The organism is Alteromonas sp. 5NW40-0090 (assembly GCF_057552975.1).
On sequence record NZ_BAAJLT010000013.1, the window covers coordinates 1 to 192,988 of the forward strand.

Annotated in this window: 178 protein-coding genes and 3 tRNA genes; 98 read left to right on the forward strand and 83 right to left on the reverse strand. The window is 44.9% G+C overall.

Translation table 11 applies throughout. The annotated features are described in order from the left end of the window. The first annotated feature begins 202 nt into the window (after positions 1-202). Positions 203-1,204, forward strand: a complete 1,002-nt coding sequence (locus AC27KT_RS15840; RefSeq protein WP_487131563.1) for a branched-chain amino acid aminotransferase — start codon at positions 203-205, stop codon at positions 1,202-1,204. A 66-nt stretch (positions 1,205-1,270) separates the two neighbouring features. Here AC27KT_RS15840 and gpmA read toward each other — a convergent pair whose 3' ends face one another. Both gpmA and AC27KT_RS15850 read right to left on the reverse strand, forming a co-directional pair. After that, on the reverse strand, positions 1,271-2,017 hold the full coding sequence (gene gpmA, locus AC27KT_RS15845) for a 2,3-diphosphoglycerate-dependent phosphoglycerate mutase (RefSeq protein WP_487131565.1): 747 nt from the start codon (positions 2,015-2,017) through the stop codon (positions 1,271-1,273). Positions 2,018-2,194: 177 nt separating this feature from the next. Then, positions 2,195-2,686 (reverse strand): cupin domain-containing protein, encoded by a 492-nt coding sequence (locus tag AC27KT_RS15850; RefSeq protein ID WP_487131567.1) that lies wholly within the window; start codon positions 2,684-2,686, stop codon positions 2,195-2,197. A gap of 449 nt (positions 2,687-3,135) precedes the next feature. Between AC27KT_RS15850 and acnA the strand changes: the two genes are divergently transcribed. Beyond that, on the forward strand, positions 3,136-5,853 hold the full coding sequence (gene acnA / locus AC27KT_RS15855) for an aconitate hydratase AcnA (RefSeq protein ID WP_487131569.1): 2,718 nt from the start codon (positions 3,136-3,138) through the stop codon (positions 5,851-5,853). 79 nt (positions 5,854-5,932) lie between these two features. Here the strand turns inward: acnA and AC27KT_RS15860 are convergent, their stop codons facing one another. Further along, the gene (locus tag AC27KT_RS15860; RefSeq protein ID WP_487131571.1) at positions 5,933-6,427 is read right to left on the reverse strand and encodes an SEL1-like repeat protein; all 495 of its coding nucleotides are present in this window, start codon (positions 6,425-6,427) and stop codon (positions 5,933-5,935) included. A gap of 110 nt (positions 6,428-6,537) precedes the next feature. Further along, positions 6,538-8,754, reverse strand: a complete 2,217-nt coding sequence (locus tag AC27KT_RS15865; RefSeq protein WP_487131573.1) for a GspE/PulE family protein — start codon at positions 8,752-8,754, stop codon at positions 6,538-6,540. A gap of 431 nt (positions 8,755-9,185) precedes the next feature. On the opposite strand from AC27KT_RS15865, the gene rpsJ reads away from it, so the two are divergent. Genes rpsJ through rpsQ form a run of 11 tightly spaced genes read left to right on the forward strand, consistent with a single transcriptional unit; the run spans position 9,186 to position 14,123 of the window. Then, positions 9,186-9,497, forward strand: coding sequence for a 30S ribosomal protein S10 (rpsJ, locus tag AC27KT_RS15870; protein WP_010179497.1), 312 nt, complete (start codon positions 9,186-9,188; stop codon positions 9,495-9,497). Positions 9,498-9,515: 18 nt separating this feature from the next. Then, the gene (rplC, locus tag AC27KT_RS15875; protein WP_014947975.1) at positions 9,516-10,154 is read left to right on the forward strand and encodes a 50S ribosomal protein L3; all 639 of its coding nucleotides are present in this window, start codon (positions 9,516-9,518) and stop codon (positions 10,152-10,154) included. Between the two features lie 18 nt (positions 10,155-10,172). Beyond that, positions 10,173-10,778, forward strand: a complete 606-nt coding sequence (rplD, locus tag AC27KT_RS15880) for a 50S ribosomal protein L4 (protein WP_118490523.1) — start codon at positions 10,173-10,175, stop codon at positions 10,776-10,778. Further along, positions 10,775-11,074: a 50S ribosomal protein L23 gene (gene rplW / locus AC27KT_RS15885; protein ID WP_012516959.1), complete on the forward strand. Its 300-nt coding sequence runs from the start codon at positions 10,775-10,777 to the stop codon at positions 11,072-11,074. Before rplD ends, rplW begins: the two co-directional genes overlap by 4 nt. Positions 11,075-11,088: 14 nt before the next feature. Continuing rightward, a complete protein-coding gene (gene rplB / locus AC27KT_RS15890) occupies positions 11,089-11,913 on the forward strand; it encodes a 50S ribosomal protein L2 (RefSeq protein WP_487131576.1) in 825 nt (274 codons plus the stop codon). Between the two features lie 15 nt (positions 11,914-11,928). After that, positions 11,929-12,204: a 30S ribosomal protein S19 gene (gene rpsS, locus AC27KT_RS15895; protein WP_012516961.1), complete on the forward strand. Its 276-nt coding sequence runs from the start codon at positions 11,929-11,931 to the stop codon at positions 12,202-12,204. Positions 12,205-12,215: 11 nt separating this feature from the next. Further along, on the forward strand, positions 12,216-12,548 hold the full coding sequence (gene rplV / locus AC27KT_RS15900) for a 50S ribosomal protein L22 (RefSeq protein ID WP_014947977.1): 333 nt from the start codon (positions 12,216-12,218) through the stop codon (positions 12,546-12,548). Between the two features lie 9 nt (positions 12,549-12,557). Continuing rightward, positions 12,558-13,262: a 30S ribosomal protein S3 gene (gene rpsC, locus AC27KT_RS15905; protein ID WP_014947978.1), complete on the forward strand. Its 705-nt coding sequence runs from the start codon at positions 12,558-12,560 to the stop codon at positions 13,260-13,262. Between the two features lie 2 nt (positions 13,263-13,264). After that, positions 13,265-13,675, forward strand: a complete 411-nt coding sequence (gene rplP, locus AC27KT_RS15910) for a 50S ribosomal protein L16 (RefSeq protein WP_012516964.1) — start codon at positions 13,265-13,267, stop codon at positions 13,673-13,675. Beyond that, positions 13,675-13,866 (forward strand): 50S ribosomal protein L29, encoded by a 192-nt coding sequence (rpmC, locus tag AC27KT_RS15915; RefSeq protein ID WP_012516965.1) that lies wholly within the window; start codon positions 13,675-13,677, stop codon positions 13,864-13,866. Before rplP ends, rpmC begins: the two co-directional genes overlap by 1 nt. Further along, positions 13,866-14,123 (forward strand): 30S ribosomal protein S17, encoded by a 258-nt coding sequence (gene rpsQ / locus AC27KT_RS15920; protein ID WP_014975444.1) that lies wholly within the window; start codon positions 13,866-13,868, stop codon positions 14,121-14,123. The genes rpmC and rpsQ overlap by 1 nt, the downstream gene beginning before the upstream one ends. A gap of 117 nt (positions 14,124-14,240) precedes the next feature. Here rpsQ and AC27KT_RS15925 read toward each other — a convergent pair whose 3' ends face one another. Together AC27KT_RS15925 and AC27KT_RS15930 are read right to left on the reverse strand one after the other, a co-directional pair. After that, complete coding sequence (locus tag AC27KT_RS15925; RefSeq protein WP_487131580.1) at positions 14,241-15,362, reverse strand: glycosyltransferase family 4 protein; 1,122 nt, start codon at positions 15,360-15,362, stop codon at positions 14,241-14,243. Between the two features lies 1 nt (position 15,363). After that, positions 15,364-16,437 carry a glycosyltransferase family 9 protein gene (locus AC27KT_RS15930; RefSeq protein ID WP_487131582.1) on the reverse strand — a complete coding sequence of 358 codons (1,074 nt, stop codon included), beginning with the start codon at positions 16,435-16,437 and terminating at the stop codon, positions 15,364-15,366. A gap of 129 nt (positions 16,438-16,566) precedes the next feature. Here AC27KT_RS15930 and AC27KT_RS15935 point away from each other — a divergent pair, with 129 nt between their 5' ends. After that, on the forward strand, positions 16,567-17,877 hold the full coding sequence (locus AC27KT_RS15935) for a 3-deoxy-D-manno-octulosonic acid transferase (RefSeq protein WP_487131584.1): 1,311 nt from the start codon (positions 16,567-16,569) through the stop codon (positions 17,875-17,877). Positions 17,878-18,144: 267 nt separating this feature from the next. On the opposite strand, the gene AC27KT_RS15940 is transcribed toward AC27KT_RS15935, so the two are convergent. After that, the gene (locus AC27KT_RS15940; protein ID WP_487131586.1) at positions 18,145-19,959 is read right to left on the reverse strand and encodes a cation:proton antiporter; all 1,815 of its coding nucleotides are present in this window, start codon (positions 19,957-19,959) and stop codon (positions 18,145-18,147) included. 208 nt (positions 19,960-20,167) lie between these two features. Here AC27KT_RS15940 and AC27KT_RS15945 point away from each other — a divergent pair, with 208 nt between their 5' ends. Next, the gene (locus AC27KT_RS15945) at positions 20,168-21,022 is read left to right on the forward strand and encodes a hypothetical protein (RefSeq protein WP_487131588.1); all 855 of its coding nucleotides are present in this window, start codon (positions 20,168-20,170) and stop codon (positions 21,020-21,022) included. Positions 21,023-21,222: 200 nt separating this feature from the next. Then, the gene (locus AC27KT_RS15950) at positions 21,223-21,810 is read left to right on the forward strand and encodes a hypothetical protein (RefSeq protein ID WP_487131590.1); all 588 of its coding nucleotides are present in this window, start codon (positions 21,223-21,225) and stop codon (positions 21,808-21,810) included. Positions 21,811-21,870: 60 nt separating this feature from the next. Here AC27KT_RS15950 and AC27KT_RS15955 read toward each other — a convergent pair whose 3' ends face one another. The 3 genes from AC27KT_RS15955 to AC27KT_RS15965 form a co-directional block, all read right to left on the reverse strand. Further along, positions 21,871-23,781, reverse strand: a complete 1,911-nt coding sequence (locus tag AC27KT_RS15955; protein WP_487131592.1) for a methyl-accepting chemotaxis protein — start codon at positions 23,779-23,781, stop codon at positions 21,871-21,873. Positions 23,782-24,192: 411 nt separating this feature from the next. Then, on the reverse strand, positions 24,193-26,382 hold the full coding sequence (locus AC27KT_RS15960; protein ID WP_487131594.1) for a M3 family metallopeptidase: 2,190 nt from the start codon (positions 26,380-26,382) through the stop codon (positions 24,193-24,195). Between the two features lie 69 nt (positions 26,383-26,451). Further along, the gene (locus AC27KT_RS15965) at positions 26,452-26,637 is read right to left on the reverse strand and encodes a hypothetical protein (RefSeq protein WP_487131596.1); all 186 of its coding nucleotides are present in this window, start codon (positions 26,635-26,637) and stop codon (positions 26,452-26,454) included. Between AC27KT_RS15965 and AC27KT_RS15970 the strand changes: the two genes are divergently transcribed. Next, positions 26,636-27,154, forward strand: a complete 519-nt coding sequence (locus tag AC27KT_RS15970) for a YgjV family protein (protein ID WP_014947990.1) — start codon at positions 26,636-26,638, stop codon at positions 27,152-27,154. The genes AC27KT_RS15965 and AC27KT_RS15970 overlap by 2 nt on opposite strands. Before the next feature lie 148 nt (positions 27,155-27,302). Continuing rightward, positions 27,303-27,743, forward strand: coding sequence for a hypothetical protein (locus tag AC27KT_RS15975; RefSeq protein WP_487131599.1), 441 nt, complete (start codon positions 27,303-27,305; stop codon positions 27,741-27,743). A gap of 77 nt (positions 27,744-27,820) precedes the next feature. On the opposite strand, the gene purU is transcribed toward AC27KT_RS15975, so the two are convergent. Together purU and thpR are read right to left on the reverse strand one after the other, a co-directional pair. After that, positions 27,821-28,675: a formyltetrahydrofolate deformylase gene (purU, locus tag AC27KT_RS15980; protein ID WP_487131601.1), complete on the reverse strand. Its 855-nt coding sequence runs from the start codon at positions 28,673-28,675 to the stop codon at positions 27,821-27,823. Between the two features lie 185 nt (positions 28,676-28,860). Beyond that, positions 28,861-29,514: an RNA 2',3'-cyclic phosphodiesterase gene (thpR, locus tag AC27KT_RS15985; RefSeq protein WP_487131603.1), complete on the reverse strand. Its 654-nt coding sequence runs from the start codon at positions 29,512-29,514 to the stop codon at positions 28,861-28,863. Positions 29,515-29,670: 156 nt separating this feature from the next. Here thpR and hrpB point away from each other — a divergent pair, with 156 nt between their 5' ends. Both hrpB and AC27KT_RS15995 read left to right on the forward strand, forming a co-directional pair. After that, positions 29,671-32,367, forward strand: coding sequence for an ATP-dependent helicase HrpB (gene hrpB / locus AC27KT_RS15990; RefSeq protein ID WP_487131605.1), 2,697 nt, complete (start codon positions 29,671-29,673; stop codon positions 32,365-32,367). A 195-nt stretch (positions 32,368-32,562) separates the two neighbouring features. Further along, complete coding sequence (locus tag AC27KT_RS15995; protein WP_487131607.1) at positions 32,563-33,375, forward strand: DUF4198 domain-containing protein; 813 nt, start codon at positions 32,563-32,565, stop codon at positions 33,373-33,375. 88 nt (positions 33,376-33,463) lie between these two features. Here the strand turns inward: AC27KT_RS15995 and AC27KT_RS16000 are convergent, their stop codons facing one another. Then, entirely contained in the window at positions 33,464-34,750 is a 1,287-nt protein-coding gene (locus tag AC27KT_RS16000) for a lytic murein transglycosylase (RefSeq protein WP_487131609.1), read from the reverse strand. A 267-nt stretch (positions 34,751-35,017) separates the two neighbouring features. On the opposite strand from AC27KT_RS16000, the gene mrcB reads away from it, so the two are divergent. Next, complete coding sequence (mrcB, locus tag AC27KT_RS16005) at positions 35,018-37,369, forward strand: penicillin-binding protein 1B (protein ID WP_487131611.1); 2,352 nt, start codon at positions 35,018-35,020, stop codon at positions 37,367-37,369. A 267-nt stretch (positions 37,370-37,636) separates the two neighbouring features. Here mrcB and AC27KT_RS16010 read toward each other — a convergent pair whose 3' ends face one another. Beyond that, on the reverse strand, positions 37,637-37,921 hold the full coding sequence (locus AC27KT_RS16010) for a hypothetical protein (RefSeq protein WP_487131613.1): 285 nt from the start codon (positions 37,919-37,921) through the stop codon (positions 37,637-37,639). A gap of 372 nt (positions 37,922-38,293) precedes the next feature. Beyond that, positions 38,294-39,217, reverse strand: a complete 924-nt coding sequence (locus tag AC27KT_RS16015; RefSeq protein ID WP_487131615.1) for a DUF808 domain-containing protein — start codon at positions 39,215-39,217, stop codon at positions 38,294-38,296. Between the two features lie 388 nt (positions 39,218-39,605). Between AC27KT_RS16015 and AC27KT_RS16020 the strand changes: the two genes are divergently transcribed. Continuing rightward, on the forward strand, positions 39,606-40,325 hold the full coding sequence (locus AC27KT_RS16020; RefSeq protein WP_014978100.1) for an AraC family transcriptional regulator: 720 nt from the start codon (positions 39,606-39,608) through the stop codon (positions 40,323-40,325). 49 nt (positions 40,326-40,374) lie between these two features. On the opposite strand, the gene AC27KT_RS16025 is transcribed toward AC27KT_RS16020, so the two are convergent. After that, positions 40,375-41,229: a hypothetical protein gene (locus tag AC27KT_RS16025; protein WP_487131618.1), complete on the reverse strand. Its 855-nt coding sequence runs from the start codon at positions 41,227-41,229 to the stop codon at positions 40,375-40,377. Between the two features lie 242 nt (positions 41,230-41,471). Between AC27KT_RS16025 and glnK the strand changes: the two genes are divergently transcribed. From glnK to AC27KT_RS16045, 4 genes are all read left to right on the forward strand, one after another. After that, positions 41,472-41,810: a P-II family nitrogen regulator gene (gene glnK, locus AC27KT_RS16030; RefSeq protein ID WP_012516988.1), complete on the forward strand. Its 339-nt coding sequence runs from the start codon at positions 41,472-41,474 to the stop codon at positions 41,808-41,810. A 32-nt stretch (positions 41,811-41,842) separates the two neighbouring features. After that, a complete protein-coding gene (locus tag AC27KT_RS16035; RefSeq protein ID WP_014948004.1) occupies positions 41,843-43,090 on the forward strand; it encodes an ammonium transporter in 1,248 nt (415 codons plus the stop codon). Positions 43,091-43,311: 221 nt separating this feature from the next. Further along, entirely contained in the window at positions 43,312-45,003 is a 1,692-nt protein-coding gene (gene ggt, locus AC27KT_RS16040) for a gamma-glutamyltransferase (protein ID WP_487131620.1), read from the forward strand. Positions 45,004-45,187: 184 nt separating this feature from the next. Next, complete coding sequence (locus AC27KT_RS16045) at positions 45,188-46,114, forward strand: Dyp-type peroxidase (protein WP_487131622.1); 927 nt, start codon at positions 45,188-45,190, stop codon at positions 46,112-46,114. Positions 46,115-46,201: 87 nt separating this feature from the next. Here the strand turns inward: AC27KT_RS16045 and AC27KT_RS16050 are convergent, their stop codons facing one another. From AC27KT_RS16050 to AC27KT_RS16065, 4 genes are all read right to left on the reverse strand, one after another. Then, positions 46,202-47,278 (reverse strand): adenylate/guanylate cyclase domain-containing protein, encoded by a 1,077-nt coding sequence (locus AC27KT_RS16050; RefSeq protein WP_487131624.1) that lies wholly within the window; start codon positions 47,276-47,278, stop codon positions 46,202-46,204. Positions 47,279-47,445: 167 nt separating this feature from the next. After that, positions 47,446-48,726, reverse strand: coding sequence for a glutamate-1-semialdehyde 2,1-aminomutase (gene hemL, locus AC27KT_RS16055; RefSeq protein ID WP_423078762.1), 1,281 nt, complete (start codon positions 48,724-48,726; stop codon positions 47,446-47,448). Positions 48,727-48,730: 4 nt separating this feature from the next. Continuing rightward, complete coding sequence (locus AC27KT_RS16060; RefSeq protein ID WP_487131627.1) at positions 48,731-49,744, reverse strand: aspartate carbamoyltransferase; 1,014 nt, start codon at positions 49,742-49,744, stop codon at positions 48,731-48,733. A 138-nt stretch (positions 49,745-49,882) separates the two neighbouring features. Further along, entirely contained in the window at positions 49,883-50,536 is a 654-nt protein-coding gene (locus tag AC27KT_RS16065) for a TetR/AcrR family transcriptional regulator (RefSeq protein ID WP_487131629.1), read from the reverse strand. 129 nt (positions 50,537-50,665) lie between these two features. On the opposite strand from AC27KT_RS16065, the gene AC27KT_RS16070 reads away from it, so the two are divergent. The 3 genes from AC27KT_RS16070 to AC27KT_RS16080 all read left to right on the forward strand — a co-directional run bounded on the left by AC27KT_RS16070 (position 50,666) and on the right by AC27KT_RS16080 (position 55,811). Then, entirely contained in the window at positions 50,666-51,805 is a 1,140-nt protein-coding gene (locus AC27KT_RS16070; protein ID WP_487131631.1) for an efflux RND transporter periplasmic adaptor subunit, read from the forward strand. Next, complete coding sequence (locus tag AC27KT_RS16075; protein WP_487131633.1) at positions 51,805-54,951, forward strand: efflux RND transporter permease subunit; 3,147 nt, start codon at positions 51,805-51,807, stop codon at positions 54,949-54,951. The genes AC27KT_RS16070 and AC27KT_RS16075 overlap by 1 nt, the downstream gene beginning before the upstream one ends. A 164-nt stretch (positions 54,952-55,115) precedes the next feature. Further along, positions 55,116-55,811 (forward strand): DUF2982 domain-containing protein, encoded by a 696-nt coding sequence (locus AC27KT_RS16080; RefSeq protein ID WP_487131635.1) that lies wholly within the window; start codon positions 55,116-55,118, stop codon positions 55,809-55,811. A 41-nt stretch (positions 55,812-55,852) separates the two neighbouring features. Here AC27KT_RS16080 and AC27KT_RS16085 read toward each other — a convergent pair whose 3' ends face one another. After that, positions 55,853-58,972, reverse strand: a complete 3,120-nt coding sequence (locus AC27KT_RS16085) for a hybrid sensor histidine kinase/response regulator (protein WP_487131637.1) — start codon at positions 58,970-58,972, stop codon at positions 55,853-55,855. A gap of 354 nt (positions 58,973-59,326) precedes the next feature. Here AC27KT_RS16085 and parC point away from each other — a divergent pair, with 354 nt between their 5' ends. The 3 genes from parC to AC27KT_RS16100 all read left to right on the forward strand — a co-directional run bounded on the left by parC (position 59,327) and on the right by AC27KT_RS16100 (position 64,393). After that, positions 59,327-61,612, forward strand: a complete 2,286-nt coding sequence (gene parC, locus AC27KT_RS16090) for a DNA topoisomerase IV subunit A (protein ID WP_487131639.1) — start codon at positions 59,327-59,329, stop codon at positions 61,610-61,612. A gap of 63 nt (positions 61,613-61,675) precedes the next feature. After that, entirely contained in the window at positions 61,676-62,212 is a 537-nt protein-coding gene (locus tag AC27KT_RS16095) for a heme NO-binding domain-containing protein (RefSeq protein ID WP_487131641.1), read from the forward strand. 12 nt (positions 62,213-62,224) lie between these two features. Next, positions 62,225-64,393 carry a putative bifunctional diguanylate cyclase/phosphodiesterase gene (locus AC27KT_RS16100; protein ID WP_487131643.1) on the forward strand — a complete coding sequence of 723 codons (2,169 nt, stop codon included), beginning with the start codon at positions 62,225-62,227 and terminating at the stop codon, positions 64,391-64,393. A gap of 106 nt (positions 64,394-64,499) precedes the next feature. Here the strand turns inward: AC27KT_RS16100 and AC27KT_RS16105 are convergent, their stop codons facing one another. The 8 genes from AC27KT_RS16105 to rpe form a co-directional block, all read right to left on the reverse strand. Continuing rightward, positions 64,500-65,306, reverse strand: coding sequence for a 2-oxoadipate dioxygenase/decarboxylase family protein (locus AC27KT_RS16105; protein WP_487131645.1), 807 nt, complete (start codon positions 65,304-65,306; stop codon positions 64,500-64,502). A 117-nt stretch (positions 65,307-65,423) separates the two neighbouring features. After that, the gene (astD, locus tag AC27KT_RS16110) at positions 65,424-66,893 is read right to left on the reverse strand and encodes a succinylglutamate-semialdehyde dehydrogenase (RefSeq protein WP_487131647.1); all 1,470 of its coding nucleotides are present in this window, start codon (positions 66,891-66,893) and stop codon (positions 65,424-65,426) included. A 13-nt stretch (positions 66,894-66,906) separates the two neighbouring features. Then, on the reverse strand, positions 66,907-67,944 hold the full coding sequence (gene astA, locus AC27KT_RS16115) for an arginine N-succinyltransferase (protein ID WP_014948020.1): 1,038 nt from the start codon (positions 67,942-67,944) through the stop codon (positions 66,907-66,909). A gap of 20 nt (positions 67,945-67,964) precedes the next feature. Then, on the reverse strand, positions 67,965-69,173 hold the full coding sequence (locus AC27KT_RS16120) for an aspartate aminotransferase family protein (protein WP_474874278.1): 1,209 nt from the start codon (positions 69,171-69,173) through the stop codon (positions 67,965-67,967). 529 nt (positions 69,174-69,702) lie between these two features. Continuing rightward, positions 69,703-70,869 carry an HDOD domain-containing protein gene (locus AC27KT_RS16125; RefSeq protein WP_487131650.1) on the reverse strand — a complete coding sequence of 389 codons (1,167 nt, stop codon included), beginning with the start codon at positions 70,867-70,869 and terminating at the stop codon, positions 69,703-69,705. A 292-nt stretch (positions 70,870-71,161) separates the two neighbouring features. Further along, entirely contained in the window at positions 71,162-71,746 is a 585-nt protein-coding gene (locus AC27KT_RS16130) for an anthranilate synthase component II (protein ID WP_487131652.1), read from the reverse strand. A 102-nt stretch (positions 71,747-71,848) separates the two neighbouring features. Continuing rightward, on the reverse strand, positions 71,849-72,856 hold the full coding sequence (trpS, locus tag AC27KT_RS16135) for a tryptophan--tRNA ligase (protein ID WP_487131654.1): 1,008 nt from the start codon (positions 72,854-72,856) through the stop codon (positions 71,849-71,851). A 37-nt stretch (positions 72,857-72,893) separates the two neighbouring features. Then, the gene (rpe, locus tag AC27KT_RS16140) at positions 72,894-73,571 is read right to left on the reverse strand and encodes a ribulose-phosphate 3-epimerase (protein WP_487131656.1); all 678 of its coding nucleotides are present in this window, start codon (positions 73,569-73,571) and stop codon (positions 72,894-72,896) included. A gap of 398 nt (positions 73,572-73,969) precedes the next feature. On the opposite strand from rpe, the gene AC27KT_RS16145 reads away from it, so the two are divergent. The 3 genes from AC27KT_RS16145 to AC27KT_RS16155 all read left to right on the forward strand — a co-directional run bounded on the left by AC27KT_RS16145 (position 73,970) and on the right by AC27KT_RS16155 (position 75,385). After that, positions 73,970-74,704, forward strand: a complete 735-nt coding sequence (locus tag AC27KT_RS16145; RefSeq protein WP_487131658.1) for a TorF family putative porin — start codon at positions 73,970-73,972, stop codon at positions 74,702-74,704. 169 nt (positions 74,705-74,873) lie between these two features. Next, a complete protein-coding gene (locus tag AC27KT_RS16150) occupies positions 74,874-75,182 on the forward strand; it encodes a hypothetical protein (RefSeq protein ID WP_039217648.1) in 309 nt (102 codons plus the stop codon). A gap of 8 nt (positions 75,183-75,190) precedes the next feature. Beyond that, positions 75,191-75,385 (forward strand): DUF2970 domain-containing protein, encoded by a 195-nt coding sequence (locus tag AC27KT_RS16155; protein ID WP_487131661.1) that lies wholly within the window; start codon positions 75,191-75,193, stop codon positions 75,383-75,385. 116 nt (positions 75,386-75,501) lie between these two features. Here the strand turns inward: AC27KT_RS16155 and AC27KT_RS16160 are convergent, their stop codons facing one another. The 9 genes from AC27KT_RS16160 to pilM form a co-directional block, all read right to left on the reverse strand. Next, on the reverse strand, positions 75,502-76,362 hold the full coding sequence (locus tag AC27KT_RS16160) for a Dam family site-specific DNA-(adenine-N6)-methyltransferase (RefSeq protein WP_487131663.1): 861 nt from the start codon (positions 76,360-76,362) through the stop codon (positions 75,502-75,504). 226 nt (positions 76,363-76,588) lie between these two features. Then, complete coding sequence (locus tag AC27KT_RS16165; protein ID WP_487131665.1) at positions 76,589-78,064, reverse strand: SPOR domain-containing protein; 1,476 nt, start codon at positions 78,062-78,064, stop codon at positions 76,589-76,591. A 123-nt stretch (positions 78,065-78,187) separates the two neighbouring features. Beyond that, on the reverse strand, positions 78,188-79,255 hold the full coding sequence (aroB, locus tag AC27KT_RS16170) for a 3-dehydroquinate synthase (RefSeq protein WP_487131667.1): 1,068 nt from the start codon (positions 79,253-79,255) through the stop codon (positions 78,188-78,190). A 30-nt stretch (positions 79,256-79,285) separates the two neighbouring features. Continuing rightward, positions 79,286-79,801, reverse strand: coding sequence for a shikimate kinase AroK (gene aroK, locus AC27KT_RS16175; protein WP_025256800.1), 516 nt, complete (start codon positions 79,799-79,801; stop codon positions 79,286-79,288). A 268-nt stretch (positions 79,802-80,069) separates the two neighbouring features. Then, positions 80,070-81,845 carry a type IV pilus secretin PilQ gene (locus AC27KT_RS16180; RefSeq protein WP_487131668.1) on the reverse strand — a complete coding sequence of 592 codons (1,776 nt, stop codon included), beginning with the start codon at positions 81,843-81,845 and terminating at the stop codon, positions 80,070-80,072. A gap of 2 nt (positions 81,846-81,847) precedes the next feature. Further along, positions 81,848-82,375 (reverse strand): pilus assembly protein PilP, encoded by a 528-nt coding sequence (locus tag AC27KT_RS16185; protein WP_487131670.1) that lies wholly within the window; start codon positions 82,373-82,375, stop codon positions 81,848-81,850. Beyond that, positions 82,372-82,983 carry a type IV pilus inner membrane component PilO gene (locus tag AC27KT_RS16190; RefSeq protein WP_487131672.1) on the reverse strand — a complete coding sequence of 204 codons (612 nt, stop codon included), beginning with the start codon at positions 82,981-82,983 and terminating at the stop codon, positions 82,372-82,374. The genes AC27KT_RS16185 and AC27KT_RS16190 overlap by 4 nt, the downstream gene beginning before the upstream one ends. Positions 82,984-82,985: 2 nt before the next feature. Further along, on the reverse strand, positions 82,986-83,564 hold the full coding sequence (locus AC27KT_RS16195) for a PilN domain-containing protein (protein ID WP_487131674.1): 579 nt from the start codon (positions 83,562-83,564) through the stop codon (positions 82,986-82,988). Continuing rightward, on the reverse strand, positions 83,552-84,619 hold the full coding sequence (gene pilM / locus AC27KT_RS16200) for a type IV pilus assembly protein PilM (protein ID WP_487131676.1): 1,068 nt from the start codon (positions 84,617-84,619) through the stop codon (positions 83,552-83,554). Before pilM ends, AC27KT_RS16195 begins: the two co-directional genes overlap by 13 nt. Positions 84,620-84,755: 136 nt before the next feature. On the opposite strand from pilM, the gene AC27KT_RS16205 reads away from it, so the two are divergent. The 4 genes from AC27KT_RS16205 (at position 84,756) to yghU (ending at position 90,898) form a co-directional block, all read left to right on the forward strand. Then, positions 84,756-87,422: a penicillin-binding protein 1A gene (locus AC27KT_RS16205; RefSeq protein WP_487131678.1), complete on the forward strand. Its 2,667-nt coding sequence runs from the start codon at positions 84,756-84,758 to the stop codon at positions 87,420-87,422. Between the two features lie 78 nt (positions 87,423-87,500). Then, positions 87,501-89,192, forward strand: a complete 1,692-nt coding sequence (locus AC27KT_RS16210; RefSeq protein ID WP_487131680.1) for an NAD-dependent malic enzyme — start codon at positions 87,501-87,503, stop codon at positions 89,190-89,192. 309 nt (positions 89,193-89,501) lie between these two features. Then, positions 89,502-89,759 carry a hypothetical protein gene (locus tag AC27KT_RS16215; RefSeq protein ID WP_269918180.1) on the forward strand — a complete coding sequence of 86 codons (258 nt, stop codon included), beginning with the start codon at positions 89,502-89,504 and terminating at the stop codon, positions 89,757-89,759. Positions 89,760-90,040: 281 nt separating this feature from the next. Continuing rightward, positions 90,041-90,898, forward strand: a complete 858-nt coding sequence (yghU, locus tag AC27KT_RS16220; protein WP_487131683.1) for a glutathione-dependent disulfide-bond oxidoreductase — start codon at positions 90,041-90,043, stop codon at positions 90,896-90,898. Positions 90,899-91,006: 108 nt separating this feature from the next. Here the strand turns inward: yghU and AC27KT_RS16225 are convergent, their stop codons facing one another. Further along, positions 91,007-91,534 carry a hypothetical protein gene (locus AC27KT_RS16225; protein ID WP_487131685.1) on the reverse strand — a complete coding sequence of 176 codons (528 nt, stop codon included), beginning with the start codon at positions 91,532-91,534 and terminating at the stop codon, positions 91,007-91,009. A 394-nt stretch (positions 91,535-91,928) separates the two neighbouring features. On the opposite strand from AC27KT_RS16225, the gene AC27KT_RS16230 reads away from it, so the two are divergent. The 3 genes from AC27KT_RS16230 (at position 91,929) to AC27KT_RS16240 (ending at position 94,212) form a co-directional block, all read left to right on the forward strand. After that, positions 91,929-93,404, forward strand: a complete 1,476-nt coding sequence (locus tag AC27KT_RS16230) for a catalase (RefSeq protein WP_487131687.1) — start codon at positions 91,929-91,931, stop codon at positions 93,402-93,404. 266 nt (positions 93,405-93,670) lie between these two features. Further along, positions 93,671-93,838 (forward strand): DUF1328 domain-containing protein, encoded by a 168-nt coding sequence (locus tag AC27KT_RS16235; protein ID WP_487131689.1) that lies wholly within the window; start codon positions 93,671-93,673, stop codon positions 93,836-93,838. A gap of 128 nt (positions 93,839-93,966) precedes the next feature. Next, positions 93,967-94,212 (forward strand): DUF4235 domain-containing protein, encoded by a 246-nt coding sequence (locus AC27KT_RS16240; RefSeq protein ID WP_487131691.1) that lies wholly within the window; start codon positions 93,967-93,969, stop codon positions 94,210-94,212. A gap of 132 nt (positions 94,213-94,344) precedes the next feature. On the opposite strand, the gene AC27KT_RS16245 is transcribed toward AC27KT_RS16240, so the two are convergent. Then, entirely contained in the window at positions 94,345-94,923 is a 579-nt protein-coding gene (locus AC27KT_RS16245; protein ID WP_039219244.1) for a TetR/AcrR family transcriptional regulator, read from the reverse strand. A gap of 124 nt (positions 94,924-95,047) precedes the next feature. Between AC27KT_RS16245 and AC27KT_RS16250 the strand changes: the two genes are divergently transcribed. Both AC27KT_RS16250 and AC27KT_RS16255 read left to right on the forward strand, forming a co-directional pair. After that, complete coding sequence (locus AC27KT_RS16250) at positions 95,048-96,463, forward strand: NAD(P)-binding protein (RefSeq protein ID WP_487131693.1); 1,416 nt, start codon at positions 95,048-95,050, stop codon at positions 96,461-96,463. A gap of 16 nt (positions 96,464-96,479) precedes the next feature. Further along, complete coding sequence (locus AC27KT_RS16255) at positions 96,480-97,592, forward strand: DUF2855 family protein (RefSeq protein WP_487131695.1); 1,113 nt, start codon at positions 96,480-96,482, stop codon at positions 97,590-97,592. 65 nt (positions 97,593-97,657) lie between these two features. On the opposite strand, the gene AC27KT_RS16260 is transcribed toward AC27KT_RS16255, so the two are convergent. From AC27KT_RS16260 to argC, 7 genes are all read right to left on the reverse strand, one after another. Then, positions 97,658-98,554, reverse strand: coding sequence for an alpha/beta hydrolase family protein (locus tag AC27KT_RS16260; RefSeq protein ID WP_487131697.1), 897 nt, complete (start codon positions 98,552-98,554; stop codon positions 97,658-97,660). A gap of 173 nt (positions 98,555-98,727) precedes the next feature. Beyond that, complete coding sequence (gene argA, locus AC27KT_RS16265; RefSeq protein ID WP_487131699.1) at positions 98,728-100,038, reverse strand: amino-acid N-acetyltransferase; 1,311 nt, start codon at positions 100,036-100,038, stop codon at positions 98,728-98,730. A gap of 18 nt (positions 100,039-100,056) precedes the next feature. Then, positions 100,057-101,439 carry an argininosuccinate lyase gene (gene argH, locus AC27KT_RS16270; protein ID WP_487131701.1) on the reverse strand — a complete coding sequence of 461 codons (1,383 nt, stop codon included), beginning with the start codon at positions 101,437-101,439 and terminating at the stop codon, positions 100,057-100,059. Between the two features lie 53 nt (positions 101,440-101,492). After that, positions 101,493-102,704, reverse strand: a complete 1,212-nt coding sequence (locus tag AC27KT_RS16275; RefSeq protein ID WP_487131703.1) for an argininosuccinate synthase — start codon at positions 102,702-102,704, stop codon at positions 101,493-101,495. Between the two features lie 37 nt (positions 102,705-102,741). After that, complete coding sequence (locus AC27KT_RS16280) at positions 102,742-103,653, reverse strand: ornithine carbamoyltransferase (protein WP_487131705.1); 912 nt, start codon at positions 103,651-103,653, stop codon at positions 102,742-102,744. Then, positions 103,650-104,495 carry an acetylglutamate kinase gene (gene argB, locus AC27KT_RS16285; protein WP_487131707.1) on the reverse strand — a complete coding sequence of 282 codons (846 nt, stop codon included), beginning with the start codon at positions 104,493-104,495 and terminating at the stop codon, positions 103,650-103,652. Before argB ends, AC27KT_RS16280 begins: the two co-directional genes overlap by 4 nt. Next, entirely contained in the window at positions 104,492-105,505 is a 1,014-nt protein-coding gene (argC, locus tag AC27KT_RS16290) for an N-acetyl-gamma-glutamyl-phosphate reductase (RefSeq protein WP_487131709.1), read from the reverse strand. Before argC ends, argB begins: the two co-directional genes overlap by 4 nt. Positions 105,506-106,158: 653 nt before the next feature. On the opposite strand from argC, the gene AC27KT_RS16295 reads away from it, so the two are divergent. Next, a complete protein-coding gene (locus AC27KT_RS16295) occupies positions 106,159-106,569 on the forward strand; it encodes a methylglyoxal synthase (RefSeq protein WP_198817002.1) in 411 nt (136 codons plus the stop codon). An 87-nt stretch (positions 106,570-106,656) separates the two neighbouring features. On the opposite strand, the gene AC27KT_RS16300 is transcribed toward AC27KT_RS16295, so the two are convergent. Further along, positions 106,657-107,487 carry a Spy/CpxP family protein refolding chaperone gene (locus tag AC27KT_RS16300; protein WP_487131712.1) on the reverse strand — a complete coding sequence of 277 codons (831 nt, stop codon included), beginning with the start codon at positions 107,485-107,487 and terminating at the stop codon, positions 106,657-106,659. A gap of 211 nt (positions 107,488-107,698) precedes the next feature. Here AC27KT_RS16300 and AC27KT_RS16305 point away from each other — a divergent pair, with 211 nt between their 5' ends. From AC27KT_RS16305 to AC27KT_RS16325, 5 genes are all read left to right on the forward strand, one after another. Next, the gene (locus tag AC27KT_RS16305) at positions 107,699-108,442 is read left to right on the forward strand and encodes a response regulator (protein WP_487131714.1); all 744 of its coding nucleotides are present in this window, start codon (positions 107,699-107,701) and stop codon (positions 108,440-108,442) included. Continuing rightward, on the forward strand, positions 108,442-109,800 hold the full coding sequence (locus AC27KT_RS16310; protein WP_487131716.1) for an ATP-binding protein: 1,359 nt from the start codon (positions 108,442-108,444) through the stop codon (positions 109,798-109,800). Before AC27KT_RS16305 ends, AC27KT_RS16310 begins: the two co-directional genes overlap by 1 nt. A gap of 60 nt (positions 109,801-109,860) precedes the next feature. After that, a complete protein-coding gene (locus AC27KT_RS16315) occupies positions 109,861-110,841 on the forward strand; it encodes an alpha/beta fold hydrolase (RefSeq protein WP_487131718.1) in 981 nt (326 codons plus the stop codon). Between the two features lie 81 nt (positions 110,842-110,922). After that, positions 110,923-111,387 (forward strand): tRNA (uridine(34)/cytosine(34)/5-carboxymethylaminomethyluridine(34)-2'-O)-methyltransferase TrmL, encoded by a 465-nt coding sequence (gene trmL / locus AC27KT_RS16320; protein WP_039219267.1) that lies wholly within the window; start codon positions 110,923-110,925, stop codon positions 111,385-111,387. Between the two features lie 168 nt (positions 111,388-111,555). Next, entirely contained in the window at positions 111,556-111,948 is a 393-nt protein-coding gene (locus AC27KT_RS16325) for an NAD(FAD)-dependent dehydrogenase (RefSeq protein ID WP_487131721.1), read from the forward strand. Positions 111,949-112,038: 90 nt separating this feature from the next. Here the strand turns inward: AC27KT_RS16325 and gpsA are convergent, their stop codons facing one another. The 4 genes from gpsA to AC27KT_RS16345 form a co-directional block, all read right to left on the reverse strand. After that, positions 112,039-113,070: an NAD(P)H-dependent glycerol-3-phosphate dehydrogenase gene (gpsA, locus tag AC27KT_RS16330; protein WP_487131723.1), complete on the reverse strand. Its 1,032-nt coding sequence runs from the start codon at positions 113,068-113,070 to the stop codon at positions 112,039-112,041. A gap of 10 nt (positions 113,071-113,080) precedes the next feature. Next, a complete protein-coding gene (gene secB / locus AC27KT_RS16335) occupies positions 113,081-113,590 on the reverse strand; it encodes a protein-export chaperone SecB (RefSeq protein ID WP_014948068.1) in 510 nt (169 codons plus the stop codon). Positions 113,591-113,652: 62 nt separating this feature from the next. Beyond that, positions 113,653-113,913 carry a glutaredoxin 3 gene (gene grxC, locus AC27KT_RS16340; protein ID WP_014948069.1) on the reverse strand — a complete coding sequence of 87 codons (261 nt, stop codon included), beginning with the start codon at positions 113,911-113,913 and terminating at the stop codon, positions 113,653-113,655. Positions 113,914-113,925: 12 nt separating this feature from the next. Then, positions 113,926-114,351: a rhodanese-like domain-containing protein gene (locus tag AC27KT_RS16345; RefSeq protein WP_014948070.1), complete on the reverse strand. Its 426-nt coding sequence runs from the start codon at positions 114,349-114,351 to the stop codon at positions 113,926-113,928. Positions 114,352-114,604: 253 nt separating this feature from the next. On the opposite strand from AC27KT_RS16345, the gene AC27KT_RS16350 reads away from it, so the two are divergent. The 3 genes from AC27KT_RS16350 (at position 114,605) to AC27KT_RS16360 (ending at position 117,385) form a co-directional block, all read left to right on the forward strand. Then, positions 114,605-115,768 (forward strand): murein hydrolase activator EnvC family protein, encoded by a 1,164-nt coding sequence (locus AC27KT_RS16350; RefSeq protein ID WP_487131726.1) that lies wholly within the window; start codon positions 114,605-114,607, stop codon positions 115,766-115,768. A 123-nt stretch (positions 115,769-115,891) separates the two neighbouring features. Further along, entirely contained in the window at positions 115,892-116,800 is a 909-nt protein-coding gene (locus AC27KT_RS16355) for a divergent polysaccharide deacetylase family protein (protein WP_487131728.1), read from the forward strand. Between the two features lie 156 nt (positions 116,801-116,956). Further along, positions 116,957-117,385, forward strand: coding sequence for a MerC domain-containing protein (locus AC27KT_RS16360; RefSeq protein WP_487131730.1), 429 nt, complete (start codon positions 116,957-116,959; stop codon positions 117,383-117,385). Between the two features lie 119 nt (positions 117,386-117,504). On the opposite strand, the gene AC27KT_RS16365 is transcribed toward AC27KT_RS16360, so the two are convergent. From AC27KT_RS16365 to rsgA, 4 genes are all read right to left on the reverse strand, one after another. Next, positions 117,505-118,197 (reverse strand): glycerophosphodiester phosphodiesterase, encoded by a 693-nt coding sequence (locus tag AC27KT_RS16365; protein ID WP_487131849.1) that lies wholly within the window; start codon positions 118,195-118,197, stop codon positions 117,505-117,507. 32 nt (positions 118,198-118,229) lie between these two features. Beyond that, positions 118,230-119,105, reverse strand: a complete 876-nt coding sequence (locus tag AC27KT_RS16370; RefSeq protein WP_487131732.1) for a DMT family transporter — start codon at positions 119,103-119,105, stop codon at positions 118,230-118,232. A gap of 3 nt (positions 119,106-119,108) precedes the next feature. Beyond that, positions 119,109-120,056: an archaetidylserine decarboxylase gene (asd, locus tag AC27KT_RS16375; protein ID WP_487131734.1), complete on the reverse strand. Its 948-nt coding sequence runs from the start codon at positions 120,054-120,056 to the stop codon at positions 119,109-119,111. Positions 120,057-120,304: 248 nt separating this feature from the next. Next, positions 120,305-121,348, reverse strand: coding sequence for a small ribosomal subunit biogenesis GTPase RsgA (gene rsgA, locus AC27KT_RS16380; protein WP_014975509.1), 1,044 nt, complete (start codon positions 121,346-121,348; stop codon positions 120,305-120,307). 86 nt (positions 121,349-121,434) lie between these two features. Between rsgA and orn the strand changes: the two genes are divergently transcribed. The 9 genes from orn to ilvN all read left to right on the forward strand — a co-directional run bounded on the left by orn (position 121,435) and on the right by ilvN (position 131,134). Further along, entirely contained in the window at positions 121,435-121,980 is a 546-nt protein-coding gene (orn, locus tag AC27KT_RS16385) for an oligoribonuclease (RefSeq protein WP_014948078.1), read from the forward strand. A gap of 101 nt (positions 121,981-122,081) precedes the next feature. Beyond that, positions 122,082-122,157: transfer RNA gene (locus AC27KT_RS16390), tRNA-Gly, on the forward strand. Positions 122,158-122,430: 273 nt separating this feature from the next. Then, a tRNA-Gly gene (locus tag AC27KT_RS16395) sits at positions 122,431-122,506 on the forward strand. Positions 122,507-122,748: 242 nt separating this feature from the next. Next, positions 122,749-123,543, forward strand: coding sequence for a hypothetical protein (locus AC27KT_RS16400; RefSeq protein ID WP_487131737.1), 795 nt, complete (start codon positions 122,749-122,751; stop codon positions 123,541-123,543). A 441-nt stretch (positions 123,544-123,984) separates the two neighbouring features. Then, a complete protein-coding gene (locus AC27KT_RS16405; protein ID WP_487131739.1) occupies positions 123,985-127,353 on the forward strand; it encodes a TonB-dependent receptor domain-containing protein in 3,369 nt (1,122 codons plus the stop codon). Positions 127,354-127,573: 220 nt separating this feature from the next. Further along, positions 127,574-128,035, forward strand: a complete 462-nt coding sequence (locus AC27KT_RS16410) for a hotdog fold domain-containing protein (RefSeq protein ID WP_012517059.1) — start codon at positions 127,574-127,576, stop codon at positions 128,033-128,035. Between the two features lie 217 nt (positions 128,036-128,252). Beyond that, positions 128,253-128,645 carry a MaoP family protein gene (locus AC27KT_RS16415; RefSeq protein WP_487131741.1) on the forward strand — a complete coding sequence of 131 codons (393 nt, stop codon included), beginning with the start codon at positions 128,253-128,255 and terminating at the stop codon, positions 128,643-128,645. A 273-nt stretch (positions 128,646-128,918) separates the two neighbouring features. Next, positions 128,919-130,637, forward strand: coding sequence for an acetolactate synthase 3 large subunit (locus tag AC27KT_RS16420; protein ID WP_487131743.1), 1,719 nt, complete (start codon positions 128,919-128,921; stop codon positions 130,635-130,637). Further along, a complete protein-coding gene (ilvN, locus tag AC27KT_RS16425; protein WP_014975513.1) occupies positions 130,637-131,134 on the forward strand; it encodes an acetolactate synthase small subunit in 498 nt (165 codons plus the stop codon). The genes AC27KT_RS16420 and ilvN overlap by 1 nt, the downstream gene beginning before the upstream one ends. Positions 131,135-131,216: 82 nt before the next feature. Here ilvN and AC27KT_RS16430 read toward each other — a convergent pair whose 3' ends face one another. Further along, complete coding sequence (locus AC27KT_RS16430; protein ID WP_487131746.1) at positions 131,217-132,269, reverse strand: hypothetical protein; 1,053 nt, start codon at positions 132,267-132,269, stop codon at positions 131,217-131,219. A gap of 177 nt (positions 132,270-132,446) precedes the next feature. Here AC27KT_RS16430 and tatA point away from each other — a divergent pair, with 177 nt between their 5' ends. From tatA to hemB, 7 genes are read left to right on the forward strand one after another with little or no spacing between them, the layout of a single operon-like run. Next, entirely contained in the window at positions 132,447-132,692 is a 246-nt protein-coding gene (gene tatA, locus AC27KT_RS16435; RefSeq protein ID WP_230633705.1) for a Sec-independent protein translocase subunit TatA, read from the forward strand. Then, on the forward strand, positions 132,692-132,991 hold the full coding sequence (gene tatB, locus AC27KT_RS16440; RefSeq protein WP_487131748.1) for a Sec-independent protein translocase protein TatB: 300 nt from the start codon (positions 132,692-132,694) through the stop codon (positions 132,989-132,991). Before tatA ends, tatB begins: the two co-directional genes overlap by 1 nt. Then, complete coding sequence (gene tatC, locus AC27KT_RS16445) at positions 132,992-133,747, forward strand: twin-arginine translocase subunit TatC (protein WP_487131750.1); 756 nt, start codon at positions 132,992-132,994, stop codon at positions 133,745-133,747. 25 nt (positions 133,748-133,772) lie between these two features. Next, positions 133,773-134,312, forward strand: a complete 540-nt coding sequence (locus tag AC27KT_RS16450; protein WP_487131752.1) for a hypothetical protein — start codon at positions 133,773-133,775, stop codon at positions 134,310-134,312. Further along, on the forward strand, positions 134,313-135,089 hold the full coding sequence (locus AC27KT_RS16455) for a TatD family hydrolase (RefSeq protein WP_487131754.1): 777 nt from the start codon (positions 134,313-134,315) through the stop codon (positions 135,087-135,089). Between the two features lie 12 nt (positions 135,090-135,101). Next, positions 135,102-137,000, forward strand: coding sequence for a sensor domain-containing diguanylate cyclase (locus tag AC27KT_RS16460; RefSeq protein ID WP_487131756.1), 1,899 nt, complete (start codon positions 135,102-135,104; stop codon positions 136,998-137,000). Next, positions 136,997-138,007, forward strand: a complete 1,011-nt coding sequence (hemB, locus tag AC27KT_RS16465) for a porphobilinogen synthase (protein WP_487131758.1) — start codon at positions 136,997-136,999, stop codon at positions 138,005-138,007. The genes AC27KT_RS16460 and hemB overlap by 4 nt, the downstream gene beginning before the upstream one ends. Positions 138,008-138,095: 88 nt before the next feature. Here the strand turns inward: hemB and AC27KT_RS16470 are convergent, their stop codons facing one another. Both AC27KT_RS16470 and rhlB read right to left on the reverse strand, forming a co-directional pair. Then, positions 138,096-139,607: a Ppx/GppA phosphatase family protein gene (locus AC27KT_RS16470; protein WP_487131760.1), complete on the reverse strand. Its 1,512-nt coding sequence runs from the start codon at positions 139,605-139,607 to the stop codon at positions 138,096-138,098. Between the two features lie 44 nt (positions 139,608-139,651). Next, the gene (gene rhlB, locus AC27KT_RS16475; protein ID WP_487131762.1) at positions 139,652-140,932 is read right to left on the reverse strand and encodes an ATP-dependent RNA helicase RhlB; all 1,281 of its coding nucleotides are present in this window, start codon (positions 140,930-140,932) and stop codon (positions 139,652-139,654) included. A 100-nt stretch (positions 140,933-141,032) separates the two neighbouring features. On the opposite strand from rhlB, the gene trxA (AC27KT_RS16480) reads away from it, so the two are divergent. The 4 genes from trxA (AC27KT_RS16480) (at position 141,033) to AC27KT_RS16495 (ending at position 147,278) form a co-directional block, all read left to right on the forward strand. Next, on the forward strand, positions 141,033-141,359 hold the full coding sequence (gene trxA, locus AC27KT_RS16480) for a thioredoxin TrxA (protein ID WP_012517074.1): 327 nt from the start codon (positions 141,033-141,035) through the stop codon (positions 141,357-141,359). Positions 141,360-141,630: 271 nt separating this feature from the next. Continuing rightward, entirely contained in the window at positions 141,631-142,896 is a 1,266-nt protein-coding gene (gene rho / locus AC27KT_RS16485) for a transcription termination factor Rho (RefSeq protein WP_014948094.1), read from the forward strand. 229 nt (positions 142,897-143,125) lie between these two features. Further along, the gene (locus AC27KT_RS16490; protein WP_487131765.1) at positions 143,126-144,424 is read left to right on the forward strand and encodes an amidohydrolase; all 1,299 of its coding nucleotides are present in this window, start codon (positions 143,126-143,128) and stop codon (positions 144,422-144,424) included. Positions 144,425-144,446: 22 nt separating this feature from the next. Then, positions 144,447-147,278 carry an ATP-binding protein gene (locus AC27KT_RS16495; protein ID WP_487131767.1) on the forward strand — a complete coding sequence of 944 codons (2,832 nt, stop codon included), beginning with the start codon at positions 144,447-144,449 and terminating at the stop codon, positions 147,276-147,278. Here AC27KT_RS16495 and nhaA read toward each other — a convergent pair. Then, positions 147,240-148,514 (reverse strand): Na+/H+ antiporter NhaA, encoded by a 1,275-nt coding sequence (nhaA, locus tag AC27KT_RS16500; RefSeq protein WP_487131769.1) that lies wholly within the window; start codon positions 148,512-148,514, stop codon positions 147,240-147,242. The two genes, AC27KT_RS16495 and nhaA, sit on opposite strands and share 39 nt — an antisense overlap. 278 nt (positions 148,515-148,792) lie before the next feature. On the opposite strand from nhaA, the gene purE reads away from it, so the two are divergent. The 6 genes from purE to AC27KT_RS16530 all read left to right on the forward strand — a co-directional run bounded on the left by purE (position 148,793) and on the right by AC27KT_RS16530 (position 153,204). Continuing rightward, positions 148,793-149,287 (forward strand): 5-(carboxyamino)imidazole ribonucleotide mutase, encoded by a 495-nt coding sequence (gene purE, locus AC27KT_RS16505; protein ID WP_014948098.1) that lies wholly within the window; start codon positions 148,793-148,795, stop codon positions 149,285-149,287. Then, positions 149,284-150,420, forward strand: a complete 1,137-nt coding sequence (locus AC27KT_RS16510; RefSeq protein ID WP_487131771.1) for a 5-(carboxyamino)imidazole ribonucleotide synthase — start codon at positions 149,284-149,286, stop codon at positions 150,418-150,420. The genes purE and AC27KT_RS16510 overlap by 4 nt, the downstream gene beginning before the upstream one ends. Before the next feature lie 60 nt (positions 150,421-150,480). Continuing rightward, positions 150,481-150,556, forward strand: a tRNA-Thr gene (locus tag AC27KT_RS16515). A gap of 66 nt (positions 150,557-150,622) precedes the next feature. Beyond that, positions 150,623-151,168 (forward strand): copper chaperone PCu(A)C, encoded by a 546-nt coding sequence (locus tag AC27KT_RS16520; protein ID WP_487131773.1) that lies wholly within the window; start codon positions 150,623-150,625, stop codon positions 151,166-151,168. Positions 151,169-151,354: 186 nt separating this feature from the next. Next, positions 151,355-151,828 carry a Dps family protein gene (locus AC27KT_RS16525; protein WP_487131775.1) on the forward strand — a complete coding sequence of 158 codons (474 nt, stop codon included), beginning with the start codon at positions 151,355-151,357 and terminating at the stop codon, positions 151,826-151,828. A gap of 194 nt (positions 151,829-152,022) precedes the next feature. Beyond that, positions 152,023-153,204, forward strand: coding sequence for a PQQ-dependent sugar dehydrogenase (locus AC27KT_RS16530; RefSeq protein WP_487131777.1), 1,182 nt, complete (start codon positions 152,023-152,025; stop codon positions 153,202-153,204). Positions 153,205-153,286: 82 nt separating this feature from the next. Here AC27KT_RS16530 and AC27KT_RS16535 read toward each other — a convergent pair whose 3' ends face one another. After that, the gene (locus AC27KT_RS16535; RefSeq protein WP_487131779.1) at positions 153,287-155,395 is read right to left on the reverse strand and encodes a S9 family peptidase; all 2,109 of its coding nucleotides are present in this window, start codon (positions 155,393-155,395) and stop codon (positions 153,287-153,289) included. A 283-nt stretch (positions 155,396-155,678) separates the two neighbouring features. Further along, positions 155,679-156,011 (reverse strand): Mpo1-like protein, encoded by a 333-nt coding sequence (locus tag AC27KT_RS16540; protein ID WP_487131781.1) that lies wholly within the window; start codon positions 156,009-156,011, stop codon positions 155,679-155,681. Between the two features lie 288 nt (positions 156,012-156,299). On the opposite strand from AC27KT_RS16540, the gene trxA (AC27KT_RS16545) reads away from it, so the two are divergent. Continuing rightward, positions 156,300-157,169: a thioredoxin gene (trxA, locus tag AC27KT_RS16545; RefSeq protein WP_487131783.1), complete on the forward strand. Its 870-nt coding sequence runs from the start codon at positions 156,300-156,302 to the stop codon at positions 157,167-157,169. 145 nt (positions 157,170-157,314) lie between these two features. Here the strand turns inward: trxA (AC27KT_RS16545) and AC27KT_RS16550 are convergent, their stop codons facing one another. Beyond that, positions 157,315-157,740 carry a hypothetical protein gene (locus AC27KT_RS16550; protein WP_487131785.1) on the reverse strand — a complete coding sequence of 142 codons (426 nt, stop codon included), beginning with the start codon at positions 157,738-157,740 and terminating at the stop codon, positions 157,315-157,317. A gap of 263 nt (positions 157,741-158,003) precedes the next feature. Here AC27KT_RS16550 and AC27KT_RS16555 point away from each other — a divergent pair, with 263 nt between their 5' ends. The 5 genes from AC27KT_RS16555 to AC27KT_RS16575 all read left to right on the forward strand — a co-directional run bounded on the left by AC27KT_RS16555 (position 158,004) and on the right by AC27KT_RS16575 (position 163,373). After that, positions 158,004-159,182, forward strand: coding sequence for an aminotransferase class V-fold PLP-dependent enzyme (locus tag AC27KT_RS16555; RefSeq protein ID WP_487131787.1), 1,179 nt, complete (start codon positions 158,004-158,006; stop codon positions 159,180-159,182). A 56-nt stretch (positions 159,183-159,238) separates the two neighbouring features. Further along, complete coding sequence (locus AC27KT_RS16560) at positions 159,239-159,421, forward strand: DUF2065 domain-containing protein (RefSeq protein WP_487131789.1); 183 nt, start codon at positions 159,239-159,241, stop codon at positions 159,419-159,421. A gap of 503 nt (positions 159,422-159,924) precedes the next feature. Continuing rightward, on the forward strand, positions 159,925-161,223 hold the full coding sequence (locus tag AC27KT_RS16565) for an adenylosuccinate synthase (protein WP_014948109.1): 1,299 nt from the start codon (positions 159,925-159,927) through the stop codon (positions 161,221-161,223). A 315-nt stretch (positions 161,224-161,538) separates the two neighbouring features. Further along, positions 161,539-162,945 (forward strand): aldehyde dehydrogenase family protein, encoded by a 1,407-nt coding sequence (locus AC27KT_RS16570; protein WP_487131792.1) that lies wholly within the window; start codon positions 161,539-161,541, stop codon positions 162,943-162,945. 11 nt (positions 162,946-162,956) lie between these two features. Beyond that, positions 162,957-163,373 carry a VOC family protein gene (locus tag AC27KT_RS16575; protein WP_342325114.1) on the forward strand — a complete coding sequence of 139 codons (417 nt, stop codon included), beginning with the start codon at positions 162,957-162,959 and terminating at the stop codon, positions 163,371-163,373. Positions 163,374-163,426: 53 nt separating this feature from the next. On the opposite strand, the gene AC27KT_RS16580 is transcribed toward AC27KT_RS16575, so the two are convergent. Then, entirely contained in the window at positions 163,427-164,047 is a 621-nt protein-coding gene (locus tag AC27KT_RS16580; protein ID WP_487131794.1) for a PepSY domain-containing protein, read from the reverse strand. Between the two features lie 164 nt (positions 164,048-164,211). Between AC27KT_RS16580 and AC27KT_RS16585 the strand changes: the two genes are divergently transcribed. Next, a complete protein-coding gene (locus AC27KT_RS16585; protein WP_487131796.1) occupies positions 164,212-164,682 on the forward strand; it encodes a LabA-like NYN domain-containing protein in 471 nt (156 codons plus the stop codon). A 128-nt stretch (positions 164,683-164,810) separates the two neighbouring features. Here AC27KT_RS16585 and ggt (AC27KT_RS16590) read toward each other — a convergent pair whose 3' ends face one another. Together ggt (AC27KT_RS16590) and AC27KT_RS16595 are read right to left on the reverse strand one after the other, a co-directional pair. Beyond that, positions 164,811-166,529 carry a gamma-glutamyltransferase gene (ggt, locus tag AC27KT_RS16590; RefSeq protein ID WP_487131798.1) on the reverse strand — a complete coding sequence of 573 codons (1,719 nt, stop codon included), beginning with the start codon at positions 166,527-166,529 and terminating at the stop codon, positions 164,811-164,813. Positions 166,530-166,605: 76 nt separating this feature from the next. Then, positions 166,606-167,982 carry a Na+/H+ antiporter NhaC family protein gene (locus AC27KT_RS16595; RefSeq protein ID WP_487131800.1) on the reverse strand — a complete coding sequence of 459 codons (1,377 nt, stop codon included), beginning with the start codon at positions 167,980-167,982 and terminating at the stop codon, positions 166,606-166,608. A gap of 197 nt (positions 167,983-168,179) precedes the next feature. Between AC27KT_RS16595 and AC27KT_RS16600 the strand changes: the two genes are divergently transcribed. After that, positions 168,180-170,153, forward strand: coding sequence for a glycoside hydrolase family 3 N-terminal domain-containing protein (locus AC27KT_RS16600; protein ID WP_487131802.1), 1,974 nt, complete (start codon positions 168,180-168,182; stop codon positions 170,151-170,153). A 106-nt stretch (positions 170,154-170,259) separates the two neighbouring features. Beyond that, positions 170,260-171,330, forward strand: coding sequence for a mechanosensitive ion channel family protein (locus AC27KT_RS16605; protein WP_487131804.1), 1,071 nt, complete (start codon positions 170,260-170,262; stop codon positions 171,328-171,330). A 150-nt stretch (positions 171,331-171,480) separates the two neighbouring features. On the opposite strand, the gene AC27KT_RS16610 is transcribed toward AC27KT_RS16605, so the two are convergent. Next, positions 171,481-173,004, reverse strand: coding sequence for an exo-beta-N-acetylmuramidase NamZ family protein (locus AC27KT_RS16610; protein WP_487131806.1), 1,524 nt, complete (start codon positions 173,002-173,004; stop codon positions 171,481-171,483). A gap of 18 nt (positions 173,005-173,022) precedes the next feature. Next, the gene (murQ, locus tag AC27KT_RS16615; protein WP_487131808.1) at positions 173,023-174,036 is read right to left on the reverse strand and encodes an N-acetylmuramic acid 6-phosphate etherase; all 1,014 of its coding nucleotides are present in this window, start codon (positions 174,034-174,036) and stop codon (positions 173,023-173,025) included. A 190-nt stretch (positions 174,037-174,226) separates the two neighbouring features. Between murQ and alr the strand changes: the two genes are divergently transcribed. Continuing rightward, positions 174,227-175,303 carry an alanine racemase gene (gene alr / locus AC27KT_RS16620; protein ID WP_487131810.1) on the forward strand — a complete coding sequence of 359 codons (1,077 nt, stop codon included), beginning with the start codon at positions 174,227-174,229 and terminating at the stop codon, positions 175,301-175,303. Between the two features lie 425 nt (positions 175,304-175,728). On the opposite strand, the gene AC27KT_RS16625 is transcribed toward alr, so the two are convergent. From AC27KT_RS16625 to AC27KT_RS16640, 4 genes are all read right to left on the reverse strand, one after another. Beyond that, a complete protein-coding gene (locus AC27KT_RS16625; protein ID WP_487131812.1) occupies positions 175,729-176,475 on the reverse strand; it encodes a YitT family protein in 747 nt (248 codons plus the stop codon). 222 nt (positions 176,476-176,697) lie between these two features. Further along, positions 176,698-177,009, reverse strand: a complete 312-nt coding sequence (locus AC27KT_RS16630; protein WP_014948122.1) for a hypothetical protein — start codon at positions 177,007-177,009, stop codon at positions 176,698-176,700. A 92-nt stretch (positions 177,010-177,101) separates the two neighbouring features. Then, positions 177,102-177,488 (reverse strand): VOC family protein, encoded by a 387-nt coding sequence (locus AC27KT_RS16635; RefSeq protein WP_487131815.1) that lies wholly within the window; start codon positions 177,486-177,488, stop codon positions 177,102-177,104. Positions 177,489-177,536: 48 nt separating this feature from the next. Then, on the reverse strand, positions 177,537-177,878 hold the full coding sequence (locus AC27KT_RS16640) for a Rho-binding antiterminator (protein ID WP_487131817.1): 342 nt from the start codon (positions 177,876-177,878) through the stop codon (positions 177,537-177,539). A 183-nt stretch (positions 177,879-178,061) separates the two neighbouring features. Between AC27KT_RS16640 and AC27KT_RS16645 the strand changes: the two genes are divergently transcribed. The 4 genes from AC27KT_RS16645 to AC27KT_RS16660 all read left to right on the forward strand — a co-directional run bounded on the left by AC27KT_RS16645 (position 178,062) and on the right by AC27KT_RS16660 (position 182,245). Continuing rightward, positions 178,062-179,180 (forward strand): porin family protein, encoded by a 1,119-nt coding sequence (locus AC27KT_RS16645; protein ID WP_487131819.1) that lies wholly within the window; start codon positions 178,062-178,064, stop codon positions 179,178-179,180. 19 nt (positions 179,181-179,199) lie between these two features. Then, the gene (locus tag AC27KT_RS16650) at positions 179,200-179,997 is read left to right on the forward strand and encodes a substrate-binding periplasmic protein (RefSeq protein WP_487131821.1); all 798 of its coding nucleotides are present in this window, start codon (positions 179,200-179,202) and stop codon (positions 179,995-179,997) included. 182 nt (positions 179,998-180,179) lie between these two features. Beyond that, positions 180,180-181,451, forward strand: a complete 1,272-nt coding sequence (locus AC27KT_RS16655) for an NRAMP family divalent metal transporter (protein ID WP_487131823.1) — start codon at positions 180,180-180,182, stop codon at positions 181,449-181,451. Positions 181,452-181,777: 326 nt separating this feature from the next. After that, a complete protein-coding gene (locus AC27KT_RS16660) occupies positions 181,778-182,245 on the forward strand; it encodes a hypothetical protein (protein ID WP_487131825.1) in 468 nt (155 codons plus the stop codon). A 9-nt stretch (positions 182,246-182,254) separates the two neighbouring features. Here AC27KT_RS16660 and glyA read toward each other — a convergent pair whose 3' ends face one another. Next, on the reverse strand, positions 182,255-183,511 hold the full coding sequence (glyA, locus tag AC27KT_RS16665) for a serine hydroxymethyltransferase (RefSeq protein WP_487131827.1): 1,257 nt from the start codon (positions 183,509-183,511) through the stop codon (positions 182,255-182,257). Positions 183,512-183,682: 171 nt separating this feature from the next. Between glyA and AC27KT_RS16670 the strand changes: the two genes are divergently transcribed. Next, complete coding sequence (locus tag AC27KT_RS16670) at positions 183,683-184,540, forward strand: LysR family transcriptional regulator (protein ID WP_014978205.1); 858 nt, start codon at positions 183,683-183,685, stop codon at positions 184,538-184,540. A 90-nt stretch (positions 184,541-184,630) separates the two neighbouring features. Here AC27KT_RS16670 and AC27KT_RS16675 read toward each other — a convergent pair whose 3' ends face one another. The 7 genes from AC27KT_RS16675 to AC27KT_RS16705 all read right to left on the reverse strand — a co-directional run bounded on the left by AC27KT_RS16675 (position 184,631) and on the right by AC27KT_RS16705 (position 189,201). Then, positions 184,631-184,960 carry a zinc ribbon domain-containing protein YjdM gene (locus AC27KT_RS16675; protein WP_136783469.1) on the reverse strand — a complete coding sequence of 110 codons (330 nt, stop codon included), beginning with the start codon at positions 184,958-184,960 and terminating at the stop codon, positions 184,631-184,633. Between the two features lie 24 nt (positions 184,961-184,984). After that, positions 184,985-185,440: a GNAT family N-acetyltransferase gene (locus tag AC27KT_RS16680; RefSeq protein ID WP_487131830.1), complete on the reverse strand. Its 456-nt coding sequence runs from the start codon at positions 185,438-185,440 to the stop codon at positions 184,985-184,987. A gap of 52 nt (positions 185,441-185,492) precedes the next feature. After that, positions 185,493-185,921: a GNAT family N-acetyltransferase gene (locus tag AC27KT_RS16685; protein WP_487131832.1), complete on the reverse strand. Its 429-nt coding sequence runs from the start codon at positions 185,919-185,921 to the stop codon at positions 185,493-185,495. A gap of 35 nt (positions 185,922-185,956) precedes the next feature. Beyond that, the gene (locus AC27KT_RS16690) at positions 185,957-186,085 is read right to left on the reverse strand and encodes a hypothetical protein (protein ID WP_487131852.1); all 129 of its coding nucleotides are present in this window, start codon (positions 186,083-186,085) and stop codon (positions 185,957-185,959) included. A 93-nt stretch (positions 186,086-186,178) separates the two neighbouring features. Continuing rightward, a complete protein-coding gene (locus tag AC27KT_RS16695) occupies positions 186,179-186,430 on the reverse strand; it encodes a hypothetical protein (protein ID WP_487131834.1) in 252 nt (83 codons plus the stop codon). Positions 186,431-186,826: 396 nt separating this feature from the next. Continuing rightward, entirely contained in the window at positions 186,827-187,531 is a 705-nt protein-coding gene (locus AC27KT_RS16700; RefSeq protein ID WP_487131836.1) for a hypothetical protein, read from the reverse strand. Positions 187,532-188,451: 920 nt separating this feature from the next. Continuing rightward, positions 188,452-189,201, reverse strand: a complete 750-nt coding sequence (locus AC27KT_RS16705) for a PEP-CTERM sorting domain-containing protein (protein WP_487131838.1) — start codon at positions 189,199-189,201, stop codon at positions 188,452-188,454. A gap of 664 nt (positions 189,202-189,865) precedes the next feature. Between AC27KT_RS16705 and AC27KT_RS16710 the strand changes: the two genes are divergently transcribed. Beyond that, complete coding sequence (locus AC27KT_RS16710) at positions 189,866-190,087, forward strand: TA system antitoxin ParD family protein (protein ID WP_012518669.1); 222 nt, start codon at positions 189,866-189,868, stop codon at positions 190,085-190,087. Then, positions 190,080-190,370, forward strand: coding sequence for a type II toxin-antitoxin system RelE/ParE family toxin (locus tag AC27KT_RS16715; RefSeq protein ID WP_487131840.1), 291 nt, complete (start codon positions 190,080-190,082; stop codon positions 190,368-190,370). The genes AC27KT_RS16710 and AC27KT_RS16715 overlap by 8 nt, the downstream gene beginning before the upstream one ends. Positions 190,371-191,013: 643 nt before the next feature. Here the strand turns inward: AC27KT_RS16715 and AC27KT_RS16720 are convergent. Beyond that, positions 191,014-191,595, reverse strand: coding sequence for a M23 family metallopeptidase (locus AC27KT_RS16720; protein WP_487131842.1), 582 nt, complete (start codon positions 191,593-191,595; stop codon positions 191,014-191,016). Between the two features lie 194 nt (positions 191,596-191,789). Here AC27KT_RS16720 and AC27KT_RS16725 point away from each other — a divergent pair, with 194 nt between their 5' ends. Both AC27KT_RS16725 and AC27KT_RS16730 read left to right on the forward strand, forming a co-directional pair. Then, positions 191,790-192,032: a type II toxin-antitoxin system ParD family antitoxin gene (locus tag AC27KT_RS16725; protein ID WP_014978218.1), complete on the forward strand. Its 243-nt coding sequence runs from the start codon at positions 191,790-191,792 to the stop codon at positions 192,030-192,032. Next, positions 192,029-192,331 carry a type II toxin-antitoxin system RelE/ParE family toxin gene (locus AC27KT_RS16730; RefSeq protein WP_487131845.1) on the forward strand — a complete coding sequence of 101 codons (303 nt, stop codon included), beginning with the start codon at positions 192,029-192,031 and terminating at the stop codon, positions 192,329-192,331. Before AC27KT_RS16725 ends, AC27KT_RS16730 begins: the two co-directional genes overlap by 4 nt. 96 nt (positions 192,332-192,427) lie before the next feature. Here the strand turns inward: AC27KT_RS16730 and AC27KT_RS16735 are convergent, their stop codons facing one another. Beyond that, a complete protein-coding gene (locus tag AC27KT_RS16735) occupies positions 192,428-192,691 on the reverse strand; it encodes a type II toxin-antitoxin system RelE family toxin (RefSeq protein ID WP_487131847.1) in 264 nt (87 codons plus the stop codon). Continuing rightward, entirely contained in the window at positions 192,678-192,911 is a 234-nt protein-coding gene (locus tag AC27KT_RS16740) for a ribbon-helix-helix domain-containing protein (RefSeq protein WP_012517122.1), read from the reverse strand. The genes AC27KT_RS16735 and AC27KT_RS16740 overlap by 14 nt, the downstream gene beginning before the upstream one ends. Between the last annotated feature and the right edge of the window lie 77 nt (positions 192,912-192,988).

A 192,988-nucleotide genomic window follows, 5' to 3' on the forward strand; every position in this document is an offset into this window, starting at 1 on the left:
CACGGCGGGTTTTTTGCGTTTGGAAGAAACAAAAATGGGGTCAGAGTCACGACTCTGACCCCATAATTTTTGTGTTGTCAGTATTTCTAGACATTCTTATTCGATAAAAGCCTTAATAGAATCGACTTACTTTTAGCAATGTGCAGGTTTTTTGGTAAACTCTTGCGAATAATATTTTAGTCGAAGTAAATAGGACGAACTAATGGCCGTATTCGGTACAGTATTCATGCCACAAATGGCACTTGCTACCTTTGTCAACGATAAGTGGACTGACACCGAATTTGTCAGTGCAGATAGTATTCAGCTGCACCCTGGTGCACACGTGCTTCATTATTCAAGTACATGCTTTGAAGGCTTGAAAGCATTTAAGCACGAAGATGGCAGCATCAACATTTTCAGAATGGATAAGAATATTGACCGTTTCGCTCAAAGTAGTCGTCTGCTTAACTTACCTGAAATAGATAAAGCGCAAGTAGAAAAGATGATCATCGATATTGTCGCAAAATACGCGTCTGAGGTTCCAGAGCCACCGGGTTCTATGTATATCCGCCCTACGCATATCGGAACGGAAGCGTCTATTGGTAAAGCGGCAGCACCATCAGCAAGTTCAATGCTGTACGTTCTATTATCTCCAGTTGGCGATTACTTTGCAGGCGGCCTAAAGCCACTTCGTTTGTTGCTAGACGAAACAGGCATGCGCTGCGCACCGCACATGGGAATGGTAAAAAGCGGTGGTAATTATGCCAGTGCGTTGCCTCCTATTCTTAAAGCCCGTGCAGAAGTTCAGGCTGATCAAATATTGTTTTGCCCTAATGGCGATGTACAAGAAACGGGGGCTGCTAACTTCCTGCTAATTGATGGTGATGAAATCATTACTAAAGGCTTAGATTCTAGCTTCCTACACGGTGTAACCCGTGCAACTATTCTTCAAATCGCTGAAGACCACGGCATGAAGGTAAGCGAACGCGATATTACTGTAGACGAACTACTAGAGCGTTCAGCTAAACCGAATACTGAAGCAGCACTGTCTGGTACAGCGGCTGTACTTACGCCAGTAGGTACTTTTATTCACAATGATAAAGAGTATCAGGTAGGTAACGGAGAAGCTGGTCCTGTAACGATGAAGCTAAGACAAGCGTTAAATGATATCCAATGGGGTAAAGCTGAAGACACTCACAATTGGTTGGTGAAAGTGCCAAACTAGTTTAATCAGACACCCATTAAAAAAGCCTGCTAACGCAGGCTTTTTTGTATCTAAAACGGCACTCGATTACTTCGCTTTGCCCTGTTTTGCGACTGCATCCATCATTGCTTTGATAGCGTCAGCATCGCCAAGATATTCTTTAGAGATTGGCTTAAGGTTTTCATCTAGTTCGTATACTAGTGGTACACCTGTAGGAATGTTTAGACCCAACACTTCTTCGTCTGACATACCATCAAGGTACTTAACAAGAGCACGAAGGCTGTTGCCGTGTGCAGCAATAATTACGCGTTTGCCTGCTTGGATGTCTGGACGAATAACGTCGTGCCAGTATGGCAGTACACGTTCGATAGTTAGCTTAAGACTTTCACCACGTGGCAAGATATCAGCATCTACATTGTTGTAACGTGGATCGTGACCCGGGAAGTGCTCGCTTTCATCTTCAACTGCCGGAGGTGGAATGTCGAAGCTACGGCGCCAGATTTTAACCTGTTCTTCACCATGCTTAGCAGCAGTCTCTGCTTTGTCTAGACCTGTCAGCGCACCGTAGTGACGCTCGTTCAGACGCCAATGACGCTCAACTGGAAGGTAATGCTGACCCATCTCTTCAAGCGCAATATTAAGCGTTTTGATTGCGCGAAGAAGTACAGACGTATAAGCCTGATCAAATGTAAATCCAGCATCTTTAAGAAGCTGACCTGCGGTCTTTGCTTGTGCTACACCAGTGTCGGTCAAGTCAACGTCGTGCCAGCCTGTGAAACGATTTTCCAAGTTCCACTGACTTTCTCCATGACGAATAAGTACCAATTTATACATAGTTGGGTTACCTGCGGCGTTAGAGTGAAATCGTCTGAGATATTTCCAGAAATTGGACGTTCAGACGTATATTTAAAAATCTGCCATTATCATCCTTGATTGGCGCTTAAAAATCCAGTTTATGCTGGTACAAAATCGCAGGTAAGACGTGTGTTTATCGCTATAGTTTGGGAATTATCATATAAAACGAACAAGGTCTGGATGAGCGACTTTTATCCACTCTTGCATTGATGGCTCTTCGATAAAGCTAAAGTCTTCGAAGTCAAACCCAGGTGCTACTGTGCAACCCACTAAAGAGTAGTCGCCCATAGTTGCAGCGGCTTGATAGTTTCCCGCCTTGACTACTTCAACATAGTCAGTGCTTTGCCCACCAATACGACGTTCCCACAGCTGTTGTTTTTCAAGTTGAAACAACTGTAGTGGAGCTCCTTCATAGTGATTCCACACTTCATCGTGTAACACGCGATGAAAACGACTAACTTGTCCCTTTAGTAGAAGAAAATAAATATGAGTAAGTGCGGGTCGATTAGCATTGTGCACAAAGGATTTAATTTCGTTTTCAGAACGGAAAACCTGACGATAGAAACCTCCCTCGGGGTGAGGCGCAAGGTTGTACTTCTTAACTAGCGGGTGTGTCATGATAACTTCGTTATTATTGTTATTGCTCATTGCAAAGGCTTGTATATCTCACAGCCTTCCTAAGCATGTATTAAGACATTTAATGTTTAACCTTACTGTTAGCATACCGTTTGGTGAATTATAAGAAAACAGAAATGTTGCATATATGTAAATTGACCTGTTCAACCAGTTCTTTGTTAACACACGAAATTTTAAAAAGAAATATCGTCACAATACAGTGCGCTAAGCTTAATTACCTATAAGTAGTGCGGCGCACTTTCGTCTATTTGGCTTGTGTTAGTAACCGAACTTCTGATTCCCTTTAAAAAATCACCCAAAAAACAGATGCCACTACAAATACTAGGTGAACTTTTTTTCATGTTAAGGCCGTACAAATTGACAAATAAGGCGACGGGACAATACCCGTTGCTCGTTTCTTGCGTTGGTAAACTTGAAACGTACACGATATTCACGAACAGGCAAAAAAGGATGGTGAGCGTATGACATATAAGTCTTTTTCGCAGCTTGAAGTAAACGGCAAGAACTTCAAAGCGGTTAATTTTGACAGTATAGGCAGTAAATATGCGCTCGACAGGCTTCCGTTTTGTATCAAAATTCTATTGGAAAACCTGATTCGCCATGAAGACCAAGAGTTTGTTAACAGCAACGATATTGAGCAAGTAGCAAAGTGGGACACAGATAATCACGTTGATCACGAAGTGTCTTTTGTGCCCGCACGCGTCATCCTCCAAGATTTTACGGGTGTGCCTGCTATTGTTGATTTAGCAGCCATGCGCGATGCGGTTAATCGTTTAGGTGGCGACGCTCAGGCGATTAATCCATTAAATCCAGTAGAGCTGGTTATTGACCATTCAGTAATGGTGGATCACTTTGCTGAAGACGATGCGCTTGAAAAGAATACCGACATTGAAATCCAGCGAAATAGAGAGCGTTATCAATTTCTAAAATGGGGCCAGTCTAGCTTTGACAATTTCAAAGTGGTTCCCCCAGGTCGCGGTATCGTGCATCAGGTTAACCTAGAGTATCTTGCTCGTTGCGCATTCACTAAGGAGCAAGATGGGGAAACCCTGGTTTACCCAGATACACTAGTAGGAACAGATTCGCATACCACGATGATTAATGGCCTTGGCGTACTTGGCTGGGGTGTGGGAGGCATTGAAGCAGAAGCGGCGATGCTGGGTCAACCAGTAACAATGTTATTACCGAAAGTGGTTGGCTTTAGGCTTTCAGGTAAATTACCTGCTGGCGTAACTGCCACCGACATGGTGCTAACTATCGCACAACAACTACGTGAACATGGCGTTGTTGGAAAGTTTGTAGAATTCTACGGCCCGGGTCTTAAACATCTGACAACAGCCGATCGTGCTACCATCGCAAACATGGCGCCAGAATATGGCGCTACTTGCGGAATCTTCCCTATTGATGATGTAGCGCTAGATTACCTGCGACTCACCGGCCGAGACGAAGATCAAATTGCCCTTGTGGAGGAATATGCGAAATTCAGCCACCTATGGCACGACGACCATTCAAAAGATGCCCAGTACCATGAGACCCTGGAACTTAACTTAGATGAAGTGGTTCCTTCACTAGCTGGACCTAAGCGTCCTCAAGATAGAATTGCCCTTGATAATGCGTCAGAAGCATTTAAAGAATGGCATCGTTCGCAAATTGACGTGAAAGTGCTTGATGAAGAAACCGATCTCATCGAAGAAGCGGGTTTGGGCACAACAGATGAGGTCGACGAAGAACACGACTCATTCGTGGAGTTCAGAGGAAGCAAGTTCAACCTTGAAGATGGCGCTATTGTAATCGCTGCTATCACCAGTTGTACTAACACGTCAAATCCATCAGTGCTTGTTGGCGCAGGCTTGCTTGCGAAGAAAGCAGCGGAAAAAGGGCTAACTCGTAAGCCGTGGGTCAAGACTTCATTAGCACCCGGCTCTCAGGTTGTTACTCAGTATCTAGAAGATGCAGGTCTTATGGACCCGCTTGAAGCGCTAGGTTTTAACTTGGTTGGCTACGGCTGTACTACGTGTATTGGTAACTCTGGGCCGCTACCTGACGCCATTACCGACGCCATTAGAAAAGCGAAACTTACGGTTACCTCAGTTTTATCTGGTAACCGCAACTTTGAAGGGCGTATCCATCCTGATGTGGCGGCAAACTACCTTGCATCACCACCACTGGTTGTTGCATACGCGTTGGCTGGAAACATGAATGTAGATATCACTAAAGAGCCGTTAGGTAAGGCGAGTGATGGTTCTCCGGTATATCTAAAAGACATTTGGCCTACCGAAGACGAAATTCAGCAATATATAGCGGAAAACGTCACCGGTGATTTGTTTAAAGAAAAGTATGCAGATGTATTTAAAGGAAGCGGTGAATGGAATGAACTGCAGGTAAGTAAAACATCAGTCTACGACTGGCCAGAATCAACCTACATTAAGCATCCACCTTTCTTTGAAGTAATGGGTAAAGAGCCAGAGGCTCTAACTGCAATTGAAAACGCACGATGCTTGGTTAAGGTGGGCGATTCGATTACTACCGACCATATTTCTCCAGCCGGCGCCATCGCAGAAGATAGCCCTGCCGGAGAGTACCTGCAGGCCCAAGGGGTTGAGCCTAAAGACTTTAACTCTTATGGATCGCGTCGTGGTAACCACGAGGTTATGATGAGAGGGACGTTTGCTAACGTGCGTCTTCAAAACCAGTTAGCACCCGGCACAAGAGGCAGCGCAACCACACACTTCCCAAGTGGCGATAGTATGTCTATTTTCCATGCTGCTATGCGCTATAAAGATGACGGCGTACCAGCCATTGTCATTGGTGGAAAAGAGTACGGTACTGGCTCAAGTCGAGATTGGGCAGCTAAAGGCCCTTCTTTGATGGGGGTGAAAGCAGTATTAGCCGAGAGTTACGAGCGCATTCACCGCTCTAACCTGATTGGAATGGGGATTTTGCCACTTCAATTTAAGTCAGGTGACAGTGCGAGTTCTCTGGAGCTCAAAGGTAATGAGTCTTTTTCTATCAACGCTGTTGAACGTGGGCAGACCGAAGTTGAAGTCAAAGCTACTTCCGATGATGGGGAAACCACTTCATTTATGATGGATATCAGAATTGATACATCGAATGAGTTTACTTATTTCGAAAACGGCGGGATCCTTCACTACGTTATTCGAGAGTACCTTAAGAAATAAGCATTTACTTTAAAAACGCGGTAAAGGCTGTGTTTTCACCACAGCCTTTACCCCAGTTTGATTTGAATTTAGTTGACTATTAGTAGTAACGTTTTTCGCAAATAATTTCTTTTATATGCGAACCGATAGCCGAACGCTTTTCACATCTTAAATCTTGTGCTTCTGCACCATATAAAGCGATATACTCTTCAACATAAGGTTCTAGTGCTTTAATGTAATTTTCAGGTAGGGCGTCTTTAATTTGACGATAAGAACGGTTCCATTCGGCCGTTTTTTGTTCCATTGCAACGCTCAACCATAGCCAGCCCTCTTCGTAATTTACTGGTGTGCCCCAGCCCTGGAAGTACATCTGCGCGAGATAGTATTGGCCTTCCTTGTTTCCCATCTTTGCTGATTCAGTGAGCTTCTTTAGCGCTTTATCATATTTTTCTGCTTTGAGCGCATGTAACCCCAAATCCAGTGTAGAAAGATACTCTGACTTCCAAATATGATTTTTAGTCTTTACCTGCGCCATAGCAGGTAAAGAGAGAGTAAAACAAGATATAGTCGTAACAATTGCGATAAATTTCTTCATTGGTGTCCCTTCCTTTTTTGTTTATTTATACAATATTCTTCGTTTTTAAAAAACCGTATTTAAGTACAGGTTATTAGGTAATAACGCAGCATGAGAATCTAAACTAGTGTTTACTCACCACCTATAATCTGAACCTGCGCTAAATCCGTATCGCCTTTAATGACCTTATATATTGCGTCCTGTACCAAGGTGCGCATGCCATCTTTAGCAGCTTGTGATTTCATTTCTGAAACACTTGCTTCCTTATAAACCATTGAGCGTAACTCTGGTGTCATTCCCAGCAATTCGTGCACACCTGTTCTACCTTTGTAACCTGTATTTCCACACTCTTCGCAGCCTTTGGCTCTGTAAAGCTCTAGAGGGGTTTGGAGATTAAGTTCCGAAAGGTGTTCTTGACCGTACTGGCGCTCAATAAACGCCATATCTTTTTCACCCGCTACATATTTTTCTTTACAGTTTCCACATAAGGTTCTGATAAGTCGCTGGGCTAATATACCTACGCAGGCATCTGAGAAATTTACCGGGTCTAGACCCAAATCAAGTAAACGGGTGATGGTTTCTGGCGCTGAGTTAGTATGCAGCGTTGAAAGTACTAGGTGACCAGTTAACGAGGCCTCAATGCCTGCATGAGCAGTTTCTTTATCACGCATCTCTCCAATAAGAATAATGTCAGGGTCGGCACGTAAGAATGCGCGCAAGGCTGCAGCAAAGTTGAAGCCAATTTTAGGGCTCACTTGAACCTGTTGAAGGCCAGGTTGGGTAATTTCCACCGGGTCCTCAGCTGTCCAAATTTTCTTTTCAGGCGTATTCAAATATCCCAATATAGCGTGAAGTGTTGTGGTTTTACCGGAACCCGTCGGGCCTACAACAAGTAATATGCCGTGGGGCTTTTTAATCATTTCTTCCAACCTTGTACGGTTGGTGGGGGCCAAATTCATCTTGTCGATTGGCATCGCACCGCCTGATGCCAAAATACGCATTACTACACCTTCGCCGGCTACAGTAGGAATGGTCGCCACACGTACTTCTACGAGCTTACCGTTCATTCTGAATGCGAGTTTACCGTCTTGAGGGACGCGCTTTTCTGCGATATTAAGATTCGACATGATCTTTATACGCGCAATCACTGCATTATGGTGTGAGTTTGGCACTTGGTTCATATCGCGACACACCCCATCCACGCGCATGCGCACACGAGTAGGGGCATTCTTCTCTGGGTCTATATGAATGTCTGATGCATTTAAACGTTTAGCGTCGTGAAGTATACGACTTACCAAGCGGACAACCGCTGGCGCATCGTCTGACAGTTCATCAACCTGATCTTCATTGTCGTCGGTGGATGAGCCTATTTCATCAAGGATATCGCTCATTTCACCAGGGCCACCACCACCGCTATTCTCCCCCAAGTATTGAAGAATAAGGTTAGGTAAGCTTACCGCGATTTCGTAGCTATCTATGCCCATTGCGCTTTCAATTTCCATTAAGAGCGCAGCATTGTTTGGCTCGGCCATTAGCACAATGGGTTTATCATGTGCATCGGCGATAACTGCAACATAGTTTCGTTTAAGGTAAGAAACGTTCAGGCGACTTTCATTTTCAAACCTATGATACTTTTCGGGTAGATAAGGAATGAATGGAACTTGATAGTGAATAGACAGGGAGTTGCCGATTTCATCCTCTGATATTCGGTGTTCAGAAACTAGGCGCTGTACTAAAGCGCGTATGTCTGGCGTAGAAGATTGGATATCGGCGAGTGTTGCTTCTTCCAGCAAACTCTTATGTACAAGAAGATCAAATGGGTTATTAGTGCCGCCTAACTCGAATCTAAACTTGTCGCCAAGAATAAGCGCTAATGCGTTGCCAAGCTTAAGGTCGTCTTCTGTAAAGCTGCCGCTTGCTTTGTTGATGATTTGAATTACACCCATCAATACACCAGCGTTCATTATTGGTACGCAGAGAATGTTTTGTGTTCTGAAATCGTTATCTTTGTCGAACTTGTCGGCAAAACGAAGGCGTGGGTGAATACTTTGAAGTAGCGTAGGATTATAAGGGTCGTCGATAACTACGGGCTTTTGAGAAAGCGCAACGTATCCCGCAATAGACATGGGGCTAATTGGCACTTTTATCTCTAGGGTCTCCTTGCCTGTTTTAAATCGGGCAACCAAGTCCTGATGCTGACGACGACGCTGAAAAATACTCATGCGAGTAGCGTCAAACAAGCCGAGTATCATGGGTTCTAATAGGCTGTAGGCATCTAGTAACGTAGAGTGGTTATTTAAGATGCGTTTTATTTGTGCAAAAGTTTGCTGGTTATTTACTACTTCCATATTCTCACTACTAAAAATATTGGCGCCTATTCCTTTACGCTTCTGGGCGCTACAAGCATGTTTTACGCTAGGGTATCAAGATATACTGTTACCTCAACTGCAACAATACTACTTATAGACAGTTACATATACTGTTATAGCGTAAAAATGTGTGTATAAAAAGCAAACTGCCTCTTGCATTGCCCTCTGCTTTCTGTATAATTCGCGCCCACTGCCCAATTAGGGCATGTAATTTTTAGCCGCAACCTCACTGCTTTTAGGGTGGTTGCCGAAGTAACGGATTCATCATCACTGATTAGCCTGTTGCTGGCGTGCTAGAAAAAAGAACAGGGTTCCGATTGGGAACCATCGGTTTACGCACATCCTTTCTTTCCGGACAAAATGGAAGAGAAAGGGTGAATTTTTTTGTTCTTTCGATTGGAGCTTAATCGATGCCAAATCAAAGAATTCGCATTCGTTTGAAAGCGTTTGATCACAAGTTGATCGATCAGTCTACGGCTGAAATCGTTGAAACTGCGAAACGCACTGGTGCTCAGGTAAGTGGTCCTATTCCTCTACCTACTCGCAAAGAACGCTATACAGTTCTGATTTCTCCGCACGTTAACAAAGACGCGCGTGATCAATATGAAATCCGTACTCACAAGCGTTTGGTAGACATCATCGAGCCAACTGATAAAACAGTTGACGCGTTGATGCGTTTGGACTTGGCTGCTGGCGTTGATGTTCAAATCAGCCTGGGCTAATAAGAGAGGGTTATAACAATGGCGATTGGTCTAGTCGGTCGTAAAGTGGGTATGACTCGCATCTTCACTGAAGATGGTACGTCTATCCCTGTGACTGTTATTGAAGCGACCCCAAACCGCGTTACTCAGCTTCGTACTGAGGAAACTGACGGTTATCGCGCTCTTCAGGTTACTGCTGGAACTAAGAAAGCTAACCGCATCAACAAAGCTGAAGCAGGTCACTTTGCTAAAGCTGGTGTTGAAGCTGGACGCACTCTAGTAGAATTCCGCCTAGAAGAAAACGAAGGTGCCGATATTGAAGTAGGCAGTGAAATCACTGTTGAAATCTTTAACGACACTAAAAAGATTGATGTAACTGGTACATCAAAAGGTAAAGGTTTCCAAGGTGCTATCAAACGCTGGAACTTTAGTTCACAGCGTATGACACACGGTAACTCTTTGTCACACCGCGCACCTGGTTCAATTGGTCAAAACCAATCACCAGGTAAAGTATTCAAAGGCAAGAAAATGGCTGGTCAGCTTGGTAACAAGCAAGTGACTACTCAGTCTTTGGAAGTTGTACGTGTTGACGTAGAGAACGGCCTTATCCTAGTTAAAGGTGCCGTACCTGGCGCAACTGGCAACGATGTAATCGTAAAGCCGGCTGTTAAAGCGTAACGTCTGGGGAGTGAACTGATGGAATTAACATTGAAAGACGCGCAAAGCGCTCTTGAAGTATCCGAAGCGACCTTTGGACGTGAATTCAACGAAGCCCTGGTACACCAGGTAGTTGTAGCTTACGGTGCAGGCGCTCGTCAGGGTACAAAAGCGCAGAAAACTCGCGCTGAAGTTCGTGGTGGCGGTAAGAAGCCATGGCGTCAAAAAGGTACTGGCCGTGCACGTGCTGGTACAATCCGTAGCCCAATTTGGGTTGGCGGTGGCCGTGCTTTCGCAGCTAAGCCTCGTGACTTTGACCAAAAAGTTAACAAGAAAATGTATCGCGGTGCACTTAAGAGCATCCTGTCTGAACTAATTCGTCAAGACCGTTTGGTTGTTGTAGAGAAGTTCGGTGTTGACGCACCTAAGACTAAAGCTCTTATTTCTGCACTTAACGAATATGAACTAAATGATGTTCTAATCGTTACTCCAGAAGTTGATGAGAACTTGTTCCTAGCGGCACGCAACTTGTACAAAGTTGACGTACGTGACGTAGCAGGCATCGACCCAGTGAGCTTGATTGCATTTGAAAAAGTGCTAATTACTGCTGATGCGGTTAAACAACTTGAGGAGGCGTTAGCATGAAAGAAGAACGTCTACTGAAGGTGCTAGTAGCACCTCACGTTTCAGAAAAGTCTACAATGGCAGCTGAAGCGAACAACACAGTTGTATTTAAAGTAGCTAAAGACGCGAACAAAGCTGAAATCAAAGCTGCAGTTGAAAAACTGTTTGAAGTTGAAGTTGAAGGTGTTCGTACTGTGAACGTTAAGGGTAAAACCAAGCGTCACGGCATGTCTTTCGGTAAGCGCAGCGACTGGAAAAAGGCCTACGTGGTTCTTAAAGAAGGTCAGGACATCGACTTTGTCGGTGGTGCTGAGTAAGAAGGGGATTAGAAATGCCATTATTGAAAGCTAAGCCAACTTCTGCCGGTCGTCGTCACGTTGTTCAGGTCGTAAATCCTGACCTGCACAAAGGTGCACCGTACGCACCTTTGCTTGAAAAGAACAGCAAATCTGGCGGTCGTAACAACAATGGTCGTATTACCACTCGTCACATTGGTGGTGGTCATAAGCAACACTACCGTGTAATCGACTTTAAACGCAACAAAGACGGCATTCCAGCCAAAGTTGAGCGTTTAGAATACGATCCAAACCGTTCTGCAAACATTGCACTAGTATTGTACGCAGACGGTGAACGTCGTTACATTCTGGCTCCTAAGGGTATGCAAGCAGGTGATGCAATCCAGTCTGGTTCGGGCGCTCCGATCAAGTCTGGTAACACGCTACCTATGCGCAACATCCCTGTAGGTACTGTTGTACACGCAATTGAAATGAAGCCTGGTAAGGGTGCGCAAATCGCACGTTCTGCTGGTGCTTACGCTCAGATCCTAGCACGTGACGGAAACTACGTTACCCTACGTCTACGCTCTGGCGAAATGCGTAAAGTTCTATCTGATTGCCGCGCCACTATCGGTGAAGTTGGCAATGCAGAGCACATGCTTCGTTCACTAGGTAAAGCTGGTGCTACACGCTGGCGTGGTGTTCGTCCTACCGTTCGTGGTGTTGCCATGAACCCGGTTGATCACCCACACGGTGGTGGTGAAGGTCGTACATCAGGCGGTCGTCACCCAGTAACTCCTTGGGGTGTTCCTACTAAAGGTAAGAAAACCCGAAGCAACAAGCGTACTGATAAGCTTATCGTACGTCGTCGAAACAAGTAATAGCGAGGATTCACCATGCCACGTTCTCTCAAGAAAGGTCCTTTTATTGACCTTCACTTGCTGAAGAAGGTAGAGGCTGCAGTGGAAAAGAACGAACGTAAACCAATCAAAACTTGGTCTCGTCGTTCTATGATCATCCCAGATATGATTGGGTTGACCATTGCGGTCCATAACGGTCGCCAACATGTACCTGTCATTATTAGTGACGAAATGGTCGGCCACAAGTTGGGCGAATTTGCGCCAACGCGTACTTACCGCGGCCATGTCGCGGATAAGAAAGCTAAACGTTAAGGGGTAGGAAGATGGAAGCATTAGCTAAACACCGTTTTGCCCGCACGTCGGCTCAAAAGGCACGCTTGGTTGCGGATCAAATTCGCGGAATGCACGTTGAGAAAGCTCTTGAGCTTCTTGCGTACAGCCCGAAGAAAAGCGCAGCGCTAGTAAAGAAAGTATTGGAATCTGCGATTGCTAACGCAGAGCACAACGAAGGCGCAGACATCGACGAATTACGCGTGTCTAAAGTTTTCGTTGACGAAGGTCCAACTATGAAACGTATCAAGCCACGTGCTAAAGGCCGTGCTGATCGTATCTTCAAGCGCAGCAGTCACATCACTGTGGTTGTAGCGGATAACTAGGAGTAGATAATGGGACAGAAGGTACATCCTACAGGTATACGCCTGGGTATCAGCAAACCATGGACTTCTACCTGGTACGCTAATACTGCAGACTATGCAGACAACCTGTATAACGATCATCAGGTACGTCAGTATCTGACTAAGCAACTAAAGAACGCTTCACTTTCTAAAATCGTGATCGAGCGTCCTGCTAAGAGCATCCGTGTGACAATTCACACTGCTCGTCCAGGCGTAGTAATCGGTAAGAAAGGTGAAGACGTAGAGAAGTTGCGTAACTACGTATCTAAGCTAGCCGGTGTGCCAGCTCAGATCAACATCGCTGAAGTACGTAAGCCAGAGCTAGATGGCCAGCTAGTAGCTGACAGCATCTCTAGCCAGCTAGAGCGTCGTGTTATGTTCCGTCGTGCTATGAAGCGCGCAGTTCAAAACGCAATGCGTCTAGGCGCGAAAGGTATTAAAGTTGAAGTTAGCGGCCGTTTGGGCGGTGCAGAGATTGCACGTTCTGAATGGTACCGTGAAGGTCGCGTTCCTCTGCACACTTTCCGTGCGGACATCGATTACGCAACCTCTGAAGCGTCAACTACTTACGGTATCATCGGCGTTAAAGTATGGATCTTCAAAGGTGAAGTTCTAGGTGGTCTACCTACAACTCAAGAGCAAGCACCAGCTGCTCAACCTAAGAAGAAAGGCCGCAACGCTAAGCGAGAGGGCTAATCATGTTACAACCAAAACGCATGAAGTTCCGTAAGATGCACAAAGGCCGCAACCGCGGCTTCGCAGCGGGTAGCACTGTTGCCTTTGGTACTTACGGCCTTAAAGCAGTTGGCCGTGGTCGAATGACTGCGCGCCAAATCGAAGCAGCGCGTCGTGCTATGACTCGTCACGTTAAGCGTCAAGGTAAAATTTGGATTCGAGTTTTCCCTGACAAGCCAATTACTGAGAAGCCTCTTGAAGTGCGTCAAGGTAAAGGTAAAGGTAACGTTGAGTACTGGGTATGCCAAATTCAGCCTGGTCGTGTTCTTTACGAGATGGAAGGTGTTCCTGAAAATCTTGCACGCGAAGCGTTTGAATTGGCAGCGGCTAAACTGCCATTTAAAACAACCTTTGTAACTCGGACGGTGATGTAATGAAAGCGACTGAACTGAAAGACAAAAGCGTAGAAGAGCTGAACGCAGAGTTGATTAACCTGCTACGCGAACAGTTCAACCTACGCATGCAGCACACAACAGGTCAGCTTGAAAAAACTGATCAGTTGAGAAAAGTACGTCGTAACATCGCGCGTGTTAAAACCATTCTGACTCAAAAGGCTGATGCGTAATGACTGAGCAAAAAATTCGTACAGTACAAGGTCGTGTGGTTAGCAACAAGATGGATAAATCTATCACTGTTGTAGTTGAACGTTTTGTTAAGCACCCAATCTACGGGAAGTTCATCAAGCGCTCTACTAAGCTTCACGCCCACGACGAAAACAACGTATGCAACAAAGGTGACGTAGTAACAGTACGTGAATGTCGCCCACTATCTAAGAGCAAATCTTGGATGCTAGTTGACGTTGTTGAGAAAGCTGGCGTTTAATCGCTAACTTTTTTCAAAGTCTTAAAAAAGCCGCTTTCGAGCGGCTTTTTTGTTCTTCTCAACTAGTAAAATAAGCATAGAATAAGTCGTGGTTTTTATCATAGTGACTCAGCCATATTAAAAAACGCTTATGCTTGCTTTCACTACTTGGTGGTAAAGTGCAGTATACTCACTTGCCATATTCTCTATGCTGAAGTGTGTCTTTACATGCTGGTGAAGTGCTTTACCTAATGCTATTTTTTCCTCGGGTTCCGCTATCAATAAGCGTATTGCTTGCACAAGCCCACTAATATCTCCAGGGCTCACCATTAAACCCGTTTGCTTATGTTTTATAATTTCCGGTATTCCGCCAACGGGGGTTGATATAACAGCACATTTGCTTATCCCTGCTTGAAGAAGTATAACTCCAAGGCCTTCAGCGTAGGCGGGGTGAACAAGAGCGTCTACATTAGGCAAAATGTTAGCGACTTCGTGAGTAAACCCACAAAGCTTTACACTACTTTGTAGGTCATGCTTTTCTATCAACTGCCTGTAATTTTCTTCTTCAGAGCCCTTACCAAAAAGAAGGCAAGTTAAGTTGTCAAATTGCGCTGTTAGCTCTTGCATAGCGAGTATTAAATCGGCTTGCCCTTTGCGGGGGATATATTGTGCAAAATTAGCGATAACGAAGTGGTGCTGTGGAATATTAAACTTACTTTTCAGCCACTGCTGGTTAGCAGGCTGTCCGTATTCTTCCTCATCAACGGCAGAGTGAATAACTCCTTGGTATTTCACTTTATCGCAATGCTTTGAGACTACATTATGGACACCGTCCGAAATGCTTATTACAGCGTCGTACTCACGATATTTAAAGCGGGCCAATTTACCTTCAGTATTATCTACTCGGCGGGTACATACTGCCGATATTCCGGTCAATTTTGCTGCTAGTGCGCCCCAAACATCGGCGCCGCGTCTACTGTGTACGTGAATCACATCGGGCATAATGCGCTTTACAACGTCAAGTAAACGCTTAAAGCCCATCAGGTCGGTATCGCCTTTGTAGTCAATAGAGAATGTTTTACATCGGTTGAAATTGTAATGACTGATCTCGCTATTCGCGGCACAAATAAGATGTTGATTAAACCTACAGTCTTTATCTAGGGCATCTATAAGATAAGTTACTTGCTTCGCACCACCGTATAAATGCCTTCCCAATTCGATATGCAAAACGTTAACGTCGAAAGAGTGCTTGTTGCTCATACTAGTGGCTTATGTATGCTTTAAGCTGATTAAAGACTTGTTCAGGTGTAACTAGCGTCATGCAGTCAAAGCGTCCATTGCACGTGGGTTTTCGTTTACATGGGGCGCACGGCATGTCTTTAAACAGTACATGGGTATATGCATTGTCGGTTAGGGTGTAAGGTCTTGTTGAACCAAAAATGGCAACAGTAGGTTTTTTATAGCTTGTAGCTAAATGGGTAAGACCCGTATCTACACCAACAAACGCATGGCAAAGTGATAGCACGCTCACAGACTCCTCTAAGCTAATTTTTCCTGCCAGCGAAATTACGCCGTTACATTCAAAGGTAAAGGCTTCGGCTTTTGCAGCATCCCCAGGGCCTCCTAAAATGGCTATAGGTAAATTAGAGTGTTTACGTACCTTATGAATTAGATTTTGCCAGTGTTCAGAAGGCCAATGCTTTTGAGGGCGAGTGGTAAAAGGCGCGATAGCTATAAAGGGTTCTGTTAACCCTAAGTGACTAGTTTTCGTTATCGCTGACTGCATGGCAGCGCTACTTGATTTGATGCACATTTCATAGTCTGAGCTATCATTGTTTTCAGCGCTGCAAAGTGAATGTAGTATTTTAGCAAGATATCGATATTCGCTGCTAATCTGTTGTGATGTCGGCTTATCAACCGCGAGCGTAAGTAATCTTTGGCTATTTTCCTTACTTTTAAAACCTATGCGCTCTGAAGCTCCACTGATGTAAGAGAAAAAGGCGCTTTTCAACAGACCTTGTGCTTCAATTGCCACATTGAAGTTTTTTTCTCTGAGCTGCTTTCTAAATGCTTTTATAGTTTTAAAAAGCGCCCAGTATTTTTTAGCCTTTAATAGAGCGCGCCATTCTTTTTTTGGCCACGCAATAACGTGGTCTACATAGGGGTGACTGCTAACTAATTCGGCATAGGGGGCTTCTACTAACCAGGTTAATTCAACAGGTTTACCGTATTGGGAATAACTTTGCTTAATGCTAGACGGTAGGCCAGAAGCCATTACAATATCGCCAATTGCGCTAAGCCTGATGAAAAGAATTTGTTGTACGTCTTTAGGCATTAGAATAGGCTTTCGAATTTCACGTGAAGCTAACTAGCGAACAATAACATCACAGTTTGACGACATTTTAATGACGCACATTGTATTAACAGTGATGTATGCGTTTATGTTTACCATTAAGGACAATTTATGTTTGCTGCCGAGCGTAACGGCTACAAACCCACACTAATTGAAGATATATGCCGATGGGGATATTCACTGGTATTGGTGTTCATTATTCCCTTCGCCTTTTTGCAGTTGATGTTAAGAGGTACTACCAGAGGCAAAGACTATAACCGGAGAAGGTTTGAACGCTTTGGGTTCGTCGCACATGCACCTAAAAAAGACGGTTACTTATTTCACTGCGTTTCTGTGGGGGAGGTAGTTGCAGCTTCTTGTTTGATTAAGCGTATCATGCAAGAAGAACCCGACTGCCAGATTACGGTGACCACCACTACGCCTACAGGCTCTGCGCGTGTAAGGGCGATCTTCGGTAACAATGTGCATCACTTTTATTTACCTTACGATCTGCATATGGCTATGGCAGGAATGCTAAAAAGAATTCAGCCCAAAGCTGTGCTAATTACCGAGGTAGAGTTATGGCCCAATCTCATCCATGCATGCTGGAAACGAGATATACCTGTAATGGTCGTTAACGCCCGCATGACCGATAGGTCTGCCAGACGTTATAAAAAGATTGGTAAGTTGTTTAACCCTATGCTTGCTAAGCTTTACCATATTTGCGCCCAGGGGCAGCGCGACTTCACAAATTACGCATGGCTTGGGGTGCCCGATAAAAAGCTTACGCTTACTAACAACATCAAGTTCGACCAGGTAGCTTCTGCTACAGCGCCGGACCATCCTTTTTTAGGTTTGAATCAAGCGGGTTACCCCATACTTGTAGCGGGGAGTACCCACGACCTTGAAGAAGAAGCGGTACTTCAAGCGGCCAAAGAGTTGTGGCAAAAAAGCCCTTCCTTAAAAGTAATTATTGTTCCGCGTCACCCCGAGCGTTTCGATGCAGTAGCTAAGCTTATTGAAGCTAAGTCGCTACCCTATGTTCGAAGTTCTCAGGTGCAATCCGTACCAGAAGATACCAATGTGGTGTTACTCGATGAGATGGGGAAGTTAAATGATGCTTATGCAGTGGCTTCTTTCGCCTTCGTTGGTGGCTCCATAGCTGATAGAGGGGGGCACAATGCCCTAGAGCCTGCAAGCTTTTCCATTCCGATAATAATGGGCCCTCACACTTATAATAATCCGGTTATCTGCAGTTACTTAGAAGAGTGTGGCGCGCTGATAAAAGTAGAGAGTGGAGAAGCAATGTCGGCAATTGTGAATAGATGGCTCCTAAACCCTAGTGAGCGAGAAAAGGCAGGCCAATCAGGCCGTAAAGTACTAGAAGAAAATAGTGGTGCTCTTGAGGCTACTGTTCAGTGCATACGGAAATACGTTAACTAATTGTTTTATGGTTAAAAAGTGGGCCCCCAAATAGTGCGTACTGTGCACTTTAATGGGGTTTTCTATAAGGTGCCTGTAAAGCTAGAATGTGTAAATTAATGTAAGTGATTGTAAAAATTGGCTTTTATTGTTTTGGTCTACTCTTTGCTATAAAGCCTACGACAGTGTAGCGGCAGTAAAATCCAAATAAATATGCACCTTTAAAAAAGGGCACTGTGTTACGTGTTTTCCAGGGAGAGACCTCCTGCCGAGAGGCAGGAGGTTTTCTTACTTTGACCCTTCTACATTTTGTTCAGGCTTTGGCTCAATCAAGCTGATAACACGCCAGCCAGCTTTCGGCTGAATGCTGTTTCCGTTAATAAAGGTGTAGCTTTTACCTTCGGCGTTAATGGCAATAAGTGGCGTAGCGCGCTCGCCATACTGTTTAGTATATTGCTCAAAGGTGAACTCTTCCGAAAGCCGAGTTGTTTTAACCGCAGATTCACGGGCAATGGCTGACGCTAAATAGCCATAGGTAACACCCTCATCGAATAACGTAAGCTTTTTAGCATACTGCTCGCTAACTTGGTGACTAGGTCGCGTAGACTGTTCATTATTGGTAAGCGCCCACACTTTGTCTTTACCCATAGTGTATTCAAAGTGATAGGCAATAAGCGGGTTCAATTGTTTGTAAGGCGACATTATCAATACAGTGCCAAAGGTGTTTAAATCGAGATGTCGAGCAGCATGATCGGACATAGGATTTCCAAAATACACCGGAATATCCATCATGCGCGCTTCTCTAATGGCATCCCAGTTGGTATCTGCAATCGTCACGTCTAATTTTTGATTTAGCATTTCACACGCCAAGGCGCGGTTAAATTTGCTGCCACCAAAAATCAGGTAGCCAGTTGGGGCAGGGGCACGTACTTTAAGTAACGACGCAACGGTGCGTGATGTAAGGCTCTGTACCACAACTGTCGCGATAATCACCATGAATACAATAGGTACTATAATGCCCGCTCCTTCGTAGCCGATTTCTTCAAGCTTAAGAGAGAACAGAGCTGAGACTGCTGCAGCAACAATACCACGTGGTGCAATCCAACTTAGCAACGCTAATTCATTAAGTTTAAGCCCAGTACCAATGGATGAAGCTAATACCGACAGGGGGCGGGCTACAAACATAATAGCGGCTAGCACCACAATCGAGCCCCATCCTACATCGATGACAGACTGTAAGTTCAGTCTGGTGGCAAGCAGTATGAACAAGCCTGAAATAAGTAACACGCTTAAGGTTTCTTTAAATTCGAGGATGTCTTCTACATCAACATCTTTCATATTGGCTAACACCATGCCAGAGATGGTCACAGCCAGAAGCCCTGATTCATGCGCTACGTAGTTTGAGGCTGCAAATACACCTAAAATGACGGTTAACACAGCGGTGTTCAGCAAATAATGAGGTATCCAGTCTTTACGTATAGATAAACCCAGTAAATAGCCTGAGGCAAGCCCCAATACCGACCCTATACCAACGGTTTTTCCAAAGGCAATGAGCGTATGTGTAATAGCAGTTTCTTGTGACGCTACGATGAATTCGAATACCAGTACCGCTAACAAGGCGCCAATAGGATCGATAACAATACCTTCCCAACGTAAGATATTGGCAAGGTTAGTTTTAGGTCGAACAGTCCTTAGCATGGGAACAATAACAGTAGGGCCAGTTACAGTAACGATGGCACCGAACAAAAAGGACAACTGCCATGAAATGTCTAGGCTGTAATGTGCGGCTGTCGCCGCAACCACCCAGGTGACTAATACACCGATAGAGCATAGATTTCTCACCATATTGCCATGGCCGGCAATATCGCTAAACTTCAGTGTCAGTGACCCTTCAAAAAGAATAATAGCAACGGAAAGAGAAACAACTGGAAACAGCAGGTCGCCAAATAGGTCGTCTGCATTAAGCACACCGAACACTGGTCCAACTACGATACCAACAATTAACAATGGCAGAATAGCGGGCAACCTAACTTTGTAAGCTAAGTATTGGCAGGTGATGGACAATAGTCCTACTGCAACGAGCGAGAGAAGCGGGTCTGACAAAGTGAATCCTTAAGAAGTTGTTATTGTTCCATCGTATATTAGCTTAATCATTTATCATACTGAGACTTTAGAACAAGTTAAGCTTACAGCGATATACGCTTCGGTAAGAAGTTTAGACCAATAGACTGTCTTTAGCGTTGTAATATGCATGTTTGATACTTCAAGCTTTGTTATTATTCGTACTTATCGTTTATTCGGGAGTTATTTTTTGAGCCGCTTTTTTAAACTTGCGTTTTTACCGCTAGCGCTTTTGCTAATCTCGGCATGCGCGACTCAATATCCCACTCCAACTGCTTCATTGACCGTGAACAGTACTGTTAAATTACCTGAAGAACTGTCAGAAACCTCTGGTTTATTTTGCGACGTTGATAGCATGTTTTCGCTCAACGATTCCGGAAATGCGCCCGTCATTTATCGCATTAACTATCAAGGTGAAATAATTGAGCGCACGCGCTTACCGCTTACTAATAGAGACTGGGAAGCTATAACGGCTGACGACATGTCGTTTTATATAGCCGATGTCGGAAACAACAAAGGCAACAGAGAAAAGGTAGAGATTCACAAAGTAAGTCGCCGTAATGCAAATGAGATAACCACCTTTACGCTAAAATATGCGGGTAATAACGCTAACATTAATATTCCATACGCTCATGATTTTGATTCTGAGGCAATGGTAAAGCATGGTGATGAACTTCTTCTATTCTCGAAAAGCTGGAGAACGGGCATAACTCATGTTTACAAAGTGAACGAAGGGGAGAGCGAACAAACTATTAGCCCGTTTACATCGATTGATGGCCTGCCTGGTGTGGTTACGGGCGTTGACTTCGACCGCCACCAAAATCGGTTTGTAATCACAGGCTATAAATCAGATCCCTTTGGCAATTTTGCTACCTTTATCGCACAAATCTCGCAAGACTATGCGCTTCTAAATATTTGGCCAATAAAACAATATAAGCAAGTTGAAGGTGTGTGTGTGGATACTAACGGCACCTATTGGTTTAGCGAGGAAGCGACGGAAGAGCGCGAAGCATCTCTATCTAGCTCAAAGGTTGTATCAAGGTAAGCGCCCTCTGACGTGTCAGTGCGGCTAGCTTTTCGTGTGCATAAGCCGTCACTGTTTGTGTGACTCATCACCATTCCTTTAAAGTTATCTTTTAGTCCATGTTAGTAAAATGGCTAATACCCAACTGCCTACTTTCCTGTCTATACTGAAATTGTGATCGAATAAGTTGTAGCCAACCACAATTTAAGAGGCAGCGAAAAATGAGACGTTTACACCAGTCCTTTTTAGCAATGTGTGTTTGCCCATGTCTATTAATGGCAGGAGCAGCTAATGCCTCTGTGGTTGAAAAGACTCAGCAATGGCTCAACAAATATTCGGACAGCGATGATACCTTCTCTCTGACCCTCACCAAAAATAAGATTAAATTCAAAGGCTGTAAGCAGAAGCAGTATCAATTAGCGTTCAGCCAAAAACTGACACCTATGTTCAACGTCGAAGCCATTGTCCATTACAACAAAGGCCTGCTTGACTACGGAGTTTTGTCACAGCGTGTCAGAAGTCATGAATTTGAAGTAGTTAGCTGGTGGGATAGAGGTGATTATCGGTTGGGGTTGAGTCATAAAATACGTCCCCGTCATGAGATGAGTATTCCGGTTGCCGACACAATTCGTCTGCCTACTAGCACATCAGCTGGCCTTTACGTAGAAATTCCATTCAATGAAGACAAGCACCTTCTTACTGTTGGTGCTATGAGAGAGTCGTGGGAAAGTGAAGGAGCATCAATGCAATTGCCATGGCGCTCCAGCCGTGACAATCAAGTAAAAGTAGAATACGCCATCACTTTCTAAATAATGGCGCATAAGGTTGCGTTATCTCAACGATTTGTACGTAATAGGGTTAAAGTAAACTTAAAGCTTAAATCTGCTCACTTCAGACGAGAGCTCTTGTGCCAGTTCGTCAAGCTTGTCACTCACGCTAACCAATATCTTAGTTGCATTCAGGGTTTCTTCACTTGATGCACTAATGTCATTAATGTTTCGACTGATATCTTCAACCACCGTAGCTTGCTCTTCCGTAGCCGTCGCTACTTGCGTATTCACATCATTAATGTGAGCAATCTCTTCGGCGATATCTTGAAGCAACTTGTCTATTTCATTGGTTGCGGTTACTACATCAGTTGTGCGCGCGCGGCTTGACTCCATTTGTGAAACGGCAGATTTAGAGTCTTGCTGGAACTTATCGATCTTCACCTGTATTTCATCAGTCGCTTGAGCGGCACGTTGTGCAAGTGTTCGTACCTCATCAGCAACGACTGAGAAGCCTCGGCCGTGATCGCCAGCCCGCGCTGCTTCTATAGCAGCATTTAGCGCAAGTAAATTGGTTTGCTCTGAAATACCTCGAATGGTATCGAGGATACCGCCAATAGCTGCGGTATGTTCATCTAGCGATTGAATAACCCGAGACACATCTTGAATTTGATCCGAAAGACCGTTGATTGCGTGCACTGCACGCTGGGTAATTTCGCGACCGTGAGCGGAGTTTGTGGTTGCCAAATTCGCATTCTGTGCAGCATGGGTAGCTGACTGGGCTACTTCATTTACCGTACTGCCCATCTCTGTTAACGCGGCTGCCGCCTGTAAGGTTTGATCGCGCTGGCTCTTGGTGGAGTTTTCTGTTTGATGAGACTGCTTCGCAACATCTTGTGCTGACGCCTTTAGTGCGTGACTTGTTTTCGCCACTTGCGAAATGGTGCCGTGAAGGTGATCAATAAAGTTATTGAACCCTTCTACTAAGCGGGCAATTTCCTTTTGCTCTGGCATAGGAATACGAGAGCGTAAGTCGCCTTGTCCTCTGCCGAGCTGCTGGAAAACATCGGCCAGTGATTCAAGTGGTTTGGTAAGCGTGCCTGCTAGCCAAATACCAATGAGTGCGAAAGCACCTGCTATTACCAAAGCCCAAATAATAATCTGGCGACTGCCTGCATTTAGTGATGCGTAAAGCTCATGCTCGGGTACTTGTGCAACCACGTACCAACCGGCTTTTTCCACATAGGTACTGGCAAACAGTTGCGTGTCGCCTGCCGCATCGCTGGTGGCCATAGCAAAGCCCTGACGATTGAGTAGTTGCCCTGCTGTGCTTGAATCGCTTATTGACGCTAACTTAGCCTTCCCCAGTAATTCGGTATTGGGATGCGCGATTATGGTGCCGTTACCGTCAACTAGAAAGACAAAGCCGGTTTGCGCAATTTTCACTGCATTGATGATATCCAGCAGCTCATCGACCGACTTAGCAACACCTGACATACCTCTGCCGTTTACTTGCTGATAATTCGCAAATAGGCGGTAACCCTGTCCAGGTTCGTTGTATAAACTCAGCGAGATGGGTTCGCCACTATTTTTATAAGCGAAAAACCATCCATCAAATTCATCGTTTTGTAGCACCCGCAAGAAACCATCTTGGTTCCAATACTTGTAGGTGGTTCTGTCTACAAACGAGGCTACCGTTAAATCGTTAAATTCAACAATATTATTTAGATAGCCCAGTAGACGACGTTCGCCTGCCGAATCGGCGCCGGCTGATGACCAAGCGAGAATATCCGGGTTAGAGGCAATGCTGTGTGCTACGGTAAGCATTACGCTAGCCTCTCTGTCTACGCGGTTGCCAACCTGTTTCAGTAAAGAAGGAAGCTGTAGTTCTTCCATGTTCTCTTTAACGAGATCACGGGCAATCCATTGGCTAATTGAACCTACAAGAATAGCTGCGGCAAGTACTGCCACAATAAGAGAAATAATGAGTTTTTGTTTAATACTGAAAGTCATGACTTTCGACCACGTAAGTTAATGCTGAAAATTAATAGATTAAAGGTGACGTGGCATTGCAGGCACAGCAACGTCTGATACTGAGTCCTAGGCGGGTCAGTACTACTCTCTGATTCTTACGCTAGTGCTATTGTTATTTTTAAAGCGCAGACAAGTTATCGACCTTTTCCCTGCAAAGTTTATACTTTTTCGCTAGGGCAAAGAGATTGTGAAGCATAATTGACCAATAGGTCAATAAAAAGATGAGGCTTTACAAAAACGTCAATTATAAAAAAGCCCTCTGCTTTACGAAGAAAACAAGAGGGCCAATGGCATACTGAAGCTAAATATTTAATTAGCCACAGCTAGGGCCTGTTGCTCTTTGATGTATAGCAAACAACAACAGGGCCTAGGAAGGGTAAGGACGTTAACTTACTCTTTGCTTTCCTTAGGAATAGGGAAACCACGGTCACGCATCAATGCGTCTACCTTGGCGTCACGACCACGGAACTTGCGATATGCTTCAGCTGGATCCATTGCGTTACGTACGGCGAATAGATACTTCACTAAGCGATCGCCTACTTCTTTATCGTAGAAACCACCCGGTGCTTCCATAAAGGCTTCTGCTGCGTCAGCAGTAAGAACCTCTGCCCACATGTAGCCGTAATAGGCCGCAGCATAACCTTCACCCGAGAACACGTGACCGAAGTGAGGTGAACGGTGACGCATAACGATTTCTTCTGGCATACCAAGCTTCTTAAGCTCTTCACGCTCAAAAGTATCAGGGTCAATCTTGCTAGGATCGGTAGTATGATACTTCAGATCCATAATGGCAGAAGCCATGTACTCAGTTGTTTTGAAGCCTTCATTGAAGGTTGAGGCCTTCTTAATCTTCTCAACTAGTTCTGCTGGAATTGGCTCGCCTGTTTCATGGTGAACCAGATAGTTGTTGATTACTTCATCGGTGGTCAACCAGCGCTCTAATAACTGAGACTGGAACTCAGTGTAATCGCGTACGCCAGAATGCGAAGACGGGTATTCTACGTCAGACGCTAAGAAGTGAAGAGCATGACCAAATTCATGGAAGTAGGTTTCAGCATCATCCCACGAAATAAGTGTAGCTTCGCCATCAGCACCTTTCACGAAGTTCGAGTTGTTAGAAGACAATACGGTCTTCTTACCATCGAACGTGGTGTAAGAGCGATACGTGGTTGCCCAAGCACCAGAGCGTTTACCTTGGCGTGAGAATGGGTCAAGGTACCAAAGACCGATATGCTCACCGCTGTCTTTGTCAGTTACTTCCCATACTTTCACGTCTTCGTGGAAAACGGGTACTTTGCCTTCTTCAACAGGTGTGAAGTTGAAGTTGAACAAGCGACCTGCAACGTAAAACATCGCTTCGCGAAGCTTATCAAGCTGTAAGTACTGCTTTACTTCGTTTGAATCTAGGTCGTATTTCGCCTGGCGCACTTTTTCTGCATAGAAGCGGTAGTCCCATGGCGCAATAGTAATGTCTGCACCTTCTTCATCGGCAATGGCCTGCATGTCGGCCACTTCTTCTTCAACGCGAGCAATAGCAGCAGGCCATACTTTCATCATCAGATCCATGGCGTTTTCTGGGTTCTTCGCCATACGATCTTCTAAACGCCACTGTGCGTAATTTTCGTAGCCTAACAGCTCAACGCGCTCATCTCGAAGGGTTAGGATGCGCTTGATAATGTCATTGTTATCAAACTCGTCGGCATTGTCACCGCGGTTGTAGTAAGTACGCCATACTTTTTCGCGAAGCTCACGATTGGTTGAGTAGGTCAAGAACGGGTCCATAGACGAACGCGTATTGGTGATCGCATATTTACTTTCTTCGCCGCGAGACTCTGCTGCCGCTTTAGCTGCCTTTACAAACGAAGCAGGTAGGCCGTCAAGCTGGTCTTCAGTAATATAAGTAACGTAGTTTTCTTCGTCTGCTAGCACGTTGTTAGAAAACTTTGTGTGCAGTGTAGCAAGTTCTTGGTTAATTTCAGCGTAGCGCTTTTTCGCTTCGCCATCTAACGTCGCACCGTTGCGCGCGAAGCTGTTGTAAGTCATCCACGTAATACGCTGTTCTTCTGGCGTGAGCGATTCTAGTTCATCTGACTCGTACACCGTTTTAACTTTTTCAAAGAGTTTTTCATTTTGCGTAATTTGAGTGAAGAAAGCTGACAGTTTTGGTGACATCTCGGCCTGAATTTCGCGGAATTCAGGGCTAGACTTGTTTGAGCTCCAAATGCCGTAATACGTGAATACGCGTCCAAGTTCTGCCCCTGCGCGCTCCATTTCAACAATGACGTTTTCAAACGTTGGTGGCGCTTCGTTATTTGCGATGGCTTCGATCTCTTTAAGATTCAGTTCCATGGCTTTTTCTAGCGCAGGCTTCAAATCTTCCAAATTCATTTTATCGAAAGCAGGCACACCGCCGTACGGGCCTTTAAACTCTTGAAGCAGCACGTTATCAAACTGTGCTTGTTGAGATGTCGCTGTATTTTGTACATCTGTGCTGGTGGTCTCAGGTGCTTTTTGTTCTGAACATGCACCGAGTGCAACCACAACGGCCATAGCGGTGAGTGATGATTTAAATTTACCCATGAGTTTTCCTGTCTGTTTTTATCTATACGTTTTATGACAAAAACCATCTTAAGATAATGTAAAAATAAGTTAAATGCTCTTTAACGTAATTCCTTGCAGCGCAGCGGTTTGAAGAGAAATCGCGCTGATATGCAATTCGTCGAAATTGGTCAAATTTTGATTGGCTTTATGCTGGTTGGAAATTACACTGCGCGCGTTCTGAATAGCTGTCTTCCGCAGCTCGTAAACCAATGACTTTTTTACTGTGATCATCATGTTTGAATTACTTCTTCACGCGTTTCCCGTTGCATTCGCTTTGGCCTCCTTTTGGTCGAACACTGAACGTAAATTACTGCTACTGAATTTAGGGTTATGTATTGCTATTGGCTCACTTTTGGTTTTCGAGCAAGCGTGGGGAGGAGCCGTAGTAATTACGGTGGCGGGGCTGAGTACCAGTTATCGTTTAATAAAACAAAAACTTCTGTCTCCTGTGGCAACCTACATTACATTAATCTCTATGATGGTTATTGTGCTGACGGTGAATAACCTAACCGGTAAAACATCGTTAGTTGAAGCTATGCCGGTGTTAACTTTTATGGCATACCGGTTTGGCGAACTTCACTGCAAGGAAGCGGGTTTAAGGGTATGCATGATTATTGGCTCTATCAACTTCACTGCGTACGGAATAATTACGCAAACGTGGGGATTAGCCATTACTGAAGCCCTGTTTGCAGCCTCGAACCTGTGGTATTACATGAAGCTAAGACGTGCCATGCGTACCAGCCCTGTTTGAAGCATAAAGTAGTTCATGTCAGACCGATAACTGCACTAACCTAATGACAAGAAAGTGGACGTATTGAAACCGTTGCTTGTATTGAAACCATAGCCGCTTTGTGATTTATTGCGTCTTTAAAGGGAATCAAAATTTCACAGGGAAAACGATGCAACGCAAACCCATCGACAAGGCACTATTTCTTGGTGTTCCAGCATTTCTACTGGCTCTTTTTATTTTAAATATCACTGCAGAAGGTGAAGTTAAACTAGCGGCTACCCTAGGTAGTGTAGGGCTATGTATTGGCTTTTTCTCTTATTTAAGAAACAGGCGCTTCGGCAATAGATATCCCATTGAAAAATTGATAGAAAAAGATGGTGATTTTGTGGTGTTTCACTTTTTTCAGGGACTTGGTCGCCAGCCCCTCAGGGTGAACGCCAATACTATCTATGCGCTTAATTTTTCTCACCATTACCTTGGAGTCATTTTGGAAAGCGGCAACGGTAAAGGGTTTGACTTTCACTATCCTCATAAGGAAGCCGTAATAAAAGCGAGACTTCAAGAACTGCTTGGTGATGATGGATTTAACAACGTAAAAAAGAATGTCTAGATAAAGCGAGACTCGACCAAATCAAAGCCCGAGAGTAATTTTACTGTCGGGCTTTTTTATTAGGTAATTGTAAAAGCTTACGCAAATACCACGGTTTTGTTTCTGTGGATAATTACGCGGTCTTCTAAATGGTAGCGCACGCCATGAGCTAATGCCGTTACTTCACAGTCTTTACCTTTGCGCACCATGTCAGCTGCGCTGTCGCTATGACTGATACGTTTTACGCTTTGCTCAATAATAGGGCCTTCATCTAAATCTTTTGTAACGTAGTGACAGGTTGCGCCGATTAACTTTACGCCGCGATCATAGGCTTGCTGGTATGGCTTAGCACCTGCAAAGCTCGGCAAGAAGCTGTGGTGAATGTTAATGGCTTTACCTTGCAACTCTTGGCAAAGCCTATCAGGTAAAATCTGCATAAAGCGGGCAAGCACGGTCAAATCAATTTTGTATTCTTGAAGTAAGGTCGTGATTTGCGCAAAAGCGGCCTCTTTTCCTAACGCTTTAAAGTCTACCCAATGGAAAGGAACTTTGTACCAATCTGCAAACTGTTTCATTTGCGGGTGGTTACCAATAATAACTGGAATATCACAGTGTAGTTCGCCTGTGTGCCAGCGGTGAAGCAGGTCAACTAAACAGTGAGACTCAAGGCTGGCAAGCAGAGCGACGCGCTGTTTTTTGCTGGAGTCGCTCAGCTTCCAGTTCATCTGATATTCGTTAGCAAGCGGTGTGAATTCTTTAACAAAGCTTTGATGATCTAACTTTAGCGAGTCGGTGCTAATTTCATGGCGCATGAAAAAGCGGCCGGTTTGTAAGTCAGTGTGATGGCTTGCTTCAACGATGGTAGCGTTATGGTCGGCCAAAAATTGCGACACGCTGGCAACGAGCCCAATTTGGTCTGGGCAGTCTATTACTAATCTAAATGTTTGTTGCATTTGGGCAGTTTGAATAAAAAAACAGGCTTTCTTTTTACCTGTGCCGCCATGCGTTGTAAAGGCGACGCGGTACTTTAAACCAGCTTAAATTGCTATAACTCATAATCACACGAGGTCTTAAGCTGAAAAGGCGCAAGTCAAATGAACATCGGTTTCCCCGAGTTAGCACGGTATTGCGTTTGCCTTTACTCGTCGGTTATCCCTCGGCGCAGCTTTTCTCTTACCGACATATTGTGTTTTAACGGCCAAGACTGACGGATAGGGTAGACCACCCCTTGCGGTGTAGAGACAGACTCAAAAAGGTGAAATGCCGAAACGTGAACGTCTACATTGGGGCTGTAGAGGGGAAGAGGCAAGCTCGGCGTAGCCTTTCTAACAAGCGTAACGTGAGGCTTATACTCTCTGCTTTCTACCTCTATTGCCGCCTTGCGGGCTGCTTTTCGCGACAATTTGGCAAGTTCACCTAGCGCCTTTGGCGCATCTGTCGGCGAAGCGAAGAGTATTTTAGGGCCGTTCCATAATCCCGTTGCATCGAGGGTTAGCGAAAAGGGTTCGCTCACAAGCTGATCGAGTTCATACACCAGTGCGTCGTGCTGCCGGTGATTTATCTCACCTAAAAAACTAAGCGTAATGTGGAAGTTCGCTGCCGGCACTGCGTACGGTTGCGCGGGCCCTTGGTTACTGGTGTGCTCGTAGCGCTTACGGGACGACTTTCGAGAACGATTAGGCTCGCTTTTTACCCATTGACGGGGCATAACTTCAGGCAATGCCTGTTGGCGCCAGCTATCTAGAGCAAGTTTTTCTGTGGCGCTAAGATCTAAACCAATAAAGCTTCGCATAGCTTTCCTCCTTCAAATTTGCCCTTTCGCTTGTACATCCCGTTAATGTCTATACAAACCTAAGTTTATCATGACGCTACCTGCGATTTCCAAAACAACACGCAAGTGTTGAGCTATTTGCCAAATTTAAAAAAATAGCAGTGATGTTCGGGTGCATTGATCAAATCAGGTACACTATACCCATCAACTTATAACACCTTTATGCCCTTTATGTTACAGCCGTTTTCTCACTTACCCGCTTATGAACTCGTTACGTCGCTTGAAGAAGCTGTAGCCGCTAGCAACGTCATCATAGGGGCGCCTCCGGGTGCGGGAAAGTCCACCGTACTTCCTTTGTCACTGCTGAAATCATCGCTTAAAGGAAAAATATTACTTATGCAGCCACGGCGCGTGGTGGTGAGAAACCTTGCGGACTATTTAGCGAGGCAATTAAATGAAAATGTGGGCGAAACGGTTGGCTATCGTATTAAGGGGGAGTCGAAAACATCGCCTGCCACTCGGCTTGAGATCATAACCGAAGGGGTGCTGACTCGCATGATTCAGCAAGACCCTGAGCTTGATGGGGTAGCCGCTATTGTCTTCGATGAATTTCATGAACGCAGTATTCACAGTGACTTTGGTTTGGCACTAGCGCTTGAAGTACAGTCGGGGCTTCGCGATGACTTACGATTAGTCGTAATGTCGGCTACCTTGGATGTAGCACCCCTTCAAACGTTGCTCAATACGCATAGCGTACTGCCAGTAGTGAACTTGAATACGCAAGGGCGCATGTTTCCCGTTGACATCCGCTACACACAAGATGTGCAGGCGCATGAGTTAGTACCCAGAACCTGCAATATTATAAAGCAGGCAGTAGGCGAACACGACGGTGATATTTTGGTTTTCCTTCCGGGGCGAGGAAGCATTAATGCTATAGCCAAAGAAATAAAAGGGTTAGCTGAGAGTGCGGACATGGCCGTTCACATGCTCTATGGGGCGCTTAGCAAATCAGTGCAACAAGCCGCTATTACGCCAGACCCGCAAGGCAGACGAAAAATCATATTATCTACCAATATTGCAGAGACAAGTTTAACCATCGAAGGCGTAACGGTGGTTATCGATAGCCTGTGGGAAAACAGTGCTCAGTATCATCCGTCCAGTGACATAACTGCGCTTACCCAGCAGCGTATTTCGCAAGCATCCGCCATTCAAAGAGCAGGGCGCGCGGGGCGTGTAATGGCCGGAACCTGCTATCGTTTGTGTAGCAAAAGCAGCTTCGAGCGTTTGGCCAAACACAATGCGGCGCAAATTGAAAAAGAAGACTTAAGTAGCTTTTTGCTTGATACCTTAGCCTGGGGCAGTAGCCCAGATACCTTGGCATTGTTGACGAAGCCTACACAAGCGCAGCAGCAGGTCGCACAACAAAAGCTTCAGCGGGTTAAGGCTATCTCAGAATTCAGCATTACTCCCTATGGAAGAGCGCTGGCCCAGTTACCCTGTCAGCCCCATTTAGCCCATTTATTGCTGACCGTTAAACAAGGCATTGAGGGGCTTAGCGCACCTGACAACGATGCGCTTCGCTACGCCGCACCTTTTGTTGTGGCCCTTAGCGAAAGTAATATCAGTGTGGGTGGTGCAACAAATGTCATGGATGCGCTGCTAAACGCCAATAGCAACACGCGCAGTCAGCTTACACAGCAAGCTACCCGTTATGCGCGCTACGTGCAAAATAATGATGGAAAAGCACAATGCTTTAAGCCTGATATTAACGAACTAGATGAGCAAGCGCTTGGGCTTTGTATCGCTATCGCATTTCCTTTGCAGGTGGGCTATAGGCGCAATGCGTCAGATAAATCAGCAGAGAGCTCGAATACAACAAAGGGTAAGCCTAAGACCAGTATAGTCGAATACAAACTGGCAAGTGGCAAAGGTGCAGAGCTCACTGCTGCTGGCAGTGCGTCCGTTTTAAATGAGAGCGAAAATGGCGATGGACCATGGCTAGCAGTGCTTGACGGGCAGCTGATAAAAAGTACGGTGGCAATACGTTTGGCACAGCCTGTACCTGAAAGCTGGTTGCGTTTAGCGTTCCCTGACGCGTTCAAAGAAAAGCGTAGCGTTATTCTAAACAGCGATACTGGGGTAATGGAAGCCAGACTAAGTACGGGCTTTTATGAGATAACGTTAAACAGCACACCGGTTTCTGGACAGGAAAAAAGTCGTGAAAAAGCATTCTGGGATGATGCGTTATGCAACGCATGGTTCGCCTATCTTGATGCAATTCCTCTATCAAGCTGGCCACTTTCTGATGCAGACTGGCAATGGTGGCGAAGAGTGTCCATGGCAGGAATGCTCAATTTACCACAAGAAAAAGCCTTCGATGAGCCCGACCCCTGGCCGTTGTCATTAAGCGCCCTGGTGCACCAGGCCAAAGACAGTTTAGCGCCTGTCTTAAAAAACTGTAAAAGCATAAAAAATCTCAAGCAGTTACCGTGGAAAACAGCCTTGAATAATGGTTTGTCTTGGCCCCAGCAAGATGCGTTAGCCACGCTCTTGCCAACTCACGTGACTATCCCAACGGGCAGAGAGGCTAGCCTGGATTACCGCGATAATGGGGATGTGGTGCTGTCTGTCAAAATGCCAGAATTGTATTCTCAAAGCACGCCATTAACGGTAGCGGGTGGGCGAGTTACGGTTGTGTGCGAACTGTTGTCGCCAGCAGGAAGGCCATTACAAACCACCAGTGATTTAGCGGCATTTTGGCAAGGCAGTTATAAGGAAATACAAAAAGAAATGAAGGGGCGCTATCCAAAGCACTTTTGGCCAGATGACCCCGCAAATGCATTGCCGACCAGCAAGACAAAAAAGCATATGTAGAGAACCGATACGGCTATACGTCCCACCGTTTCCAAGTGATTTTTGTTTAATTTAAAACAAGAGTAGTATCTATACGCCTTTTTCTTATATGCCAGTTTCGTACACAGTATGTTTTTTACGACAGTGGTCGTACGCGGAAACTTGCGCTAAGTTGGAGTATGTAATCTTACTCTTATTTACGGGTTAAACGACGCGATGAAACTACCTTGTATTGCTACCGCTGCTTTTTTGTTTGTTACTTCAATTAACGTACAAGCTCATGATTTTTGGCTAGAACCCACAGCCTATCGCTCTAAAGAGCCGAGTTCGCTGGCATTGCAGTTTAAAGTGGGTCATAAGGAAGATACGTCTCATTGGAACCTTGCATGGGATAGAATAGTCGCGTTGCGCACCTACTCTTTTGACGGTGTGACTGATATGGCTGCCAGTGTTATACCTAAAACCTCAATGCTTCCCGGCATGGCAAAAACAACAAAGCTCTCACCCGGTACCCACGTTATAGGGTTTGAAAGCTATCACGCCACAAGCACATTAAAAGCGAAGAAGTTTAATCAGTATGCAAAAGAAGAGGGCTTAACTGAGGTGTTGGCGCACCGCGAGGCGAGGGGACAAAACGATATCGCCGGTAAAGAGCTGTACTCTAGAAAGGCGAAAACCATTGTACAAGTTGGTGATGCGGTAACGAACAACGTGTTAACACCCATTGGCCACACATTGGAAATAGTGCCCCTTGAACATCCTTACAAGCTTGCAGGAAACACGCTATCTGTTCAGGTATTATTTAAAGGTAAGCCTCTGAGTAACGCGCTTATTGATTTGTATTCCTTGGTTGATCACAGCGCTAAAGAGCAAGCGGTTAAAACTGATAGTGAGGGCAAGGCAACATTCAAATTCGACGTCGAAGGACCTGTAATTCTGAATACAGTTTGGGGAGTCCCACTTACAAATAGTTCGGCAGCAGATTTCGAAACCTACTTTTCAAGCCTAACGTTTGAATACGTTCAGTAACCAATAAGCTGAACGGTTTTTACCTTACCGATTACTGAAAATACCAAATGATTAATGCGCCCCTGAAAGGGCGCTGTTTTAATCAAGATCAAGAGTTAGCTTTGCTTGCCAGGTCTATATTAAGTGCAGCCATCACTTCCAGACCCGGAAACCCATCTGCAATCATATTATTGCTAATTTGGTAGTTGCGAATGCCTTCTCGCGTGGCGGGGCCAATAATGCCGTCTGGCTTACCCACATCAAAGCCTAAATCATTTAGCTTGCTTTGAAGGGCAATAATATCTTTGCGATTGTACGCAGGCAGGTCAGGCAAAGTGGCTTTAATACCGGATGCGCCAGCAATGCGGTCGGCCAATACGCCAACGGCAATGGCATAAAACTCTGAGTTGTTCCAGCGCATAATAACGCGGAAGTTTTTGTAGGCGATAAAGGCGGGGCCGTTGTGACCAGCAGGCACAATAACATAGGCGGTAGTATCGCCTTCGCCCAATTCAGAACCGTCAGCTTTTTTCACGCCTTGGGCGTGCCATTCACTGAGAGATTTTCTATTTTTATAGCCTGACTCTTGATAGTCAAAGTTCTCAGGCAGTTGCACTTCACGACCCCAGCGGAAGCTGCGCTCCCAACCCAAGTTGGCAAGGAAGTTTGCCGCAGAAGACAACGCATCTTCTTCACTTGCCCACAAGTTTATTTGTCCGTCGCCATCGCCATCAATAGCGTAGTGGGTATAGGCCGAAGGCATAAATTGGGTGTGCCCCATTGCACCGGCCCACGAGCCAATCATGTCTTCTTTTTGCAGCTTCTCTCGCTCCATCAATTTCACAGCAACAAGAAATTCTTGGGTGAAGTAGGTACTTCTTCGTTTATCACAAGCCAAAGTGGCAAGTGAATCGAGTACCGGCATTTTGCCTTTGTAAGAGCCAAAGTTTGTTTCTAGCCCCCAAAAAGCAAGCAGATAATGAGGAGGCACGCCGTATTTTTCACTTAGCTTGTGCAAAAGCTTGTCGTGCTTTGCATACATCTCTTTACCTTTTTCGGTACGCCAGTCGGTAACGCGCTTGCTGAAGTACCCTGGAAAGGTTTGTACAAATTCTGGTTGGCTTCGGTCTAGCTCAATCACACGATCTTGGTGAACAAGACGAGGAAACACATCATCGATAGTCTGCTGGCTAACCCCTTCCTGCTTGGCTTTATCAGCAAGCGCTGCGGTGCAGCTAGCGAATTGTTCATTGGCTAGCGCTGAACTCATTGTCGCACCCGCGAGAAGCAGCGCAATAGAGGCGCGAAGTGACGGTCGAAGAAATGAGGCGTAAGTCTTGGCCCCTTTAGGCGAACGAGTAGAGAAAAAAGAAGACTTAAATGAAGCTAAGCGCATAGTACGGTTCCTGTGTTACTTGCCAGCATGCTATCGCATTGTGACCGTGAAACGCGAGTAAAATTCATTTTAGTCCTTCAACATATTATCGCGATGGGACGTTTTAGAAGTATACAAATTCGGAGTGTGCATATTTGGAAACAGTTGTTGAGAGGCGGCCCGAATGATAATGTTAATACTAATGTAACTAACGTTTTAAAGGCGTTCGTTAAATCCATATCGCAATATGTGCGATGTAATCCTCAATGATCTTCATGGCGTTTTCACGTGGCAAAAAGACAGACAAAAGACAATCCATCTTCAAAAAGTAAAGCATCAAGCAATGGCAAAGGCTCGGCCAAGCGCTCGTGGTTTTTCAAACTGTTTTGGCGAGTCACTCTTATTGGCTTGGTTGTGCTTGGGGCGTATGCCTTCTACCTTGACGCCCAAATTAAGCATGCGTTCTCTGGAAATAAATGGGAAGTGCCTGCACAGATCTTCGCTCGTCCGTTGGAAGTCAGCAAGGGTGAAGAGATAACGCCCCAAGAAGTCATTGATGAGCTCAATTTGCTGGGTTACCGCAAGGTGACTTTTGCTGACAGTAGCGGCGAGTACAGTTATCAAAATAAAGTGCTGACAGTTCAGCGCCGGGCGTTTCAGTTTCCTGAAGGTGCAGAGCCATTGCGCCACTTGGTAATAACGTGGGAAGGTGCGCGCATTGGTGAGATTTATGATAAGTCTCAAAGTCGACCTTTCGGTTCGGTTAAGCTTGAACCTTGGTTAGTAACGCGCATGACAAGCGGTTCGCAAGAAGACCGCATGCTGGTAACGTTAGACACCATTCCTGAAATGTTGCCGAAAGCGCTAACCCTGGTGGAAGACCGCAATTTTTATAATCACCACGGTGTTGCGCCGCTTTCAATATTACGGGCTCTAATGGCCAACATTGCAGCCGGGCGAACGGTTCAAGGCGGCAGTACGCTAACGCAGCAGCTGGTTAAAAACATGTTTTTAACCCGAGAGCGTTCCATTGTGCGTAAGGCTAAAGAAGCCATTATGGCGGTGATCATTGATGCCCGTTATAGCAAATCAGAAATTATTGAAGCGTACTTAAACGAAGTGTTCTTAGGGCAAAATGGTGATATGGCCGTACATGGTTTTGGCCTTGCCAGCTACTTCTATTTTGACCGACCAGCTAACGAGTTAAGTACACCAGAGATAGCCACGTTGGTTGCCATAATCAAGGGGCCATCCTATTACAACCCCCGCAAATATGCCGAGCGCACGAAAGAACGTCGTGATTTAGTGTTGCGCATGCTGTTTGATGAAAATGAAATTAGTCGTCAAGACTACGAACGCTTTGTGAATATGCCGTTAGGGCTTGCCAGTGGTGCAAGCTTAGCAAGCGGTAAACATCCGGCTTTCATGGAGCAGGTTCGTCGGGAACTCAATGAAATTCTGGCTGAGCCTAGCTTAAGAGACTCGGGCGTAAAAGTGTTCACAACACTTGATATCGTAGCCCAGCGCCGCGCTGAAAATGCATTGTCAGGCACATTAGACGGTTTGCAAAAAGACAGGAAAGTGCCATTGCAGGGTGCAATGGTAGTCACCGACAGCGCAAGTGGTGAAGTACGTGCTATTGTAGGCGGAAAGAACTTTGCGTTTAAAGGCTTCAATCGAGCGCTAGACGCAAAACGTCCAATAGGCTCGTTGATTAAACCTGCGGTTTACTTAACCGCGCTAGAAGATCCAACACAATTTAACTTGGCAACACCGCTTAAAGACGAACCCATTACCCTTGAAAGTCGAAATGGAAACACGTGGTCGCCGCAAAACTACGATAAAGAATTCAGAGGCCAAGTGCCCTTACTTCAAGGGCTAGTTGAATCTTTGAACGTGCCAACAGTCAATTTGGGCATGCAGATAGGGCTTGATGCGTTGGCCGATACCATTGAGCGTTTGGGGGTTACCACTCCGGTCGACAAAGTACCGTCGTTGACCCTTGGCGCCTTCGAACTAACACCGTTTAGCACCAATCAAATGTATCAAACCTTATCGAACGATGGGCGTTATATCCCTCTTCATACGGTGACTTCTGTAGTAACAGCAGATAACGCGCTGCTTTGGAAAAAGGCGGAGTTTTTTGCACAGCGCACCGATGAAGCGGCGACCTATTTACTCAACTATGCCTTGTATAAAGTAACCACCGAAGGTACTGCGAAGCGTATCGGCTGGAATTTTGGCAATGTGAATATGGCTGGCAAAACGGGCACCACAGACGATTATCGTGATAGCTGGTTTAGCGGCTTTGATAGAAACAATGTGGTCACGGTTTGGGTCGGCAATGACGATAACCAACCGGTTAATTTAACCGGTGCAGGTGGCGCTTTGCCCGTCTTTGTAAACTATATGAAGTCTCAGTCGCCCAAGTCATTATCAAGGCGTTTCCCCAAAGGCTTAGGTATCGCACACTTTGACGCCAAGACAGGTGCGGTTGTGGTCGCAGGGTGTGCAGGCAGTTTAAGCGTACCTGCTATTTTGGATGTGCTTCCTCCACCCCAGCAAGACTGCTCAGGCCGTCCTGTAGATGAAAATAGCGATAAAGATGAAAAAAGCTGGTGGGAACGCATATTCGGATAAAAAAACTCCAGTAAGAAGATAGAAAACACAATCACTTGGCTGGGATACTGTCAGTGCTTTCTATCTCCCTCTGGAGTAAAAGGCCCAGGGAAGGCAAATTTTTTAGCGGTAGTCGGTTAGGTTCCTATTTGTTTTTATTGCGTTTTCAGTGACCTTTCTGAAGGAATAGGCGCGCTGTTGAAAACACCAGCGCACTGACTACAAACGCAATAACCGGACCGAGTACCACCATAAATAGGGTTGCGGCGGTTAACATGTGCATTCTCCTTATGCGTCGTTATCGTCTGAGCTGACAGGCTCAATCGGCGTAATAGTGATGTCAGCAACCAATGCATTTGCTTCTTCTACTTCTGGCTCAAACGTATGACTTGCAGTTAACACGTCATAAGTCACGCCTAGGTCCAAGTTCTGCTTTACGTCGTGCATGGCGCTTTCAACGATAAAATCTGTATGCGAAACAATATTGTTTTGAGTGTCGTCAGCGAACGCTGATGCGCACAATACGCTAGTTGCTAAAGTTAGTGCAGTGAAAGTTTTGCGACCGATAAACATAGTAATCTCCAAAAATTAAGTTAGACACTGCACTTGAACATACTGCGTGGCAGCTATCATGTTGCTAAAGGTTTCGATAATAAGTCGTTATCAATTAACAATTAGTTTATAGCGAGGGATGTGCCAACTCGTTAAAATAAGGTAAGTGTATGAATTTAATGTATTTTAACTTTTATTAAAAAATAAAGGTGGAATTGAAGAATTAAAGAAATACTAAAATTTAGCGAATTTAATGTAGAGGTGGTCAAAATGACTAACGCAACGTTTTTGACATTCGCGCGGCGACACTGGTTACCATGAGAAAGGTCGAAAATAGGGGCGCTAGTCTATAAAAAAGAGCAGCGCCGCCAATGTAAACAAGAGAGATTAGGTCTAGGACGCTTTACTTCTAAATTGTGAAACCATTGTCACTACTAGCGCTATTATCACACCAGCAGCAATACCAACAACACCATCAGCAAGTATAGACATAACCAGCGATGCGTTAGGGATAAGTGCGGTAAACCAGTCGGTAACAACGTGCAAAAAGCCAATGCTGTGTGTGAGGATGCCACCACCGACTAAAAACATAGCAACAGTGCCTACAACCGCAAGGGTTTTCATTAGTGCGGGGGCGGCGACCAATAGCGCTCTGCCAATAAATCTTTGAAGGGTGTTCATTGAACCTGTTAACGACTTGCGAAGCATGTAAAGCCCAACATCGTCCATTTTAACTAGCGCCGCTACCAGCCCGTAAACGCCAAGGGTAATCGCTAAGCTTAGTGCTACTAGTACACCAATTTGCGTAGTAAGTGTTGCATCGGTCACTGTGCCTAATGCAATTACAATAATTTCAGCAGACAGTATAAAGTCCGTGCGTATAGCGCCTTTAATTTTATCTTTCTCAAACGCCACCATATCCACATCTTCGTGGGTAAGCGCTTCTATTCTGGCTTCTCGTGTTTTTTCTTCATCTTCGTGGGGAAGGTATTTGTGCAGCAGTTTTTCCGCACCTTCAAAACATAAATATAACCCGCCTAGTACCAAAAGGACGGTTATAAGTGAGGGAACAAAAGCACTTATGGCTAATGCCGCAGGAACCAATATTGCTTTATTAATAAGTGAGCCCTTTGCTACTGCCCATACAACAGGTAGCTCTCGGTCTGCTTTAACGCCTTGAACCTGGTCGGCGTTTACCGCTAAATCGTCGCCCAAAACGCCCGCTGTTTTTTGCGCAGCGACTTTCGACATGGTTGCGATGTCGTCCATTAACGTTGCTATATCATCAAGTAGGGCAAGTAAGTTAGCTGCGGCCACGTCGAATATCCTTTGTTATGTATTACAGTTAGAGTAATCCCCAGTAAATAGCAGCTTAGCGTACTTAAAACATGGGTGATATACAATCAGGAATAAAGCCGATAAATCACAGTTTTTAATGGCGCCGTCGGTGGAAAAAATGTGGTGACTGTTGGCATTCATTTATTTTCAGTAATTGTTTTATTTCAACCCTTTACTTATCCTTAAAAGTAGTGTTCGACGCCTTTCTAGGCGTATCAAATATTGCATGTATTTGTGACAAAATGAATAAAAGTGCTTAATCTAACGGCAGAGAGTACTGAGTTAACGGCAAGGAAATAGATGCAAATAAACGGTGAGTTAAGCAAAAGATCAGTACTACCTTATATGGACTGTTGGGAGCAATAAAATGACTGACAGCCCAATTCCATCGCTATCCGTACGCTCATATACGAAGCAAACGTGCCGCCATAAACACAACTACTTTCAGTTAGTGCTGCCCATCAACGGACATATCTTGATAGAGATCGATAATTTTAGCGGGCGAGTAGGCGTAGGGGAGGGCGTATGCATAGCGCCGAATGAGGTCCATTATTTTAGCGCTAACGAACTGTCAAAATTTATTGTGGCGGACTTGGAGTATGTGCCAGTTAATTTAAATGACAGGTTGCACCCGATATTTCAGGTAACGTCAGCATTACAGGCGTTTTTATCGTTTGTAGAGATTCAAATTAGCCAGTTTGCTGACCAAGGCCATGAAGAAATATTGGCGCTATTTTTAACCTTGCTAGAAACATCCTTGAAAGGATGTGGTATGGATAAGCGAATGACTCCTGTATTAAGCCATATTCATCGCGACCTTGCCCGAGGCTTTACGCAGGTGGAGTTAGCACGGATAGCCTGCATGGGAACAACGCAATTCAAAACACGCTTTAAAGAAGCCACCGGGCATAGTTTACGAGATTACCTTGTAAAAGTGAGGATGGAAAAGGCCAAAGCACTACTTAGAAATACGGATACACCAATGTTGGGTATAGCTCAGCTAACAGGGTATGAAGATGTTGCAGCATTCAGTCGCCGGTTCAAAGCGTATTTCGGGCGCCCCCCTAAGTTTTTCAAAAGAAAGTGACTGTGATAAGGGCTTACCTCACATGACGGTAAATCGTTGATAGAGACAACTAGTTAATATCTTCGTCTTTAGGAGGTTTATTGACTCTAGCGTCTATAAAACGTTTGTGGTCGTCCATTTTGGTGCATTCTAAGGTTCCACCTGTAAAACCACTTAATATCGCCAAGGTTTTATTGGTGGTGCTGCTGCAATTTACCCGTTTAGAAGGGCGTCGATTTTCTTTGGCTTGTATTTGCTGTGTGCTTGGCCCGCTGAGCACCGGGCTATTTTTACGCTCTTGAAATGCTTTTGCTGCTTGTTCAGCGTCTTCAGCAACTTTGTCACTGTGATACTTTTCAAAGTAAAGAGCCGCGCCATCTTTTGCTGACAGATTCAATGAGCCAGCGCGCCTATTGGCATCTTTTGAAAGGGTAGGCGTTGGTGGCGTATTTGATGGCTTATTTTCATCGAGTACCTGCTGTGTATCTGACTCCGTGTCTTTCTGCTGCTTGGGCGCAGTGCTTTCCACAATTTTATTCTTACTATCAGGTGCTTCAGTGGATTTGGTTGCGTCAGGCTTAAACTCTACTTCTTGCCTTTCAGAGGAACTTTCAAGGGGTTTAGTTTCCTGTGGTTTAGCTTGAATGGGAAGGCGTGGAGTAGGGGGGAAATACAGCCTCGCACTTATCTCTGGCGTTCGCTCCAAAACATTTACTCGTGCTTTATGGTTGTTGATGCCCATTTGAGAAAGTATGACCACTACGATGACCCCAAACACATGTGCACAGCCCGAGATTAATACTGGGCGCCACGCCGTTTTCTTTGCAACGGAATGGTGTTCAATGCTGCGCTCAGGCGCAAAGAAAGATGGGGTGATAGTCGTCATAGTAAACAACAGACCATGGGCCCAATCGAATAGTTCCATCCTAATTTCATCGCACTTTTTAGTCCTCTCACCTTACCGCAACCTCATACCGCTTCAAAATTGGGCAAATTTTTAACAGTGCACCATTAGTGTGCATTATTTTTGTGCGTTCATGAGGCATCTGCTTGTATGTATTTGATTTGTTTAGCTAATAATTTGTGGCATGGCTCTTGGTTTATCTTCCCGTAGTTGGAAACACGACCATAAATCACAGAATAACCAAAATAAACTGGGAGCAACTCATGAAACTAGTTACAGCGATCATCAAGCCGTTCAAGCTAGATGACGTTCGCGAAGCCATTTCAGAAATCGGTATTGACGGATTGACCGTTACCGAAGTGAAAGGTTTTGGACGTCAAAAAGGACACACTGAACTTTACCGCGGAGCGGAATATCAGGTGGATTTTCTACCTAAAGTCAAACTGGAAATTGCTGTTCAGGATGATCAAGTAGAACGCCTGGTAGAAGCCATCGTTGGCGCTGCCAAAACAGGCAAAATTGGAGACGGCAAAGTGTTTGTTTACGACCTCGAACACGCCGTTCGTATTCGAACTGGTGAGTCGGATAGCGACGCGCTGTAAGCCATAACGATATATTTGCGGAGAAAACCATAATGGAAATCACTTTTGAACTTGGGTATGCGCTAGATACCTTTTATTTTCTAATCTGCGGTGCACTAGTTATGTGGATGGCTGCAGGTTTTGCGATGCTTGAAGCTGGTCTTGTTCGAGCGAAAAACACCACAGAAATCCTAACTAAAAACGTGGCACTATTCGCTATTGCTTGCACTATGTACATGATTTGCGGTTACGGCATTATGTACGGTGGCGGCGACTGGGGTCCATTCCTAAGCGGTATCATGGCTGATGGCGCAACAGGAGTCGCTGAAGAGCCAGCAACCTATGCACCTTCTGCTGACTTCTTCTTCCAAGTAGTATTTGTTGCAACAGCAATGTCTATCGTATCTGGTGCGGTAGCTGAGCGTATGAAGCTTTGGGCATTCCTAGCGTTCGCAGTTGTTATGACGGGCTTCATCTACCCAATGGAAGGTGCTTGGACATGGGGCGGCGAAGCAGTATTCGGTATGTATACGCTTGGCGACCTTGGCTTCTCTGACTTTGCAGGTTCAGGTATTGTTCACATGGCTGGTGCAGCTGCTGCTCTTGCTGGTGTTCTTGTGCTTGGTGCTCGTAAGGGTAAATACACAGCTGACGGTAAAGTAAACGCGATTCCAGGTGCAAACTTACCGCTTGCAACGTTAGGTACATTCATCCTTTGGATGGGTTGGTTTGGCTTCAACGGCGGTTCAGTACTGGCTACAGCAACTGTTGAAAGTGCGAACTCAGTAGCTATTGTATTTATGAACACAAATGCTGCAGCTGCTGGTGGTGCAATTGCTGCACTTATCGTAGCACGCATTCTATTCGGTAAAGCTGACCTAACTATGGTTCTTAACGGTGCGCTGGCAGGTCTTGTAGCTATTACAGCAGAGCCTTCAACACCTACACCACTACAAGCTACTCTGTTCGGCGGCCTTGGTGGTATTTTAGTCGTGCTTAGCATTGTTGCTCTAGACAAGCTTAAGATTGACGATCCAGTGGGCGCAATTTCAGTTCACGGTGTGGTAGGTCTTCTAGGTCTTATCCTTGTACCTTTCACTAACGATGGTTCAAGCATCTCTGGTCAGCTAATTGGTGCAGCGACTATCTTTGTATGGGTATTCGTAGTGAGCCTAGTGGTATGGCTAGTGATTAAAGCGGTTATGGGTGTACGTGTGAGCGAAGAAGAAGAATTCGACGGCGTAGACATGAGCGAATGTGGTTTGGAAGCATACCCAGACTTCACAAGCAGCCGTTCGTAAGAGAGTCTCGATTAGGCAACGAAACAACAATAACAATAATGCCTTATTACTTCGTTTAAGCCCCGCTAATGCGGGGCTTTTTTCGTTTCATGCAATGTGTTTTAAGACCATTACTACACTTAGAAAAAGAGCCTAGGCGTAATGTGACAATAACGCTACACTATGTTTTAAAAGGCTTCGGCTAGATTTATCGACGGCAACATTTTTGTAAAAGGATAGTTATGACTGTAAGTGTGCGACTCCTACCTTTGATATTGGCTTTTTTCAGTATTAATTGTTTGGGATATGACAGAATAACGGGGCATCCCTTTGCAAGTCGCTCAGAAGTTATTGCAAAGAACGGCATGGCAGCAACGAGCCAACCATTAGCTACGCAAGTGGCGTTGGATATTTTAAAACAAGGCGGCAGTGCAGTTGATGCAGCTATTGCAGCCAATGCCATGTTAGGTTTAGTTGAGCCTACAGGCAGCGGTATTGGCGGCGACCTATTTGCCATTGTGTGGGATGCAAAAGAAGAGAAGCTAGTCGGCTTAAACGCTTCTGGCCGTTCACCCAGACAGTTAACCAAAGCGGTGTTTGCCGAGCGTGGTTTGCATCAAATTCCAAAATTTGGTCCGCTACCCGTTTCTGTACCTGGCGCTGTAGATGGCTGGTTTGCACTACACGAAAAATTTGGCAAGCTGCCCATGTCTGCGCTGCTTACGCCATCTATCAAATATGCCCGTGAGGGGTTTCCTGTTTCAGAAGTCATTGCCTATTACTGGCAGATGAATCAAGAGCGAATTGGTCACTATGACGGCTTCGCAGAGACTTTTCTTATCGACGGTAAAGTACCGCAAAAAGGCGATGTTTTTAAAAACCCTGGGTTAGCCGTGACCTATGAAAAGATTGCAACAGGCGGGCGAGATGCTTTTTATAAGGGCGATATCGCACGCACTATTGATGCCTACATGAAGTCCCAGGGCGGCTTTTTGTCATACCAGGATTTGTCATCACATACCTCTGAGTGGGTACAGCCCGTTTCCGCTAACTATCGTGGGTATGATGTGTGGGAACTTCCGCCTAACGGACAAGGCATAGCCGCACTACAGATTCTCAATGTGCTTGAGCACTATGATATCGAAGGAATGGGGTTTAACTCAGCAGACTACATCCATACCTTTGTTGAAGCCAAGAAGCTCGCCTTTGAAGATCGCGCTAAGTTCTATGCGGATCCAGACTTCAACGATATTCCAGTCGACTGGTTAACTTCGAAAGAGTACGCCGCTAAGCGTCAGAAACTCATAGATAATGAACGCGCAGCGAATCGCGTTGATGCGGGTATTTATGAAGGAGATACCATTTATCTGACCGTTGCTGACAAAGAGGGCAATATGGTGTCTTTAATTCAAAGTAACTATCGCGGAATGGGCTCAGGCATGACACCTCCAGGGCTAGGTTTTATTCTTCAAAATAGAGGCGAGATGTTTACCCTTGAAGAAGGGCACTTTAATGAATATCGCCCGGGAAAGCGTCCATTTCACACCATTATCCCGGCTTTTGTAACCAGAAACGGTAAGCCAGTGATGAGCTTTGGCGTGATGGGCGGTGGAACTCAGCCTCAAATGCATGCACAAATTATTGTAAACATTCTCGACTTTGGAATGAATTTGCAGGAAGCGGGGGATGCTCCACGTATACTGCACAGTGGGTCGAGTAGCCCAACGGGCGCGTTAATGACTGATGGCGGCTATGTGAGCTTAGAGTCAGGGTTCAGCGAAACCGTTCAGCGAGAGCTCATGGAGCGGGGACATAAGCTTCAACGTGTGGTAGGCGCGTTCGGTGGCTATCAGGCCATTGCTTGGGACGAGCAGAAAGGTGTCTATTTTGGCGCTTCAGAAACGCGAAAAGATGGACAAGCCGCGGGCTATTAAGCACACTAGTGTAAATAATAGGCGGCGGAGCTAATTTGTTCCCCCGTTTGCTGCTTCGCTTTAAAGGGTTTCAAAGTTTGAAGCAGCCGCTACACTTTACGATAAGGTTCGCACAACAAAGCGCGGCGAATGATCGCCAGCAGCGAAACGTCAGAACAGGGCGTTAATAACAACAAGAGCGGCAATGACACAACCACAAAAAGGCCTCTGCGCTGAGCCAAATTTACATGCACAGTATTTATTACTGAACGTCATTGATGACGATAGCCAAGCCGTACGCGCCAAACTATCTCGCGTGCTGGATATATTCGAGCATTTTGAGAATGAGCACTACGAAGCCATGGTAACCGGCGTTGTCGCTATTGGCACCGGTTACTGGGCAGAGGTATACCCCGGTTTGATACCTGTTGAGCTTGCCCCTTTTCCTGATATGCAGTGTGATGATAGAAGTGCCCCCACCATGCCTTGCGATCTCTTCATTCAAATTCGCGCTGATAGGCTGGATATTTGCCATGCGGTTGGCATTGAAGTGATGGATTTGTTGCGTATTCATGTAGAACTGGTGGAGCAGATAAGAGGGTTTAGGTACTTAGATGGCCGAGACCTCAATGGTTTTCTTTATGGCGCAGATAATCCACGTGGCATGAAGCGTAGACAAGTCGGGATTATTGGCGAAGATGACCCTGATTTTAGCGGTGGCAGCTATGTTCACATACAACGCTATCGCCATGATTTAAGGCGCTGGAATAGTCTTTCAAGCCGTCAGCAAGAACAAGTGATGGGCACAACTCAAGAGCATAATTTGGTAAGTAGCGAACAGTCTGAATCTTCGCATTGTGTTAGGGCAAGCACTGTTGCGCCCGATGGCGACGAACCAAGGCTAATTAAGCAAGGCATGCCATACGGTGATATGGCCTCTCAAGGCTTATTCTTTGTAAGCTGTAGTGCCAGTGCGCGGCCATTTAAACAGATGCTCCACAGCCAAATATACGGCAACGGTGAAGGCGATTATGACAGATGGCTGGACTTTACCAGTGCTGAAACAGGTGCTGCGTTTTTTGCTCCTTCGATCAGCTTTATTCGTCGCCAGGCAAAGCTCTCAGAAAACTAAGAGTATTGAATAAGAGCAGACCTTCATCGGAAGAAGAAAATGCTTCAACACCCAGTTGACCGACGAAAAAAGTCGGTTTTATAAACGCTAGAGAACCAAAGCGCCGTCCCAATCAGGCGCAAGGTCTAAATTTCTATAAATTCGGCACACATCAATATGGTGATGTACAAGAGAGTCATTAGGGCTAATCGCTAGCGCTGTTTCAAAGTACGCGATAGACTCTTCCCACTGCTGATTAATTCTACACGCCAGGCCCGCTGCGATCTTCGTTTGCACGGCAAGTTTTTTATCTTGTTCATGCTCGGGGAGATGGCTAAGAATTTCATAAATCTCTATAGGCGCTTTTCGCCCTTTTACCCTCACCCAGTCAAGTAGTCGGGTTTTGATAGGAAAGCCAGGCCCTATTATTTGAAGTACTTGAGCGCTTACGATTATATCGGCCTGATACTTAGGCGTTAGGGCTTCTAACCGAGATGCGATGTTGACACTATCACCTATCACCGTGGTATCCATCCTATCTTCTGAGCCAACGGTTCCCATAATGACTTGGCCGAAGTGAATACCTATACCCATATTTATAGGTTCATAGTCACAATTTTTTCTGTGCCCGTTATAGATGGTTAACGCTTTGCGTAAATCTAATGCCGCTTGAACTGCATCCAATGCTTTTTGCTTAGGGGTTCCGCCCTGGTGGTCGAACAGGGCCATTATGCCGTCGCCCATAAACTTATCAATAAAGCCTCGGTTTTGGTGGATAGGGTCATTCATTCGCGTGAAATATGAATTCAGAAAATTCATCAGTTCTTGCGGGGTAATACTCTCGGAAAAACCAGCAAAGCCACGAATATCACAAAACATGATGGCGACATCGTTTTCGGCTGCGTAGCCAAGCTCTAGTGAATCTACATCAGTCGTAGCCATGTGCTCAACGAATTGGCGGGGTACAAACTTTTGAAAAGTTTGAGTGAGCTTCAAGGCTTCGTCGGCGGCAGCCTGAAACCGAGCCTCATCTGCAGCCTGAAGCGTGGCTTCATACTTACTGGTGTTGCGTGAAAGGGCTTTTCTTAGTCGATATTTGAAGCGCCTGCTGCGCCGGACATAAAGAACGCTGACAACAGCGCTATAAACAGTAAGTGCGCCAAGCGCGCTTGTTTGCCAATCCATTGTTAATCAAACCTTTCAATTTCCCACATAAAAAACAGCACAAAGTTAGTCGAAACTCATGCTACCGAGAAAGTATAAAAGAAGATTCGGCGTTAACACATTACTTTTGATTACATTTACAAAGCGTGTTAGCGCCGAGCTTGGATTAACGGTAAAGGGCAATTAATTTATAGGGTTGAGAACACTTTATCTGCTGCAGCAAGAGTTTTTTCAATGACCTCTGCATTGTGCGCTTTAGAGACAAAGCCCGCTTCATAAGATGCAGGTGCTAAATAAACGCCTTGCTCTAGCATACCGTGATAGAACTTGTTGAATTGCTCTGTATTACAGTTAATCGCCTGCTTATAGTTAGTGACCTTCTCTACGTCTGTAAAGAATATCCCAAACATACTGCCGGCAATATTAGTAGTTAGGCTAATATTGTGTTTGTCAGCAAGCGCTTGGAACCCATCAACGAGCTTTTGTGTATTCTCAAAGATAGAGTCGTAAAGGCCAGGCTGTTTAATTTGGGTTAATGCAGCAAGACCTGCGGCCATGGCAACCGGGTTGCCTGAAAGCGTACCCGCTTGGTAGATAGGTCCTGTTGGCGCGATGTGAGTAATGATGTCGCGGCGACCACCGAAACAGCCCACTGGCATCCCACCGCCAATCACCTTACCTAGACAGGTTAAGTCGGGTTTAACCTTGTAGCGCTCTTGTGCGCCGCCACGGGAGACACGAAACCCTGTCATAACTTCATCAAAAATAAGTACGCTGCCGTACTCGTCGCAGATAGCGCGAAGCCCTTCAAGGAACCCCTCTACAGGAGGAATGCAGTTCATGTTGCCAGCTACTGGTTCAACGATAATGCAGGCGATATCATCGCCGTGGGCTTCAAAGATCTCTCGAACGCTATCTAGATTATTGTATTCAACCGTTAGCGTATGCTCGGCCACATTAGCAGGGACACCTGGTGAGCTTGGTACACCTAGCGTTAACGCTCCAGAGCCCGCTTTTACCAGCAGCGAGTCTGCATGGCCGTGATAGCAACCTTCAAATTTTACAATTTTGTTTCTGCTTGTGTAGCCACGAGCCAAACGAATGGCTGACATGGTGGCTTCTGTGCCGGAGTTGACCATGCGAACCATTTCCATTGAGGGAACTAATTCGCTGACAAGTTCGGCCATAATCACTTCAGCTTCTGTAGGCGCGCCAAACGAGAGGCCGCTATATGATGCCTCAATCACTGCTTCACGAATTTTCGCGTTGTTGTGTCCTAATACCATCGGACCCCAAGACTGGATGTAGTCGATGTATTGTTTGCCATCCGCATCCCACATATAAGCACCGTCAGCTTTGGTAATGAAGCGGGGTGTACCGCCTACTGCTTTAAATGCGCGAACAGGTGAGTTTACGCCACCAGGAATGGTTTTTTGGGCGCGGGTAAATAGGGCTTCAGATTTCTGCATGTAATTACTTACTCTTATTGCTGTACCAAACTACGTCACGCTCATACTTAGTGAGAAGGTTTTCTACACCCAGAGTAAGCGCAAACAAAGCCATTCTAACAAGCACACCATTGTCGGTTTGCCTAAAAATGGCGAGGTTTGGATTAAGGTTTAGATCGTTATCTAATTCGTTGGCTTCCATACGTGAATCACGGGGAAGTGGATGCATGATAACGGTCTTCGACTGAAAATGTTTCGTGTAGATTGACTGGTTTAAACGGAACTTACCTCGGTATTTGTTCGCTTCTTCTTGAGAGGGGAAGCGCTCTTCTTGGATACGTGTTTGATAGCATATATCCGCATCCATATTTCCTTCGAGCGTGTCCGTGATAGTAAGTTGATGTCCTGCGTTTTCTATTGCGTCAATAATTGGTTGAGGCATGGCCAGCTCTTTCGGCGAAATGAGCGTGAAGCGAATGTTTTTAAACAAACATAACAAGCGAGATAATGAGTGTACTGTTCGGCCATATCGCAAATCACCAATCATGGCGATGTGCAACCCGTCGATGCCGTGGCCATTGTATTCGAGTTCACGTTTAATCGTGAACAAGTCCAACAATGCTTGGGTTGGGTGTTCGTTTGCACCATCACCACCGTTGATAACAGGTACACGACTACCTTCGGCAAACTCTGCCACTGAACCCGCCGCAGGGTGTCGCATTGCAATAATGTCGGAATAGCCGCTCAGCACGCGTGCTGTGTCGTACAATGACTCACCTTTAGCCAGCGCAGAGCTAGACATGCCGGTGGTTTCTCTTACTTCGCCACCTAAAAGATTGAATGCGGTACCAAAACTAACCCGAGTACGCGTGCTAGGCTCAAAGAAAAGATTACCGAGAATAGCGCCGTCTAATACAGTCGTGCGCTTTTGTCGCTTGGCATAAGGTTGCATGGAATTGGCGACTGAGAAGACTTTCTCAATGGCGTCGCGATCGAATTGATTAACCGAAAGAATGTGGTTACCGGTAAAGTCAGACATGCGCTTCTCAATCATCAACGAAAACGGCGCTAGTTTATAATACCGCTGATATTAAGTCATTAGGACAAGGTTAATCTTGTATCACGTTTTGCAAAGAATGGGCGACTGAAAAACGTCAGTTATGATTTGCAAGAAGCATCAGTGTTTGCCGCTTTGCTCGGTATAGTGAGTGAAAAGCAAAAGAATCTTTTCAGCTGCGCTATTTACGTGCGCTGTGATCTCTTCGTCTTTCAGTGGAGACTGTATGCCGCATAGCATCATGGTGTGATACTCACCCTTTAATAGTGCACAAAAGTCCACAGCAAGTTGCTGTGCAACCTTAGCATTCAGGCTGCCTTGTCCAAACTTCTCAATGACTGAACTCAGTGTAGCGAGCGATGCTTCAGGGCCGGCTTGATAAAAAAGCGTAGCTACGTGCGGGCTGTTTACTGCTTCGGCGATAATCACGCGGAATATGGCGATGGCTTCAGGGTCTTGTAGTAAACGAACAAACTGGCACCCCACTTTTTGTAAGCACTCAAACAGTGAAAGTGAGCCGGAAGTGGCATCAATGAGTTGTTGAGTATCGAGTTGATAAGATCTGCATTTAGAGGATATGGCAGCTTTAAAAAGTGTATCTTTGCTCTCAAAATGAGAGTAAACGGTCTGTTTTGACACGCCCGACGCTTTAGCCACAGTGTCCATTGACGTATTTGCAAACCCTTCTTTTAAAAACAGGCAAGACGCTGCGTGCAATACAAGGTGGTATTTCTCTTCACTTTTAGGACGGCCTTGCTTTTTGTTGGTTGCCACGTGTGTTCTCGCTTTATTGCAGAATATTTAAATATCAAACTGGACGGTCTAGTATTTATATACTAGCATAGCACAATAAGTATGCAAATATAGCCTAAAGCATTCGCTAAACTGGTTAAAGGAACTGTTATGACTGCTGCAAATTCACTGTCTAAAAGTGGCAAATTTACGTTACTTATTTCGATTGCCGTTTTTACAGCAGCATTGGTGGTATTACTGATGACGGCCGGTTTGGGCAACGCAACGCAAACGCCAGAGGCAAGGCTGCCCGTGGCGGTGTCTACTGGCCAAGTAAAGATTCAGACAGGCTTCGAAACACCTATCAATGTGTTTGGCTTAGTTGAATCACCTAAGGCAACGTCGTTATCGTTTGACGTTGCTGGCCAGGTAACTCGAATGCTTGTTGAAGAAGGCGATGTGATAAAGAAAGGCGACATGCTTGCGCAACAAGACATTGCGCGTCTTACTGCGAGAAAAAGAGAACTCCAAGCTGCAATTGAACGCGCAAATGCTGACCTTGCTCTTGCGAAAGTAAACAGCGATAGAACCAAGTCATTGGTAGAAAGAAAGCTAGAATCCGCACAACGATTAGATGAAGCAAAAGCGAATTTAAATGTTGCGAAAGCCCAATTAAGTGAGGTGCAAGCCGCCCTCGAATCTCTTAATGTGGAGATAAGAAAAACCACACTTTTTTCACCGTTCGATGGTGTCGTCAATCGCCGCTTTTTCGATGAAGGTAGTGTGGTGAGCGCAGGCAGTCCTGTGTTTGGTATAACAAGCAGTGAAAATTATCAGGCGCGCTTTGCGGTGCCCGCTGACGTTGTAGAGCAATTTGACGTAAATGAACCCGTGCTTGTGCGCGTTGGAGATATAGATGTAGCAGGGACGGTATCCCAGCGCCTCCCTACGCGCAACGTGCAAACTCGAACCGTTGATATCCTTGTTACCCTTAATAGCAATGCACGTGTACGCCCCGGCGATATGGCCATTTTGTCTGCGTTCCGCTCTCATTCTGAAACTGGCGCATGGCTTCCAGTTAACGCACTAAGCAATGGGCTTAGGGGTCTATGGCGTGTCTTTGTGTTACCAAAAGAAGGAAACGCCACCTTGCAAGCACGTGTGGTAGAAGTGGTATACACCGATGGCAACAAGGCGTTTGTTCGCGGCGCACTTGAAGACGGTGATATATATGTTGATGAAGGGACGCATAAATTAGCGCCAGGGCAGATGGTAGCTATTCCCAGTCATCAGCAAGCTGGGGCGCGTTAATGAAGTCATTCAATGTCGACACCGATAAACCCTATCCTTGGTACACGCTGTTTTATCGACGCGGCCATTTGCTGATTTTAAGCTTGTTAATTTTGATCACCGCAGGCTTATCAGCATTGGGCTCATTGCCACGTATTGAAGACCCTCGAATAGATACAAGAAATGCGTTGATTATCACTCAATACCCAGGTGCATCAGCCGAGCGGGTTGAAGCCTTAGTCAGCGATGTGTTGGAAGACAGGTTAAGAGAAATATTTGAGATTAAGGAAGTAAAATCTACGTCTCGTGCAGGTATTTCTATTATCTTAATTGAGACTCAGGACTGGATTAATAACACCAGCAACGAGCAGCTATTCAGTGAAATTCGCGATGCAATAGGTGCAGCCGCTGAGTCTTTTCCACAAGGCGCAATGGCGCCAATATTTGACGAAAAACGCGGGGCAACCGCCTTCACCTTGTTGCTTTCTGTACGTGCCGACCATTTTGAAAATACCCCTATTACGCTAACTGCTCGATTGGCCCAAGAACTGACAGACCGCCTTCGCAACGTTAATGGAACTGAACTCGTACGTGTATACGGCGCACCGCAGGAAGAAATCAGTGTCAATATAGACCCTATTAAGCTTGCCGCCACAGGACTTACACTGCAGCAGGTTAGCAACACAATTAGTCGTGCCGATCCCAAGTTGCCAGCTGGCATGCTGAACACCGAGCAAAGCAACGTACGCTTCACAGTGGGGGAAGGGTTAAATGGCGTCAATATGATAGCGTCAATTCCTTTGGTGAACGCGCAAGGCCGCTACTTAAGGGTAGAAGATGTGGCGTCGGTAGAGCGCAGTTACGCCACGCCGAGAGGCGAGGTAGCCTTTTTAAACGGTGAAGAGTCAATTTTTGTAGCAGCCCGAATGCAGCCTTCGCTACGGTCTGATGTATGGACTAAAAATGCGTTAGCGGTAGTCGAGCAATTTAATAAAGATTTCAGCGGAACTCTGACTGCGACAATAGCATTTGAGCAAAACGAATATACGGCGAACCGCTTGGCTGACTTATCGATGAACCTGCTTATGGGGTGTGCTGTTGTCATGATGGTCATTCTATTGTTTATGGGATTTCGAGCAGCGTGGATTGTGGGTTTAGCACTACCATTGTGTGCGGCCTTTGCGCTGTTTTCGTTAAGCTTTTATAACGAGCAGATACATCAAATGTCAATTTTTGGGATGATTATTGCCATCGGCTTGCTTATTGATAACGCCATTGTGATCACCGATGAAATACGCATTAATTTACAAGATCCCAACTTAACTCGGGTGGGCGCAATGGCTAAAAGTGTTTCTCACCTATTCGCGCCGTTACTGGCGTCAACACTCACTACTATTCTCGGTTTTATGCCTATTTTTCTGCTTGATGGAAATATAGGGGACTTCGTAGGGCCCATTGCGATAAGTGTGGTTATGGCGCTTATTGGTTCACTATTTATTTCATTGACGATAATCGCTGCGTTAGCCGCTCGATTTTTACCAAAGCACCACGATGGCTCGCCCACCGAAACCGTATCAAAGTCTTGGTGGAAAGTTGGATTGCAAGCCCCCCAGCTTAGTCTGGCTTTCAAAAAACAGCTAGGTCGCTGGATAAAACAGCCTGTTCTAGTGCTGCCGGTTATAGCCTTACTTTGCTTGTCAGGTTATGTACTATCTTCAACGCTAGCTAACGTGTTTTTTCCAAGCGCAGATAGGGATCAGTTTGAAGTGTATCTGTGGACGAAAGAGGGAAGCAGTATCGATAATACTACTCAATACGTTAAAAAGGTTGATACCGCTATTCGTGACGAGCGAGGGGTGAAGCAAGTCAGTTGGTTGGTGGGCGGATCGGCACCGTCTGTGTATTACAATCAAATGATGACCCGTGACAACATGCCGTACTTTGCTAACGCGGTTGTGTCAACACACACGGTAGAGGATGCCGTAGCGCTGGTAGGTAAGTTGCAACACTCCCTCGATAGTGCTTACCCAGAAGTACAAATTGTAGTACGGGCGTTTGGTCAGGGCCCGCCTATTGCCGCGCCTGTTGAAGTTGAAATCTTCGGTCCCGATCTTAATATACTGAACGACCTGGGCGATAAGGTGCGTATGCTGATGTCACAAGTTGACGGCATATCTCAGTCGATCACCAGTATTTCAATGGGTGAGCCTGAGCTTAAAATAAATGCTGATAGCGATAACCTGTCTTACCTCGGATTAACGCTTTCTGAGCTTGCCAATCAGATGCAAATTAACTTCTCGGGGATTACAGGCGGCTCTGTGCTGGAAAGTACAGAGGAAATTCCCGTTAGAGTACGACTTGATGAGGTGTACAGGCAAAACGTAACGGGTGTGGATGCTATGCCCATACCTGTAGCCGGCGATCATGCTATTTCTTGGTCTCCTTTGGCCGCAGTGAGTAATTTAACGCTACAGCCTGCAACCAGCAGCATTACCCGTGTAGATGGAGAAAGGCTTAATCGCATCCAAGCGTTTTTGCTTCCCGGTGTACCAGCAATTGATGCCAGTAATCAATTAAGAGATTTGCTTGAAAGTCGATTGATATTGCCAGAGGGCTATAGGATCCATTTGGCGGGGGATGCGGATGAACAACAGCAAGCGTTAGGTAAGCTTGCTACCTATGCACCGGTTTTGTTAGTGCTAATGGTTACTACGCTTATTTTGACATTCACTAGCCTGCGTATGGCTGGCGTTATTGCACTTGTTGCTATTCTCTCGGTAGGGCTGGGAATGTTCAGCTTATGGATCTCTGGTTTGCCCGTAGGATTTAATCCTTTACTTGGCTGCGCGGGGCTTATCGGCGTCGCAATCAACGGCTCGATAGTCGTTATCGCAGCTATTAATGCTAATCCTGAAGCAAAGCGAGGGGATACAAAAGCTATCGTTGAAGAAACCATGAGTTGTAGCCGACATATTTTATCGACCACCTTTACCACGGTGGGGGGCTTAATACCGCTGCTGTTGTTCAGTGAAGGGAGCTTTTGGCCGCCGCTGGCTGTTGTTCTTGCAGGTGGTGTAGGTTTCTCTGTTATCCTATCGCTAGTTTTTACTCCGACTATAGTGGCGGCATTTCAGCGGTACCGCTATAGAAATAGAACATTAGCTTAATTTTAGGGTTAAACTATCCCTTTTTAACAGGCGTATAAGAGAGTGTTGTTAGCGTATGCGAAAATCAAACCCAATATTGCGCTGGTGGCATACTGACTGCGTGAAATGCAAGCGCGTTAGACTCTATATTGTTTGGGCTGTGATCATGTTGATGGTGTATTTATATGTCTGGCACTAGTATTGAACCTATCTATATTCGCGCGACATCGAAAAGTAACGGCATTACCAGCATCTTATTGGGCTGCGTAGGTCTTTGTATTGCGGCGTTATGGCTGGCATTTTTACCTGATTGGTTGTTCCTGGCGGGTATATTTTTGACGAGCGCTGCACTGGTGTGTTTACTGGTCGGCTATTTCAAGGTTCGCGAGCCAGACTACAGCTTAGAGATAGCGAAAGACTATATCACCTATCGCCATCGCCTTGGCACTTGGCGTATCCATTGGGATAACTTACAGCGTGCAGATTGCCCCCGTGTGCGGCATGGGCTTGACCATGTTCCTCTAGAAACAATCGGTTTTAAACTGAAAAGCTATACAGATTTCCTCAATACCATTTCACCAAGGCTTGCTACCCATTTACTCATGGAGCAACGACCTTTGTTAATGCAAAATACCGATGAGGGGTGTGCATCGGGGAGCTGCTATGAGCAATCAATGTTTGATGACAAACAGTATGTCATGGAGGACGGCACCGTTATTAAGGGAATAAAAGCCATGCTAGCACACCGTATGGTAGAGCTAAGAAAAAGGCTGGGTTTTGACATTTTTATCGCAAGCTCAGAGTTAGACAGAGACGCCAGCGAATTTGCTAGGCTGATTACCCAATGTCAGCAAACACGCCAGTCTTCTCTAGACAGTTAATCAGAAACACATGCTTTACTGGAAGCTCAAAAAACGCACCGTTAAAGGCTAGATTTATTCTCTCGTAATATTTTTTCGGCTTCCGCGATAAGTGCAGGTAAATGCTCATCCAAAAGGCTATGTTGGCCTAGTTTAAGCGCACTTTCGGTTTCATGTGCAAGGTGCTGCATAAGTGGAAGACCAGTATAGCAACACGCACCGTGTAGCTTGTGCACTTCGGTTTTAAGTTCGTTGTAATCTTGTCTTTGCCAAAGAGTTGAAAGCGTATAGATACATTCTGGTAGCAGCGCTACGAAGCCATCTAACATCTCCCTTGCTGTAGCTTGATTTTGATTAGCACGCTTTAATGCGAGCTGCCAATCGACAGAGGGCAATTCAATTTTTCCTGGTTCAATATTGTGACACCATGACTTAATAAGATTAATTAGCAATTCTATTTCAATGGGTTTGGGGAGGTAGTCGTCCATACCTGAAGCAAGTAAGCGCTCCTGTTCCTCTTTGAAAGCATGTGCAGTAACGGCAATGATGGGCGTGCCCATATTTATAGGAGACTTACGGATCTCTCTGGTAGCTTGAATGCCGTCCATCCCCGGCATCTGAACGTCCATCAAAATCAGGTCGAATTCTTGCGTTTGACACTGGTTAACGGCGTCTTGTCCGCTAATTGTCGTGATAAGCTCTACAGGTGAATGATCAAGCCATGTATGCAGGAGCTTTAAATTCATTTCCATGTCATCAACGGCTAATATTTTTACACTGGGGAGGCTGCCAATCTTCTCCTGCATCGCATTTTTTGCCGGTGTCGCGTGCTGATTCACCAAACTATCCAATTTAGTCAAGGTAATGGGCATGCGCACTTGGGAATGGAAATGTTGCGAAAGGCTGGGATATTGAGCAAACGGTTCGGGTCCAGAGTACCAGAGAATTCGTTTTTGAGCCGGGAATTGTACAAACCGGCTAAGAAAAGTATCACGTAGCGACATTTTACTTACCGGTACTGTTGCCATGAAAAAGTCATATTGACCATCTAGTGTAGCTAGGTAGTCCAATGACTCCACTGAAATGATATTCGCGCCCAAAATAGATAACATGTTAGCGCTTGAGCGACGGGTTGCAGGAATGGGATCGAATATCACAACGCTTTTCCCTTTCCAATCGTTGCTACTTGTCAGCGAATACTTTTGGCTTAACTGATTCATGCGAAGGGATACGCTAAATGTTGAGCCCTGGCCAAGAACGCTTTTAAGGGTAAGGTCGCCATTCATTAGGCGAACTAACTCTCTGCTTATAACAAGGCCTAAACCTGTACCTTGATAATTGCGATTAAGGGCATCGTCTACTTGTGAAAAAGCGTTAAACAGCTTTTTCCTGTCCTGTCGGCTAATTCCAATACCCGTATCTTCAACGGTAATATTCAACTCGTGGATGCCGTGCGGTAACGAGCGCCCACTTGCTGAGAATGTAATAGCTCCGCTGGACGTAAATTTTAATGCATTACTGAGCAGGTTATTTAGCACCTGTTTAATGCGAAACACATCGCCAATAAGCTTTTCAGGTAGTGGGTTTAAGTCAAAAACGAATTCAATACGCTTACTGTGCGAAGATTTAGCCATGATGGTGACCATTTCTTCGAGCAATTTATTGGGTGAAAACGGTTGATTGTTTATTTGCAATTTACCGGCTTCAATTTTTGAAAAGTCGAGAACATCGTTAACAATAGTGAGCAAGTTTTCAGCTGCGGTATTGACGATTCGCACTTGCTCCTGTTGATCTGTTGGCAAGGGCGCGTTGTTGAGTTCTTTGCTGAAACCTAGTATCGCATTCAGCGGAGTTCGAATTTCGTGGCTCATGTTCGCTAGGAACTGAGACTTCACGTTGCTGGCTTTGATCGCATCTTTTCGCGCAATGTCTAAGCGCGCGTTCTGCTCTTCAATAAGCTCAACATTGTTGCGCAAATCGTTAGTGGCTTGCTCCACCTCACTTTCAAGCTGGCTTCTGCTTTTCTCCATAAGCGCGAAAGAAAAAAGCCCTGCCTCTAGGAAAACGCCAACCTGAAAACAGTAGGTAGTAAAATCATTAGAGGGCAACACGCCGATAAGGCTTAACATGCCAATAATAGCGCCGGTGGCAAGCATGCTCCATGCAAAAATAAAATAGCGTGCAGGTTTGAAATTGTTAAAGAAGGCCTCAAACCCCGCGTAGATATAGCTCAAAATCGCTACTAGGCCTACGCCATATACAAGGTTGTTCTTCCATATAGAGGGGAGAAGATCGATAAAGCACACTAGCCCTGTTAATACCTGGCATACCAATAACAGGTTGATAATGGGGTGGGCAGTGGGGCAATGTTTTTCGGTTTCTAAAAACGTCATGGTAAATAAGCCTGAGCTTATACCAATAATGACGAATATTAGCTCTGAATGACCAACCAGCCATGATGGAATGCCTTGGGTGAACAATAGGTGTGTATGCCCGCCCCACACAAACTGCCACAAAATTACCGCCAGTATATAGCCGACATACGCAAGTAGACTCTTTTCTCTTACGCCGAAAAACAGTGCTAAATTGTAAATCGCAAGAATGAGTAAGCCACCGTAGAAAAAGCCCCACAGCAAACTGTCCATCTGAAAGTAACTGCTATGCAGAGGTTCAGCTTGGATGCGAAGCGGGGCAATCAGACTGGATGAATGGCTTTCAATGCGAATGTAAAGGTCGACGGGGTCGCTGTTGGGAAGTTCAACACGAAAAGTCGGCACGCGAAATCGTTGTTCCTTTTGTGCTTTTCCCTGATGACTTTGACTAATGACCTTTCCATCTTTTACTAAGTAAAAATCAACGCTATCCAGTTGGCTAAAGTTGATTGAAAAGACCCAGTGTTTGTCGTTCGAAACATTGGTCACTGACGTAAGCAGCCACATGCCGTTATTACGAAAGCCAAAATTGGGGTTACCGTGTGGATGCATTAAAAAGTCGCTTCGCCTTCTTGATACATCACCAATGGTTAGTTGGTAATCGGTTTCGAATAGAAAATACAGTGAATCTGACAAATCAAGGGTACTTTGTTCATCAAAAAGCTGCTCGATATGCTGGGCATGTAAGTAGGAGGGCAAGAAGCTACCGAACAAAACAAGCAGAAAAGAGAATAAGCGAAATATTGCCATATTAATCTGTACTTTAATTACCGTTTGAATAAGGGTTTTATTATTTTTTAGGGTGAATATTGAACGGCAAAATTCATCCTTCCCTATTTAACCACTCTATGTACGTAATGACAAAATATTGCGCCAACGCCCTTAATCGCTAGGTTAAGTTTATTGCGCAACAAAGGTCAAACAGCCTTTTTAAGCGCTCAAATGTTATGACAAATGTTTTCAAGGATTGCACACAATTGCGGTTTACCCCACAATAGCTTTATTGCTCGCGTGAATTCACTATGTGGTGCGCTAAACCGCCCATAAACGACCGCCTCACTAGCACGAGCCTATTGGTATTAATAACAAAACGAAAAAACTATCATGAGTGACGAGATCATCATTAATCGCGATGGGGTAGAGCAACTTCCTCTTCGACGCTTCACCGAAGACGCATATCTAAACTATTCTATGTACGTCATCATGGACCGTGCCCTTCCGCATATTTCAGATGGTTTGAAGCCGGTACAGCGACGCATTATTTATGCAATGTCAGACTTAGGCTTAAGCGCGAACGCAAAGTACAAAAAGTCGGCAAGGACCGTTGGTGATGTATTGGGTAAGTTTCACCCTCATGGAGATTCTGCATGTTATGAAGCGATGGTGCTTATGGCGCAGCCTTTCTCTTACCGTTATCCATTGGTCGATGGGCAGGGAAACTGGGGGGCACCAGATGATCCTAAATCGTTTGCAGCAATGCGTTATACGGAAGCGAAGCTTTCTCGATTCTCGGAAGTGCTGCTTAACGAGCTCGGCCAGGGTACTGTAGACTGGGTACCAAACTTCGACGGTACGTTAGAAGAGCCTAGCGTCTTACCTGCACGCTTACCTCATATTCTCTTAAATGGTGTGACAGGTATCGCAGTGGGCATGGCAACCGATATTCCACCTCATAACGTAAGAGAGTTGGCTAACGCGTGCGCTATGCTGCTGGATAACAGCAAAGCAGAACTTAGCGACGTTTTAGAGCATGTGAACGGGCCAGACTATCCCACCGAAGCAGAAATTATTACGCCTAAGGCTGATATTCAAAAACTTTACGAAACGGGCCGTGGCTCGATAAAAATGCGTGCAGTATATGGCGAGGAAAACGGTGACGTTGTTATAACTGCCTTGCCACACCAGGCCTCCGGCGCAAAAATTTTAGAGCAAATTGCTGCCCAAATGCAGGCGAAGAAGCTGCCAATGGTAAGCGACCTCCGCGATGAGTCTGACCATGAAAACCCCACTCGCTTAGTGATAACGCCTCGCTCAAACCGCATTGATGTCACCCAATTGATGCAGCATCTATTCGCAACGACCGACCTTGAGAAAAACTATCGAGTTAACCTGAATATGATTGGTCTAGACGGCCGTCCGCAGGTTAAAGACTTGCGTACCATATTGTCTGAGTGGTTGCAGTATCGCAAAGATACGGTAACGCGTCGTTTGCAGTACCGCTTAGACAAAGTGTTAGCTCGCCTTCATATTTTAGAAGGTTTGTTGATTGCGTTTCTAAATATCGATGAAGTCATCGAAATTATTCGCACCTACGATAAACCAAAACCTGAATTAATGTCCCGTTTCGGATTAAGTGATAAGCAAGCTGAAGCTATTCTCGAACTTAAGCTTCGTCACTTAGCCAAACTGGAAGAAATGAAAATTAAAGGCGAGCAGGACGAGCTTGCCGCAGAGCGTGACAAACTACAGCAGTTGCTTGGTTCAGATCGCCGTCTTAAAACGCTTATCAAAAAAGAAATTCTTGCAGACGCTGAAAAATATGGTGACGACAGACGCTCGCCAATTGTTGAGCGTGGTGAAGCTAAAGCCTTGTCTGAAAAAGAGTTAGTGCCTGCCGAATCAGTAACGGTAGTACTTTCAGAAAAAGGCTGGGCACGTTGTGCGAAAGGTCACGATATCGATGCGGAAGGTTTAAGTTACAAAGCGGGTGATGCCTACTTATCCAGCGCTGAAGGAAAAAGTAACCAGCCAGCCGTGTTCATGGACAGTTCTGGTCGCACTTTCTCTTGTGACGCTCACGGGTTGCCGTCTGCACGAAGTCAGGGAGAACCGCTAACAGGGCGCTTCAGCATTGTGGGGGGCGAGTCCTTCCAGCACGTCATTATGGCGCAAGATGAAAGCAAATTCTTAGTGGGTTCTGATGCCGGTTACGGTTTTGTCGGCACATTTAAAGACATGGTAAGCAAGAACAAGGCAGGTAAGGCCTACTTATCGTTGCCTACTGCTGCGAAAGTAATGAAACCCATGCCAGTGACCAACCCAGACTCCGATTGGTGCCTAAGTATTTCTAATGAAGGTCGCATGCTTATGTTCCCACTGCGCGATTTACCGAGTTTAGGTAAAGGGAAGGGGAACAAGCTTATCAATATTCCGTCTGCAAAATCACAGTCTCGTGAAGAATATGTGAAGGTGCTTGCTGTTGTGCCTGATGGCGCGGCTATAAAAGTGGGTGCAGGTAAACGCAATATGACACTTACTGCTGACGACCTTACTCATTATCAGGGAGAGAGAGGCAGAAGAGGAAACAAATTACCGCGAGGATTACAGCGGGTTGATACGGTTGAAGTTGTCTTACCAAGCAAAGTGGAAACATCTGAAGATTTCTCATAAAGTTTAAGTTGTTCTTATGCTTAGGTGAACTACACTCATAAAAGGGTCAAATGAGGAATTTACATGTTAGGCATAGTTTTCACATCGTTAATTGATATGCTCGAAGAAAAAGTCTCCCCCGAGTTTGCTGACGATGTCATCATGGAAGCTGAGTTAGAAAACGACGGCGCTTATACCGCGGTGGGATATTACCCGTTTGAGCAAATGCAACGCCTGGTAGGCGTGCTGGTGGAGAAAACGGGTAAATCTGCCAACGAGTTATTATACGATTTTGGTTTCTACCTGTTTGGAAAGCTGGCTGCGGTGCATGGCGATGTAATGGCAAACACAGACGATATACTCGATATGCTGGAGCACTTAGACGGCGACATTCACGTCCAAGTGAAAAAGCTCTATCCTGATGCAGACCTTCCTCGCTTTAAAGTGATATCTCGTAGCGATACAACCATGCGCCTACAATACTACTCAGAACGGGAGTTATATCCGCTAGCAGAAGGTTTGATGGATGCCGCCGCGGCTTTTTATAATTGCAAACTTGAAAGGGAAACTCACCAGCTAGAAACGCCGCATACTTACGAATTTAGCCTGTCTCTTATCTAGTGGGGCCGCGTAATGTCAGATGAAACATCACGCGGTACTTCGTATACCCTTGACCAGATTGCTCTACTAGAGAGGCGTTTTAAGCGAGAGCGAAATGCCAGAGAGCAAGCTGAAAGGTTGCTAACAGAAAAAGCCCAGGGTTTGTATGATTCGCTTCAAAAAAGCCAGCGAGCACAAAAGGACTTGGAGCTTGCTTTGTGGGCTTCACAAGAGTCTTTTTGGAATTGGGAGGCGCATAATGACATCATGGAAATTCGGTCTTTCTCGCTCTACTCGGAGAGTGTATCTACTTGGTCAGGCACGTTAATTAAGCTTTCAGAGCGCGTTCATGAAGACGATTTAGAAGGGCTTCAGTTTCACTGGACTATGGCACTTCATGGCAATCGGGATCGGGTTGAATTCTCCTTTCGCTTAATGCTAGACGAAAGCTACCAATGGATAAGGTTACGAGGCCGTGTATTAGAGCGAGGCAGCGCCGGCGAAGCTCTGCACATTGTGGGAACTACTAAAGATATAACGCAACAGAGAAAAGCTGAACAATCTTTTCACCTTATGGCATCAGCCTTTGCCAGTTCAAGGGAGCCAATGCTAGTACTCTCTCCTGATCTGGCTATCACGGAATGTAACGATGCTTTTATTCGGTTAATTGCTGCCTCGGTTAAGGAGCAATGTATTGGGTTGGACTTCAACCAAATATTTATTGCAGAAAAAGTTGATAAAGCCCAGTTGGCACTCGATAAGCAGTTGCGATTTGAGTCAAAGATAAAAACGCAAAGTGGCGAGATAAAGGTTGTAGATATTTCTATTGCTCTGTTCGAGACCTATCAACAAACGTCGTCCTATCTCATTGCGACCATGCGAGACATTAGCGACAGAAAGCGCAACGAGGCCAAGTTACGTCAATTAGCCTTGCATGATGAGTTAACGGGCCTATCCAATCGCAATTCGCTGCGTGAGTCCATCGCTGATTTGGTACAAAAGAAGCAGCACTTTATATTGGTCTTTATTGACCTTGATGGCTTTAAAGCTGTTAACGATAACGCCGGTCATGAAAAAGGTGACGTTGAGCTTCAGCGGGTAGGTGCATTACTTACGGCTGTGTTCGGCCCCATTGGTGAAGTTGGCAGGTGGGGAGGTGATGAGTTCATTGCTGTATTACCAGAGCAGAGTTTAGAGGGGATCAGCGAACGCGCAGAGCAGCTCATTAGCCAAATAGAAGAAGACGTTATCACCGTAAAAGCGGTTGAGTACGTGTTGTCAGCAAGTATAGGTATTGCCCAATTTCCAGAACACAGCGACAGTATAGAAGGCTTAGTGCAGTGTGCCGACGCCGCTATGTATCGCGCTAAAGAGCTTGGTAAAGGACAAGCCTTCATTTACGAGCCTGGGCTTTACGAGAGTATGACCCAGCAGGTCAGCATGGTAAATGACTTGCGAAGAACGGTAGAAAATCATCTTCTCGATTTCTATATTCAAGGTAAATACGACCTACATGGCAATTTGAAAGGTGGTGAAGTGCTGTGTCGCTGGATTTCGGGGTTACACGGTGTGGTATCTCCAGCCGTTTTTATTCCTATCGCAGAGGAACACAAATTAGATAGCGCCATAGGGCTTCAAGCATTGGACGCGGCGTGCGATTACATTTCTATAATGGAGTCGCAGCAAGGTGAGGCTATTCCGCTGTCCGTGAACATAAGCGCTAATCAGATGCTTGACCCTAAGTTTCCTGATCAAGCCGTGTCTATTTGCATGGATAACAATGTTTCTCCTGAGTTTATCGAATTAGAACTTACGGAGTCGGTCTTTATTCGCGACGAAAAACTAGCGCTTAGAGCCTTAAATACGTTAAGAGAGCATGGGTTTAGACTGTCTCTAGATGATTTTGGCTGCGGGTTTTCTTCCTTAAGCTACCTGCGAAGCTTTCAGTTTGAAGTCGTTAAGGTGGATAAAAGCTTAATTCAAGGTATTCACCAAGACAGTAAAGCAAACGCGCTTTTTAACGGCCTGATAGCCATGTTAAAGAGCTTGCAAATAGATGTGGTGGCTGAGGGCGTAGAGTTGGAGTCCTATTTACCATTTATGGAGCAGGCCGATATTCAGCTAATGCAAGGGTTTTACTTCGATAAGCCGATGCCTTACGAGCAGTTCTTGGCAAGGCATACTACAGAGCCTAATCGTTAGTGAGCGTTTAATCGCTACCAGCATACTATAAGGGAGCGGTTGTTCCCTGTGTGCCACGCAAATAAAAAAAGCCCTATCGGGCTTTTTTCATGACTAAGCATGCTCGTTACTTAGCATTAGTGCTTTCAAAGATTTTATCTGCCGATGCGGCCACAAAGCCTTTGTAAAGCTTGCCATCAGGCATCTCATAGCGTTGTGCAAACTCGTAAAAGCAGCTCGGAATGGCCATAGTCTCATCGCTAAATGCTACGTCAGCGCGGTCCGCCATGGTTGATGACTGCGCTAAAAATACGTCTGGACCACCTTTAATTTCGCCGCCTGAGGTGTTTAGCACAAAGCCTGCTTCTTTAAGCAATGTGTTTACGTCGGTAAGTTCGTCAGTACGGGTTAAGTGATTAACACTTACCGTAAAGTGGTTAGCACGGAAGCCCCATGCCGCCATCCACGCCGCGTATTCTGATTCGTTAAGCAGTGTGTCGTATTCTGCTTTAGTAACGTCCCAATGCTTACCCGAGTACAAGAAGTTATCGGCATCCACTACCGACTCAGGCATTTGATCAACCATCTTCTTGATAATAGCTTGAGCAGTTTCAGAAAGCTCGTTTACACGAAGCTCACTAATAAATACTTTGGGTTTAGTATCGTCAGGGTGCTCGAAATGCTTTGCAGTAAGCTTTTTTGCTTCGAAGTCATAGTCGCCTTTCGCTTCATAACCCAATGCTAAGAAGTGTGCAGCAAGCTTGTCTAAGCGAGTTTTATCTAAAGCAAAAGTTCTAAAAGCCACATGGTCGTTAACGATATCGTTCGTGTTTTCTTCACCCGCCAAAAGTGCATGAATTTTATGTGCTGAGGGAGTGATGGTAACGTAATCGTCCCACATGTTGCTAAACAACGTATCGATGTTGCTATGCATGGTGGTAGGGTCCTTTCTGTCGTTGACTATTTTTAAACGAATAGTTCGTATAGGGTTGGTACTAAACTGGCCGACACAAATCCTGCATCGGCCTTTTTGTAGCGTGAAAAGCTTGGGTTACATCGACAAGCCTGGGCTTAATTTGCCCGGCATAGTAACTTTATCAAGTTCAACTGACGCAACTGGGTATGCACAGTAGTCGGCTGCATAAAACGCGCTAGCTCTGTGATTACCACTGTCGCCCACGCCACCAAATGGCGCTGCGCTGCTGGCACCTGTAATAGGTCTATTCCAGTTTACGATGCCCGCGCGAATGCGTGCGAAGAAGTAGCGATAATCTTCTTCGTTGTCGCCCAGAAGGCCTGCTGATAAGCCAAAACTGGTGTTATTCGCTTCTGCGATAGCTGCGTCAAAATCGCTGTAACGGATCACTTTAAGTAGTGGACCAAAGTGTTCTTCGTCAGGCAGTGAAGCAAGCATGTCAGTAACATCAATGATGCCAGGAGTAGCAAAACCTTTGTTTTCGTCTTTTTGTTCAAGGCGAACCAGTACTTTACCACCAAGGTCTTCAAGCTCTTGCTGTGCTTTCACCATCAGTGCAGCGGCATTGCTTGAGATCATTGCGCCCATAAATGGTTGATCTTCAGCGTCGTAATCACCCACTTTAATATTCTTGGTCACTTCGACTAAGCGAGCAAGGATTGCATCACCTTGTGCATCGGCTGGTAAGAATAGTCGACGTGCACACGTGCAGCGCTGACCGGATGTAATGAAAGCAGATTGAACGATGTCATGTACGGCAGCATCAACATCAGCCACATCCTTAACGATGAGAGGGTTGTTACCACCCATTTCAAGGGCCAGAATTTTACCAGGGTGACCTGCGAACTGCTCGTGCAGGATTTTTCCTGTGCGTGAGCTACCCGTAAAGAATAGACCATCGATATCGTTATGCGACGCCAACGCTTTACCTGTTTCAACTTCACCTTGTACTAGGTTAAGTACGCCCGCTGGCAGGCCCGCAGCATCCCATAGCTTCACCATTTCTTGTGCAACCATAGGCGTCAAATCGCTTGGTTTAAACACAACCGCGTTTCCTGCAATAAGGGCTGGAACAATGTGTCCGTTTGGCAGGTGGCCTGGGAAGTTGTATGGGCCAAATACAGCAACAACACCGTGAGGCTTGTGTCGAATGAAGGCTTTACCTACAGGCATTGGGTTTTCAACGTTGCCCGTGCGCTCAAAATAGGCTTTTTCAGAAATACCAATTTTGCCCATCATGGCGCCAACTTCAGTGGCAGTTTCCCACTCTGGCTTGCCCGTTTCTTTAGCCATTACTTTGGCAAGGTGCGCTTTAGCTTCTTCTAGCTTAGTGCCGTAAACCTTTATTATTTCAAGACGCTCTTCAACGGTTTTCATGCTCCACGCTACAAGCGCAGCACGAGCAGCGTTAATGGCGTCATCAATTTGAGCGGCGGTCGCAGACTTACCTTCCCAAATCACTTCGTTTTTTGCAGGGTCAATTGACGCTAAGTCATGACCTTGTCCGGCAACCCATTCACCGTTGATAAAATGTGTATGTAGCATAGTGGGTGTCCTTTTAATCTCTGAATGTAACGGGGGCGAAGCGTACGTGCTCTCCCTCTTTGACATTCAATGCAGCAGCGGCTTGGCGAGATAGCACGGCAACTTGCTTTTCTTCGCTTACCGTCATCTCGGTGGCAACTGCACGAAAATCAGATACTGATGTATTAATGATGTAGTGCGTTTGCCCTTGGGCAGCAGCGCTATCGTCAATCACTACAGGCAGTTTTAAACTCGACTGAGCCGTGCGGATGTGGCTTAAGTTTGCTTCTACCGTCGGTCCTGCGTCGAAAATGTCTACGTAGCCGCGGCAAGAAAAGCCTTCTTCTTCAAGAAGCTGAAGAGCAGGACGAGTTTTGTCATGGACTTCGCCAATGACTTCTTGCGCTTCTTTGCTAAGCAGATTTACATATATCGGGTACTTAGGCATAAGTTCAGCGATAAACACTTTATTACCAATGCCAGTTAAGTAGTCGGCAGTAGGAAAATCCATAGAGAAGAAATGGGTTTCCAACCACTCCCAAAACGGTGAGCGTCCTTCTTCGTCACTCACACCGCGCATTTCAGCAATAACTGTCTCTGAGAAGCGTTCACGGTGCTCCATCATGAACAAGAATCGAACCTTTGAAAGAAAGCGGCCGTTTATGCCGCCACGGGCTTGTTCGCGAAGAAACAGCGTACATATTTCAGTAACACCGGTGTAGTCATTACAAAACGTTAGAATGTCTACCGTGTTGTGAATGTTAAGCTCGCGCGAGGCGTGCACGACTTTGCTTAGGTGGTAATGATAGAACGCATCGTCTATACCAACAGCCGCTTCAATACCTGTTGTTCCCACTACCTGTCCGGTAGTGGTATCTTCCATTACAAACAAGTATGACTCATCGCCAGGTTCGGTTACGTTTGGTTTGTTAAACGCAGTTTCTGCACGATCAATTTTACGCTGCAGCAACTCGTCGTTGACAGGTAAAGACGTAAAGCCAATACCTGATTCAACGGCGATTTCTTTAAGCGCGTTATAGTCGGCCTTCGTGATAGGGCGAATGATATTCATGTTCGCTACTCGTGTTGTAATTATTCGGCGTTTACAACGGCAGCAACGGCGCGTTCAAAACGTGCAAGACCTTCTTTGATGTCTTCATCAGGAATAACCAGTGAAGGCGCAAAACGAATAACGTTCATGCCAGCAACAAGACACATAAGGTTCTCTTTCGTTGCAGCCATCATGAAGTCACGTGCACGGCCTTGGTATTTCTCATTCAACGCACAACCTAACAGCATGCCTTGACCACGTACTTCTTCAAATACGTTGTACTTTTCATTGATAGCACCTAGTAGTTCACGGAATAGGGCTTCTTTCTTAAGTACACCTTCAAGCACTTCTGGTTGGTTCACGATATCTAACGCTTTTTCCGCAACAGCACAGGCTAGTGGGTTACCACCATAAGTACTACCGTGGGTACCTGGCTTAAGATGAGCAGCAATATCGTTCGTTGTTAGCATGGCGCCAATTGGGAAGCCGCCACCCAGCGATTTAGCTGTAGTTAGGATATCAGGTGTTACCCCAAGGCCCATGTAAGCATAAAGGTGACCAGTACGACCAACACCCGACTGAACTTCGTCAAAAATAAGTAGTGCGTTGTGCTTGTCACACAGCTCGCGAACACCTTTCACGAAATCTACATCAGGTGGAATAATACCGCCTTCACCCTGAAGCGGTTCCATCATTACCGCGCAGGTTTTGTCAGAAATTAGCGCTTCAAAGGCCGCTAAATCGTTGTAGTCACAGTGATCAACAGCGCCAGGCTTAGGGCCAAAACCATCAGAATATGCAGCTTGACCACCTACTGTTACGGTAAAGAAAGTACGGCCGTGAAAACCTTTGTTAAAGGCAATGATTTGGTTTTTATCTTCACCGTGCTTATCAAGCGCCCAGCGACGAGCTAGCTTTAATGCCGCTTCGTTGGCTTCTGCACCCGAGTTGGCAAAGTAAACTTTGTCAGAGAATGTCGCATCGTTAAGTTTCTTAGCGAGACGAAGGGCTGGTTCGTTGGTGAACACGTTGCTTAAGTGCCAAAGCTTGCTGCCTTGTTCGTTAAGGGCTTTCACCAGCTCTGGATGACAGTGACCTAAAACGTTTACTGCAATACCGCCTGCAAAGTCGATGTACTCAGCTCCATCTTGATCCCATACGCGCGAACCTTCACCTCGAACAGGTACCATACCTGCTGGGTTATAGTTAGGAACCATTACATCATCAAATGTAGCGCGAGTTACGTTCATCTTTGTTACCTCTGCGTTGGGCGCCAATCACACAATGTGAGTGTGCTTATTGAATCTACAAGTACGTTTTATTCGTGCTTCGAGAGACGAAAAGCATTAATTGGGCGCATAAAAACTAATCGGAATTGTTTTACAGTATGCCATTTTTTTTAACATTTGTCTTCTATGCAAGGGGCTGCAGCCCTTTATTTATAAGGACTGTGGCTTAATTTGCAGGAAAAGTGAATAACTATTAACTACTGGGCTATATCAATTAGTAATAATCATTTTTTGCGCTAAGAAAAGCGCTGCTTGGTGGTTTTGTTATGCTTCAAGATAATTTTCGTGCTGTAGCAGACGATACTCAAGTTACCTTTCAATAGCGCTAAAATCAGTCGAGTCGTTGAGTAATCGTCAATAATTCAGTGTATTTAATATGACTGCTAAGCTAAGTGCATAACGAGTGCATGAATATCCACAAAATATTTAAGGTTTGCCTTACTTTTATGCACGAAATTTGTTCTAAATGAGTAAAAAAGGCAAACTGAGCTTATTTTTCATCCTCGTTTTTTACCAACGGGAGGGTGAAAATATCCATGCTTTTGAGTTTCTCAAGTGCACCTGCTGGATAGCGCTGCTCAGAAAAAAGCGGCTTTACTTCTTTAATGTCGACGAGCTTCAACTGATGTAGCATTCTTATTTGTGTGTAAGCTCGTGCTTGATGCAGTATTTTACTTAAGGTTTTGGGTTGAGTGGGCTGTTTATCTGCACAGTCTCGCATTGGCTGTGAAATGGATAAGCGTGTGAAGTGCATCCATTCTAAAATATCTGCACTCACCACATCAGCGAATTCTTGTTGCAAGGCGATGAGATGGTTAGCCGACGGCGCAATTTTTAATAAAGCCTCATGACGTTTTTGTTCTTTGTCTTTCTGGCACTCTTGTAGAAGATGCAGTTGGATCTTATCGAACAGCTTGAAATAAAGTCGCGTTACAGCGCAGCGCCCTAGATTACTTACCATCGCTAACGTGTAGGCTTGGTTTTTATTCAAGTCACTTAGTGCTGCAAGCCGTTTGGCGGTAAGTGCAACCCCCGTCGAATACTGCGTCAACTTCTGCTTTATTAACGGGTAGGGGTCGGTTATTTGAGGCATGGCACGCTTTAATATCAATGAAGGTATTAGCGTGCGCAAGTTTTCTATTCCCAAAAAGCTTAAAGCCGTGCGCAACGTCTCAACGACGATTATACGTCCTCGCGAATCTTTGCGTCTGAATTGAGGTGTATTCACAACAACTATCAATTCGTCATAAAGCCATGGCATGGTGGCGGCTATAGGCTCTAACTTTGAAACCGAGCATGCTTTTACCGATAGAGCATCTAAAAGTTCGCCGATATTTTCAGGTAAGTTAAGCACGTTCTGAACGAGTTCGTCGGTATAACTTAGTTGCTCAGTCAGTTCACCAAGCAAAATTTCGTGAAGATGGTGACTTACAGATTCCAGGTAAGAGGCTTCGGTTTTTTCTTGCAGGCGCTTACTTTCAATTGCGACTTTCTCAACGTGGAGTAAAAGTCTGCGTGCGTCTCCTTGCTCTGACTGTTCGAAGCTAACTTGACCTACCTTTAGCTTTCCTAGCATTTCAAGAACACGTTCTGGTGATATGATCAGATTTTCGAAACGATCATCTATCGTGGGCGGTGTGGTTGCCCCCATTGTCATATTAAAAGCACTCCTGCTCATAACTTTTCGGTGAACGGCAATATTATCGTACATCAGAGCCTTATAACTTTCGCTACGCTAATGGTGAAAATGATAGCTAATACCTGAAAGTATGGTTTCTGCTCAGCTACGTGAGGTATCGCTTATGCTGTTCTCTTCATAACACTAACTCAGTACAGTGACTGAATTGAATTATCAAAAGTTAAACGAAAAATCAGTGAATTGCGAGTTTTACCGGCTTTCAAGCGTAAGCTTTTACGCTATACGGTTTATCGGCACTCATTTCATTTCCTTAAACTGTTTTAACGCGAAGAAAGGCTTCAAGCACACTATGGCCGTGTTCGGTAAGTAGTGATTCTGGGTGATACTGTACCCCCCAGATGGGGTAGTAACTATGTGAAACCGCCATAATTTCCTTGGTTCCCTGAGCCGTTTCACACCAGGCATCTACATGCAGCGATGGCGGCAAAGAGGTAGGGTTTAGCACCAGCGAGTGGTAACGAGTTACATTAAACGTATTAGGTAGCCCGTTAAATAAGCCCGTATTGCCGTGTGATAATACTGACACCTTACCGTGTTTAATTTCTTGTGCGCCTACCACTTCTGCGCCAAACGCTTGGCCGATTGCTTGATGACCCAGGCAAACGCCCAAAATTGGAATTTTACCAGCAAAGTGTTTAATCGCCGCTAGGCTAATACCCGCTTCGTTAGGCGTGCAAGGTCCCGGAGATATAACAAGGTGAGAAGGCGCTATGCGCGAAATATCGTCGATGCTGACAGCGTTGTTTCGCATCACTTCGACGTCTGCACCAAGCTCTGTGAAATAGCGAGCAAGGTTGTGAGTGAATGAATCGAAGTTATCAATTAACAGCAACACAGCAGTGCTAGTCCTTGGTATTTCTAAAGTATGAGGGTTTTACACATGAAGCGCTTTATCAACGCTTCATGCTGTTAGTATTTTAAGCCTTAAAGCAACGGGTTATGGCTTTGGAATGAAGCCGACGGCTTTGTAAACTTTTGCCAGCGTCTCTGCCGCGCGCGCTGATGCTTTTTCAGCGCCTTGGCGCATAACGTCATCTAGGTACGCTCTATCTGCGCGAATTTCAGCATAGCGAGTTTGAATAGGCTCAAGTAACGATACTACCGCATCTGCTACGTCACCCTTTAAGTGACCGTACATTTTATCGGTATACTCAGGCTCTAGATCTTTTACCGATTTACCCGTAGCAAGAGAAAGTAAAGTAAGTAGGTTTGATACGCCTGGTTTTTCTGCCGGGTTGAAATAAATGTTGGCTTGTTCGTCAGAGTCTGTGACCGCGCGCTTAATCTTCTTAGCTAGCTTTTTCGGCTCTTCCAGCAAACCAATGAAGTTATTTGGGTTGTTGTCTGATTTAGACATTTTCTTTTCTGGCTCTTGCAAGCTCATGATACGCGCGCCAAACTCTGGAATATAAGGGTCTGGTAAGCGGAATACGTCGCCGTATAAGTTATTTACCCGCGTTGCGATATCGCGTGTTAACTCAAGGTGCTGCTTTTGATCTTCACCCACAGGTACTTTATCCGCTTGATAAAGCAAGATATCTGCTGCTTGAAGTACAGGGTAGCTGTACAAGCCTACATTTATGTTGTTCTCATTTTTCGCAGACTTATCTTTAAACTGCGTCATGCGATTTAGCTCACCCATTTGGGCATAACAATTTAACACCCACGACAACTGTGCATGCTCTGGTACGTGAGATTGCAAAAATAGCGTACTTTTTTGCGGATCAATGCCGCAGGCTAGATAAAGAGAAAGACCGTCTAAACAAGCTTCTGCAAGTTGCTTCGGATCTTGTCTTACGGTTATCGCATGTAAATCGACAATCATGTATAGACAATCGTGATCGTCCTGCATGGAAACCCACTGCTTAAGTGCACCCATGTAGTTTCCAAGGGTAAGTTGTCCTGAAGGCTGACAGCCACTTAATACAACGGGTTTATTACTCATTTCTTTTTACCTGTAATACGTTAAATTCTGTTAAAAACTAAGCTTTTGATAATGATGAAAGCTCATCGCGCATTTGTGCAATGACATCACTGTAATCTGGTTGAGAAAAAATCGCTGAACCAGCCACAAACATGTCTGCTCCCGCTTCTGCTATTTCGCGAATGTTATCGACTTTTACACCACCGTCAATTTCAATTCGTATATCGTAGCCGCTTTCTAATACGCGCTGTTTTACTGCTCGCACCTTATCTAAAGTGCTAGGTATAAATTTTTGACCACCAAAGCCTGGATTCACCGACATAATAAGAATGTGGTGAAGTTTATCCATAACGTGGTCAAGGTAGTGCAGTGGTGTGGCCGGGTTGAATACCAAACCAGGTTTGCAGCCTGCATCAATAATGAGTTGTAGAGAGCGGTCGATGTGCTCTGACGCTTCTGGATGAAAGCTAATGTAGCTTGCGCCAGCATTAGCGAATTTCTCAATTAGGTCATCTACCGGCTTTACCATAAGGTGAACGTCGATAGGTGCAGTGATGCCGTATTTTCTCAACGCTTCGCAAATCATCGGCCCAAACGTAAGGTTTGGCACATAGTGGTTATCCATTACATCGAAATGCACCACATCAGCGCCTGCGCCTAATACTTTCTCTACGTCTTCACCAAGCCTTGCGAAGTCGGCAGACAGTATTGATGGGGCAATTAAAAATGGTTTCATTACATGTCCTTTAAATCAAAAACAACAAAGTACGTTGCCACTTACGTTTTGAGGTTGCGAAAGTTTACCCAAAACCACGCTTCTTTACTATGTAAAGGAAGCAACAAGGTTAATTTCACTGGAATTTAAGACCAGTAACCTTAATTTAATATTTTGCCCAATTTTGGTGAGGTTGCGTTTAATTGGTGCGTTATTGTTCGTTCATGGGATCGTCTAAAAACTGTGAAAGCGGGGCTGCCTTTAAATAAGTTTATATTTTTCAATGTTTTAAATTTATTTTAACTGGCTTTTATGATGAACCATAAATGGGCATCAACTTTGCGTTACCCAGTCAAAAAGAAAACACAGACAGAAAAAAAACGAATTACAACAAGTTTGAATTTGACTGGAGAACACACATGAAAACATCTAAAAAAAGAACTCTACTTGCCGCTGCTATTTCTTCAGCGTGTTTACTAACTGCTATGCCTAGCTATGCAGAGGGTGAATTTACTGCGAATGCTGGCGCGACCAGCAATTACATTTGGCGTGGTCTAACCCAAACTGTAAACGAAGCTGCTGTTCAAGGCGGTATCGATTACGCGCACGAAAGTGGTTTTTATGCAGGTACATGGGCGTCGAACGTAAGTTATGCATCAGATGATATTTACTCATACGAGCATGACGTATACTTTGGTTACTCGGGCGAGTCTGATGGTATTGCTTATGACTTCGGTTACCTGTACTACAACTACGACGCTGAAGCAGAATTTGATTTCGCAGAAATCTATGGCTCAGTTGGCATGGGTGGTGTGAGCGTAACAGTTTACCTACTAGCGCACACCGAAGCTGACGAAGCAGAAGGTCAAGACTTCGGCTTTGGCCAGGCTTACTACGCATCTCTTGACTATACTACAGAGATTTTGAACGGCACTGAGTTGACTCTACACGCTGGTTATCACAGTGGTGACTTTGTTGATGCTTTTAACTTCGGCGACGGTACTGATAGCTATGCTGATTACGGCGTAACTATTGCTAAAGACGGTTTTAGCTTTGCAGTGACTGGCACTAACCTAGATGATACTGGTGCTGACGCATTAGATAACGACGAGTTGAAATTCACTGTAGGCTATTCAGTGGATTTCGAACTTTAAAATTAAAGGGAGAGGTCAACGGACAGGCCTCTTGACTTAAACGTTGAGTAATAAAAGCCTAATGTATATTAGGCTTTTCATTTTTAAAGCAACGCATTTTTAACTTGTTCGTTACCTACTTTTGATTATAATGAGACTAATTTTTAGACGAGTGTAAGGGGTATTCAGGATGAAAGTTCTTCCTTTTTTTGCCATTTGTGGAGCTGTCGCCCTGGTTAGTGTGGCTGTTACAAACCCGCCAAGCTCTCGTTCGTCTGTTTGCGAATTCCAACCTGTTACTGAGTTTAACCCCAAGTTGCCAGCAAGCCACATTCAAAATCAATGCGCCCGTCATCAAGAGGGAGTGGAAGAAGTTAGTTGGCTATCGTGGATAGCGGGTAAATCACCGTCTTTTCAATTCCACTTTTTAGACTTACTAGAGTTGCTTCATAGCGACGATGGTAATCGAGATTTCACCTCACCTTCAAACGACTCATAGGGGTCGGCATGATGCAATCTGGTACTGGTTTCTGGTCAGTTCTAGGAAGTGTAGTAGCAAGCTTATTTGGCGTGCAAAGCCACAAAAACTATGAGCGGGACTTTACTAAAGGTACCTTTATCAGTTTTGCTATCATTGGCGTTATTTTAGTTGGGGTATTCGTCGTTTCGCTTTTCATGTTTGTTAGATGGTATGCGGGCTAAATCCGAGCTAGACCTATACACTACCTAGATGAGCTCAGACTCGTCATAACTTCAAATGAATGCTCTCTAACCTTTCTTTCAGTTTTATATTCGTCATTAAGCTGACGGGCGCTGAACTATTTTTTCTTATGCGTATTTCGTTTGGGAACGACTTTTGCGGGTGGAAAATAAGCAAGTATTTCATCCACAGGCTGCCGCTTCGCACCGTTTTGACTTATTGAGCGCTTAACTGACAGCATACTAAAGTCTGCTCCCTGGTATAAGGCGCGCGTGAGCGGTAGGTCATGGTTCGATATTAACACCGGTATACCACGCTTTTTAGAAGCTCGGGTGGCTAGCTCCGCCAGCTTCTCTTGTGACTCTTGCCCAAAGCTTCGCGCCGCGTAGCTAGTGAAGGCTGCTGTTTTACTAATAGGTGCGTATGGTGGATCGCAATAAATAACATTGCCTCGCCTAGCTCTTGAAAAAACTTTCTCAAATGGCAGGCAGGTAAAGGTAGCCTTTTGTGATTTTTCAGAAAACACGAACATTTCATCTTCTGGAAAGTAAGGCTTTTTGTAACGGCCAAAGGGCACATTAAAACGACCTTGAAGGCTGTAGCGACACAAACCGTTATAGCCGTGGCGGTTCAGATAGAGAAAAAGAATAGCGCGATAGTATTCGTCTTGTGTGCCGTTAAACTCTTCTCGCAGGTCATAATACATTTTCTCTTCATTGCGGCTTCCATCAAAAAACGCGCGTGCGTCGTTAATAAGCGCATCGGGTTGCGCTTTTAAGAAGTTGTATAGATTAATGAGATCAGGGTTAATGTCATTAAGCAGGTAACGTTTGTATTGCGTATTCAGAAATACAGAGCCGGCACCAACAAACGGTTCTATAAGTTTGTTAGCTTGCGGTAATCTGGCCTGAATATGCTCAACCAAGCTGTATTTGCCACCGGCCCATTTTAAAAAGGCCCGGTTTTTTTTCTGCATCATGCTTAAACGTTACTACCTAGACGGAATGAAGACGGTGGTTTTTCCGTGCGCCGCCGTTCCAAGGGAAAGGGTCGTCTTTATACTTTTATGCTGATCAGTATCAGATATCACCACACTAAAGGTAGATTGTAACTTTCATCAGTAAAACGGACAACCAACAAGTGTCGCAAGAATGGAATTTTGGCAAATTATCAAAATTAAAAGGGAGTGTGCGTAGAAAACTGGCTTAATTTTGTGCTTTGTCTATTTCAGAGAGGACCTGATTTCCTCGCTTAATAAAGGCATTTTGTTTGCCCGGATATTCAGGTAGCGCTGCACGTACCTGTTGTGCTTGTGATAGTGAGGGAAAAACCTCTCGAAAAACAACGACAAACCAGTCGCCACCATAGCGTTCGGTTTTATAAATACGGGTTTGATCTACAAGATTGTTTTCACGCAAGAATGCATTGAGCACCGATTCGCTTTTCATCGCTAGCATTTGGATGGCGTAATCGTTAGCACTAATCCACTGGTTTGGCTGCAGTGATGTTTGTTTCCTATTTTCGTTACTAAGTGCCGTATCAGCGCTTTGCTCAGTACTTTCACCTGAACTAGTATCGACGGAGGAAGAATTACTGCTTAGTGCCCTTGCTGTAATATTACTATTATCGCCTTCTGTTTTAGACGAAGAACCTGCATCAGGCAATGATGATACCGCGCTTTCCCAATCGGTAATCAGCGAGTCATTGTCTGCTATTTCACTTTCCGATGGCGCATCAAGGGTTGGTTGACTCGGTAACTCAGGCGTGGCACTTGGTGTTGAGACAATTTCCACATTACCGGTTTGTGCGCTTACGTTATTTTGCATTTCAGCAGCTGTGGTTTCTCCGCTTTTTTCAACGTCGCCACTGAGGCCTTCATCACCATTACCATCAGCAATTAGCTTAATATAGGCTGAACCCGGTCGAACCTGAGTTTCCTTAGGTTCAAGCGTTTGCTGGCTAATAGGAGAAAATATAGATGACAGTTTTTCACCGTATTGCCAATAAATAAGGCCTGAGAATGTGGACAGAAAGACTAGAGCCACACCTAAATAAAACCACTTTGTTTTAAGTGGGTTGGTGAATGTCTTGGTGTTTTCACGTTGTCTATTTTCTAAGTGAGCCTGAAACGCTTCTCTTCGTGACGCGATCATTTTGTCGAGCTCTGACTCGAAATTTGGCTGCTCACTAATGACAGATTGGCTACTAATAATAAGCGGAGTTTCAGTATTTTTCGCAGGAAGCCATTGTTTGGCGCGCTCAGCCCACTCATTGTTGGCAAATAAAAGCACGTTCAAATGTTGTTTATTGCCAGCAAATCTACTCTGTAATACCAAATCCCATAGCTCTTGTAACAGAGCATCAGGAAGGTTATGCGCTTGGGTAATAGCGATAAGAATGGGGCCTTCGTGATTATTTAAGCTAGACAGTAATTCGTTGAGGGGGCGAACGAAGCTACCCACAACTTGACCAAGTAGCTGTCGACAAAGTTGTCGACGATAATCAGACGGTTCCATACTTTTCTGCGCAGTCAAATACGCAATTTCGGTATCATCGTGCTGCTGAAAGACAAAGGCTTCAAGGGTCTTTTGTTGCTGAGCTATAGAATCCCCGCTGACAAAAATCAGTTGAGAGGAGTAATTGACCAGATATTCCAAACGTTCATGCAGTTCACTTTGCATGGGAGTTTGCCCTTATTCACCGTTGCTTTAAAAACCTGTATTACAACGCTCCTTGTTATGAGCTCAATAAACATAAGAAAGTCTCAACAGGGCGCGTTGCCAGTTTGTAGCGATAGCAATTAGCTATGATAGGATGCTAGAAAGAATGTCGTCTGTAACATCTTTGGTAACAACCGCTTTGCCAATACCTTGGGGAAGTACAAATCGAATACTGCCAGCTTCCACCTTTTTATCGCGCTTCATATGCTTAACGTAGTCATCCTTTGTCATACTATTTGGACCTGCAACAGGTAAAGCAAATGCTTCAAATAGCGACGATACGCGTCGTGTTTCTGACGCTTCAAACCACGTTAATGCTTCAGCAGCTTTACAAGCAATTATAGTACCAGCGGCTACCGCTTCGCCATGCAGCCAGTTGCCGTAGCCTTGCTCAGCTTCAATAGCGTGACCAAAGGTATGCCCAAGGTTTAGAATAGCGCGCAGTCCACCTTCGCGCTCGTCTTTCGCAACAACATCGGCTTTGATCTCGCAGCAGCGGGATATGGCGTAGGTAAGAATTTCAGTATCAAGAGACGTAAGTGCATCTACGTTATCTTCCAGCCACGTGAAAAACGGCGCGTCATAAATAATGCCGTATTTAATGACTTCTGCCATGCCAGCAGCGAATTCTCTTTTCGGTAGGGTAGCCAATGAATTGGTATCGATAGCAACGTAAACCGGTTGGTAAAAAGCACCAATCATGTTTTTACCAAGAGGATGGTTTACCGCCGTTTTTCCGCCTACCGATGAGTCTACCTGAGAAAGCAGGGTAGTAGGTACCTGAATAAAAGGCACTCCGCGTTGGTAGGTTGCTGCCACGAAGCCTGTGAGATCACCTATTACACCACCACCAAGGGCTATCAGTGTCGTGTCTCTTGCCGCATTTAATTCGAGCAGACGGGTCATGACAACTTCGAATTGCTCTAAATTCTTGTACTGCTCGCCGTCTGGCAAAATGATGGTTTCAACGTGAACGTTACCACAAGCTGCTTTGGCGGTTTCTAAGTAAAGTGGGGCAACGGTTTCGTTGGTTACGATGACGGCCAGTGGGCCTTTAATGTAGGCACTAAAAAGGCCGGGTTGCGAAAGCAGCCCAGCCTCTATCTGTATAGGATAGCTACGTTCCCCAAGTTCCACAGTTAAGGTTGACATTGGCGTAGCACCTCCTATTACATATTTATGTTATAAACCAATTTTACTGATAATTTGATTTGCTACAGCACGCGCGCTCTGGTCGTCTGTATCAACAATGTAATCAGCAACTTCTTCGTAAAGCGGGTTGCGCATTTCTGCAAGGTCGCGAAGTACTTGCTCTGGATCTTCGTTTTGCAGCAAAGGGCGACGTTTGTCGCGTTGTGTACGGGCAACTTGCTTATCGATTGTCGTTTGTAGGTAAACAACGATGCCACGGGCAGATAAACGATTACGCACAGCTTTGGTTACAATAGAGCCGCCGCCAGTGGCAAGTACAATGCCTTGCTTATCTGTCAAATCGTTAATGACGGTTTCTTCGCGTTTACGGAATCCATCTTCGCCTTCAAGGTCGAAGATCCAGGCGATGTCCGCACCTGTACGGCGCTCAATTTCCTGATCCGAATCAAAAAAGTCTAGGTGAAGTTCGTCTGCCAGATGTCTACCGATAGTACTTTTGCCAGCACCCATTGGGCCAACTAAAAAGATATTACGTTTTTCAGCCATATTTGCTTATATCACAACTTAATCATGTTAGGGGCAGTGCACTGTTGCCTTACCAGCCTACCCATTGACTCGTGCCTATTTAGTTTCCAATAAGCACCACTCCTTAAACCTCGCTTAAATTTCGAGGCGGGGATTATCTCAGTTTCATGTAAGGCGTTGCAAGTTTTGTTACTAACAAATAGCGTATACCTGTAAATTTAGTGATAAAAAAGGTCTCAAAACAAAAAAAGCGCATTAAGATGCGCGTTTTTTGAAGATAAAACTGTTCTTATGGACGTTCAGTTACAATTTTGGGTGTAACAAAAATGAGTAACTCTCGCTTCTGCTGAAGTTGTGACGTATTTCTAAATAAGGCACCTACAACGGGTAAGTCACCAAATAAAGGTACCTTGGATACGCCATCAGAACTTGTCTGCTGGAAAATCCCACCAAGTACAATGGTTTCGCCGTTTTCAACCAATACCTGCGTTTTAATTTCCTGTGTATCGATAGCGACTGCATCACCAGTTGATGTAGCTACGGTTTCGCCGCGCGTGTCTTGAGTTACCACTAAGTCCAGAATAATGCGGTTATCTGGCGTAATATGAGGAGTAACTTTAAGCGATAGAACCGCTTTTTTAAACTCAACCGATGTAGCGCCGCTTGACGTTGCCTGCACATAGGGTATTTCCGTACCCTGTTCAATATAAGCTTCATGTTGATTGGCCACAGTAATACGAGGACTTGCAATAATTTCCCCTTTGTTTTCCGACTCTAGTGCAGAAAGTTCAAGGTCTAATATGGTGCCGTCTACTAAGCTCGCTATTTGAAAGCCGATGCTCCCCGCAGCGCTGGTTACCGGAAGATTCACGTTAAGACGGTTATCTATGCTAGGCACCACGCCTCCGGCAATGGTATCGGCTCCTTCGAGGCTTCCTGATACGCCGTTATCATCTTGGCGGTCACTAAACCCCCAGCGCACACCTAACTGCTCGTCAACATTGTCAAGTACTGTGACCATTCTGCTTTCAATCAGTACCTGTTTAACTGGAATATCTAACGCGTTGATAGTTTTTCTTGCTTCGTCAATCGAGGCTAATGTATCGCGTATAAGTAGGGTGTTGGTTCGCTCATCTACCGTAACACCCCCACGCTCGGAAAGAATACCGCCTTCACTAGATTTTAGAATAGTAGCCAATGCAGAGGCTTTAGCGTAGTTAACTGAAATATTTACCGTATGCAAAGGGGCTAAATCTGAAACTTGTTTTTTAGATTGCAACGCTTGAGTTTCACGAGCAGACAATTCTTCTGCCGGCGCAATCAACAAGATGTTGCCCTCTAAACGCTTGTCTAATCCTTTAACGCGCAAGATCATATCTAAGGCTTGATCCCAAGGAACGCCAGATAAACTGATAGTAACATTGCCTGATACTGTGTCAGTCGTGACGAGGTTAAAGCCATTTACCTGCGCAATAATTTGCAAAACCTGTCTTACAGGCACATCTTGAAAATCAAGAGAAATAGGGTCGCCAGTATATTTATTCTCTGCCTCAAGTGCTTCTTGCTGTTCACTGTCCATTGGTGAAATAGCTATGCGTAATACGCTATCTTTCACCGTGTTTTTGACCGTAACTGGACCTGAGTAATTTATCTCAACACGGGCGGCGTTTTCGTCTTCAAAGGTTTCTATGGTCGAAACGATAGTGCCGAAGTCCGCCACACTTAGTTCTACTAGCTGGTCTTCAGCTAATGCAGTATTGGTGAGTGTGAGTGTCACCTTTCCTTGAGATTCAATAAGCTGCACCTTTGGTGCTGTGCCGACAAATTCTACTAGGGTAACAGCAGTGCTATTTGCCGCTTGGGTAAAATCTATATTCGTAATGGTGGTAGTTGGGGCCGTTTCACTTCTCTTCGCGTTAGGATCTACCAGTAGTGGCTCCTGTGCTTTGACAGGATGAGAAACCAGAAAAGTGAACGAAAATATTGCTGCGACGACGAAGGCCAGCCAATACCATCTAGGCGCTCTGCGATTGAGAGATTTGTTGAAAATATATCGTTCGGCCATGCTTACTCTCCCGCCTTCGATGCTGTAGTCATTGTTGTTGTTTTCCTTTGCCAGCAGCCTGCACCATCAGGTAATAGTTGTTCAATAGTAATTGAGTCGGTGCTAATTTGCATAATTTTGCCATAAAACAATCCTATACGGCTCCCTACTTTCGCTTTATGTAGCGCGCCGTCGTTGCTTTTTAATAATGCCCATTTCACTCCTTTAACCGCAAAATTGCCGGCAAGGGCGAGGGCATCTACGCCATAAGCCTCCAATGCTTCCTTTGGACGTTGAAAGTTAGGTTGTAGACAGTTTTCCACGCGAGCTTTAGCTACTGGGGCTGCGTTGTTGCGCGGGCGGTCAAACGGGCTCCTAAGTGCACTTGCGGTATAGCTAAATGGCGGGTGGGTTTTAAACTCTGGATAGGGCTCGATTTGAGGCTGCGCGCGCGATTTCACACTTTGCGTGTAGGCTTGAAGGTCATTCAGTTTTGGCGAGCAGCCCGCAATAAGAAGCAAGGCCAAAAGAGAAAAAAGTGCACGAATCATTGCTCAGCTCCTTCAAAATCCGAGGAGTTTTCAGAACGATAGGTTTTGGCTTGAAGTTTAAGGGATAGCCCGTTTGCTTCCCGTTTAATATCAAAGTCATGCAGCGTAACAATACGAGGTAAGTCCGCCACTTTAGACACGAATTCCCCAAAGTTGTGATATCCGCCACTGACTTCCATTTCTATAGGTAGCTCAGTATAGAATTCTTTCGGTACTTCTTGCTGCCAGTTAAGTAGTTCAAATGTCAGACCTGCCGATGTGCCGACATAAGTGATGTCGTCAAGCAAACCTGGCGTTTCGTTACTGGTGGGTAAGCTCTTAAGCATGGAAGAAAAATCTTCCTTAATTTTCGCGAGCTGCGCTTCATAAGCTTCTAAATTCGCCGCGATACGGTACTTCGCTTCAAATTGCAGCTTAAGCTCTTGTTCTTTCAGCTCAGCTGCATCCTTGATAGGGAGCTTTGGGCTTACCAACGTATAATAGCTAAGAGCGCCTACTAATATTGCAACGAATGCTGCAACGACAATGCGAACCTCATTCGGCCAAATAGCAATCTGTTCAAAATCGAGTTCGTTTAATTCTTTAAGTTTCGAAACGTCAAACTTCATAATTATGGCGCCTCACTACTAGCGTTTTTTAGGGGGGCAACATTCGGCGCGATAGAAAATGTAAGGGTAAAGTTACTAATAGCTCTTGCCGCACTGCTGTCAGACTTAATCGTAGAGAGTTCTGCGCCCACAAATACTTTCGAGTTATCTAAGGCACGCATAAAGTCTGATAAGCGATTATTAGAGTCGCTTATCCCTTCTATTTTGATGCTGTTATTACTTCTTGTCATTGATTCAAACGCCACCCCTTGAGGTACCAATTTGGCGAGTTCATCAAACACAATGGGCGCGACATTACGGCTGGCCTGAAGCTGTTCAATTAAGGCCATACGTTGTTCAACAGCGTTCTTTTTGTCTTTTAGTTTCTTGATTTCGCCGATCTGTGCATCAAGAGTAGCGATTTCGCGTTCGAGATATTGGTTACGTGAGTTTTGGTTATTAATCTGCTGGTCGATAGCTTGCCCTATAAACCAAAAAATTAAGCCTACAATAGCAGCGACGGCAACCAAGCCAACTAAGTATTGTTGTTTTTGATGTTGGCGCTGTTTTTCTCGCCACGGAAGTAAATTTACATGTGCCATGGCGTAAAGCTCCGGCTCGCCAGACCCGCTGCAATTGCAAGCTGTGGCGCAATTTTACTCAGTCGAGTAGTATCAAGTTTTGGGTTTATCGTCATATTGCTGAACGGGTTAAAACAATCTACTTCAAGGCCTAAGTCTTGTTTCAGGATATCTACCAATGGTTCGATGGTCGCTGCGCCGCCACTTAATAGAATCTTACTTGGGCGTTGTGCATGTAGAGTGCTCATATACATCTGAAGTGCGCGGTTGATGTTCTGCTGAAGGTTTGCTGCAAAGATGGGGAGGGTATCTTCTACCCAGTTGCCTGAAAGCGTGCCGTCTAATAGCTGACGCTCTGCCACCTCTCGTTCTACCATATGAATGGCACTAATATCACTGATTAATTGGTTAAGCCCAAAAGCATGCTCTTTTGTATAGACTACGTCACCATTTTTGATCACGCATATTTGAAGTAGCGAAGCACCCACATTAATGCAACAAAGTGGCTCATCTTCTGGCTGAGGGGGGTGAAAAAAGTCTAACGCATTACCAATAGCGTAATTTTCCATATCAACAATTTTAGGCTCGAAATTGGCTTCTCTAGTTAGAAGCAAACGGCTATCTACTAGGTCTTTATGAGCAGCGGTCAGCAAAACGTTTACTTTACCAGTATGGGTAGTACTTGGCCCCATTTCTTCAAAATCTAAATAAACTTCTTCAAGAGGATAGGGGATCAGACTGTCCGCCTCTATTTCTATTTGATTTTCAAGATCATAATCGTTTTGTTCAGGATCCATGTATACGATTTTACTAATGACTGAGGTTCCTGCCACCGCAACATTCGCCAACTTTAATTTTGTCTTCAGAGATTTGCGAATTTTTTTCAGCGCAATGCTTACCGATTCATAATCTTTAATATCTCGCTCTGAAAAAGCGATCTTAGTGATCGGCTCGCAGGCATAACCTTGAAGGACGAACCCGTCTTTTGATTGTTCTAGCCATACCGCTTTTATTTGACGCGTGCCTATATCTAAGCCCACAATGGGCGGCAGCTTTTTTTTGAACAGCGATTTCATGTGCAAGTGTCCAGTTTCAAAGGTAGTTGCTCTAAAGTACAATATTACTCTATTAGTATTGTGCGTATGGTTCTACAGATAACACATACGTATAGAATATACGTCATTTCAACAAAATGTCTTGGTATCCGTTACAGTGAAGTACATTAAACCACTTATTTTATTTAGCTTTCTATCAGGCCTTCTTGGTTTTGCAGCACTGGTAGGTATTTACTTTTATATCAAACCTGACCTACCAAGTGTTACTGTACTTAAGGATGTAAGGCTGCAAACCCCTATGCAGATATACACCAAAGACGGAAAACTTATTTCGCAGTATGGAGTTAAACGGCGGATCCCGGTAAAACTTGAGGAAGTTCCGCAAGAATTAATCGATGCCATACTCGCAACCGAAGACAGCCGCTTCTACGAACATCACGGTATCGACCCCATTGGTATAATGCGTGCAGCTGTAAGTTTAGTCTTAACTGGCGAAAAGCGTCAGGGAGCGAGTACGTTAACCATGCAGCTTGCAAGAGGGTTCTTTCTTAGCCGTGAAAAAACCTACATTCGTAAGATAAAAGAAATATTTATAGCGTTGCACATGGAGCAGGAGCTTTCTAAGCAAGAAATTCTGGAACTATACCTCAATAAAATTGAGTTAGGTCATAGAGCTTTTGGTTTTGGAGCGGCGGCTCAGGTGTATTATGGCAAACCGCTTAACGAGCTTTCTTTAGCCCAAATTGCTACTATCGCGGGTCTTCCAAAGGCACCTTCAGTGCTAAACCCAATCAGCGGGCCACAGCGGTCTGTAGAGCGCCGACGTGTTGTGCTGCTTCGAATGTTAGATGAAGAATACATCACTAAAGCACAGTTTGATGAAGCTGCCAATGCGCCAGTTTCAGCAAAGAAACATGGTGCCGAAATTGAAGTTGATGCCCCTTATTTGGCTGACACCATTTACAATGAAATGGTCGAAATTTATGGAAAAGAAGAAGCGGAAACTGGAGGCTATCAAGTATTCGCAACAGCAACGTCTGACCTTCAATTAGCCGCGCAACGAGCAGTAGTGAGAAACCTTCACGATTACGATGAACGTCATGGTTATAAAGGGGCGTTGGGGTACCTATGGGATATTCCAAAGCAAGAAGGCAAAGATGACGTAATTCCCCAGCTTTCGCTAAGCTTTGACGTAAGTAATAAAACAACGCGAGAAGAATGGGATGACGAATCACTTATACGAGTGCTTGAAGAAATCCCTCACATTAAGCCTCTACTGCCTTCTGTGGTAACAAAGGTAAATGAACAGTCAATTGATGTGCTTGCCGTCGACGGAAGAACCATTACGGTAGAGTGGGATGGCTTGGACTGGGCGAGACGTTACATTACGGATTTTAGGCAGGGCAGTGACCCTAAAACTGCGTCCGATGTTACTCAAGAAGGTGCGGTTATTTACATTAGGCAGCAAGAAGGGCAGTGGCGTATTTCGCAAATTCCCGAGGTAAGCGGAGCCTTTATCGCACTTAACCCGAAAAACGGTGCGGTTGAAGCGGTTGTTGGCGGTTATAGCTTCTACCAAAGCCAGTTTAACCGGGCAACGCAGGCTAAGCGCCAAGTGGGGTCAAACATTAAACCTTTCGTTTATTCAGCAGCGTTAGACAGTGGTTACACCCTTGCTTCTATTATAAACGACGCGCCTATTAACCAATGGAACGCGGCTACAGGTGTAGCGTGGCGCCCCCAAAACTCGCCGGCTGAATACGACGGTCCAATCAGAATGCGTAAAGCCCTTGGAAAATCGAAAAACGTAGTATCGGTTCGATTACTCCGTGGTGTTGGTCTTAGAGAAACGGCTGATTATCTAACGCGCTTTGGATTTAATAAAGACGATATTCCGCTTGATGAAACTGTGTCCCTTGGGTCCAGCTCACATACGCCACTTGAAGTGGTACGGGGCATGTCGGTCATTGCGAACGGTGGCTACTTGGTAAACCCTCATTTTATCAGCAAAGTGCTTGATGAAAACGGCGATGAGCTTTGGAAAGCGAACCCAGTTTGGGCGTGCAATCGTTGTGAGAATCAAAGCGACCCGGAAATATTACCGGAAGACGAAGAAGCGGATATTGAAGCCTTACTAGCTGCTGAACTGAATCAAGATATTTTACTTGGTGACATCAACGGTGATGATGAAATCACGGAAAAGGTAATAGCGCCGCAGGTCATTACTGCTCAAAACGCTTTCTTAGTGGCAGAAATGATGCGAACGGCTGTTAGAGCAAACGGAAACTGGAGCAAAAAGACCTATTGGTTAGGCACAGGCTGGCGTGCTCGAAATATTCTTCAGCGCACCGATATTGCTGGTAAAACGGGTACTACAAATGACTCTCGCGATACCTGGTTTAGTGGCTTCCATAAGGACTTAGTAGCAACTGCCTGGGTTGGGTTCGACAACATGGGCCGTCAATTAGGCCGTTCAACGCGTAACCAAAACCTGATCAACAAGGACCCTGAGAAGTTCAACTGGATTGGTAACGCTTTGATTGGTATTGAAGATGGCGCGAAAGCGGCGGAGCCTGCATGGATAAGATTTATGCAGCATGCCCTTGAAAATAAACCGCATACGCCTATGCCCGTACCAGAAAATATAGTACGTGTTCGCATTGATCGTACCAGTGGAAAGTTGACCAGACGTACAGACCATACGACACTATTCGAATATTTCCTGCAAGGTACGGAACCAACGACTTACGTTCGCGATGACGAAGTGTTAGATCCAGCCACGCAGGACAAGACAACTGCGCCAGAGCCAGAAGAAATATTCTAATTATAAAAAAGCACGCTGTGTGCGTGCTGCTTCAGGCGAAGGCTATGTATTTGCCCTGAACACATTATCGGAAAACCAATGTCAGAAGATTCACAGCGATATCTTTATATTCCTCATGCCGGCCCTTCACTGCTGGAAACGCCCCTACTTAATAAAGGCAGTGCCTTCACTGCGCGCGAGAGAGCTGCGTTTAACCTAACTGGTCTTGTGCCTCCACGGTACGAAACCATTGAAGAGCAAGTTGAACGCGCCTATATGCAATACAGTAGCTTCGATGAAGCACTCAATAAGCATATTTATTTGCGTGCTATTCAAGACAATAACGAAACCTTATTTTATCGTCTTATTCAAAAGCACATCGATGAGATGATGCCTATTATCTACACCCCAACAGTCGGTGATGCATGTGAACAGTTTTCTGATATTTATCGCAGTTCACGAGGCTTATTTGTATCTTATGAAGAGCGCCATCAGTTAGATGACATTGTTCGCAATGCGACTAAGCGCAAAGTGAAGGTGATTGTTGTAACCGACGGTGAGCGTATTTTAGGCTTGGGAGACCAAGGTATCGGGGGGATGGGCATTCCTATTGGTAAGCTTTCGCTTTACACCGCATGTGGTGGAATTAGCCCGGCATACACATTGCCCGTAATGTTAGATGTAGGCACTAACAACGAAAAGCTACTTAATGATCCAATGTACATGGGCGCTCGCCACCCGCGTATTGGACAGGAAGAATACGACGAATTCGTTGATATGTTTATAAATGCTGTGAAGCGTCGCTGGCCTGATGTCATGATTCAATTTGAAGATTTTGCGCAGCCAAACGCTATGCCGTTATTAAACCGCTATCGCAACGACGTATGCTGTTTTAATGACGATATTCAAGGTACCGCTGCCGTTACCCTTGGTACTATCTTGGCGGCATGTAAAACCAAGCAGCAAAAGCTACGCGACATGAAAGTTGTGTTCGTGGGGGCGGGTTCAGCTGGCTGTGGCATTGCCGAAATGCTTATTCAACAAATGGTGTTTGAAGGCCTTACTGACGAACAAGCGCGTAAGCAAGTGTTTATGATTGATCGCTTTGGCTTGGTAACTGAGGGTATGGAAGGTTTACGCGACTTCCAGCAAAAGCTTCAGCAGAAAAATACCGATTTGGCAGATTGGACATTCAGCGGAGATTACGCGTCACTGTTGGATGTGATGTACTGTGCGCAGCCTGACGTACTTATCGGTGTTTCTGGACAGCCGGGTTTGTTCACTGAACAAGTGATTCGTGCCATGAAACAAGGTTGTGAGTTGCCAATAATCTTCCCACTGAGTAACCCGTCGCGTCAGGTTGAAGCGCGTCCTGAGCAAGTTATTGAATGGACCGAAGGTGAAGTGATTATTGCAACAGGCAGCCCATTTAAGCCTGTTGAGTACAATGGCAATATTATTCCTATTGCTCAGTGTAATAACTCGTATATTTTCCCGGGTATCGGCCTTGGTGTTGTCGCCTCAAAAGCGAAGCTCATTAGTGATGAAATGCTAATGGCTGCAAGTAACGCTCTTGCGGCAGCGTCGCCATTAGTCAACACAGGGCAAGGTTCGTTGTTGCCACCACTTGCAGCGATTGCAGAAATTAGCCGTGAGATTGCTTTTGAAGTGGGTAAAGTTGCTATGGAGCAAGGGTTAGCGCTCGAAATGTCTGACGACGCACTGCGCGCCAGCATTGAGCGTAACTTCTGGAAAGCAGAATATCGCCCTTATAAGCGCGTTAGCATTTAGTAAAATATAATGGCAACAAAAAAGCAGGCTAAGCCTGCTTTTTTTATGCAATAAATACCGTTTAGTGCAGAACTCTTCGTTTTAAAACGGTAATAAACTCCCACACAGCTGCCGGTATTTTACCCATTTCTTGCAAAGCATCTTTCAAATGTAAAACGGTGTTGCCTATGCGCAACATTTCCTTCGCTCAACTTGCACTATTTACCGCGTTCTAATATTTAACTCTATGTAATTAAACGATTAATTCTTGTTGGCACAATGATTGATAGACCTCTTGGCAGTCACAACAAGGAGCAAGAGGTGTTATTGATGACCAAGTTTAAAAACAAGGTAAGTCTTTTCTGTGCGCGAATTATTAAGCGCTCATTCTCTACGTCGCTAGTTATGGCTGCTCTTGCAACACTTTCTGCTTGCGATGCAACCGATATTGATATGGCAGCACAAAAAGAGAAAGCGACTAAAACGACTGCTAGTGCAGTTTCAGAAAGCGCGCTGGATGAACAAAGTGAAATGTTTGCCTATTTGGATGAATCCGACTTAATTGACGCCTACTACAAGGTTAAGTGACTCGCGACCAATCTTTTCTTCACACTATCGATACTGCCACAGTTGAAGCTGGCGACACCAAAACGGCAGTTATCGAATAGTACCAGTTTGCGGGCAAAGGACTGCTCGCCTTTTATTCAAACGCCGCGCTTCGGGTAACTCTGGTGCGCGGCTTTTTTATGTCAGTAAACGTATATCGCCGTTTATTAGTCGACAGTGTTGAGCTATAAGTCTTTAAAAGCTGCTCTAAGTAGCTATGTATTGCACTAACCTTAACGATAAAGTCATTTAAAGGAATTGCTATGTCGACAGAAAGTAACTACACGCCACCCGAGGTTTGGACTCAGGCTGAGGATGATGGCAACAAATGGGCCAGTATCAATCGCCCTGTGTCGGGCGCTACCCATGAAAAGGCTCGTTCGAATGGCAAACACGATTTGCAGCTTTACTCGTTAGCCACACCTAACGGTCAAAAAGTGACTATCATGCTTGAAGAGCTGTTAGCTGCTGGCGTGAACGAAGCAGAATACGACGCTTGGCTAATAAACATTGGTGAGGGCGATCAGTTTTCTTCTGGGTTTGTTGACGTTAATCCGAATAGTAAAATTCCTGCTATGGTCGACAGGACCACGTCGCCAGAAACTAAGCTTTTCGAGTCGGGTTCAATCTTAGTTCACCTAGCGGAAAAGTTTGGAAAGTTTATTCCACAAGATGCCCATGCCAAGACGGAATGTTTTAACTGGCTGTTCTGGCAGGTGGGGTCAGCGCCATATTTAGGTGGTGGTTTTGGGCATTTCTACAGCTATGCGCCTTATCCCATGGAATATCCTATCAATCGCTTTACCATGGAAACTAAGCGTCAGCTAGATGTGCTAGATAAGCACCTAGCAAACAATGAGTTTATGGCTGGAAAAGAATACAGCATTGCTGATATGGCTATATGGCCGTGGTACGGTAATTTAGTGCTCGGGAATCTGTACGATGCCGCAACGTTCCTTCAAGTGCACGAGTATACCAATTTGGTGCGATGGGCTAAGCAACTAGAGCAGCGTGAAGGGGTTAAACGAGGTCGTATCGTCAACAAAACCTGGGGCGACGACGGCCAGTTAGAAAACCGTCACAGCGCCAAAGATATCGACGACGCACTAGCCAACACCTAAATAATGAGGTCAGAGTACTTTAGTTATGTTTATCATCTTTTTAGCATCAGTATGGCTAAGGAAGGGGATAGACAAAAAGCGGAACAAAAAGTACTCTGCCCTCAATTGTCAAATGAGTTCTGCCACACTCTTTAAATAGGCTTGTTGAAGTGGAGTGAAATCCCACTCATTCAGGGGCTCATTAAATTCAAAGTTGCCCACGCGGCCTCGCCAGCGTTTGTTAGGCACTGCAGACCAGCTTTTCATATACACCAGCTTGCCATGAAGGCAGTGAAGCACTTCAAGCCGTGGTTGTTCAAAATCGTTGTAAGCTACCTCTTCTGAGACGGTAGCGCCTTCTTCACAGTCTTGGTCAAAAAACACAAAACCCCGGTAGTTGCCCTTTTCGGTAATGGTAACGAGTGATGCATATTCTTTACTCTCGGACACTTTTCTCAGCGCTGGCAAATAGCCATCAACTCGCTTAATTTGAAGCCCTTGTGATTTGTTATGCCACTGCCAACCCGAACTGCCCATAAAAGTTAGCTCGTTGTTCTTATTGTTAATTTGCCAAAGTGTTTCAAAGGTATTCCAAGACGCAACGGCAATGACGCACAACATTATAAAACCCGTAGTGAAGATGAGTGGCTTTGTCACGGCGCAAGTCCCTAGTAGATTGCAGACGATTATTTTGCTGTTTACGAAAAAAGCACGATGCTAGACCTTCATTGCAAAAAAGTAATTTGCTCTGCTTTCGCTCCTTCCAGTGATATAAAACTCGCCGATGCTTACCCTCATCTTACGGCGCCTCAACACCAAAACAGATATGCAAAAACATTCACCTGGTAAAAGGTGTTTTAGCGTGATTTGAAATCACGATTAATATTATCTATTTTGTTCACTTTAATTGTTGTGGTGAATCAGCGATTATCTTTTTAAACGAAAAAGGTGATTAACAAAACATTGTTAATTGCGCATGTAGTGCCCAGTTTTAGCGAGACTATTAGTAAAGCTGAAAAGAGGGCGAGAAATGAATTAGAAGGAATTCGCAATGAGTAAGTGTCCATTTTCAGGTACAGCTATAAACCCTACCACGCTAACATCTAGCAATGGTGCACCCGTTGCTAATGACAATCAAAGTCGAACTGCAGGACCACGTGGCCCCGTTACTTTCGACAACCACTATTTGTTCGAGAAGCTTGCGCACTTTAACCGCGAGCGAATTCCAGAGCGTGTAGTTCACGCTAGAGGTAGTGCTGCATATGGCACTTTTACGCTAACTAAAAGTTTGTCTGATTATACTATTGCAGACTTCTTGCAAAAAGAAGGGCAAAAAACCGATGTGTTCTTGCGCTTTTCTACTGTAGGTGGCGGCCAAGATTCAAGTGACTACGCTCGTGACCCTCGTGGTTTTTCGGTGAAGTTTTACACCAAACAAGGTAACTGGGATATGGTTGGAAACAATACACCCGTATTCTTTTTGCGAGATGGTATTAAGTTCCCCGACTTTATACACAGCCAGAAAAAGAACCCACGTACTAACTTGCCTGACCCGCAAGCGGTTTATGAGTTTTGGGCAAACAACCCACAGTCGCTACACCAGTCAACGATTTTGATGTCTGACCGTGGTATCCCGTATTCATACCGTCATGTGAATGGCTATAGCTCACATACCTTGAGCTTTTGGAACAACGCCGGTGAGCGATATTGGGTGAAGTGGCACTTTAAAACTAACCAAGGTATCAAAACGCTTACTAACGAAGAAGCAGCGAAAATGCCTGCCTATGGTGCCCAACAAGATCTTGTTGAAAGTATTGATAACGGTGATTTTCCATCGTGGACAGTGAACGTGCAGATAATGACCGAAGAGGAAGCACGTAATTATCGTATCAATCCGTTTGATCTTACCAAGGTATGGCCGCACAGCGACTTCCCGTTAATTGAAGTAGGACAGTTGGAGCTAAACCGTAATGTTGATAACTACTTTGCAGAAACTGAGCAAGCCGCGTTCGCGCCGAGCAATTTGGTACCGGGTATTGGTGCGTCGCCAGACAGAATGCTTCAAGCGCGACTAATTGCTTATCAAGATGCTCACAGATACCGTATTGGAGCCAACTACAATCAGATACCGGTAAACGCACCACGTTGTCCAGTACACAATTATCAGCGAGATGGCGCTTTTGCAGGGGTTAACCCAGCACTTGCAGGAAGTGGAGCTAACTTCTATCCAAACAATCGTGCTCGCATTGGTGAGCCTGCTGAAATGCCAGAGGTACAAGAGCCACCGATGCCTTTAGAGCAAGATGCATGGTTAGATATTTATGATAACCGTGATGAAGACAACTACTCACAAGCTGGTGACTTATACCGCATTATGAGTGAAGACCAAAAGCAGCAGTTAGTGAATAATATTGCTGACGGCCTAAGCCAAGCAACGCAAGACGTCCAAGAAGCCATGTTCGTGCAATACGACCTAGCTGATAGCGACTATGGTGAACGGGTGAGAAAGGCGGTAGCAAATAGATAGTAACTGTGGGGAATCAGAGTTAATCAATAAAGATTACTCTGATTCTTTTTATTCGAGAAATATTTACAATTTTAAACGTAAGAAAGCCTGTATGTTTTGTGATAAAGGCTACGGCAGCGATAAAATGCATTCCCTTTAATTGGATTATTATCATCCTGTAAGCCTTATGGGCTCTACAATAGCTAAGATGCTCTCTCAAATAGGCCCATGGTTTGCAATTACTAAGATATTAAATGACTTTAACTGACGAAATAAGGAGATACATTATGTTGCGTTGGGCTTTAATATTTTTAGTTGTCGCATTAATTGCAGCGGTTTTAGGATTTGGTGGAATTGCCGGCTCTGCAGCGGGTATTGCCAAAATTATATTTGGTGTTTTCGTTATCTTACTGATTATTTCAGTAGTAATGAATTTGGCTAGGGGCAAAAGCTAAGCTATAGCCAAATTTGAGCTTTATTCAAAGACTATACAACGGTCAGAAAAAAACAGCTGTTATTCGTTCAATAATCGGCTGTTATTTTTCTTCCGCCGCATCAATGGATAAATTTATCGGAGATCATCATGAGTAATAAACAGCTCATTACGAATGTAGGCATTGGACTCGCCGCAGCCTCTGCAGGAATTCTCGCGAGAAAAACGCTTCAAAAGTCTTGGGAAAAGGTAGCTAAGCAACCTGCACCTAAAGATAAAAAAAGTGAAAATACAGACCTTAAAGAAGCCGTTACCTGGGCTGTTGTATCGGGCATTGGAGCAGGTGTTGCAAGAATGGCCGTTCAATATGGACTAGACAAGCGTAATTCAAAATAGCACAACAAGATTCTACTATAGAGCCGCTAGCCTAAAGGCACAAAGCAGGGTATTAGCGAAATTAAATCGCGCCAGCGACTCTATTGGCTTAATGCTATGTGGGCTCACCTCATAAACGCTTTCTCTTTTTCATTATTGCGTAGCGACTAGGGCGTAAACGTGTAAACGAATGGCTTGAAGTGCGCGTTCTTTCCAATTGTTCCAAGTAATACGATTGCTAATTTCGTGCTGGTTCAACGTAATGTAGCCATGATTTAGCGCCCATACTTGCATAGCTACATCTTGCTTTTCTTCAACAGACAGATCTTTTTTAATTAACGCAGCGGTAAGCTTAGTTAGCGTGATAAAGGCTTTTTCACCTGCCTCGATAGCTTCATCTGATGGTGTATAGTCTTTCAAATTAGAAGCAAAAATTAGTCGATAATGGGCTGCATGAGTTTCTGAGAACGTTAAAATACGCTCGCAGCCATTAATCACTTTTTCTGCCGCAGTATTGCCGTCGGCTGCCAACATTTCACGCTCCACTAATTCGAAACCCTCAATGTAAAGCGCATCTAAAATGCCCTGCTTACCTTTAAAGTGGCTATAGATGCCAATCGTTGACATACCTGCACCGTCAGCAATGGCGCGCACGCTAAGCGCATTTGTACCGCCTTTCAAAAACAGTGCTGAGGCAGCGTCTAAGATCTTTTGTCGCGTATCTTTTTTCATTTACACATCATTTACATGTTGCGCAATATAACACCGTTATGTAAAGTGGTTTTATAACGCCGTTATATCTCTTGGTTTAACACTTAACCTGCCTGCCCGCAGGTTATTCATAAGGACACTATATATGAAAACTGAGCAATTAACCTGCGATTATTTAATTGTTGGTGCTGGCGCGGTAGGGATGGCTTTTGCTGATGTACTACTTCACGAAACGAACGCCAACATTTTGATTGTAGATAAAAATGCGAAGCCCGGAGGGCATTGGAACTACGCTTATCCCTTCGTTACTCTTCACCAGCCGTCAGCTTTCTATGGCGTGTGTTCAAAAGAGTTAAATCGTGGCGTTATTGATAAAACAGGATTGAACGAAGGCTTGATGGGATTAGCTTCAGGCCAAGAAGTGAGTGCGTATTTCGATGCGGTAATGAACGAAACCTTTTTGCCTTCAAACCGAGTGCAGTATTACCCGCTTTGCGAGTACAAAGAAAATAAGCAGTTTGTTTCAATCTTAAATGGCAAGCACTATAACGTTACGGTTAATAAGAAAATTGTTGATGCTACTTATCTAAACACTAATATTCCGCTTACCCATACCCCAAGCTTTACCCGCGACGACGACGTTGCCTTTACGCCAGTTAATACCGTTGTTGAAAATATCAAAGGCTTTGACAACTATGTGGTTGTCGGTGGGGGTAAAACGGGTATTGATACCTGCCTATGGCTGCTTGAAAATCACGTCGCCCCGCATAATATCCACTGGGTAGTATCGCGAGATGCATGGTTACTGAACCGGAAAAATACGCAGCCCTTGGATGACTTCTTCTTTGATTCTATTGGGGCACAAGCAAACCAAATGGAAGCTATCGCTGCGTCAAGTTCCATCGAGGATATGTTCGACAAATTGGAAGAGCGGGGCGTTTTACTGCGTATTGTTAAGAAAGTAAGACCCAGTATGTTTCACGGCGCAACGGTGAGCGAATTAGAGCTTAACGCCTTACAAACGCTGCCATCTGTCGTTAGACAAGGTCGTGTTAAACATATCAGCCGCGAAGAACTGTGTTTTGAAAGCACAACATGGAAGATGCCAGATAACGCCTTGGTTATTGACTGCTCAGCTTCTGCACTGACTAACCTAGAGATGAAAGCGGTGTTCAATGGCGACACCATCACTCCTCAAACAGTGCGCGCCTATCAACCTGTTTTTAGTGCTGCACTTATTGCCCACGTTGAGGCTGCTTACAGCGATGAACGACAAAAGCAAATGCTGACACAAGTGGTTCCGCTGCCTAATCGCGATGTCGACTGGTTGCCAATGACCGCAGCCATGTTACGAAATATGCAAATTTGGGGTGAAGACCCAGCGCTTAAAGCGTGGATCTACCACTGTCGGTTAGATGGCTTTTCAAAAATAGTACACGGCGTGGCAAAAGACGATATGCAAAAAATGCAGGTGTTGGGGCGATTGAAAGAAGCAGCGGCGCCGGCCATGCAAAAGCTGATGACTTACATACAGGGCTTAAAAGCGAGCGGACAACTTTAATAGGTTAAAAATAACGATGAAACAGTTTCAAATAGACAAAACGAACCCAAACTGCTTTCGAATAATGCAAGCAGAAGGTAGCCCCGATAACGCGCAAATAGAAGGTACTGAAAACACAAAAAGCCTAGTGATCAAAATTGAAAGGTTCGCGTTTACTGCCAATAACCTGACCTACTATATGGCGGGTGACAGGCTTGGTTATTGGCAGTTTTTTCCACCGATTAACACCAGCATTAATGAAAATTGGGGTGTTATTCCAGTATGGGGTGTGGGCCAGGTAATAAGCTCTAGTAATGATTCGGTAGAAGTTGGCAGTCGTTTTTTAGGCTATTTCCCGCCCGCTGAGTATCTGATTATGGCCAACACAACGGTAACAAACAACAATTTAATAGACTGTAGCCCTCATCGTTTGAAGTTGCCCCAAGGGTATAATGTCTACCGACCGCTTCCTTCACTAGCGGCCGATGCTAACGCTGAAGTTAACGCAAAGCAGCACGAACAAGAAAACTTTCAGATGTTGTTGTGGCCGCTTTATGCAACGTCCTTTTGTTTGTCGGAAGTAGTCGAATCCATACCCGCTTCAGCGCGAGAACAGTTGCTGGTGCTAAGTGCTTCAAGCAAAACCAGTTTAGGGCTTGCTTTTGCGTTAAAAGAAGCTGGTATTAGCGCGGTAGGCGTCACGTCAGATAAGCGTGTCGCACCCCTCAAAGGGTTAGATGTTTACAGCGCTGTTATTAGCTATGAACAGCTGGACATGTTGCAACTGAAAAGCACCGTTGTGGTCGACATGTCAGGTAATGCTCAGGTCAAAGCATCAATCAAACATAGACTTGGTGAACACCTAACAAGATACATCAGCGTAGGGCTTACTCACTGGCAGGACATTAAGCCGTCAAGCGATGAGGAGTTCTTCTTTGCTCCTGCTCATATACAGCAGCGTATGTCTGAGATTGGGGCTGCTGAGTATCAGAAGTTAAGTAGCGGGTTTGTATCAAAAGCCATTGCGTGGAGCGCCGGTTGGTTAAACGTTAAAGAGCGTGAAGGGTTAAGCGCGCTAAAAGATGACTTTAGCGAACATCAACAAGGTCACATTCCTTCAAATGAAGGAAGAATATACACACTTACTTAGCGCGTAACCAGAGCACCCGTATCGAGTTCGAGCGCTTTGATATAAGCGCTCGTTCGAAGGTAATATCACACGTATTGATTAAAGTAATCGGTGACTTTAGGCCATAGATGCTGACACTTCCGTGAGAAAAACTTCATGTGACCGATTTCTTTGACGTTATGAGCCTGGGGGTCGAGTTCTTCCACTTGCGCTTCCATGTTGGGGAAAACGCCGATCATGTCGTGAACGTTCTGAATATTAGCAATGTCGTCGTCGTTGGCGAGTAACCACTTAGAAGGAATTTGAATGGTATCGTAGTGATGCTGGTTAATATCACTGCCAAAGCCTGTTTTTACGTAGCCTTTACCGTTACACCATTTCTGCCATTGGCGCGCCACTTTTTTAGGTAGTGGTTCGCCCATGCCTACCCACTGAGACTTAGTATGGCCAAACAATAAATTACTCACGGGAATATAGAAATTCATAAAGAAATGCGCTTTAAGCAGATAGCTTTTACGCATGTTTCTGAGGCTACCTGATGAACTACCAAAATTACAAAAAGCAGTGAGGTCGTGTACGTTATACATCAACCCCAATAGCTGACCTCCCGCACTATGACCAACAAGAAAATAGGGCACATTAGGGAAGTGAATCTTTAGTGTCTCGAGCACCGCTGGCATATCTTGCTCGCCCCAGGTTACGAGTGATGCGTCACTTTGTTTAACGCTGTCCTTTACCGACCCACCAATGCCACGGTTATCGAACGTGATAACGCCAAACCCTTGCTCACTCAAGTAAGCGGCAAATGCGCTGTAGAATTGGCGTTTAATACCTGTCGCTGGACCAATCATGACTGCTGCTTTAGCAGGGCAGACAGGAGAGTAAAGGGAAGCGGCAAGCGGTGTACTATCAGCACAAGTAACAGTGATATCTTTAACACTCGTACTTTTTAGGGTGTCGTGTTGCTTTATTTTGCTCGACATTGGAGATCTCGAAAACTCATCTGGTCAAACCAGTAAACCTTCTGCACCAATAAAATGCAATATCCTGACTATTAATTTTGTTGATAGTTAGTGCTGAGTGATAAGTGACGCGCAAATGCTATTGCTTAGCTGGGATGGTAAGCCATAGCATTCGCGCTAAAACGAGAGATTTGCTACACCGCCAAGGTAAATACCTTAGAATTGCGCTGGAAGTTATATAGCTCTTTCTTTACGGCAGGTAACGCACTAATGTCTGCGGGTTCAAATCCTTGCTCCAAAAACCAGTGTGCGGTAACTGTGGTCAGTACAAAAATACTGTTAATGCCGGCTTCTTTAGCCCTGGCGCGCACTTCATCTAAAATCCTTTCGCCACGATTTTTACCGCGATAATCTTGGTGGGTCGCCACACAAGCTAATTCGGCACAACCGTCTTCGGGGTATAGATACAAGGCAGCGCAGGCGATGATCATGCCGTCACGCACTATCACAATAAACTGGTTAATTTCGCTTTCTAAACGTTCACGAGAGCGTTTCACTAACACGCCGCTTTCTTCTAGCGGTTTTATTAGCTTTAAGATACCGCCCACATCTTCGATGGTCGCTGCACGTAACTGTTCGTAATGGTGCTCCATAACCAGTGAGCCCGTTCCGTCGCGGGTGAACAATTCTTGAAGTAAGGCACCGTCTTTTTCAAAACTGATGCAGTGAGCACGGGGCACACCGGCAGCAACACTAGTGGTAAGAGCGCTTAACACCGTATCTTCGGTGGTAATGTCGCCTGCCATCATCAACTGTTCTAACTGAGGGCGTTCAATGGTGCGAAGTAAACGACCTTCGCGGTTATATACGCCATCAAAGTTCGAAAATACGATAAGTTTGTCAGCTTTAAGTGCAATAGCCGCCTGCGTGGCTACATCTTCGTGAGACAAGTTAAACACTTCTCCCGTTGATGAATAGCCCATGGGCGATAGCAGTACAATTGAGCCATCGTTTAAATGATCGTTAATGCCGGTGGTATCAATACGACGCACTAACCCGGTGTTTTCAAAATCAACGCCGCCTCGCACGCCCATTGGCTTGGCAACGACCAAGTTGCCAGAGCACACGCGTATTTGCGAGCCGTGCATAGGTGAGTTTGGTAGCCCCATAGTCAGTAGGGCTTCTACCTGAGAGCGTACCGAGCCGGCGGCATCTTTAACGCACTCAAGGGTTTGTTTGTCGGTAATGCGTACACCGCTTTCAAAGCGTCCTTCGATGTTGCGAAGGGCTACGCGCTGATCAATCTGCGGGCGGGCACCGTGCACTACGACCACGCGCACGCCCAAGCTATTAAGCAGGGCAATGTCGTGAATAATATTGGGGAAATTAGGATGTTCGATGGCTTCGCCACCGAACATCAAAACGAACGTCTTTCCCTGGTGAGCATTAATATAGGGCAGTGAACTGCGAAACAGTTTTATGCCGTCATGATGCGCTAATACCATCTAAGCAGTTCCTTGTCGCTACCCTTGCTTATCCAAGTCTTCCAGCTCTTGATACAGTGCTTTCGTCACGGTTTCTTTGCTGGTGCCACCCAAGATATTGCGTTGATTCACGCCGTACTCTAGCTGTAGTACCGGGTATACGTCGTCTTCAATTTTATCGCAAATAGCCTGCATGTCGCTTAGTGGTAAATCTTCAATGGCGCAGCCTTTGTCGATGGCTTGAAGCACAACACGCCCGGCAATATCGTGACCTGTTCTAAACGGTACACCTTTTCCTACCAGATAATCGGCAAGCTCAGTGGCGTTAGAGAACCCTTGCGCTGCTGCAACACGACAGCGTTCTTCGTTTAACTGCAGCGAGTCAAGCACTTCGCTGGCAATGCACAAACAAATGTGCCACTGGTTTACGGTGTCGATAGCGCCTTCTTTGTCTTCTTGCATGTCTTTGTTATACGCAAGTGGAAGGCCTTTCATGGTAACTAGCAGGGCCTGCAATGAGCCAAACACACGGCCACATTTACCGCGCATTAGTTCTAGCGCGTCTGGGTTTTTCTTCTGCGGCATAAGCGATGAACCAGAGGTTACGCTATCGCCAAGCTGTAAGAATCCTGCTTCGCCAGAGTTATAAAAAATCATGTCTTCGGCAAGACGTGACAAGTGCATCATGCTGGTGCTGGCTACAAATAAAAGCTCTAGCACAAAGTCTCTGTCCGACACAGCGTCTAGGCTGTTAAGGCATGGAGAGTCAAAGCCCAGTTCTTCAGCAATGGCATGACGGTCTACAGGGAAAGTCGTGCCTGCCAATGCGCCAGAGCCTAAGGGGCACTGGTTCATACGGACTTTCAAGTCGTCTAAACGACTTAAGTCACGCTTTAGCATTTCAACGTAAGCCAAGCACCAATGTGCAAAGTGAATAGGCTGTGCACGCTGTAAGTGGGTGTAACCTGGGATGATCGCTTCTTGATGACGGCTAGCGGCATTCAGAAGCGATTTGATCACACCTAAAACATCAGCGCGAAGTGAGGCAATATGTTCACGTACCCACAAGCGAAAGTCGGTGGCAACCTGATCGTTTCGGCTACGCCCGGTATGAAGCTTACGACCAATGTCGCCAAGCTTCTCTATAAGCGCAGCTTCAACAAAGCTGTGAATGTCTTCTTCGCTAGATGCGTTAAAGTCTAATTCACCTGCATCAGCTTTCGCTTTTAACTCGCTCAGTGCTGACTCAAGCTGGGCTTGTTCGTCAACGGTCAATACGCCTGCTTTTTGCAGCGCACGAGACCAGCTGATAGAGCCTTGAATATCTTGGCTTGCCATAACTTGGTCAAACGGCAGCGAGTCGTTAACCTGTTTAAACATACTACTTGCACCGGATTCAAACCGGCCACCCCACAACGCCATGTGATGCTCCTTAAATGCTGTTCTGACTTGAGCTTTACTATTGTAGGTAAAGCTTATTGTTCACCTTGTTTTTTCAGTGCTTCGATACGACTTGAAAGGCTGAACAGGCGGATAAAGCCTTCAGCGTGCTTCTGGTCGTAAACATCGTCAGCACCAAAGGTGGCAAAGTCTTCAGAGTAAAGGCTGTTCGGCGATTGACGCTGGGTAGCCGTAGCTTGGCCTTTGTATAGCTTAACCACGATATCGCCTGTTACTTTCTTCGCAAAAGAAGCTGCACCTGCTAATAGGGCATCGTTAAGGGCGGTGAACCAACGGCCGTCGTACATCACGTGTGAGAACTCAAGACCAATCTGCTCACGGTATTTAAGCGCAGCTTTATCTAGCACCATAGTTTCCAGTGCTTTGTACGCTTTAAGCAGTACGGTGCCTCCTGGCGTTTCATAACAGCCACGAGACTTCATACCTACAAGGCGGTTTTCTACAATGTCGATACGTCCAACACCGTGTGCCGCAGCAACAGTATTAAGTTTAACTAGCGCTTGATAAGGCGAGAGTGCTTCACCATCAACGTGGGTCAGTTTACCTTCGTTGAACGACAGGGTTACGCGCTCAGGTGTGTCTGGTGCATCTTCAGGGTCAACGGTCATGGTCCACACTTGCTTGGTAGGCTCTTGCCATGGATCTTCAAGCTCGCCACCTTCGTGTGAAATGTGCCATGCGTTTGCATCGCGGCTGTAAATTTTTGTTGCTGACGCCGTGGTTGGAATATTGCGCTCTGCTAGATAAGCCAATAAGTCTTCACGGCTTACCATGTCCCACTCACGCCATGGCGCGATTACCGTAAGGTCTGGGGCTAGAGCAGCAAAGGTACTTTCAAAGCGTACCTGGTCGTTACCTTTACCCGTACAGCCGTGGCATAGGGCGTCGGCACCTACTTTACGGGCAATCTCTACTTGCGCTTTGGCGATAACCGGACGTGCCATTGACGTACCCAGTAGATATTCACCTTCGTAAACCGCACCGGTAGTGATAGTTGGGAAGATATATTCGCTTACGAACTCTTCTTTCAAATCAACAATGTGGCATTCGCTTGCGCCAGATGCGATAGCTTTTTCATGAAGACCTTCTAGTTCTTCATCACCTTGACCCACATCTGCTGCAAACGCGACAACTTCACAGCCATAGTTTTCTTTAAGCCATGGAATGATGGCTGATGTATCAAGCCCGCCTGAATAGGCCAGCACGATTTTTTTAACGTTTTGCATCTAAATAATCCTTCTAAGCGTCTTTTTAGGCGTCTTTTTAAGCGTTAAGTAATTGAGTAAGAATGGCGTTTTGGCCATGCATTCTATTTTCGGCTTGCTGCATCAATAGCGATTTATCGCTATCAATCAACGAGCCCGTAATTTCTAAATCGCGATGGGCAGGTTGGCAGTGCATAACGTAGCTAGCACCGGTTGCTTCCATCAACGCTTCGTTCACCTGATAAGGCATGAACTTTTCTTTGATCACTTCAAGTGGCGTCTCGTCACCCATTGAAAGCCATGTATCTGCATAGATAACGTCTGCACCGTTAGCAGCACTAAGCTCTGTGCTTTCAACAATCGATACACCCGTTTTCTCGGCAATTGCTTTGGCTTGCGCCACAATTTCAGGTGACGCTTCGTGCCCCTCTGGCGTGACTACAACTTGGTTGCATCCTAAAAGCGCACCAACAATTAATAGTGAGTGAGTTACATTGTTGCCGTCGCCCACATAAGCCATGGTAAGACCTTCGGTTTTGCCGAAGCGTTCAAACATAGTGAGGTAATCAGCAAGGCCTTGGCACGGGTGGTACTTATCGCACAATGCATTGATAACAGGCACGTTTGCAGCCTTAGAAAAGGTTTCTAGTGTCTCGTGAGAAAATACACGAGCGACTATGGCGTCAGCCCAGCATGCAAGGTTAGCGGCGGTGTCTACTGCGTCTTCACGGCCGGCTAATTTGCCCGACTGCACATCTAAATACACCATGTGGCCGCCAAGCTTGTTAATACCAATATCGAAGCTTACGCGAGTTCGCAATGACGGCTTTTCAAACAGGGCAACAATTGATTTCCCCGCTAGCACGTTGCTGTAACTTGCTGGGGCTTGTTTAATTTCTACAGCCAATTGCAGCAAGTTTTTCATTGCGTCGGGTGTCCAGTCTGCAAAGGTGAGTAGGTCCTGTTTCATTGTACTTCTCCGGCATTGCCTTTTGTAAAGTCGGTATGGGGTAAATCAGCGTTTGTTGACGGTGTATTTGTCAGCGCTGCGGGCAGAATTTGTGTACCCGTTTTTTTATTTAAAATGTCGTTGATGTCGGCAGCCCAGCTCGCGATATAAACCGCGCGGCCTAAATTCTCTGCAGACGCTAGTGCCGCATCTACTTTCACTTTCATTCCGTCAGTGATCACGCCTTCATCTGCGTACTTCGATATGCTTGCAGCGTTAAGTTCGCTAATTAGCAATTTGTTACCGTCAAGTACACCGTCAACATTGGAAAGAAGTAAAAGCTCAGCATTAAGAAGTTCGGCGATGACCGTAGCCGCTTGGTCGGCATTGACATTCAGCAGTCGACCTTGTGGGCTTGAGCCAATTGAGCTAATGACAGGAAGGGTTGACTGCGCCAAAACGTTTTTTAAAAACGAAGCGTCTGCCGTTGATGGCACGCCAACGGCGCCATACTGGTCTGCCAGTGGCTCACACACCACCATATTGCCGTCTAGTAACGATAAGCCAACTGGAGTAATACCAGCAGCAAGCGCCGCAGCGCAAAGCTGTTTATTAGCAGAGCCCGCTAGCGCACCGCAGATATAAGGCATGTGATCGTCGGGCGTAACACGTAGACCATCAATTTTTGTGCTTTGAAGGCCAAGGCTCGCCATCAGTGTTTCCACTAAGGGGCCGCCCCCATGTACTACCACAACCGGGCGTGTTGCTTGAACGTCTTTTACGCTTAGAAATAAGCGAGTCATTGCCGCCGCATCATCAAGTAATGCACCGCCAACTTTAATTACAATTGGTGAAACACTCATAGTACTAACCCTGTTTCTACTGGTTGTTTCGTCATTATGTTAAGGCATTGAATAGCCTGAGAAGCTGCGCCTTTCATAACGTTGTCTATAGCAGCGGTAACCACCGCATACCCAGATGCTTCGTCTAGCTTCCAGTGAAGATCAACAAATGGGGTATAAGCAACGTCGTCAATTTTTGGAAAACTGGTGCGTAAACGCACAATAGGTTTATCAGCATAGGCGTCAGTGTACGCTTGTTCAAGTTGCGCGCTGGTGGTACCAGCTTTTACCTTAACGGTCACTGTGGCCAATATCCCACGCTTAAAATTACCCAAGTGCGGCGTAAAGATAACAGGCGTTCCCAAGTAGGCTTCAATTTCAGGGGTATGACGATGACCTAACACGCCGTATGCCTGAAGGCTCACTTCAAAGTAGCTGGTGGTTAGGCTAGCTTTTCTACCAGCACCGGAAACACCCGAAACGGCATTGATAACAGGGCGTACGCTTTCATCAAGCAAATTGTTTTGAGCAAGTGGTTTAAGTGCGCTAAGACTCGCAGTGGGGTAGCAACCAGGCACAGCAATCACGTCAGCACTGGCAATTTTCGCTTCATGCCATTCGGCAAGGCCGTAAACAGCTTGGGCTAGGCTTTGCTTTTGCGTATGGGGGAAGCCGTAGAACTGTTCAAAAACGTCGGTATCTTTAAGTCTGAAGGCACCTGATAAATCGAGTACTTTGGCTTTGCCTGAGGACAAGATAGGCATCCAGTCGTGGCTTGCTTCGTGAGGTGTGGCAAGAAAAATAAAATCGACGCCATTAGCCATCTCTTCTAGCGCTGCGTCTGATATAGGTATAAGCGTAGCGTCTACGTGAGCTAAATTGCCGTGAAGTTCTGCAATACCTTTTCCCGCATCGCTACTATTCTGTGAGACGTAAGTACCTGCTAAAACTAGTTTAGGGTGTTGAATAACCAACTGAACAAGTTGTGCCCCTGTGTAACCACTGGCACCGATAATTGAAACGCTATACATAATTTAAAAATTCAATAAAAGGAGAAAAAAATCACTTTTTACCTTTGTAAACTGGTTGGGCGTAAATCCTTGCCTAACCGCGACCACATTACAAAGGTAAAAAGTGTGCTACCGAATAAGCATAGATGTGCACACGCATCGTCGTGCGCTATGCAAGGTGTAGCCAGCCAGGGGAGAGGTAAACTCTTTGTCGTTGCTAGTGGTTGAACCAACAACGCGAGTTGGTTGTGTCATCATCAATTCCTATCATGTTACAACCCAAATTTTAGGGTTGGATGCCTTAACCGTAGATAATTGTATCCAATCTGAATTTTTATGCAATAAAAATGTATAAATATTTTTATTGCTTTTTGTGCAGCTTAGGCAGTAAAAAGAGCAGTTAATGATATGTTTATAGTTGTGACAGTAAGTTGACAATAAGCGCAATAGAACTGAATATTTATATTTGGCTCCAGATATACAGTAGAAGTACTTATTTATGGTAGCGTTGATGCTTAATAGGCTAAGAATTAAGTTAGTTTTTGCAAAAAAACAGGCCCTAGTCGCAAAACACAATCGGCGTATAAAATTAGCCAGTCGTAAATGATAGGTCGCTACAGCCCTAAGCTGAAGACTGTAAAAATAGGTTGTTGGGATTAAACTCGGAAAATAAAATGAGCAAACTTACTTTAGCGCTGGTGGCGCACGACCATAAGAAGCCCGAATTACTGGCATGGGTTAAACAGCATATTGACGTGCTAAAGCAGTGTGATTTGGTAGGGACAGGAACCACAGGTGGTTTAATTGCCAGCGAAACAGGGTTAGACGTTACACGTTATAAAAGTGGCCCACTTGGCGGGGATCAGCAAATAGGCGCATTGATCGCAGAAAACAAGCTAGACGCGCTATTCTTCTTTTGGGACCCATTGAATCCTGCGCCCCACGACCCCGATGTAAAAGCGCTATTGCGGTTGTGTTCAGTATGGAATGTACCTGTAGCCTGTACGCCAGCCACGGCAGATTTGGTAATTACGTCACCGCTTTTCTTATCGCCTGATTACAAGCCAGTTAAACCGAACTTCTAGAAAACATAACTAGTAACCAGCCATAAAAAAGGCTGGCCGAAACCAGCACTCTTTGCGTTGGGTAAGATGGGTGAGAAGCGCTACGCATTAAGGCTTAAATAGCTCATGCAGCTTTCGTTCTTCTTCTCGAAGGGCTTTTATTCGCGCTTGCTGCTCAGATGTTAGTACTTGAAACATGGCCTGATGCTGTTTAGCTTTTTCCACGCCGGCATTAACAAGGCCATCTTTATATTGAGCGATAAGCGCGTCCCAAGCGTCTTCAGAGAAAGACTGGCTGCGAACCAAATCGCGCTGGGCGTTTCTAAAATTGCCTAGCATCTCTCTATTTGTTTTCGATGTCTCTTTAAACGACTCGCGAAGCTCAGCAAGGCTTGCTATTTGTGCGTCGCTTAATTCTATGCCTTCAAAGAAAAAGTCTTTAGGCTTGCGTTTAGGGCCTCTCACCTCAACATCCATTCGTTTAGCAAAACGGGCTTCTTGTTTTACGAAATCATCACGATATTTTTGTTTATTTAATTCTCTCTTGGCGTCACGCGCTAAGAGAGTTGCTTGCTGCTCTTCATCCAGCACCTTGTATATGTCGTGACGTAGTTGAGCAAAAGCGAAATGTCTGGCTTCGCGCTCTTCAATCTGTGTTTGAATAAACGCGTTTATCTGGGCTTCAGTTGCGGTAGCAAAGTCAAAAGTATGCTTTTCGATGTTACCAAATAAAGGCCGAGGGTTAGCGTCTTTAAATGCGCTTACCAGTGTTTTTATTTCTTCGCGTTGTACATCGCTCAAGCTGATGCCGCGAAGATGTTTAACAATTTCTTTAAACGGTTCGTGGTGACGCATACCTGGTTCTGGTGGCTGCGCCAATGCAAGGTCACCTAAGCCAATCGCTGCTACTGCAACACTAGCAATTAATAACATTTTCATTGTCGTCTCCTTTTATTAGGACAGGCTAATCGTAGCGTGCGCGGCTAAAAAAGCAGTCAATGCAGTGTAAAGCTTATGTAAAGGTAATGCCGATCTGAGATTGTAAAGGTCTGAAAAGATATAGTACGCGTTTTGTCAGTGTTGTTTGTCGGCTTGAGGCGAGTCACACCGAATGCGTCGGTTGAGTTTTATCCAATTTACAGGCATTTTCATGAATCTAGCAGTTAAAGAGTTTAATACCATGAATTCAGATTTTCACTTGCAGTCTATCCTTGTTATTGATGATGACCTAGAGCTGACAGAAATGCTTTCCACGTACCTATCGGGTATGGGGTATCAGGTGCAAGTGCGTAACGATGGTGAAGACGGTTTATCTGAAGCGGTTTCAGGGCGTCACTACGACTTAATACTGCTTGATGTCATGATGCCGAAAATGGATGGGTTTGACGTATTGAAAAAGCTTCGGGCAAGCCACAGCACGCCAGTACTTATGCTTACAGCAAGAGGAGACGACTATGACCGTATTTTGGGTCTTGAGATGGGGGCTGATGACTATTTGCCTAAGCCTTTTAATCACCGGGAACTGGTAGCACGAATAAAAGCTATCGTTCGCCGTCACAATTTGTCATCAACCGGTGGAGCCGTTGAGCAAGATTTGTTTGTGAACGGCATCTTTTTAAGCCCAAGCAGCCAGCTGGCAAAAGTGGACGATGTAGAGCTAACACTCACAACTACGGAATTTTTAATTTTGCGCCTGTTGATGCTTAATGCTGCTCAGCGAGTAACGAAAGAAGAAATAAGCTTAAAAATTTTGGGCAAGCCTCTACAAGCTTTCGATAGAAGTATAGATATGCACGTAAGTAACCTGCGTAAAAAAATAGGTGCTGTTGTAGTAGATGAAAAGATTAAGACCATTCGAGGTGTAGGGTATATGTTAATTGTTGGAAGTCATTGATGGTAAAACTGTTACGCAGTATAAGCCCTACGCGGGCCATCATGGGCCGCTTGTTCCTTTGGTTTTGGGCTACATTTATTGTCACCGCCTTATTGGCTATTTGGGGCAGCCGATTATTTTTTGAAGACTTGGAAATTGTAGCAATACAGCCGCGAGAAATTGCTGATCTAAACCAGGTAGTGGAACATTTGCAAAACAGTCGCTTCCAAAATGCACCGCTGCACGGGCCTCTTGACCGCTTTTCTCGGGGAGGGAGAGGTCGAATGGTTGCTGTCGACATGAGTGATAACCGCCTTATTTCGGGTGGGGGCCCTCCGCTTCGTGAAAATGATAAAGAAGACTTACTTCGACTGGTCAACCAAACATCACCCATTGCGGTAAAGCGGGGGGCATTTAAAATCTTGGGGCCGGTTTTCTTTGAGCGCAACGGCACCCGATTTGCGCTTTTTACGGTTAGATTGGAAATGCCTGAAAAGCAAGCGCCACCGGTTTTACTGTTTCTTAGTATTGCGTTGATCACCACCATACTATTGAGCTGGTTGTTTGCGAAATCACTGACTAACCCTATCTTGCGTATCCAAAGCTCAGCGAAACGCATAGCAAGTGGCGATTGGCAGGCGCGGGTGGGGCGAGCGGCTAAACGTCATGACGAGTTAGGGCAACTTTCGCGCGACTTTAATAAAATGGCTGAGCAGTTAGAGTCTATGTGGGGGGCGCAAAAGCGCTTATTAGCCGATGTGTCACATGAACTTCGCTCACCGCTCGCACGGCTGCAAATGGCGCTTGGTCTTGCCTATCAACAAAACGTAGACCCTGAGACTTTAGCTCGGGTAGAGCGAGAAGCTGACCGTATGGAAGCGCTGGTAAGTCAGTTGCTAACATTAAGTCGTGCCGAGGCTGGCCAAGCAACGGTGGAAAAACAGATGTTATCGTTAGTGCTTAACGATGTTCTTACCGATGCGAATTTTGAAGCAGCAAATAAAAACAAACAGTTAAAAATTGATGATATACCTAAAAAAAGCGTTGTCATCGACAGTATGATGCTCTGTCGCGCTGTGGAAAATGTTCTGCGCAACGCCATTCGTCACAGCAGCTTTTTAACGCATATTTCGTTTAGTGAAGACGATGAGCAATGGAGCATTCATATTACCGATGACGGTGAGGGGCTGACGGTAGAGGAATGTGAACGTATATTTTCGCCGTTTTATCGGGCTACCCTTGCAAGAGAGCGAGAGTCAGGAGGCGTTGGACTAGGTTTATCCATTGCAAAAGCAGCGGTTGAGTTGCATCATGGGCGAATTATAGCTGAACCTGTTAAGCGCGGTGGACTGCGAGTAACCCTGTCGTTTCCAAAGTAGTAACTTTGACGATGCTCTGCAGCCTTACCAAGAGCGCCTATTAACTGTATTAGGGTATTTATGAACTGGACGTTCACATCAGAAAACAATTTAGCCAGCACCTTCGCCTCACACATTAATCCTTTTTGGCAGGACAGTGTTACTGAGGGGTACTTCACCGGCAAAGATGATATAAAGGTGCGTTACGCCTACTGTATTCCTGAAACGCCGCAAGCCACTATTGTTATTTGTTCGGGTCGCATAGAGTCCTACTTAAAGTACAAAGAGTTTATTTACGACCTTCATCAGAACGGCTTTGCCGTTTTTATTCTTGATCACCGCGGGCAAGGCTTGTCTGACAGAATGACACGTGATCCCCAACACGGATATGTCGCGGATTTTGATGACTATGTTGACGACTTCGTCATGTTCGTAGAAACAATAGTGAAACCGCTACAGCAAGGTCCGTTACAGCTGGTTTGCCACTCAATGGGCGGCGCTATCGGAGCACTTACACTGTTGCGTTTGCCCAGCTTGTTCTCCAAAGCTGTGCTGGCTTCGCCCATGTTCGGTATTAAACCTTCCTTGCCTAATTGGTTGGCGAATGGCCTAATCCGAACCGGCCTAGCGGTAAATAGAATGAAAAAAGCAGACGCAGGGTATTTTTTCGGTCAAACACCGTATATTGCGTTTCCTTTTTCGTTGAACAAGCTTACCCACAGTAAGACCCGCTATGCGTTGTTTCGCGAGTTATATGATGAAGAGCAAGAGATCCAGCTTGGGGGCGTAACTACTGAATGGTTGGCCGCAGCCCATCAGGCCATGAATAGGATTGAAGATAGTGCGGGGGCAATCACTACTCCAGCACTAGTTTTAAGCGCCGACGATGACGCCATAATAGATAATAAACGTCAACGGCGGGTGGCGCACCTAATGCCAAATGCTGAGCTTGAAATTATACCAAGGGCTTATCATGAATTATTCACTGAGTCAGACAACATTCGCGAGCGCTCACTTTCGACAATTCTCGACTTCTTGACTGCTTGCTCTCACACGTCTTAAAAAGCATTAGTATAGGTGATGAGTTGCAGTGTTTCGTTGTAGAATACGCCGGTTATTAATAGTGAAGGTCGTTTAAAAAACATGCTTGATGTCGTACTTTATCAACCAGAGATCCCGCCTAATACGGGCAATATCATCCGCTTATGCGCTAACAGTGGGTTCACACTACATCTAATCGAGCCCTTGGGTTTTGAGTGGGACGACAAGCGAGTACGACGTGCAGGTTTAGATTATCATGAATTTGCCCACGTTAAGCGCCATGCAAACTTAGAAGCCTACCTTGAGGATGCAAAACCAAACCGAGTGTTCGCATGCACAACAAAAGGCAAAGCGTTTCATAGTGATGTCTCGTATCAAAAAGGCGATGCACTCATATTTGGTCCTGAAACCCGTGGCTTACCCGACGATTATATTCAATCGCTTCCTCCAGAGCAGCGTGTTCGCATTCCTATGTTGCCAGACAGTCGCAGTATGAACCTATCTAACGCCGTGTCTGTGTTTGTATATGAAAGCTGGCGCCAATTTGGCTACGAAGGAGCGAGATAGCAAAAGGTGGCATAAGCAGCCCGAAGATATTCATTTTTACGAAGCCCCGTTGTGGGCTTTTTTGCGCCTAGTGTAAAGACACTGTAAAGCCTGCCTGAGTCAGTTTTCGTTCAGCTTCACTCATTAATATAGCCTTTGAACATGCACGAATGAGTTAGGAGAAGCAGTATGAAACGTATCACACTGGGTATTATCACTGGCGTTTGCTTAATTATTGCGGGGCAAGCAAGCGCCCATTCAGGTCATCATTCTCACTCGAATAGAGGGGTGAATGAAAGAGTCACTATTATTACGCAACCTGCTCGTCCGCTTATTGACGTAGCCATACGCGTTCCTGAAATTGGCCTGTACGTTAACCTCTTGCCAGGTACGCATAGGGTAGAGGTTATCGACAATCATCGTTATTACGTTGCTAATAATCATTACTATCGCAAGCATGGGAATCGCTATGTGGTTGTCGATTCACCCTACAAAAAGGTGAAAAAAGTAAAACACCACAAGCGCAGTCACGCTAGATATCACGACAACGCTAAAGTGATCGTGGTAAGAGAAGGGCGCTAAATTCAGGTTAATAAGCTGGAAAAGATAGAAAGAGTGGGGCGTTAAGAGGCTGATGGTTTTTGCTATCAAGCAAAAACCATCAAGTATTCACTAGGCTTCTTTTTTGAGGTCTCGACCAAGCAGGGCTAAGGCCGCCTCTTTAGGGGATTTTCCGTGATAAAGCACAGCATAGATTTGTTCACAAATAGGCATTTCTACGCCTATTTTCTTAGACAAAATGTGAACTTCCTCAGTATTGCGATATCCCTCTACCACTTGTCCGATTTCGTCAATAGCAACATCGACACTCTTGCCTTGACCCAAAGCCAGCCCAAAGCGACGATTGCGCGATTGATTGTCTGTGCAAGTTAAAACTAAATCGCCAAGACCCGCCATACCCATAAAGGTTTCTGGATTTGCACCCAGCTTCACGCCCAAACGGGTTAGCTCTGCTAAGCCTCGGGTGATCAGCGCCGTTCGCGCGTTTGCACCAAAGCCAAGACCATCGGCTAAACCCGCGCCAATAGCGATAACATTTTTAACCGCACCACCAAGCTGAACGCCAGTAAAGTCTGAGTTTTTGTATACTCTGAACGACTTTGCGCAATGCAGCTTTGCTGCAAATTCGTCACTCAGCGTATCGTCAGTGGAAGACAGCGAAATTGCGGTAGGTAAGCCCGCTACCATTTCTTTAGCGAAAGTGGGCCCTGATAAAACAGCTAAGGGGTAATCCGTGCCTAGAATTTCTTCCGCTACATCACGTAGCAAACGACCAGTTTTGGGCTCTAACCCTTTGGTCGCCCAAATAATGCGTTGATGCGGTTTAAGCAATGGTTTTAAGCTTTGAAGCATAGCCGCAAATGCATGGCTAGGTACAACCACTAAAATATCTTGGCTGGCAGCTACCACTTCTTCTAAGTTGGCATTTACCACTAGGGCATCTGGAAATGTTGCGCCTGGAAGATAACGAGCATTCTCTCGGTTTGCTTCCATTTCGGCAATGTGCTTTTCATCACGGCCCCAAAGCAGTGTGGGGTTGCCATTTCTGGCAAGACAAAAAGCAAGGGCGGTGCCGTAAGACCCCGCCCCTAATACCGAAACTGACTCTGAAACCGAATTCGACTTCATGTCCACGTGTTTCATGTTCACCTAATTAGGCGTCCATTTTTGGCGCTTCGCCCTGCGCTTGCTGTGCACGTTTTTGCACGTAAGCTGCAAAGATAGCGTCGAAGTTTACAGGCGCTAGGTTAAGTGGAGGGAATGTTCCACGGTTAACCAAGTTAGAAATGGTTTCACGCGCATAAGGGAAAAGCATGTTCGGGCAGAACGAGCCCAGCGTGTGCGCTTTGTTTTGGTCTGGCATTTCGCCAATAGCAAAGATACCTGCTTGTTGCACTTCACAAAGGAACGCTGTTTCTTCTCCAAGCGTTGCCGTAACGGTAACTGAAAGTACAACTTCAAATACATTTTCTTCTAGCTTGTTAGTGCTAGTGTCGATGTCTAGTTTAATTTCAGGTTTCCACTCTTTTGTGAAAATAGCTGGCGCGTTTGGAGACTCAAAAGAAATGTCTTTTGTGTAGATACGCTGAATATTGAACTGAGCACTCTGCTGCGCTTGTGCGCCCGCTGCTTCGCCGTTATTTGTCTGATTTTCGTCAGCCATGGTATTTCCTATTTAATTGTCGTTTTAATTTAATGTAGTGCGTTGCTGTATGCGCTGACGCTTTACGCCAAACCCAACATTGGATTTAGTTTGCTTTGCGCTTCCAAAGCCATCATATCGTCACAGCCACCAACGTGCTGATCGTCAATGAAAATTTGCGGAACTGTCCAGCCGCCGTTTGCGCGTTCAATCATCTCGTCGCGCAGTTCAGGCTTAACATCTATTGGGTATTCAATAAATTCTACACCTTTTTGCGTTAGCAATGCTTTTGCACGGTGGCAGTAAGGGCAGTGGCCCTTGGTGTAAAGTTCTACTTTGCTCATAAAGGTTACCTGTTATTTAGAAACGGGAAGGCTGGCACTTTGCCAAGCGTTCATTCCGCCTTTTAATACACTCACATTCGCGAAGCCATCTTTAAGCATCGCATTTGCTGTACCACGAGCCTGATTACCCATAGCGCATACTACGATAATGGGTTTGTCTTTACTGTTTTCAAGTTTCTTGAAGTTTTTCTCACGCAACTCTTCAGGTTTAATTTGTCTGGCACCCAAAATATGGCCAGCTTTAAACTCTTTCGCAGGGCGTGTATCTAGCACTATCGCATCGTCTTTATTCATCAAAACCGTTGCTTCGTGCGTGCTTAGTTCTTTTACTGAAGATGTCCATGCACTGATATAGCTAAATATCAACATGGCAATCAGCGCAACCCAAATACCAGCAAGAATAAAGTTGTTGCTAGCAAATTCAATTAGTTGATCCATTACCTCTAACCCTGTCTACAGACCATGAAAAGAGTGCAAAGTATATAGAAAAATGGGCGAGAAACCAGCTTACCTTTCAGTATGATGAATGTCAGTCATAGCGGGTTTGCGCTAAATACTTTAGATGATTGATATTACGAACAAATTGAACTGGGCATATGGAGGAGCGTCAGATACACTGGAAAACGTTGTTAACAGCAACGATGAAACACATTAAGTCATCAATGAAAAAGTTAAGGTTCTAGGCGCACGTATGTCAGTACGATTATTTCTTTCAATCATTGGGTGCATAGTTGCCCTTGCAATTATGCCGATTGGAAGTAGTGCTAATGCACAAGAAGGCGGTGCCAATAGTCAAAAAGAAAAATTAGCTGAGTTACAGGCTGAATTGCGCGCTCGACAGCAAGTATTAGAGAACAATAGAGCCAGTGCACAGGAATTAGAAAATGTACTGAAGGCCTCTGAACTCGAAATCGCTAAAGTGGCGAAAGCACTATCCAGCACCCGACAGTCACTTAAAAACATTGAGCAAGAACAAGCGAAGCTCGAAGAAGAACAAGAAGGGCTTAAAACGGCTATCCGTAAACAGCAGTCACTTTTATCGAGCCAGCTTAAAAGTGCGTTTATGGCGGGGCATTACGACTACGCGAAAATGCTGTTTTACCAAGATGACGCGCGAACCTTTGAGCGTGTCATTACCTATTATCAATACGTAGCTAAAGCGCGCCAAAAAGAGATTGAGAGCTTTAGGGGAAATGTTGCTAGGCTTGAAGAAGTTAACGCAGAGCTTAGCGAAAAAGCTTTGTCACTTGCCGCTTTGAAAGATGAGCAAGAAGGTCAGCGAGCAGTACTTATAACCCGTCAGGACGATAGAAAAGCAACGCTTAAGAAAATAAACAAAACCATAGCCTCTGAAAACCAGCGTATAGCGTCGTTACAAGCTGATGAAAAAGCGCTGAAAGACGCCATCGAAGCGGCGCGGATTGCCGCAGAGCGGGCTGCCCGTGAAGCCGAAGTGAGTATGGATGGACTTGCCAAATTAAAAGGTAAGCTAGCAGCGCCTGTAAAAGGCAGAATACGAAACTTATTTGGTAGTCGCCGTCAAGGTCAAGTGTCGTGGAAAGGCATTGTGATAGATGGTGCCGAGGGCGACCCTGTAAACAGCATTGCGCCTGGAAAAGTGTTGTACGCCGATTGGTTGCGCGGATTTGGTCTGGTCGCTATTGTCGATCATGGCGAAGGGTATATGAGTGTTTACGGTCACAACCAAGCATTACTCAAGCAAGCTGGCGATGATGTCAGGCAAGGTGAACGCATAGCTCTTGTGGGCCGAAGTGGTGGTCAGGAATATCCTAATCTATACTTTGAAATTCGCCATAAAGGCAAGGCGCTAAACCCAAGCTCTTGGCTAGACTAGGCAGGTTAATTTTAGATTTTCAGAAACTAAGTTGAAACTGAATCAGTTGTTGGTATTCTAAAGAAAACACAGCATTGTGTAGTGTGCGCTTAATAATAATGATGAAAAACGGATATGACTTAGATGCTTTTGCGTCTGCTAATGCCTTGTATAATCTTTGTTTTATGCGGGCTAATTAGCCTTCAAGTAAAAGCAAAGTCAGACATAATTATAATATTAGACGACCTGGGATACAGGCCGTCCGATGTCGCTGCTTTTTCTCTCCCTAAAGAAATTACCTTTTCTATACTTCCGCAAACGCCACTGGCTTCTGAAATTGCGCTCCGCGCTGAGCAAGAAGGCCGGGCAGTTATGCTGCATATGCCTATGCAGGCGCAAAGTGGAAAGAACATGGGGCCCCTTGGATTAACCACTGACATGTTTGCAGGTGCCATTACTTACAATTTGCGCAAGGCAATGAAGAGCGTGCCGAACGCGGTAGGTGTGAATAATCATATGGGAAGTGCTTTCACGGGTCAGCAAAAAGGAATGGAAGCGCTCTTACAAGAGGTGAAACGGCAAGGCTTGTTTTTTGTGGATAGCCGAACCACGGTACTCACAAAAGGTGAAGAAATTGCCGAGCGTTTGGGTGTACCTAGCGCAAGCAGACAGGTGTTTCTGGACCATAAGCTTGAGCCTGCATTCTTACTTAAGCAGTTCAACCACATGAAACGTATTGCTAAAAAGAATGGTCACGTTGTGGTGATTGGTCACCCCCACCCAGAAACCGTCGATTTTTTGAAAACTCATTTACCCTCACTTGAAAAAGAAGGTTTAACCCTTACCTCAGTAGCCGACTATTTTTCGCATGCGCCGAAAGTGGCAAAGCAGTTTGGCAAAGAGCGCGATCAAACGGCTTCGCTTAATAACGCCGATGTGAAAGATAGCAAGGTAAGCATGATCGAAGAAAATGCCTTACACAGCAGTGAGCTAACGCATAGCTCCGCAGAAAAAGGCGTTGCTGAGCGTTTGTACACAGCGCCAAACGAATAGCTTTTTTGCCTCACTTTATACGTAGTTAGTTCATTTTCATCTCGTTAAGATCAAAATTTAATGTGGGAACGTTTCTCATTTTTGTGAATCTGTTATAATATAACGTCTCTGGCGAATAGTTCGCGAATTCATTTTTTCACGGTGGTAATCAGGGTAATGACTCCAATTGACGAGAATCCAACAAAACTAGACAAACTTGGCATCTGGGTGTCAAGCTTGTGTGCGTTGCATTGCCTCGCGCTACCTGTTTTGGTGCCTCTGCTGCCGCTGATCGGTTCTAGCTTTTTTGCACAAGTGTGGTTTGAAAGAACGATATTAACTTTTTCGTTAATTGTAGGTGCAGTCGCTTTGGTTAGCGGTGCAATTCGCTATCATGGCAGATACTACCCGCTTGCACTGCTGTTTACGGGTGGCGCTATTTATTGGCACAAAGATATTTTTGGGCATCACTACGAACCCTTTACCATCGCGATAGGTGCAGCGCTAATTGTAGCCGGCCACTGGGTGAATATGCGATTGTGTAGACAATGTAAGTGCTGCAAGAATACCGTGTTTTCAGACCACCTTTCGACTGAATTTAAGTAGTCAATAAAGCTGTATTTCAAGAAAAGCATTTAAAAAAACGAGCCTATGGCTCGTTTTTTGTAGTGTGAGTATGGTTCAGATACGCGTTCTACAGACTTTTCGCATTGAAAAAGTAGGGTTTAATGCGACAACACATTAAGCGCTACATCGGGCACGTTAGTGAATATGCCCGTCACTCCCCACTCGTTAAGCATTAGCATGTCTCTAGGCTCATCCACGGTATAAACAAATACGTTAAACCCATCTTGCTGCGCCGTTTGCACAAATTGCTTATCAACGGCGTCTAAAGCAATGTTTACGGAATAGGCGTTAAGCGCCCGGGCGCTTGCCGTGCAGTCGAGTTCGTAGCTTGCAGATAAGGCGCCTATCTTTACTTCGGGCCACCTAAGCGAAATAGCTTGAAGCCAGTGATGGTTAAATGAAGAGATAAGTAGCTTATCAGCATTAATGCCGCTTTGCTGTACCGCCGCTTTAACGTCTTTAACCCAGCTGTCTACGTCGCGTAAGTGTTTTATCTCAATATTGCACCACTTGTCTTTTGGAATACACTTCAGTGTTTCTGTCAGGGTCGGTATGCGCTCTCCATCCCCAATGTTCATTTCTGTAAGGGATTGCCACGGTACCTCAAGTAAATAGCCGGATTCCCGTGCTCTGCGCGTAAGTGTTCTATCGTGAAAAACAATAATGCCGCTTTCGTGCTGATAGGTATCAAACTCAATGCCATCAGCACGTTGTTCGAAAGCCAGTTTAAATGCCTTTACTGTGTTTTCTGGGGCGGCTTTACTGGCACCTCGGTGAGCAAAAATGAGCATAGACATTTCTTCCTTAAAGATCACAACACGGCTTAATCATCTTTTGCACTATGTAACTTATGCGTGTTGAGCGTTTCATAAACTGATGCTGACGTAATAAGAATTCCACCTAACAACGCACTTAAACCAGGTTTTTCGTTAAGCAGAATAATAGCAAGGAAAACGCCATAAAGAGGCTGCATGCAGGCTATGAGCGAAAACGTTTTTGCCCTAAGGTGACGTAGGCTCGCAGCAATTAGCGCATGAGGCAGTGCGGTAAATACCGTGCCTAAAAGCAATAGCATTAGCCAAGAACTGGTAGAGGCTGAGGTTATTGCTTCACTGCCTACCGGCAACATTAGAATGCTGATAACCAAGGTCTGCCACGCCATGGCCTGCGCACCGCTGTAGTGCTTAAAGTGCTTACGGTGAATAAGATTTCTAAACGAATACAAGATGGCGGAGGCAATACCGATGAGAACACCAAGGGTAATGTCATTTTCCAGTGACGTTTCGGGCACTATTAAGTAGACGCCAATGACTACGGTAAGGGTAGATACGATATCCTGCCAAACCAATCTCACTTTTTCGAAAAAAGGCTCGATAAGCACTGTGATCACGGGGAAGGTAAAAAGGGCAATCATCCCCACAGATACTCCCGCATATTGCATGGCGGCAAAATAAGTGACCCAGTGCAGTGCCATAAGCACGCCTAAACCGAGGGCAACGCCGTAGTCCTTTTTTGAATTCAGCTTTATTTTGTTCTTCGCCAATTTCAAAAAGGCAAATAACGCTATGCAGGCAAATATTGAACGAACAAGAGTGATATCACTGGCGCTAAGTGGCACAAGCCGAGAGAAAAGGGCTGTACCACCAAGTAAAATTACCGTGAAATGAAGTGAGATCAGGCTTTTTTTAACAGCATCCATAAATTAGCTGTCAGCGCCCTCTGACGAAGCCTCGCTCTTTTCGTCACTGGCTGTTTCATCGCTAACGTGCGTATCTTCAGCCGTAGCCTGTGCGGTTGATTTAAGCGCCATAGGCTCACCAAGGCGTGTAACCATACCAGGGGCGAGGTCTTCAAAATCAATCATGTCTTTTTCGAAACACACCACAATGGTTGAACCTAGCTTGAAGCGGCCTAGCTCGGCACCTTTTTCAAGGAAAACTGCTGCTTCACTGTCTTTTTCATATGACCAGTGCTGAACATTTTTACCCGCAGGTGGCGTAACTGTGCCAGCCCAGACAGTTTCAATGCTTGCCACTATGGTAGCGCCCACAAGCACCATCGCCATTTTGCCTACAGGCGTGTCGAACAGCGCCACGACGCGTTCATTACGTGCAAACAGACCTGGAATATTTTGTGCAGTAAGCGGGTTTACTGAAAACAACTCGCCCGGCACATACAACATATCAGTAAGCGTGCCCTCAACAGGCATGTGAATTCTGTGATAATCACGAGGGGCAAGGTAAATGGTAGCAAATTTACCATTTTTAAATGGCGCAGCTACATCAGGCTTGCCACCTAATAATGTAGTTAGGCTAAAGTCATGGCCTTTCGCCTGAAAAATACTGTCGCTATGGATGTCGCCAAACTGACTTACCGTACCGTCAACAGCATGGATAAGTACGTCATCGTTTTCGTCAATGGTGCGCGCTTCAGGTTTAAGCGGGCGGGTGAAGAACTTATTAAAGCTTCTATAATGCTCTGGTTCCTCATGCAGCGCTTCGGTCATATCAACGTTGTATTGCTTAATAAACGCCTTGATGAAAAATGTCGTAACACTACCCATTTCTGCTTCTGCAAGTTTGCCTACAAGGCGTGAAAGCAGGTGCTTTGGTGTAACGTATTGTAAATTAACTTTAAGCCAATCTAACACAAAATATCTCCGTTTCTTTTATGCAAGCAATAACGCATTGCATAGATAGCGTTATTGTATAGTAAGTCGTGGTATTAAGAGCAACTTTAGGGTTATGAGTGCTTACACAAAAGCATAAGCACGTGGTTCACACCAAAAGAATAAATCGCCGAGTTAGTGACGGCTATTACGCGTAAGTAGTGCGAGTACTTCTTCGGTCGCTCCAACGGGTTTGGCGCTCCAGTGAGGTTGAAACCCAGTGGCAGTTGTTATGCCCCGGGAGGCTGGCTGTGACTAGGGCGCTGCTCTTCCATGGTGGTTAAAATTCTATGGTAGCTGTCGAAGCGTTCCGCGCTAATTTTTCCTTCTTCTACAGCTTCTCTTAGTAAGCAACCAGGATCATTTAAGTGCTTACAGTCTCTGAATTTGCAGCCGCCCAAATAATCTCTGAACTCAATAAAGCCCCATGTAATACGTTCGGTAGGAATGTGCCACAAGCCAAATTCACGTACCCCGGGAGAGTCAATTAAATCGCCGCCGGCTGGCAGATGGAGCAATTTTGCCGCCGTCGTTGTGTGCTGACCAAGCCCCGAGTTATCTGAAATATCGCCGGTTAATTCATCGGCGTCTGGCAGAACTTGGTTAATAAGGCTCGATTTGCCAACGCCGGACTGACCTACGAAAACGCTGATATTATCATTAAGGTATTCATTGAGTTTGCTAATGCCTTCACCGGTTTTGCAACTGGTGAAGAGCACTTCGTAGCCTAAGTTTTCGTACGTCTTAAGCTGCTCTGTAACGGTTGTGCGTTCCTCTTCACTGAGCAATTCTACTTTATTAAGGACAATCAGCGGCGTGATGCCTATGTCTTCACAGGCAACCAGGTAACGGTCGATAATATTCAGTGAAAGGGTAGGTAATATGGCGCTAACCACAATAATACGGTCGATATTCGCGGCGATGGGCTTAATACCGTCGTAATAATCTGGGCGAGTCAGGACAGAGTGCCTGTCTTTTACAATTTCGATGACTCCGCTCACACCCGACTCGGCGTCATCCCCTTTACTGAAAAACACCTTGTCACCACACACTACAGAGTCTACCGTGCGGCGAATGTGGCAGCGAGATACTGCGCCGTTTGCGTCTTCAACGTCGGCGTGTTTACCAAAGCGACCAATCACAGTACCGCTTTCTAGCGTGCTTTCATCAAGGTTCGCCGCGCCCTTTGACGCGTGCTTTTCACGCAAGCGTTTGCTTCTGTTAGCTGCCACTTGTCGTTTCTGTCGTTGTGTAAGTTTTGGTTTTTTCGCCACGATTCTTTTCTAGTTTCACGTATACTATGTCAATAATACCGTTTGTAGGGCATGGTTGCCATGTCTGTAGCGCAAAGAGGAAAGTAATGAGTAAACACGATAGCAACCTGGTCTGGATAGACATGGAAATGACAGGGTTAGATCCTGAAACCTGTGTAGTAATGGAAATCGCGACCATTGTTACCGACGCACAGCTGAATATATTGGCGGAAGGCCCTGTAATAGCGGTACATCAAAGTGATGACGTGTTAAACAATATGGACGAGTGGTGTACACGAGTTCACGGTGAAAGTGGATTAACTGCACGTTGCCGAGAAAGTAAAATAAGTGTTGAAGAAGCATCAGCGCAAACTATTGCCTTTTTAGAGCAATGGGTAGATGCAGGCAAGTCACCGCTATGTGGAAACACCATAGGGCAAGACAGACGCTTCATGGTTAAGTACATGCCCGAGCTTGAAGCTTACTTCCACTATAGAAATATTGATGTAAGTACAATAAAAGAACTAACGCGCCGCTGGAAGCCTGAAATTTTAGACGGTTTCGAAAAGAAAGGCGTACACCTAGCGCTTGATGATATTCGCGAGTCTATTGAAGAAATGCGCTATTATCGTGAGAAAGTGTTTACGATTTAAGCATTCAAACATTGAGGTGCAAAAAAAGTAGAATTAAAGGTTGCGTTACCCCAAAATTTTTGTAAAATGCGCACCACTTCAAACGAAGTACCTCTTTTGTTGCGGGAATAGCTCAGTTGGTAGAGCACGACCTTGCCAAGGTCGGGGTCGCGAGTTCGAATCTCGTTTCCCGCTCCAAATTTTAAAAGCTGATAGTAAACCTTACTTTCAGTGAGCGTGAAAAATGCGACCCCTAGTGGGCCCGCGACCGAGTGTCGGCCAGTTGGCAAATCTCGTTTCCCGCTCCAAATTTTAAAAGCTGATAGTAAACCTTACTTTTAGTGAGCGTGAAAAATGCGACCCCTAGTGGGCCCGCGACCGAGTGTCGGCCAGTTAGCGAATCTCGTTTCCCGCTCCAAATTTTAATCTAGGTCTCTAGATTGCCTATAAGATGCACAGCATCGACTCTATGCGGGAATAGCTCAGTTGGTAGAGCACGACCTTGCCAAGGTCGGGGTCGCGAGTTCGAATCTCGTTTCCCGCTCCAAATTTTTCAGACACCTCAAAAATTAAAATTTATCCAGTTTTTAAGTGCGACCCCTTGATAGGCCCGCGACTGGGTGCCGGCCAGTTGGCGAACCTCGTCTCCCGCTCCAAATTTTTCAGACACCTTAAAAATTAAAACTCTCTTACACTCGTATTCATATTCCATAATCACTGTTATTTTCTGCGTGAAAGCTATCTGAACTTTCTGGTTTATTAGTGCTTTACAACTACGTGCTTTTATGGATGGATGCATTAATGGCAGTTGGAAGGATTAATAGATATGAGCTTGAATGGCACTGCTTCGCTCAAATACGCCTGCCTAATGCTTCTGCGCTTCGTGCACTTTTGCTTTCACTTGGTATTAATGGGGGATTGTTACTAGCGTTGGCATTCACCACCGCTAACAAACCTGCTGGTCAGCAACCTTTGCCTCCACTTTTGTTAAAAGCAGTTTTATTACAGCCGCCAACTATTCCGCAAAAAACCGAGACTAAGCCAAAATTAGTACATGAGACTAATGCCGATGTAGAGGGTGGTGTTGTACTCAAAGAAGCAAAGAAGAGGCAGAGCATCCCGATCGCAACTAAAGACAAAAATGAATCTTCAGCGCCACAAGCGCCTTCGGAAAAAGAAAGCTCAGCACAGCCTTTATTAAGGACAAAAGATATCAGGTTGAGTGTCCAAGATGCGACACAAAACTATATCAATCGTTTGAACGCTCAACGCTTGCAAGACATCGCTAATCAATATTCTTCAAAGAAAACTCATTCAAATGTGAAAAAAAGCCAAAAGTTTTCTAACTCCTTCAATACTGAAAACGAAGATTTTCTCGAAAGCATTGAAATAATCGTTGATTGCAGCACGTTGAAAGGAAAGTTATTCAGCGCCCTCAGTAAAAATAAGGGGATTACTCTTCACGATCGTGACTTTCCGACGTTAGCGGGTGACCCAGTTAAATCGGTTCAGGGTACTGCGAAGTGCCGAGAGCACAGCAGTTTTCAATTGCACATTGATAACTATCTAAACAAGGCACAATAAAAATATACTAAAGTATAAGTTTTTCATTATGCCCTTTTCCAGGACCGATTCTGCCTGCGTTCACGCACTACAATGAATCCTTATTCATCAGTTTGCGCACCTTGTTGGTGCGTGGCCGCCTTGATTTTAATCTACATCTCGATAAATCTAGGATTTATTAGGCCTTTTGCACGAAAAGCGTGCATTTGGTGGCGCTTTGATAAGTCTACTTGAATATTAAATAGATTTTAGTGGGTAAATATGCATAATGCGCCGTTTTTTAGCGGTAAATTCGCTAATTACTCGCCTTCTGATAGGCACATAGTTTGCAAAAACAGATTGTAAAAAAGATTAAGTACGACGCATTTCTTAAACATATAAAAAATAACCATCGCTTTTAGATTCCTTAGAAGTGCCAAAAAGAGCATGTCGGAACGAGAAAGTATATTTGGAGAAACACACATGGCTTTTGATTCATCAAAGCAAAACAAGCTTACTGTACTCGCATGTGCAGTAGCATCTGCACTAGCATTAAGTGCAACTGCAGTTCAGGCTCAGGAAGACGCCGCTATTGACGAAAAGGATGTTGAAAAAGTAGTGGTCACTGGTTCTCGTATAGCGCGAGATCCTAACCTGGCATCTCCTTCACCTGTTCAAGCAATTTCAGAAGAAGATATTCAGCTGTCAGGTGAGTTTTCTGTAACCGATGTTATAAACGACATCCCCGCGTTGTTTTCATCTACAACAGCGGAAAGCTCTATTGACTCAGCTTTTGCAGACGGTGCGAATATCCTTAACCTACGTGGCTTAGGGTCAAACCGTACCTTAACACTAGTAAATGGTCGTCGCCATGTGGGCGGTGTCGCCGGTTCTGCAGCTGTAGATGTGGGTTCAATTCCAGTAAAACTTATTAAATCGGTAGAAGTGCTTACCGGTGGTGCTTCTGCCGTTTATGGTGCTGATGCCGTAACGGGTGTAGTTAACTTTATTTTGCAAGATGACTATGAAGGCTTTGAATTTGACGTAAACACGGGTATCTCGTCTGAAGGCGATGGTGAGCAAATTAGCATGTCTGCGTTGTATGGTGAAAACTTTGACAACGACAGAGGTAATTTTGCAATAAACATCGAGTATCAAAACGATGAAGGTGTGCGAGTAAGTGAAAGAGATAATGGTTTGATCATTGGCTCTGCGCGCGATTGGACCAACCCCGCTTTGCGATTCCAACAGGGCGATATTGGTGCTAGTACACCAAATTTGGCGCAATACTATAACTACGACAACACCGGCCTATTCAATTTCGGTTTAAGCATTCCATCTCAGGATGCGTTTATTCAAAACTACGTAGATACTTTTGGAACCCAACCGAATTTAACTTCAGAAGAGTTGGCGCTGTTTAACCGCGCGGCCACAGCAAACCCTCGTGCAGTTCTTCCTTACCGAACTTTCCCATTCACTTCGGGGTATGGTTATATCATACCGGGTAACCCTTATACGTTTGAAGGGTTTGATCCTGCGACCAATATCGACCTTGATGGTAACGGAACGCCTGACTGTCTGGACTCGTTTTCTGGATATAACAGCTCGTTTGGTGCCGCATCATTCGGTGCATTAGGTGGTTGCTGGAACGTATTGGAAGATGGCTCTTACAGACCAATTCAAGACGGCTTGGTATCAGGTAACTTTGAAGGTTTTGGTGGTGACTCTTATAACACCATTCAGCAACAGCGCGGCTATCTAATTACGCCAAACGACAAAATTGCGTTAAACCTGCTAGGCCATTACGACCTTACTGACACAAGCACCGTGTTTGGTGAATTTAAGTACGTTGTTCAGACAACAGAAAATGAAAGCCAGCCGTCTTCATACTGGGATTTATTATTTGGTGCAGCGGATAACCCTTACCTGCCTTCTTTCATTCAGCCGCTAGCAAGCGAAATCGGTGGTGTTGCCATTACAGCTGACCCAATTGGCATTGGTCAAGGTAAAATTGAGAACGAGCGTAGAACACTACGCGGTGTTATTGGTCTAGAAGGCTTCCTAGAAAACGACTGGCAGTATAACCTTGCGTTAAATTACGGAAGATTCGAGTTTGAGCAAGAAGGTACAGAAAATATTGTTGTAGTAGACCGTTTCTTCTCTGCAATTGACGCGGTTACAGACCCTGCGACAGGTGAGGCAACGTGCCGTGTGAACTTAGACGCAAATACACCTCAAGTTACCACTGCGTTTAATATTCCAGTATATGACCCAGGCTACTTTTCATTTACTCCAGGTGATGGCAGCTGTGTACCTTTAAATATTTGGGCTGGTGCAGGCGGAATTTCTCAGGAAGCGGTTGATTGGGTAACGCAAGATAGCCGCAGTAAAACTACCATCGAACAGTTCGTTGTGAGTGGTTCACTGTCTGGTGATTCATCTGACTACTTCGAGCTTCCGTATGGTCCGATATTCTTTGCGCTAGGCGGGGAATATAGAAAAGAAAAATCAGAAGCGACCTTCGATAATTGGCAACTTGGTATTATCCCTGAAGGTTCACAATATCAAGCAGGAACCTTGATTTCTGAGTACTCATCTAACAATTCACTGGTATTCCAGCCATCTATTAAAACGGCAAACGAAACAGGTGATTTTGATGTAAGTGAAGTGTTCGTTGAAGTATCAATTCCATTAATTGAAGGCGAGATGCTAGCCGAAGAGCTTACGTTAGATTTGGCTGCCCGTTACTCTGATTACTCTACAATTGGAGACACAACAACGTGGCGTGCAAACTTAATGTATGCACCTTACGAAGATCTTATGATTCGCTTGTCGCAGTCTCAAGCTGTTCGTGCGCCAAATATCACAGAGCTTTTCGGTCCTGAAGTGGGTACAACATTCCGTCCTACCGACCCGTGTAATGCCAGCGTGATAGCAGGCATCCGCGGTAATGATCCGGCAGCCGCAGATCAGATACAAGCTAACTGTGTCGCAGACTTCCAGTCAATTGGTTATAACCCGTTTAATGACGCAGGTGAGTATGTTTACACCGACCCACTATCGGCAGCATTCCCAGGTGTTACCGGTGGTAACCCAGAACTACAGGAAGAAACAGCTGATACGACAACGGTTGGCTTTGTCTATCAGGCAAGCTGGTTAGAAGGCTTGTCACTAACGGCTGACTATTGGAGCATTGAGATTGAATCTGCAATCAGCTCTGTAAGCTCTGACGATATTGTTAATGGATGCTACATCGGTGAAACCTTGAACGAAAACTTCTGTTCTTTGTTTACCCGTAATACCGATGAAAACTCTCCGCAGTTTGCTGGTCTAAACTTCTTACGCTCTACCGATGTTAACTTTGCTCGCTTAGAAACGTCGGGCGTAGATTTCAGCGTTGGTTATGACTTTGAAATTGATGATCATACATTCCTAACAAAACTATCAGGTACTAAGGTCAATGAGATTGACCAATATACCAACCCTAATGATCTGAGCGAAGTTAACCCAGAGCTTGGTGAAGTAAATCGCCCTGAATGGGCAGGCAACTTTACCGTGACTTGGAAATGGCAGGATCTGCAAATCGGTTGGCAAACTCAGTACATGGATGAGCAGTTAGTCGCATTCGTAGAAATTGAAGAATACGAGCGTGGTGATTATGACGACTCTGTCGTAATGGGTGAATTTTTCCAGCACGATATCAACTTCTCATATGTATTGACTGACACAGTTAAAATGTACGGTGGTGTTAAGAACATTACCAACGAAGAACCTTTCTTAACTAACTTTGCTTATCCGGCAAGTGCCCGTGGAAGATTTTACTTCGTAGGGTTTGACATGCAGCTTAACTAAGCTGTTATTAATACAATTAAAGCAGCTCAATTGAGCTGCTTTTTTGTTTTTGCAATAAACCTTGTTGCAACGTCAGACAGTAACTATTATGTTACTATGTGTATACTGGTCTAACCAGATAGGCGTGCGCTAAACATTAGGCTGATCATAGAGCAACGCGTTAGTGTACTGATTCTTCACTCATGGGGCTTCTCCTCATATACGATTAGCGTGACTGACTATGTCAAAGAACTACGTACTCAATACTTATAATAAATTTCTTAAACTGCCCTTTGGCAAAAAGCTGTTTAGCTGGTATTCGGCCCGCAGAGCGCCTTACTTTTCTACCGTTTCCCCGCTTATTACTGACATTAAACCTAACTATTGTGAAGTGCTCATTAAAAAGCGTAAAGGGGTTGAAAACCACATTGGTACGGTTCACGTTATCGCGATTTGCAACGGGTTAGAAATGGCCATGGGCTTTATGTGTGAAGCATCGATACCTAAAAACTTGAGATGGATCCCAAAAGGCATGGAAGTAAAGTATCCAGCCAAGGCCGATTCAGACATTCGTTGTGTCGCTGAAGTACCAGCTGATGCCTGGAAGCCGGGTGATTTACCTATAAGTGTTAAGGCATACAACGCTGAAGGAACTGTGGTCGTTGATGGAACTATTACAGTTTGGGTAAGCGAAAAACGCTAAACAATGTCGAGCTATTTGAAGGTCGCTTTTGCGGCCTTTTTTTATGTCTAGTCACTGGCACAATATTAAGTTTTTGCTACAAGAGTATTTCTGATTGACAGCATTCGAAAACACATCTAAGAATAACGTGGTAAGCGATTAAGGCGCTATATCGGAAGTCTATTTCATTTAACAATTAAGCGGAGGTTCTCTTAATAAACCTTTAGGGGAAGCCGCGATGAAAGAGGTTAAGATGTCTGTAATCACAAAAGAACAAGTCAAAAGAAAACCTTTCGCAGATAAGAAAAATTACCCGTACGGCTTTGCACGTTCTGGTGACTTTTCAATTAATGAAAGCAAACATCTACAAACTCATGGAAGTTTGTTTGCCGCTTTGGTTGACGGGAAGATCACGCCAGAAAACGACGAAGAGCAAGCTTATTTGGAATCGGCACTTGGTCATCGTGAACCCACAACGCCTCAGGAAAAAGCATGGTTAAAATATCAAGCGCGAATCAATAGACCAAAAACTGCAAGCATTTATGGCTCTAAGCGCCCGGCGGCAGAAGAGGTTGACGATGATGAGGATATAAGCGATAACAGTGACATTGATATTGACCTCGATGATTAAGCTTTTGCCTTTACGCACATTTAGTGGGTAAAGGCGCATCGCCCCCGTTCTACAACTTTATTGTTTGCGCTGTTAAATTTGTGTAAATAAACATCCTATTTTCTGTCAAAATAGCATTACGATCGAAATATTTATCCTAATTATTGCGAATATTGGGATATATATCTCACTTTTGCGCAATTTGGTGTTTTATCTTCCTACTACCTTAGTTATAGTCGGGGCATCGTCAACGTACGCTGACAAACCCCCCAACCCATTACAGGAGAAAGCACTGTGAAAATGATGTCGGGCGCAGCCATGGTGGTTGAAGCGCTAAAAGATGTAGGAGTGACACACGTGTTCGGTTACCCAGGTGGTGCCGTATTAGACATTTATGATGCGTTATTTGCGCAAGATGATGTCAAACACGTCCTCGTACGTCATGAACAGGCAGCCGCCCACATGGCGGATGGTTATGCACGTTCAACTGGCAAAACCGGCACAGTGCTCGTCACATCAGGTCCAGGCGCTACGAATACTATTACAGGTATTGCTACTGCATATATGGACTCTATTCCGATGGTTATTTTATCGGGACAGGTGCCGTCGAAGCATATTGGTGAAGACGCATTCCAAGAAACTGACATGGTCGGGTGCTCACGCCCTATCGTTAAGCACAGCTTTTTGGTGAAGCGCGCGGTTGATATCCCAGAAGCGATTGCTAAAGCTTATTATATTGCCAACACAGGTCGTCCTGGTCCGGTGGTAGTAGATTTGCCAAAAGATATTGTGAACGTAGCAGAAGAGCACCCGTACGTGTTCCCAACTGACGTGACCATGCGTTCTTATAACCCAACCGAAAAAGGCCATCCTAAACAGGTCAAAAAGGCAGTTGAGTCGCTACTTAAAGCAGAACGCCCTGTACTGTATGTAGGCGGTGGAGCTGTAGCTTGCGATGCGTCAGCAAAGGTTATTGAATTAGCTGAGAAGCTTAATGCACCGGTAACTTGTACGCTAATGGGCCTTGGTGCTATGCCGGGTACACACAAGCAATTTATCGGCATGCTAGGTATGCACGGTACGCTTGAAGCGAACAAGACCATGCATAATGCAGACTGCATCATTGCGCTAGGTGCACGTTTTGATGACCGTGTTACTAACAACGTTGATAAGTTCTGCCCACATGCGGATATTATTCACGTTGATATTGACCCAGCATCGATTTCTAAAACCGTAAATGCGCATATTCCTGTGGTAGGTTCGGTAGATAAAGTACTTGATCAAATCTTAAGTCAGGTAAATAAGAAAGACTTATCAGGTCAAAGCGAAAAGCTCACCGATTGGTGGCAACAAATTGAAACCTGGCGCGCTCGTCAGTGCTTAAACTACGCGCAGGGCGAAGAGGTAATTAAGCCTCAGCGCGTTATCGAAGCCTTGTACAAACACACAGACGGTAAAGCCTACGTAAGTTCTGACGTAGGTCAGCACCAAATGTTTGCTGCGCTTTATTACCCTTATGATAAACCGCGTCAGTGGATCAACTCAGGTGGTCTTGGCACCATGGGCTTTGGTTTACCGGCTGCAATGGGTGTGCAGTTTGCGCACCCAGGTTCAACCTCTGTGGTAGTAACGGGTGACGGCAGTATTCAAATGAATATTCAAGAGTTATCTACTTGTTTGCAGTACAACCTGCCTATCAAGATTATCTCATTGAATAACCGTGCCCTAGGTATGGTTCGTCAGTGGCAGGATATGATTTATAAAGGGCGTCACTCACATTCTTACATGGATTCAATGCCTGACTTTGTGAAGTTGGCAGAAGCTTACGGACATGTGGGCATTAAAGTAGACAAGCTTGAAGAGCTAGACGCAGCAATGGAGAAATGTTTCAGTTACACAGATCGCTTAGTGTTTATGGACATAGCAGTAGACCAAAACGAACACGTATATCCAATGCAAATTAAGTTTGGCGCAATGGATGACATGCGCTTAAGCAAGACGGAGCGAACCTGATGAAACGTATTATCTCTGTATTAATGGAAAACGCCCCTGGCGCACTATCTCGTATCGTTGGTGTATTCTCACAACGCGGTTACAACGTCGATTCACTGTGTGTGGCACCAACCGACGACGCGAGCCTTTCGCGTCTAACGATTATCACGCACGGCGACGACAAAGTCATAGAGCAAATTACTAAGCAAGTGAATAAGCTTATTGATGTGCTAAAAGTGGTAGATCTTACTGAAGGTACGCACATTGAACGCGAACTTATGCTGATTAAAGTCGCGACTCGCACAGAGTCGGTACGTGCTGAAGTGAAGCGCAACTCTGATATCTTCCGTGCGCGTATTGTGGATGTGAACGTAAACAACTACACCATTGAAATTACGGGCACCACAGATAAGCTAGATGCATTTGCCACGACTATGGGGCAGTGTGCTGAAATTATCGAATCATCGCGCACCGGTGTGTGTGGGCTTGCTCGAGGTGATAGGGCGCTTCGTCCTTAAACTTTTTCTGAGTTTTCGCGCACTGTGTTTTTTTTGAAAGGCTGTCATTAGACAGCCTTTTTTGATCCCATAAAAAATTACTCTAAGTATCGCGCCCATAATAGGCTTCTACGCGCAGGGCTACGCCGTATGAGGTTTTAAAATCCTCTTCACGTAGCCATAAAACGAAAGGCTCTACCTCAAAGAATAGCCAATCGCGCAGCATGTTGTTACGCCACCTAAACCCGCCATAGACTTCTTCTACGCGAAAGTTGGGTTGGCTAAGCCCTTCCACCATAAAGTGAGGAATAACGGCGTTATGTTGATCTACCGAGAATAAATGGTGAACCTCGTGACGCCATAGCCAGTCGTTGGTATCGTCGCGGTAGTAGTAGCGATTATTTTGTCGAACCAGATGCTTTTTATTGATTTCGTATTGAAAAGCGACGCCCACCTCTGCACCCAGCCGGTCACGGGTGTAATAGTAAAGTTCGGCGTCGTATAGCATGGCCCATTGTTTAGAAAAGGCAAAAGCATCTCTGTATCGGGTCATCGCATATAGCTGGTCGCGCCGACCAGCGCCAATTCTAAATGAGTAGTGCGAGTCTTGCTCAGGACGAAAGCGAAGCGCAATAGTCGTTCTGTCTCTACTGTTATTGCCGGTATCTCTTGCTGCCCGTATCGTGTTGTTCTGAGTTTCGTCTTCGTTATCACTCAATAGTAAATCAACGCGTTCTTTTAAAGCCGGTAGGCGAACTCTTACCCTGAAACGCAAATCCGTATCCGAGAGCATTCCACTTCTTGGCTCCCATGCAAGCTGAACACGGCCTTCGGCTCTGGCTTCCTTCTGTCCTGAAGCATCTATTTCATCTGAACTTTTAAACAAACCATCAAGCTGTTTTACAGTGAAGTCCATGGTGTCAGTGAAGCTACGCTGCCAAATATCAAACCACTGTTCATTGTGTGTGGCTACTGAAACGGCTGGGGAAGCTTCTGCAGAAACGTAAGACGGTAGATTTTCAGTAGTTGCGGGCCTCATAACAGCGCTACTTCCACTGGTCGTGTTTACGGTGGGGTTCACCTTACTATCGGTGATGTGTAAAGTCGAAGGGGCAGTAAGTAATAAATGGCAATAAATAACAGTAAGGCACAACATTACTCACTAACTCCTTGTAAAAATTAGAATAGTTGAATGTTTCCACTATTCGCTTTTAAGATATAGAGAGCATGGATTGTCATTAGTAAAACGTCAATCTTTATTCATTCAGGTAAATATTCAGGTGAAAGCATCAGCAGGCAATGGCATACTGTGCCAATCGATGTAAGGGAGATTATTTTTATGGGTGGTATTAGTGTTTGGCAGTTGCTTATCATACTGGTTATTGTGGTGCTTTTATTTGGTACGAAGCGTCTTAAAGGTATAGGTACTGATTTAGGCGGCGCAATCAAAGGCTTCAAAAAAGCAGTCACCGAAGAAGACAAAGACGCTGACTTCGAGCAAAAGAAGCAAGTTGAAGAAAAGTCAGCAGCAGAGCCTGTTTCAACTAAGACGCAGAGCGACGTTAAAGAAAAATCCTAATGTTCGATATCGGCTTTTGGGAGCTATTGGTTATCGGTGTACTGGCGCTTCTTATTTTGGGGCCAGAAAGACTGCCGGGTGCCATGCGCTCAACTATAAATACAATTCGTAGCGTACGTAACGTGGCAACAGGCTTTAAGCAAGAGGTTGAGCATCAGTTGCGCGTGCACGAATTGCATGAAAATTTGAAAAAAGCAGAGCAGCAAGGGCTTAAAGCTCTTTCACCTGAACTTGAACAAAGCGTCGATGAGCTAAAAAAAGCTGCAGAGTCGGTTCAAGAACCTTATAAAAAGCAATAGATGTCTGACGCTAACAACCTTATTTCTCATTTAATTGAATTGCGCAGTCGTATTCTCAAAGCACTTTTGAGCGTATTGATTGTGTTTGTGTGTCTTGCCGCATTTGCACAGGATTTATATAAGCTGTTGGCCATGCCTCTGCTTGAAACACTTCCAGAGAACGCGAGCATGATTGCAACCGATGTTGCTTCACCTTTTTTCGCACCTTTTAAACTTACCTTAGTATTGTCGTTTTTCATTGCTATTCCCTATGTGCTCTATCAGGTTTGGGGCTTTGTTGCTCCAGGCTTGTATCGAAATGAAAAGCGTCTGGTTGCGCCACTGCTGCTATCAAGTACCTTGTTATTTTATGCCGGTATGGCATTTGCCTATTTTGTTGTCTTCCCCATCGCGTTTGCGTTCTTCACTAGCGTTGCCCCTGAAGGGGTTACTGTAAGTACCGATATTTCAAGTTACTTAAACTTCGTGTTGAAACTCTTCTTCGCATTTGGAGTCTCATTCGAGATACCTATAGCTATTATTCTTATGTGTTGGACTGGGGTAACAGATGCCAAGTCGCTACGAGCAAAACGGCCTTATGTGGTCGTAGGGGCCTTTGTTGTTGGCATGCTGCTTACACCGCCTGATGTGATCTCTCAAACGTTACTGGCTATTCCCATGTGGCTGTTGTTTGAAGTTGGTGTCATCGTAGGTGGTTTTTATGCAGGTAAAACGCCAAAAGATGAAGGCGAAACGCAAACACCTGACAACACATAAAAGTTCAGAAGAGAAAGGAATAAAAATGAAAACTCAACTGCTTTCTATTGCCACTTTATTGTGTGCTTTTAGTGCATCTCAAGTACACGCTGAGTCTATCGGCGATGCGATGGAAAAATGCCGCAAAACCGATAATAGCCTTAAGCGCTTAATGTGCTATGACGGCGTGGCGAAGTCGTTAAATCAATACGATGGTGTTAGTGCGCAGGTTGGCCAACTGAAGGCTTACAAACCAAATAATAGCGCTCAGGCTAACTCACGTCCTGCGCCTGCTACTCAGCAAGCTCAATCGTCAGAGCCAAAGAATGATTTTGGTTTGGAGCACAAGCGCGACCTGACTGAAGCGGCCTCTGAAATTGCCGTTACTATTAACGCAATCAAGAAAAACCTTCGCGATAAGTATGTGCTTACGTTCAGTGATGGTTCTGTTTGGCAGCAAACTGATCAAACTCACTTGAAGCTAAAGGAAGGGCAAGTTGTGTCTGTTGAACGCGGACTTCTTGGCGCCTTTTACTTGAGCGTTGAAGGCCTAAATAAGCGCATGAAAGTGAAACGCGTAAAATAAATGTCCTGGTTTGATGCTGGAGTCAACTTGCTTGATAAGCGGTTTGACGTTGATGAAGTTATCCAACGTGCAAAAGATGCAGGGGTAGAAAAACTCTGCATTATCACTACGCATCCTAGTGAATGGGATGCCGCAGCAGCGCTTTATAACAAGTATTCAAGTCAATGTTGTTACACTATTGGTGTGCACCCGCATAATGCCAAAGACGTTACAGAAAGCGATTACCAGCGGTTACGCGAGCTTGCTCAACAGGAAGGATGTGTTGCCGTAGGTGAATGCGGCCTTGATTTTAACCGTAACTTTTCACCTCAAGACGTTCAATTAGAGGTTTTTGAGGCCCAGCTGGATATAGCGGTATCGTTGAATCTTCCCGTATATCTGCACGAAAGGGATGCCTTTAACGAACAAGTCAGCTTGTTAACTCGATATATGCCGCGCTTGAGAGGGGGATTAGCCCACTGCTTCACAGGCACAGCGGAACAGGTAGAAGCGTATTTGTCGCTAGGCCTTTATATCGGCATAACAGGGTGGGTGTGTGACGATAAACGTGGCGAAGATTTACGTGATGCCGTAAAACACATACCGCCTGACAGACTTATTCTTGAAACCGATGCACCGTACTTATTTCCGAAGACGTTGCGCCCTCGAAAACGCAATAATGAGCCCGCATTCTTGCCTCATATCGCTCAGCAATTAGGCGAATATCTGCAAGTTGAGACTGATAAATTACGTATTAGCAGTTATGCTAATACCTGTGAGTTATTTTCTCTCAACTAACCATAGGTTTATATGCAGACAAATCTAAAAGCGATGCGCAAGTATGACGCGGGTCTTATTCTCACTACAGTTCTTGCCGCTGTTGCTTTTGTCTTTGTCTTGATGAACTTGTCTCCAGCGACAAGCGTTTCACCTCGTTATTCTCAGTTAAGTTATTTAAAAGAGGTGAATGGGAAAACGTTCGACTTTAATAATATTATACAAACGCCCGCGAATGATTGGTCTCCAATTGCCTCTCCAGTCAACTTAGGAATGGATACCGATGTCTATTGGTTTTCGATGATAGTCGAGCCAACACAGAGCAACCAAAGTCGCTCTCTTCTGCACATCGACTACCCATTATTAGATAAACTTGATGTGGCCGTGTATAGCCAAGTGGGCAGTAAACCCATTGTGACTTACTCGAGTGGAGACAATCAAAGTTTTGACGATAGGCCCATCACACACGTTAAGCCTTTGTTCCCATTGCCTGCCAGTGCGCAGTCTCAGCGCGTTATTATCAAGATGCAGACATCGGGCACTATTCGCCTTCCTATCCTTATCTGGGAAGAAACTGAGTTTATAGAATACACATCAAGTAGAAACTTAGTACTAGGCATCTTTTTCGGTATTTTAATCGCGATGGGAGTGAGCAATGCGTTTTTGACTTTAACCACAAAAAACGTGTCTTTCTTATTTTATGCCGGTTATGTGGTCAACCTCGCACTTACGTTGATGACGCTACACGGCTACGGTTTTTCCTATATTTGGCCTGCAAGTACATGGTTTCAAAGCAAGGCAATTATCGTTTTTGCAAACTCTACCATTATGTTTGCTGCGTTATTTACCCGTAGTCTCTTGCCTATAAGGGAATACAGTGAAAAACTAGACCGCGTGACCAAAGCGATTAGTTGGGTGTGTGGCTTAAGTATCATTGCAGGTCTTATCCTTCCTTATTGGTTAATGATAAAAGCATTTCTTTTATTGCTAAGCCTCGTGGTTATTTTTACTTTGTCTCTGGGCGTGTGGCTTTCACTGAAAGGAGAGGTGGTAGCCCGCTATTTCACAATCGCATGGGCCTTTCTATTAGTGAGTGGATTAACGGCCAGTCTAGATAATGTAAATATCATCCAGTTGCCTATTTCGTCCAACAACCTGCTGATTATTGGTGGTACGGTTGAAGCGCTTATATTAGCGCTCATTCTTGCCATTAATTACAGTCACAGTCGTGACGACTTAATTAATGCCCAGCAGTTTGCCCTTGAGCAAGAAAAGCAGGCAAGCACCGCTAAGGAAAAACTGTTGGAAGTGCAAAAGCGCTACCAAGACGATTTAGAATACAAAGTTCAGGAACGAACACTTGAATTAGAGATAACCCTGCGCGAGCTTTCTGAGGTTAATCAAGAGTTAGAGCGGCTTAATGCGATTGACCCGCTCACAGGCGCGCACAATCGTCGACATTTCGACAAGCGATTACGCTCAGAGGGAAGGCGGAGCCGCCGAGAGCAAACGCCTTTATCGCTGATTATTATTGATGTGGATCACTTTAAGAATATTAACGACGAGTATGGTCACGACGGTGGAGACGCATGTTTAATCCACGTTACAAAAGTTTTTCAAAAACTCATCCATCGCCCAACAGATGACTTGTGTCGAATAGGGGGTGAAGAATTTGCCATTATATTGCCTAATACAGACTTGGATGGCGCGTATCACGTAGCCGAGAGTATTCGACATAGCCTTGAAAACAGCCCTCTTGAATACGAGAGTGAAATCATTAAGCTAACCGCGAGTGCAGGTGTATCTACCACCATTATTGCTGACGAAGAGCACGCGCAGAGTCTATTTAAATTTACTGATGAGTGCCTGTATGAAGCAAAAGCTTCAGGGCGCAACAAGGTAATACACAAACATTTACAGGAAAAATTATGATGTCTTCATCTTTCCCTCACCGCCGTATGCGTAGGTTACGTGCTAAAGATGCGCTAAGAGGGCTTGTTGCAGAGCACAGGCTAACTACGGATGATTTAATCTATCCCGTGTTTGTATTGCCTGGTGAAAATGCCCGTGAAGCTGTACCTTCTATGCCGGGTGTGGAAAGACTTTCTATCGACTTGCTAGTGCAAGAAACGGCGAAATGGGTAGAGCTGGGCATTAGAACGATAGCGCTTTTCCCTGTAACACCCATGTCGCTTAAAACCGAATGTGCAAGTGAAGCATTCAATCCAGAAGGGCTTGCTCAACAAGCTATGAGAGCGCTTAAAAAGGCGTTTCCTGAAGTGATGCTGATGTCTGATATTGCTCTAGACCCATTTACGTCTCATGGTCAAGATGGCCTTTTAGACGAAACGGGCTATGTGATGAACGACGAAACAGTCGAGGTGCTCATTAAGCAAGCGTTATCGCATGCTGAAGCTGGCGCTGATATTGTTGCGCCTTCTGACATGATGGATGGGCGCATTGGCAGTATCCGAAAAGCACTTGAAGAAGCAGGTCATATGAATACGTGTATTATGGCTTACTCAGCTAAGTACGCGTCTGCTTATTACGGGCCATTTCGTGATGCTGTCGGCTCCGCTGCAAATATAAAGGGCGGCAACAAGAAAACCTATCAAATGGATCCTGCCAACACCGATGAAGCACTTCACGAAATGGCGCTTGATATAGAAGAGGGCGCTGACATGGTAATGGTTAAGCCAGGTATGCCGTATTTAGATGTTGTTCGCCGCTGTAAGGATGAATTTAAAGTTCCCACATTTGCCTACCAGGTAAGTGGTGAATACGCCATGCATCAAGCTGCTTTTGCTAATGGTTGGCTAAATGAAGACGCGGTAATATTAGAGTCTTTACTTGCTTTTAAAAGGGCGGGTGCAGATGGGATTCTGACGTACTTTGCGCCTAAAGCGGCTGAGTTACTCGCGAAACAAAATGCCAAGTAACGCGCTTATTATTAACGCGTATTAATCGTCCATTGAAAAAACCGTGCTTAGCACGGTTTTTTGTTTTTTAAAGTATAAATGTGAGTGTTTACTTACAGGCGAGCTCGCAACCAGCTTTGTGTTGCAGCCAGCACTCATTAGCTAGCTCGGCACTAATCAGAGGGTGGGACTTTAGCCAACCTTCTGGGAAGGTAAGTGTCCACTTACTATCATCGCAGCTTAGAGAAACTTCAGGAATATGCTTGTTCTGACGGCGTAGACATAATACAACAGCAATCCTTAATATTCGAAGTAAGCCTTTTAGCATAGGGCGGTAATCTTCGTGATACTTTTCGAAAATTTGAGTGTTAATGGTTAAGCGATGTTGCGCTACTAAATCGCGAATTGCTGAACGCTGTAATCGAGTAAAGCCAGGTAAATCGATATGACTTAGAATATATTCACCGTGCTCGTGGTGACGTTTATATTCAATATGAAGGCCGATTTCATGTAACTGCGCTGCGGCGCCCAAAATGGTTTCGGTATCTAGGTGACAAATATTTTGTTGAGCACAAAGCTGATGGCATAGCCCAAGTGCCACATGACGAACGGAATTCGCGTGATTTTTGTCGATATGATAACGCTGTTTTGCTTGGTTAAGCGTTTGCTGGCGTCTATCGTTTTCTGTGACATTATCTAACATTCCATAGATAAGCCCTTCACGCAGGGCGCCGCCAGAAATGTTCATGTGCTTAATATTTAGTGCTTCAAACAGGCTGATCAAAATGGCTAAGCCTGAAGGGAAAATAGCTTTTCTGTTGTCTTCTAAGCCGTCAATATCAAGGCTTTTAATACTGCCACATTCAATACATTGCTTTTCAAGGTGATACAGGTAGTCTAAGCGGATAGCGTCGCTGATGCCTTGGGCCACCAAAATTTCGGTAATAGCCTGCGGCGTGCCAGATGCACCTAAACAATTTTCCCAGTCAAAACATAAGAAAGCGTTCGATACATTGGCAATGAGCGAATGCGCTGCTTGCTTAGCGTTTTGGAAATTACTTTCAGTTATTTTACCGCCTGTAAAATAGCGCTCCATAAAAGTCACGCAGCCCATATCCAAACTTTTCAGATGAATCGGTTGCATGTCGTTCCCGATGATGATTTCGGTACTCGCGCCGCCAATATCAATAACTAAGCTATTGCCTTGGTTGGCTGATGTATAGGCTACACCAAGGTAAATTTGGCGGGCTTCTTCTTCACCGCTAATCACGTCAAGCTTGTGATTAAGGATCTCTTCTGCTTTACGAATGAAAATATGCGCATTGGTTGCTAGTCGCAACGTAGCGGTAGCAACAATTTTTATGTTAGAGGGAGGGATGTCCTGCAGGCGCTCCGAAAATACTTGCAGGCATTGCCAGCCGCGTTCCATGCTTACGTCATCCAGTGCTAGGTCATCATCTAAACCTGCTGCCAGGCGCACTTTCTGTTTAATTTTCCCTATTATTTGCACACTGCCATTAACAACGTGAACAATCACCATGTGAAAGCTGTTAGAGCCTAAGTCTACGGCAGCGTAATACTCACCGTAAGTTTGTGCGTCGTGCTGGAGTTCTGCCTGCATAAAATCTCGTTTCTTATTAACTACCTTTCGCTTTATTACTGCGCTCAATTGTTTCGGTTTTGGGGCTTTCCTCGGCCTCTACCGTTACCACGGCGTGAAGAATTGCGGTTGTTAGGCGTACGTCTTCTACGTGGTTTTGGAGGCGTTACATCATCAAGTAGGGCGCTGCGGTCGTAATCGGTAACCGGTATTGCCTTTTGGATGTATTGCTCAATAGCAGGTAGATTTAGTGCGTACTTCTCGCATGCAAAACTAATCGCGACACCACTTTGTCCCGCGCGTCCGGTTCGACCGATTCGGTGTACATAGTCTTCCGCATCGTCAGGCAAGTCATAGTTAAATACGTGGGTGACCGCATCAATATGAAGGCCGCGCGCTGCAACGTCGGTTGCAACCAGAATGTCTAGGTTACCTTTAGTAAAATCTTCTAAGATCCCTAAGCGTTTCTTCTGCGGTACATCGCCGCTTAGCAAGCCTACGCGATGGCCATCAGCGGTAAGCCAGTCGGTGACTTTTTCACAGCTGTTTTTTGTATTTGCAAAGACAATTGCCTTTTCCGGCCACTCTTCTTCTAGAAGCGTAAGAAGAAGCAGCATCTTGTCATCATCAGATGGATAGAACAGCTCTTGAGACACGCGGGTCGCGGTTGTTTGCTCTGGGGCAACCTGAACATGAGTCGGGTTGTTCATGTGCTCGTAGGCAAGTTCTTGTACGCGATAGCTAAGCGTTGCTGAAAACAGCATGCTTAAACGTTCGCTTGCAGGTGGCATACGGCGGAATAAAAAGCGGATATCTTTAATAAAGCCCAAATCGAACATGCGATCGGCTTCATCAAGTACGGCAACCTGAATATTCTTCAGCGTGAACACATTTTGCTTGTAGTAATCAAGAATGCGTCCTGTCGTACCAATTATAATATCTACCCCTTCTTCCAAAGTTTCGCGTTGACTTTGGTAACCTTCGCCCCCATAAATCAAACCAAGCGACAATCCAGTATGCTCACTAAGAAGTTTGGCGTCGTTATAAATTTGAACGGCGAGTTCTCTGGTCGGCGCCATAATAATTGCGCGAGGGCCATTTGATTTGCTGTTATCTGCATTTTCTGCTTTGCTTAGCAAATAGTGAAATGTAGCTACCAAAAAGGCAATGGTTTTACCAGTTCCGGTTTGAGCCTGACCTGCAATGTCGTGACCTTCTAATAAAGGAGGCAGTGCAAGTGCTTGAATTGGTGTACAATGTGAAAAATTAGCTGCCGCCAAGGCGTCAACAACCTTGCCGTTAATCGGCAGGTCAGAAAAGTGAGTATCAGTTAAGTGAGTAGGCATAGCTTATAGCTTATCAGTGCTTGCATTAAAAAACAGTTTCTATATAACACTTATGGTCGGGCTGAGACAAATCAGCGACAGACCAATAATGGAGAAAAGAATGAGCGACAAAATTATCCAGTTATCTGACGATAAATTCGAAGCAGATGTTATCAATGCTGAAGGTCCTGTACTGGTTGACTTCTGGGCCGAATGGTGTGGCCCGTGTAAAATGATCGCACCAATCTTGGAAGAAGTTGCGACCGAGTTTGATGGCAAGTTAACAGTTGGCAAGTTGAATGTCGATGAAAATAACGAAACTCCACCTAAATATGGTATTCGTGGTATTCCTACATTGCTACTTTTCAAAAACGGTAACGTTGCAGCAACTAAAGTTGGCGCGCTATCCAAAGCTCAATTAACAGAGTTTCTTAACGAAAATCTTTAATAGCTATAAAACAAAAAACCGGCGCGAGTAAAGCGCCGGTTTTTATTTAAAACACAGGTACTTGCATTCCATATTGGAAAAGGGCACAACAATTTATTTAACATTTGGGCGGTAAAACGCTGGACGTTGGTTAAATATAGTGCTAACTTTTCTAAAGCGCTCATCCGAGCAGCATTCTGCTTACGCCCATATCCGGGTGATATCAAATCTAAACTAGAACAGAGTGACTTTAAGTCCTGTAAGCGAAGTTCAAGCACAAAGACCCACCAGTATGAATTTAACTGAATTAAAGAACAAACCAATAAGCGAGTTGGTTAACCTGGCCGAGGAAATGGGCCTGGAAAACATGGCGCGCGCCAGAAAACAAGACATCATTTTCTCAATCCTAAAGACGCACGCAAAAAGCGGTGAAGACATCTTTGGTGACGGGGTATTAGAAATTTTACAGGACGGTTTCGGCTTCCTACGCTCAGCTGATTCATCGTATCTTGCAGGACCAGACGATATTTACGTATCGCCAAGCCAAATCCGACGCTTTAACCTGCGTACAGGTGATACGATTGCCGGAAAAATTCGTCCGCCAAAAGACAGCGAGCGTTACTTTGCCCTACTAAAAATTCGCGAAGTTAACTTCGATAAGCCTGAAAATTCACGTAACAAAATTCTTTTTGAAAACCTTACACCACTGCACGCAGCAGACCGCTTGCGTATGGAGCGTGGTAATGGCTCGACCGAAGACATTACGGCTCGTGTACTGGATTTGGCGTCGCCAATCGGTAAAGGCCAGCGTGGTCTTATCGTAGCGCCACCTAAGGCCGGTAAAACCCTTCTTCTTCAGAATATTGCCCAGTCAATTGCTGCTAACCACCCAGATTGTGAGTTAATGGTATTGCTTATTGATGAGCGTCCGGAAGAAGTAACCGAAATGCACCGCCTTGTACAAGGCGAAGTAGTGGCATCAACCTTCGATGAGCCAGCAAGTCGTCACGTACAAGTGGCTGAAATGGTTATCGAAAAAGCTAAGCGTCTTGTCGAACACAAAAAAGACGTGGTTATCCTGCTTGACTCTATCACCCGTCTTGCCCGCGCTTACAACACGGTAATACCTTCATCAGGTAAAGTACTTACTGGTGGTGTTGACGCGAATGCACTTCACAAGCCCAAGCGTTTCTTTGGTGCCGCCCGTAATGTTGAAGAAGGCGGAAGCTTAACTATTATCGCAACAGCGCTTATCGATACCGGCTCTAAAATGGATGAAGTTATCTACGAAGAGTTTAAAGGTACAGGTAACATGGAATTACATCTTAACCGCAAAATCGCGGAAAAACGTGTATTCCCGGCAATCGACTTTAATCGCTCAGGTACCCGTCGTGAAGAACTGCTTACTGCGCAAGACGAACTACAGAAAATGTGGATCCTTCGCAAAATTGTTCACGAAATGTCAGAAATTGACGCCATGGACTTCCTTATCAGTAAGTTGTCGATGACCAAGACAAACGATGAGTTCTTTGACGCCATGCGTAGACAAAAAAGTTAATGAAAGCTTAGTAATAAGTTGATATTAAAAGAAAAGGCGCCACTCGGCGCCTTTTTTGTTCCCTGCATCGATAAAACACTTTTCTTATACTTCCGTCTAATACCCTCAGTCTAGTGAATGGGGTATTTTCGTCTTCTTATTGATTTTTAACAGCAATCGTTAGTTCAGTGGTGTGTTCTCCCTTGAGATGATTTACTCTGTCTAAAAAACACCAAAGGAAATAATAGTTATGTACCAGAAATTGCTGTCACTTGCATTTGCAGGGCTGGCCTCTGTCTCTGCTTCTCATGCTACTCAAATCAATGTAGATGAATTAGCCAATCAAGTAGAACCTGACGTAATTAAATGGCGTCACCACTTTCATGAATTTCCTGAACTATCGAATCGCGAGTTTAAAACCGCTCAATATGTCGCTGACTACCTTGAAAGCTTAGGTTTAGAAGTGCAAACCGGCGTTGCAAAAACGGGTGTCGTAGCTATTTTAGACTCGGGTAAGCCAGGTCCCGTTGTTGCTTTACGTGCAGACATGGATGGACTTCCCGTAAAAGAGCAAAACGACCTAGCCTATCGCTCAACGCAAATGGGCGAATATAACGGAAAAGAAGTACCGGTTATGCACGCATGTGGTCACGATACTCACATGGCAATGCTTATGGGCGCGGCAAAAATTCTTACAGAAATTAAAGACGAGCTAAAAGGTAAAGTGAAGTTTATCTTTCAGCCTGCAGAAGAGGGCGCACCCGCTGGAGAAAAAGGCGGTGCGGAAGTTATGGTCGCTGAAGGCGTACTTAAGAACCCTGATGTAGACGCTATTTTTGGCCTGCATATTAATGCCAATACCGATGTTGGTAAAGTACGTTATAACGCGGGTGGCACCATGGCCGCAGTAGACCCATTTAAAATCGTCATTCACGGTAAGCAAGCCCATGGCGCTTATCCTTGGAAGAGCGTAGACCCTGTGGTTACAGCGGCACAGATGATCATGTCTATTCAGACCATTGTCAGCCGTGAACTGAAATTGATTGACGATGCAGCAGTCGTGTCCATTGGGTCTATTCATGGCGGTAACCGTTCAAACATCATTCCTAATGAAGTAGAAATGGTTGGCACAATCCGTACGCTCAATGAAGCCGCGCGCGATCACATTTACGAATCGCTTCCACGCAAAGTAAAGGCAATAGCTGAAAGTATGGGCGCAGACGCAGAACTTACGCTTCCGCTAGATTACTATTACCCCATTACGTACAACGACCCAGAGCTGACAAAAGCTATGCTGCCTACTATGCAGCGTACCGCTGGCGTTGAGAACACATTGCTTTCTAATCCGGTCACGGGTGCAGAAGACTTTTCATTTTTTCAGGAGAAAATTCCAGGTTTGTATGTTTGGGTAGGCGGCAAGCCTTTGGATGTAACTGAAGAAGATAGCCCTGCTCACCATACACCGGAGTTTTATGTTGACGATGAAGGCATGAAATTAGGTGTGAAGCTTCTTACGAACTTCACTCTAGATTACATGGATCAACACTAAATCGACTCGCTGGAGACATGCGTTGAAAATAGGTAGTAATGCATTTTCTTTTTCATGGTCTCTGGCCTTTCAAGCACTACTTGTATGTATACTTGGTGCTGGGTTAAACGCGCTCAATCCGCCTTTTGATAGTTCGGGTATTGCGACTTTTGGCGTGGGCGCTGCGGTATACGCATCGCTTCGTTTTTCCCCTTATTTATCTATTCCCATTGCGCTGTTAATAAGCCTTCCAATGTGGCTAAGCGACGGGAGTATTGTGGGGAAAGAAAGCCTTACCTTACTGCCAATCGTGCTGAGTTTTTTCGGCTATAACAAGTCGCTGAGGCAAGTGATCAAAGTCGGCGCAGGTTTTTGGTCTATTGTCTTTTTGCCGATTTTGCTTTTAGAACACTCTCTTTACGATAGTGATAACGCTAATATGTTGTTCTCAGGTGTTTTAGTGACCTGGGTGAGCGGTGTATTTGGCCTGGTTACCGGTCATTTTGCATATCTGGCCATATACGGTCTTAAACAGCAAACCTCGAACAAATCGGAACGTATTACACTTCACTTTCTTTTCGGATACTTCTTTTCGGGTTGTTTCTTCGTTGCGTCTATGGCCGTCATTTATCTATCAGTCAGCTTGTTTCAACATCAGCAAGAGCAACAAATCCATAGCTACATGAAGCAGCGGGTGAAAGTGCTTGAGTTTCAGCTTTCAACCTTTATACGTCATCATCAAAATGCCATTATCAGTACAGCGCAAGTTCTTTCAAATTCTGCATCGAAAAATAGCTTAGAAGCAACGGCCGGCGCTAATTTACAAATTGTTGCGTCGCACAACCCTGAGTTTTTAACCTTTCTAGTAGCAGATGAAAGCGGCGACATCACACACGCTTATCCGCCAAGTATGCTGGAAAAGGCGAGAAAAAATGGCTTACCTAACGTGTCTTATCGTCCTTATTTTTACGAAGTAATGCAGTCAGGCACGCCATTCTTGTCCAATGTTTTTCAAGGCCGAGGTTTCGGCAACGACCCAATTGTCGCGCTATCTGCGCCAATCTTAGATAGTGACGGAGTGCCCAAAGGTATTGTAGAAGGTTCACTATCTTTAAAAAGTTTTAACGCAATTGATGACCTGAGCCTTGGCGGATTTTTGATGCTGATAGAAGATCAAAAAGGTGAGGTGATCTACGCATCCGATGCGCTAGCGATGAAACCGCTGACCAAAGCGCCGTTTTACTCGTGTGAACCCAATTGTGGCGTCGAAGTTGAAGAAGTTAATAATGGTTCCGGTTCCCAAGGTAGAAAGTGGCTAAGGTTCACCGAAAACCTTTCTTTTGCCAATTGGAAGGTTAGCTATTACTTCGATAAGCGGCTTTTACACGCCTCTATGAGCAGTTACTTGCTAAAAGACCTCCTGTTATTATTGGCTTTGTCTGCTTTTGGAACATTCACGGGGTATGTGGTGGCCAAAATGGTAGGCGCGCCTATTCGCCGACTTGTCCGCTACATTGCTGAGTTCGATCCTAATCAAAAAAATGGAAACAAAGCTCCGCAAAGAGCTTTGCACATCCAAGAGCTTTCGTCACTAAGCGATGAGTTTATGAGCTTGGAAGCTCGCTTACTTGGTGCGTTTGACGAACTTAAAAAAGCGAAGGAAATAGAGCAAGAATTAAATAAAGAACTTAATGAGTTGAACCAGTCTTTAGAGCAGCGCATAGAGGAAAAAACCGAGCATTTAGCGCTAGCTCTGAAAGAGGCCGAAGCCGCAAACGTGGCCAAAACTCAGTTTCTTGCCAATATGAGTCATGAGATAAGAACGCCAATGAACGGTATCGTTGGCTCATGTGATTTAATGCTAGACAATGCGTTGCCTGAGCATGTCGCAGTGAGGGCAAAAACTATCTCTCGCTCAGCGACGAACCTACTGATTATTTTGGATAGCATTTTAGATTGGTCTAAAATCGAATCTGGGAAGATGCTCTGTGACATTCAGCGTTGCGACATCCGTGAATTATTAACAGCATCCTGTGAGCTATATCGCCACACTGCGCAAGTAAAAGGCTATGATATTACGCTTCGTATTAGCAGCGATGTGCCAGAAGTCTTGAACATTGATGCTGGTAAAGTAGCTCAAATACTCAATAATTTACTAAGCAACGCCATAAAATTTACCAATGAAGGTGGGGTATCGGTTAACGTGAGTTATGCCCATCAAGGGTTGAAAGTTTCAGTCCTTGATACTGGTATCGGAATTGCGCCCGACAAATTGCACCTTATTTTCGAGAAATTCGAGCAAGCAGATGCATCGACTACGCGCCACTATGGGGGAACCGGTTTGGGGCTGGCCATATCAAAAGGGCTGATCGAATTGCTTGGCGGTGAACTCTACGTTGAAAGCGAGTTAGATGTAGGAACTAGCTTCACTTTTCATATTCCAGCCACAATCTGTGAGGGCGGCATTCAAAAACAGCGTGAAGTGCCTCCATCCTTGCCTAGTGCAATTCGTGTACTACTTGCAGAAGACAATGACATAAACGCAGACATCGTTATGGAAATGCTTAAGTCAGAGAATATCAAGTGCATTCGAACTAAAAATGGGCTAGACGCGGTGGCCGCAGAAAAAAAACACGACTTCGATGTGATTCTAATGGATTGCCAAATGCCCATTATGGACGGGCATACTGCATCAAGGCTTATTCGCGAAGAAGGCAGAAATAAAGACAAGATTAAAATCATTGCGTTGACCGCCAATGCGTTTATCGAAGACAAAAATGCCTGCTTAGAAGCAGGCATGAATGCGCATTTAAGTAAGCCTATTCGCAAGCAGGTTCTATTTGACTGTATTGCCCGTGAACTTGCTCGCGTTTGATGCTACATCAGTGTTATCGCTTGGCGCTTCGCTAACGAATCGCAGTACAATATACCCTAAGCACGCCGAAACAAGTGAGCCGGTTAAAATGCCCACACGCTCGTCAAAAATTTGATTGATACCTGTCTGTGCAAAGGCCAGTCCCCCAATGAATAAGCTCATTGTAAAGCCAACGCCGCAGAGTAGCGCACAGCCATAGATATGCTTAAAGTTTAGGTCGTCAGGTAACTTAGCCAGCTTTAGCTTCACCATTAAGTAGCAGAAGCCGAATACGCCAATTTGTTTACCCACAACCAATCCAAGAAAAATTCCGAAAGTAACAGGGTGGAAAATACCCTCTGGACTGATGTTACCAAAACTTATGCCGGCGTTAGCAAACGCGAATAAAGGTAGGATCGCGAAACTCACCGAGCCATTCAAACCGTGCTCTAGTCGCGTTACCGGAGAATAAGATGCGTCTTTCTCATCCCGCATAGGAATAAAGCCAGCAAGTACGACACCTGCCAGTGTGGCGTGAACGCCTGACTTCAACATGGCTACCCACAGAATGATTCCCACAAAAACATAAGGCGGAATATCTACCATATTGCGTTTATTCATTTGCCACAACAGCAATAAACAACCTGCAGCAATATACAGCGCACCCGCGGTAATGTGCTCGGTGTAAAACAGGGCAATAATTACGATAGCACCGATATCGTCAATAATAGCTAGGGTGACTAAGAAAACTTTCAGGCTCGTAGGTACTCGACTACCTAGTAGCGCCAAAATACCTAACGCAAACGCGATGTCAGTAGCGGCGGGAATTGCCCACCCTGCAATGGCTACGGGGTTGTCCCAGTTAATGCCTACGTATATCAAGGCGGGTAGTGCCATGCCACCTACAGCACCCGCTGCGGGTAAGATAATATCTTTGGGGTTGGCCAACTCACCTTCGCAGACTTCCCGCTTCAATTCCAAGCCCACGTGAAAGAAGAACACCGCCATTAACCCGTCGTTAATCCAAAGCAATAATGGCTTATCGATAGCCCACGTACCGGCTGATATTTGTACCGGCATACTGATTAAATGATCGTAAAGCGTATCTAGGGGAGAATTAGCAATAATGAGCGCAAGAATCGTTGCACCCATTAACAATATGCCGGGAGCGGCTTCGCGATTTAAGAAGTCAGAGACCACGTCTTGTACTTCTTCTATCACCTCATCAAGTACATCGGGTTCGTGTTTATCTGTCATCAATAACCTCTAACGCCCGTTCATGGTCAACGTCGCAAAGTGTGGAAATAAATGCGTTCGTTAATCCGTGTAGTCAGGCAACTTTTCTACATAAATTAATTATAGTTAATACGATTGACAGCGAAGAGATAGATCACCCTAATAAGAGAGTAGCCTCAACAACCCTTAAGCGAGTGGCACTATAATTGACGCCATTTCCGGTGGGATTTTGAACGGTTTTACGCTACAATCGCGGCCTTTCCAAGGTTGTCCACTTTACCTACCCCGAGGATCTCTAGATGGCAAAAGTCGCGATTGTGATGGGTTCAACTTCAGACTGGCCTACTATGCAGCAGGCCGCAAAAATGCTGAAGTCGTTTGGTGTTGAATTTGAAGCGAAGGTGGTGTCGGCGCACCGTACACCCAACTTGCTAGTAGAGTTTGCAGAAAGCGCTGCAGATGAAGGTTTTAGCGCAATCATTGCTGGCGCAGGCGGCGCAGCTCACTTACCGGGTATGATTGCTGCACACACGCATTTACCTGTGTTTGGCTGCCCGGTTAAATCAAAAGCGCTCAACGGATTAGATTCATTGCTTTCTATCGTTCAAATGCCGAAAGGTGTTGCGGTAGGTACACTGGCAATAGGTGAGGCTGGTGCAGCAAATGCGGGTCTTCTCGCGGCACAAGTTGTTGCGCTGCAAGACGAAAGCGTACGCAATGCCGTTATCGCTTTTAGAAAATCGCAAACTGATACGGTACTTGCTTCAAGCAATACGTTGGAGCTAGATGAATGAGAGTAGTCGTTTACGGCGCAGGCCAACTTGCTCAAATGATGTACCTTGCGGGAAGCCCGTTAGGTATTGACGTTCAAGCTGTGGACGTAAACAACGATACCGTTGTACATCCAGTTAGCAAAACCCCTCTTGAAATCTCACTTGCTCAAGCATTAGAAGGTGCAGATGCTCTTACCGTAGAATTTGAGCATGTACCTGAAAGGCTTCTTGAAGACGCGGCGAAAACAAACAAGTTGATGCCAAATATCGACAGCATTCTTGTTGGCGCCGATCGCGTACGTGAGAAAAAGCTGCTTGAAAGCATGCAGGTGGCAAACTGTGAACACCAAATAGTTACCGACCTTACCCAGTTAGACGATTGCGTAAAGCAGTTGGGTAGCAAACTTATTCTTAAGGCTAGCCGCGATGGCTATGACGGATATGGTCAATGGCGTTTAAGTGATGAGGCTGATTTACCTGACCTAAAAAATGCACTTCAGGGATTAGATTTGCAGACAGTGCCTTTAGTGGTTGAAAAAATGGTGGCTTTCGACAGAGAGTTGTCATTAATCGGTGTGCGCAATGCGAATGGCGACGTACGCACCTATCCACTTGCTGAAAATTTGCATCACCAAGGTCAACTTCACGTGTCGGTTGCGCCAGCGACTAACGTTGATGATGCACTTCAGGCCCAGGCTCACGATATTTTTGCGAAACTTGCTGAGGGTATGAACTACGTCGGTGTGCTGGCTGTGGAACTATTCCAAGTAGGCGACAAGCTTCTTGTCAACGAACTCGCTCCCCGTGTACACAACTCTGGGCACTGGAGCCAGTCGGGCGCTGTAACCAGTCAGTTTGAAAATCACTTACGTGCAGTCTGTGGATTGCCTCTTGGTGACACGTCAGCCATTGGCCCAAGCGCTATGGTCAACATTATTGGTTGCAGCAGCTTCTCGCGCGATTTGCTAAGCATCGATGGCAGTCATCTTCACTGGTACGGAAAATCTGTTCGTGAAAAGCGCAAGATGGGACACATCAATGTCACCACGAATAGTTATGAAAGCTTGGGTGAAAAGCTCATGGCATTGAGCAAATATTTACCACTTGAGTACTTCCCAAAATTAGTTGGTGAAGCAACGCGATTAAAAGGTTGACACCCACGCGTTTATCGCTAGAATACGCATCCGCTGTCTAGGCAGCGGTTTTTAAAGTGTGCCGACTTAGCTCAGTTGGTAGAGCAACTGACTTGTAATCAGTAGGTCGCCAGTTCGATTCCGGCAGTCGGCACCATTTTTCTTTTTTCCTATGCCAATCTTACGTACACTTGCTTACGAGTATTCATTCGGAGCAGACTGTATGTCATTTTTTTCCAAATCACTTAAACCGTTAGTTATCGTAACTGGCTTATTTTCTTTAAGCTTGTCTGCGACTATTTACGCGCATGGCAATGACCATGATAACCATCACATGCCAAAAGAGCAGCACAAGCACGCCAGTAAGCAATCAGATGTAATGGTAATGAATGGTTATGCCAGAGCGACCTTTGCTTTGGCAAAAACCGGCGCAGTGTACTTTACTTTGCATAACAATAGTGACAGCGATAAAACACTGACGTCTGTTTCAGTATCAAGCGATGTAGCAAGTGAAGCACAAATCCACACTACGGTGATGGAGGAAGACGTGATGAAAATGCGTGAGCTAACTGACGGCGTTAAGATAAAAGCGGGCGAAATGGTCTCTTTTGAATCAGGCGGCCGTCATATCATGTTGATGGGGCTGACCAAAGGATTAGAAGAGGGCAGCGAAATAGCACTAACCCTCACATTTAGCGATGCGAGCGAGCTACAAGTTTTGCTACCTGTTAAAAAAGAAACGGGCGACAGCCACCATCACCACCATTAATAGGGTGGCTGAGGCAGAATGTATAAAGTCATCGATTAATGCGATGAATGCAATCAACTAAACCGTTAATCTAAATCAAAATTTCTGTAGTACTATTAACTTATATTATTTAAACCAAGATCTTTCAGCGCCGATGAATGGACTGAAGGTAAATCTAAAAAGGGTTTTAACGTTAAGGAGTGTGACATGAGCAAGATTGATATTGGTATTTCTGAGAGCGATCGTAACGCAGTAGCAGAAGGCCTTAAAAAGCTATTGGCCGACTCTTACACTTTGTACCTTCAAACGCATAATTTTCACTGGAACGTAGAAGGTCCGCAGTTCCGTGAATTGCACCTAATGTTTGAAGAGCATTACACAGAGCTTGCCGAAGCGGTAGACGAAATTGCAGAGCGTATTCGTACGCTAGGTGTTGCTGCACCGGGCACATATAAGTCGTTCGCTGAGCTTAGTTCAATTGAAGAAGTGGAAGGTGTACCTGAAGCGACGGAAATGGTGAGATTGTTAACTCACGGTCACGAGCAAGTTGTGAAAACCTGCCGTGAGTCGTTAAAGATAGCGCAAGACGCAGACGATGAGTCATCTGCAGCATTAATTGGCGATCGTATGCGCGTTCACGAAAAAACTGCGTGGATGCTTCGCGCAACATTACCGAAGTAAATCGCTATATAAGTGCGGTGACGGTGGTTTAACATAGGCTCAATCGGCTAGGCACCTTTATCGCATAAGCAAGTGAAATTATCACAAAGGGTACAGCAGCGCTGTGCCCTTTTTTGTATACTGCCTTCCACTAAGAATAATAGAAGAAGCCTGTGTGAACGCGTGCACGGCTTTTTAAAATGAGGCTCCTAGCGATGAAACCATCAACTATTTTAGCTGTACCATTCAAACCTGTGAGCGCGCTAGCGCAGTCACTTACTTGTGTATTGGCGCTTACGATCAGCCAATCCGCTTTAGCTCACGGAGATCATAAACATGGCGAAGCGCATGAAATCACCGATAGCGATATTACCGTAACCACGCTCGCTGAAGGGCTCGTTCATCCGTGGGGAATGGCATTTTTGCCAAATGGCGATCTGCTAGTTACGGAACGTGAAGGTGGCATTCAGCGTTTATCAAAAGACGGTAAGTTATCAGGACGCCTAAGTAATGTGCCTGAGGTGGTTGCGCAAAACCAAGGTGGTATGTTGGACATCGCTATCGACCCGGATTTTGCCAGCAATAACACTATCTACTTCTGTTACAGCAAAGCGAGTGAGGTAGAGGGGAAGCCGGGCAGCAGTAGCAGTGTTGCAAAGGCTAAGCTTACCGACTCAGGCCTTGAAAATGTTGACGTTATCTTTAGTGCCGACTCAATTGTCGATAACGGCTTTCACTTTGGCTGTCGTTTAGCGTTCGATGCTAAAAAGCATTTGTACGTCACCATGGGCGACCGTTATAAGTATATGAAAGAAGCACAGAATACCGATAACCACTTCGGTAAAATTGTACGCATAAACCGTGACGGCAGCGCAGTAGAAGATAACCCTTTCACAGACGGCAAAGCCCCTGAAATATTCAGCTATGGTCACCGCAACGTGCAAGGCGTTACTATTCATCCTGAAACTGGCGCGGTATGGGCAATGGAGCATGGCCCAAAAGGTGGTGATGAAATCAATATCCTTGAACGCGGTGCAAACTACGGTTGGCCTGTGATTACCTATGGCGTTGACTATAGTGGCGACATTATCAGCGACAAAACCCATATGGATGGTATGAAGCAGCCTTGGTTGTACTGGGACCCGTCTATTGCACCAAGCGGCCTAACCTTCTACCAAGGCGACATGTTTAAAGAGTGGAACGGCGATATATTAGTGGGTTCGTTGAAATTTACCCACCTTCGCCGTATCAAGGTAGAAGATGGAAAGCCCGAAGAGCAGTTTGAATATGTTCGTGACAATCACGCCCGTATTCGCGACGTTGAAGTTGGCCCAGAAGGTGCCATTTACTTACTGACCGATGCTCCGAACGGCAAAGTATTAAAGCTAACCAAATAACGTAGAATGAGAAAAGGCGCCACTTCGTTTACCGCTGGGCGCCTTTTTACTTTCTGTGATATTTGGCTCTAGCTAGATATAGCTATTCGCCATCCTTTTCCTTCTTGTAGCGCTCAAACCACGCCACAATATTTCCTACTTTTTGTATTAAGCGAGAAGGGCGACTTGCAATGCCGTGCGAAGCCCCTGGAATCCGCACCATTGCAGCATCTACGCCCTGTAACTTCAAGGCTTGATAATACTGCTCTGTCTCGCTAATTGGCGTACGGTGATCGGCTTCACCGGTTAGCAACATGGTTGGTGTTACCACGTTGCCCACCAGACTTAGCGGACTGCGCTGCCATAACTTCTCGGCAATATTCCACGGCATATCTGCCATCCAGTAGTTGCTGAAGTACGGGTATGCGTCGGCAGTCAACGAAAAGCTTACCCAATTAATGACCGGCTTAGCCACAACAGCTGCGCTAAAGCGATCAGTTTTTCCAATAGACCAGGCGGTCAGTGTGCCGCCACCTGAGCCACCAGTAATAAACAAGTTCTCTGAATCTACATAGCCTTGTTTAACAACTGCGTCTACCACGTCCATTAGGTCGTTATAATCTTCTGATGGGTAGTTATGGTGGATCAAATTACCAAAGTCTTCACCGTAAGAGCTGCTGCCCCTTGGGTTAGCCCATACCACGACATAACCTTGCGCGGCCATTAGCTGAATTTCCATGGCAAAATGAGGGCCGTAGGCAGCATGAGGACCACCGTGAATTTCTAAAATCAGCGGGTATTTTTTGCTGCTATCGAATCCTGGTGGCAAAGCAATCCATGCGTCGATAGGTAGCTCGTCCACACTTGATACTACGGAAAGGTCTTGTACTTCTGCCAGCGTTTTATGACCAAGTGCATCGCTGTTTAAATCGGTGAGTTGCGTATCGTCTTTGCCTTTTCTATAAAGCGCCAGGTCGCCAGGCACAGTGCGGCTTGCCGTGGTGTAAACAATGTCACCTTTATCACTAACGGCGAAGTCGCCCGACGTGTAAGGGCGTCCAAACGCTTGTCCACCTATGCTAACGTCGATTGGTTTCACATCGCCTTTCAGGTTCACCGCAGCAAGTTTAGTTTCGCCATGATCAAGGTATGAAAAGATTAATCCTCGGCTGTCTTTGCGCCATTCAAACTTGCCTAGGCTTCTATCTAATGACGTAGTTAAACGGGTGATGTCACCACTTTCAAGCTCAAGTACAACTAGGTCGCCATTCTGATAAGAAAGCTTTCTGTCGTTGAGCTGAGTAAACGCCAAGTATTTTCCGTCGGGACTCAAGGTTGGTCTACCTTCAGGCCCTTCAATATCGGTAACTTGTTCAACTGCCGCTGTATTCACATTCACTTTATAGATGTCGCTAAACAAAGGGTGCAGCGCGTAGTCTTCTCGTTGTGGTGTGGCAAAATAAATCCAGTCATTCTCTTTAGAAAAAGAAAGGGGGCCGCCGCTAGGGAATTTTCCAGTTGTTAATTGACGCGGCGTACCGCCTTCAACAGGCAGAACAAATATCTGGTCAAAGCCTTCGCGCAAATAGCCTCTTCCGTCACCTCTATACTGCACCGCATCAATAAAGGTGCCTTGGTCAGCCCACTTTGCTCCTTTAGGCTTGCTCGGCATGCCGGTAAACAATAGCTTTTGTTTTTCTTCGGTAAACTGGGTGAAGGCTAAGGTTTTGCTGTCATGAGACCAGGTTAACTGACGAGGCGCTTCGCTGGTGTTGGTCAAGCGCACAGACTGCATGGTATCTAAGTAATAAAGATGGATTTGTGCGCGGCCGTTGACCGATTTTGTATATGCCACCATTTTACCGTTGGGAGATAAGGTAGCCTGTGACAAGTTTTCATCTACACCAATAAACGGGCGATGCTCACCGGATTTAATATTTACTTGCCACAGTCGGCTTTGTCTTCCGTCAGTCATAACATCCATGCTCTGACGAGAATAAATTACCGTATCCTTATTAAGAAACTGTGGGTTGGCCACAAATTCTAAGTTAAAGGTGTCATCGTATGTAAGCGCATTTAAGCTAGTCGAATCAGAGGCAGATTCCTGCACTGCATTGGCCTGACTTATACCTAAAACCAATAGTGATAATGCAGTCGAGGTAACACATAAGCCTTTTCGTACTGGTCGAAAGGCGAAACGAGACGCAAACATAGTTGTTCCTTTTGTTATTGTTTTTTGCGCTGAGCGCGATAGGTAGAATGTTCGCTGTCGTGTGTTTAGCGTAAATCCTAACGCAAATGTAGCAACCTGCGAACCTTGTCTCTAACCATATCGCTTTCGTTTCTCTTATGTAAAGCGCGTGCGGTGAAGAGGCTGGATTGTCCGTTAAAAGTACATATCCAACATTAAGCGCAACGTTTAACAACGCAGAGCGCTAGCAATGGCGGTTATCATTATTAATAGAAGGCTGGCCGTACTTTAAGTCATTTGAGCTTTATTCGCCTTTAAGACTAATTTTGCCCACAAGAATATCTTTAAACATGACCCAGTCGCCCATTAGGCTGTAAAGCGGGTGTTTAAATGTCGCAGGGCGATTTTTCTCAAAGAAGAAATGACCTACCCAAGCGAAACCGTAACCTACTAGCGGAATAAACCACAGTAGCGACCAGCTAGCCATAAATACTGCAAGTGCTATAACGCCGAGAACCAGCCACGAGCCGATAAAATGAAGCGTGCGGCATGTACTATCTCTATGTTCATTTAAATAAAACGGGTAAAACTCTTTGAATGAAGAAAAATGCGTGTCAGCGCTTGTTTGTGTAGACATAAAACCCTCTCGGCCATAAGCATGTATTTTATAGAAGTAGAGTGACTTAGTAGCAGTAGTTTACACTACGTTAACATTCTATTCTGAAATAGATTGTCGTGAATACGACAAAAAGAGAATGAGTTTTTGCAAACATGCGTGCTCACTGGCGCAGATCCAACAAAGTGGCGAATTAAGAGGCGCTTCCTAGTGCAAGGCGCGGTGACCAAAGATAGCCTACCTTAACCTTGTAATTTCAGGCCGTCTGCCCCATATTCCTCTCAATACAAGAAATTAAAGGCCTGCGTTATGGAAAATCTCGTTGCGAATAGCCAAGCAACCATCGTAGATATTACGGTAGAAAACTTTCAACAAATCATCATTGAAGCGTCGCAAGATAAGCTGGTGCTAATCGATTTTTGGGCAGATTGGTGCGAGCCCTGTAAAGATCTTATGCCTATTTTGGAAAAGCTGGCGGGTGAATATAGCCAGCACTTGATCCTGGCTAAAGTAGACTGCGAAGCCCAGCAAGAAGTCGCTGCACAGTTTGGTATTAGAAGTCTACCAACGGTGATGGTGGTGCAAAATGGTCAACCAGTCGATGGCTTTGCGGGTGTGCAACCTGAGCAGCAAATTCGCGAAATGCTCGCTAAATATTTACCTAATCCTGAAGACGATCTACTTGCCACTGCTGGCAAAGCGATTCAGCAAGGTGATTATGCAGAGGCACTGCCCGCAGCTAAAGAAGCCCTAGCGCTTAACCCAGATAATGTAAACGCTAAATATATGCTTATTGATTGCTATATCGAGACCGGCTCTATCGATACAGCCAAAGCGTTATTGGAAGAAATTAAGTTGGTTGATCAAGACTCTCGCTATAAGAGCTTAGTGGGAAAAATTGAATTGGCAGAACAAGCCGCCGACACGCCTGAAATACGCCAACTTCAAGCAGCGGTAGAGGCGAACCCAGACGACTTGCAGCTTAAAGTTGATTTAGCGGTACAGTTGCAGCAAGCGAACAAAGCACAAGATGCACTAGAACTTCTTTATAGTGTGTTAAAGAAAGAACTTGGGTTTGGTGACGCCAGAAAGATAATGATGGATATGATGAATGCGCTTGCCGACGGCGACCCGCTTAAATCCGAATATCGCCGCAAAGTATATAGTTTATTGTATTGAGCTTTTAAAGCGCTTTAGAAGTAGTTAAAGCTTGAAAACGGTCATTTTAACTTCAATAAATGGGACGTGCGACTTTGTGCTGGTGAATTGAAAACTGTAATTATGTGCTTTTATTTTTTCATCAGCGCATTGATAAACCCATTTACTAAGGCTGAACAATAGGGGAAAAACCTTCTTTGTGCAGCCAGTTTAGAGCTTGAAAGTACTTTTGAAAATATTCTCGTTCGTAGTTGCTTGATTCAAAATCCCGTTGTTTAGATGGGTGCGTTCTTTCTAACTGGGCTCGCCTTACCATGCCAGTCTCCAGCACATAAGCAGAGCGAGTTAATCCTCGCGAAATGTTCACTTTAATTGCCTCGGCTAACTGAGTTTGGCAATCTGGGGTAGATAACACCCAGCGGCGACCGTCCATCAGAGCGGCCCAAGGCTTATTATCGAACCTAACAATTAGCTCATGCATTTCTTCAATAAAAAATTCGGTTGTCTTTAGGTTCCACGCCCCTGTGGCGAATACCTCAAGAACATTACCTGAGACATCCAATGAATAATTTCCGTATTTAGGGAAACGCATAAAATACCTTTAATGTGTGTCTGCGTGGAACAGACCAAGCTTGCTAACTCGAAAAACTAAATAACTCACCCTTATATGATATAGCAGAGTTCTCAAGATTTGCAGTGGATATAGATATATAGGAAATATCATCAAGCGTACTAATTTGGGCAAAACTATTTACACCTAATTTGTAAATAAATGTTTTGTTACAGGCGCAGATTCATGCGAAAAATGAAGAAGTCTGTTAGGGTTTACGCAGTTTTTATATTGGGCAATAGAGCATGTCATATCAGCAGTTTTATACAGGTTTTCTTAATGCCAACAAGGGTAAACAGCATTACGCGTGTCATAGCCACTATTTCTGGCCCGATTGCACACGCGATGCAATGCTCAACTACTGGGATGACAGCGCTAAGTATGTTGACGAAAAATGGGGATATTTCTTCCAAACTTTGGTGCCAGAGCTACAGCAACGCATTAGCAACATGCTGAATACTGGTGCGCCACAGCAAATCGTTTTTGCGCCCAATACCCATGAGCTGCTTTATCGCGTAATGAGCTGCATCGATAGCACTGCGCCTTTTAAAGTCGTGTCGACAGACAGCGAATTTCACAGTTTTCAGCGCCAAGCGAGTAGGCTGCAAGAGCAGGGGGCGATAGAACTTATTACCGTACCTACTAAACCCTACAATACGTTTGCATCGCGCTTTAAGGCCGCCATTGCCGAACACGATCCCGAGCTGGTTTTCTTTAGTCAGGTGTTTTTTAATTCCGGATACGTGGTGAACGATGTTACAGATATCGTAAATAGCGTAACTAACGACAATACACTTATTGTGGTTGATGGCTATCACGGGTTTATGGCAAAGCCTACCGATATAGCGGACATTGCCCACCGAGCCTTTTATCTTGCCGGTAGTTACAAATATGCTCAGGCAGGAGAGGGCGCATGTTTTGCGCACGTACCCGTGGGCTGTGAGCTAAGACCTGCTTACACAGGCTGGTTTGCAGAGTTTGGCGAGCTAGATAAGCCTCGCAAAGTTGGCGGCAAAGAGGGCGTTCAATATAGTCTAGATGGAATGCGCTTTGCTGGTGCGACCATGGATTTTACCGCGCTCTACAGATTAAGAGCCGTGCTTCGTATGTTCGACGACAATGGCATTGATGTAGCCACTATCAACGATTACGTAATGGGCATGCAGCGCACATTTCTAGAGAAACTTGCTACCTGCAACCATCCCTTGTTAAATGAAAAACATCTAGCAGTAAGTGATGAAGCAAACCGAGGGCACTTTCTTACCTTTGAATTAGAAAGTGCCGATGAAACAAAAGCCCTTGCTTCAGCGCTTAAAGAGCGCCATATCCTTACCGATTTTAGAGGGAATCGCTTACGGTTTGGTTTTGGTCTGTACCACACCCCTGAGTACATTGATTTAACCGCACTGAATCAGAAAGCGTAAGTCGTTGCTTTAAACATACGTAAATATTAACGTCACACTTATTTAAGGATAGTTTTATGGAGTGGCTACTACCCGCTTTAGCGTTGGTACTTATTATAGAAGGAATAGGGCCGCTTCTTTTTCCAAATAAATGGCGCAATTATTTACTTCAGATAAGCCAACAGCCCAGCAATCAACTGCGTCAAATTGGCGGAACCTTTGTGATAATAGGCGCACTACTGCTGTTTTATTTCAGTTGAGTTAGCGCCCAGAACTAGGCATTAAAAGGTGCGAAGCGGTGTGAAAACGGACCTCACCAAACTCTGCCGCACGCTTTACCATAATAAATAGTACGAAAAGGAGCACGACTTTACCGTTGACTGAAAAGTGTGCTCTTAAACCTGTATTCAACATTCAGAGGTATATTTTCAGCCCTTTGAATACCACATTAGCTTTTAAGCATCCAATGCCCGTGAATAATAGCAAAACGTTATATAAATGGGTGTAGTGCAAACTGCGGTAGACCGTCTGTTCAGCTTTTATATCAGGTAATGTTTAGAAAGCTTTAAAAATTAGCGTCTTAGAATGTTTGTGCTGAAAAATAAGAAGCCAAGCCTTATTTCAAAAAGGCTCGAGCGGCAGTGGGGCATCTTTGTGATTTCAAAAATAAAAATAAAATAGTCGTATTTTTGTTCGAAAAAGAGATGATCCTTGCCCTAGAATTTTGTAGAATCCCCGCCTAATTTTCTTACACATATGATTCATGGCAAAGAACGTTGTGGTACTCGGCACTCAATGGGGTGACGAGGGTAAAGGCAAGGTCGTAGACCTACTCACTGATCGCGCAAAATATGTTGTTCGTTACCAAGGCGGACACAATGCAGGTCACACTCTAGTAATCGACGGTGAAAAAACCGTACTTCACTTAATCCCATCAGGCATCCTACGCGATAATGTTACCTGTATTATTGGTAACGGTGTTGTGCTTAGCCCTGACGCACTAATGAAAGAAATGACTATGCTTGAAGAGCGTGGCGTTCCAGTGCGCGAGCGATTAAAGATTAGTGAAGCTTGTCCGCTTATTCTTCCTTATCACATTGCACTAGACGTAGCGCGCGAAAAAGCCCGCGGCGCAAAGGCAATTGGAACAACGGGTCGTGGTATCGGTCCGGCGTATGAAGATAAAGTAGCCCGTCGTGGATTACGCGTTGGCGACTTGTTTAATGCAGAAGACTTCGCAGCAAAGCTGAAAGAAGTGCTAGACGTGCATAACTTCACGCTTACGCAGTACTATGGCGAAGAAGCAGTAGACTTTGATGAAACCTTAAAAGGTGCAATGGAAGTTGCTGACATTCTTAAAGCAATGGTAGTTGATGTAACTGACGAACTGGACAAAGCACACAATGCTGGCTTACCTATTATGTTTGAAGGTGCACAAGGTACACTTCTAGACATCGATCACGGTACTTATCCTTATGTTACGTCGTCAAACACTACCGTTGGTGGTGTAGCAACGGGTGCAGGCTTTGGCCCACTTAAGCTAGACTACGTACTGGGTATTGTTAAAGCGTACACCACGCGTGTAGGCTCAGGTCCTTTCCCTACTGAACTTGAATGTGAAGTTGGCCAACACTTAGGTGTTAAAGGTCACGAGTTTGGCGCAACCACAGGTCGTAAGCGCCGTACAGGTTGGTTCGATGCGGTTGCAATGAAACGCGCAGTACAAATCAACTCTATTACAGGTTTCTGCTTAACTAAGCTTGACGTACTAGACGGTCTTGAAAGCCTTCAAATTTGTGTAGGCTACAAAGATGCAGACGGTAACGTGAAAGACGTTCCACCTATGGCGGCTGACGGTTATGAAAAAGTGACGCCAGTTTATGAAGAAATGCCAGGTTGGACAGACAACACCTTTGGTGTAACTGAGTTTGAAGCGCTTCCACAAGCAGCGAAAAACTACATTAAGCGTCTTGAAGAGCTAACGGGTGTGCCAGTTGATATCGTTTCAACAGGCCCTGACAGAAACGAAACTATCGTTTTGCGCAGCCCATACGACGCGTAATAGTTACATATTAAATACGTTTGAAAGCCCAGTGTTTACTGGGCTTTTTTGTTTGTATTTTTCGACCTTTTACTTTTATACAATCTTGTTATTGCTTCAACGTTAACTGTCTGTACTTCTTAAGCGTAACGTCAGCCACTTGCACCTAAAATACGAGCTCATTAAACATTAATTAACAATTTAGTTGCGTTGTCTTCGAACATCCCTATTAATATAAGATAGTATCAGTTAAACATTGCGCAGTTTTGCCCGACAACAATCTTAAGATGAACCATAGAATTGTTGCCGTGGGTGTTATGCTATCGGAGCCTTCTTATGCCAAATAGACCTTCTCTTCACGCAGTGGAAACTGGCGTGTGTTTCGTTGACGTTGTTCACAAGCTTAACGACAGTTTCGATACAGGGAAAACCCAGTCCCTGGAATGGCGTAAAAGCCAGTTAAAGGCATTAGAAACTTTACTGAAAGACAACCAGCACGACATTTTACAGGCCCTTAAAAATGACTTGGGCAAATGTAAGACTGAAGCCATGGTGGCGGAACAAGGGTTTCTGCTTTCTGATATCAAGCATACGCTTAAGCACTTGGATAAATGGGCAAAGCCACGCAAAGTATCAACGCCTATGGTGGCATGGCCAGGTAAAAGCTTTCGCAAGCCTGAGCCTCTTGGCACCGTGCTTATCATTGGTGCGTGGAATTACCCGCTTCAGTTATTGCTAGCTCCTTACATTGCTGCTATCGCAGCGGGTAACTGTGCCGTATTAAAACCCTCCGAGCTAGCACAAGAAACATCGTCACTGGTGGCTAAACTTATCCCCCAATATATGGATAATTCATGCGTTGCCGTAATAGAAGGCGGTAAAGATGAAGCAACAGCGCTACTTGCTTGCAAATGGGATCATATTTTTTACACCGGTGGTGAAGTGGTGGGCAAAATTGTCATGAGCGCCGCGGCCAAACATTTAACGCCAGTAACCCTTGAACTTGGCGGTAAGAGTCCTTGCTTTGTTGATAAAAACACAAATCTTGCTGTAACCGCGCGCCGTTTAGTGTGGGGGAAATGGATGAATGCGGGCCAAACTTGTATTGCGCCTGACTATGTTATTGTTGAAAAGGGCTTTGAGCAAAAGCTTATTGATGCGGTTAAAAAAGAGCTGAAAAAGCAATACGGCAAAGCACCTTTATCGTCACGAGATTACGGCAATATCGTTAATCATCGTCACTTAAAGCGTCTTGAAAGTTACCTTGAAAATGTCAATGTGGTGTATGGCGGCGAGCTAGATGAATCTCGTCCAGCAATGGCGCCTACCCTTGTACTGGAGCCATCGCTAGATAGCCCGCTAATGAAAGAAGAGATCTTCGGCCCTATTCTACCTATTATCACTGTCGACAACATGGAGGCGGGCATTAAGTTTGTGAACAGCAGGCCTAAGCCACTCGCACTTTATGCATTTAGTGATAAGGACGATGTGCTTGATAATATTATCAGCAAAACCAGTTCAGGCAGTGTGTGTACTAACGACACTATGCTGTTTATGACTAACCCTGAGTTACCGTTTGGTGGCGTAGGAAATAGCGGCATGGGTAGCTATCATGGCCAAGCTGGGTTTGATACATTCAGCCATATTAAAACGGTAATGAAACGTTCATTCGCACTTGACGTGTTCTTTCGTTATGCGCCGTTTTCTAAGTTTAAGCTGTCGTTGCTTAAGAAGTTTTTATAACAGGAGTTTTCATGGTTCAACCTTTTCATCTTGCCATTCCGGTCACTAACTTAACCGACGCAGAAGCGTTCTACGGTGAGTTGTTGGGTTGTGAAAAGGGCCGCAGTGACACCCAGTGGATAGATTGGAACTTCTTCGGCCATCAATTAGTGACCCATTGTGTAGAGGCTATGCCGTCGCCGCCTGCCTTTAACGGGGTAGACGATCATGCTGTGCCGGTGCCGCACTTTGGCGTTGTGCTAACCATGGACGATTGGCAAGCACTGGCAAGTAAATTAGAGGCTGCCGATACCGAGTTTGTTATCGCACCTTACATTCGTTTTAAAGGAAAGCCGGGCGAACAAGCCACCATGTTTTTCAAAGACCCTTTCGGCAACGCATTAGAGTTCAAAGCGTTCGCCGATATTTCTCAGCTTTTCGCTTCATAATAATCCGGTGTCAGTTGCTCTTTGACGTACATCAAAGCGCAGCTGATACTTAGCTAGCGCTTCTTCTTTTTCGGTTTGAAGCGCTTATATAAAAGCGCAACACCTGTAAGAGTGAATAAAAAGGCGCTGCCCGAAAAAGCAATTAACCACGGCGTGTTAAAGTTACTTCTGTTTTTATAATCCATGATGTGCAGCATCCACATAAAATCAAATAGCCGCCAGGTGTCGGTACGCACGCGCGAGACGCTGCCAGTATTCGGGTCGATATAAAACCGAGTATTGAGCTCGTCATTAAAACTAACCTGCCACAAAGGGGCTGGCAAGTTTTGTACTTCTTGCGGTAGCTCATCTAACCGCTGTGCTGCAACAATGTCACCATTACCTGCATATTGCTCTATTGCTGCTTCTCGCACAGTACTTTCCTGCAGTGCGTCTAATCGTTCACCTGTTAAGGCGCTATAGCGATAATTATTATCGCCATCGACGACATAATAAACAGGGATGGCATCAAGCGAAGATTGTGAGGTATTAACGCGATAGGTGAGAGAAAGCGACGCTGAGCTACTGTGCTCACTTAATATATCTGAAGGGGAGATCGCTGCCTTGTGCCAGGACGTGGTGATGCTTTTTTTTAAGTGGTTACCTCTTACTTCATCTATGGGCAACCAAGCCATGACCAAGCCACTTAAAAACCATAGACCTATTTGTACAAATAGTATTAAGCCCAAGTAATTGTGCGCTTTGCGCATAAATTTCATTATCACGTTTTTTGGTTTTAATGGCAAAAGGCTATAACATCAGAAAACACTAACCGAGTAAATTGATAAAGAGAGTAGTTTTGAAAAAAGCTCTAGTGCTAGTAGACGTACAAAACGTGTATTACACCTGCCGTCAGGCGTACAAACGTAACTTCAATTATAATCAGTTTTGGCGTGAACTTAGCTACATCCTTGATATAACCCATGCTTTTGCATACGCCATCGACAGGGGCGATAGCAAACAGCGTGAATTTCAAAATATTCTTCGCGCCATTGGGTTTGAGGTGAAATTAAAGCCGTTTATTCAGCGCGCCGACGGGTCGGCTAAAGGCGATTGGGATGTAGGTATTACGGTAGATGCGCTAAAACACGCCAATCAGGTTGATGAAATCATTCTGGTGTCAGGTGACGGTGATTTCGATATTTTGGTAAACGCGCTTAAAGAAAAAGGGAAAACCGTAACGGTGTACGGTGTTCCTGCATTAACGGCTGAAAGTATTCAAAAAGTGGCGTCTAAGTACGTGCCTATCGACGCCACGCTGTTGCTGTAGTTTTCAGCTTGTACCTTGTTCAAGGCTGAACTAATAACGCTGAGCCCTCAAAGCTCCACTAATAGTGCTCAGCTAACAGCCCTGTGCTAATAGGGTTGTACTAAGACGGCTGTGTTAATATGGCTGTTCTAATACGGTTGTACTAGGCTTTTACCCCGGCCGCTTTTTTCCGACGCGGCTTCTACACCCTCTTTAGTGCGCTTAATTAAATGTACATCACCAAAGCGACGGTTATCTATGGTATAGCCCATTGCTTTAAGCTCATTTACGGTTGCCTCTGTAAACCCGTCGTGCATACGTATGGTGTCTTTGGGCAGTAGCTGGTGATGAAAACGTGGGGAGTTCACGGCTTCTTCAGCGCTCATATCGTAAAGCAGGGCATTCAATAGCGACTGTGTGACCGACGAAATAATGGTAGTGCCGCCAGGAGAGCCTGTTACCAGAACCACTTGGTCGTCTTTAGTGACCAGCGTGGGTGTCATGGAAGACAGCATGCGTTTGTAAGGTTCAATAGCATTCGCCTCTCCACCCACTGCGCCAAAAAAGTTGGGCACGCCAGGCTTGGCACTAAAGTCGTCCATTTCATCATTCAACAAAAAGCCAGCACCAGTCACAACAACACCGCTACCAAACGTAAGGTTGATGGTCGTTGTATTGGCAACCGCGTTACCCCATCTGTCCATAATAGAGAAGTGTGTTGTATCTTCGCTTTCTTTTAAACCAGGCTTAACGCTTGGGGTATCAGAAATGCTGGTAGGCTGAATATCTGCTGCTCGTTCCGTTATGTAGTTAGTATCTGTGAGCGCTTTTACCGGAACACTAACGAAGTCAGGATCGCCCATGTATTCAGCGCGATCGGCAAACACGCGCTTACCAATTTCTGACATTACGTGAATGTATTCGGTGCTGTTTTGCGCTGGCAAATCGTGCGTTGCGTCATAGGCTTCTAACATGCCAATCCACTGGGCAACGGCAACACCACCAGAGCTTGGAGGAGGTGCTGTAACCAGCTCATAACCTTGCCAGTTTAGGTGAAGAGGTTTGCGCCACACTGCTTTGTAAGCCAGTAAGTCTTCATAGGTAATAAGGCCGCCGTTTTGCTGCATAAAATCAACAATATGCTTTGCAACATCGCCTTTATAAAAGCCATCCTTTCCCTGTTGCTGAATAGCTTTGAGCGTTTTCGCTAGCTCTGGCTGTTTGAAGGTAGCGCCTGCTTTAGCGTGTGCAAAATACTCGCTAAAGTTGTTATTGATACCTGCTTTTTTGGTACGTTCAAGATAGCGACTAATGTTATTAGCCAGCTTTTCGTGAACCACAAAACCTTGCTCGGCTAAATCAACGGCTGGTGCGAGTAGACGCTCCCAATCCAATGTGCCGTATTTTTTATGCGCGGCCCACATACCTGCAACGGTACCAGGAATGCCAGACGCTTTAGCCCCAAACAAAGACTCATACGGTTTTACGTTACCTAGCTCGTCAAGATACATATCGCGATGCGCATTTTCAGGTGCCATTTCACGGTAATCTAAAAAGTCGGTGCTATCTTCAAACTTTATTGTCATAAAGCCGCCACCGCCTACATTACCCGCCTCTGGCAGTGTCACGGCCAACACGAATTGTGCTGTAATGGCTGCATCAATAGCGTTACCGCCTTCTTGAAGTACCTGCATAGCGGCATCGGCACTGTAGCTGTCAGGCATGGCAACGGCCTGTTGGCTAAGCCCTACTGTATTGTTGCTAGCACTATCAACTGGGGGATTTGGCACATGGGAACACGCTGCTACCACAGAAATAAATGCCACTATTACCGAGATAAACCCGACGTTATCTATCCGCTTTTTCATTAAAAACTCCTTGTTACAGACATTGCTAAATCTTTGCGATTAGCAACTGACTTCCAGCAACCTTTAATCAACGGCATTAACCAAGCATGATCAAGCTTGCTACAAAATAAGCAATAAGCGTAAGTGCGCCCGCAAATAGTGCGTAGGGAAACTGAGTTTTAACGTGCGTTAATACGTCAGTACCTGCTGCTAGCGAAGATACGGCAGTAGTGTCGGAAATAGGCGAACAGTGATCACCAAATATGCCGCCCCCCAAGATAGCGCCAATGACCAGTGAAGGGGGTAACCCTAAACTTTGAATCAGCGGCACACCAATAGGAATTAGGATGGCGAATGTGCCCCATGACGTGCCTGTGGTAAACGACATGATCGCTCCGGCAATAAATAGCATGGGAACAATAAGCACTAAAGGAAGATACTCTCCCACTATGCCCGCGACAAACACGCCTGTTCCAAGCACCTTAAGGCTATTGCCTAAGGTTAACGACAATAACACTATGGTAACTAAAGGAAGTAGTTCACCCATCCCTTTAAAACCAATTTCTACCGCTTCCTTGTGGGTAAAACGTTTGTGGATTAAGAGCAGGCCATAGGCAATGGCAGTGGCTAGAGCCGTAGCGTAAAGTACAGATTTGCTCCCGCTGCCTTCAGACAATACGCCATTACCTGTCCAGAACATGAAGCCAACCATGCTTAATACCATTACTATCAGCGGTACCAACATAAAACGTGCCTTGGTGGCAGGTTCAGTAGTTTGGTTAACCTCTAAATGCGTGAGCGCTTTTTCTTCTTCAGCCATGGGGCCGTGCACTTTGTCAGCGGAAATAGTGTAGGCCACTATAAGTAAGGTGAAGATAGCGTAAAAGTTAAAAAATACGCTGCCCCATAAAATTGAGGCTGAGGAAGCTGGTAGCTCGTATGCATCGAGCAGGCTTAGTATAAATGCCCCCCAGCCGTTCAATAAAATCAAAATACAAACGGGCGCGCTGGTGGAGTCGATGATATAGGCTAAGCGCGCGCGGCTCATGCCGAAACGGTCAAACAGACCTCGGGCGAATATACCGGCAGTGAGCACACTTAAGTTTGATTCTATGAATACAGCGATACCAGTGAACATGGTCAAGCCGCCAACTTGTTTGCGACTCTTCGCTACCCCTTTGTTTACTAGAAAGTTGACCGTTGCCGTTACTCCGCCAGAGTCACGTATAAATGCGAGTAACGCGCCCACTAGTACAGAGAAAATAAGCACCCGTGTATTGCCAGGACTCGCGGCGGTATCAACCACGCGCTCTATGGCATTAATGGGCGCCAAATAGCTGCTAGTGATATCAGCATTTACCAAAATTAACGCTTCCGCGCACAAAACAGCCAGCGCTAATGCGAGTATGACTTCTTTTTTCCAAAAGACGACGGCAATTGCCACAAGAGGGGGGATGACTGACATCCAATCCATACTTCTTTCCAAACTTAAATTTATGTGTGCCCAGGACTTGTTGAGCATTGATAAGTTACTACGCTCTTACTTGCCCTATAGGTATGTCTATTTGCGTAAGAGAATGAGTGATTGCAGTTCAAAGTTGGCGAACATGCTTCTCTCATTTATGCTAGCGTACCGTATTGTGCTTCGTGTTACCAAGGATTAGATAAACATTGTTATTCCAGCAAGTTATTTGTAAAAAACGTGCTTCATTGATGGGCCTTAGCGCTATCTTGTCAGGCGTACTCATTTTATTAAGTGCTTCCCTGTTTACTGTTAGCGCAACCGCTCAATCTGGAAGTGCTAACGCTTCGAATAATCCTAAGCCCAGCGCTGATGCAGAAACAATTCGCGCTGTAAAAAACATGCTCGGGCAAAAAATCATTTTGGATTTTCGCTATTTCTGTGAGGACAATACGCCGTCATCGCGCTGCCGTACGCCCATGACCGTAATTCCACCGTCACTTTTAAATGTGCTCAGTACGCACAACATCGGCGGTGTTATTTTGTTTTCAGAGAACATTCAAAATACCGAGCAGTTAATTACGCTCAATTACACTATGCAGCAGCATATGGTAAAAACAGGGCGTCAGCCGTTGTTTATTGCTGTCGATCAAGAAGGGGGCAGAGTAGCAAGGTTGCCTTCAGACATGCTCTCGCCGTTTGCGGGTAACATGGCCATTGGCGCCACTTTTTATCAGCGAGGCAGCGCATTTGCGCAAAGTGTGGCATCGCATATTGGCCAAACGCTTTTACCACTGGGAATAAACACCAATTTTGCGCCGTCGGTTGATGTAAATAGCGAGGCGAAGAACCCGGTTATAAACATACGCAGCTTTTCGGAAAACCCAGAGCAGGTAGCCGCACTCGGACAGACATTTGTCAGTGCTATGCAAAGTACAGGTGTAATGAGTGCTATCAAACATTTTCCAGGCCATGGTGATACCCATGTAGATAGCCACAGTGGCTTGCCGCAAGTAACGCATAGTAAAGCGCAAGCTATGGCGGGAGACATCCTTCCTTTTGCGAATATTATTAATAGTGCAACGCCTCCTGCAATGGTAATGAGTGCACACATTCAGTACCCGTCTTTAGACGATACGACAATTATTGATAAGCATGGTAAGTCACAAATAGTGCCTGCTACTTTGTCGAAGAAGATACTAAGCAATTTGCTTCGCAACCAATTAGGATATCAAGGCCTTATCGTTACTGACGCGTTAGACATGGCAGGTATTACTCAGTTTTTCTCCCATGAAGAAGCATTAGTCAGTGCATTCTGCGCAGGTGCTGACATTGCGCTTATGCCGTTCAGCATAAGAACCCAAGACGACATAAAAAAGTTCGCTTTACTTTTGGATAATGCAGCAAATCGAATGTCGGAAAGCGCTTTCTTGAAAACGTCTCATAATCGTATTATTAAGGCAAAACAGCGCTTTGCTTTGCAAAGTTTTATTTCCAAGCCCATGTCATGGTGGCTCAATGAAGCGAAAGAAAATGCTTCAATGAATAATCCTAACAGTCTGAAAAACCGAGGGATTCAAATTGAGAAAGCGCTTTCCAGGTCGTCGGTATCTGTACTTTTCGGAAAGGATGAGTTGCCAATAACTTCAAATCGCTGGTTGGCGCTTATGCCAGATGCGGCAAGATGTTTAGCATTTGAAGCCGCGCTTACGCGCGCACGTTCCAACTTCAACAATACGACTCTGGGGTTTGCGTGTTTACCGCTGACTGCGTTACCTAAAACCCAGTTAGCAATGAATCTATTAAAACAAGCTGATGTGCTGGTGGTTGGCAATATTAGCCCGCTCCATGCTAACTATGAACTAGGAGGAGTCGATTTACTTGAACATGTGAAACAACGCGCAAGCGAGACTGATGTGATGGCATTTAGCAAAAAAATAATGGTTGCAGCGAAAGCACAGAATAAAACCGTGGTCTTTGCTCCACTGCGCATGCCATACAAAGCGCATGACGTGAAAGAGCTAGCCGATGTTGCTATTGCTACATTTAGTTATGCGGTGAACATTACCCAGCAAAGTGACAAAGAAAATCAGCACGTCACGAGCTATAGTCTTAATGCATTGGTTGATGTATTACTTGGTAGCGCGCTTGCTGAGGGACGTTCACCTGTTTCGTTGAAATAGGTGGCCACGCGAATGCAGAGACCAAAACCAAAGATATTGCCCATTTAAGTGCGAACTAAGAGCCAAGCCAAAAGTCATTTCAAAAGCCAATTCAAAAGGAAGTATCGTGAATACAACAAATACATCAGGCGCTACGCAAACTTCATTAGTCGATACGGTATTAAGTGCGTTGTTCCCTTTTGTTCCGCTCCTTGTCGCTATTGTATTGGTAATAAGTGCGCTCATCGCCCTGCACTACCTTCTGCTAGCCAAGCAAAGCCATCTTACTAGTGAGCAAAAGTTACCTCGCCAAGTAGCAATGTTGGTACTTACTATCATTGGCGCCGTAGTTATCTCGATGACGCTCCCTGTAAGTGAGAGTACTAGAAATCAGGTTATTGCACTTATCGGCGTACTTATATCAGGTGTGATTGCCTTTTCTTCTACCACTATGGTTGGGAATTTGATGGCGGGGATCGTACTTCGTGTAAACCGTCCGTTTAAAGTGGGTGACTTTATCAAGGTAGAAGGCTACAGCGGTCGCGTTACCGAAATGGGCTTACTCGATGTGGAAATTCAGACTGAGAGCAGAGAGCTTATTGCCTTTGCCAATACGCTGATGGTGAATTCGCCCGTTTCTGTGACCAGAGCGTCTGGCGCAATTGTTAGTGTGGATATCAGCTTAGGTTACGATATTCATCACAGCATTATTGAAAAGCACTTACTTGTTGCAGCTGAAAATGCCCAGCTGTCAGAGCCATTTGTACAAGTGGTTGGGCTAGGCGACTTTTCAGTAAGTTATCGCATTTCAGGTTTACTAACTGAAGTGAAGAGTTTGCTGAGCGCGCGCTCAAGGCTTCACAAAGCCGTACTCGACGCTTTGCATAATGTCGATATTGAAATTGTTTCTCCTAGCTTTATGAATCAACGCCCCCAGCCCGACGGTTTGAAAATGATAGCTAAATCGCCTGGACACACTAAACAAAAAGAAGCATCTCCTGAAGACGTTATTTTTGACAAAGCTGAAGAAGCCGAGCAAAAAGAAAAAAGTAAAGAAACGCTGATGCAGACGATCGCCGATATTGATGCAAAAATCGCTGAGAGTGACGGTGAATACAGAGATGAGCTTAAACATCAAAAAGCCACCGCTGAAGCTCAGCTCGCAGCTTTGGTAAAAACAAAAAATGAAGAAGGTTAGTTTTTACTAACTTTTTAAATTTCATTAAGCATGGATTTGTGGGGGTGTGAGTGTTTACTTACATATTGTGTGGTAAGTTAGCATCGCTAACGCTTCCTCCACATTTACCTTGATAAGATACCTCAAATCCTCAAGGCGTTTATCTGTACATCAATCCGTGTCTTCGTAAAGCAGGTATGCTTTTCGTTTTTCTCTAAATTTGCTTAACTCTTTCTGCCAACTCTGGCGAATTTCTGCAGGCGTTTTACCGGCTTGAATTTGATATCGTAGCGTATCGGTACCCGCTAATTTGTCGAAGAAATCTGGGCGAGTAAAAAAGGTTTCTTCAGAGCCACCATTGGTGCTGACTATCTTGTTATATCCAGAAAAACGAGAATAGGCATCTATCAATGTAGCGATATCTAAGCCACTAATAGGTGAGTGCTTGTGATTTGTTTGCTTTAAGTCAGAGCCTTCCAAGATCGTAGGATCAGCATAAGAAAAGATATGTGCACTTAGCAGGGTATTTTCATGTTTAGGGTGGGGCGCTGCACTATTTCCATTTACCGGTATCTTGGTTTTACCAAACTCAACAAACGGGTGGCCAATAAGTTGAAAAGGAAAGTCAGTACCGCGGCCTATACTCACGTCGGTGCCCTCAAAAAAACACAGCGTTGGGTAAAGGCGTATTGATAAATCGTTTGGCAGGTTAGGGCTAGGCGCTACGGGCAGTGAATAATGTGCAGTGCGTTGATAGTCCTGCACTGGGACAACGGTAAGCTTAGCGTTGTCATAACTGCTCGTATCAATATCTAACCACTGTTCCCCCACAATCATTTGAGCAAGCTCGCCCAAGGTCATCCCGTGTAAGACGGGAATAGGGTGCATGCCAATGAATGACGAGAATTCAGACTGTAGTACTGGGCCGTCAACATAACGGCCGTTAGGATTTGGCCTATCTAATACGATAACGTCGATATTATGCGCAAAGGCCGCCTCCAACACATAGTGCAATGTGCTTAAATAGGTGTAAAAGCGTACCCCTACATCCTGAATATCGAAAACAATCACATCGATGCCATCCAACATGGCGGGGGTAGGCTTTTTGGTTGCGCCGTAAAGGGAGTGAATAGGTAAACCGGTTTTAGCATCAATATTGCTATCTACCTTTTCGCCGGCGCCTTTGTCTCCTCTAAATCCGTGCTCCGGCGACATAATACTTACAACATTAACACTGCGTTGAAGTAGAGCATCAAGCAGATGCTGATTGCGCTGGCTTGTCTTTATCTTATTTAATTGTTTAGCCAAGCTGTCGCTTGATTCGCGCTCTACAGGCTCAATCGTGCTAGAAGGCAATGCGCTATGGCTGGAAACCAACGCGCTTTGGTTTACCACTAAACTAACCCGTTTACCTGCTAGCAAGGGCAGGTATTTTGAATAGCGTTCAGCGCCTAGAATAAACTGCTTAGTGCTTGATACGGGCTGCTTATCCCCTAGTGTAGGCTGCTTTTCTATTAACGTAGGATACTTCGCTTTGCCACCTGTGTCACTTGTATATACATGTGTAGATAAGCCTTGCTGTGCACAGCCGTTAAGCGATAAGCTAATTAGTGCAATAGAGATTACTGCAATGAATGCGCTCGACGTTAGGCGTCTAAATACATTGCTCAATGTGACCGAAGTTAAAACCTTCATAGCATTAGTTTACCGTGGTTATTCGCTTTTATTCACGGCGGAACGTAAATACCCACCGCTAGCATCTAATTGAGCGGCGGCCTGCTCGGCAGATTGCCCAGTTAATACCATTAAAATAGCAACTTTAGCTTTGTTATTGCACGCACTAAGCGCAGCTAAAGCAGCATTTTCACTGCAGTCCGTAGCCTGCATAACGATGCGAAGCGCACGGGCTTTTAGTTTTTCGTTAGTGGCATTCACATCTACCATTAAGTTTTGATAGGTCTTCCCCAGCTTAATCATGGTGCTGGTGCTAATCATATTGAGTATGAGTTTTTGCGCCGTACCCGACTTCATGCGCGTACTGCCAGTAAGTGCTTCAGGGCCAACAACTGGGCATATAGCTACATCAGCATGGGTAAAAATAGCGGCGTTAGGGCTACATGCAATAGCGCCAGTAAAGCAGCCAAGCGAACGGGCATATTCCAGTGCGCCACTTACATAGGGTGTACGACCGCTTGCCGAAATACCAATAACGGTATCGTTGTGGTTTAAGGACAACGCTACAAGGTCAGCACGCCCCGCGTCGACGTCATCTTCTGCACCTTCTACGGCGTGCTGAATGGCTTTTTCACCGCCAGCTATTACGCCAACAACCAGTTCATCAGGTACGCTAAACGTGGGGCGGCACTCTACCGCATCAAGTATGCCAAGCCTGCCGCTGGTCCCTGCACCTATATAGATAAGTCTGCCACCATTTTTAATGCTAATGGTTGCAGCATCCACCGCTTTTCCAATTTGTGGAATTTGCGAGGTAACTGCGTTTGCCACTTTCGCGTCTTCGTTGTTAATACGGGCAAGAATGCCTTCGGTGCTTAGCGTGTCTATATCGAGGGTGTCTGGGTTTCTGCCTTCTGACACAATTTTATTCAGTGATTGGGCTAATTCGTTAACGGTGGGTTTATTACCTGCCGCTTGATTGTCAGTACTGACTGTATTTTTAATACTGGCGTTGGCGGACGATTCTGAAGTAGAAGGATTGTGCGAAGACATTGAAAACCTTGGGGCAACGAAATTGTGATAATGAGCTAGCGCAAAGCATAACGGTATTTTATGCCATAAGAAACCTTGCGTTAGATGGTACGTTTTTCATTATTAATCCTGCGCAGCTAATACGCTTCTCGTGGTACACTTTGGCTTTCGACATTCTTTCTCATTAAACATTTAAGGAACGTGTTTTTCTGTGAGCCGACAAACGCAAGCTATCATTCATGCTGACGCCCTTTTACATAACTTTAAAGCTCTTGCTGCTTTAGCGCCCTCAAGTCAGTCTATGGCGGTAGTAAAGGCCGATGCTTATGGTCATGGAGCAGTAAATGTAGCGCGCATTCTTCAGCATGTTTCTTCGCGTTTTGCCGTAGCCATAATTGAAGAAGCCATTGCGCTTCGCGACGCGGGAATTACTGCGCCTATTGTGGTGTTAGAAGGGGCACATCAGGCAAAAGAATGCCAAATGGCGTTTCAGCATAACTGTATATTAGTTATGCACTGCGAAGAACAGCTTACGTGGTTAGAAAGCTGCCCCGAACAGCAGCGCCCGCATATTTGGCTTAAAGTGGATAGCGGAATGCACCGGTTGGGATTTGCCCTTTCCGATATCGAAGGGATTGCTGCTAAGTACAATCATTTACTTAGCGAGCAAACGGTTATTGCTACGCACTTTGCGTGCGCTGACGATGTAGATAATAATTTTACCAACACGCAAATCGATGCGTTCAATCAAGTCGCGAGTAAACTGGGCTTGCCAACCAGCGTGGCTAATTCTCCCGCCACGGTAAACTGGCCTGCAAGTCGAAATGCTTGGAACCGTTTAGGTGTGGGGGTTTATGGCGGTGCCGTTTCTACCTCACAAAATCTCGACATTGAAATCTACCCTGCCATGACACTTCGCTCCAGTGTATTAGCGGTACGAACCATACCGGCAGGCGAGGGAATTGGTTATGGTCAAACCTGGGTAGCAAGTAAGCCCAGCAAAATTGCAACCGTAGGCATTGGTTATGCCGATGGCTATCCAAGGCACTGCAAAAACGGTACGCCGGTAATGATAAGAGGTAAACGCGCCTATTTAGCTGGCCGCGTTTCTATGGACATGATCACAATCGATGTAACTCATATCGACAACGTCGCGGTGGGCGATGAAGTTGAACTCTGGGGGCAGAATGTGCCAATTCAGGAAGTTGCGGCTAATGCTGGCACTATCGACTACGAATTAATGACCCGCGTTTCTCAACGCGTGCCGCGCATTGTAAAATACCTTTAACTTTCAAAGCAGTGCCAATTTGGCCAATCTTTATATAAGTTTTAATAAAGCACTATTCATTAAAAGAATGAGACTTTTACCCCCATTTTGAGCCTATACTGTAGTGGCTTTGTTGCGGGATTGCGGTGAATGTTTCGCCTCCAACTGTGCTGAGCAACAACTCATAAGTGAGGTTTGTATGCGTACTTCGTTTTCTCGTCCAAGAGTGAACCGTGGAGTAGTAAGTCGACCGTCAAGACCTGTTCAGAAGAAGCAATAGGTTTGTTGTAGGCGTCTAGGAATACAAATAAAAGATACAAGAAAGCCCGGTTAGGTTGTGCCTAACCGGGCTTTTTATTTGTTGCCCTAATCATCGCTGCTGTCTCTTTTTGAGAGGAGTAACAGCGAAAATTTATGACCGAATGGCAAAGACTGGCTGAGTAAATTTAGCCGTTTTGTGCGCGAAGCTCGCTGTCTAAGCACTGTTCTAGGCTGTTTTCAGCACGATTATCCATGTGATTGGTATCGGCATTGTTTGACTCAGCGTTTGCCTTTTTTGACTCAGCGTTTGCCTTTTTTGATTCAGATTCGCCTTGCACTGGGAAGTAACGCTCTGGTCTATGGTTAAGCGAAATAACCATGTTCAAACAAAATGCCGCTAAAATTGAAATTAGCACTAAAGGCCAAGCGATGAAAAACAGAGCACTAAGTAATATGCAGCTATCTACGGTTAGCTGGAATGTACCGGCTCTAATATTAAAACGCTGTTGTAAATAGAACGCCATAATACCAACGCCACCAAGGCTTGAGCTATGACGAAACATCATCAGCATACCTACACCAATTAGAATACCGCCAAATACCGCCGCGAAAAATGGATTTACGTGGCTAATATCCACGAACGCTGGAATTTGCTCAGTTAGTACAGAAACCGTGGTGACGGATATAAAGGTGTTAATGGTGAAACGCTTGCTAATTTGCGTCCAAGCTAGGGTGTAAAACGGTAAGTTAATCAGAAAGAATAGCAAGCCGAAGTCCATATCTACGGCATAAGTACCTAACAGCGCTAAGCCTGCCGCGCCACCTACCATTAAGTCTTGAGACTGAAATAAGTATACGCCAAAAGCAACAAACAAGCCGGCGCTTATCAGGGCGAAAACATCCTCGATGACACTGTGTTTTGTTTTTTGCATAAGAAAAAGTTTGCGTTAAGAAGACACCGCGTAATTATACGTTTACAACACAGTAGGTTACAGCGAGATGAAAAGTTAACTCGGTGCGATAAATGGCGGAAGGTAAGTTTGCCTTTACGACTTTTAGCGCACCGGTGAATAGGGTGTTGCGTCGATGTAAACGTTGCACCAACCTGGTTCACATAAAACGCAAAAAGTAGAGGAAGCTGCTAGGGAGTCTGGTTACTCAACAATAGAGAATACAACGGTATCTTGCTTATTAAACTCTACACTGCATTTCATAATGCCCAAGTGTAGAGGGCTATATGCTTCGATTTTGCTGCCATTTGCAACAAACTCTGTATCCCACAACAATAAGTTTGCAGTATCTAGCTGGCGTTCGACACTTTTTTTCGATACGCCAGGCGTAAAATTATCGCAGAGAATTATGACTTCGCGCCTTGCTTCTATCCAATAAAACGTTGTAGTGATCAACAGTGCTATTGCCGCTATTGCAACAACATCAGCAATAATGGAACGCTTCATGGCCTGCACGTGCTACTTCTCCTCTACTTCCTTACACTATTCACTTAAAGCCTTGCTGCAAAGAATATTGCAACGACAAGGCGCACTTATATAAAGTGCAATTAGGTGGTTTGGATCAAATCCCACTTATTGCCAAACTTATCTCTAAAGATGGCTACCGTACCATACACTTCTTCCCGAGGGGTTTCTAAAAATGTCACCCCTTTGCTTTGCATGGCATTGAAGTCGCGCCAGAAGTCGTCAGTATTCAAAATTAAAAATACTTTATCGGCGGCTTGGCTGCCAATGAGTGCCATTTCTGTGTCATTTTTTGCTTGCGCCAACAACAAGCTCGTAGCACTGTGTGGTGGGGTTACCAGAACAAAACGCGAGTTTTCGCCGGTTACTTTGTCTTCGGTTAAGGTAAAGTTTAAAACCGTGGTGAGGTATTCAATGGCACTGTCGTAGTCGTCTACAAGAAAAGTAATGGCCGAGAGGTTTTGCGTCATAAATCAGGATCACTTTGAAAGTTAAGCTAAGTTAGCTGCGCATACTACCTAAAAGCTGACTGAGCTGAAATGCGGGTTGTCAGTTATTGCGTGAATTTGAGCGATTTCATTAAGCGCAATATTTTGCGTGGTTTTGTCGATGGACATTTGAATACACTCTGTGGCCACGTCATTGCGTTTATCGATAACTGTGGTCAGTGCTGTACCGTTTGTCGTATTCCCGTCTTTTAATACTACGCTCACCTCAAGCCCATACATGCAGGCAATTTCAATGTAGTCGTAAAGCTGGCACGCTATGTTCACATATTCCCCTATTCGCTGTTCAAGTGGCGACCAATTAGTAGAGAAGACCTGACGTTCACAGCAAAACTTTCCGCATCTACCGCGCATACATAGCACTTCATAGAAGTCTGACCTTAACAAATGATCTTTTTTTAAGGTTTGCTCAGTATTGTTAGTACTGAAGGATTTATTTTGGTGCGCGATACACCTAAGCGCTTGAACGCCCCTCATGTTTCTTAGAGGCATTTTTTAGCAAAGGGTTCCCGCCAAAAATTCAATACAGGAACAGTAATGAACAAGCTACTATCCGCATTTTCTTTAGTTTCAATAGCCTCGTGCACCTCAAGCTTCGCAAATGCCGACGAACTTCCCTTTAATTTAAGCGGTCATGTTAGGGTTAACTACGGGCATCAAGACTGGCAAATTCCCGAGTTTAGAGATGGTTTCGAATTTGAATCATTCAAACTTGGCGTGTCGGGCGAGTCAGATCAATTTAGCTATAAAGCCGAATATCGATGGTACGAAAACACCGATTTCGACACAGTAAGGTTCGCCGACCTGACTTATCACTTCGATGAGCAAACCGAAATTACCGCAGGTATAACCCAAACCCCATTTGGTTTGCAGCCCTTTGCCAGTAACAACTTTTGGTTCTCGGTAAATTATTATCTTGGCTTCGAAGATGATTACGATGCTGGGGTGAAAATAAACCATGATTGGGGCAACTGGGATTTTCAAGCTGCCTACTTTATGAATGACGAGTACAACGATGCCGCTGAGTTTGGGCGCTATTCGTTTGACGTGGCGGATGACGGTGAATATCGAAACAAAGAAGACGGCCAATATAATTTGCGCGCTAATTATTCAGCGAACTTTATTCGTGGTGCCACTACCGATATTGGTGTGTCGTATCAATACGGCAATATTTTAAACCTGGATACCTTAGGTGATGGTGATATGAATGCCTATGCCGTGCATATGCGTCATACCCAAGGCGACCTAAAGGTCGAACTGCAATATATCGACTATGAATACGATTTGGCTGCACCAGAAGGGCAAGCAGAAGATCGCATTGCGCTATCCTCTTTCACCTTCCCATTCTTAGCCGCGGCCGACGGCAAAACCTATTCAGCAAACCTTGTGTACTCTGTGCCTTATAAGTTTACTCACATAGAATCACTTACTTGTTACTCAGAGTACAGCGTGGCAAAAGGTGAAGGAAGCGAAGGGAAAAACTCGTCGCAGTGGATAAACGGCTGTAGCTTTGGCTGGGATAAATTGTTTGTATATGTAGATAGTATCCAAGGCAAAAATATGTGGTTTTCAGGAGGTCCGGGCGTGGGACTCGACTTAGGTGGTAGACAAGAAACTACCCACCGCCTGAACATAAACCTTGGTATTTACTTCTAATCACTAACAGGACTTTGACATGCGATTACTATTAATAGCGACATTTATACTAGCGCTAGCTCCAATGCAAAGTTTTGCCCATTCATGGATGAAACTGCGCATAGCGACTACAGAGTATGCCCCTTATACGTCAACTGACATGCAGCACAACGGTTATATCAATCACATTATAACTGATGCGTTTTTAGAAACGGGCGTTGTGGTTGAGTTTGTATCTGTACCTTGGGAAGAAGCGCTTGAAGCAACATTAAAAGGCGAATACGACGCCATATCATACGGCAACTTTGTGCGCGCTCGGGAAACTGAGTTTTTCCATAGTAACCCTATTAGTGCGGAAAGCCTTGTGTTTTATGTGAATGCTGAAAAGGGCCCCGATACTTGGGCTGAATTAAGCGACTTAAAAGACTTAAAAATGGGTATCACGGAAGGCTATTTATACAACGATGAACTTGCCGCTTATATTAAAAGTAGCGGTAACGTTGTGGAAGCTGCCACCGACAAAGCAAATCTTGAAGCGCTTATAGACGGTAAGATCGACGTCTTTCCTATTGATGAGCTAACCGGCTGGTATTTACTTCAGCGCGATTTCACCAGGGGAGAGCGTAGAGATGTTATGTCTATCAAGCCTTTTATTTCTACCGTCACCACGCATCTATTAGTACCTAAAGGGCAAGGAAGCAGTCAGCTTATTCTGTCTTTATTCAACAAAGGGTTAGAAGAATTGACGCTAGACGGGAAGTTAACTCGCTTCAAACGTCTTTTGAAAGAAGGTTACTACCAGCATCCTAACAAAAAAGTGAATTTCGACCGACGCTAACGTAAAGCTTTGCATCAGTCGCAGGCGAATTCCCAAATTTTTTAAACCTAAAACCCGGTAGCGAACCAACGGCAGTTCGCTACCTTTATGCTTCTCATACTTACATCGCTTACTGTCTTTTCTGCGGATTATTTAACTGATATGGTTGACGGCTATTTTCTAGTACCCGTTTAGAGGTTGCCTTGTCGTACACAGCTGAAACATCGTTCGTTGCCCGTTTTATAGCCCTGCTAAAATTGCTTGGGCCTGGCGTGCTTATGGCAACGGCGGCTGTAGGTGGAAGCCATCTAGTTGCATCTACTCAAGCAGGAGCAAAGTTCGGCTGGCAATTAGCGCTGCTAATACTGCTGGTTAACCTACTTAAATATCCGTTTTTCAGGGCTGGCGTTAGCTACACCATCAGCACTAAACAAACCTTGCAGCAAGGTTATTTAGGCATGGGTAAACGGTATCTAGCTATTGCCTTGTGCTTAAATACTATCGCCTCGGTAGTTAATGCTGCGGCACTTTTGCTGTTTGCTGCAAGCTTATTGTCTTACTTTATTCCTTTCGATATCGCCATATCGATGTCTGCATCAGTCGTTTTAGCACTTATACTACTCATATTATTAGCAGGGCATTTTGAAGGCCTGGACAACATTGCCAAAGGCATAATGGGGGTACTTGTAGTCGCAACACTTGCTGTATTTATAGTCGCTCTTAGCAACTATACCGCACCGGTCATTCCCGCTGATTCGCAGCCTTCTCCATGGACACTCGCCACCTTAGGCTTTTTAGTGGTGACGATGGGATGGATGCCTGCACCAATTGAAATCTCCTCCATTACCTCACTTTGGTTAAAGCGTCAGTGCAAAGATCAATCTGTCACGCCTAAATCTGCGCTCTTTGACTTTAATTTAGGGTACGGGGTTACGGTTATTCTAGCGTTATTGTTTTTAGGGTTAGGCGCATTAATCTTACATGGTAGCGGCACCGAGTTGAGTACAAGCGGCATTGGCTTTTCTCATCAGCTTATCAGTATGTACTCGTCAACCATTGGGCAGTGGGCGCACTTGCTTATTGCTGTTGTCGCCTTTCTTTGTATATTCGGCTCGGCGTTAACCGTGTATGACGGCTACGCTCGGGTAGTCGCTGAAGCGATAGCGTTACTGTTTAATAAAAATAAAGAAGCTCGTAACACGCTTGTTACGCCGGTTCTTCTGCTCATGGCGGTGCTTAGCTTTTCTATCGTGCTCTTTTTTAAATCTGCCTTATTAGCCATGCTAGGCTTTGCGATGACGTTGGCTTTTGTAACCACTCCAATGTTTGCATGGCTTAACCATAAGCTGGTGGCAAAAACTGAATTACATCAAGATGCAGCGCCCAATATTGCGGTTAAGCTGCTTAGCTATTTAGGCCTGATTTATCTATTTGGCTTTTTAATGGTGTTCATCTGGTGGAAGTGGTTTAGCTAGCAGTCTTTCTTATCTCGAGATTTAAAAGACATATAATCAGACTGTATGCTGTTGCCAAACCTTCACGAAGGGCTAGTTTAAAATGTCCATACTCTTTGTTGTATCACCTTGATGTAGAAACACTATACTTGAGGTAATACGCCGCGATTACAAACATTTTAACGTTCGCTGAGTGTGTAATGATCTATGTGGACTGATATTAACAAAGCAGAATAGGCTAAACGAATCAGAGAGTAGTAAATTAGTTTAATTACGCACACTAAATCACGTATTCAATTTAGACTCATCTATACTTAACGCGATGCTGTTAAGGAGTGTTCGGCTAGGTGCGTAATATCAAACTGTTTTCACCACAAATTTCTCGTAAATACGCAAGCCTTTTAATGCTTGGAGTAATATGTCTGGCGATGTGTGGGTGTGCAAAAGATGCGCCGAAATCTATTCAATGGAACAACGCTTACGACATCGAAAGAGAGCTTCACCTATTAGGGCAGCAGGAAGACCCGCGAGAAATTTACAGGCGGTTACAAGGAATGAAGCAGCAAGCATCGCTTCAATTGTCGCAGCTGCGTCAAACAGGGCGACACGACCCGCTATTTATTGAATGGCTTGAGTCGTTGAGAATAAGTTTGTCTCTAGCCCCACTCTACGGCAACTCAATCGAGACCTGTAATGTGTGGCAGAACGCCATGGAAGAGGCATGGGGGGCAAGGATCAGCAATTTTAACGAGCGAGCTAAACTCGTTTGGCGGGTAATGGTGGCTACCTGCAACGCACGAGTTCGCTCTGTATAGTACGAAGTTTTACTTAGTGTAAACGGGGCGAGCCGCTGTTAGCGTTGCCACTTTATCTATCACTTGCTGTACTACTGTATCGTCTGCTGGCGCTGTTAACACATCACAAATCCAATGGGCTAATTGAGCACAGTCTTCTTCACTAAAATTGCGTGAAGTGACCGCAGGTGTACCAATTCGAATGCCACTTGTAACGAATGGCGACTGCGGGTCGTTGGGTACTGTGTTCTTATTTACCGTTATATTCACGCTATTTAATATCGCGTCGGCTTCTTTCCCCGTCATTCCTTTGCTGACAAGACTTAACAGGAACATGTGGTTGTCGGTTCCATTAGATACTACGTCAAAGCCACGCTTCATAAATACATCAGCCATAGCTCGTGCATTAATGACTACCTGCTTTTGATAAGCACGGAATTCTGCTGTCATGGCCTCTTTAAGCGCTACCGCTTTTGCGGCAATAACGTGCATAAGTGGGCCACCCTGAATACCAGGGAAAATTAATGAATTGAATTTCTTTTCAAGCTCGGGGTTTGACTTACACATAATAAGCCCGCCACGAGGGCCACGTAGTGTTTTATGGGTAGTAGTAGTAACCACGTGTGCTGCATTAATTGGCGAGGGGTAAACACCGGCCGCCACAAGGCCTGCAACATGTGCCATATCTACGAGTAAATACGCGCCTACGCTATCAGCGATGTCTCTAAACTTCTGCCAGTCAACCACGCGAGAGTAAGCAGAGAAGCCCGCTACAATCATTTTTGGTTTGTGCTCTCTAGCCAAGTCTTCTACTTGGTCATAGTCAATTTCACCAGTTTCTGTGTTCAAGCCATACTGAATCGCGTTGTATAGTTTTCCTGAGAAGTTAGGCTTTGCACCGTGTGTGAGGTGCCCACCGTGATCAAGGCTCAACCCAAGAATGGTATCGCCAGGGTTTAATAGCGCCATATAAACTGCAGTATTCGCTTGAGAGCCAGAATGAGGCTGCACATTCACATAGTCAGCTTCAAATAATGCTTTAGCTCTGTCGATAGCAAGCTGTTCTACTTTGTCCACCGCCTCGCAGCCACCGTAATAGCGCTTGCCCGGATAGCCTTCTGCATACTTATTAGTTAGCTGACTGCCTTGCGCCTGCATAACAGCTTTGCTGGTGTAGTTCTCCGATGCAATCAGTTCAATGTGATGTTCTTGGCGTTCGTTTTCTTGTGCAATAAATGCTGCGATATCTGGGTCTTGTTCGTGAAGGTGCTGGTTAAGTGGGTTCATGCTGGCTCCTAAATGTCATTATTTTGTATCTGATACTAGGAGTGTAAAAAGAATAAATAAAATTAATAAAAAATATGGCATTATAATTTTATTAAATAGCCTTGTGAGCAAGTTTGGCACTAGTAAAGCAAAACAGCAGGCAAAGCTAATAGAGAGGTGTAAAGCAAAGTAATGAAAAACTTATCGATAGATTTTCTGCGTTCGTTTGTGCTTATCGCACAGACGGGTAGCTACACACAATGTGCCGAGCAGCTTCAGCGCACACAGCCTGCCATTAGCTTACAGATAAAAAAACTAGAAGAAATGATTGGGGAAAAGCTATTTTCCCGCGACAAAAATCGCTTGGCACTAACTGGCGCTGGTAGTCGCTTATTGTCGTATGGTGAAAAGATAGTGGCACTGAACGATCAGGCTATGGCCGAATTCGGCAAGCCGCAGGTTACGGGAAATATTCGGTTAGGTATTCCCAGCGAATTTAGCACAACGCTTATGCCTAAAATCATTCGACGGTTCACGCAAACCTACCCGGAAATATCGCTAGAGGTGCATTGTGCGCTAAGTAAAGACTTACTTAGTGAGCCGCTTAAAAGTCAGTTCGATTTAATTCTGTCACTACAGGAAACACCAGATCCTCAGCAAGACGGCTACATCATTTCAGATCAACTGGTATGGGTGGGGAGTCAGCGCTTTGTAAACAGTGTGCCTGCTAAATTGCCTATTATTGCTGCACCGTCGCCGTGTATTTACCGCAAGCGAGCAACCAATCTGTTATCGGCTATCAAAAAACCGTGGCAGGTGGTGTATACCATTGCTGACTTAAACGGCATACAAACGGCCATTAACGAAGGGTTGGGTATAACCGTTCTTGCAAAAAGTTCGGTGCCGCCTGGTCTTCACGTTTTATCTAATTCAGAAAGTTTACCCGAGCTTGGGCATGTAGGTGTTTGTTTAGTTAACCCTCAGAAAGTGTCATCGAAAGCGATTAGCTTACTCACGGAAACCATTACCAACGAAGTCGCAAATTTTTAACAGGAAATAGCAGGGGATAGCTAGCGCGCCTGCCAAACAACAAAAAGGCAAGCGCACCGAGAGGAGTAACAGCTTTTCATTAAAAGCCGTTTATGCTTTTTTAACAAACTGCGCAGTTAGCATCATTTCACCCGCGCCATCTACTTTACAATCTAGTTGGTGGTCTTTGGCATCTTTCACGTGTCGGATAACGGCTTTGGTGCCAATTTTAAGTACCAACGAACTGCCTTTTACCTTCAAATCTTTTGCTAGCGTAATTTTGTCGCCGGCTACTAACGGTGTACCGTTGAAGTCTTTAGCTGAGACTTCCTCTTCTACCTCGTTCGGGTTCCACTCGTGTCCACATTCAGGGCAAATAAGTAGAGACTGATCTTCGTATACATATTCTGATTGGCAATGCGGGCAAGGAGGTAACGACATGTGGAATTCTCTTAAAATACTAAATTAAAGCGCTCGGGTCATAAAGTGGCTGTTGGGATCGATGGAGTAACTGCCAAATGGACCGCAATCAACAAAACCAAACTTTTTGTATAGGGTTCTGGCCGCTAAAAAGTAGTCTTGCGTTCCTGTTTCTAAACTTACCGAACTAAACCCCTTCATTTTCGCATGTTCTAGGGCAAAAAGTAATAACTGAGACGCTACACCGCAACCTCTGAACGGTTTGGCGGTGCGCATAGATTTTAGCTCGGCGCTATGTGTATCAAGGGTTTTAATAGCGACGCAGCCCGCAAGCTGTTGCTGCTTCCAGCCACTAAAAAAAGTAATGTTCGAAGCTTTTAGTGCTTCAATATCTAATGCATGTACGCTCTCAGGTGGCGATGTAGCATACATATCAGACAAATGCTCTTCTAAAAGCGCTAGCACTTCTCCTCCGGTGAGATCATCAATAATAATCTTCATGTGCTTTGGCCTTTAGGTATATTCTGAATAGACGGCGGTACAAGCCTGTTTGTTAAGTGCTTAAGGGTTTGGTCATGTTAAAAAAGCGGTCGTCTTCACTTTTAATGACAAATCCCACTTTTTTATAAAGCGAAACTGCGGGGCTAACCTTGAATACTCGTAAGTCAAGCGAGTTAGTATTGGCCCCTAACGCAAGTCTTTCTGCTTCTTCAATGGCAGTACTACCTATGCCTTTGTTTTGGGCGCTGGGTATGACCTGAAGGTCGCGCAATATACAGGTGTTACCGTCGTATTGAAGGCGCATAACCCCCACCGTTTCGCTGTCTACTTGAATGTCGTAATTAATGAGCTCGGCGGTAACTCCAAGCACTTTGTCGGCGTCCCAATCAGGCGCAAACTGAGCGTAATAATCGCGCATGTTATTAAAGGTAAACTCAGCAGCCCTTGGTAGGTTCGTACTTGGAATAAAGGTAATCTTCATCGCGTTTTCTTGGTTGTTTACTGCAAGCTAGACTCTTATCCATGACTTCTTGGCGCGAACATAATTATCGCCATACCAATCAAAGCGTCAAAGGTGCCCACCAAGTCCCATAACGTTGGCTTCACACCATCAACAAACCAATGGTTTTTAACTCCAACGGGCAGACCTCTTTTGAAATACTGCTGGTAAGCAAATAATACCTTTTGAAAAGGGCATTAGAGCGCTACTCGCACGCCATGCTAGAAAACTATCTTTCACTAGTTATCGTCGCTTTCAGAGCTAAACAAACCTCTAAAAAGCGCGGTAAGTGCTCCAGACACCGTATCTTCTATAGCATCGTTTCTGTGGTCACGCTTTTTGCTGTATCGGTTAGTAGATTCTTCTCGCTGTCTTTTTTCTGCACTGGCACTAGCCCCATCAAGGAAGTCTCTTGCAGCCCTATCAGAAGTTGAAGCGCACCCTGTTGAGATTACGCATATTGATAAGATTACTATCAATTTAATCTTCATGTTATCTAAATTCCTATCACCGTAAAACGTTTAATAAAGGGCATAATAAAGTGGAGCGTAACAATGAATCGTTATGCACTTTGCTTGCTCGTACCTCTAATTGCAAAGAAGTAATAGATTAAAAAACCCAACCACGAAAAGAAAAGGGAAATAAGCCCCCATGCTAACTTGTGTATGCCATTAGCTTTTTTGGATGTTAAGGCAATTAACGCTGGTAGAAGTGTAAGGCTGAAAAGCACGATAAAAATAATGATTTGCCAAAAACTCATATTAAAAGAACTCCTAATCTTTTGATTTTTAATTATAAGGGCTGCACCAAGCTCACCGAATGTAGACGACTAACCCCTGCTTGTTTCTATATCCATTGATTTCAACGAATTATTTTTTATTTGTTGGTTAAATGACGCCTACTCTGACTTTGAAAAACTTAGTTTTCTCACTTAAATGTTGATATGACCAAGGAGGATTTACTACATCAATGTTATAAACGCCCATCGTAGCAAGCCCTTCGAGTGAATAGTACCAGCCGATAAACTCTTCTTTCTCGGTGAACTGTTTATATTCGGAAGATTGTCCTAGTGTTGTTATTTTCTGGTCCACACCGATTTTTTCGAAGAAGTTTCGCTCGCGTATTACAGCTGACTTCATATATTTTTCTAAGTTCTGCTTTGTTAATTCCCGCTCTTTCTCAGGAAGAGCATCGATAAACGAAGTTATTTCCTTCTCCATCCCGGTTGTACCACCATGGAAACCAATAACTGCGTGATTCGAAATCCTGTGATGATTTGCCGCAGAAAAAACGTAGTTGGCGCAAGATGAGAGACAATACTCATTTATCTCAAGCTTCAAGTCATAGTCATGAACAATATTGCCAAGATCCATCCCATGATTGATTTCACCGCCTTCTGGCGTTATGGACAGCCATTCAACTTTACTCTTACCGTTTTTCAGAATTGAAAGAAGTTTCTGATTTGCTGATGGCGATAATTTACCGTGATAAATTACTGTGTTTTCGTTCAAATCGACAGTTGTTTCATTACCTTGTGCTGATACGCATGATAGAGAAATAATTAAGACAAAAGACCAAAAAAGTTGAAACATGCTGCCTCCTTGTGGTGTTTAACTTGTAAATAAGGGGCGTAGGGCATAATGGCAAAACCGCCCTGCGTGTATGCGTCCCAGCGAAGGCAGTGAGTGTGTTGATTGGTTTGTTATATGCGTACAATTTAAAACCCTTTACACATTCACTCTAATAAAAACAAATCCTAGCTACATAGAGGATGATATTTGTTTTAGGTGATTACTTGTTTGCCCATCGGTAACAATAGAACCATCCAACAGGCGGAATCAAGAAGTTGAGCAAGAAGGCATAAATGGCAACCAACCCGATATTGTCAGCCTTTCCTTTAGCAAATTTGATGGTAAAAAAAATTACAACTAAAGCGAGGGTGAAGAGTGCTTGTCCCCAAAATGTAGCGTTTAGGTTCATAAAATTCCTTATTGATGAGCTTCCTGAAAAGCATATAACTTTTAAATAAGGGGGCGCAGGCATATGGGGCATAATGGCGAAACCGCCCTGCGTGTATGCGTCCCAGCGAGCGTAGTGAGTGTGTTGATTGATTTGTCATATTGCAACATGCTCAAAAAGCTCTTTGAGGCTGAACACTAGAATAACAGATACGAAGCTTACCCCTGCAATCCTTACAGCTGGCGGCGCGTCTGCTTTAATTTTTAGTTGATTGGCAATGCCAAACTCTTCTTTGAGTGAGAAGAGAACTACTTTATCAATACACCAAATAACTAAAAAACAGTAGACGCTGAGCAAGGAGTAGAACTCAATATCTAAAAAAGCATGATCAGCATCGTTACAAGCGATGCGGTTTGAATTAGTAGTGAAACTTTTTTTACCAAGCTAAATCGTCCTTGCAATATAACGCCCCACTAAGAGGCAAAAAATAGTTGGTTAAAATTAGCGACGCAGGAGCAAAACCAACTGTTTTTTGTCCTGCTTGAGTGGCTTGTTAGGTGAATTTAAACTTTCTCTCAAATTTAGCTCTTTTAGATAGAAAAAATACCCCACCCAACAATAACAAAGCTAAAGAAGAAGGTTCTGGTACTTTGTTTATTATATTTAAACTTACCCCACCTAAAGCACTCGTTCCAATGATACCTATTTCACCATTGATATTATTATAAAAACTTAACCCGACCCCTTGCGTCCAAAAAGAAGGATCTAAGTTAGCATTGTCAAACATTGAACCAAGAGTGGTTTCACCTGTTTGAATATTTGATAGGTCTAGAGCCCAGCCACCGAAAGATGAACTTGCATGACTATATAAATAGTCAGCTAAAAAGCCCGTAGAGCTGTTTACTTCATGGTTCCAATTAAAATAATTATCAAGGAAAGGTGAGTTATCTTGTATAAAGTCAGGTCGAAAATTTGAATTTAACGTGGAGTAATTAAACACGCCTGAATTATTATTGTTCCCAAAAAATTCTATTGAAGCACCAGTAAGAAAAGAACATGTGATTAAAGTAGTTCCTGTACAATTTGATTTGGCTCCCATCTCGAACGAATATTTTGTTGTAAATGAATCTCCAAGCACAAATTCCGGGTATACACCTTCCGGCTTTGAAAGCGAACTTGCATCAGCGTATAACGTATAGTTAGATTCAATAATAGAGCTTACTTCAATAGTTATAATTGAAGCTTTTACATTTAAACTCCCCAAAGCTAATAGTAAAACTAATATCAATGTAAATGTTTTCATAAATTAATCCTTTAATTGTAGACAGAAACTACCAGATGGTTATTCACCTAACTTCCAAATATGGGGCGCAAACACGTGTGCAATAATGGCGAAGCCGCCCTGCGTGTTAGCGTCCCAACGAGCGATAGCGAGTGCCATAATTTGTTTGTTATAAGCCAATGTTAATACATCCTCATTCTAAAGGTTATTAATCTGCGCTCCCGCTACATCCAGAGCCTTCGTTCCCAGAATACAGATTACTACTCCCAGTACTATCTTCAACAGGAGTACCTCCGTTACCGGCCGCATATGAGCTTCTTATACAAAAGTGAACGATTACTGGGCCTACTAACGGAACTAGCCAATTTAAAAGCCCCAATAAGTACTTGGTATAACTCTTGATGAAAAAAGTGTCTTTGAAGGCAACCATGTTCAAAAATGCCCACACAATATGTATTCCAATTAGAACAGCAACTATGTACACAGGTGTCATGCATTAACCTTTGGCTTATAACACCCTCATAAAGGGCGATAACACATGGGCTAAAATTAGGAACGAAGTGACGCTGCCCATGTGTTAGCGTCCCAGCGAGCTTACGAGCGATTTAATGCGTTTGTTATACGCAATTTGCCACACCTGTAGCGCATTGCTACAATGTGATGACAAATAATTAGGAGACATATTATGGCAACCGCAAGCGTAAGACTAGACCAAGATCTAGTTGAGAAAGCTACAATTATGGGCAAAGCACTAAACCGAACTATGCCAAAACAGATAGAGCATTGGGCTAAGATAGGTGAAATGATGGAAGATAACCCAGATTTGCCTTACGAATTCGTAAAACAGGCAATTATCTCCAAAGCTGAAAAAGAGGCTGGAAAATTGGAGCCTTACGACTTTGGCTAAGACTACCAGTGTTTTACAGACAGCTAATTTTAAGAGAGCAGTAAAGAAGTTACATCAGAATCAGAAAAAAGACTTGGATAAAGCTGTTAAGGAACTAATGGTCGATCCTCTGCTAGGTGAGCAGAAAAAAGGCGACTTAGCCTTTCTTCGTGTGTACAAATTCAAGATGGTCAAGCAGTTAACTTTACTTGGTTACAGCTACGAGGATGGCACTGTAATACTTGAATTGATAGCACTTGGCTCTCATGAAAACTTTTATCGCGATGTTAAAAAGTTATTCTGATCAATTGCGTATAACTTTTAAATAAGGGGCGCAGGCATGTGGGCTAAAATCCGAGCAAAGTGAGCAGCCCACATGTTTGCGTCCCAACCCGCGCAGCGGGCGAACTTAATTTTTTTGTTATGTCTCATTGGTAAAAAACTTCCTTGAATATGCTCGGCGCACAATAGTCATTTAAGCTGACCACTATGAAGTGCTTTCTCACAAGCCCCGCATCTATTTCATACCATGCCTTTGTTTGGTTATCTTCTTCATACAAGTCTAGAGGGAAGATGAATGTTGGTTTTACAAGGCTGTCTGATACCAGCCGCACTGAATAAGAACTTTGACCTTCAATGCTCTCTGGTAATTTAATAGTTACAGAGAAGTTTGAACCTCTAAGGTTTTATCAATAGCAACATCTTCGACATGTTTGGAATTGAACTGTTCGCGCATTTCATCGGTTACTATACAGGATGAGGCAAGACAGCCAAAATTGACTAATAGAAGTAATAAAAAAATTAACCGCATTTATCAATTCCTTCTGAGACATAACGGCCCGCATAACGGGCAAAAATACGTAGGCTACAATACCAAGCGAAGCGCAGGGAGCCTACGTGTTTTTTCCCTAGCGAGCGCAGCGAGTGTTAATCCGTTTGTTATGCACTTACTCGCGGTCAATCAACGCCAATGTACTTTGATCAAACTGAATTTGAATAGGTTTGCCTTCTTCATCCCATGCTCCAATATGAATATGGGGGTTTCGGCTGTATCCATTATTACCGACTTTCGCAACGACAGTACCACGTTTGACTGTTTCACCTTCCTTTACTGCTAAATCACGTACATGGGCTAGTAATACCGATAACCCTTCTTTAGTTTTGAAAGTTATAGAGCTTGCCCTTCCTGGGGTCATTACGCCTGGTTGATTCGTAATTGGATTTATGTGGATTTTTGTAACTGTGCAATCACATGGTGCAAGCACATTCTTTTTAAAACCAAACCAATCTTCATTTTCAAAGCCATTGTTTGTGAAGGAACGTTGAAATAGTCTTTTATCATCTTCATACCACCCCCCAATAACACAGTCTGTTCCTAGTGCATCACCAGCATATTTAAATTGGCCATCCCAATGCTCAGTACATGCAAATGTTTCTTTGTGGATCGCGTGAATTTTTATTGATGTTCCCGCATATGATTTGAAGGTAAATAAAATCACAAGCAGAAGTAACTTAGCTTTGACACTCATTTGTCTCATCCTTAAGTGCATAACACCCCGCTTAGGGGCAATAACATGTGGGCTAAAATTTGGAGCGAAGCGACAGAGCCCATGTGTTACTGTCCCAGCGAGCCAGCGAGCGGCTTAATGTGATTGTTATGCGCTATTGACTTACAATGCACGTGTACCATAATTAGGTATATATTGGTACTTGGAGAAACCAGATGGCTAAAAACACCAGCATTACCCTTGGAGACCATTTTGATGGCTTTATTGCTAGCCAAATTCAAACTGGTCGGTATGGTTCAGCAAGTGAGGTGATTCGTTCAGCTCTTCGCTTGCTAGAAACACAGGAAACCAAATTAAACACTCTGCGTCAATTACTTGTAGCAGGTGAAGAAAGCGGCGAAGCTGAATACGACCTTGAGCATCTGATATCAGAACTAGACGGTGAATTAAAAGAGTGAAACCGTTTAAATTAACTGTACTAGCAAAATCAGATCTAAAAGATATCGCATTGTTTACGCAACGGAAATGGGGCCGAGAACAGCGTAATGTATATCTTAAACAATTCGACGATTCATTTTGGATGTTGTCTGAAAATCCTGATATTGGTAAAAGCTGCGACGAAATAAGAGATGGATACAGAAAATTTCCTCAAGGTTGCCATGTGATTTTCTACAAACAAACGGACAGTCAGGAAATTCTGATCATAAGAATCCTTCATAAAAGTATGGATGTAAATCCTGTACGCTTTGGCGCATAACTTTCCAATAACGGGCGCAGGCACGTGGGGCATAATGACGCAGCCGCCCCGCGTGTATGCGTCCCAGCGAACGAAGTGAGAGTGTTGATTGGGTTGTTAGGTACGTTTATAAACATCGGAGCGATGCCCGACTTTTATCACCTGTACTACAAGCTCGTTTTCTCGGATTTCATAAATTATTCTATAAAGACCTTGCCGGATACGATACAAGTCGAGTCCACTAAGTTTAATTGCTCCATCCCCTCGCGGGTTTTCAGCTAATAAGTCAATTTTGGCGAGGATCTTTTTAACGTCCGACTTGGGAATTGCCCTAAAATCTTTTGCTACTGACTTCTTGAAAGTGACGCTATATTTTTCCATCAGCTTCCAAAGTGTTTAGCAAGTCCTCATAGGAGATTTCGGGCTCTTTGGCCCTTTGTCTTACCGCAGCCAAATCTTCTTGATCTTCTTTCATAAGGAGTCTTACTGCTTCATCAATCAGTTCTGATATTGAGGTATCTGATGATGCCGCCCGCAGTTTCAAAGCATTATGAATTGCTGGCTCGAAGTAGACAGTTGATCGTTTTGATAAAGTACTCATTAATAAGCCTCCATTTATGTAACATTAAAACATTATAGCGTTAAAATGTCAGTTGGGCTAATTTTTACTCAAGAGTA

Bases quoted from the DNA above. Each gene is read 5' to 3' on its own strand.
- AC27KT_RS16740 (WP_012517122.1), bottom strand. From the start codon at position 192,911: ATGAGTACTTTATCAAAACGATCAACTGTCTACTTCGAGCCAGCAATT.
- AC27KT_RS16685 (WP_487131832.1), bottom strand. From the start codon at position 185,921: ATGAAGATTACCTTTATTCCAAGTACGAACCTACCAAGGGCTGCTGAG.
- thpR (WP_487131603.1), bottom strand. From the start codon at position 29,514: ATGCGAAGCTTTATTGGTTTAGATCTTAGCGCCACAGAAAAACTTGCT.
- AC27KT_RS15850 (WP_487131567.1), bottom strand. From the start codon at position 2,686: ATGAGCAATAACAATAATAACGAAGTTATCATGACACACCCGCTAGTT.
- rpmC (WP_012516965.1), top strand. From the start codon at position 13,675: ATGAAAGCGACTGAACTGAAAGACAAAAGCGTAGAAGAGCTGAACGCA.
- AC27KT_RS16625 (WP_487131812.1), bottom strand. From the start codon at position 176,475: ATGCAAAAAACAAAACACAGTGTCATCGAGGATGTTTTCGCCCTGATA.
- rpe (WP_487131656.1), bottom strand. From the start codon at position 73,571: ATGAAACCATTTTTAATTGCCCCATCAATACTGTCTGCCGACTTCGCA.
- argC (WP_487131709.1), bottom strand. From the start codon at position 105,505: ATGTATAGCGTTTCAATTATCGGTGCCAGTGGTTACACAGGGGCACAA.
- AC27KT_RS16555 (WP_487131787.1), top strand. From the start codon at position 158,004: ATGTCATATCAGCAGTTTTATACAGGTTTTCTTAATGCCAACAAGGGT.
- AC27KT_RS16235 (WP_487131689.1), top strand. From the start codon at position 93,671: ATGTTGCGTTGGGCTTTAATATTTTTAGTTGTCGCATTAATTGCAGCG.
- rpsC (WP_014947978.1), top strand. From the start codon at position 12,558: ATGGGACAGAAGGTACATCCTACAGGTATACGCCTGGGTATCAGCAAA.
- AC27KT_RS16415 (WP_487131741.1), top strand. From the start codon at position 128,253: ATGAAAGAGGTTAAGATGTCTGTAATCACAAAAGAACAAGTCAAAAGA.
- AC27KT_RS16045 (WP_487131622.1), top strand. From the start codon at position 45,188: ATGACACAACCACAAAAAGGCCTCTGCGCTGAGCCAAATTTACATGCA.
- AC27KT_RS16365 (WP_487131849.1), bottom strand. From the start codon at position 118,197: ATGCTCATTTTTGCTCACCGAGGTGCCAGTAAAGCCGCCCCAGAAAAC.
- rplC (WP_014947975.1), top strand. From the start codon at position 9,516: ATGGCGATTGGTCTAGTCGGTCGTAAAGTGGGTATGACTCGCATCTTC.
- AC27KT_RS16720 (WP_487131842.1), bottom strand. From the start codon at position 191,595: ATGAGTGTCAAAGCTAAGTTACTTCTGCTTGTGATTTTATTTACCTTC.
- AC27KT_RS16360 (WP_487131730.1), top strand. From the start codon at position 116,957: ATGACTCCAATTGACGAGAATCCAACAAAACTAGACAAACTTGGCATC.
- tatC (WP_487131750.1), top strand. From the start codon at position 132,992: ATGTCTGACGCTAACAACCTTATTTCTCATTTAATTGAATTGCGCAGT.
- AC27KT_RS16355 (WP_487131728.1), top strand. From the start codon at position 115,892: ATGCTTTTGCGTCTGCTAATGCCTTGTATAATCTTTGTTTTATGCGGG.
- glnK (WP_012516988.1), top strand. From the start codon at position 41,472: ATGAAACTAGTTACAGCGATCATCAAGCCGTTCAAGCTAGATGACGTT.
- AC27KT_RS16025 (WP_487131618.1), bottom strand. From the start codon at position 41,229: ATGGAACTATTCGATTGGGCCCATGGTCTGTTGTTTACTATGACGACT.
- AC27KT_RS16020 (WP_014978100.1), top strand. From the start codon at position 39,606: ATGACTGACAGCCCAATTCCATCGCTATCCGTACGCTCATATACGAAG.
- AC27KT_RS16240 (WP_487131691.1), top strand. From the start codon at position 93,967: ATGAGTAATAAACAGCTCATTACGAATGTAGGCATTGGACTCGCCGCA.
- parC (WP_487131639.1), top strand. From the start codon at position 59,327: ATGAGTGACGAGATCATCATTAATCGCGATGGGGTAGAGCAACTTCCT.
- AC27KT_RS16650 (WP_487131821.1), top strand. From the start codon at position 179,200: ATGCGATTACTATTAATAGCGACATTTATACTAGCGCTAGCTCCAATG.
- murQ (WP_487131808.1), bottom strand. From the start codon at position 174,036: ATGTCTTCGCACAATCCTTCTACTTCAGAATCGTCCGCCAACGCCAGT.
- AC27KT_RS16580 (WP_487131794.1), bottom strand. From the start codon at position 164,047: ATGGCTTGGTTGCCCATAGATGAAGTAAGAGGTAACCACTTAAAAAAA.
- AC27KT_RS16635 (WP_487131815.1), bottom strand. From the start codon at position 177,488: ATGACGCAAAACCTCTCGGCCATTACTTTTCTTGTAGACGACTACGAC.
- ggt (WP_487131620.1), top strand. From the start codon at position 43,312: ATGACTGTAAGTGTGCGACTCCTACCTTTGATATTGGCTTTTTTCAGT.
- AC27KT_RS16645 (WP_487131819.1), top strand. From the start codon at position 178,062: ATGAACAAGCTACTATCCGCATTTTCTTTAGTTTCAATAGCCTCGTGC.
- AC27KT_RS16550 (WP_487131785.1), bottom strand. From the start codon at position 157,740: ATGCGTTTCCCTAAATACGGAAATTATTCATTGGATGTCTCAGGTAAT.
- yghU (WP_487131683.1), top strand. From the start codon at position 90,041: ATGTCGACAGAAAGTAACTACACGCCACCCGAGGTTTGGACTCAGGCT.
- astA (WP_014948020.1), bottom strand. From the start codon at position 67,944: ATGAATATCATTCGCCCTATCACGAAGGCCGACTATAACGCGCTTAAA.
- AC27KT_RS16470 (WP_487131760.1), bottom strand. From the start codon at position 139,607: ATGCAGGCAGAACTCCAGCACGACGCACAAACTTACGGTGAGTATTAC.
- AC27KT_RS16525 (WP_487131775.1), top strand. From the start codon at position 151,355: ATGAGCAAGATTGATATTGGTATTTCTGAGAGCGATCGTAACGCAGTA.
- AC27KT_RS15840 (WP_487131563.1), top strand. From the start codon at position 203: ATGGCCGTATTCGGTACAGTATTCATGCCACAAATGGCACTTGCTACC.
- trmL (WP_039219267.1), top strand. From the start codon at position 110,923: ATGCTTGATGTCGTACTTTATCAACCAGAGATCCCGCCTAATACGGGC.
- pilM (WP_487131676.1), bottom strand. From the start codon at position 84,619: ATGAAATCGCTGTTCAAAAAAAAGCTGCCGCCCATTGTGGGCTTAGAT.
- AC27KT_RS16560 (WP_487131789.1), top strand. From the start codon at position 159,239: ATGGAGTGGCTACTACCCGCTTTAGCGTTGGTACTTATTATAGAAGGA.
- trxA (WP_487131783.1), top strand. From the start codon at position 156,300: ATGGAAAATCTCGTTGCGAATAGCCAAGCAACCATCGTAGATATTACG.
- aroB (WP_487131667.1), bottom strand. From the start codon at position 79,255: ATGTCAACCTTAACTGTGGAACTTGGGGAACGTAGCTATCCTATACAG.
- AC27KT_RS16000 (WP_487131609.1), bottom strand. From the start codon at position 34,750: ATGCGCTTAGCTTCATTTAAGTCTTCTTTTTTCTCTACTCGTTCGCCT.
- AC27KT_RS16300 (WP_487131712.1), bottom strand. From the start codon at position 107,487: ATGAAAATGTTATTAATTGCTAGTGTTGCAGTAGCAGCGATTGGCTTA.
- AC27KT_RS16125 (WP_487131650.1), bottom strand. From the start codon at position 70,869: ATGACAATGGGGGCAACCACACCGCCCACGATAGATGATCGTTTCGAA.
- AC27KT_RS16035 (WP_014948004.1), top strand. From the start codon at position 41,843: ATGGAAATCACTTTTGAACTTGGGTATGCGCTAGATACCTTTTATTTT.
- argH (WP_487131701.1), bottom strand. From the start codon at position 101,439: ATGGCGTTGTGGGGTGGCCGGTTTGAATCCGGTGCAAGTAGTATGTTT.
- hemB (WP_487131758.1), top strand. From the start codon at position 136,997: ATGATGTCTTCATCTTTCCCTCACCGCCGTATGCGTAGGTTACGTGCT.
- rpsJ (WP_010179497.1), top strand. From the start codon at position 9,186: ATGCCAAATCAAAGAATTCGCATTCGTTTGAAAGCGTTTGATCACAAG.
- AC27KT_RS16190 (WP_487131672.1), bottom strand. From the start codon at position 82,983: ATGAAGTTTGACGTTTCGAAACTTAAAGAATTAAACGAACTCGATTTT.
- AC27KT_RS15865 (WP_487131573.1), bottom strand. From the start codon at position 8,754: ATGGAAGTAGTAAATAACCAGCAAACTTTTGCACAAATAAAACGCATC.
- AC27KT_RS16675 (WP_136783469.1), bottom strand. From the start codon at position 184,960: ATGTCGTTACCTCCTTGCCCGCATTGCCAATCAGAATATGTATACGAA.
- rplW (WP_012516959.1), top strand. From the start codon at position 10,775: ATGAAAGAAGAACGTCTACTGAAGGTGCTAGTAGCACCTCACGTTTCA.
- rhlB (WP_487131762.1), bottom strand. From the start codon at position 140,932: ATGCCTACTCACTTAACTGATACTCACTTTTCTGACCTGCCGATTAAC.
- AC27KT_RS16610 (WP_487131806.1), bottom strand. From the start codon at position 173,004: ATGAAGGTTTTAACTTCGGTCACATTGAGCAATGTATTTAGACGCCTA.
- AC27KT_RS15975 (WP_487131599.1), top strand. From the start codon at position 27,303: ATGCAACGCAAACCCATCGACAAGGCACTATTTCTTGGTGTTCCAGCA.
- AC27KT_RS16460 (WP_487131756.1), top strand. From the start codon at position 135,102: ATGCAGACAAATCTAAAAGCGATGCGCAAGTATGACGCGGGTCTTATT.
- AC27KT_RS16700 (WP_487131836.1), bottom strand. From the start codon at position 187,531: ATGTTTCAACTTTTTTGGTCTTTTGTCTTAATTATTTCTCTATCATGC.
- AC27KT_RS16155 (WP_487131661.1), top strand. From the start codon at position 75,191: ATGATGCAATCTGGTACTGGTTTCTGGTCAGTTCTAGGAAGTGTAGTA.
- AC27KT_RS16315 (WP_487131718.1), top strand. From the start codon at position 109,861: ATGAACTGGACGTTCACATCAGAAAACAATTTAGCCAGCACCTTCGCC.
- rplD (WP_118490523.1), top strand. From the start codon at position 10,173: ATGGAATTAACATTGAAAGACGCGCAAAGCGCTCTTGAAGTATCCGAA.
- AC27KT_RS16530 (WP_487131777.1), top strand. From the start codon at position 152,023: ATGAAACCATCAACTATTTTAGCTGTACCATTCAAACCTGTGAGCGCG.
- AC27KT_RS16165 (WP_487131665.1), bottom strand. From the start codon at position 78,064: ATGCAAAGTGAACTGCATGAACGTTTGGAATATCTGGTCAATTACTCC.
- AC27KT_RS16345 (WP_014948070.1), bottom strand. From the start codon at position 114,351: ATGGATCAACTAATTGAATTTGCTAGCAACAACTTTATTCTTGCTGGT.
- AC27KT_RS16050 (WP_487131624.1), bottom strand. From the start codon at position 47,278: ATGGATTGGCAAACAAGCGCGCTTGGCGCACTTACTGTTTATAGCGCT.
- AC27KT_RS16535 (WP_487131779.1), bottom strand. From the start codon at position 155,395: ATGTTTGCGTCTCGTTTCGCCTTTCGACCAGTACGAAAAGGCTTATGT.
- AC27KT_RS16295 (WP_198817002.1), top strand. From the start codon at position 106,159: ATGAGCAAACTTACTTTAGCGCTGGTGGCGCACGACCATAAGAAGCCC.
- rpsQ (WP_014975444.1), top strand. From the start codon at position 13,866: ATGACTGAGCAAAAAATTCGTACAGTACAAGGTCGTGTGGTTAGCAAC.
- AC27KT_RS16245 (WP_039219244.1), bottom strand. From the start codon at position 94,923: ATGAAAAAAGATACGCGACAAAAGATCTTAGACGCTGCCTCAGCACTG.
- AC27KT_RS16325 (WP_487131721.1), top strand. From the start codon at position 111,556: ATGAAACGTATCACACTGGGTATTATCACTGGCGTTTGCTTAATTATT.
- glyA (WP_487131827.1), bottom strand. From the start codon at position 183,511: ATGAACCCACTTAACCAGCACCTTCACGAACAAGACCCAGATATCGCA.
- AC27KT_RS16540 (WP_487131781.1), bottom strand. From the start codon at position 156,011: ATGTCTACACAAACAAGCGCTGACACGCATTTTTCTTCATTCAAAGAG.
- AC27KT_RS16565 (WP_014948109.1), top strand. From the start codon at position 159,925: ATGGCAAAGAACGTTGTGGTACTCGGCACTCAATGGGGTGACGAGGGT.
- AC27KT_RS16595 (WP_487131800.1), bottom strand. From the start codon at position 167,982: ATGGATTGGATGTCAGTCATCCCCCCTCTTGTGGCAATTGCCGTCGTC.
- purE (WP_014948098.1), top strand. From the start codon at position 148,793: ATGGCAAAAGTCGCGATTGTGATGGGTTCAACTTCAGACTGGCCTACT.
- hemL (WP_423078762.1), bottom strand. From the start codon at position 48,726: ATGCAGAAATCTGAAGCCCTATTTACCCGCGCCCAAAAAACCATTCCT.
- aroK (WP_025256800.1), bottom strand. From the start codon at position 79,801: ATGGCTGAAAAACGTAATATCTTTTTAGTTGGCCCAATGGGTGCTGGC.
- nhaA (WP_487131769.1), bottom strand. From the start codon at position 148,514: ATGACAGATAAACACGAACCCGATGTACTTGATGAGGTGATAGAAGAA.
- AC27KT_RS16275 (WP_487131703.1), bottom strand. From the start codon at position 102,704: ATGCAAAACGTTAAAAAAATCGTGCTGGCCTATTCAGGCGGGCTTGAT.
- gpmA (WP_487131565.1), bottom strand. From the start codon at position 2,017: ATGTATAAATTGGTACTTATTCGTCATGGAGAAAGTCAGTGGAACTTG.
- AC27KT_RS16350 (WP_487131726.1), top strand. From the start codon at position 114,605: ATGTCAGTACGATTATTTCTTTCAATCATTGGGTGCATAGTTGCCCTT.
- AC27KT_RS16150 (WP_039217648.1), top strand. From the start codon at position 74,874: ATGAAAGTTCTTCCTTTTTTTGCCATTTGTGGAGCTGTCGCCCTGGTT.
- AC27KT_RS16305 (WP_487131714.1), top strand. From the start codon at position 107,699: ATGAATCTAGCAGTTAAAGAGTTTAATACCATGAATTCAGATTTTCAC.
- gpsA (WP_487131723.1), bottom strand. From the start codon at position 113,070: ATGAAACACGTGGACATGAAGTCGAATTCGGTTTCAGAGTCAGTTTCG.
- AC27KT_RS16105 (WP_487131645.1), bottom strand. From the start codon at position 65,306: ATGCATAGCAACATCGATACGTTGTTTAGCAACATGTGGGACGATTAC.
- AC27KT_RS16405 (WP_487131739.1), top strand. From the start codon at position 123,985: ATGGCTTTTGATTCATCAAAGCAAAACAAGCTTACTGTACTCGCATGT.
- AC27KT_RS16085 (WP_487131637.1), bottom strand. From the start codon at position 58,972: ATGGCAATATTTCGCTTATTCTCTTTTCTGCTTGTTTTGTTCGGTAGC.
- AC27KT_RS16230 (WP_487131687.1), top strand. From the start codon at position 91,929: ATGAGTAAGTGTCCATTTTCAGGTACAGCTATAAACCCTACCACGCTA.
- AC27KT_RS16670 (WP_014978205.1), top strand. From the start codon at position 183,683: ATGAAAAACTTATCGATAGATTTTCTGCGTTCGTTTGTGCTTATCGCA.
- AC27KT_RS16160 (WP_487131663.1), bottom strand. From the start codon at position 76,362: ATGATGCAGAAAAAAAACCGGGCCTTTTTAAAATGGGCCGGTGGCAAA.
- AC27KT_RS15960 (WP_487131594.1), bottom strand. From the start codon at position 26,382: ATGGGTAAATTTAAATCATCACTCACCGCTATGGCCGTTGTGGTTGCA.
- AC27KT_RS15935 (WP_487131584.1), top strand. From the start codon at position 16,567: ATGTTTGCTGCCGAGCGTAACGGCTACAAACCCACACTAATTGAAGAT.
- grxC (WP_014948069.1), bottom strand. From the start codon at position 113,913: ATGAGCAAAGTAGAACTTTACACCAAGGGCCACTGCCCTTACTGCCAC.
- AC27KT_RS16070 (WP_487131631.1), top strand. From the start codon at position 50,666: ATGACTGCTGCAAATTCACTGTCTAAAAGTGGCAAATTTACGTTACTT.
- AC27KT_RS16060 (WP_487131627.1), bottom strand. From the start codon at position 49,744: ATGTCTGACTTTACCGGTAACCACATTCTTTCGGTTAATCAATTCGAT.
- orn (WP_014948078.1), top strand. From the start codon at position 121,435: ATGAGTAAACACGATAGCAACCTGGTCTGGATAGACATGGAAATGACA.
- AC27KT_RS15955 (WP_487131592.1), bottom strand. From the start codon at position 23,781: ATGACTTTCAGTATTAAACAAAAACTCATTATTTCTCTTATTGTGGCA.
- trpS (WP_487131654.1), bottom strand. From the start codon at position 72,856: ATGAGTAATAAACCCGTTGTATTAAGTGGCTGTCAGCCTTCAGGACAA.
- purU (WP_487131601.1), bottom strand. From the start codon at position 28,675: ATGCAACAAACATTTAGATTAGTAATAGACTGCCCAGACCAAATTGGG.
- AC27KT_RS16180 (WP_487131668.1), bottom strand. From the start codon at position 81,845: ATGGCCGAACGATATATTTTCAACAAATCTCTCAATCGCAGAGCGCCT.
- AC27KT_RS15930 (WP_487131582.1), bottom strand. From the start codon at position 16,437: ATGCCTAAAGACGTACAACAAATTCTTTTCATCAGGCTTAGCGCAATT.
- AC27KT_RS16260 (WP_487131697.1), bottom strand. From the start codon at position 98,554: ATGTCGAGCAAAATAAAGCAACACGACACCCTAAAAAGTACGAGTGTT.
- ggt (WP_487131798.1), bottom strand. From the start codon at position 166,529: ATGAAAAAGCGGATAGATAACGTCGGGTTTATCTCGGTAATAGTGGCA.
- AC27KT_RS16410 (WP_012517059.1), top strand. From the start codon at position 127,574: ATGTCAAAGAACTACGTACTCAATACTTATAATAAATTTCTTAAACTG.
- argB (WP_487131707.1), bottom strand. From the start codon at position 104,495: ATGAGTGTTTCACCAATTGTAATTAAAGTTGGCGGTGCATTACTTGAT.
- AC27KT_RS15950 (WP_487131590.1), top strand. From the start codon at position 21,223: ATGAGACGTTTACACCAGTCCTTTTTAGCAATGTGTGTTTGCCCATGT.
- secB (WP_014948068.1), bottom strand. From the start codon at position 113,590: ATGGCTGACGAAAATCAGACAAATAACGGCGAAGCAGCGGGCGCACAA.
- AC27KT_RS15965 (WP_487131596.1), bottom strand. From the start codon at position 26,637: ATGATGATCACAGTAAAAAAGTCATTGGTTTACGAGCTGCGGAAGACA.
- AC27KT_RS16310 (WP_487131716.1), top strand. From the start codon at position 108,442: ATGGTAAAACTGTTACGCAGTATAAGCCCTACGCGGGCCATCATGGGC.
- AC27KT_RS16400 (WP_487131737.1), top strand. From the start codon at position 122,749: ATGGATGCATTAATGGCAGTTGGAAGGATTAATAGATATGAGCTTGAA.
- AC27KT_RS16185 (WP_487131670.1), bottom strand. From the start codon at position 82,375: ATGATTCGTGCACTTTTTTCTCTTTTGGCCTTGCTTCTTATTGCGGGC.
- AC27KT_RS16075 (WP_487131633.1), top strand. From the start codon at position 51,805: ATGAAGTCATTCAATGTCGACACCGATAAACCCTATCCTTGGTACACG.
- AC27KT_RS16145 (WP_487131658.1), top strand. From the start codon at position 73,970: ATGAAAACATCTAAAAAAAGAACTCTACTTGCCGCTGCTATTTCTTCA.
- AC27KT_RS16520 (WP_487131773.1), top strand. From the start codon at position 150,623: ATGTCATTTTTTTCCAAATCACTTAAACCGTTAGTTATCGTAACTGGC.
- AC27KT_RS16680 (WP_487131830.1), bottom strand. From the start codon at position 185,440: ATGAAGATTATTATTGATGATCTCACCGGAGGAGAAGTGCTAGCGCTT.
- AC27KT_RS16725 (WP_014978218.1), top strand. From the start codon at position 191,790: ATGGCTAAAAACACCAGCATTACCCTTGGAGACCATTTTGATGGCTTT.
- AC27KT_RS16215 (WP_269918180.1), top strand. From the start codon at position 89,502: ATGACCAAGTTTAAAAACAAGGTAAGTCTTTTCTGTGCGCGAATTATT.
- rplV (WP_014947977.1), top strand. From the start codon at position 12,216: ATGGAAGCATTAGCTAAACACCGTTTTGCCCGCACGTCGGCTCAAAAG.
- AC27KT_RS16100 (WP_487131643.1), top strand. From the start codon at position 62,225: ATGTCAGATGAAACATCACGCGGTACTTCGTATACCCTTGACCAGATT.
- AC27KT_RS16280 (WP_487131705.1), bottom strand. From the start codon at position 103,653: ATGAAACAGGACCTACTCACCTTTGCAGACTGGACACCCGACGCAATG.
- AC27KT_RS16510 (WP_487131771.1), top strand. From the start codon at position 149,284: ATGAGAGTAGTCGTTTACGGCGCAGGCCAACTTGCTCAAATGATGTAC.
- AC27KT_RS16250 (WP_487131693.1), top strand. From the start codon at position 95,048: ATGAAAACTGAGCAATTAACCTGCGATTATTTAATTGTTGGTGCTGGC.
- AC27KT_RS15925 (WP_487131580.1), bottom strand. From the start codon at position 15,362: ATGAGCAACAAGCACTCTTTCGACGTTAACGTTTTGCATATCGAATTG.
- tatB (WP_487131748.1), top strand. From the start codon at position 132,692: ATGTTCGATATCGGCTTTTGGGAGCTATTGGTTATCGGTGTACTGGCG.
- AC27KT_RS16080 (WP_487131635.1), top strand. From the start codon at position 55,116: ATGTCTGGCACTAGTATTGAACCTATCTATATTCGCGCGACATCGAAA.
- trxA (WP_012517074.1), top strand. From the start codon at position 141,033: ATGAGCGACAAAATTATCCAGTTATCTGACGATAAATTCGAAGCAGAT.
- AC27KT_RS16570 (WP_487131792.1), top strand. From the start codon at position 161,539: ATGCCAAATAGACCTTCTCTTCACGCAGTGGAAACTGGCGTGTGTTTC.
- AC27KT_RS16095 (WP_487131641.1), top strand. From the start codon at position 61,676: ATGTTAGGCATAGTTTTCACATCGTTAATTGATATGCTCGAAGAAAAA.
- acnA (WP_487131569.1), top strand. From the start codon at position 3,136: ATGACATATAAGTCTTTTTCGCAGCTTGAAGTAAACGGCAAGAACTTC.
- AC27KT_RS16695 (WP_487131834.1), bottom strand. From the start codon at position 186,430: ATGAAGATTAAATTGATAGTAATCTTATCAATATGCGTAATCTCAACA.
- argA (WP_487131699.1), bottom strand. From the start codon at position 100,038: ATGGTATTAGCGCATCATGACGGCATAAAACTGTTTCGCAGTTCACTG.
- AC27KT_RS16705 (WP_487131838.1), bottom strand. From the start codon at position 189,201: ATGAAAACATTTACATTGATATTAGTTTTACTATTAGCTTTGGGGAGT.
- AC27KT_RS16255 (WP_487131695.1), top strand. From the start codon at position 96,480: ATGAAACAGTTTCAAATAGACAAAACGAACCCAAACTGCTTTCGAATA.
- rplB (WP_487131576.1), top strand. From the start codon at position 11,089: ATGCCATTATTGAAAGCTAAGCCAACTTCTGCCGGTCGTCGTCACGTT.
- rplP (WP_012516964.1), top strand. From the start codon at position 13,265: ATGTTACAACCAAAACGCATGAAGTTCCGTAAGATGCACAAAGGCCGC.
- ilvN (WP_014975513.1), top strand. From the start codon at position 130,637: ATGAAACGTATTATCTCTGTATTAATGGAAAACGCCCCTGGCGCACTA.
- AC27KT_RS16120 (WP_474874278.1), bottom strand. From the start codon at position 69,173: ATGAACGTAACTCGCGCTACATTTGATGATGTAATGGTTCCTAACTAT.
- AC27KT_RS16370 (WP_487131732.1), bottom strand. From the start codon at position 119,105: ATGGATGCTGTTAAAAAAAGCCTGATCTCACTTCATTTCACGGTAATT.
- rpsS (WP_012516961.1), top strand. From the start codon at position 11,929: ATGCCACGTTCTCTCAAGAAAGGTCCTTTTATTGACCTTCACTTGCTG.
- AC27KT_RS16490 (WP_487131765.1), top strand. From the start codon at position 143,126: ATGTACCAGAAATTGCTGTCACTTGCATTTGCAGGGCTGGCCTCTGTC.
- AC27KT_RS16735 (WP_487131847.1), bottom strand. From the start codon at position 192,691: ATGGAAAAATATAGCGTCACTTTCAAGAAGTCAGTAGCAAAAGATTTT.
- AC27KT_RS15860 (WP_487131571.1), bottom strand. From the start codon at position 6,427: ATGAAGAAATTTATCGCAATTGTTACGACTATATCTTGTTTTACTCTC.
- astD (WP_487131647.1), bottom strand. From the start codon at position 66,893: ATGCTACATACACATTTTATCAACGGTGAATGGGTTGCCGGACAAGGT.
- AC27KT_RS16195 (WP_487131674.1), bottom strand. From the start codon at position 83,564: ATGGCACATGTAAATTTACTTCCGTGGCGAGAAAAACAGCGCCAACAT.
- AC27KT_RS16575 (WP_342325114.1), top strand. From the start codon at position 162,957: ATGGTTCAACCTTTTCATCTTGCCATTCCGGTCACTAACTTAACCGAC.
- AC27KT_RS16210 (WP_487131680.1), top strand. From the start codon at position 87,501: ATGTCAGAAGATTCACAGCGATATCTTTATATTCCTCATGCCGGCCCT.
- AC27KT_RS16430 (WP_487131746.1), bottom strand. From the start codon at position 132,269: ATGTTGTGCCTTACTGTTATTTATTGCCATTTATTACTTACTGCCCCT.
- AC27KT_RS15995 (WP_487131607.1), top strand. From the start codon at position 32,563: ATGAAACTACCTTGTATTGCTACCGCTGCTTTTTTGTTTGTTACTTCA.
- AC27KT_RS16710 (WP_012518669.1), top strand. From the start codon at position 189,866: ATGGCAACCGCAAGCGTAAGACTAGACCAAGATCTAGTTGAGAAAGCT.
- AC27KT_RS16450 (WP_487131752.1), top strand. From the start codon at position 133,773: ATGAAAACTCAACTGCTTTCTATTGCCACTTTATTGTGTGCTTTTAGT.
- AC27KT_RS16010 (WP_487131613.1), bottom strand. From the start codon at position 37,921: ATGTTTATCGGTCGCAAAACTTTCACTGCACTAACTTTAGCAACTAGC.
- AC27KT_RS16455 (WP_487131754.1), top strand. From the start codon at position 134,313: ATGTCCTGGTTTGATGCTGGAGTCAACTTGCTTGATAAGCGGTTTGAC.
- rho (WP_014948094.1), top strand. From the start codon at position 141,631: ATGAATTTAACTGAATTAAAGAACAAACCAATAAGCGAGTTGGTTAAC.
- AC27KT_RS15970 (WP_014947990.1), top strand. From the start codon at position 26,636: ATGTTTGAATTACTTCTTCACGCGTTTCCCGTTGCATTCGCTTTGGCC.
- AC27KT_RS16640 (WP_487131817.1), bottom strand. From the start codon at position 177,878: ATGCGCGGTAGATGCGGAAAGTTTTGCTGTGAACGTCAGGTCTTCTCT.